This window comes from Microcoleus sp. FACHB-831, assembly GCF_014695585.1.
Taxonomy (GTDB): domain Bacteria; phylum Cyanobacteriota; class Cyanobacteriia; order Cyanobacteriales; family FACHB-T130; genus FACHB-831.
Genome location: NZ_JACJON010000067.1, coordinates 230,685 through 403,791, shown reverse-complemented (window position 1 = coordinate 403,791; position 173,107 = coordinate 230,685). Strand labels below are relative to the sequence as shown.

The 173,107-nt window shown below is 45.9% G+C and carries 149 protein-coding genes and 5 tRNA genes; 68 read left to right on the top strand and 86 right to left on the bottom strand.

The genetic code is table 11. The features are described from left to right. Positions 1-113 precede the first annotated feature (113 nt). Positions 114-569 carry a hypothetical protein gene (locus H6F77_RS20445; protein ID WP_190490551.1) on the bottom strand — a complete coding sequence of 152 codons (456 nt, stop codon included), beginning with the start codon at positions 567-569 and terminating at the stop codon, positions 114-116. Between the two features lie 343 nt (positions 570-912). On the opposite strand from H6F77_RS20445, the gene H6F77_RS20440 reads away from it, so the two are divergent. Continuing rightward, positions 913-1,773, top strand: coding sequence for a TlyA family RNA methyltransferase (locus H6F77_RS20440; RefSeq protein WP_190490550.1), 861 nt, complete (start codon positions 913-915; stop codon positions 1,771-1,773). 63 nt (positions 1,774-1,836) lie between these two features. Continuing rightward, positions 1,837-2,718, top strand: coding sequence for a polysaccharide deacetylase family protein (locus H6F77_RS20435; protein WP_190490548.1), 882 nt, complete (start codon positions 1,837-1,839; stop codon positions 2,716-2,718). Between the two features lie 81 nt (positions 2,719-2,799). Here the strand turns inward: H6F77_RS20435 and H6F77_RS20430 are convergent, their stop codons facing one another. The 10 genes from H6F77_RS20430 to H6F77_RS20385 all read right to left on the bottom strand — a co-directional run bounded on the left by H6F77_RS20430 (position 2,800) and on the right by H6F77_RS20385 (position 12,391). Next, positions 2,800-3,384, bottom strand: coding sequence for a Uma2 family endonuclease (locus H6F77_RS20430; protein WP_190490546.1), 585 nt, complete (start codon positions 3,382-3,384; stop codon positions 2,800-2,802). 217 nt (positions 3,385-3,601) lie between these two features. Then, positions 3,602-5,047: a GTP-binding protein gene (locus H6F77_RS20425; protein WP_190490545.1), complete on the bottom strand. Its 1,446-nt coding sequence runs from the start codon at positions 5,045-5,047 to the stop codon at positions 3,602-3,604. A gap of 223 nt (positions 5,048-5,270) precedes the next feature. Further along, positions 5,271-6,470, bottom strand: coding sequence for a WD40 repeat domain-containing protein (locus H6F77_RS20420; RefSeq protein WP_190490543.1), 1,200 nt, complete (start codon positions 6,468-6,470; stop codon positions 5,271-5,273). Positions 6,471-6,605: 135 nt separating this feature from the next. Continuing rightward, the gene (locus tag H6F77_RS20415; protein WP_190490541.1) at positions 6,606-8,105 is read right to left on the bottom strand and encodes a slr1306 family protein; all 1,500 of its coding nucleotides are present in this window, start codon (positions 8,103-8,105) and stop codon (positions 6,606-6,608) included. Between the two features lie 94 nt (positions 8,106-8,199). Beyond that, positions 8,200-8,273, bottom strand: a tRNA-Met gene (locus H6F77_RS20410). A 48-nt stretch (positions 8,274-8,321) separates the two neighbouring features. After that, a complete protein-coding gene (locus H6F77_RS20405; RefSeq protein ID WP_190490539.1) occupies positions 8,322-9,275 on the bottom strand; it encodes an asparaginase in 954 nt (317 codons plus the stop codon). Between the two features lie 80 nt (positions 9,276-9,355). Beyond that, on the bottom strand, positions 9,356-9,856 hold the full coding sequence (locus H6F77_RS20400; RefSeq protein WP_190490537.1) for a CGLD27 family protein: 501 nt from the start codon (positions 9,854-9,856) through the stop codon (positions 9,356-9,358). 4 nt (positions 9,857-9,860) lie between these two features. After that, positions 9,861-10,295: a ribosome silencing factor gene (gene rsfS, locus H6F77_RS20395; protein ID WP_190490535.1), complete on the bottom strand. Its 435-nt coding sequence runs from the start codon at positions 10,293-10,295 to the stop codon at positions 9,861-9,863. Positions 10,296-10,454: 159 nt separating this feature from the next. Further along, positions 10,455-11,063, bottom strand: a complete 609-nt coding sequence (gene yqeK / locus H6F77_RS20390; RefSeq protein WP_190490532.1) for a bis(5'-nucleosyl)-tetraphosphatase (symmetrical) YqeK — start codon at positions 11,061-11,063, stop codon at positions 10,455-10,457. Positions 11,064-11,152: 89 nt separating this feature from the next. Next, positions 11,153-12,391 carry a glycosyltransferase family 4 protein gene (locus H6F77_RS20385; RefSeq protein ID WP_190490531.1) on the bottom strand — a complete coding sequence of 413 codons (1,239 nt, stop codon included), beginning with the start codon at positions 12,389-12,391 and terminating at the stop codon, positions 11,153-11,155. Positions 12,392-13,340: 949 nt separating this feature from the next. Between H6F77_RS20385 and H6F77_RS20380 the strand changes: the two genes are divergently transcribed. Together H6F77_RS20380 and H6F77_RS20375 are read left to right on the top strand one after the other, a co-directional pair. Further along, complete coding sequence (locus H6F77_RS20380; RefSeq protein WP_190490528.1) at positions 13,341-13,853, top strand: hypothetical protein; 513 nt, start codon at positions 13,341-13,343, stop codon at positions 13,851-13,853. 52 nt (positions 13,854-13,905) lie between these two features. Then, complete coding sequence (locus H6F77_RS20375) at positions 13,906-14,793, top strand: hypothetical protein (RefSeq protein WP_190490526.1); 888 nt, start codon at positions 13,906-13,908, stop codon at positions 14,791-14,793. 57 nt (positions 14,794-14,850) lie between these two features. Here the strand turns inward: H6F77_RS20375 and H6F77_RS20370 are convergent, their stop codons facing one another. Then, entirely contained in the window at positions 14,851-15,291 is a 441-nt protein-coding gene (locus H6F77_RS20370; RefSeq protein WP_309228892.1) for an ATP-binding protein, read from the bottom strand. Continuing rightward, on the bottom strand, positions 15,278-16,276 hold the full coding sequence (locus H6F77_RS20365) for an anti-sigma factor antagonist (RefSeq protein WP_190490523.1): 999 nt from the start codon (positions 16,274-16,276) through the stop codon (positions 15,278-15,280). Before H6F77_RS20365 ends, H6F77_RS20370 begins: the two co-directional genes overlap by 14 nt. A gap of 135 nt (positions 16,277-16,411) precedes the next feature. On the opposite strand from H6F77_RS20365, the gene H6F77_RS20360 reads away from it, so the two are divergent. Beyond that, a complete protein-coding gene (locus H6F77_RS20360) occupies positions 16,412-17,200 on the top strand; it encodes a 7-carboxy-7-deazaguanine synthase QueE (RefSeq protein WP_190490521.1) in 789 nt (262 codons plus the stop codon). A gap of 169 nt (positions 17,201-17,369) precedes the next feature. Next, the gene (locus tag H6F77_RS20355; RefSeq protein WP_190490519.1) at positions 17,370-18,845 is read left to right on the top strand and encodes an esterase-like activity of phytase family protein; all 1,476 of its coding nucleotides are present in this window, start codon (positions 17,370-17,372) and stop codon (positions 18,843-18,845) included. Between the two features lie 158 nt (positions 18,846-19,003). On the opposite strand, the gene H6F77_RS20350 is transcribed toward H6F77_RS20355, so the two are convergent. The 3 genes from H6F77_RS20350 to H6F77_RS20340 all read right to left on the bottom strand — a co-directional run bounded on the left by H6F77_RS20350 (position 19,004) and on the right by H6F77_RS20340 (position 20,903). Next, a complete protein-coding gene (locus H6F77_RS20350) occupies positions 19,004-19,654 on the bottom strand; it encodes a DUF3318 domain-containing protein (RefSeq protein ID WP_190490517.1) in 651 nt (216 codons plus the stop codon). 225 nt (positions 19,655-19,879) lie between these two features. Next, the gene (locus H6F77_RS20345; protein ID WP_190490515.1) at positions 19,880-20,437 is read right to left on the bottom strand and encodes a type III secretion system chaperone family protein; all 558 of its coding nucleotides are present in this window, start codon (positions 20,435-20,437) and stop codon (positions 19,880-19,882) included. Positions 20,438-20,672: 235 nt separating this feature from the next. Next, positions 20,673-20,903, bottom strand: a complete 231-nt coding sequence (locus H6F77_RS20340; RefSeq protein WP_190490513.1) for a hypothetical protein — start codon at positions 20,901-20,903, stop codon at positions 20,673-20,675. A 448-nt stretch (positions 20,904-21,351) separates the two neighbouring features. On the opposite strand from H6F77_RS20340, the gene H6F77_RS20335 reads away from it, so the two are divergent. After that, the gene (locus H6F77_RS20335) at positions 21,352-22,215 is read left to right on the top strand and encodes a hypothetical protein (protein WP_190490511.1); all 864 of its coding nucleotides are present in this window, start codon (positions 21,352-21,354) and stop codon (positions 22,213-22,215) included. Between the two features lie 65 nt (positions 22,216-22,280). Here H6F77_RS20335 and H6F77_RS20330 read toward each other — a convergent pair whose 3' ends face one another. The 5 genes from H6F77_RS20330 to H6F77_RS20310 form a co-directional block, all read right to left on the bottom strand. Next, complete coding sequence (locus tag H6F77_RS20330; RefSeq protein WP_190490509.1) at positions 22,281-22,922, bottom strand: retropepsin-like domain-containing protein; 642 nt, start codon at positions 22,920-22,922, stop codon at positions 22,281-22,283. A gap of 196 nt (positions 22,923-23,118) precedes the next feature. Next, positions 23,119-24,525 carry a ferredoxin:protochlorophyllide reductase (ATP-dependent) subunit N gene (locus H6F77_RS20325; RefSeq protein ID WP_190490507.1) on the bottom strand — a complete coding sequence of 469 codons (1,407 nt, stop codon included), beginning with the start codon at positions 24,523-24,525 and terminating at the stop codon, positions 23,119-23,121. Between the two features lie 103 nt (positions 24,526-24,628). Then, positions 24,629-25,057 carry a DUF5331 domain-containing protein gene (locus tag H6F77_RS20320; protein ID WP_190490505.1) on the bottom strand — a complete coding sequence of 143 codons (429 nt, stop codon included), beginning with the start codon at positions 25,055-25,057 and terminating at the stop codon, positions 24,629-24,631. 109 nt (positions 25,058-25,166) lie between these two features. Next, positions 25,167-26,033 (bottom strand): ferredoxin:protochlorophyllide reductase (ATP-dependent) iron-sulfur ATP-binding protein, encoded by an 867-nt coding sequence (bchL, locus tag H6F77_RS20315; RefSeq protein WP_190490503.1) that lies wholly within the window; start codon positions 26,031-26,033, stop codon positions 25,167-25,169. Positions 26,034-26,775: 742 nt separating this feature from the next. Continuing rightward, positions 26,776-28,737 carry a protein kinase domain-containing protein gene (locus H6F77_RS20310; protein ID WP_309228891.1) on the bottom strand — a complete coding sequence of 654 codons (1,962 nt, stop codon included), beginning with the start codon at positions 28,735-28,737 and terminating at the stop codon, positions 26,776-26,778. A gap of 35 nt (positions 28,738-28,772) precedes the next feature. On the opposite strand from H6F77_RS20310, the gene H6F77_RS20305 reads away from it, so the two are divergent. The 4 genes from H6F77_RS20305 to H6F77_RS20290 all read left to right on the top strand — a co-directional run bounded on the left by H6F77_RS20305 (position 28,773) and on the right by H6F77_RS20290 (position 33,959). Further along, entirely contained in the window at positions 28,773-29,474 is a 702-nt protein-coding gene (locus tag H6F77_RS20305; protein ID WP_190490502.1) for a Uma2 family endonuclease, read from the top strand. Between the two features lie 205 nt (positions 29,475-29,679). Further along, positions 29,680-32,307, top strand: a complete 2,628-nt coding sequence (clpB, locus tag H6F77_RS20300) for an ATP-dependent chaperone ClpB (protein WP_190490500.1) — start codon at positions 29,680-29,682, stop codon at positions 32,305-32,307. Between the two features lie 119 nt (positions 32,308-32,426). Then, positions 32,427-33,569 (top strand): class I SAM-dependent methyltransferase, encoded by a 1,143-nt coding sequence (locus H6F77_RS20295; protein ID WP_190490498.1) that lies wholly within the window; start codon positions 32,427-32,429, stop codon positions 33,567-33,569. A gap of 96 nt (positions 33,570-33,665) precedes the next feature. Next, the gene (locus H6F77_RS20290) at positions 33,666-33,959 is read left to right on the top strand and encodes a hypothetical protein (RefSeq protein WP_190490496.1); all 294 of its coding nucleotides are present in this window, start codon (positions 33,666-33,668) and stop codon (positions 33,957-33,959) included. 61 nt (positions 33,960-34,020) lie between these two features. Here the strand turns inward: H6F77_RS20290 and H6F77_RS20285 are convergent, their stop codons facing one another. Further along, positions 34,021-34,593 (bottom strand): SRPBCC family protein, encoded by a 573-nt coding sequence (locus H6F77_RS20285; protein WP_190490494.1) that lies wholly within the window; start codon positions 34,591-34,593, stop codon positions 34,021-34,023. A gap of 243 nt (positions 34,594-34,836) precedes the next feature. Between H6F77_RS20285 and H6F77_RS20280 the strand changes: the two genes are divergently transcribed. The 6 genes from H6F77_RS20280 to H6F77_RS20255 all read left to right on the top strand — a co-directional run bounded on the left by H6F77_RS20280 (position 34,837) and on the right by H6F77_RS20255 (position 39,329). Beyond that, entirely contained in the window at positions 34,837-35,031 is a 195-nt protein-coding gene (locus H6F77_RS20280; RefSeq protein ID WP_190490492.1) for a hypothetical protein, read from the top strand. 97 nt (positions 35,032-35,128) lie between these two features. Then, the gene (gene rd / locus H6F77_RS20275) at positions 35,129-35,293 is read left to right on the top strand and encodes a rubredoxin (protein WP_190490490.1); all 165 of its coding nucleotides are present in this window, start codon (positions 35,129-35,131) and stop codon (positions 35,291-35,293) included. A 15-nt stretch (positions 35,294-35,308) separates the two neighbouring features. Beyond that, on the top strand, positions 35,309-36,601 hold the full coding sequence (locus H6F77_RS20270; RefSeq protein WP_190490488.1) for a BaiN/RdsA family NAD(P)/FAD-dependent oxidoreductase: 1,293 nt from the start codon (positions 35,309-35,311) through the stop codon (positions 36,599-36,601). Positions 36,602-36,873: 272 nt separating this feature from the next. Then, the gene (gene lpxD, locus H6F77_RS20265; protein ID WP_190490486.1) at positions 36,874-37,923 is read left to right on the top strand and encodes a UDP-3-O-(3-hydroxymyristoyl)glucosamine N-acyltransferase; all 1,050 of its coding nucleotides are present in this window, start codon (positions 36,874-36,876) and stop codon (positions 37,921-37,923) included. Between the two features lie 168 nt (positions 37,924-38,091). Then, positions 38,092-38,424, top strand: coding sequence for a WGxxGxxG family protein (locus H6F77_RS20260; protein WP_190490485.1), 333 nt, complete (start codon positions 38,092-38,094; stop codon positions 38,422-38,424). A gap of 620 nt (positions 38,425-39,044) precedes the next feature. Next, a complete protein-coding gene (locus H6F77_RS20255) occupies positions 39,045-39,329 on the top strand; it encodes a WGxxGxxG family protein (protein ID WP_190490483.1) in 285 nt (94 codons plus the stop codon). 216 nt (positions 39,330-39,545) lie between these two features. On the opposite strand, the gene H6F77_RS20250 is transcribed toward H6F77_RS20255, so the two are convergent. Next, positions 39,546-40,100: a peroxiredoxin gene (locus H6F77_RS20250; RefSeq protein WP_199321429.1), complete on the bottom strand. Its 555-nt coding sequence runs from the start codon at positions 40,098-40,100 to the stop codon at positions 39,546-39,548. 162 nt (positions 40,101-40,262) lie between these two features. Beyond that, positions 40,263-41,330, bottom strand: coding sequence for a DUF3474 domain-containing protein (locus H6F77_RS20245; RefSeq protein ID WP_190490481.1), 1,068 nt, complete (start codon positions 41,328-41,330; stop codon positions 40,263-40,265). Between the two features lie 241 nt (positions 41,331-41,571). Between H6F77_RS20245 and H6F77_RS20240 the strand changes: the two genes are divergently transcribed. Both H6F77_RS20240 and H6F77_RS20235 read left to right on the top strand, forming a co-directional pair. Next, positions 41,572-42,252 carry a 2OG-Fe(II) oxygenase gene (locus H6F77_RS20240; protein ID WP_309228890.1) on the top strand — a complete coding sequence of 227 codons (681 nt, stop codon included), beginning with the start codon at positions 41,572-41,574 and terminating at the stop codon, positions 42,250-42,252. A 360-nt stretch (positions 42,253-42,612) separates the two neighbouring features. Continuing rightward, a complete protein-coding gene (locus H6F77_RS20235) occupies positions 42,613-42,966 on the top strand; it encodes a hypothetical protein (RefSeq protein WP_190490479.1) in 354 nt (117 codons plus the stop codon). Positions 42,967-43,214: 248 nt separating this feature from the next. On the opposite strand, the gene recG is transcribed toward H6F77_RS20235, so the two are convergent. The 5 genes from recG to H6F77_RS20210 form a co-directional block, all read right to left on the bottom strand. Next, positions 43,215-45,725, bottom strand: coding sequence for an ATP-dependent DNA helicase RecG (gene recG / locus H6F77_RS20230; protein ID WP_190490476.1), 2,511 nt, complete (start codon positions 45,723-45,725; stop codon positions 43,215-43,217). Positions 45,726-45,840: 115 nt separating this feature from the next. After that, complete coding sequence (locus H6F77_RS20225) at positions 45,841-46,596, bottom strand: hypothetical protein (protein WP_190490474.1); 756 nt, start codon at positions 46,594-46,596, stop codon at positions 45,841-45,843. A gap of 220 nt (positions 46,597-46,816) precedes the next feature. Beyond that, positions 46,817-47,479 carry a translation elongation factor Ts gene (gene tsf / locus H6F77_RS20220; protein WP_190490472.1) on the bottom strand — a complete coding sequence of 221 codons (663 nt, stop codon included), beginning with the start codon at positions 47,477-47,479 and terminating at the stop codon, positions 46,817-46,819. Positions 47,480-47,521: 42 nt separating this feature from the next. Continuing rightward, positions 47,522-48,316: a 30S ribosomal protein S2 gene (gene rpsB / locus H6F77_RS20215; RefSeq protein WP_190490470.1), complete on the bottom strand. Its 795-nt coding sequence runs from the start codon at positions 48,314-48,316 to the stop codon at positions 47,522-47,524. 268 nt (positions 48,317-48,584) lie between these two features. Further along, entirely contained in the window at positions 48,585-49,514 is a 930-nt protein-coding gene (locus H6F77_RS20210) for a glycosyltransferase family 2 protein (protein WP_190490468.1), read from the bottom strand. A 234-nt stretch (positions 49,515-49,748) separates the two neighbouring features. Between H6F77_RS20210 and H6F77_RS20205 the strand changes: the two genes are divergently transcribed. The 5 genes from H6F77_RS20205 (at position 49,749) to H6F77_RS20185 (ending at position 57,137) form a co-directional block, all read left to right on the top strand. Next, positions 49,749-53,237 carry a right-handed parallel beta-helix repeat-containing protein gene (locus H6F77_RS20205; RefSeq protein ID WP_206753482.1) on the top strand — a complete coding sequence of 1,163 codons (3,489 nt, stop codon included), beginning with the start codon at positions 49,749-49,751 and terminating at the stop codon, positions 53,235-53,237. Positions 53,238-53,355: 118 nt separating this feature from the next. Continuing rightward, positions 53,356-54,366: a cation diffusion facilitator family transporter gene (locus H6F77_RS20200; protein WP_190490464.1), complete on the top strand. Its 1,011-nt coding sequence runs from the start codon at positions 53,356-53,358 to the stop codon at positions 54,364-54,366. 64 nt (positions 54,367-54,430) lie between these two features. Continuing rightward, positions 54,431-54,913, top strand: coding sequence for a hypothetical protein (locus H6F77_RS20195; protein WP_190490462.1), 483 nt, complete (start codon positions 54,431-54,433; stop codon positions 54,911-54,913). A gap of 86 nt (positions 54,914-54,999) precedes the next feature. Further along, positions 55,000-55,263 carry a hypothetical protein gene (locus H6F77_RS20190; RefSeq protein ID WP_190490459.1) on the top strand — a complete coding sequence of 88 codons (264 nt, stop codon included), beginning with the start codon at positions 55,000-55,002 and terminating at the stop codon, positions 55,261-55,263. Between the two features lie 83 nt (positions 55,264-55,346). Then, positions 55,347-57,137: an alkaline phosphatase gene (locus H6F77_RS20185; protein WP_190490458.1), complete on the top strand. Its 1,791-nt coding sequence runs from the start codon at positions 55,347-55,349 to the stop codon at positions 57,135-57,137. A gap of 285 nt (positions 57,138-57,422) precedes the next feature. Here the strand turns inward: H6F77_RS20185 and H6F77_RS20180 are convergent, their stop codons facing one another. Both H6F77_RS20180 and rimI read right to left on the bottom strand, forming a co-directional pair. Further along, positions 57,423-59,918, bottom strand: a complete 2,496-nt coding sequence (locus H6F77_RS20180; protein WP_190490455.1) for an ATP-dependent Clp protease ATP-binding subunit — start codon at positions 59,916-59,918, stop codon at positions 57,423-57,425. Between the two features lie 223 nt (positions 59,919-60,141). Next, positions 60,142-60,849: a ribosomal protein S18-alanine N-acetyltransferase gene (gene rimI, locus H6F77_RS20175; RefSeq protein WP_190490453.1), complete on the bottom strand. Its 708-nt coding sequence runs from the start codon at positions 60,847-60,849 to the stop codon at positions 60,142-60,144. Positions 60,850-60,921: 72 nt separating this feature from the next. On the opposite strand from rimI, the gene lysA reads away from it, so the two are divergent. The 3 genes from lysA to uppS all read left to right on the top strand — a co-directional run bounded on the left by lysA (position 60,922) and on the right by uppS (position 64,204). Further along, positions 60,922-62,313: a diaminopimelate decarboxylase gene (lysA, locus tag H6F77_RS20170; protein WP_190490610.1), complete on the top strand. Its 1,392-nt coding sequence runs from the start codon at positions 60,922-60,924 to the stop codon at positions 62,311-62,313. Between the two features lie 230 nt (positions 62,314-62,543). After that, entirely contained in the window at positions 62,544-63,446 is a 903-nt protein-coding gene (gene cdaA / locus H6F77_RS20165; protein ID WP_190490451.1) for a diadenylate cyclase CdaA, read from the top strand. Continuing rightward, complete coding sequence (gene uppS, locus H6F77_RS20160) at positions 63,443-64,204, top strand: undecaprenyl pyrophosphate synthase (protein ID WP_190490449.1); 762 nt, start codon at positions 63,443-63,445, stop codon at positions 64,202-64,204. Before cdaA ends, uppS begins: the two co-directional genes overlap by 4 nt. Before the next feature lie 84 nt (positions 64,205-64,288). Here uppS and H6F77_RS20155 read toward each other — a convergent pair whose 3' ends face one another. After that, a complete protein-coding gene (locus H6F77_RS20155) occupies positions 64,289-64,561 on the bottom strand; it encodes a DUF3143 domain-containing protein (RefSeq protein ID WP_190490448.1) in 273 nt (90 codons plus the stop codon). A 59-nt stretch (positions 64,562-64,620) separates the two neighbouring features. Then, the gene (locus tag H6F77_RS20150; RefSeq protein ID WP_375335954.1) at positions 64,621-65,211 is read right to left on the bottom strand and encodes a J domain-containing protein; all 591 of its coding nucleotides are present in this window, start codon (positions 65,209-65,211) and stop codon (positions 64,621-64,623) included. Between the two features lie 302 nt (positions 65,212-65,513). Here H6F77_RS20150 and H6F77_RS20145 point away from each other — a divergent pair, with 302 nt between their 5' ends. Then, positions 65,514-66,452 carry a hypothetical protein gene (locus H6F77_RS20145; RefSeq protein ID WP_190490446.1) on the top strand — a complete coding sequence of 313 codons (939 nt, stop codon included), beginning with the start codon at positions 65,514-65,516 and terminating at the stop codon, positions 66,450-66,452. A 39-nt stretch (positions 66,453-66,491) separates the two neighbouring features. On the opposite strand, the gene H6F77_RS20140 is transcribed toward H6F77_RS20145, so the two are convergent. Then, positions 66,492-66,686 carry a hypothetical protein gene (locus H6F77_RS20140; RefSeq protein ID WP_190490444.1) on the bottom strand — a complete coding sequence of 65 codons (195 nt, stop codon included), beginning with the start codon at positions 66,684-66,686 and terminating at the stop codon, positions 66,492-66,494. Positions 66,687-66,785: 99 nt separating this feature from the next. Here H6F77_RS20140 and H6F77_RS20135 point away from each other — a divergent pair, with 99 nt between their 5' ends. Further along, positions 66,786-66,974: a hypothetical protein gene (locus H6F77_RS20135; protein ID WP_190490441.1), complete on the top strand. Its 189-nt coding sequence runs from the start codon at positions 66,786-66,788 to the stop codon at positions 66,972-66,974. An 83-nt stretch (positions 66,975-67,057) separates the two neighbouring features. Here H6F77_RS20135 and H6F77_RS20130 read toward each other — a convergent pair whose 3' ends face one another. Both H6F77_RS20130 and H6F77_RS20125 read right to left on the bottom strand, forming a co-directional pair. Then, positions 67,058-68,386: an O-antigen ligase family protein gene (locus tag H6F77_RS20130; protein WP_190490438.1), complete on the bottom strand. Its 1,329-nt coding sequence runs from the start codon at positions 68,384-68,386 to the stop codon at positions 67,058-67,060. Between the two features lie 16 nt (positions 68,387-68,402). After that, on the bottom strand, positions 68,403-69,245 hold the full coding sequence (locus H6F77_RS20125) for a YaaW family protein (RefSeq protein ID WP_190490437.1): 843 nt from the start codon (positions 69,243-69,245) through the stop codon (positions 68,403-68,405). Positions 69,246-69,318: 73 nt separating this feature from the next. Here H6F77_RS20125 and H6F77_RS20120 point away from each other — a divergent pair, with 73 nt between their 5' ends. Both H6F77_RS20120 and H6F77_RS20115 read left to right on the top strand, forming a co-directional pair. Continuing rightward, entirely contained in the window at positions 69,319-70,386 is a 1,068-nt protein-coding gene (locus H6F77_RS20120) for an NAD(P)/FAD-dependent oxidoreductase (RefSeq protein WP_190490435.1), read from the top strand. Between the two features lie 22 nt (positions 70,387-70,408). Then, positions 70,409-70,924 carry a GrpB family protein gene (locus tag H6F77_RS20115; protein WP_190490432.1) on the top strand — a complete coding sequence of 172 codons (516 nt, stop codon included), beginning with the start codon at positions 70,409-70,411 and terminating at the stop codon, positions 70,922-70,924. A gap of 748 nt (positions 70,925-71,672) precedes the next feature. Here H6F77_RS20115 and H6F77_RS20110 read toward each other — a convergent pair. The 6 genes from H6F77_RS20110 to H6F77_RS20085 form a co-directional block, all read right to left on the bottom strand. Then, positions 71,673-73,277: a TROVE domain-containing protein gene (locus tag H6F77_RS20110; RefSeq protein WP_190490430.1), complete on the bottom strand. Its 1,605-nt coding sequence runs from the start codon at positions 73,275-73,277 to the stop codon at positions 71,673-71,675. Positions 73,278-73,315: 38 nt separating this feature from the next. Next, positions 73,316-73,442: transfer RNA gene (locus H6F77_RS20105), tRNA-Leu, on the bottom strand. Between the two features lie 56 nt (positions 73,443-73,498). Next, positions 73,499-73,631 (bottom strand) — tRNA-OTHER (locus H6F77_RS20100). A gap of 73 nt (positions 73,632-73,704) precedes the next feature. Continuing rightward, a tRNA-Asn gene (locus tag H6F77_RS20095) sits at positions 73,705-73,834 on the bottom strand. A 58-nt stretch (positions 73,835-73,892) separates the two neighbouring features. Then, a tRNA-OTHER gene (locus H6F77_RS20090) sits at positions 73,893-74,025 on the bottom strand. A gap of 56 nt (positions 74,026-74,081) precedes the next feature. Then, a complete protein-coding gene (locus tag H6F77_RS20085; RefSeq protein WP_190490429.1) occupies positions 74,082-75,344 on the bottom strand; it encodes a tRNA nucleotidyltransferase/poly(A) polymerase-related protein in 1,263 nt (420 codons plus the stop codon). Between the two features lie 289 nt (positions 75,345-75,633). Between H6F77_RS20085 and H6F77_RS20080 the strand changes: the two genes are divergently transcribed. The 3 genes from H6F77_RS20080 to H6F77_RS20070 all read left to right on the top strand — a co-directional run bounded on the left by H6F77_RS20080 (position 75,634) and on the right by H6F77_RS20070 (position 77,290). Beyond that, the gene (locus H6F77_RS20080; protein ID WP_190490427.1) at positions 75,634-75,882 is read left to right on the top strand and encodes a Ycf34 family protein; all 249 of its coding nucleotides are present in this window, start codon (positions 75,634-75,636) and stop codon (positions 75,880-75,882) included. A 230-nt stretch (positions 75,883-76,112) separates the two neighbouring features. Then, positions 76,113-76,511 carry an Hpt domain-containing protein gene (locus H6F77_RS20075; protein WP_190490425.1) on the top strand — a complete coding sequence of 133 codons (399 nt, stop codon included), beginning with the start codon at positions 76,113-76,115 and terminating at the stop codon, positions 76,509-76,511. 149 nt (positions 76,512-76,660) lie between these two features. After that, positions 76,661-77,290, top strand: coding sequence for a DedA family protein (locus H6F77_RS20070; RefSeq protein WP_190490423.1), 630 nt, complete (start codon positions 76,661-76,663; stop codon positions 77,288-77,290). Positions 77,291-77,416: 126 nt separating this feature from the next. On the opposite strand, the gene H6F77_RS20065 is transcribed toward H6F77_RS20070, so the two are convergent. After that, positions 77,417-78,619 carry an argininosuccinate synthase gene (locus tag H6F77_RS20065; RefSeq protein ID WP_190490421.1) on the bottom strand — a complete coding sequence of 401 codons (1,203 nt, stop codon included), beginning with the start codon at positions 78,617-78,619 and terminating at the stop codon, positions 77,417-77,419. Positions 78,620-79,024: 405 nt separating this feature from the next. Continuing rightward, positions 79,025-83,086 carry a cobaltochelatase subunit CobN gene (gene cobN / locus H6F77_RS20055; protein WP_190490419.1) on the bottom strand — a complete coding sequence of 1,354 codons (4,062 nt, stop codon included), beginning with the start codon at positions 83,084-83,086 and terminating at the stop codon, positions 79,025-79,027. A 269-nt stretch (positions 83,087-83,355) separates the two neighbouring features. Here cobN and H6F77_RS20050 point away from each other — a divergent pair, with 269 nt between their 5' ends. From H6F77_RS20050 to H6F77_RS20040, 3 genes are all read left to right on the top strand, one after another. Continuing rightward, positions 83,356-85,803, top strand: coding sequence for a hybrid sensor histidine kinase/response regulator (locus H6F77_RS20050; RefSeq protein WP_190490417.1), 2,448 nt, complete (start codon positions 83,356-83,358; stop codon positions 85,801-85,803). A 91-nt stretch (positions 85,804-85,894) separates the two neighbouring features. After that, positions 85,895-86,587 carry an N-acetylmannosamine-6-phosphate 2-epimerase gene (locus tag H6F77_RS20045; protein ID WP_190490415.1) on the top strand — a complete coding sequence of 231 codons (693 nt, stop codon included), beginning with the start codon at positions 85,895-85,897 and terminating at the stop codon, positions 86,585-86,587. Between the two features lie 209 nt (positions 86,588-86,796). Further along, a complete protein-coding gene (locus H6F77_RS20040) occupies positions 86,797-86,949 on the top strand; it encodes a hypothetical protein (RefSeq protein ID WP_190490413.1) in 153 nt (50 codons plus the stop codon). A 91-nt stretch (positions 86,950-87,040) separates the two neighbouring features. Here the strand turns inward: H6F77_RS20040 and H6F77_RS20035 are convergent, their stop codons facing one another. Continuing rightward, the gene (locus H6F77_RS20035) at positions 87,041-88,258 is read right to left on the bottom strand and encodes a hypothetical protein (protein WP_199321428.1); all 1,218 of its coding nucleotides are present in this window, start codon (positions 88,256-88,258) and stop codon (positions 87,041-87,043) included. A gap of 137 nt (positions 88,259-88,395) precedes the next feature. On the opposite strand from H6F77_RS20035, the gene H6F77_RS20030 reads away from it, so the two are divergent. Further along, complete coding sequence (locus H6F77_RS20030; protein WP_190490411.1) at positions 88,396-89,313, top strand: metallophosphoesterase family protein; 918 nt, start codon at positions 88,396-88,398, stop codon at positions 89,311-89,313. Positions 89,314-89,498: 185 nt separating this feature from the next. After that, a complete protein-coding gene (locus H6F77_RS20025; protein ID WP_190490410.1) occupies positions 89,499-90,032 on the top strand; it encodes a hypothetical protein in 534 nt (177 codons plus the stop codon). A gap of 153 nt (positions 90,033-90,185) precedes the next feature. Here H6F77_RS20025 and H6F77_RS20020 read toward each other — a convergent pair whose 3' ends face one another. From H6F77_RS20020 to H6F77_RS20010, 3 genes are all read right to left on the bottom strand, one after another. Next, positions 90,186-91,631 carry a HAMP domain-containing sensor histidine kinase gene (locus H6F77_RS20020; protein WP_190490408.1) on the bottom strand — a complete coding sequence of 482 codons (1,446 nt, stop codon included), beginning with the start codon at positions 91,629-91,631 and terminating at the stop codon, positions 90,186-90,188. A gap of 229 nt (positions 91,632-91,860) precedes the next feature. Further along, the gene (locus H6F77_RS20015) at positions 91,861-92,247 is read right to left on the bottom strand and encodes a response regulator (RefSeq protein WP_190490406.1); all 387 of its coding nucleotides are present in this window, start codon (positions 92,245-92,247) and stop codon (positions 91,861-91,863) included. Between the two features lie 87 nt (positions 92,248-92,334). Then, on the bottom strand, positions 92,335-92,568 hold the full coding sequence (locus tag H6F77_RS20010) for a DUF167 domain-containing protein (RefSeq protein ID WP_190490404.1): 234 nt from the start codon (positions 92,566-92,568) through the stop codon (positions 92,335-92,337). A gap of 459 nt (positions 92,569-93,027) precedes the next feature. Between H6F77_RS20010 and H6F77_RS20005 the strand changes: the two genes are divergently transcribed. After that, a complete protein-coding gene (locus tag H6F77_RS20005; RefSeq protein ID WP_190490402.1) occupies positions 93,028-93,450 on the top strand; it encodes a hypothetical protein in 423 nt (140 codons plus the stop codon). Here the strand turns inward: H6F77_RS20005 and H6F77_RS20000 are convergent, their stop codons facing one another. From H6F77_RS20000 to H6F77_RS19985, 4 genes are all read right to left on the bottom strand, one after another. Next, on the bottom strand, positions 93,451-93,870 hold the full coding sequence (locus H6F77_RS20000; protein ID WP_190490400.1) for a ribosomal maturation YjgA family protein: 420 nt from the start codon (positions 93,868-93,870) through the stop codon (positions 93,451-93,453). A gap of 215 nt (positions 93,871-94,085) precedes the next feature. Continuing rightward, positions 94,086-94,616: a DUF2231 domain-containing protein gene (locus H6F77_RS19995; protein WP_190490398.1), complete on the bottom strand. Its 531-nt coding sequence runs from the start codon at positions 94,614-94,616 to the stop codon at positions 94,086-94,088. A gap of 108 nt (positions 94,617-94,724) precedes the next feature. Then, the gene (locus H6F77_RS19990; RefSeq protein ID WP_190490396.1) at positions 94,725-95,462 is read right to left on the bottom strand and encodes an LmeA family phospholipid-binding protein; all 738 of its coding nucleotides are present in this window, start codon (positions 95,460-95,462) and stop codon (positions 94,725-94,727) included. A gap of 146 nt (positions 95,463-95,608) precedes the next feature. Next, positions 95,609-96,352 carry an LmeA family phospholipid-binding protein gene (locus H6F77_RS19985; protein WP_190490394.1) on the bottom strand — a complete coding sequence of 248 codons (744 nt, stop codon included), beginning with the start codon at positions 96,350-96,352 and terminating at the stop codon, positions 95,609-95,611. Between the two features lie 430 nt (positions 96,353-96,782). Here H6F77_RS19985 and H6F77_RS19980 point away from each other — a divergent pair, with 430 nt between their 5' ends. Then, the gene (locus H6F77_RS19980; protein WP_190490392.1) at positions 96,783-97,814 is read left to right on the top strand and encodes a hemerythrin domain-containing protein; all 1,032 of its coding nucleotides are present in this window, start codon (positions 96,783-96,785) and stop codon (positions 97,812-97,814) included. Positions 97,815-98,216: 402 nt separating this feature from the next. Further along, complete coding sequence (locus H6F77_RS19975) at positions 98,217-99,263, top strand: hemerythrin domain-containing protein (protein ID WP_190490390.1); 1,047 nt, start codon at positions 98,217-98,219, stop codon at positions 99,261-99,263. 302 nt (positions 99,264-99,565) lie between these two features. Here the strand turns inward: H6F77_RS19975 and H6F77_RS19970 are convergent, their stop codons facing one another. Continuing rightward, complete coding sequence (locus H6F77_RS19970; RefSeq protein WP_190490388.1) at positions 99,566-99,745, bottom strand: hypothetical protein; 180 nt, start codon at positions 99,743-99,745, stop codon at positions 99,566-99,568. A gap of 17 nt (positions 99,746-99,762) precedes the next feature. On the opposite strand from H6F77_RS19970, the gene H6F77_RS19965 reads away from it, so the two are divergent. Next, positions 99,763-100,653: a pentapeptide repeat-containing protein gene (locus H6F77_RS19965; RefSeq protein ID WP_190490386.1), complete on the top strand. Its 891-nt coding sequence runs from the start codon at positions 99,763-99,765 to the stop codon at positions 100,651-100,653. A 117-nt stretch (positions 100,654-100,770) separates the two neighbouring features. Here the strand turns inward: H6F77_RS19965 and H6F77_RS19960 are convergent, their stop codons facing one another. From H6F77_RS19960 to H6F77_RS19930, 7 genes are all read right to left on the bottom strand, one after another. Further along, on the bottom strand, positions 100,771-102,375 hold the full coding sequence (locus tag H6F77_RS19960; protein WP_190490384.1) for a tetratricopeptide repeat protein: 1,605 nt from the start codon (positions 102,373-102,375) through the stop codon (positions 100,771-100,773). Positions 102,376-102,554: 179 nt separating this feature from the next. Continuing rightward, positions 102,555-103,415, bottom strand: coding sequence for an SDR family oxidoreductase (locus H6F77_RS19955; RefSeq protein WP_190490382.1), 861 nt, complete (start codon positions 103,413-103,415; stop codon positions 102,555-102,557). A gap of 737 nt (positions 103,416-104,152) precedes the next feature. Beyond that, positions 104,153-106,117 (bottom strand): methyl-accepting chemotaxis protein, encoded by a 1,965-nt coding sequence (locus H6F77_RS28745; protein WP_190490380.1) that lies wholly within the window; start codon positions 106,115-106,117, stop codon positions 104,153-104,155. Between the two features lie 1,057 nt (positions 106,118-107,174). After that, the gene (locus tag H6F77_RS19945; protein WP_190490378.1) at positions 107,175-107,774 is read right to left on the bottom strand and encodes a DJ-1/PfpI family protein; all 600 of its coding nucleotides are present in this window, start codon (positions 107,772-107,774) and stop codon (positions 107,175-107,177) included. A gap of 16 nt (positions 107,775-107,790) precedes the next feature. Continuing rightward, positions 107,791-108,921, bottom strand: coding sequence for a serpin family protein (locus H6F77_RS19940; RefSeq protein ID WP_190490376.1), 1,131 nt, complete (start codon positions 108,919-108,921; stop codon positions 107,791-107,793). 59 nt (positions 108,922-108,980) lie between these two features. Continuing rightward, positions 108,981-109,409, bottom strand: a complete 429-nt coding sequence (locus tag H6F77_RS19935) for a TIGR02588 family protein (RefSeq protein WP_190490374.1) — start codon at positions 109,407-109,409, stop codon at positions 108,981-108,983. Further along, a complete protein-coding gene (locus H6F77_RS19930) occupies positions 109,406-110,290 on the bottom strand; it encodes a TIGR02587 family membrane protein (RefSeq protein WP_190490372.1) in 885 nt (294 codons plus the stop codon). Before H6F77_RS19930 ends, H6F77_RS19935 begins: the two co-directional genes overlap by 4 nt. A gap of 349 nt (positions 110,291-110,639) precedes the next feature. Between H6F77_RS19930 and H6F77_RS19925 the strand changes: the two genes are divergently transcribed. Continuing rightward, a complete protein-coding gene (locus tag H6F77_RS19925) occupies positions 110,640-111,506 on the top strand; it encodes a M48 family metalloprotease (RefSeq protein WP_309228889.1) in 867 nt (288 codons plus the stop codon). Between the two features lie 207 nt (positions 111,507-111,713). On the opposite strand, the gene H6F77_RS19920 is transcribed toward H6F77_RS19925, so the two are convergent. From H6F77_RS19920 to H6F77_RS19875, 10 genes are all read right to left on the bottom strand, one after another. Continuing rightward, positions 111,714-112,733 carry a peptidoglycan recognition protein family protein gene (locus H6F77_RS19920; protein ID WP_242022342.1) on the bottom strand — a complete coding sequence of 340 codons (1,020 nt, stop codon included), beginning with the start codon at positions 112,731-112,733 and terminating at the stop codon, positions 111,714-111,716. Positions 112,734-112,739: 6 nt separating this feature from the next. After that, a complete protein-coding gene (locus H6F77_RS19915) occupies positions 112,740-113,210 on the bottom strand; it encodes a nitrate reductase associated protein (RefSeq protein ID WP_190490370.1) in 471 nt (156 codons plus the stop codon). 24 nt (positions 113,211-113,234) lie between these two features. Further along, positions 113,235-114,617, bottom strand: coding sequence for a chloride channel protein (locus H6F77_RS19910; protein ID WP_190490368.1), 1,383 nt, complete (start codon positions 114,615-114,617; stop codon positions 113,235-113,237). 263 nt (positions 114,618-114,880) lie between these two features. Then, positions 114,881-117,112: a molybdopterin oxidoreductase family protein gene (locus tag H6F77_RS19905; RefSeq protein ID WP_190490366.1), complete on the bottom strand. Its 2,232-nt coding sequence runs from the start codon at positions 117,110-117,112 to the stop codon at positions 114,881-114,883. A gap of 141 nt (positions 117,113-117,253) precedes the next feature. Further along, positions 117,254-118,798: a NarK family nitrate/nitrite MFS transporter gene (locus H6F77_RS19900; RefSeq protein WP_190490364.1), complete on the bottom strand. Its 1,545-nt coding sequence runs from the start codon at positions 118,796-118,798 to the stop codon at positions 117,254-117,256. Positions 118,799-119,223: 425 nt separating this feature from the next. Next, positions 119,224-120,075 carry a nitrate ABC transporter ATP-binding protein gene (locus tag H6F77_RS19895; RefSeq protein WP_190490362.1) on the bottom strand — a complete coding sequence of 284 codons (852 nt, stop codon included), beginning with the start codon at positions 120,073-120,075 and terminating at the stop codon, positions 119,224-119,226. A gap of 119 nt (positions 120,076-120,194) precedes the next feature. Beyond that, positions 120,195-122,213 carry an ABC transporter ATP-binding/substrate-binding protein gene (locus H6F77_RS19890; RefSeq protein WP_190490359.1) on the bottom strand — a complete coding sequence of 673 codons (2,019 nt, stop codon included), beginning with the start codon at positions 122,211-122,213 and terminating at the stop codon, positions 120,195-120,197. Between the two features lie 106 nt (positions 122,214-122,319). Beyond that, positions 122,320-123,162, bottom strand: a complete 843-nt coding sequence (gene ntrB / locus H6F77_RS19885) for a nitrate ABC transporter permease (protein ID WP_190490357.1) — start codon at positions 123,160-123,162, stop codon at positions 122,320-122,322. A 90-nt stretch (positions 123,163-123,252) separates the two neighbouring features. After that, positions 123,253-124,620, bottom strand: coding sequence for a CmpA/NrtA family ABC transporter substrate-binding protein (locus tag H6F77_RS19880; protein ID WP_190490356.1), 1,368 nt, complete (start codon positions 124,618-124,620; stop codon positions 123,253-123,255). 71 nt (positions 124,621-124,691) lie between these two features. Then, on the bottom strand, positions 124,692-126,224 hold the full coding sequence (locus H6F77_RS19875; protein WP_190490354.1) for a ferredoxin--nitrite reductase: 1,533 nt from the start codon (positions 126,222-126,224) through the stop codon (positions 124,692-124,694). A gap of 691 nt (positions 126,225-126,915) precedes the next feature. Between H6F77_RS19875 and H6F77_RS19870 the strand changes: the two genes are divergently transcribed. Beyond that, positions 126,916-127,560, top strand: a complete 645-nt coding sequence (locus H6F77_RS19870) for a hypothetical protein (RefSeq protein WP_190490353.1) — start codon at positions 126,916-126,918, stop codon at positions 127,558-127,560. An 86-nt stretch (positions 127,561-127,646) separates the two neighbouring features. Here H6F77_RS19870 and psb35 read toward each other — a convergent pair whose 3' ends face one another. Beyond that, positions 127,647-127,859 (bottom strand): photosystem II assembly protein Psb35, encoded by a 213-nt coding sequence (gene psb35 / locus H6F77_RS19865; protein ID WP_514131595.1) that lies wholly within the window; start codon positions 127,857-127,859, stop codon positions 127,647-127,649. A 167-nt stretch (positions 127,860-128,026) separates the two neighbouring features. Continuing rightward, positions 128,027-131,041 carry a PBP1A family penicillin-binding protein gene (locus H6F77_RS19860; RefSeq protein ID WP_309228888.1) on the bottom strand — a complete coding sequence of 1,005 codons (3,015 nt, stop codon included), beginning with the start codon at positions 131,039-131,041 and terminating at the stop codon, positions 128,027-128,029. Between the two features lie 311 nt (positions 131,042-131,352). Here H6F77_RS19860 and H6F77_RS19855 point away from each other — a divergent pair, with 311 nt between their 5' ends. Beyond that, a complete protein-coding gene (locus H6F77_RS19855; RefSeq protein WP_190490349.1) occupies positions 131,353-133,227 on the top strand; it encodes a hypothetical protein in 1,875 nt (624 codons plus the stop codon). Between the two features lie 15 nt (positions 133,228-133,242). Here the strand turns inward: H6F77_RS19855 and H6F77_RS19850 are convergent, their stop codons facing one another. Beyond that, positions 133,243-133,446: a hypothetical protein gene (locus H6F77_RS19850; protein WP_190490347.1), complete on the bottom strand. Its 204-nt coding sequence runs from the start codon at positions 133,444-133,446 to the stop codon at positions 133,243-133,245. Positions 133,447-133,689: 243 nt separating this feature from the next. On the opposite strand from H6F77_RS19850, the gene H6F77_RS19845 reads away from it, so the two are divergent. From H6F77_RS19845 to H6F77_RS19815, 7 genes are all read left to right on the top strand, one after another. Beyond that, positions 133,690-133,944, top strand: coding sequence for an SWEET family sugar transporter (locus H6F77_RS19845; RefSeq protein ID WP_190490346.1), 255 nt, complete (start codon positions 133,690-133,692; stop codon positions 133,942-133,944). Between the two features lie 18 nt (positions 133,945-133,962). Continuing rightward, positions 133,963-135,582: a B12-binding domain-containing radical SAM protein gene (locus tag H6F77_RS19840; protein ID WP_190490344.1), complete on the top strand. Its 1,620-nt coding sequence runs from the start codon at positions 133,963-133,965 to the stop codon at positions 135,580-135,582. 144 nt (positions 135,583-135,726) lie between these two features. Further along, positions 135,727-136,173: a hypothetical protein gene (locus H6F77_RS19835; RefSeq protein WP_190490342.1), complete on the top strand. Its 447-nt coding sequence runs from the start codon at positions 135,727-135,729 to the stop codon at positions 136,171-136,173. A gap of 484 nt (positions 136,174-136,657) precedes the next feature. Further along, the gene (locus H6F77_RS19830) at positions 136,658-136,846 is read left to right on the top strand and encodes a CPXCG motif-containing cysteine-rich protein (protein WP_190490340.1); all 189 of its coding nucleotides are present in this window, start codon (positions 136,658-136,660) and stop codon (positions 136,844-136,846) included. Between the two features lie 160 nt (positions 136,847-137,006). Then, a complete protein-coding gene (locus H6F77_RS19825; RefSeq protein ID WP_190490338.1) occupies positions 137,007-137,522 on the top strand; it encodes a hypothetical protein in 516 nt (171 codons plus the stop codon). A 107-nt stretch (positions 137,523-137,629) separates the two neighbouring features. Continuing rightward, positions 137,630-138,085 (top strand): hypothetical protein, encoded by a 456-nt coding sequence (locus H6F77_RS19820; RefSeq protein ID WP_190490336.1) that lies wholly within the window; start codon positions 137,630-137,632, stop codon positions 138,083-138,085. A 318-nt stretch (positions 138,086-138,403) separates the two neighbouring features. Further along, positions 138,404-140,845 (top strand): VIT domain-containing protein, encoded by a 2,442-nt coding sequence (locus H6F77_RS19815; RefSeq protein WP_190490334.1) that lies wholly within the window; start codon positions 138,404-138,406, stop codon positions 140,843-140,845. On the opposite strand, the gene H6F77_RS19810 is transcribed toward H6F77_RS19815, so the two are convergent. Next, entirely contained in the window at positions 140,822-141,535 is a 714-nt protein-coding gene (locus H6F77_RS19810) for a DUF2834 domain-containing protein (protein ID WP_190490333.1), read from the bottom strand. The genes H6F77_RS19815 and H6F77_RS19810 overlap by 24 nt on opposite strands. A 307-nt stretch (positions 141,536-141,842) precedes the next feature. Here H6F77_RS19810 and H6F77_RS19805 point away from each other — a divergent pair, with 307 nt between their 5' ends. Further along, the gene (locus H6F77_RS19805; RefSeq protein WP_190490330.1) at positions 141,843-141,989 is read left to right on the top strand and encodes a high light inducible protein; all 147 of its coding nucleotides are present in this window, start codon (positions 141,843-141,845) and stop codon (positions 141,987-141,989) included. 150 nt (positions 141,990-142,139) lie between these two features. Here H6F77_RS19805 and H6F77_RS19800 read toward each other — a convergent pair whose 3' ends face one another. The 4 genes from H6F77_RS19800 to H6F77_RS19785 form a co-directional block, all read right to left on the bottom strand. Next, positions 142,140-142,823 (bottom strand): hypothetical protein, encoded by a 684-nt coding sequence (locus tag H6F77_RS19800; RefSeq protein WP_190490598.1) that lies wholly within the window; start codon positions 142,821-142,823, stop codon positions 142,140-142,142. Positions 142,824-142,914: 91 nt separating this feature from the next. Further along, positions 142,915-143,595 (bottom strand): DUF2834 domain-containing protein, encoded by a 681-nt coding sequence (locus tag H6F77_RS19795; protein WP_190490329.1) that lies wholly within the window; start codon positions 143,593-143,595, stop codon positions 142,915-142,917. A gap of 44 nt (positions 143,596-143,639) precedes the next feature. After that, positions 143,640-144,755, bottom strand: a complete 1,116-nt coding sequence (gene hrcA, locus H6F77_RS19790) for a heat-inducible transcriptional repressor HrcA (protein WP_190490327.1) — start codon at positions 144,753-144,755, stop codon at positions 143,640-143,642. A gap of 355 nt (positions 144,756-145,110) precedes the next feature. Continuing rightward, positions 145,111-145,470, bottom strand: coding sequence for a rhodanese-like domain-containing protein (locus H6F77_RS19785; RefSeq protein WP_190490325.1), 360 nt, complete (start codon positions 145,468-145,470; stop codon positions 145,111-145,113). A 151-nt stretch (positions 145,471-145,621) separates the two neighbouring features. On the opposite strand from H6F77_RS19785, the gene H6F77_RS19780 reads away from it, so the two are divergent. From H6F77_RS19780 to cysE, 4 genes are all read left to right on the top strand, one after another. Continuing rightward, the gene (locus tag H6F77_RS19780; protein ID WP_190490323.1) at positions 145,622-147,316 is read left to right on the top strand and encodes a DUF3352 domain-containing protein; all 1,695 of its coding nucleotides are present in this window, start codon (positions 145,622-145,624) and stop codon (positions 147,314-147,316) included. Positions 147,317-147,783: 467 nt separating this feature from the next. Then, positions 147,784-148,506, top strand: a complete 723-nt coding sequence (locus H6F77_RS19775; RefSeq protein ID WP_190490321.1) for an alternative oxidase — start codon at positions 147,784-147,786, stop codon at positions 148,504-148,506. A gap of 212 nt (positions 148,507-148,718) precedes the next feature. Further along, on the top strand, positions 148,719-149,207 hold the full coding sequence (locus H6F77_RS19770) for a hypothetical protein (protein WP_199321427.1): 489 nt from the start codon (positions 148,719-148,721) through the stop codon (positions 149,205-149,207). A gap of 188 nt (positions 149,208-149,395) precedes the next feature. Continuing rightward, the gene (gene cysE / locus H6F77_RS19765; protein ID WP_190490317.1) at positions 149,396-150,178 is read left to right on the top strand and encodes a serine O-acetyltransferase; all 783 of its coding nucleotides are present in this window, start codon (positions 149,396-149,398) and stop codon (positions 150,176-150,178) included. Positions 150,179-150,214: 36 nt separating this feature from the next. Here cysE and H6F77_RS19760 read toward each other — a convergent pair whose 3' ends face one another. The 3 genes from H6F77_RS19760 to H6F77_RS19750 are packed head-to-tail and all read right to left on the bottom strand — an operon-like array spanning position 150,215 to position 153,482. Beyond that, the gene (locus tag H6F77_RS19760) at positions 150,215-150,796 is read right to left on the bottom strand and encodes an Npun_F5749 family FMN-dependent PPOX-type flavoprotein (protein WP_190490315.1); all 582 of its coding nucleotides are present in this window, start codon (positions 150,794-150,796) and stop codon (positions 150,215-150,217) included. Positions 150,797-150,811: 15 nt separating this feature from the next. Then, the gene (locus tag H6F77_RS19755; RefSeq protein WP_190490314.1) at positions 150,812-151,894 is read right to left on the bottom strand and encodes a hypothetical protein; all 1,083 of its coding nucleotides are present in this window, start codon (positions 151,892-151,894) and stop codon (positions 150,812-150,814) included. After that, positions 151,842-153,482 carry an AAA family ATPase gene (locus H6F77_RS19750; protein WP_190490312.1) on the bottom strand — a complete coding sequence of 547 codons (1,641 nt, stop codon included), beginning with the start codon at positions 153,480-153,482 and terminating at the stop codon, positions 151,842-151,844. The genes H6F77_RS19755 and H6F77_RS19750 overlap by 53 nt, the downstream gene beginning before the upstream one ends. Before the next feature lie 392 nt (positions 153,483-153,874). On the opposite strand from H6F77_RS19750, the gene nrdJ (H6F77_RS19745) reads away from it, so the two are divergent. The 4 genes from nrdJ (H6F77_RS19745) (at position 153,875) to rbp (ending at position 157,420) form a co-directional block, all read left to right on the top strand. Then, positions 153,875-155,104 (top strand): ribonucleoside-triphosphate reductase, adenosylcobalamin-dependent, encoded by a 1,230-nt coding sequence (gene nrdJ, locus H6F77_RS19745; protein WP_190490311.1) that lies wholly within the window; start codon positions 153,875-153,877, stop codon positions 155,102-155,104. A 243-nt stretch (positions 155,105-155,347) separates the two neighbouring features. Further along, positions 155,348-156,421 carry a ribonucleoside-triphosphate reductase, adenosylcobalamin-dependent gene (nrdJ, locus tag H6F77_RS19740; RefSeq protein WP_242022340.1) on the top strand — a complete coding sequence of 358 codons (1,074 nt, stop codon included), beginning with the start codon at positions 155,348-155,350 and terminating at the stop codon, positions 156,419-156,421. A 61-nt stretch (positions 156,422-156,482) separates the two neighbouring features. Next, positions 156,483-156,701 carry a ssl0294 family protein gene (locus tag H6F77_RS19735; protein ID WP_190490309.1) on the top strand — a complete coding sequence of 73 codons (219 nt, stop codon included), beginning with the start codon at positions 156,483-156,485 and terminating at the stop codon, positions 156,699-156,701. A 422-nt stretch (positions 156,702-157,123) separates the two neighbouring features. Continuing rightward, positions 157,124-157,420 (top strand): RNA-binding regulator, encoded by a 297-nt coding sequence (gene rbp / locus H6F77_RS19730; RefSeq protein WP_190490306.1) that lies wholly within the window; start codon positions 157,124-157,126, stop codon positions 157,418-157,420. Positions 157,421-157,928: 508 nt separating this feature from the next. Here the strand turns inward: rbp and H6F77_RS19725 are convergent. Beyond that, positions 157,929-159,011 (bottom strand): ATP-dependent 6-phosphofructokinase, encoded by a 1,083-nt coding sequence (locus H6F77_RS19725; RefSeq protein ID WP_190490304.1) that lies wholly within the window; start codon positions 159,009-159,011, stop codon positions 157,929-157,931. 408 nt (positions 159,012-159,419) lie between these two features. Here H6F77_RS19725 and fbp point away from each other — a divergent pair, with 408 nt between their 5' ends. From fbp to H6F77_RS19700, 5 genes are all read left to right on the top strand, one after another. Continuing rightward, positions 159,420-160,487, top strand: coding sequence for a class 1 fructose-bisphosphatase (gene fbp / locus H6F77_RS19720; RefSeq protein WP_190490302.1), 1,068 nt, complete (start codon positions 159,420-159,422; stop codon positions 160,485-160,487). Positions 160,488-160,636: 149 nt separating this feature from the next. Continuing rightward, positions 160,637-161,797 (top strand): transaldolase, encoded by a 1,161-nt coding sequence (gene tal, locus H6F77_RS19715; RefSeq protein ID WP_190490299.1) that lies wholly within the window; start codon positions 160,637-160,639, stop codon positions 161,795-161,797. Between the two features lie 271 nt (positions 161,798-162,068). Next, positions 162,069-163,598, top strand: coding sequence for a glucose-6-phosphate dehydrogenase (gene zwf, locus H6F77_RS19710; protein WP_190490296.1), 1,530 nt, complete (start codon positions 162,069-162,071; stop codon positions 163,596-163,598). Between the two features lie 197 nt (positions 163,599-163,795). Beyond that, on the top strand, positions 163,796-165,172 hold the full coding sequence (gene opcA, locus H6F77_RS19705) for a glucose-6-phosphate dehydrogenase assembly protein OpcA (protein WP_190490294.1): 1,377 nt from the start codon (positions 163,796-163,798) through the stop codon (positions 165,170-165,172). Between the two features lie 66 nt (positions 165,173-165,238). Beyond that, positions 165,239-166,642, top strand: a complete 1,404-nt coding sequence (locus tag H6F77_RS19700) for a cobyrinic acid a,c-diamide synthase CobB (protein ID WP_190490292.1) — start codon at positions 165,239-165,241, stop codon at positions 166,640-166,642. Positions 166,643-166,910: 268 nt separating this feature from the next. Here the strand turns inward: H6F77_RS19700 and H6F77_RS19695 are convergent, their stop codons facing one another. The 3 genes from H6F77_RS19695 to infC all read right to left on the bottom strand — a co-directional run bounded on the left by H6F77_RS19695 (position 166,911) and on the right by infC (position 171,345). Beyond that, positions 166,911-167,378, bottom strand: a complete 468-nt coding sequence (locus tag H6F77_RS19695) for a Crp/Fnr family transcriptional regulator (protein WP_190490291.1) — start codon at positions 167,376-167,378, stop codon at positions 166,911-166,913. A 101-nt stretch (positions 167,379-167,479) separates the two neighbouring features. After that, entirely contained in the window at positions 167,480-170,500 is a 3,021-nt protein-coding gene (locus tag H6F77_RS19690; protein WP_190490289.1) for an Npt1/Npt2 family nucleotide transporter, read from the bottom strand. Positions 170,501-170,811: 311 nt separating this feature from the next. Next, positions 170,812-171,345, bottom strand: coding sequence for a translation initiation factor IF-3 (gene infC / locus H6F77_RS19685; protein WP_190490287.1), 534 nt, complete (start codon positions 171,343-171,345; stop codon positions 170,812-170,814). 327 nt (positions 171,346-171,672) lie between these two features. Here infC and H6F77_RS19680 point away from each other — a divergent pair, with 327 nt between their 5' ends. Continuing rightward, positions 171,673-172,668, top strand: coding sequence for an alpha/beta fold hydrolase (locus H6F77_RS19680; protein WP_309228886.1), 996 nt, complete (start codon positions 171,673-171,675; stop codon positions 172,666-172,668). Positions 172,669-172,713: 45 nt separating this feature from the next. Here H6F77_RS19680 and H6F77_RS19675 read toward each other — a convergent pair whose 3' ends face one another. Continuing rightward, positions 172,714-173,064, bottom strand: a complete 351-nt coding sequence (locus tag H6F77_RS19675) for a BON domain-containing protein (protein WP_190490285.1) — start codon at positions 173,062-173,064, stop codon at positions 172,714-172,716. Positions 173,065-173,107: the final 43 nt, after the last annotated feature.

The window sequence follows — 173,107 nt, the reverse complement described above, 5'->3', positions numbered from 1 at the left end:
GCAAGGAGGCATGGCGGCAGGAGTTGTCTGTTTCATAGCTTGCCCTTCAACGTGAAATCTATGCCATACCTCGATTATACCTTTATTAATTCTAAATTTTAGTTTAAGTCCCGTTAATTATCTTTTTCACCCAGAACGCTCCAAGGGTGGGGGCTTACTAGCGTCTGCGTTTGGTTGAGCGTCTTAACTGAACCAGAAATTATCGGAACCCACGCCCAAATATAGCAGCCAAAAGTTGCCAAGATAACCAGCAAGAAGGGATTAAAACTAAAGCGATCGCGTTTCTCAGGCAATAATTCAGTGGCTGGTTGTGCGTTCATCAGACTCGCACTATCCACTTCTTTAACTGCTAGGGTTACTTCGGTTTTGCTAACGCCGATCAACTGGAGTTCTTTTAGCTGTCTGAGAGCGTCGAAAACCTCGCGATCGCTATATTCTTTTTCCCGATACTCGCTCACCCAAGCTTGAAAGTCTTGCAAATCAATTTTGAACTGGGTTCCGGCAGAGACTCGCGGCAAAAGCCATTGGTAAAGCAGAGTAGCGCAGGTTGTCAGTTTAGTTTCTAACATAGATCGATTTCGACGGGGGCAACGCGGGTGGCTAGAAGGTTAGATCAAACGGCTTCACCTCTCACAGAGGCTATCCTTGCTAAAACAGAGACGAGGCTAATGCTTCTGCGAACAATATTCCTCAACGAAGGCTGTGAGGCGATATGACGCTACTTTTGAGCCTTCAAAATTAATTGTAGTTTAAGTTACAGTTTGCTATCTAGCTTTGTGCATCATAACTACATAACTTTTATTAAAGTAGGCGCGAGGGGGGCAATTTACAAACACTTCGCGATCGCGCCACCGGGGGTCTAAAATTCATTTGCAGGCTTAAAAGAATTAACCACGCTGCATACGAGATACCTTGGCAAAACAACGACTGGACACATTATTAGTAGATTTAGATTTATGCCCGTCTCGGCAACAAGCCCAGCGGTTGATTCAGGCGGGACAAGTTATGGTGAATCAGCAGGTAATTGACAAGCCTGGAACCGAGGTTGACACAGCGGCACAAATAAAAATTAAAGAGCGATCGCGTTTTGTTTCCAGAGGAGGCGAAAAACTCGCGAAAGCTATAGAAGTGTTCCAAATTTCTGTGGCTGGTCGAATTTGCCTCGATGGCGGCATCTCAACAGGCGGTTTCACCGACTGTCTGCTGCAAGCTGGGGCAAAACTTGTGTACGGGATTGATGTCGGCTATGGACAAGTTGATTGGGGTCTGCGTAACGATCCAAGGGTGATTTTGAGAGAACGCACCAATTTGCGCCATCTCACCCCCGCTGAGTTGTATGGCGCAGATCCTGCCATAAACCCACCCAACGAAGGTAGGGAGACAGCGGGCGACTATCCTGATTTAGGCGTAGTGGATGTATCGTTTATTTCTCTTGACAAAGTTTTACCTGCGCTTTGGCAGTTACTTCAGCCTCGCCGCGAAGTGGTTTTGCTGGTGAAGCCGCAGTTTGAAGTGGGGCGATCGCGTGTTGGCAAGAAAGGAGTCGTGCGCGATACTAACGACCAAGCTGGCGCTATTTTCCAAGTTTTGCAAGCCGCCCAAGCGTTGGGATGGCAGTATCGTGGCTTAACCCCATCGCCGCTGACTGGCCCTGCTGGTAATATCGAGTATCTACTCTGGCTTAGTATGGATAGTCAAACGCCGTTGCCTGAGTTAGAAGCAATTAAACAGATTACCCAAGCTGCCCAGAAAGAATTGACTAATTCAGCCTAAACTAGATTCGGATATTTATACAAAATCAACGTCGCTACAACTGCAATTTAAGAGATTTGCTGCATGAAGTCCATCAAGCTTTTATTTGAAAATTTATATGTAAGACTTGCGCTCGCTTTTATAATAGGTCTACTTACTACCTTTCTAATTTTCTATATTAATGCACCCAGAGTTAGTATTTTTGGGTTTCACGCCATCATCAATATTCAAAATAAAAACGATCGTCCTTTTCTGGGATCTTCATTTAAACAAATGAATTATACCAGACAAGATTTTGAATTATTTGTAGGTAGTTTACTTAACCGTAAAATTTGGTTTCTTTCATCTGAGGAGCTTTACGATTATTTTGTCGCTAAATCTAAGCCTATTCCCGCAGGACATATAGGCGAAAAACCGATTATGCTATCCTTCGATGATGGCTATAAGAACAATTACACAAACTTACTATATAGCTTAGAGCGGCTAGAACAAAAATACGGGAAGAAAGTAAAGGTAGTATTATTTATTAACCCAGCCACGCTAGCAACTTATGATAGCAACGCTTCCATACACATGACGTGTAATGATTTGAGAGATGGATTTAAAAAAGGTTTTTATGATATCCAATCTCATGGATTAACTCATAAAAACTTAACTAAAATAAATGATAAAGAATTGATGGCAGAACTTGAGCAAGCGCAAGCTACCTTAAGAAAATGCGTTGAAGGGTTAGACCCAGAGGAAAAAGTAGCAGCTCATATAGCTTATCCATTTGGCGCTTACAATGGAAAAGTTAAAGAATATGCTTCTAAATACTATGCATCTGGCTATTTATACAATAGTAAACCGCTGAGGTTAGGCTGGTTGAGGAATAATTATGAAATATCACGGATAACTGTGAATGACACTCAATCGCCAAACAAATTGATAAAGATAGCTGAAAACTCTTTAAAACTTAAAAAGTAAATTTTTTTCTCGCTCCCAATGCGATCGCATTCTACGCCGCTCTAATGCGCGAGAATACTGTACCTTGGTAGAAAACAGCATTCAATCGTTGCCCTCTTCTGTTGGAAAGTGGACATCTTCATAAAGTAGGGAAATTGGAAAGTGCAAATCGACGCTGCTTAGGTGAATTTCATCTCCCCGTTCGTAGGGATGCAACTCCCAAATACCTTTGTCGTTTAACCGGAAGCACTCTACACTTATTTTTTGAGCATCAATGAGGACATATTCTCGCAAAGTCTGGATGCGACGGTAGTGGGTAAATTTGCCTCCTCGATCGTAGGCTTCTGTACCAGGAGAGAGGACTTCAGCAATTAGACAGGGATATTGGATGAATTTGATCGCCTGTTTGTCGCGGTGGTCGCAAGTTACCATGACATCCGGGTAGTGAAATGGCCCCTTTTCAGATACGCTAAGTTTGGCATCTGCCATTAAAACCTTACAGCCAGATCCCCGAAGATGGTTCTTTAAAGCAGTTGCTAAGTTGAGGCTAATGTCATTGTGAGCAATGGTTCCCCCAGTCATGGCAAAAACTTCGCCGTTGACGTACTCGTATTTAATGTCTTGGCGTTCTTCCCATTCCAGGTATTCCTGGGGAGTCATATATTTTTGTTCTGGACTGGCAATCATTAGCTAAGGCCTCTTTCTTCATGGGATTTTCAATTATTTCAAGTTAAAAGCGCGATCGCACTTTTTTAAAATCATAGATTAAATCCTTTTTTAGGCATCGCGTACATTGTTACACCTGGATTTCTATCAGAGCATCGCCAGCATTTTATCTTCTACTAAATGCTCTAAAAATTACATCGTTAAAACTTCGCGGCAATTAACGATGAACTAGGAACACTTAGCGCTGAAATTGTTGCTGTAATTCTTGCCGCAGCCGATAGAGAATAGTATTCGGTTCCATCTGATTGAGAATTTCTTTAATAATAGTATTGGAGCCAAGTTGTCCCCAAGTGCAGCCTTGTTCTAGATAAACTTGTGCGGCGCGACCGATGGCGTAAGCTCCATAGCCAGCTATACTAGCTTGAGCGATCGCGCTCCCAGCATAAGCAGTTATATTACTAGGATTATCGCCGCTAGCGATCGCTGAAGCACTTTTGCCTAACCCCAACATTAAACTACTTCCCAATTCCCCTAATAGCAAACCACCAGAACTAAACACAATTGTCTTCCAAAGCTTCCCTGCTTCGTAGCTAGTTATCGGCAAACCATATAACTTTGCCAAAGAACGAATTAAAGCTAAATCTGCTACAGTTCCTCCGATTATATCCAGAACTGCAATAGGATTAACAGCGACAGCGATCGCTTTATATTTAACAAATTCCCAGATTAATTTTTCCGCTTCCAAATTGCGGATATCAACAGTTTTGCTGGCAATAGTAGCTTCAGCTTCCCTAGCTTGAATTAAAGCATTGAGTGCGAGGAGCGATCGCCCCTCACGATTTAGAATATTTAAAATCTTCTGCTTCAACTCATCCACATCAGGCGGCGGCGTCTCCCATTCGTGCGTCACTCTCCCATCAGGCCATTCTACCCGCACTTCTATTGGTGCTGGTTCCGCCGATACCATCACAATTTCTTCTGCTGATAATAATTGCTGCAAGCGATTAGCATCACTACTACCCGCACCAAGCTTTTGCAAATTTTGATAAATGGCTTTGCGGTCTTTATCTGGATAGAGATCTATCTTGTTAAAAACCAAAATTAACGGTTTTTGAGTTTGCCGCAATTCGCATAGAGCTTTATACTCGGTGCGAGTGATATCGCCAGCGACAACAAACAAAATTAAGTCAGCTTGACGCGCCACATCCCGCGCCATTTCTCCCCGTGCTTGGCCTTCAATTTCATCTAAGCCTGGGGTATCAATTAATTCTACCTGTACCTTGGAAGTTCCTCCCTTCCCGCCATTACCAAGGGTGGATTCTAAAGAAGGCGTCCAGCGTATAGAACGAGGCCATTGCGTGACGCCATTAAGGGGGCCAGTTTGCAGAATTTTCTGCCCCAAAAGTGCGTTTAAAACAGCAGATTTACCGCGACTGACAAGACCAAAAGCAGCAATGCGAATAACACCTTGGTCAAGCTTATCTAGGGTGGATTTTAGAATATCCAATTCAGCTTGTACAGAAGCGATCGCGGAAGTGTCAGAAACAGCATGGCGCTGGCGACGCAAATGCCCATACCAGGATAGCGCTTGCTGGAGACTAGCACGAGCGCGGTTAAAGTGAAGTTCACCTTGTTGGCTAGGACGCGCCGCATTGGGATTAGGTTGGGGGGGTTGATGAGTCAAAGTTAGATAGGGAAGAACAGGCTACTATCTATATTTTGCTGTAATTGCCTTCTGTGTGGCGATCGCGTTAGCACAGCCAAAGTTATATATGGTGCAAGAGCAAAAATAATGCGATCGCGTCCTACTTGTTGGTCTTTTTGCCTAAGAGAAAATTAACCGCGATCGCGCTTATTATAACCGGGGGTGAATCTCTATCTCTGGGAATAGAAACGTCAGACTTTCCTTAATGCATCCCCCACACCTTGATGCTTCCATCCCAACTACCACTGGCTAAAATTTGTCCATCCGGGCTAAAGACAACGGAATTAACAGTTTTTGAATGCCCCTGAATAGTATGCATTAAGTCGCCTGCGTACATATGCCAAAGTTTAATAGTATTGTCCCCACTACCACTGGCTAAAATCTGCCCGTCGCGGCTCATAGCAATAGAATAAACTCTGTTGGTGTGCCCCTTAAGCGTATGTAGTAATTTGCCTGTATGCAGACTCCATAGTTTGATGGTTTTATCCCAACTCCCACTAGCCAGAATCTTTCCATCTAGACTAATGGCGACAGACATAACCCTATCTGAATGCCCCTCCAAAGTTTGTATTAGTTTCCCTGCGTAAATATCCCAGAGTTTGATCGTGTTGTCCCAACTAGCGCTAGCTAAAATTTTTCCATTCGGGCTAATGGCGACAGAACTAACTGTGTCTGAATGTCCCCACAGGATACCCATTAGTTCGCCTGCGTGCAGATTCCAAAGTTTGATACTTCTGTCGTAACTGCCACTAGCTAAAATCTGCCCATTCGGGGTAAAAGCGATGGACGTAAGCCTGTCGAAATGCACCCACCAAAGGGTGCGCTGTCGTTCGCCCGCGTGCAGATTCCATAGCGTAATCGTTGTGATAGTCCCTTCCCTACCGCCACTTGCTAAAATCTGCCCATTAGGGCTAATGGCAACGCAATAAACGGCTCCTAAATACCCCTCAAGAATATGCTGTAGAGCGCCTGTCTGGAGGTTCGAGACTGTGATCGTGTTATCGCTACTGCCACTGGTTAAAGTCTGTCCATCGGGGCTAATAGCCACGGACATAACTGCGTCTGAATGCCACTCAAGTGTACGGATACACTCAAAAAAGCTATAAGGATTTAAATAGCGCGATGCTTTTTGTGCTTGCGGATTTTTAGTTTGCCAAAGTAGCGAATATGCTTCCCACCGTAGCTGTTTGTCTGAGTATTTTAATGCTTTAATCGCTATGTCTAAGCCCTCTTGCCCATACTTTAAAGCTTCTTTTAGGGCAACAATTCTTTCCTCAAAAACTGTACTCGTCAAACGCCTCTCGATTCCTGCCAGACCTCCCAGAACTGCACCATTTATCGGCGCGTTATCACCGCCAAGTACGGCATCATCGGCTTTGGGTTGATTGGGATTTTTTGCCATCGCACTTTTCATTTTGCACTACTTCGAGTGTTCCCATTTATTTGAGGAATGCGATCGCATTCCCTCTAAATGCAGTAGGGTGGGCAGCGCCCACCCTACACCGGGAATATGTCTCAACTTTAATGCTAATAAAAACTAACAACTAACAACTGTTTCTGAGGGTGTGAGTTGAGGTTGGGAAGATTCTGGCAAAATACGCGCCATCGTTTGCCCAACAAAAGACTGCAATACAGCAACTCGTTGATTTTGCTGAAATACTTTTTGCAATGTCTCGCCTAACCGATCGAGATTCAACGGACGCCCTTCTGCTATGACAACATCCTGCTCTTGTAAATACTCAATTAAGCTCAAACCTGCTAACCGCGTCAGATAAGCAGCACTAACTCCCTGCAACAATCCACCAGCAACAAAGGTAATTGCGTTGGTTTTCAAAATTCCGCTAATAGTCTGAGTTGAAAGTTCAACTAAACCCAGTTTAAGCATTAAGCTTCCCATAGTCCCAGCTACTGCCTTCGCTTGTTCTAAAGAGAATTTCTGCTGGTAGATGGCACTTAGTTCCATAACAAGCTGGGCATTAATAGCACCCGTCGCCAGTAAATCTAGGGCTGGTACTGGGTTAGCAAAGGCGGCGGCGGCGGCTATCCACTGATATTGTTCGATCTGAGGTAAGGCGCGATCGCGTCTCACCTGATTTAACAGCGTCTTCGCCTCTGCTTTCACTGTACCAGCCGTCCTCATGGTCGTTGCCCAAACTAGCTGTTGACTTTCTTGGGCTAAAATTTCACTTAACTTACCCGTAAGCTGTGCAATCTCACTATTGGGCTGTTCCATCCACTCTTGGAACGAACCATTCGCTTGATGCTGACGCACTTTTAGCGGGCTAGGAGAAGCGGCGATCGCTACTGCATCTGGCATTCTGTAGCGCAACTGCTCCAAAATCGTAGCGCGTTCTTCGGGTAAATACTGGTCTTGCTTGTTGAAAACTAGGACAGTTTTCTGCTTTGCTGCCTCTAGCTGCTGCAAGGTTTTAAATTCTGGTGCGGTAATATCGCCCGCAGCCACAAATAATACTAAGTCAGAAGCGATGGCCATTTCTATGGCTGTCTTCTCTGCGCTTTCGTCGCCATCCGTCCCCACAAACAATGCGGGTGTTTCCCTGAATTTTAGAGACGTTCCAGGCAATTTCTCTATAGCCAACGCGCTTAATTCTAGCTGTTGCATCAGCGTCGTTTTACCCGCCGACTTGCCACCAGTTACAGCCACGCATATTTCTTTTCTGTCTAATTCCGCACGAAGCCGTCCGACTCTTTCCCGCATTGTAGAAACGTGATTAATCGCGTCTTTACAAAAACTAGGATGATTTTCTGTTTCTACTCCCAGTTGCGTAACTGCGGTGTTGGCTAGGGCGATCGCTTTCTCTACTATTTCCCTTTCTAGCGGCTTTGACGGTGATATTTCAATATTTTTGGCTTTTCCTTGCCGCGCTAACAACAAAGCACCGCCGAGGGCGATCGCGCCAATAACGCCAAATTCACCCACCTGTCCTAGCGAGTGATGCAGGCTCTGCAACATCCACAGCGAAAAGGATAACCCTACTCCACCAACTAAAATCGGTCGCCGCAACTTGACAGCCATAAATATTTAAATCTAAGACGGAATATCTACTAACAGCATAAAGCAAAACCCTGCAACCGTTAAAGTTGCAGGGTTTTGGATGCTGTTTAAATAATGGCGGGGACTGGATTTGAACCAATGACCTTCGGGTTATGAGCCCGACGAGCTACCAGGCTGCTCTACCCCGCGTTGACTCCTGACTTATCTAATATAGCAGCATAATTAGAAAAGTGTCAACTACAGCAGCGATAATTCTCCAATAACTTCTAGGCGCTTGAATTTGCTGAGGCTCATAAAAGACTCAGACAGGGTTTCAGCCACTGCGGGACTAATCCACCCCATTTGCTTAAGCACCTGGATGGCAACAGCAGACTTTGCCCGTTGCGCTCCATCCATCACCTTAATAGCCAAGCCCATACCCTCGCCCACGCGACCGATGCACTGAACCCCTTCTGCTCCACCTTTACTAACCAGTTCTCCCTGAGTCAGGCGCATCAGTTGCGTGTCAAATTCGCCTTCACCAGCCACCATATTGGGGTGATGGGTCATGGCGCGGATAATGCGCTCCATATCCAAATTGTTCCCAGAGACTAGCTGGGCATACAATGCGGCCATTCCTCCCAACTGCATTAAGTAAGTAGGAGCGCCGCAGTCATCTTTGGCACTAATAAACTCTTCAGCGGGCATTCGCAACAACTCTGCGACTTTGCCTAAAATCAACTGCTGTACTGGGTGGTTGCGCTGCAAATAGTTATTCAGCGGCCAATGTCGTTGCTTACATACAGCCAGCATTCCGGCGTGTTTCCCAGAGCAATTATATTCCAGCGGGCTGCGCTTACCGTGTGGGATGGGGCACTGGAGTGCGGACGGGTCAACGTCGCAGCGCCACAGGACGTTAAAAGCCTGCCGTACCTGCTCAATAGTGCCCTTGTGGGAACTACAGATAATCGCTAAGTCTCGGTCGTTCAGATTGTAGCGTTCTAGAGTACCCGTCGAGGTGACTGCCAGCGCTTGAAACGGCTTGAGTGCAGAACGGACAAAACAGGCGGTTTCTGCGCTGCCAGCAACGGATAGCACGCGCCCCCGGTTGTCACATACAACTGCTTGGACTCGATGCGATGATTCGATAATGCCTTCTCGCAGCAACCGGACTTCTAGTTCTGCTGATTGATTTCGTTTTCCCCTTGTCATGCCTAAAAATGTATCACTCGATGGGGACAGTATAAAAGCTTAATTAGAATCTTTACGGGCAATTTTTCAACTTACCGGAATTACAAGAAAAACCACAGGATGTTGCCGAGAGAGAAACACAAGGCCAGAAATCCGAATGTTTTCACCAAGCGTTGGAGGATGGGTTGTACTTGGTATGTGACGATCAAGCGATCGCGTGTCAGCACTTCAGTGGGCTTCGTCCAGGTTTGGCCGTCATACCAACCCGACTCTTCGTAAAACACTGTAGGACATTGCAGGCGATCGCGCACGTAAGACCAACCTAAATACAACCGCAACACTGCCAACACCATAAACACACTCGCCCCTCCTGCACCGCACAGCACAAACTGTACTAGATGCTTCGCTGGCGCGAAACTAGCCGCCGCTATGGGGCCAGACACGAGCCAGCTCCAACCCCACACCCAACCGAGCTTGGTAAAATATTGCTGCGGTGAGAGCGTTGCCCAACTAAAAAACCAAGATTGCTTTAATTCCTCGTATTCATTTAGGGGCTGCTGTTCTGTAGGGACGGGGCAAACTGAAACACTCGATTCCAGCATCGTTTTACTCTCCTACTGGATTAGATGCGGCAAACTCTATTTGTTCAGCGTGTCCCCAGAACGCTTCGAGATTATAGAATTCACGCTCTTGTGGCATCATGATGTGGACAATTACATCGCCATAATCTGCAAGTACCCAACTTCCTTCTGCTTGGCCTTCAACCCGCAGAGGCTGGCGTTGCCATTCTTGCGCTACTTGTTCTTGAATTACTTGCGCGATCGCCCTTACCTGCACTTTAGAAAAGCCTGTGACAATCGCAAAATAATCCGCCAGATACGAAACACCTGACACCCGCAGCAACACAATATCACCCCCCTTGCGATCCTCAGCGGCACGAGCAATGGTCAAGGCTAATTGCTGGCTCGTCGCCTCTTCTTCTGCATTTGCTGCGACTGCTGTGGATGGTGAAAAAGCTGAAATTTTTAAAGTTTCTGACATTAATTTCCTACTTCCTTGCTTTAAACCCAGTAAAAATGTTTCAACAATTAATCAATTTTGCTGCTACAGCACTTTTTTTAACGCTTTAGCAGCACTTGTGAAGTATAAGAAAAAGGCTGATATTCTTTTATCTGCACCTTTGAGCTTAGCTTCAATCCTTCATCCCTTACAGTTTATAGTTTGCTTATCCGCTTGCTGTTTAAGGCTTGCCATTTGTATTGCCCAATTCCGGGTCAATATCATGCGCGGATGAATTAACAAATGTGTATTGAGCAGATATTTGAAAGAATAGTCACAGGTTAACCAAACTGCTTGATAAAGCTTTTGCTGGGCTGTCTGCCGTAGAGCCTCTAATTCAGGCGTCTTGCCTCGGCCTAGTTCTAAACTGTCAGCTAGAAACACGATACAACTTAGCGGACTCATCCCAGGTCTTCCCAAGGTGTGATTCGCGATCGCCTGCAACACTTCTTCATCTTTCACTCCAAACTCTTCTCTGGCTACAATCGCACTTGCATCGGCGTGCAGCAAATGAGGATTTGCTTCATCCACTGGGTCTATTTCTAGACCTTCAACTTTTGCCATCTGCAATAGCTGAGCGGGCTTAAAATATTTAGCTAGATCGTGCATCAACCCAGCGGCGGCTGCCTTCTCAACATCCAGGTTATAACGGCCAGCTAGCTCTATCGCCATCTGCTCAACGCCCAAAATATGTTGGAGGCGAGAGGCAGGAACGTTATCGGCTAACCAGGCTAATACCTGATGGCGCATCAAGAAGAACTCCTTATATCGGGAAAAGTTGCGATTGCAGCAGAGGCGATCGCGACCGGAATAGAATCCAAGAGTCCTTTTATTCTAGCTCAACGGCTTTTAACAACATCAAACAGTTCCTCATACCGCTTCAAGGCTAGCTCGAACGAATAATGCTGCTCTGCATGGTGCCTACCCTGCTTGCCTAGTGCTTCTGCGGCTTCGGGATTGGAATATAAATATAAAATTGACTGCGCTAAGGCATATTGATCTTCTGCTGGGACAACTATTCCGCCGCCACTATTTTCTACCGCTCTCGCTGCTGTCCCTGTAACGGGTACGGCGGCTACAATGGGCCGACCGCTAGCTAGTAGCACCTGAATTTTGGAAGGCATATTGAAAGAAATTACATTACTTTTTTGCACAACCAAGCCTATATCTGCTGCTGCAAGCATACATGGTAGTTGTTCGCGTGGCTGGAATGGCAGTAGCAAGACGTTCTCGACTTGCCAACGATCGCACAAACGCTGCAATCGACCTAAAGCTTTTTCTTCCCCGACAATCACAATGGTAATGTCTGGTATGTGGCGCAAGCGTGATGCTGCCTCAATGACGGTTTCTAAAGGTTGCGTTAGGGCTATGTTACCGGAGTAGAGAACAACAAATTTGCCTTTGAGGTTATGGGCATCTCGGAAGGCATTATTTTCTTTAGGCAAAGGGTGGATGAAGTTGACATCGACCCAATTGGGAATCAACTCAATTTTTTGGGGGTTAACTCCCTTACAAAGCAAATTTTCCTTAAACCCATCGGCAATAACACTGATCTTGTTCGCACGATGGTATGCAAACTTCTCCAAAACTTCAAAGACGCGAATCAGCAATTTATTTTTGATTAGACCGACGCGGACAGCGGCTTCGGGCAAAATATCCTGAACGTTTAATACTATAGGGCAGCGCCTTAACCATCCAGTTAGGGCAGCCGGGACGCAAATCGGCAGGGAAGGTACAGTTAATAGAATCACATCCGGTCGCCGCCCTAGAAGAACTTGCGGCAAGCTGGTGACAACAAAACTTACTTCTTGTAACACGCGATCTAGCAGACCCAGCAGACCAGGCTTGGGGCGAATCCACAACCAACAGCGCTGAACCGTGACGCCGTTTATTTGTTCGGTTAGATACAATTTGCCCCGATATTTTTCATAGATGCGGCGTTCCGGATAGTTGGGCATACCCGTGACAACGCGAACCGTGTGGCCTCGCTTTACCAGACCTTCTGCCAGTTCGGTCATTAGGGGGGCGATGCCAATTGGTTCTGGGGCGTAGTTGTAGGAATAAATTAGAATTCGCATACCGCAAGTTTGAGGAAATTTTTACGGGGGGCTGGCGACATTTAGAGGCAGTACTGCTCGTACCAGTTATATCGACACCTATAGCTATAATTCCCATCGTGGGGTTAAATGCGATCGCCTACTTCGAGCGCGGTGTCTTGGCGAGATGGCGGTAAATGCACTTCTGTTGCGATCGCAATGTCGTTTCCCAGCAGCAATCTGACTAAACTACTCCTTTTTGCTCAGGGACGATATAGGTACTTTTATTCATATCCATAGAAAGTCGGCTGGGATAAGAATTTAGATTTGGTCTATCTTTAAAATAACTCTATCGCCTTGCGATGGGCGCGATTGCCCTGAGTGGGCTATGCTTCTCTCAAACCTGAGTTAGGGTAAATTTTGTACCTTGCTAGGGAACAACTTAATTAAGGTTGAGGCAACTGAAAGCACCGTCTTAAACTGCGTTGGGTAGAAGCACCTTTGTGCGCGTTGAGTGAACCGCTGTTTAAAAAATTAACGGCTTTATGAGTAAAGCTTTTCCAGCTCAATAGCGATCGCCAAAATTTCTGCCTAATATTGGACTCAATACTTTAACTAATGATATCTATCCCCCATTGTCATCCTCCCCTGGGGGTGTTTTTATTTAACGATTAATTACTTAATATTTTTAGAAACCTTGAGTTATTATTAAATATTTTCTGGAATCTTAGCTGGAAATCCCACACAAAGGTCTAAAATTCGGCAATCCCCGCGTTGATTTAAAAAAATTAATAGTAGTAATCTGCCTTGTCTAGCAACACCTAGAAAGCCTGCGTATAGCGGCATTTTGGCGGTATAAAGATGGGTTAAATAGTCACTGAGGGTGATATCCGGGCGGCGATGGTACGGCAATCTAGCTTTATACCACAGGACAAACAAGCAAACGGTAAGGCAGAATTGGAACGAGACACCATTACATTAGGAGAAAGCAATGATTTTCTCGCGTTGGCGTAGAATTCTAGCTCCCTTACTATTATCAATATTGCTACTTGTTTCCTCCTGTGGAGGAGCAAAAGAGCCATCGCGTTATAGCCAAGCGCAACAAGAAAGCACCCAGAGGAATGCTCCGCGAGCGGTCGCTAAAGAGGCTACACAGGGTAGCAATTTCAACAAGTTCTTTCCGAAATCTAGCGGGGGATTCCAGGCCGTACCCGCCCAAGAGAAAAAAGGCTTTGCTGAGTATAAGTTGAATAAAGATGGCAAGAACGTTGCCATGCTGTCTATTTCTGATACAACAAGTACCCCAGCCGCAGCACAGAAATATAAAGCGAGCAGCAAAACACTTGGCGGTTATCCAGCCGTTGACCAAGGGACTAATATAACGGGCATTTTGGTGGGGCGCTACCAAGTTAAAGTCCAATCCCGCGATGCCTCATTTACCAAGAGCGATCGCGAAGCATGGTTGCAAAAATTTAACCTCAGCGGTCTTTCGCGGCTCAAGTGACGATTTGTATCAGTACAAACGTCAATAACAACCTAGAAATAAGGAGATTTTCGTGAGCAAACCTATTTTTGAAATGGTTGACGAGTTGCCAACCAGCAACATGACAACTTTTGCACTGCGATCGCTCGATTGGGTGGTTCCGGGTCAATGGGAAAACCTGGTAGGCTTTGACAATACGATTCGTACCGTCACGGGAGAAACAGACGAAAGCCTGATTCAGCAAATAGGCGAACGTGCTGTCTACCTTTACAACGACAAGTCGCAAGGCTACCAGCGAGCTATGTGGCTCTACCAAACCGTTGATAATGCCGACAGAGCATTGGGTGCAGCCGCCCTAGCCAACAAAGTGGGTGACAGTATCCCCCTTCTGGGTTTATTAAACCGCGTAACTCCCAAAGCTAATAAAGCTCAAACCATCGATCTATGCCTGAAATTGGTAGTCGAGTTGGTTGCCTTCTGCCAAATTAATGGTATTCCTGGAGACAGCATTGGGGATTTTGTGGCCTCCTTAGCTGACTACAGTGGCGAGTCTTTAATGCGGATGGCTGCCCTTGTTTGCATTGATGGTTTAATTCCCCTGGGGCCTGACTTTATCAATAACGCCCTATCGACCATTGACAGCACAAATCCCTCAGAATTAGAACAAAATGGGACATACCAACGCATCAGGGACTCGATTCCTGGCGACAGTCCCGCAGGCAAGCTGGGCTTTATTACCCAGAGTTTTGATTCAGTCAAAGGCTGGATGAGCGGCTTCGTGCGCGATCGCGGTTTGACGCCAGAAAAGGTTGTCAGCAATATGCGAACCTTTGTAGATATTTCTAATGACAAGTTAGACTACCTCGGTGCTTTCCTAGATATGTCCACCAACTACTACGAACACACCGGGACTCAAACCCTTGCGCGTCGCTTAATTGAACGAGCGGTTGCGGAAATTTAGGAATACTAAAAGCTCATAGGTAATTGGTAATAAAAAGCAATATCTACCAATTACCAATTACTTAATTCTTTTCCGCATGACCAAACAATTTTGTTGTTCAGATATCCGCTCGTAATAAAGCTCGTCATTCAGCTGTTGCATATATATCAGTCCCCTTCCTCCTGGCGTTCCAGGGTCGTGAGGCGGGTCTGGTAGAGACTTTAGCTTAGTTGCCAAATCAAACGGCTGTCCCCAATCCCAAATCCGCATCTCCAGCCAGTCATTAAAGAGAGTGACTTCAATATCAATCGGGGTTGTCAGTGGCAAGTCCTGGTGAGCGTGGCGAACAGCATTGGTGAAGCCTTCTACTAAGACTAACTGGCACTTGTACCACATTTCTTGGGAAACGGGTGGAAGATTGAATTGCTCAAACCATTGCAAAACATTGGCCAGAGCATTTAAATCCGTCTGAACCTGAAGACGAGATTGTTGTAAGGGTCGATCGTCAAACAGCGCCACTATTTTTGTTAAACACAATTAAGATGGTTTTCACAATGAGCTTGATGTCATACATTAAGCTCCAGTTTTCTTGATAGCGTAGATCTAGGCGGATGACATCTTCAAAATTTCGTACTTGCGATCGCCCGTGTACCTGCCACTCCCCCGTCATCCCCGGTTTGACATTTAAGCGCTGCCATTGGGGTACTTCATAGCGATCCACTTCATCCGCAGTCGGTGGTCTCGTGCCCACCAAGCTCATATCTCCTTTCAATACATTCCAAAACTGAGGCAGTTCGTCTAGACTGCTTCGCCGTAAAAAGCGTCCAACCTTGGTTACTCGCGGATCGTTATCATTCTTGAAAAATGCACCAGAGGCTTGATTCTCAATTTTATCTTTCAGTGCCTCTGCGTTCACGCACATCGAACGGAATTTCCAAACCTCAAATCGTCTTCCCATCAAGCCGCAACGGGTTTGCTTGAAAAAGATTGGGCCGGGATTATCAATTGTTATCGCAACGGCAATGGGAACAAACAAAACTCCTGTTATCCCCAAACCCACTACCGCCCCTACAACATCAATGCACCGTTTAACCCAAGAGCGCATAGAGGGATGAGTTTCCGGTAGTTGATTTTCTCCCCTATTAACGGGTTTTGGCTTTTCGTCGAGTGTCGTTCGCTCAATTGTCAGCACCTGATCGAGTCCCGTCATCGACAAAACTGCCATCACTTGAGGATGGACACCTTGAATTACCAGTGCCACACCTAGCTCTCTTGCGATTTTCAGATTACTCACCAACGCGCCTACACCGCTACTGTCCATAAACGTCGTCTGGCTCAGATCCAGAACAACTTTTTTGGTAACAGAACTTTCTTGCAGAAGGTGCTGACAAGTTTTCTTAAAGGCAACTGCCTCGAGGACGCTCAATCGAGGTGGCAGATGCACGATGGGAGTTTCGTTCGAGAACGTAACCTGAAACTCTGTCTCTGAAGTTGGGTTAACCATGCAGACCTGCTACCAAGTTACAACATAATGTTCTTAGATTTATTGTGCCCCCTATATTCAACTGGAGGTAAACCCAAATTTCAACTTTACCAAAAATTGATATTTCAACCAATTAAGCCATAAACAACTGTTCGTATGACTCCTAAAATCGCTAACCAGCCCGTTGCACGGCTGATGGAAGTCTTTTCCGCTATTCAAGGCGAAGGACTTAACGTGGGCACGAGGCAGATTTTTATCCGCTTTGCCATCTGCGACCTGCGCTGCCACTTTTGCGATAGCGCCCACACCTGGAATGCACCTAAAACTTGTCAAGTAGAGCAGACCCCCGGACAACGGGATTTTAGCGTCTGGGAAAATCCTGTGCAAATGCAAACCTTACTGGAATGGGTCGAGCGGCAAAATCAACCCGGTCTACATGACAGTATTAGCTTAACAGGTGGCGAGCCGCTGCTTCATGCACCCTTCCTAGCGGACTTTTTGCCTTGCCTGCGTGACTTAACTGACTTGCCCATCTACCTAGAAACGGGCGGCCATCGCCCAGAGCAGTTGGCGACGATCATATCATACTTAGACTCTGTAGGGATGGATGTGAAACTACCCAGCGTCAGTGGAGAAAATCACTGGCAAGCCCATGCCAAATTTCTCCAGCTTTGTCACGATTCACAGGTAGAAGTGTTTATCAAGTTGATTATTTCCAGCCAAACTGACCCAGCTGAGTTACAACAGGCGGCTGAATTAGTGGCCGCTTGCAGCCCAAGCATCCCTCTATTTTTACAGCCAGTTACGCCGTTGCAGATGCCCCATAATACACCTTCACTCGCCCCAACGCCCGCACAGGTTTTGGAGTGGCAGGCTTTGATGAAGCGTACCCTCAAGCAGGTGCGAGTGGTGCCTCAAACACATAAAATGCTGAACCAACTTTGAAATCCAGAATGTAGCTGTCTGTATTTCTATGAAAAATTTATGGACAACAGCAAGAGCTTTGTGAATTTACTATGGAAAAATTGTATTGGGGTTAATCTTTAAACTCTTCTAAATCTGTTCTTAACGCCCAAGTCTGATGCTGAGATAGTAAAATCCGTGAGGCTCGGACATGATTCAAGCAAGGTATTGGGCGTTGAGTTGTTCCATGGTGGTATGCGTACTGAATATCACCTTAAGTACAGACTCTGCTTACGCAAGCACCCTGGTCAACACTCTGACCATTCCAGGTGATAGTAAGGATTTATATCCTACAAATGGCAGTGAAGGCGGTGCTAATGTCAATCGCCTGGGAGGCTTTTTCTCGGATCTTTACTACGATCGCTATCAGAATGCGTACTACGGTTTGGCAGATCGCGGGCCTGGCGGTGGCGTCATATCTTACGAAACGCGGGTACAGAAGTTTTCCCTAAATGTTGACTCAACTACTGGCGCGATCGCTGGCTTAAATCTGCTCGATACTATTCTGCTCAAAAACAACGGTGACAGCTATAACGGATTAAACCCAACTTTACTAAACGGAAACAGTGCCAATTTAGGACTTAGTTTCGACCCAGAAGGATTTGCAGTTGCTCCCAACGGCAACTTTTATATCTCAGATGAATATGGCCCATCTATTAATGAATTTCGTGCAGATGGTTCATTCCTACGGGCGCTTGCAATTCCTAAAAATTTAATTCCTCAAGACAGCGCTGGCAATACCAATTATGTTGATGGTCGTCCGACTATTACCAGCGGTCGCCAGGATAACCGAGGATTTGAAGGAGTAACTCTCAGTCCTGATGGCAAAAAACTATTTGGACTTCTGCAAGATCCCTTAGTTAATGAAGGATCGAACAATGATGGACGCCGCAGCCGCAACTTGAGACTCGTGGAATTTGACACGGCAACAGGTACAAGCGTTGCTCAATACATCTATCAGCTAGAAAGTTTAGCAGAAATAAATAACCGCATTCCAGGAACTGCTGATGACTTCACTAACACGCAACAAGGTCGCAGTATTGGTATTAGCGCTATTACAGCCTTAAATAACAATGAATTCTTGGTGCTAGAAAGAGACAATCGAGGAGTAGGAGGGGAAGATCCTACAGGTAGCAATCCCGTTGCTAGCAAACGAATCTACAAAATAGGTTTAACAAATGCAACCGATGTTAGCGGCATAAGTTTGGTAGGAACAAATAGCCTACCTTCTGGCGTAACTGCTGTTAGTAAATCTCTTTTCTTGGATATTGCTGACGCACTGCGGGGGGCTGGGCAGATAATACCAGAAAAGCTTGAAGGGTTGGCAATCGGGCCTCAGCTTGCTGATGGTTCCTACGCCTTGCTAGTGGGAACTGATAATGACTTTAGCGTTACTCAAACTGGTTCAGGTACGCAATTCGATGTTTGTAGCGACGGTACTCAGGTAATTATTGATAGCGGCTGTCCTGCTGGAAGTAAGCTGATTCCGAGCTATCTTTACTCGTTTAAAACTACTGGTGCGGAGTTAGAGGGATACGTCGCACCCAGCAAGGTAGGGGAACCTACTTCTACATTTGGACTAGCGCTACTTGGCTTAGGTGGTTTCTGGCTCAAGAGGCGCAAGTAGCTTGCTCGTACCTTTGCGACTGAGCCGCCGATGGTTCGTGGTTTATGCTTAATGGTTCGCAGCGTGACTGGGGGACGCGATAAATCGGCGGTCTCTACAAGGACTGCGGACTCCGAACTGCTAACGCCAATGAGCCATGAACAACTAACAATAAAAAATTAGCGCTCTGTTTCGCGTGCGCCTGCGCCTTGGACTTTGGATTTGGCTTTGGCCGCACTGCGTCTGAGTGCTTGCAGTCGGGCTTCGTACTTGTTCCGCTGACCGCGTTTAGGACTTTGCTCAACCAAAGTTTTCAAGGCGCTGCCGAGGCTCTTGTAGGCATTAGGGAGAGAATAACCAAAGCGGGTGGCGAGTGCGATCGCTTTTTCGTCGGCTTCGGTCGCTTCTTTTAAGTTCCGCTCGCCATTATTTTTTTGATACAGCCTCCAGCCTGAAACTCCACACAGCGCCAACGCTAACAACAGCAGCAAGCCATCTTGCACCCAGAGTTCACCCACAGCACCGCCCAAACCAATAGCTAGCGCTGCCATTTCCCAGCCATCTCTGGCAATGGTATCGTTTTGAATTCTGGCTACTTCGTGCCAAAACAGCAAATTCCGCTGGTCGAGTGCTAGTTGATCCCATTTCGCCAGGTCAATTTGTATTTCCACCTGGTCTTTACCAATCTCTTCAGAGCGGATCAGGCTTGGATTCACCTCAGTTGTTCCCTCGACCGTTACCCAGCTTTGCAATTCTGGTGGTAGTAAGGTTTTCAATCGCCGCAGTTCGCTCATTTCGGCTCTAGCAGAGGTGGTTGCATAGGATGTCATAGTTGCGCCTTTAGAAAAATTAAAACAACAAATAAGGGTATCCAATTGGAGTATAGCGATTTGAGGCTCCAAACTGACGTTGATATTGACCCAGCAGTTAAGGTGCTGTTGGCTGCCAATACTATTGAACGCAAGCTGGTGCAGGAGGCACTATAACTTTAATTTAGATGTGGAAAACAGCCCAGGCCGGATAATCGTATCGAATTCCGCCCGACAGAATTGAAGTTAATGGGGTGGTAATGTTCCCCGCTTTTTACGAGCTTCCATCGCTTTCTCTAACATTTGCAGCAGTCCTGGAGCTTCTTCTTGCAGCGTGAGCAACATTCTCTCTCCCATTTCTTGATCGCCTGGATCTTGACCTGTCTCCATCACCTCTTTTAGTCTAGGCATGGCGACATCATCGACAATTTGAACTAAACCAGCCAAACAGCGGTTAAATTGGTTTTCTGTGAGTATGGAATCTTCTAAGGGAAACTCAATGATGGCACGGATTTCGCCATCTGTGGGGTCATATTCCCATTGCAGCATTTTTGTTTCCCAGGAAATGCAAAGCATCGTCTGTAGAATTGCAGGCTTGTGAGGATGCTCTTGGATTCCAGTGAGAACTTGGGGAGCAAATAGCTTGAAAAATTCGCCCTCCTCATCGAGCTGGACAACTATAAGAAAATTTTCCAAGTTATCCGCTTGCACTCCGGTTAAAATTCGATATTCTTCTTCATCTATAGTGTATGTCCAGCCTCGGTTGTCGAGATACGTGGCAATCTGTTTTAATGTTGCGCCCATCAAAGCCTCGTTATCAACAAAATCTATTGTTGACAGGATAACCCATAATGAGTATTGGGTAAATTAGCGTATTTTAAATAACTAAAAATTAAGCAGTTTTACTGTATTTGCAGAGGTTTTAGACAGAATATAAATTATAGGGATGGAAATCGCGCGATCGCTGACTTTTTACATATTAAGCAAACAAAGAGCGATGGGCGCAAGCACATCGCTCTTTGTTTGCGTTCTAGCTCGCTTATTCTTGGTAGTAGCGACCGCCTAGTGAAAAAGCGGCTGCTAGAGCTAATCCAGGCAGGGTAATAACCGCTACCAAAGGAGAGCGTAACCAATTGGTTTGCTCTTGTCGTTCTTTGTAATAAGCAGATCTCATTCCACAGGGTTGAGCAGAACTGGCTGAACCTAACAAAACGCCCCCAGCGATCGCGGTGCTAGATAGGATAGCTGCCAAACAGAGTTTTGGTTTCATAGAATTTTCTTCTCCTACTTGTTTTATTTGAGGCAATGACTGAAGTTTTCAGCCCGAATTTTCATCAATTCTAACTAGCTATAACTAAATTGGGGTGGCAAAATCACCTCGGCTGGGATAAGTTAAAACTCACAGAGGGCGCGATCGCTCTTGCCTCACCACGTTAACAATAGCAAAGTGCCTAATACATCTTTCTTGCTTTTGCAATATTTCAGTGCTTTTTAAGGATTTTGAGGGCTACCCCGCTTAACTCATTTTCATAAAAATTTAAATTCAGAATGGCAAATTGCAGGCGATCGCTTGCTCTGCGATAAATTTTACTTTTTTTATAGTCTTAATCACTATTTGTAAACCTGGCCTGGACAAAGGGCAAATTAAGTATAATTTCTGAAGAATAGTATCCTTGCCTAGTGGTAGAATACCGAAAACTTTAACCGCGTATTCTGATATGAGCTTAGATAGTTCGCTCATTAAGCTAGCCACCGCAGTAGCCAAGCTTACTAACCTCTCAATTATAGAAACTTGTACAGAGCCGGGATGCAATAAACAAGTTTCAAAGCCAGGGCATACATTATGCTACGATTGCTGGAAAAAAAATAACGTCCCCCAAGCGCCTAAGCCTCAGCCACCACAGCCCCCTAAACCTCAACCACAAACTTCTCCACCGCTGTTATCTGCTACCAAAATAGGAGAAAAACTAGCAATACACAAAAACAAAGTTAACTCTATTTTTGCAGAGTTAGGATTGGTAAACAAAGAGAAAAATGGCTGGATTGCTACTAAGCTAGGAATTGGCTTCGGCGCAGTGCAAAAGAAAGATTCGCAAAAGAATCTCTCCTATGTCATGTGGCCTGAGTCTATCCTAACAAATCAAGCCTTTATCAAGACCATCGAAAGTATTAAGGGTGACACACCAGAAACGAGTGCTAAGGATGCTACTAGCGAACAAAAATTCCGGGAGAAGTTTAGGGATAACGCACAGCATCGCACAACTGATGGACATTGGGTGCGCTCGAAAGCTGAAGTATTAATTGACAATTGGCTGTATATGGCGGGGCTAGTTCACGCCTACGAACGTCGGCTACCAATTGAAGAAGAACTATACTGTGACTTTTATGTGCCTGCGGGTAAAGTTTATATCGAATACTGGGGATATGAGAACGAGCCGGAGTATGCAAGGCGAAAGAAAGTCAAGCAAGAATTATATCAAAAGTATAATTTCAACTTGATAGAGTTATCGGATGAACACATTAAGAATTTGGATGATTTTTTGCCCAGAATGCTATTGAAGTTTGGCGTAGTAATAAGTTAATTTGGTGCAACTAAAGCGATCGCTCTCTTTCCTGTTGGTGGTTGATAATAAAATAGCGATCGCTCTTATCCCGGAACAACATTTAAATCTTCACGCCACGTAAAAATAATTTCCTCGTCAGCTTGCCTAAACTCGATATTAAATTTATCAAATACAACTTCCCGTCCCAAAAGCAATTGCTCTCCGCCCGTATTACTTTGTAACCATGCTACAGGAGCTATAAAACTGTGGCCATCAATATTCATTTCAATATTGCGTGAAACATACTCAACTCTTCCGCCTATAGTCTCTGCTAATAAAGTTGATTCTGAATCAGCTAGAGCCAATCCTAAATCCTGACCAACTTTTAAGGAAATTAAACTCAATTCAGCACCAGAATCTACTAGCATCGTTGTCGAAATCTCTACATCTCTATGCTTGAGCTTCACATGATGATTTGGCAACCAATCATGGCGAGTAACTGCACGAAAGCGAATTGGTAAAATCTGGATAGAAGCAATCCGACGGGGAACTAAGTAAAGGGCATAAAGTTCTCCTGAAGCTTCGGCTAATTCCAAAACTTCACGCAAATTTTCACTATGAGCAATTAATGCATTAGCATTGTAAGCAACATATTGATTCCGATATAAGTCTAACAACAGCCTACGGTTGCGATTCAGCCACTTTAGCATTTCGCGGCTTTCTTCTGGAGAAGGTGTTTTATTCATATATATTGCCTATTCTAAAAAAATAGAAATTCTAATCTAAGAGCTTCGCTTCGCGACCTTACGATTAGAGCGTTATCTTTAAATTATACTCAGCGTTTTAGCGTTCATAAAAAAGGGCGATCGCACGCGATCGCCCTTTTTTATTCATCTCCTCTTAACCCCCCTCTCCTAATTAGAAGAGGGGTAGGGGGTGAGGTTAAATCTTAGCTTCTTCTTTCACCAACTTATCCCAACCCAAATCTTTCAGGCTGTTATTCCGACGCAACGGACGAGTAACCAACTCCAGGATGTCACGAGCATTAGTAAAACCGTGAATCTGAGCGAAAGTAAACTCCACCGACCACTTAGTATTAATTCCCCGCGCTTCTAACGGATTCGCGTGAGCCATACCAGTAATTACTAGATCGATATTCTGCTCTTTAATCCGCTGAATTTGATTGTAATTGTCTGGCTTCTCGACAATATTAGGCAGGGGTACGTTCATTTCATGACAAGTCTTTTCAAGCAACGCTAATTCAGCAGCTTGATAGCGCTTATCCATGTAAGGAATACCGATTTCCGGACAAGTCATACCGCAGCGAATCAAGAAACGCGCCAGTGAAATTTCCAGCAAATTATCGCCCATAAAGAAGACAGATTTGCCGCGAATTATTTGGAGGTAATCTTCCACACTTGCCCAGATTTGTGCTTCCCGCTCGTCTAAACCCTTGGGTTCAATTCCGAACACAGAGCAGATTTTTTCAATCCAAGCGCGAGTACCATCGGGGCCAATTGGGAACGGCGATCCAATTAGTTTGCACTTGCGGCGGCGCATCAAAGTTGTTGCAGTGCGAGACAAGAAGGGATTCACGCCAGAAACATAGTAACCTTCTTCCAAAACTGGCAGTTCGGTGTAGCGTTTTGAGGGTAGCCAGCCAGAAACTTTAATTCCTTGCTTTTTCAGTTCTAGAGTCAGTTGGGTGACAACTGGATCGGGCAAAGAACCGAACAGAACTAGAGGCGGATGCTTCACATATTCCGACTCTTCTACAACAACGTCTTCTTTCTTTTTACCGAAGTTGAGGAGAGAAGCGATCGCATTGCGTTCTTTCTTTTCAGCTTCCATGACTGGAGCCTTATCAGGGCATCTTGCAGCCATAGATGCCAATACCGTATCTTCCCCTTGGGTGAAGGCGTAGTCTAGACCGTTAGCACGCGCAGTCACAATTGGAATACCAATTTCAGCTTCTAGTTTTGGTGCTAGACCTTCCAAATCCATTTTGATAATTTCTGTCGTGCAAGTGCCAATCCAGACAATTACACTAGGGTTGCGATCGCGCTTAATTTGCAAGCACAGTCGCTTCAATTCTTCATAATCATTCAACTGAGCGGAAATATCACCCTCTTCTAACTCAGCCATCGCATAACGGGGTTCAGCAAAAATCATCACCCCCATCGCGTTTTGCAAGAAATAGCCACAAGTCTTAGTACCTATAACTAAGAAAAAGCTATCTTCTATCTTTTGGTACAGCCATGCAACACAACTGATAGGACAAAATGTGTGATAGTTTCCAGTTTCACACTCAAAATTCAGCGCTTGCGGTTCAGTGTTTGCAAGTGTCATAAAAAACTTTTCTCCTCTCTAAATCAAGTTATTAAGAATCTAATAGCAGGAAACATTTATCTAGAAGTATTACAACCACTTCTGCTTCCTTATCCTGCCAACGCTAGGCAAGCTTTCCATCATGCGAACAAATTTCGTGCTTTTTGTAAACTCCCTCGCAAGATTCATCAACCTTAGCAGCGGTGCGACTCGGTGAGTCGATCATCTTGGCAACCCCAGGAGGCAGCATTTTGACTTTATCTGCATCTTTTATCGCCTCTGGAAGTGCGTTTAGTTCCTTATCTGGGTCGAAGTTTAACCCTAACGAAGCCACAATTTCATCTGGATCTTTATTAAGATCCACTATTAACGGAAGCAGATGATTAAATTGCGTATCTAGCATCGATAAAGTTGCCAGAATAAAGCTAGAATTAGGGCGTCTTTGCCCTTTCCATGTCACCCATATTTGCAGGCGATTTAGCCAATGGCGATTTTCTCTGTAGTAGGCTAGCCATTTGGCTTTAAGCGATTGACGCAGCTTTTCAGTGTTCACACTTCGACTTGAGGCTGGTGATAATAATCGAGAGCGGAAAATGGCGAATAGCAATATACAAGTCAATAGTGATGCTAACAGCATTAGCCATTCTCCTACCCTTAGAGGATTAAACCATCATCAGATCCAACTGTTCTTCCTCACTCTTCACTTGTGGTTTTGTGGGGTTGAGGTAGAAGTCAGACAGAAGGGAGAACAATTCGCGATCCTGAGCATCGTTAGGAACAACGCCTTCTGGACGCGCCAAAATTTGGTCGGCAATGTTGAGGTAATATTCGCAAACGTATTCCAGGGAAGGATCGGTTTCTGCCATTTCAAACAAAGTCTTGCCCTTAACGCGAGAAACGCGAATATCTTCAATTAGGGGCAATACTTCCAAAACTGGCATCGGTACGGCTGAAATGTATTTGTCAATCAAGTCGCGCTTGGATGTGCGATTGCCAATCAACCCAGCTAGGCGTAGTGGGTGAGTCCGTGCTTTCTCGCGCACCGATGCAGCAATGCGGTTAGCGGCAAACAATGCATCAAAACCGTTGTCTGTGACAATCATGCAGTAGTCGGAATAGTTGAGGGGAGCAGCAAAACCACCGCACACAACGTCACCCAACACGTCAAACAAGATGATGTCGTATTCGTCGAAGGCGTTGAGTTCTTTTAGCAGCTTGACTGTCTCGCCGACGACGTAACCGCCGCAACCTGCACCAGCCGGGGGGCCACCTGCTTCTACGCAGTCTACACCACCATAACCTTTGTAGATTACGTCTTCTGGCCAGACATCCTCATAGTGGTAGTCCTTTTCTTGGAGGGTGTCGATAATCGTGGGGATGAGGAATCCTGTGAGCGTAAAGGTGCTGTCGTGTTTGGGATCGCAGCCAATTTGCAGGACTTTTTTGCCGCGCTTGGCTAGAGCCACTGAGATATTACAGCTTGTTGTGGATTTGCCGATGCCACCTTTTCCGTATACAGAAATTTTCACTGCTAGTTGCTCCTATGGTTGCTTTTAAAAGTTAAGCGATTGAATTTTTCTTGTTCTTGTCTTTGAAAGCCATTATTGTCCAACTCTGGGCGAAAATAAAGGGTTTCCAGGAATGGATGGAGTCTTAAACAAGATTATTATTGCTCTATGTAACTATTTCAGCCGTTTATTGCGTTTAAAAGCTGCTTAATATCTATAAAATCTTGCGAAAAGCTTTTTTATAATTAAAATTATAAAAGTTGGTACAAAAGACAAAATAAATTTCTTGGTAAAAGCTGGGGAAAGAGCGATCGCCCCTCCTGATAGCGTTATCTTGGAAAATCCGATTAGGCTGGAAATAGCTGCGATCGCGGGCGTATAGACGAGCGCGGAAGCATGGAGACGGAGGTAATAAGCTCTTAGCGCGGCTCTTGGGAAGATAAATCCTGGTAGATTCCGCAAGCTTTGCAGTACGCTACAGGGTGCGATCGCCTGGATGTAGAGCGTTTACTCTGAGGTTATTAAAAATAATTACATTTAATAAATTAGCCTTTGGAGGGAGTGGAACCGCCAAGACGCATCAGCGAAGCGAAGGCGATAGCCGTTAGGACGCCAAGGGAAGATCGGGAGAGGGCGATCGCTAACCTTTAATAAATTAGCGTCTGGAGGGAGTGGAACCGCCAAGACGCATCAGCGAAGCGAAGGCGATAGCCGTTAGGACGCCAAGGGAAGAGCGGGATAGGGCGATCGCTAAAGCTGAATCTTAATCGCACCGCCAAATCTTGATGGTCTTGTCGTAACTGCCGCTGGCAAGAGTGCGCCCATCGGGACTAAAGGAGATGAAAACAACAAAGTCTGAATGCCCCGTGATGGTGTGCAGCAGTTTCCCGCTAGCTAGGTGCCACAGCTTGATAGTCCTACCGCTGTCGCAAGCAACAGTCTGCCCATCCGGGCTAATGGCGACGCAATTAACATAGGCTGAATGCCCGCTGAGCGTGCGAATGAGTTTGCCAGTGGCTAGCTCCCAGAGCTTGATAGTGCTGTCTCTGCTGCCACTGGCTAGAGTCTGTCCATCGGGACTAATAGCGACAGACCAAACTTCGTCTGAATGGCCAGTTAGGGTTTGCAACAGTTTACCAGTGCCCAACTGCCATATATTGATGGTGCTGTCGCTGCCACTAGCAAGAGTCTGTCCATCTGGACTAATGGCGACAGAACGAACCCAGTTCGGATGCCCGGTGAGGGTGCGAATCAGATTGCCAGTACCTAGCTGCCACAGCTTGATGGTGCTGTCGAAACTTCCACTAGCAAGAGTCTGCCCATCTGGACTAATGGCAACAGAATGAACCCCGTCTGAATGCCCGGTGAGGGTGCGAATCAGATTACCAGTACCCAGTTGCCACAGCTTGATAGTGCTGTCGCTGTTGCCACTAGCAAGAGTCTGTCCATCTGGACTAATGGCGACAGACCAAACCTTATATGAATTACCCTTGAGCGTGCGAATTAGGTTGCCAGTGCCTAGCTGCCATAGGTTGATAGTGCTGTCGTTGCTCCCACTAGCAAGAGTTTCTCCATCGGGACTAATGGCGATCGCATAAACAAAGTCTGAATGCCCTTTAAGCGTGCGGACGCATCGCCAAATTTGTATCTGCGGCGGTGGGAGTGGTGGCAAAGATGTCTTCGGCTGCGGTGTTGGTGGCGGTGCTGGAGTAGATGCAGCAGTCAAGTCTTGTAATACTGCTGCTGCTGATTGATAGCGTTCTTTCACATAGTCTTTGAGCAATTTATCCAATACTTGGCTAAGTTGGACGCTGACATCTTTTCGCTTTTTCCTCAGATGCTCTTTCCATAACCAGCGACCTTCTAGGGGGTCGTAAAGTTGGTCTAGTTCTGCTGCTGTGAGTAGATTAATGCAAGTTACGCCCAAACTGAATAAATCGCTAGCTGGATAAGCTTTTCCTCCCCGCAGTTGTTCGAGGGGTGCATAGCCTTCTGTGCCCGCTTTTGTCCCCGTTGTGGTTAAAAGAGTACCGCTAGCTAGCTGTTTGGAAACGCCAAAATCGATTAAGACTAATTTGCGATCGCTGTTTCTTCTAACAATATTCGTCGGTTTGATATCCCGGTGAATTACCTGATGTTCGTGGATAAATTGCAGGACTGGCAACAAATCCATCAACAAGTCCCGGATTTGTTTCTCGCTGAAGGCTTCGTGGTGTTGCAATTCTTTCCACAAATCGTGCCCCTCAATATATTGCTGCACAAGGTATAGGTATCTATCTTGCTCGAAGTAGGCAAAGAGGGTGGGAATCTGTGGATGTTGTTCTCCCAACTGCAACAATTGCCTTGCTTCTTGCTCAAATAACTGGGTAGCTTTCGCCATAGCCTGAGTATCGGCTTGAATTTCTCGCGAAGGGAAAAATTGTTTGATGACGCAGGGTGCGTCCATCCTTTCGGCGTCTTTGGCTAAGAAAGTTTTACCAAATCCCCCCGCACCGATTGGTTTGATGTGGTGGTAGCGGTTTCGGAATACCAGTTTTGAGCCGCAACTTGTGCAAAAGTTTACCCCTGGTAGATTTTGGGGTTTTGGGCAATTGGGATTAAGGCAATAGCTCATTCTAGCGGGCGATCGCGCATTGAGTTTATGGTAATGCTTTCTTGTGGCAAGGGTATCCCTTCGCAACTCTTGGCTTACTAGCGATCGCGATCGCAACGCCGACCAGCTCACTAGAATTAGCTTAAATCCAAGTTAAAGATGCTGCTATGACGGATGCGATCGCACAACCACAATCCAGCTTATCCCTACCTGACCATACTCAGTTACCCGACTCCGATGGCACTTTCGTGAAAAACTTCCAAGAACACCCTCAAAGCGTTCTGCTGACTACCTCTCTTTTGCCCATATTACGCCAAGTTCATCCCGATGGTCAGTATTGTATTGGTCAGGATTCCGGTATCTACTGGCGCATGACTGAACCACCCGAAAGAGGTGCTGAAGCCCCAGACTGGTTTTATGTGCCGAATGTCTCCCCAACAATAAACGGTGAAATCCGGCGTTCTTACGTTTTATGGCAAGAGTACATTCCACCCTTGATTGCGCTGGAATTTGTTTCTGGTGATGGAAAAGAAGAGCGAGATAAAACACCACTAACTGGCAAATTTTGGGTTTATGAAACCGTCATTCGTCCTGCATTCTACGGCATTTATGAAGTGAAAAAAGCTAGCGTTGAGGTGTATCATTTAGTAGAAGATCGCTATCAACTTCTAGCTGCTAACGAACGGGGACACTACCCCATTAACTCTTTGGGTGTAGAGTTAGGAATTTGGCAGGGTGAATATCAAAATGCTACTCTTCCCTGGTTGCGTTGGTGGGATTGCCAAGGAAATCTGTTGTTTACTGGCGATGAACGGGCAGAACGTTTAGCCGCCCAATTACGCGCCGCCGGGATTGAGCCGGAAGTGTAATCTATCTAAAACTAGGGGTGGAGAGGCTTACCCGCCCAACAATATATGCATTTAGGACGGCTATACCTATCTTGGAAGCCGTGAACACCGATCTCGCTATTGCACGCACCTACCTACAATGACCATAGAGACAGCCATAAGTCAGATGAAGTCCTGGTTTGTCTGTGTTATCCCTGTCTTTGGTAGTTAGTTAATCCAACTGATTATGCAACCAAGCAATCCTAATCAATTTACAGAAAAAGCGTGGGAAGCGATCGCTCGCACCCCCGATATCATTAAAGCTTCTCAACAGCAATATGTTGAAAGCGAACATTTACTTAAATCTCTCCTCGAACAAGAGGGTCTAACTAACAGCATTTTTAATAAAGCTGGCGTTAACTTGCAGCGCCTGCGCGATTACATCGAAACCTTTATCCGCCGTCAACCCAAGGTTTCTGGCGGCGCTGGTTCTGCATATTGGGGACGCAGTGTAGATAGCCTCTTAGATCGGGCTGATGCTTATCGCAAAGAGTTTGGCGATGAATTTATTTCAATCGAGCATCTAGTTTTAGGCTATGCCAAAGACGACCGTTTTGGTAAAGGTTTATTTCAAGAATTTAAACTAGATGAAGCCAAACTCAAAAATATTGTTACACAAATTCGTGGTAGCCAAAAAGTGACTGACCAAAATCCAGAAGGCAAGTACGAATCGCTGGAAAAATACGGGCGCGATTTAACTGAATTTGCTCGCGGGGGTAAGTTAGATCCTGTAATTGGGCGCGATGATGAAATTCGTCGTACTATTCAAATTTTGTCGCGGCGCACTAAAAATAATCCGGTTTTAATTGGTGAACCTGGGGTAGGTAAAACCGCGATCGCTGAAGGTTTAGCCCAACGCATTGTCAGCGGTGATGTACCTGAATCGTTGCGCGATCGCAAGCTAATCGCCCTCGATATGGGCGCTCTTATTGCTGGCGCTAAATACCGAGGCGAATTTGAAGAACGTCTGAAAGCAGTTCTCAAAGAAGTTACCGACTCCCAAGGCACAATAATCCTATTTATTGATGAGATTCACACCGTTGTTGGTGCTGGCGCAACTCAAGGCGCGATGGATGCTGGGAACTTGCTCAAACCCATGCTGGCGCGGGGTGAGTTGCGGTGTATCGGTGCGACGACTCTAGATGAATACCGCAAGTATATCGAAAAAGATGCGGCTCTAGAACGACGCTTTCAACAGGTATATATCGATCAACCAAGCGTAGAAGATACTATCTCGATTCTGCGTGGTTTGAAAGACCGCTACGAAACGCACCATAACGTTAAGATCTCTGATAGCGCATTAGTAGCTGCGGCAGCATTGTCTACAAGATATATTAGCGATCGCTTCTTGCCAGATAAAGCGATTGACTTAGTTGATGAAGCCGCCGCCAGGTTAAAAATGGAAAGTACCTCTAAGCCAGAGGAACTAGACGAAATCGACCGCAAAATTTTACAGTTGGAAATGGAGCGGCTATCACTTCAAAAAGAAAGCGCTCCAGCTTCTAGGGAAAGGTTGGGAAGAATTGAAAAAGAACTCGCCGATCTTAAAGAAGAACAGCGCTCGCTTAATACTCAGTGGCAAGCTGAAAAAGATGTTCTCGATAAGCGTAAAAGCCTGAAAGAAGAAATCGACAGGGTTAATGTTGAAGTTCAACAAGCGGAAAGAGAATATAATCTTAACCGCGCCGCTGAGTTAAAGTATGGCAAATTAACTGAATTGCAAAAACAGTTAGAAGAGACTGAGAAGCAATTAGTTCAAACTCAGAAGAGTGGCAAGTCTCTCTTAAGGGAAGAAGTCACTGAATCTGATATCGCGGAAATTATTTCCAAGTGGACGGGAATTCCTATCAGCAAGCTAGTGGAATCTGAGATGGAAAAACTGCTGCACTTGGAAGATGAACTGCACAAGCGAGTTATCGGACAAGATGAAGCGGTGACGGCTGTTGCAGATGCAATACAGCGATCGCGTGCTGGTTTGTCTGACCCCAATCGCCCGATTGCTAGCTTTATTTTCCTCGGCCCTACTGGTGTTGGCAAGACGGAATTAGCAAAAGCGCTTGCTTCTTACTTGTTCGACACTGAAGAAGCAGTCGTGCGAATTGATATGTCGGAATACATGGAGAAACACAACGTTTCTCGCATGATTGGTGCGCCTCCTGGATACGTCGGTTACGATGAAGGCGGACAGCTAACTGAAGCAATTCGCCGTCGTCCGTATGCTGTCGTGCTATTCGATGAAATCGAAAAGGCACACCCGGATGTGTTTAACATCATGCTGCAAATTTTAGATGATGGTCGCGTTACCGATTCTCAAGGTCGGAAGGTGGATTTCAAGAACACCATCATTATTATGACCAGCAATATCGGTTCGCAGTACATCATTGATATTGGTGGCGATGATTCTCGCTATGATGAAATGCGAAATCGAGTGATGGAATCGATGCGTTCTAGCTTCCGTCCGGAGTTCCTCAACCGCATTGATGAGATGATTATCTTCCACAGCTTGCGGAAATCGGAACTGCGGCAGATTGTTAAGTTGCAAGTTGCTAGATTGGAGAAGCGCTTGAGCGATCGCAAAATTGCTCTCAAACTCTCTGAAGCAGCGCTTGATTTTGTAGCTGATATAGGTTACGACCCAGTTTATGGGGCACGGCCTTTGAAACGAGCAATCCAGCGAGAACTAGAAACGCAAATTGCTAAGGCTATCTTGCGCGGCGAATTTCATGACGGCGACACTATCTATGTAGATGTAGAAAACGAGCGCCTTGCCTTCAAGCGATTGGCATCGGAGTTGTTAACTTCAAAATCTAGCTAAGTTCAAATCAAGTAGGGTGCGTTAATTTTTACTAACGCACCCTACTTAATTTGCAACAAAAGCCTAATACCGGAAAGCAGCTTGCTAAATTTGTAACTAATGGATAAAAAGATAAGGTTATGGACGAGCAATTCCAACACCGCATGCTGCCTGAAGCTACCCACGATGAGTTAGCACGTCAAAATTTTGTAAATAGCTTGAAAGGCTACATTGGTAGTCAGATTTCTCCAGGGAATAAAGAGCTTTACGAAAAGCAGCTTAAACCCCGATTTGAGCAAGAAAATCAACGCCCTCCCAAAGATCGTTATGAAGTTCGTCGTTTGATGCAGCACGAACCGTCTTATCGAATGTGGGGTGCGTTGCGGCGTACTACTCAAGAGATGTTGTGGGATGCTGTCAATATTAGTGTTGAACGGCAAATTAACGATTTAATTGAGCAAGCACAAGATAAGGCTAGCGCCTGCGGTTCTTTAACCCTCAACCCGGATTTAAAAATACCTGCTTACCACACCGCAGTAGATATCCACTGTATGCCTGGTGGCTACCACAGCGAATATATACAAGATGATGTTGCTGCTGGAGCAATCTACGATCGCGGTGTTTATGTTTATGTCATGGGTCGCTTGGGGCCACTTAACGACGATATGGGTCAGTCAGTGGTTCGCAACTACTTACAGCCGCAGCATCCCAACTTCCGTCCCGCCAAAATTCTTGATATGGGGTGTTCCGTCGGTCACAGCACTCTCCCTTACGTGGATGCTTACCCCGATGCGGAAGTTTATGCTATTGATGTAGCTTCCCCGATGCTGCGTTACGCCCATGCTAGGGCTGAAGCTTTGCAGAAGCGGGTACACTTTTCCCAGCAGAATGCGGAGCATACAAACTTCCCAGATGAGTCGTTCGATTTAATTGTCTCTCATATTTTGTTGCACGAAGCTTCACCAGGCGCGATCGCTAACATCCTTCGCGAATGTCACCGCCTGCTAGTTCCCGGCGGGTTGATGGTTCATGCAGAGGCTCCCCAATATAACAATATGGATGCCTACAGTGCGTTCATGTTTGATTGGGAAACTCAAAACAATAACGAACCTTGGTGGAGTGCTATGCGCGATTTAGATTTAGTTGAAATGACAATTAAGGCTGGTTTTGAGCCAGATAAAATTATTCCTACTGTTGCCGCTAATGGGGCTTGGAAAAATAGCGGGCAAAGTGGCGGTTTTGGCAGCCGGGGCAATTGGTCTGTGTTAGTTGCAAGTAAATGATTTCCTTTTGTTTTAGCTTAAACTTAGCAATTATTGCCCATTTATCTATTTATCGGCAGTAATTTCCTCATCCAAAATCGCGCGGGGGAAGCATTTGTGACGACAAAAAAGGCTAAGGGAAAACGTCCTGTTTACTTTGACAATCCAGAAACCGACAAGTTACTGGCGATGGTGCTGGCGCTAGCGGGAGAAGTATCGGTTCTGCGGGAACGTCTCGATACTATTGAACGTTTGGCCTCGTCAAAAAGTCTAATTTCTCTGGAGGAGATTGAGACGTACAAGCCGGATGAACAAGTGCTAAACGAGCGAGAGCAGTGGCGGCAAGTTTATCTCGAACGAATACTAAGGATTATAAAGGAAGACTTGGAATTGGAAATTAATAATACCTAATGGTTCATTGTTCAGTATTAATGTTTATCCCATCTAATAATGAACAATGAATCATCAGTAGTTAGCAATTCCCACAAATAACCCGCCGCATTGTTCGCATATTGGCGGGTAATTCTAATTTCATTGCTTGTTCGATGAAAACGGAAGGTACGGGAATAAGTGGCGTCGCCTGTACCGTGTAGGTGAGCAAAGTCCCCATAGAGCAATCTTGCAGTTGTAAGTCGGCGGTAAAGTCAGCAAAAGTGCCTTTTTCCAGCAGGAACTGGATTCTTTGCCCTGAAACTTCCAAAACGTTCAAGTAAACTTCGACTTGAAGGCTTAGAAATAGGAAAGATTTATCGGCAACTTGGTACAGACGCTTGCAACCCTGAGTTAATCCGTCTTTGGTGTTTAGTACCTCAGAACGTCTTACATCTGGGAAATACTGCACCCAACGGGGATAGTCTGTCAATTGCTGCCAAACGTGCGATCGCCCTAGCGGTAAGTACATTTGCGCCGTCACCGCACCCCCCCACGCCGAGTGCGATCGCGTTTCTACTAAAATCTCGCCTTGTAATATTGCCGCAAATTGGTTTTTACTCTGCGGTAAGTCTGACGCGGCATCCATTGAAGTTAAGGAAATATTTCCAGTCATGCTGGTTTACGCCACTCCTATATAAACAATAGAAGCAATACAGCTTACTACTGCTAAAAAAATAAATTTTCCCGAATCCCCACCATAATGACCTAAAATTTTGCTTTTAGTTGCAACCCAACATATTTATTAGACCTATCCGCTTGCACGGGTATACACTCTAAGCCCCCGATCGCAAAAATATTTATCTGAGGTTGCAATATTATATGACGTGGATGCGATCGCCCTTTAAAGGAAATTCTTGTGACTCAACCCAATTCTGAAACCCGAACGCTTGGTTACGTGTTTAGTATCGTACTGACTCTCAGTATTGTCATATATCTCCTCAGAGGGTTCGGCGTTCTCACCTCTCTTCCTGGTGCTGTGTACCTGGTGCTGTTCCTGCTTTCTATTGTCACTGGCTTAGCTTACGGCGTTCAGAAAACCAGGCGTTATTAACTTAATACTCGTTAATCGTGAAGTATATTATACTACACTGACTTAATCAACGTTGGGGCTTGTAATATTACAGGCAAATGATGAGGAGCGAACTACAATGAAAAAGTATAAATGCACTATTTGTGGATACGTCTACGATCCAGCAGAAGGCGATCCAGATTCAGATATTGCGCCCGGTACGGCGTTTGAAGACATCCCCGAAGACTGGGTTTGCCCGGTTTGTGGGGTGACAAAAGAAGATTTTGAAGAATCCGAAGAGTAGGTAAGTAAATATTCAGTGTCACAGGCATCGCTAAGAGTAGTTGCGATTGGCGGTGGGGCGGCTGGGTTTTTTGGCGCGATCGCCTGTGCCCAATCCAGCCCCCACGCCCAAGTTACTTTGTTAGAAGCAGGGCGCGAATTCCTGACTAAAGTTCGCATATCTGGCGGGGGGCGTTGTAATGTCACTAACGCTTGCTTCGATCCTGCTGGTTTAGTCCCAAATTATCCTCGTGGAGGTAAAGCTCTGCGGGGTGCTTTTAGTAGGTTCCAATCTAAGGATACAGTCGCCTGGTTTGCCGCCCAAGGCGTTCAGCTAAAAACTGAGGCGGATGGGCGGATGTTTCCGGTTACTGATAATTCAGAAACTATTGTCGATTGTTTAATCTATGCCGCTAAGGAGGCTGGGGTTAAGCTTCGCACTAATGCACCTGTGGTTTCAATTGTTCGGGGCGGTCGAGATGCCAATATCACGGAAGATCCCCTCTTAACCCCTACTTATAAAGGCGGGGAACAAGAGGAGTTTGAGATTAATTTGAAATCGGGAGAGGTAATTAAGTGCGATCGCATTCTTATTGCTACTGGTAGTAATCCGCACGGATATCGCTGGGCAAAAGATCTAGGTCACACTCTTGAACCGCCAGTCCCCTCGCTCTTTACTTTTAATGTGAAAGATCCTCGTTTAGAAGATTTGGCTGGGGTAAGCGCCGAGAATGTTCGCGTGCGGTTGCTAAGTGCGGATAAAACCAAGCTAGAGCAAACGGGGCCGCTACTTATCACGCACTGGGGACTAAGTGGCCCAGCGATTCTCAAACTCTCGGCTTGGAGCGCTAGAGTTCTGCACGATGCTGAATATCAAGCATCTTTGCAGATAAATTGGCTTCCCCAGTACAATCCAGAAAACTTGCGATCGCTGCTACAGGCTGTTAGATCCCAATTGCCTCGACGCGCAATTTCCACTAGCTGCCCAATTCCCGTTCCCAAACGACTATGGCAGCATTTAGCGGCCTATGTTGGTATTGGTGCAGAAGACACTTGGGCGGGTTTATCTAATAAAGTCTTAAATCAGCTAGTGCAAGAACTCACTCAGGGCGAATACCAAATTAAGGGCAAGGGAGTATTTAAGGAAGAATTTGTTACCTGTGGCGGCGTTAATTTGAAAGAAGTAGATTTCAAGACAATGGAAAGTAAGTGCTGTCCGGGGCTTTATTTTGCTGGCGAAATTCTGGATATTGACGGCGTAACGGGCGGTTTTAACTTTCAAAGTGCTTGGACTACAGCATGGTTAGCCGGACAAGCAATGGCTAATTGAGTTGAATTTTCGAGGCAGTGGCAAGGCTAACTCTGTTTTGTGCTTAGTTTGTAGCGATCGCGCAGAAGCTACCTCAGTCCGGATTGTGAAAAAATAATCGGGAAAGGGGTTAAATGTTCAAGTTTTGAACATTGGAAGGCGATCGCAAGCGCTTGCTAAGCTGTTCGATATTTAATTTGCCGACTAGGCGCTTTCCTTTCTTTTGCCTTTTGCCCTTTAACTTTTGACTTGCTTAGTCTGGATTTACACAAAAAAAGCCTGCCTGGATTGCGATGAAATTTAGCGAAATTGTCCAAAAACTTGACTCTGCTGCTGTCTCCACTAGCCTGACATCGAATGCAGACTGCGACCCAGAAATTACGGGGGTTGCAGCGGTTGATGAGGCTGGCAGCGGCACTCTCAGCTATATTGAGGGGGGAAAATTCGCCCATTTTGTGGGGAAAACGTCTGCTAGCGCTTTAATTTTGCCTCGCGATGAGGCACTACAGGCACAAGCGACAGAACGAGGTATAGCTTGGGTTACGGGAGCAGATCCGCGATTGTTGTTTGCTGCGGCGATCGCTCTATTCTACAAACCTTTCCATCCTTCCCCCCAAATCCATCCGACGGCGGTAATTCACCCCTCGGCTGAAGTTGGTCAAGAAGTTTACATCGGCGCTCATGCGGTAATTGAAGCGGGGGTGAAGATTGGCAACCATGTTTGCATTCATCCCAACGTAGTGATTTATCCAGAAGTTCAAATAGGCGATCGCACTACATTACACGCTAACTGCACTATCCACGAGCGATCGCGCATCGGCTCGCATTGCGTTATTCACAGCGGTGCTGTCATCGGTGCAGAAGGTTTTGGTTTTGTCCCCACACCCACTGGCTGGTTCAAAATGGAGCAGTCTGGCTACACCATATTAGAAGATGGCGTCGAAGTTGGGTGCAACAGCACGATTGACCGTCCCTCTGTTGGAGAAACCAGGGTTTCACACAATACGAAAATTGACAACTTAGTGCATATCGGTCACGGCTGTAAAGTCGGTGCTAACTGTGCTTTGGCGGGTCAGGTAGGTATGGCGGGAGGAGTCAAAGTTGGGAATGGGGTGCTATTGGCGGGACAGGTAGGGATAGCGAATCAGGCACATATTGGAGATGGCGCGATCGCAACTGCCAAAACAGGCATCCACAATGATGTTGCACCAGGAGCTATTGTCACCGGAACTCCAGCTATTCCCCACAAAGTTTTTCTCAAAGCAGCGGCCGTATACCAACGCCTCCCTGAAATGTATCAAACTCTCAAACAGCTACAGCGACGCCTGGGTGACAACAAATAAGGGGCTTGCCACCAAATAGATATGGCTTTAGCTGTATAGACTCAACTTACCAGCAGGTTTTTCTACCTCTCCAGGAGAACTGAGATGATGTTTAGTTTCCAGCTATAGGTGGATTTGGATAGTGTTGGAAATTGATACATTAAGAACATGAAAAGAGGAGATTTAAAAATGAAATTTTCCAACCTGTCCAAATTTGCTGGTGCTAGCGTTCTTGCAGCTAGTTTGTCGATGGCCGCTTTAACACAACCTGCTTCCGCTCAAAGCACCCCTGGTACCGATAGTTCCAATACCACTACAACAACTGGAACAACTGGGACAACTGATACAACAACTGGCCAAGGCGTTAATACTGCAACCGACAACCGCGATAACGGATTCGATTGGGGATGGTTAGGCTTGTTGGGTCTTGCTGGTTTGGCTGGTTTGGCTGGTAAGAAAAACGAAGAGCCTACCCGTTACCGCGAACCCGATGAAGCATCTTCCTCTACCTATCGGCGGTAGACCAAATTAGATTTTCCTAGTGGGAAATTAATTTCAATGTTGGGTTTTTAAGAAAAACTTCTAGGTTGCTGGTGGACTATTAATGTCCACCTTTTTTTATGGCTTTTTATGGCCTATTAAATCTACGTGGATAAAATTTATAGCACTTATAACTCGAACTTCTAGGTTTGAGTAAAGCCGCAAATGCGCCTTTAAAGATAGATTCTACTGAATTCAAAATTGTTATATTAAGCGAAGGCTAAAAATTAATAATGGATAATTTAGGGTTTTTCAGGGATTAATAGCCCAGTACCACCTTCGTATTAAGCTGTGCCACATTTAATTATCTCTAAGTACTGGCAAAACAGTCATAAAGTGCATAGCTTTTGTTTATTTGGCATAACAGCCTGTCTTACCCCAATATCCTGGGAAGCAAAGCCCTGGTAGGATTGGGGGCGCTTGTAACTTTTTACTCGCTTACCACTGACCACTCCTGCTAAAGCGTTAGAAATTAAAGTCGTAAAATTGCTGTTTATACCCCTCTAGAGAGAACATATAGAGCGCTAGTTTTATAGCTAGAGGTTGATTTATATTTTATTTAAACTTGATAGATTATAAATATAGAAAAGAGGATTTTAATAATGAAAACTTCAAACGTGTACAAATTTGTTGGAGCTGGCGTTCTTGCTGCTAGTTTGTCGATTGCATCTTTGACTAACCCAGCCGTTGCTCAAACCAATAATTCTAATACTGGTACTTATGATACTACCAGGGAAGATGTTAATAACACACGGGATAATGACTTTAATTTGGGTTGGTTAGGTTTGCTCGGTTTGGCTGGTCTGGCTGGTTTGGCTAAGAAGAAAGGTAACGACCGCGTGTCATCCCGCGACGATGTAATGACCTCCGGCGGAACTCGCCGCTAAGTAACAATGGCGCTTGAATGGTGTCGCTACTTACGTTGATGGTTGATTGCTAAAGCATAATTTCTAGAGTACTGGTGGGCATGATGTTCGCCAGTATTTCTGTATTCGCTTCGCATTTGTGCTGCATAACTGTCTCTAGTAATAGAAATAGAGAAGCCCTTTTTCCCAGAAGAAAAAGGGTTTCTTTATTTTAGGTATTTAACAACTACTAAATACTTAAGATGCAGCGGATTGCAATTCATTGAGACGAGCCAGCACCTCAGCACTGTGAATTGAGGGATTTACCCCTGTATAGGTCTCGCGCAGAATACCCTTCGGGTCAACAATAAAGGTATGACGCATAGAGACATAGCCAATCCACGAACCGTAGGCTTTACTGACTTTGCCATCAACATCAGCTAACAAGGGAAATTTCAAACCTTCGGAATCGCAGAACTTAGCATGGGAATCAACAGAATCAGCACTGACACCGATAATTTGAGTATTCTTGCTACGGTATTTTGGCAAATCTTGCTGAAACCGACGAGCTTCCAGCGTGCAACCAGAGGTGAAGTCTTTGGGGTAGAAGTAGAGAACCACCCACTTACCCTTGTAATCGGAGAGGGAAATTGCGCGATCGCCTGTGTTCGTTGGTAGCGTGAATTCTGGTGCGGGTTGATTGACAGAGGGGAGTTTCCCGCCGAGTGCAGACGCCGCAGGTGACAAGTTAAACCAAGCCACTAGAGCAAGGCAACTGGCAAATAAAATGTTGAGGAAGGTACGACGGAACATGATAGTGCAAACTGAAAACTTGAACTTAACACAAGTTTACAATCTGGCGAAGCGCTTCGGTGAGAAGCCTACCGCGTAGTCCCACGCACCCAGCAATAAACAAGTAGGGTGGGCAATAATTGCCCACCCTACTATCTACAACCCGCCTAAAACTATTAAGTATTAGCCTTTTTCCAACTCGGATTTTGGTGTGTAGTAAACCTTAGAGCCAGTATCCTTGACAAAATGACAGGTTTTGTACGAGCGCAGAAAGGCTGAGAAAACTGACCGCTCCGATTTACGGTAATAGTCTCCCAAAATTGGTTTTATTGCCTCAGTTGCAGTCTTCAAATGGTAGTGAGGCATATTCAGAAATATGTGGTGAGCCACATGGGTTCCAATGTTGTGGTGGATGTTATTAATAAACCCATAATCGTGGTCAATCGTAGACAAAGCACCTTTGAGAAAATACCAATCTTTGCCGCGATACCAAGGTATTTCTGGGTCGGTGTGGTGCAGAAATGTTACTAAGTCAAGCCAGACAACAAAAACAACGTATGGCCCTAGATAATATTTAACTAGCCACATCCACCCCCATTCATAGGTCAGGAAACCTAGCAAGCCTATCATCAAAGTCAAACAAGCAGTGCTGGTTAGCACATCCCATTTTTCCGATGGCTTAAAAAGCGGGCTACCGGGGTGAAAGTGAGATCCACCCGGTCTTTCAGGAGAACGTTTAAATAGGTACAGCGGATAGACAAACAGCAGCGCTAGATCGAAGCGGAGGTACTTTTCCCACCAAGCCATCTGCTTATATTTGGACTCGGTGACGGGATACCAACTTTCATCGGTATCTATATTTCCAGTATTTTGGTGGTGGGTTCTATGGCTGATGCGCCAGCCATGATAGGGAACGAGTATGGGCGTATGAGACAGATGCCCGATCAAATCATTCAGCCATTTCTTTTTAGAAAAAGAACCGTGACCGCAATCGTGTCCTACGACAAACAAAGCCCAGAACATCGTCCCTTGCATCAGCCAGAAAATTGGCCAGAAAAACCAAGAATTTAGGTAGTACGCAGCCGCGTAAAGGATGCTGATGACAGAGACATCCAGGAAAAAGTAGGATAACGATTTCCAGACGGAGGGTTCAAAGCAAGACGCAGGAATGGCCGCCTTTATTTGCGCGAGGGTAAATGGCGGTTCTGCCAATTCTGCTGGATAGCTTAACTTTACAGGGCTAGTTTGCACGAAGTTCTCGATTTTACCTGAATGTAGTCAAAGGCATTATTCTACAACCTGCGATTTCGTGCAATAACAGGCAAAAAGGCTTATTAGTCAAGAGTAGAGAGGTGGATATCTTATTAATACTTACCAGCATTAATACGGTTGAAGATGTAGCATATAGTATGGTATAGAGCGATCGCTAAAGCTTAAAATGTGTGGTTCATCAATAGACCCATCCGCCTGGTCGGTTTAAAATTTAAGCTGGGTGCCGTCAAAATCCCTAATAGGGATTGAAACTATAGAATTAACTTTTACACAGCAGATTTCCTTGAGCTACTATCGCACCTCACACAATGTTTTTGAGCCGGACTACCTCAGTGACTTGCAGGGAGAAATCCGCGCTTGCTCTTATTTCGCCGTCAACAACCTAAACCGCGACTTTATAGGAACTAAGGGATTTTCCGTCGTATTCCAGCGCGAGGGCTTGGGGGAAGTGGAAAGACGCTTTCCCTTCTTCAAACCTTATCTTCGCACGGCTTTACAGCCAAGCTGCAATGCTTTTTACCTCAATCCATTATTGCTAAAGGATGGCTCCCGCGTAGATCCGCATATAGATCGCAGTCTGCGATCGTACTGCAAGACAATTGAGCCTCCAGTTGTAGTCAGCGTGCTTTATGTGCAAGTACCGGATGGTTTAGTTGGAGGAGAATTAGTGCTGCAATGTAATAAAAAGAAAGTTGGCCAAATTCAGCCTGCGGCTAACACGTTGGTTTACTTTCAAGGCGATTTGACTCATTCGGTAAATCAAGTCAAAAGTTCGGGTGAAAGACTTAGTTTAGTGTGCGAACAATACAGTTTAGAGGAAGATGAACTGGGGGAAATCCCTAAGTTTACTATTGAGTCTAGAGCCGTTAAGCCAAAAGTTAAAGATGGCAGACGGGGGTAGCGATCGCTATACCACTCCGCCTCAAATAAAATCCCGGAAAATTGCTATTAATTTCTACTTCAAAACCAGTACCTTGTAGGACTGATTTTGAAAAGCGGTGCAACTCGATTATCCGGTTTTTAAGTTAAATTTTAATCCTTGCCGCGCTTTTAATACTTGAATATGAATTGCCGACAAATAAGAAAGGATATGTAGCGATCGCTTGTCTTAATTCTGCAAACAAAATCTTTCCCGAGCATCTGTTTTTAATAATACTCTTACTCCCAGGCCAATATAAATCAACTTTTGAGGGTTTCCACACTAGCGATGTTCAAGTAACCTGGTTGTTATCCAATAAGCTATCAACATCAAGGATAACTAATGGCTGAAAATAACATCGATACCATCAACCAAAAAGTGACGAATGCTGTTAATGAGTTACCAGAGTCTAATCAAGGGGGTTTACCTGGAATTAAGGAATTGCTCGCCCAATTGCAAACAGTAATTCAAGCTGACGATAGCTTGCAACCAGAGGATAAAGCCTCTGCACTAAAGCAAGTGCAGGTTTTAGCCGAAACGGGGAAGAACGCTCAAGTAGGGGAAAATCAAAAGCAAGCACAGACGGCTATTGAAGCTTTGAGAAGTACGATCGCAGAGTTACCCAAGACGACTACGCTGATTACATCGTTTAATCAGGTTTTACCGCAAATCGCCGAAATATTTGGTGTGGAATGATACATTAAGGACAATTGCAGCGATCGCCAACTATTACTAATAATTTAAATAGAAGAGCGATCGCTCCCTAGTTTTATCCCCAGCTATTGCTTGTCTCAGCTAGGGTCATTGGTAAACAGATCGGAAGCCACACTCAAAGCTGTAGTACAACCAGTTAATCAAAATAATTTAAACAAACCAGGAAATAATACACCTATTCTATAGGTGCGTTTTATGCATTAAACAAGCGATCGCTTGTTTTGCAATCATCACGTCAAAATCGCCCCACCCATCAGCCGCTCATATCGATATTTCAACTCGTCCTTCAACAACGGCCAACTTTGCAAAGTTTCATCCCTCATAATCACCTTTTCCGCTGCCTCTCGCGCTAATATTAAAACCTCTCCATCCTCTACCAAACTCGCTAAGGCAAAATCTGGCACCCCAGATTGACGAGTTCCCAGCACTTGACCTGGCCCGCGCAAACGCATATCCATCTCTGCAATAAAAAAGCCATCCTGCGATTGTTCCAACACATTCAAGCGCTGACGAGCATCGGCTGTTTTAGAACTGCTCATAAGCAAACAAAAAGATTGCGCTGCACCACGACCAACACGACCGCGTAATTGGTGGAGTTGCGATAAACCAAACCTCTCTGCATTCTCAATCATCATTACTGTCGCATTCGGTACATCCACGCCCACTTCAATTACAGTTGTAGAAACGAGGATTTGCGTGTTGTTATCGCGGAATAGATTAATCGCTTCCTCTTTTTCTGCTGAACTCATGCGACCGTGCAGCAACCCCACTTTAAACTCAGGAAAAATGCTCTCCTGCAACTGTTGATGCTCTTCAACAGCGGCTCGAACATCCAGCTTTTCTGACTCTTCAACTAAAGGGAAAACTATATAAGCTTGACGCCCTTGAGCAATTTCGCGGCGGATGAGGTCATAAGCATGAGTGCGTTCCCTCCCCGTCAGCGCTGTCGTCTGAATTGCTTGTCTACCTGGGGGCATTTCATCAATCTGGCTAACTTCCAAATCCCCGTGCAATGTCAACGCTAGGGTGCGGGGGATAGGAGTGGCTGTCATTGTTAGCACGTGGGGTTGTTCGCCTTTTCGCTGCAATAGTGCCCGCTGCTGTACGCCAAATCTATGCTGCTCGTCAATTACTACCAAACCCAGCCGCTGAAAATTCACTTTTTCTTGAATCAAGGCATGAGTACCCACTAGGAGGGGCAATTCTCCGGTTTCCAACTGGGAGTGGATTTCGCGGCGCTTGGCGGTTTTGGTGGAACCTGTGAGCAGTTCGACGGGCAGATGCAGGAGGTTGAACCAACTGACCAATTTGCGATAGTGCTGTTCTGCCAGAACTTCTGTGGGAGCCATAAGCGCTGCTTGGTAGCCAGCTTGAATTGCGGCGAGTATGGCAACGACGGCTACTACTGTTTTACCTGAGCCGACATCGCCTTGAACTAAGCGGTTCATTGCTTCTGGCTTTTGCAAGTCGTTGAGGATGTCGTTAATTACTCGTTGCTGGGCGTTAGTTAGCTTAAAGGGCAATACTTGGTTAAACTGCTCGATGAGTTTGCCTTTGGGGGCTAATATTGCGCTAGCTTGTGCTTGGCGTAAAGTTTGGCGACGCTTGAGGAATCCTAGCTGGAGGTAGAAGAATTCATCGAAGACTAGGCGGCGACGGGCGACTTCTTTGGCAGCGCTATCGGCGGGGAAGTGGATGTTAGCGATCGCATCCTTCAACTCCATTAACTCATACTTGTCTCGCAATGGAGCTGGCAGCGGGTCTTTTAGCTTTTTCGCGGCTGGTAGCGCCGCAATAACTGCCTTCCTCACCATATCCGCCGCCACCCCCTCCGTTAGCGGATAAATCGGCACTACCCGACCGATGGTTAAAGAATCGATCGCATCTCCTGGATTTGCCAAAACTTCTAGTTCTGGGTTGTCTAGAGTCAGACCATATTTGCTTTCTTTAACTAACCCAGAAGCCGCTACGACTGCGCCCTGTACATAGCGTCGCTTTAAAACTTCCTGCCAGCCGCGAGAGTAATTTCCTGCAAAAAATCGGCTGAGGGAAATTTGATCGGGGCCGTCTTTTAGCACTACTTGTAATATTGTTAATTTATTGTTTTTCGGACTGCTAAAACAATTACAGCGTTTGATAGTTCCTATTAAAGTAACTGTCTCACCGGGTATGAGGTTGGCGATACTTACCTGACGGGCATAATCAATGTGGTCGCGGGGATAGTAAAACAGAAGATCCTTAACTGTCGAAAGACCTAGCTTGGCTAAAGAATCGCCCTTTCTCGGCCCCACATCTGGCAAACTACTAAGTTGCTGGTCAAGGGAAATACTAGCAACGTTAAATTCACCCAAAGGCGCGGTTTTTGGAGTTTTTATTTTGTTGGTTGGGGGTTTCCTAGTTTTCTGTTCTGCTGTAGTTGCGTTATCCCCCCTTCGTGCGTCTTTGCTGTCGTAATCCCCTGATTCCAGGAGCTGTTTCTGCTGGTCGAGAAACTGGCGGGCTTCTGCTAGCAGGTACTGCCGTTCTTCTAGCGTCAGATTCGCATAACGGGAAAACTGGACAGCCATCTGCTGCCACTGGCGTCGCAACTTTAGCGGTAGGGTAGTTGGAGGTTTGCCGAACTCCAGACAGAGAAACTCACTGAAGCGGTATTGTTTCCCTTGCAGGTCAATGAAGCCGCGTTCTGTTTCGACAGCAAAGGCTTTGTTTAATCGCGCCCAATCTGGTAATTCTGTTTGCACTGTGTTTCCCCTACAGAAAGTAAACAGTAAAAAGAGGCTGGGAATAGTTCTGAGTTCTCAATTAAAGAATTCAACTCAAAACTCTTTTTCCCAATCCCCAATTTTTCCTTTTGCCTTATTCTTCATACCAACTGGCACGCCAAGCTGCTTCGGCGAGGGCGATCGCTCTTTCACGGTGTTTTTTGCGGTACTCGCGCCTAAACGTGCTTAACCTTGCGACAAGGTTTCGCAACTGGTTGCGCCCAGCCATCACCGCCTGGTCTGCAAACTCAATCTCCAACAACCGCAGATTAACGGCAACTATATGCGTCACCTCTGAGTTTTCCTTTTCTGGCGAATTTTCTGCTTCAATCAACAAGTTTAAAAGATTGGGCGGCCCACCCACGACCTCTGTAGCGGGGTCGGCTTTCGCCGCTACTTCGAGTACGGCTTCGGGCAATTTTTTGGGTAAAATACCTTTTTCTTGTAAAAGTCGGTTTGTTTCGCGAGATATCGTTGGCAAGGTTTGATTAATGGCTTTTTCCAACTGTTCCTGCCAAGTTGCCAAATCCTCTGGATTTAACTTTGTGGTGGGATTCTCTGTAGGCAATGGTAATTGAATGTGTGAAAGCAACTGTTGACGAGCGTATGAACCCAACTCGCGCAGACTTTGCTGCAATTCTTGCCGTTCTTGAAAGGAGAAGCTTAAGAAAGTGTCGGGATAACCTTGGGTGCAAACATGATAGCTGGCTAGGATTAACTGCTGTAGCACAGCTTGTCCTAGTGCGTTGAGGTAACGCTCGTAGGTTTGCTGAAATTCAGATGTCAGCGTTGCGATCGCTTCCTCTAGCGCTGCAATATCCCGCTCTATCAACTCAATTGCTCTCGCCATAACTTTCTACTGCTGTCGAGCTACGTTACGGTAGTACAGATGTACCTATATTAAACGATACCTAAAAGTCAGGTAGGTTAGGCAGTGCCCACCTTCTTCGAGCGTTCCTAGTTAACTAGACGATTGGCAATGATTTTCCCGCGCCAAGCAAATGAATTTAAAAAACCCGTTTTATTTAATAAAACGGGTTTATGAACGCTCAATATTGCCCAGTCAACTATTACTTATTGCCGCCAATTTGAGCTGCAACTTCTTCAGCAAAATTGCTTTCTTTCTTTTCGATCCCTTCGCCGAGTACGAACCGTACAAAGCGACGGACTTGGATGTTTTCACCTAAAGTAGCAACATTTTGCTTAACCAACTCTTCGACGTTGATACTTTGATCCTTAATGTAGGGCTGATCCAACAAAGTCATTTCTTTCAGGCGTTTTTCAATCCGGCCCTGAACGATCTTTTCTTTGATGTTATCTGGCTTATTGGCCAAATCATCCTTGCCCATTTCGATTTCTTTTTCCTTGGCAACGATATCAGCAGGGATGTCGTCTACTTTAACGTACTCGACGTTAGGGCAAGCCGCAATTTGCATCGCGATGTTCCGCACCAAGCCTTGGAAAGCTTCGTTACGGGCAACAAAGTCTGTCTGGCAGTTTACTTCAACCAAGACGCCAACGCGACCGCCTGTGTGGATGTAGCTACCTACAAGTCCTTCGGCGGTTACGTTTCCTTCTTTGTTACCAGCTTTAGCCAGCCCTTTTTGCCGCAGCCATTCCATAGCTTTGGTTATATCGCCGCTGGTTTCTTTCAGAGCTTTTTTGCAGTCCATCATGCCAGCGCCTGTTTTGTCGCGCAGCTCTTTAACAGTCTGTGCAGATATTTCCGCCATGTTGTCTCTCATCCCTACTTTATCAACACTTTGCGATCGCGCTTATGACTCTTCGGTTTCCTCGTCATTATTTTCGGCTATGAATTCTTCTTCTTCATAGTCGAGTTCGTCTTCAGCGCCTTCGTAATCTTCGTATTCTTCTTCAGCTTCCAGTTGACCGTGACGACCTTCATAAATGGCGTCTGCCAATTTACCCACTATTAGCTTAATCGACCGAATAGCATCGTCGTTAGCTGGAATGGGGATATCAACCACATCGGGATCGCAGTTTGTATCTAGCAGCGATACGATAGGAATTCCCAATTTTTGGCATTCTTGAACTGCGTTATATTCCCGGCGCTGGTCTACAATCACCACAATGTCGGGAACTTTCCGCATCAGCTTAATGCCGCCCAGGTATTTCTGGAGTTTTGTCATTTCGCGGCGCAGGACGGATGCTTCTTTTTTGGGCAACAAATCCAACGCACCGCTTTCTTCGCGACGCTCCAATTCTTTCAACCTTTCTACACGGGTTTTAATGGTCGCCCAGTTGGTGAGCATTCCCCCCAGCCAGCGTTGGTTGATGAAATAGGAGCCACAACGGACGGCTTCTTGAGCAACAATTCCTGCTGCTTGCCGCTTGGTGCCGATGAATAAAAATTTCTTGCCCTGCTCGGATGCTGTACGCATATAGGCGTATGCGTCTTCCATTAACTGTGCTGTTTGCACCAAGTCAATGATGTGGACGCCGTTGCGGGCGGTGAAAATATACTGATCCATCTTCGGGTTCCACCGACGGGTTTGGTGCCCGAAGTGAACGCCTGACTCCATCATTTGAGCCAATGAAACAACTGGCATATTTTTGAACTCCTTTCGGGTTAATCCTCCATCCAGGCGTATTTCTTTAAGAAACACCCGAAACCCTGAATGTGCGGAATTTAGACAACCCTTCTAGGGTAGCACGGCTATCGCTACTTTTGAAATAAATTTTGCCGGAGATCGCTCCAGGGGTTTTAAGGCTGTAGTCGCGATCGCAGCAAGTTAGCAACGCTACCAAGCAATAGAAAACCAATCTCAAATGTGCTTAAAAATCAATACTAAAGCCTTGGGTAACACTGCATATGGGTTAGGCTTTCTGCCGCGCATCATAGTAAGCAGCGTAAACGCCTTTAACGTTATACCAGTTAAGGAAAATTCTGGCAATTTCTAAGGCTAATTGTGGCTTACCTTGATTAATTAGCCATTGCAAGAAAGGAGCCATAGTGCGCTCGTTAAGAGTCCCGCCTAGAGATAGTAATCCCCAGAGGATACGGTGCAGCAAAGTCATTTGGATCATCATTCGCACGTCCCAAGTGGGGTGTTTTTCATAAAACAAAACACCCATGCGTCCCCGTTGAATTTCTCTGTCTATCATTGGGGGAATTTGGTCTAAGGCAAAGGGTGGATGCCAGTGATAGCCAACTGCTGCTGGACATTTAATCAGTTTTAAGCCTAATTCTTTGAGCCTGACACCTAGTTCTAAATCTTCCCAGCCGTAGAGTTGAAAGCGGGTGTCGAATAGTCCAGCTTTTTCTAACCATTGGCGGGCGATCGCGACATTTCCCGTAGCAAAATAAGCTGCTGAAAAATCGGTTATTTTGTAAGGTTCTGATGTTGGGTTATCGAAATTATTGGTATTAATAACCCAGCCATAAGTAAACACGCGATCGCTCTCAGCTTGAACCAACGCATCAGCATGAGCTTGCAGGAAATGAGAAGTAACGACTAAATCGCTATCAATAAAAACGATATAGTCACCCTTCGCTTGTTCTACTCCTAGATTACGCGCTGCGGCTGGCCCTTGGTGATTTTGGCAAAGCGATCGCACGTGGGGAAACTCACTTTTGTGTTCCTCTAACCATTCCAATGTGCCATCCGTCGAACCATCATCCACGAGGACAACTTCATAGCCAGCGACAACACTACCATCAGTAAAATGCTGATTTTCTATTGCTCTGAGGCATTTCTCTAGAATCGGCTTGCGATTATAAGTTGGAATGACAACGCTGAAAAACACTATTTACCCCCTCGCATTACCTTTCCAGTATCCAACATTTGGGATAAGACGCTGGCGATCGCCCGACGGTTGCGGGGTTGCGTGCATATTTTCACGCTGTCGTAGCAAGCGCATTTCCTTGGCGTAACAAGATTAACCGTAACATTACCTAGTATTAACCCAGGACAGCTAGAGTCACCATGAGCAGAAAAATCGTGCGTGTTAAGAGGGGCGTCCGTGAGAAAGTCGAGATATTTGGCATGGATTACATGGCTGCTGGTAGGAACGCAGACAGCGATCGCTTCTTCGCAAACTGTTGAGTCGCAACCTAAAGAAGCGATCGCAGGGGGTGCTAAAACTTTAGCTGAAGCGGGTTTTCTCTCCGAGACGCTCCAACCTAAAATAACACCAACCCAACAAACAATTAACCCGAAAACAGCACAAAACACAGAACAAGCTCAAAGGCGATCGCTGCGAATTTCTCCCCGCATTGGCGCGAGTTTCACGACTGGTGCGGGCGTGGGTTACGAAAGCTCTTTTACTGGAATTGAAGGCTTTGTTCCCCTACTGCAAACTCCGGGGAGCAACCTCGCGTTTTTACAAGGAAAGTTGCTACTTTCGACAGATGATTCTAACCTCAGCAGCAACCTCCTGCTAGGATATCGCTCTTACCTTTCGCAAGATAAACGCATTTTGGGGGGCTACGTTGCATACGACACGCGCAACACTGAAAATGCTAGTTTTGGTCAACTGGGTGCAGGATTTGAAAGCTTAGGGGAATTTTGGGATATTTTAGCAAACGCTTATATTCCTGTTGGGGAAACGCGCAAACAGACGCAGGAAAATATTTTTGATTCAGTAATCCCGTTCGCACAACCGCGCTTTCAGAGCAATTATTTAGCGATCGCAAATCAACAACGCCGCATCGATCGCCGCTTTGAAGCAGCAATGAGTGGATTTGATGTTGAAGGTGGCTTGAAAATCGCCTCGCTAGGTAGAACAGGCGACGTGCGCGGTTACGGTGGAATTTATTACTATGATGTTCCCGGCGGTGAGGATACTTTAGGCGGACGCGCTCGCATAGAAGCTCGTCCAACTGATAATTTCAGGCTGGGTTTAACCCTCTCCAGCGACGGAATTTTTGGCACTAATTTGGTTCTCAGTTTAGGTGCTAATTTCCCCGGTACCCGCCCTAGAGGAGCAACGCAAGAAGATCGCGTATTAGCTCGTATGGGAGAATCTGTCACCCGGATGGCTAATATCGCAGTCGATGAGCAATTTGAATCTGAGTCCTTCCTATTACCATCGGCAATATTCGCAATTAATCCTACTACAAATCAGCCGCTATTTTTCCGACACGTTAACTTAGGAATGGGTACGGGTAACGGCACTTTTGAAAGTCCTGCTGGAACTCTTGAAGCTGCACTTGCTGTTGCTCAAGCCAATGATATTGTCTACGTGCAAGCAGGTACAAATCCTGGTATTCCAGCTTTCACAATTCCTAACGGCGTGCAGGTGCTTTCTACTGGCCCAGTGCAGCGAATAGATACGGTACAGTTAGGTAATATACAATTGCTGGGATCTGGTACTGGCGTGTTACCCACAGTCACCGGAACCGTTGCAGCGGGGAATGGAATTGTTACCATGGGGAGCGATAGCGTTCTCTCTGGCTTTGCAATTCAAGTCGCAGGTAGCGAACAAGTAAACGGCATTAAAGGCACAAACGTCAACAATGTCACAATTCGGGATAACACTATAACAAATGCATTTAGTGAAGGCATTTTTCTGGAAAATGCTACTGGAAAAGTCCTGATTAGCAACAACATAGTAAGAGATACGCGCAACCCAGAGACAGACACCAGCCTGGAAAGCGGTATTTTCATTTGGAACTATAAGGGTGATGCCGATATAACAATTTCAAACAACAGGGTTGAGACGAATTTCAATGCTACTAACTATAGGATTGATGGTATTGAAGTTAACGTTTGTCGGGATGTTGATGCACTTTTTGTTCCTAAACCTTGCACTGCCCCTTCTAAAGCTACAGTCAGAATTTTGGATAACGTTATTGCTCACAATGGCACAATTGCAGGCGGCGCTGATGGGATAGATCTCAATTTGGGGAATTTTGCCACAGCAGAGTTTATTATTAGTGGCAACCAACTTAGTAAAATTCCCGATGAAGGTGTATCTATTGGGGCTGTTGCTAATGCTGTGGGAACGTTTACGATAACTAACAACACGGTTCGCAGCGTGGGCGATAGCGGTATTGAAGTGGATTTGTTTAAGCCCGACTCTGCGATCGCTCCTGCTGTTAATTTGTTTAATACTACTAAGACGCAGTTTACTATTACAGGCAATACTCTTGATACGACTGACAATGATGGTATTGATTTTGAGCTTGCAGATCGAGCAGATTTAACAGTAACGATTGCTAGCAATACAATTAATAAAAGCGGTAATGGTAGTTCAGGCGATCGCGGTATTGATATACAGGCTAACGATCGCGCTGTAACTCGCGCCACGATCGAGTCAAATATCATTAGTAATAGTTCTGCTGATGGAATTCGACTCGCCACTGCTGCATCAGCAACGATCCGAGGTAACACCATCTCTGCTTCTGCCAATCAAGCCATCAAGCTGGAAAATGTCACCGAGTCTGCTACTATCACCAGTAACAATATCACCGCTTCCGCTAAAGAAAGCATCAGTCTGACGGAAGCTGCTGGCACAGTCCTTATCAATAACAACACCATTAGCGGTAGCGCCAATAATACTAATAACGCTGCAATTCTGCGAAATAGTAAGGGAGTAGTTAACGTAACTGTTTCAGGCAATAATATTGCTAACTCTAATGGAGTTGCAATTAGCTTATCGGGTAATGCTCAAGGAACAGTAGTAGTGGAGAATAACCCCATAACTACTACGGGAACTGCGCTGGAACTGCGAGTAAGTGAAACTGCTAATCTAACATCAGCTACTATAAGGGGCAATACGATTAGCGGCACTCCTACTTCTATAGAAGGCTTGGTCTTCCGTGCTTTTGATGATGCTAAGACAAACGTGACGATTAGCAACAATCAAATCCGCAGTATTGCTGGTAGAGGTATAGGTATTGAAGCTAGCGATCGCTCTAACTCTCAATTCACTATATCGGGCAACACTATTGATAGTGCAAAAACTATTGCCATCGACCCGAATGTATCTGGCAATGCTGTTTTAAGTCTAAGAATTTCTGGCAACACTATTTCCAACACTAATTCTGGCAACACCACTTCTGGCGGTAGAGGCATTGAACCAGACGCGAAAGATTCTTCCACCCTCCGGCTGTTACTGGAAAATAACACAATTAGCGGCAGCGGTGGAGCAGGAATATCTACTTATGCTTTTGATAATTCAAATGTATCCGTAGTAGCTCGAAACAACAACCTGACTAACAATAATAACGTCCAAAATCCTGAAGCACCGAGCGCTTTTGCAGTCGAGGCAGATCCAAATTCTCTTGGAACCAGCCCTAAAGTATGCGTGGCGCTAAGCAGTAACATAGGTACGGGAAACAAAAACAATCTTGATTTTAGTGTTTACAACGGCAATCCTTCTGTGGCTACATTCCAGATAGAATCTCTGTCGCTGAATACTGGCACTTTCAAGGTAGAATCGCTGATTACTGCTCCAACTTTAAATCCAACAACACTACCAACAGAGTTTTCCTCTGTGGCGAGTGGAACTTGTCCATTACCTTAATAAGTCATTAGGTAATGGGTATTGGGTAATTTCTACGGACTACTACCTATTACCCTTGGATAAAGGACTGTAGACTAATAACACCATCGCTGTAATTTACACCAGGTATCTTTGCGTCATGCTTTCAGCTAAAGAGCCTTTTGGCAGTCACCGTGCAGTTATCCATTCTGGGTGCGAATGCTTGCCTTTAAATAAGTCTGTTCCTGGAAGCCAAAGCCGACAAAAAACTCAGTTATTGTGGATTGTTGTAGGATTGCTGACTGGCTTTTTTGTGGCTGAGTGGAGTGTCGGTCTGTGGAGTCATGCTTTATCTCTACAAGCAGATGCGGGACATATCCTTTCGGATGTAGCAGCTTTGGGGATATCCTTGCTAGCAAGTTGGTTGGCACAAAAACCTGCTGCTGGGATAGCTACATTTGGACATCGCCGCGTAGAAATTTTGGCAGCTTTGGTTAATGGTTGTAGTTTACTAGCGATCGCTGCTCTTATCTGCTGGGAAGCAATTCATCGTTTCCAATCGCCAGAGGAAGTTTTAGGCTTGCCGATGTTGGCGATCGCTGCTGTTGGTTTAGTTGTAAATCTGCTCAATATCAACTTACTCCACCAACACAGCCACCACGATCTAAACCTGCGCGGAGCCTTCCTCCATGTCGTTGCTGATACTGCCAGTTCCGTTGGCGTTATTATAGCTGCCTTGGCAGTTCATTTCTTAAATTGGTTCTGGGCAGATGCAGCCGTTAGTTTGCTGGTTGCTAGTTTAACTGGCCTGAGTGCTTTACCGCTAGTCGGGGAAAGTCTGAAAATTTTACTTGAATATGCGCCAAGTTCAATTGAGCCAAGTAAAGTGGAAGCTGCTTTGAAATCCTTTCCTGGTGTTTTGGATGTAGAAAAGTTACACATTTGGACTATTAATTCAGGCATGGTGATGCTGTGTGCCGATCTTACTGTCGAATCCTCAACTGCTGAACAAAGAGACCGATTACTTAGGCAATTGCAAGCCTACCTGCATCAGGAGTTTGGGATTTTAGAGGCGATTTTGCAACTAACTAGCCCGAACTCTAAAGCCGCAATTCCGCTTCATCCTTTATTTAACCAAAATTTAATTTCCATGTTATCCAGAACACCCTGACGTTTCAATTAGTAGTGATATAGTTTGGAAGTTTTATGAATGTGCGTTCAAACTTTCAAATAAGATGGTTATCCATAGGTGGATAAGGCAGGGTGCGTTTTCAATTCTGAGTAGTTTGCTAGCGATAACTTGTTTAAGTAATGCTCTAGCTACTCCAGCGGCGGCAGAAACTAAACAGTTTAATTTCATTCTCAGTTCATGCTGCAATCAAAGTTTTGCCGAGTTCATCGAGCAGGCAGAATCTTTAGCTAGCGAGTCGATAAATCGCGCCTTTGCAGAAAACTCCCAAATGACCGCAGTCTCGGTCAAAGTTGTGGGTGAGCGTAATGGCCAGGAAGCTCAAGTTATCTCTGCAACAGTATCGCGATCGAACTGGCAGAAACAACCAAAAATTCAGCTTTGGACGCAATATTTACGCAATGCTGGGTTGCTATTGGGCTTTATACAGCTTCAACAACCGAGGCCAATAGTAACAAAACAACCTAATGCTGTTGAAAAAGAGCAATTAGCTGCTACTACTCACCAGGAACCTAACTTTTTTGATTGATATCAAAAAAGAATAATTACTGTTGGTTGTTTAGAAACTAGATAGTTTAATTTTGACAATTGACCAAAAGATAGATAGTTAAGGTGATGATGACTTTACTTAGAAGATACAGAAAGTGGCTAGTTGTATTAGTGACTGCGTTGCTATTTGCTAGTGCGATCGCATTCGCAATGTCAGATAACGAAGGCAGCTTAATCACGGCAGAGGAAACAAGCGTACCGCGAGTTACTTCTCCTCTGGAGAGCGATCGCTTCAATATTTTTGACCAACAAGACGCCGCTAATTCTGATAGCTCAGATGCCTTAAATGAGTTTAACTCCTCTCATCGAGCGCCTAATTTTTACGACTAACTAGATGGTCGCAACTTGCCTTCATCGGCAATCAACATCTCGCTTTTGACCCAGGGTAATTCATTACTTATTGAGAAACTGTGATGCTCTCATTACTTAGAAGCTACAAACAGTGGCTAACTTGGTTTGTGGCTGGTTTAGCCTGTACTGCCTTATTTACCTTTGGCCTGCCAATAGTTTGGCAGCAGTCTGGTTTAACTCAAGCCGCTACCAACGACATTAACGTTATCTTGATGATTGGCGACGGCATGGGTTGGGAAATGGCTCGCGCCGCCGCACTTGCTAAAGGCGCTCCCCCTTATGCTAGCGGCAGGGGTCAAGGTCTAAGCTTGCAAACCCTGTCCGGCTACACCTACATGACCACCTACGGCACGACCGTTAAAGGTAATAACGGCACGTTCTCAACTGGCAACTCTGCACGGGACGACTCTAAACCCGTGACGGGCGAAAGCCCCATCCGCCCTGGCTTTGTCTTCAATCCTGCCTTCAATCCCGGTAACACTTCAACTGGAGGCAGTACCTCTGGAGGCAACCTTGTAGGCTACGACCCAGCGCGGGGTGGCCCCAATCCTTGGACGCCGGGGAACGACAAAGAGTACATCAAGTGGAGCTACCCAGACTCAGCCAACACCGCAACGACGATGTACACGGGCATCAAGAGTTTCAACAACGCAATGGGCGTAGACCTCTTGGAGCAAGCCCAGCAGACAATTCTGCAAAAAGCTGCCAAAAAAGGTAAATCCACAGGCTTAGTCACCTCAGTCCCCATCAGCCATGCAACTCCGGGAGCTGCCGCATCCAGCGTTAACCGTCGAGCCAAGTACGACAACGACTTTCCTGCTTTAGACAACATTCTTCAAGAGGCTCTTCGCCCTGACCAGGGATACCTGCCCACAGTGTTGATGGGTGGCGGTCATCCCCTGGATTTTGAGAACACCAGTAACGTCGGGCCAGTCTTTAAGTACACCTACATCAGGAAGTCAACCTACGACGAACTGAGAACAAAGCCCACTTCTAACCGCTACGGCTACAGATTCCTAGAGCGCAGCCCTAATGCTGCCGCATCGTTACTAAACGCCGCCACCACCGTAGATCCCAATGCTGGACAAAGGTTACTAGGCTTGTACGGTGCAAGGGGACAAAACGGCAACATCCCCATCAGTACAGCCAACGGCGACTACAGCAGCACTGGTTTTGATAACTTCTCTCTGTACGCTACGGCTGCTGCTAATAAACAAGTTCCAAAGCCTGACACTGTTCGTCCTCTGGCTCCTGGGGAAACTGATGCTCAGTTTATAGCTAGAGAGGTGAATGAGAACCCCACCCTCGCGGATATGACCCAAGCCGCGCTTACAGTTTTGAGTAAAGATCCCGATGGGTTCTGGCTGATGGTTGAAGGTGGCGACGTTGACTGGGCTTGCCATGACAATAACATGGACAACCTCATTGGCACGATGAACGACTTCGATAAAGCCATTCAAACTGTCATCAACTGGATTAACCAAAATGGCGGCTGGAGCAAGAATATGTTGATTGTCACCGCCGACCACGACCACTATCTCACGCTTAACCCCAACTTCCCTGAGTTGTTGGCACAAAAGGGCGCTGAAGCGCTAACTTATACAGAGCATAATCCCGCAGGTGCAGGCCACTTCTGGGGTTCGGATTCTAGCATTAAGTATGGCTGGGGCAACCACACCAACCGCATGGTGCCAGTTTACTACCAGGGCGGCCCTATAAGCCTTGCTAACTATGTAGGCCGGGGTATTACAGCCTATGGCTCTACTGTGCCCGGTACTCCTACTGCAATGGATCAGACTCACATTTTTGAAGTGATGAACGCTGCACTCAATGCAAAGCCTAGAGTCCGATAAGGCTTAGTTAATACATATTTAGGTTAAGACGCTGGAGATTGATATTAATAGCCAGCGTCTTTTTTATGCTGATTTCTAATAATATTTTGTTTGCATTTCCAATAGATAACGCTGTTTAAAAGATATGAGTTTTGGGAGGCGATCGCTCTCTTAAAAAAATACGCTTTCGTAGATTATTAAACTCATTACGGCACAAAAAAAGGTAGAGAAATCAATCTCTACCTTTAGTTAATTTTAGATTCTAAATTTTCCACTGCCCAAGTTTGGGGCAGCGATTATTTTAGATTACGAACCAGCTTGAGGCTGCAATTCTCGCTTTTCACCTTGCAGCACTTTCACTTCCTTCGTAGCCTCATCTACATCGCAAATAGCGGTGTCTCCATCCTTGATGCGACCCGAGAGGATTTCCTCAGCCAGGACATCTTCCAACAGGCGCATAATTGCCCGACGCAGCGGACGCGCACCGTAAGAAGGACTGTAACCCTCTTCCACCAAACGATCCTTGAAGCGTGTGGTTACTTCCAAGGTGATTCCCTGTTCGGCCAAGCGACCAAACACCTCTTTGAGCATGATGTCGGAGATTTCCTTCACCTCTTCCTTCGTCAATTGACGGAAGACAATGATCTCATCGAGACGGTTGAGAAACTCAGGACGGAAGTAATTCTTCAGTTCCTCGTTCACCAGCGTGCGAATTCGGTTGTACTGGGTTTCCGCTTGGGTTTTCTCGGTAACGTCAAAGAAACCAAGGCCAGTACCGCCCTTCTCAATCACCTTAGAACCGATGTTGGAGGTCATGATCAGCAAGGTGTTCTTGAAGTCTACCGTCCGACCCTTAGCGTCAGTCAGACGACCGTCTTCCAAAATTTGCAGCAGCATGTTGAAGACATCGGGGTGTGCTTTCTCGATTTCATCGAACAGCACGACGGTGTAAGGACGACGCCGCACAGCTTCTGTCAGCTGACCGCCTTCGTTGTAACCCACATATCCCGGAGGAGAACCAATTAACTTGGAGACGGTGTGGCGCTCCATGTATTCCGACATATCCAGGCGAATCATCGCTTCTTCTGACCCGAAGAAGTAAGAAGCCAAGGACTTAGCCAATTCAGTCTTACCAACCCCGGTAGGGCCAGAGAAGATGAAAGAAGCAATTGGTCGGTTGGGATTCTTCAAGCCAACTCTGGCGCGACGAATGGCACGAGAGACGGCTGTAACAGCTTCCTGTTGACCGATAAGACGCTGGTGCAGGGTATCTTCCATGTGCAGCAGCTTCTCGGATTCGGATTCGGTCAGCTTGTTTACGGGGACGCCAGTCCAAGAAGCGACAATTTGAGCAATATCCTCTTCTGTGACTACTGGCTCTTCACCCTTAGTCTCACTTCCGGCTTTGGCTTCGGCTGCCTGCTTTTTGCTGTTAGCGATCGCTCTGATCTCTGCCTTGATTTCCATCTCGCGATCGCGCAATTCTCCGGCTCGGTCAAAGTCCTGGCTCCGTACTGCGTCGTCTTTCTCTTTCAAAACACTCCGCAGTTCTTTGTCCAGTTCCTTGGCTGCTGGTGGCAGTTGGGCGTTTATCAAACGCACTCTGGAACCCGCTTCATCCACCAAGTCAATCGCCTTATCCGGTAAATAGCGGTCGGAAATATAACGGTCTGAGAGCTTTGCCGCTGCTTCCAGAGCCATGTCGGAGATTTTCAGCTTGTGGTGTTGTTCGTAGCGATCGCGCAACCCATACAAAATCTCAATTGTCTCAGCAACGGTCGGTTCGCCCACCATTACTGGCTGGAATCGGCGCTCTAGTGCGGCATCCCGCTCAATGTGCTTCCGGTATTCATCCAGCGTGGTCGCACCGATGCACTGCAATTCGCCTCGTGCAAGAGCTGGTTTGAGGATGTTTGCTGCGTCTATAGCACCTTCGGCAGCACCTGCACCGATCAGGGTGTGAACTTCGTCAATCACCAGGATCACGTTCCCGGCAGAGCGAATCTCATCCATGATTTTTTTGAGGCGCTCTTCAAATTCACCCCGGTACTTAGTACCTGCGACTAACAAGCCGATATCTAGAGTAACGACTCGCTTATCTTCGAGGATGTCCGGGATGTCGTTGTTGGCGATGCGTTGGGCTAACCCTTCCGCGATCGCTGTCTTACCGACCCCTGGCTCACCAATCAGTACGGGGTTATTTTTTGTACGGCGACCCAAAATCTGAATCACCCGCTCAATTTCTTTTTGGCGTCCCACTACGGGGTCAAGCTTGCCATCAGCCGCCATCTGGGTTAAATTAGAGCCGAACTCGTCCAGTGTTGGCGTTTTCGTGCGACCCTGACTTGTTCCTGTACTGACTTCTGCCGTTTCTCCCAGCATCCTAATAACTTGAGTTCTGACCTTCGATAGGTCAACACCCAAATTCTCCAGCACTCTTGCTGCCACGCCTTCCCCTTCCCGGATCAGGCCCAGAAGCAGGTGTTCCGTGCCGATGTAGTTATGCCCCAGTTGCCGTGCTTCTTCCAGGGATAGCTCCAGAACGCGCTTGGCTCTTGGGGTGAATGGGATTTCCACCGCCACGAAGCCAGAACCCCTTCCGATAATTTTTTCAACTTCAATCCGGGCATCTTTGAGATTTACTCCCATCGATTTCAGGACTTTGGCTGCGACGCCCGTTCCTTCGCCAATTAGACCCAGAAGGATTTGCTCTGTGCCTACGAAGTTATGTCCCAGGCGACGGGCTTCTTCCTGGGCCAGCATGATTACCTTAATTGCTTTTTCTGTGAAGCGTTCAAACATGGCGTACCATCACCTGCTGCTTGCCTGTAAGGTGATTCTAACATAGGGTATTTGTGCGACTGATGGTCTAGATACAACCATGCCGCAATTAAAGTTGGGTTTTCCCTGCCAAAGTTGTAAGCTAATCCTCTGCCTTCTGTCTGAGGTTAGAAACTTTCCATCATTTTTACTTTCGTGATTGTAATTAAAAATGCTGAAATGCTGAATTATCGTGCTTTCGCCTTCATAATTCAAAATTCCTAACTTCTTTGAGATTCCATCCGAGTGAGGCAAATCGGGAGCGCACAAATTTGTGCATTTCCTCTAGAGTAGCGGCCAGATCAGGGGTTTTTAGACCTCCGCGCCAAAGAATTAAGGCATCTTCGCCCGTATCTTTGTAATAGTGGCGACGCCGCCCAGCTTCCTGAAAGCCAAACTTTGCGTAGAGCGATCGCGCCGCCTCATTAGACGCACGCACTTCCAGCGTTGCTCGTTCCAGTCCCCGCAAAACCGCCCGCCGCAGCAAAGCAGTAAGCAGTAGCGTACCCAGCCCTCCACGCTGGTATTTTGGATGAACCGCCAATAATGTTATGTGCGCTTCATCTAAAATTGACCACAAACAACCTAAACCCACAACAGAGTCGGTATTTTGAGCTTCCGGCGCAGAGGTCGGTGAATACGATTTTGAATTATCAGATTGCCGATCCGATTGGACAATTTCGGATGTCTCGTAGAGTCGTCTGTTTATGGCGTCTCCCCCTAATTCCAGATCGAAAATCGGCTCTGGTACAAAATCGTTACCTACACTCACTACCAGCAAATCGCTACTAGGACTGCCTAATTCTCTTTGATAACCCTCCAGAGTCCAAATTCCGCCCAAACAAATTTTGTCAAGTTCCACTACTTCTGGTAACTGTTCTGCTGTCAGCGGTTTGAGTTCTAAAAAAGTCACAGTTTTCAATTGTACACTAAAAAACGAGACACAATTCCCCCCAGGCACGCAACCAAGGAAAAATATCAGATGATGCTATCGACAACTAATGTCGGGGTTCAAAATTCTGGCACTCAGTATCTACCTAGCGGTGACGAGAATCCCTCGCCCAATCAGCAACTTTTACCCCTAACGGCGCGGGTTAACAACCGAGACAGCCTAGAGATTGGCGGGTGCGATGTAACGACACTCGTACAGCAATTTGGTTCGCCTCTGTATATTGTGGACGAAGAAACGCTGCGGGCGGCTTGTCGTCAGTACCGGGATGCCTTTACTCGCTACTATAGCGGTGAATCGCAGGTGCTGTATGCCTCAAAAGCTTGGAGTTGTCTAGCTGTATGCGCGATCGCTCGTCAAGAAGGCTTGGGAATAGATGTCGTTTCTGGCGGCGAACTTTACACAGCTGTTAATGCTGGCGTCAGCCCAGATAAAATCTATTTTCACGGCAATAATAAATCTCGCCAAGAACTCCAGATGGCTGTCGAGACTGGCTGCACCATCGTTGTTGACAACTGGTTAGAGTTGCAAACTCTTGCAGAAATGACCCAAGACAACTCTAACAAACCAACCCGAATCATGCTGCGGGTTACTCCAGGCATCGAGTGTCACACTCACGAATACATCCGCACCGGACACCTAGACAGCAAGTTTGGCTTCGATCCCAACCAACTTGAAGAAGTTTTTGCCTATTTAAGCAAGCATACTTTTCTTAATTGCATTGGTCTGCACGCTCACATTGGCTCCCAAATTTTTGAACGCCAACCCCATCAAGATCTTGGTGGAGTAATGGTAGATTGGTTGGCTAAAGCAGCCACTTATGGATTGACCTGTTCGGAGTTAAATATAGGCGGCGGCTTAGGAATTCGTTACACGGAATCGGACGATCCCCCCAGCATTGATGAGTGGGTGAAAGTAGTAAGCGAAAGTGTAGCGAATGCTTGCCAAGCTAGACAAATCGATCTACCTAAGTTATTGAGCGAACCAGGGCGATCGCTCGTTGGGACTGCGTGTGTCACAGCCTACACTATCGGCAGTCAAAAAGTTATCCCAGAAATGCGGACTTATCTAGCAATTGATGGTGGTATGTCTGATAATCCCCGTCCTATTACCTACGGCTCTGTTTATCGCACCGTCGTAGCCAATCGGATGTCGGCTCCATTAACCGAAACCGTCACAATTGCTGGTAAACACTGCGAGTCAGGAGACATTTTGATCAAAAATGCCACTCTGCCTAAAACAGAGCCGGGAGATACCCTCGTCGTTATGGCAACGGGAGCCTACAATTACAGCATGGCTTCTAATTACAATCGCTTGCCCCGGCCTGCGGCTGTTTTAGTCAGCAATGGAGAACCAAACCTGATTTTGCAGCGGGAAACTTATCAGGATTTAATTCGACAAGATCGTTTACCAGAAAGGCTTATCTAGGAAAAGGGTAATTGGTAATTGGGCATTGGGAAGAAAAGGATTGGGGAAGAAAGTGTTGAGTTTTGAGTTTATAATTCCCTATTCGCCATTGCCTCTAATCCCCAGAGGGCGATCGGAGTTCCCCGTTCGCCATTCCCCATTTGCTATTCCCCATTTCTCATGACGCCTGGAAGGTTAAAATCAAGCCAGAGAACAGCAAAAACCATTTAGCTAATTAATAAAAACGTTCCATGCCTTTGGGTCCTGGTTCTGACCCTAGCTGGACTCAGTCCTTGCTGCTTAACAGCGTCGATGTGGGATTGGTTCTGGCCCTCACCTATCTTGTACTCCTCATCATTGGGGAGCGGCGTACCCTGTGGATGGTTCGGGGGTTGATTATCCTAATGCTGGCAGCGGCGGCGAGTAACAAACTAAAGCTGACGCTGTTGCATTTTGTCTTGGATAAGTTGGTGATTGGCTCTGCTGTGGCAATGGCAATCATCTTACAGTCCGAGTTTCGACGATTCCTAGAACAACTAGGGCGGGGAGAAGTTGTGCAGTTGTTTCGCCCCGTCCGTCGCACGCTCCCCAAGCCAGACAGTGTAATTGATGAAATTGTGGATGCTGTAAAAGAGCTTTCCCAAAACCGCATCGGCGCTCTATTGATTTTGGAAACAACTGGACCGATGGACGATCGGGATTTTTCCGTTCCGGGGGTTAAGTTGAATGCTGAGGTTTCCAAAGAACTGCTACAAACCATCTTTCAGACAACTACGCTATTGCACGACGGGGCGGTGTACATTAGTGGCTCCCGCGTTGTAGCCGCTGGGGTGATTTTGCCCCTGAGCGATCGCACTGCTTCTCGGCAGCTAGGTACGCGCCACCGGGCTGCAATGGGAATTACGGAACGTGTCGGAAATTGCCTGTGCGTGGTTGTATCTGAAGAGACAGGTTCTATTTCTATGGCGGAAAGGGGAATACTAAATAGACCATTGACCAGCAGTAAACTTAAAGAACTGCTAGAGGCGCGATTCTCCCCAGCCGTAGACCGCGAGGCAGTTGCTCCCGGCCTCCTAAGTTTGGGCCGCCAGATTGGGTCTAAGGTACGGGTAGTGGTACGCCGTGTCCTCCGTCTTCCTGAAGATAAGAAATGACTGCAAAGCAAAGTTTGTTACAAGATCTACCTGCTGACCTCGATCGACAGCTACTGCCCAAGCATGTGGCGGTAATTATGGATGGAAATGGGCGTTGGGCAAAGCGCCAAGGGCTACCCCGGATTATGGGTCATCGGCGGGGCGTAGATGCGCTGAAGGATCTGCTCCGCTGCTGTAAAGATTGGGGAATACCAGCCCTTACTGCTTATGCTTTTTCTACAGAAAATTGGGGAAGACCGCTCGAAGAAGTTGATTTTTTGATGACGCTGTTTGAGCGGGTATTGCGTCGAGAACTCGAAGAGATGGTGCAGGAGAATGTACAGATCCAGTTTGTGGGAAACTTAGGGGCATTGCCGCGATCGCTCCAGGCAGAGATCGAACGTTCGATGAGCGAAACAAAGTGCAATCCAGGCACCCGGTTCACCGTCGCAACGAATTATGGCGGACGCCAGGAAATTGTCCAAGCTTGTCGCGCGATCGCCCTCCAAGTGCAGCAAGGTCTTCTGCAACCGGACGACATTGATGAGGCTCTGTTTTCACGCCACCTCTACACCGCCTCAGTGGGCGACCCAGATTTACTAATTCGCACCAGCGGGGAAATGCGTATCAGCAACTTCCTACTTTGGCAATTGGCATACTCGGAAATGTATATTACTGAAACTCTCTGGCCAGATTTTGACCGAGCGGAGTTTCATCGTGCCTTATGCGATTACCAGAAGCGCGATCGCCGCTTTGGGAAAGTCAAAAATCAAAAATAATAACTAAAAACAAAGAGAAAGAACAAGACTCTGCTTTTTGATCTTTTCCTTTTTCTTTCTCTTTCTTTTTTACTTTTGCCTTTTCTAGGGGCCAGCAAAAACTGCGTCTTCAATATCCTGACGGCTGAGGGAGTATTTAAAAGAGCGCAAAATATCGCGTCCTGCTTCTCCAGCTTGGAGATAGCGCACGGTTAGTTCCTCTACATCCAAACACAGCTCCGCCTTCCAGGAAGGGCGTGCTACGTTCCAGCAGTGAAGATCGTTGCGGTCTTGCTGACATCCTAGTGCTTGGAGCCATTGCTCAATATCAGGAAGGGGATGGTTGTATAGGGGGGTATCAGCAGTTGGGAGAGTCATAAATAGTTGTTAATTGTGATTTGTTAGTGTTGATGGCGATGAACCAGAATTGCTAATAACTATTCATTGTTGATTGGCGATCGCACCGTTGCGTCTGGTGTCTTCAGAGGAAGATTAGGAGTCAACTGCTCGTGTACGCTGACGCCTTGAGGTGCAGAAACTTGAAAAGCTGCTTCTGGGCGTGTTAACCCAATGGCGATCGCTAGCAGTAAACAACCCAACAATGTTAATCCCATTATGAACAGCGCAAATATTTCCCCCGCAGAAAGGGGTCGGTCATTTGGGTCGAGGTAAGCGTTGGAGGAATAACTTGGTCGCTTCTGGGAAACTGGGTGATTCAAGTTTGACGGAGCCTGAATTATATTCAAGCGCGAATAGCCAATTTTGAGATCGTAAGCAGTTCGGCGTTCTGGATTGCTGAGGGTAGCGTAGGCTTCGTTGAGTTTTTGGAAGTTAGCCGTAGCTTGAGCTTGTGGTAGTTCAGTCGTATCGGGATGGTAGCGCTTACTTAATTCCCGGTAAGCCCGCCGGATTTCCACCACCGATGCTGAAGGATGCAGCCCCAGTAGAGCATAATAACTGGTGGCCAATGTTGTTTGGTATGGCATCCCTCGATTCGAGTTTTCTGGTTTTGCCCTATTTTCAGCCACCGCAGTTCTACTCTGGGTAGGTTATCAATCTTTTTCGATCATTTTAACTAAGCTTGGGCACTCTAAATTCGCGATCGCTGCTTAAGTATTTTTTTTAAGTATATTGACTCAGCTTTATTTCTGCGATCGTGTCCGTGCTAAAAACAAATTTATATTGTGATATGCGGTAGCTTCAGCGCGTTAGCAGTAGTTTATAGTCACCGCGTCTGTTATAATGCATAGTCAAACAACAAAAAAGATGGACAGGCCCAAGGTTCAATCAAGCCTTCCATCTCTGTAAACAAAAGTAAAATACAATCACTATGATAGCAGCAAATGGGACTTTCCAGCAGCCTTCTCAGGTTTACTATGCCATTACAGCAAAAGAAATTTTTGAGTTGGGCAGAAAACTGAATTACACAGCGTTCAAGGTTTACCTGTATTTCAAGACCCAATCAAGTTCTAGCAACGACGCCATCCGCTTCCAGCCAACAGAGGTTATGCAGCATTTGGGCATAAGCCGGAGTACATTGCGAAAGGCAATGACAGCCTTGGAGGGATTGTTGCCGTTTCGGTTTAAGCCAATCCGCGAGTGGGAACTGCAATTTCAAGGCGAGGAGGCAGAAATAGCCGAAACCGAAGCGGAACGTAGAGTAGATAGTAGCCGAGTGTCAGAGATGATAGCTGAACCTGAAACGACGAGTCAGGTTTTAGACTTAGAGACTCAGCGAGCGATCGCTCTAGAGAAAGCCCACGAAACTCAGCTACAAGGCGAGGACGATGTTGCAGCGGCTGGGTGCGACAGCGAAGATATCGAGGCGGAACAGAAATGCGATCCTACAGATGAGTTGTGGGAAAACAAAATTTTGCAGGAGTTGAAAAGTCGATTTTTGGCAGCGGAGACTTTGGAAGAACTCAAGGAGCTAAAACAATCATATGGCGGCGATCGCCCTAAAATTGTTTGGAACAAGCTGCTGACAGCCGAGGAACGAAATCGGATTAACGCGATTGTAGAGCGCGACGAGCAAAAGCAGAAGGAAAAGCCAAATTCAGCAGAGGGAATATTACAACCGGGTGCGGCTATCCAAGTGTGGAACGTAAACAGCGGTTGGGTAGGAGGTTATTTTTATTTGCGACAAGCTGATACATTGCTGCACAGCAACCAAACTGGGAATTTGGAAGTTGCCCACGAAGTTAATGATAGTTCGGGGCGAGTATTGCGGATTGCCGCAAGTGACTTACGTCAACAGATGCCAGGTTAATTTTGAAAGCAAGCGATCGCTATTTTGGGGCGAGTTTGGTTAAAAGGGGACGAGTTCGAGCCTCCAGTTGTCATCGCCACTTTCTATTAAGCTTTTCACTCTAGCGATCGCATCTGCATGGCTTTTGAAACCCATATCCCATCCTATGTAACGAGTCCCTTCCCAGAGATGGACTATGATAGATTTCTCAGCTATATCGGTGATTATCAGAAAATTTTTGTACTTGACTAACATAGCCCTGGCCTCAACCTGTTCTAAAGAAATAGTAGAACAACAATTCACCGCTGATATAATTTCACCTATTGTAAGGGGAAAATAAACGATAGCGGACTTGTGGATTTTGATTTTAAGAATAATGAACCGCCAAGGACGCCAGGGACGCCAAGGGAAGAGGGAAGAGAAAAGGGAGAGGAGAAACTAGAAGCTAGATATGGAATGAAAGAACTGTGTTTATACCATTTTAGTTTAGAATTGTGGGGTGGAAGTAGAGATGCGGAATTATGCTGCACTTCCTACCGCTGACGCTAATGGGGGCTTCGCTAAAGCGTCTCTACTACCTACTGGCGAAGCTGACAAAATATAAAAAGGTATTAGCGAAGCCCACGTTAATGCTTGTCAGGCTTTTTATATCCCACTCCACAAATTGCCGCTAACAGCAACCACCCCAGTGTATTAACCCGCAAATCAAACATTGACACGTCTGCGGTATTAAATAGTGTAATAGCGCCAAAAGCAACTAAAAAGCTGAAAAGGATTAATTTATCCTCACTTCGCTCTAATGGTAAGTTTGCTAATAGCAACATACCTTGAGCAAAAATCCAGCCTACTAATCCACAAAATAAAATTGTTCCTGGAATTCCAGTTTCAGCGCTCAACATCAGGAACAAACTGTGTGGATGACCCAGCCAGAGGTTCATTTTGGCCTGGTAAAGCGGTGTAAAATTCCTTAAACCCCAACCCGTCCAGGGGCGTTCTTGCGTCATCGACCAAGCAAACTGCCACTGAGTTACCCGTTCGAGGGCTTGCGGTCGGTCGGGATACATCTGGTCGGTGAGTCGCGCCCAAAAGAAAGGTGGAACTATGACGCGCAGCCATTCGCGGACGGGAGAGGGGCCAAAAGCCGACCAGAGGATGCTACCTGCAACGAAGGCGACTGCACCTATAAGCCAGCGCCAACCGAGATAAATAGCAAATGCAAGACAGCCGATAAGAGCAATTCCCCACGCATTGCGAGAATTGGTAAAAATTAGCCCAATTCCGCTCAAAATAACCGCAGCGCTTAAAAAGGCCATGCGGGGGGTGAGGGGAAAGCGATCGCGTTTAACCTTCCTTGTTAAGGGGGATTGAGGCGATCGCCTTTTGCTTTCTTCAATCCACAATCCCAGCGCCAGAATAAAAACTATTGAGAGATAGCCTGCCAAAATGTTGGCGTACATGAAGACAGAAGCCATCCTACCAACCGGATTTCCTTTTGGTTCAAGCACCCAACCAAAGATACTTTGTATTAGCGCTGGGGTAGCCCAACCCAAAAATAGCTGACCGATGCCAAGAATGACTATCGGTACAGAAGGCAGCACCAAAATCCAGGCTAGCTGTCTTAATTGTGCGGGTGTTTGAATTAGGGCGTTATAAGCTGCAAAAAATATAAAAAACGGTAAGAAATTAGCCAAGCCCAAGAAAGCTTCAGAGGGGTTAAAGGCAAAACAGGCGCTAATAATTAGCCAAAGGGTAAATATTGCTATTCCCCAGTTGATGGGACGGCGGATAATAGTGCGGTACTTGCGCCTGCAACTGCCAACTAATCCTAGAAATATGCCAATCGCGCCTAGTATGGGGAACCAGGGGAAGATAAGAAACCCCAGTTGGGCGTAATTCCAAGACGCTTGTAAACTGGGGTCAGAATGCTTTTGCAGCCGAAATAAATTCAATGGCATCAACACTCAAATGTATTTATGCTAATTCCCAACACTCGGAACGGGTAAGGCGAATTTGAGCTAGGGTGAAGATGATCGGGATGATGCGACCGTAGTTGGTAGCGATCGCTCTCCATCCTAAATCTGCAAAAAACCATCCCCACATCGCTGGCCCCAACAAGGCCAACACACTCCGCGCCGCACCATAACGCGCTGCACTCACCGCCATCCCCCGCTTCGCTGTCTGAAGCGCGAGGTAATGCTGAAACTGGTTTGCTACTGCTGCGCCACCAGCGACGACGGCATCTTTGGCAACTTGGTAGGTAGCGAAATGAATGGCAAACTGGCTAGCCATTTGCTTTAGTAGTATGGGCTTGAGTATAGAACTAACAGCGATCGCGCTGCCACCTTTTGCCAGTAAAGCCATCGGATCGTGCTGCAAATGCACTGGCAAGGGGTGGGCGAGTTGCGATTCTTGTAGCGATCGCTGTACTCTTGCCGTCAAGCTTCTCTTCTCTTTGTTGGGCATTTGCTTCCACGCCCTACCCATCAGGTTGAGGAATATCTCAGCCTCTATATCCGTCGTCGAAAGCCTTCTGGAGTAGGGAATTTTCAGGTAACGACACACCTGAATCAAAGTTTGCCGATAGCTTACTTCGCTTGTGCGTCCCCGCAGTACCGTTAACCCATCTGCTGCCAAAAAGCGATATCTCTCCTCAATAGCATCCATCCATTCTTCGCGATCTAGGCTTTGGACATCTATCGGTTCAGGTGTCTGCACGTAATCGAGGGGGTTAAACTGGCGACGGAACAAAATTTCCGTCAATCCCTGCAACTCTTCTTCTGTAGCTAACTCTAGCGCCGATCTCAGTTCGTCCAATGTTTAGTCCTCCCAAACCCCAGCGGTCTTCTGTCCCTTATTCTACTAATTAGAACAGAGAGGGATATTACTTGTGTCTGATGTAGTGGTGATTGGTGCTGGTATAGCTGGGTTGACTTGCGCCAAGCAGTTGCAGCAAGCTGGCTATAGTGTTGTCGTTGTTGACAAGTCTCGCGGAGTTGGTGGACGTGTTGCTACGAGGCGATTGCACGGAACCTTCGCGGATCATGGGGCGTGCTACCTTAAGCCTCAAGGCGAGTTGGTGCAAAAGCTGGTTGAGGTGTTGTGTGCTAAGTCGATATGTCGAGTTTGGACGGATACTGTTTATGAGATGGGAAGCGATCGCCAGTTGCAACCGGGAAAGCAATATCCTAGATATGTAGCACCGATGGGGATGAGTGCGATCGCTAAATTTCTCGCTACAGATTTAGATATTCGCTTCAATCAACGAGTTCAGGCTATTAATCCTACCGATAAAAATACTTGGCATTTCACTTTCGATTCCACAGATGAAATATCCAAGGAATTAACAGCAGCGGCGGTAGTGGTAGCTATTCCAGCGCCTCAAGCTTTGATGTTACTAGAACCTTTAGCGGAAGCTAGTTTATCATCAGCATTTCTAGATAGTCTGCGGTCTGTCGAATTTTATCCCAGCCTTAGTGTAATGGCTGGTTATTCAGGGCAAAGTACGGAAAATTTAGGGTGGAAAGCAATTACTTTTACTAACGATTCTCACTTAGGTTGGATAGGTTTAGATAGCAGCAAACGCTTAGATTCACAGTCGCCTGTTTTTGTTTTGCAAAGTAGCGCTGAATTTGCTAATCGTTACTTGGATTCCGAAGATTTAAATCCAGTTGCACAAGAAATGTTATCTCGTGCAGCGGAGTTGCTAGTTCCTTGGCTTGATTCTCCAGATTGGTTGCAAATCCACCGCTGGCGTTATGCATTTCCTAGTAGCCCTTTGGATCGGGATTGCCTAGATGCGGCGACAACATTACCCCTAGTTTGTTGTGGCGATTGGTGTGGGGTAAATTTAATTGAAAGTGCTATGAATTCTGGATTAGCTGCTGCCGTTCAGATTAACAGTAAACTGCAACATTTGCCCTTATCGGGAGATAGTTTTTGGGAAGCGATCGCATAGTTTAAAATGGTGTGCTAGTGGTATGGAAGATATCATTCAAGTCGTTGATTACGACGATTTTTGGCCTATACAATTTGAGCAAGAAAAGCCGCATATTCTCAACGCCCTCGGTGATGCCATCTTAGACATCCAACACATTGGCAGTACCTCAGTGCCAGGACTTGCAGCCAAACCCATTATCGACATTTTGGTGGGCGCGAAGCAACTACAACCAAGCGACACGCACATCAAAGCCCTAGAGAAACTCGGCTATGTTTACGAAGGCGAGGCGGGTGTTCCAGGGCGGCGCTTTTTTCGCAAAGGGATGCCCCGCACGCACCATTTACATTTTGTGAAATTGGGAAATGAGGTTTGGGAATATCAGCTTCTGTTTCGTGACTTTCTCAGAACGCACCCAGAAGCGGCGAAGGAATATGAAGCATTGAAGCGAAAGTTAGCTGTACCCTTTCAACTGGATAGGGAAGGTTACATCAGTAGCAAAGCACCTTTAATTATCGAGTTGCTTGCTAAGGCTAGAAAGTGGCGACAAGAAGCGTAAAAACACAAGCGCTCGTTAAAACCGATTGCACGCCAATTATCTATAGTATTGGGGACATAATATGCCACATGAATCGGCAAATTGGCTGTACGTCCTTGATTATCAATAATTCTGCGGGTAGTGTTGCGAATATTTGAGTTTATATCAAATTTACTACCTGTATTTATAGGAGCATCTGTGTAGCCAATACTTTCTGTTAAAGCAATATAATCCGCACGCTCTTGCAAAGATAAAGTATTTGAAATAGTAAAAATATTAGGGGAAATATCATTTTTCTATTCATGATAATAAAACCACTTATCGCCTATAAAAATTATTAGCTGATAGTCAAAATTTAGGTGCGGCGGGGCAGGATTTGAACCTGCACAGACTTGCGCTCAAAGGATTCTGAGTCCTTCGCGTTATAGGGGTTTTCATTTGGATATAGCTGGCCTTCCCAAGCCGGGGGATATGGTAGGATATTCTTAAATACCTATCAGGGGTTAAATTATTGGGGCTAAGGTGGCAATGTAACAATCCCTATCAGGGATTGAAATAACCCTCAAATCTGCGGCCCGTAAGGGCAAGGGGCGAACCAAGGGGTCTGTTCCATTTTCGCCACCCGCCACAATTCTGTTATAGCCCATATCTAACACCATTGGCACATTGAGGCAGCAGCCCACTAATTCTCATTCCCAGGCTGAACCTGGGAACGATGCTCAATGGTCTGCTGCCTCTCCAGTGTCGAAATAATGGTGCAAAATGTTAGTTAAAGCCCATCTGTTGCTAACATTTGGATGAGGCGCGGTGCGCCTGGGTCGAATCCACCCAAATCCCAAGAAAGGGGATCTTTAGGATCTACTAGCGTGAGTTGATAAGGCGCAAGAGTGACATAGACAGCTTTGATGTCTTTGTTGACTTTCTTGCGATACTCAGCCAACGCTTGACTAGGATGACTATTTCCCGCCCATGATTCTGAGTCTGTCCAAAAACAGATTACATCTGCCTTGAACTTATTCTTAGTCATCCATTTGTAAGCAACAGAAGCATCAGTTCCTCCGAAGCTTTGGTTGCTAGCTTTTGCAACAGCCGAACTAAAGCTATCCTTGGCAGTTATATCCAAGTCGCGGAACTCGGTAGAGAAGCCGCGAATCATGTAATTTTTCTCGGTTTTTGCTGTTACGAGTGCCATTGTTGTAGCAATCTCGCAGCAACTCAAATTAACTGAATTCACCACACCACCAGACATCGATCCAGAAATATCTACGGCGTGCATGAAGACTTTGCCAGTTGGTTCTACAACATCAAAAGACAACTCAACTGCCTTTTCCAAAATGTCCCCAATTCGGCTTACGGGATTCCAATTTTTCTGGCTTCGTCCCAATCGTCCCCCTGACTTATAAGTTTTGAGGGCTTTTAATACGTCAATTGGGTGAATGCGGCCTTTTCGCAGACGTTCTTTGTCGTTGAGAATAGCTTCAACGCGGTCTATATTTGCTGGTTCATCTGTCCGCAATACTCCAATTTCAGTTAGCGAACCCAAGTGGCGAAGCATTGCACCGATTGGCATTTCGTTGAACAACAACTGCCATGCTTGCTTGTCCATTTTGCCAACAGGTGCGGCCATTTCGTGGGTAAGATGACCTTGGGAAATGGCTTGATGGGTTTGTTCGGGATTGCGCTTCAACCACTCGTACCACCAAATTTGAGCTAACGCTGGTGAGGGTATTTCGGCTGGCAATTCTTCCCAACCTTTGACAACCCATTCAAACAGTTGTCTGCGCTCTTCTGTATCTGGTTTGACGTGGAAGAGTCGCAATGCATCGCGGTGCGAGAAGCCTTGACGCTGCTGATATTTCAACAGTTGGTAAGCTAAACCTTGGATATCTTCACGCGATAGCCAAGTTTTACCAACTTCGCGAATAACTTTACCAAATCCGCGCATGGATTTGGTGTAGTTCAGCCATTCGTAGAAGTGGCTTCCAGTACGGACGACAGCGGGGAAGATTTCTTGAAATGCCTTTTTTGCTTCGGGTGTTTCTCCCATTGATAGCAAAACGAGGGCAAAAATGGGGGCGCTGTTGTTGATGGCGCGTCCGTCGCTAGCGTAGATAATTTCTTCTGCAACTCGGCTGGGATTTTCTGCGATCGCTCCCTTTAAAACTTCTACAAAATCCTCAGTTAATTCCCGCTTGCCAGCATAATATGTGCTTTTTGCCGTACCAATCAAGAGGCCGCGCCGCACCATATTCCAGCTACCAGCATCGAACATAAACCCGCCCGAACGTCCCTGAATCATCTCTGATTCGCGTCCAGGAATCGGCTGAGTTTGTGGTGTTCCAGTCTTCTTTTGAGTGAAGAATTTATAGTTCATTTGTCACTCTCCCGGCCCCATTGGGGCAATAATAAAAAGTGGCGGAGCAGGACTTGAACCTGCGACTACCCGATTTTGAGTCGATAACCCTCAACTCTTCGGCCATTTCGGACAAGGTGTGAATTAAGGATGTTTTTGGCGCTCTACCAACTGAGCTACCCGCCACATGAAATTTGCGATCGTGGATTTTAGCCCCAATCTAAAATCTAAAATTAATTGGTGTAGTGGGGCAGGATTTGAACCTGCGATCGCGTCACCCAAAGATAACCCTCAATCTTTCGGCCCTTAAGGCAAGAGTCGATCGAGGAATGACTGGCGAACCAGTCCGCTGCCTTACCGCTTGGCTACCCACCACATGATATTTTGTATTAGGAATTGAAGATTTTGGATTTTAGCCACAATCTAAAATCTAAAATCTAAAATTGTTTGGTGTAGCGGGGCGGGACTCGAACCCGCGACCCCTCGATTAATAGTCGATAACCCTCAAATCGTCGGCCCTTTCGGACAAGTTATGAATTAAGGATGTTTGGAACTCTACCAACTGAGCTACCCGCCACATGAAATTTGCGATTTTGGATTTTAGATTTTAGCTTCAATCTAAAATCTAAAGTTATTTGGTGTAGCGGAACGGGACTCGAACCCGCAGCCTCCGGAAGTATGTCAAGGATTTTTAATTCTATTGATAACCCTCGACATATCGGCCCGTCAAGGCAAGGATGGCGCTCTAACCAATTGAGCTACCCGCCACAAAAAACGCTAACTCCTACTTGAAAACCTGTTTGTATTACTAATGTAGTATATAGATTACTTGGTGTCAAGTAGCTGGGAAGCAAATTCCAAAGCTTCTGCTGGAGTGGAGATTTTGCCCTCGGCGCGTGAAGCTTGGATCTCGCCCAAAATTTGACCCACTAGCTGTCCAGATGGTATTTTTAGGGCTTCCATCAACTCGTTGCCCGTAATAAGTGGAGTGGGATGGGCAACTTGGTCATCTGGATTAAGATAGCGATTAATTAGGCCAGCAATACTATCAACTTCCACGCCAGATGTTACAGCCAAGAGAGCGATCGCCAAAAAATTTGTTTCAGCCCCGCGAAAGAAAAAATATTGTTCTCTCAACGGCATCTCAGATGGATTTCCACCGCTTATTAAAGTCGGCAAACATTTAATTACAGTAGTAACAGCCCGGATTTCAACACGACTGTACTTTAAACGGAACAGTTGTTCTTCTGCTACTTCGGGTGATGCTGGTAGCAAAGTAGCAAGTTTAGCAACGCTCCACAAAGTTGTTTTAATAGTGCCGCGAATATCCGCAGAAAGCTCAGCTTTTAACTCAGGCCAACTTTCGGCCAGCGCCACAGCCCAACTGTCAACGGCTGCCATTTTCTCTAAACTTTCTGGGGTGACATTAGGAAACCAAACTGGTAGTAACCCATCCCAAAAAGCAGCAGTTATCCACACAGTCCCCAACGGAATGCCCAAAAGATAGCTAAATTCTACACGCACTCGCTCTGCTGCTATTTGAGATAGCAACGGTGCTAATTTACTAATCGCGGAGCGAGTTTCTGGCTCGATATTAAAATTTAGTTGGGCAGCTTGGCGATAACCCCGCAGCAATCTTAAAGGGTCGTCTTGTAGATTTTTAGCGGAAACCATCCTAATAATGCCTTGTTGTAAATCGGCATAACCTTCAAGGGGGTCGATAATTTCACCAGTGCGGGGATTGTAAGCGATCGCATTCATCCTATAGTCCCGCCTGTACAAATCTGCTTCCAGGCTCCCGCCCTCGGCTTGAGCAAAATCAGCTGTAGCGTGCTTAAACACAACTCTGGCAATTTGACGATCCGCATCAAGCAACACAAATCCAGCATTGTAATGAGCGGCAATTTTCCGAGCAGTATTTACCGCATCAGTAGGGATGACAAAATCTAAATCCAGATACTCGCGGCGGCGCTCCAGCAAAGCATCGCGCACCGCGCCCCCGACTAAATAAGCAGGTTGGGGAAGCAATTCTAGACTAAAAGGCCAATTTTCGGGAGATAAAGCCGAGGATTCTGTGTTTAAGTGCATCTGGAATACCTACGCTTAGTAGAGCAGGACTAAATTAAACATATTTGCTGGCATAGCGATCTGCGCTAACGCCAAGGGCTTCGCTTCGCTGACGCTATCGCAATAATTATCTAGCTAAGGCGTGTATAAAATTTTGTATGTCAGCGACTAACGCAGCCTTTGTTCGCAAACACGCCAAACCACCAATTTAGGCACAATGGACGCAATTGCAATAAAAATCAACCTAACAGTAAATCAACAACCGCGTTGCCTGAGCTAGAGTAACAGAAAAGCCTGTGGAGTTTGTCATATGTGTATTTGCGTAAACTGCCACTATGTAGATCGCTGCACCACCTATCACGCCGTAGAAACTCAGCATGAAGTGCCGCACCTGACTGAAACACCAGATTTTGAAGCTACTGAACCTTCTATTAACGTCAACATCCGACCGCATCAAGACTATGTTGAGATGGAATGGGATGTTGTAGGTTGCCTGAGTTTCAAGAGGGAAACTGGCAAATGGGCGAAACTACGCCCTGGCGAGCTAGTTCCTACCTGAAAATGGTGTTTTGGCGTGTTGGCGCGTGCTGGTAAACCGAGGGGCGCAGGTGTAGAGGCCAATTGAAATCTATGCTTTCCCCCTCTCGTTGCCTTTGGCGTCTAGGGCAATTTACTGAAGGTGATGTTCCGTAAAATTTCGGTGGTTTTTATAAACTTCTTCAAAGTACCTTGAAAATATAGAGGAAAGCTTCATACAATCTTTAAATTCAGATGGGAGCTAAGACCAGGATGCAAGCTACTACCAAGAATTTATACTCAGCCACAGAAGCTGGAGAAGCCATCAACACTCAGGTTTTACAAAATTGGAAGTATGCATTAGGCGAAAACGCTTCAAAATTTCTGCGTAAGGTAAGTGGCATTTATTTCCAAGAAGCTCCCCAACTGCTACGGGCGATCGCTGTTGCTGTTGCCAAAGGCGATGCCGTAGCGCTCAAAGAGAAGGCGCAAAAACTCAAGTCAAGCAGCGCTGCCCTTGGTGCAAGGACTTTATCGCAAGTGTGTCAGCAACTAGAATCAATGGGATGCCTTGGCGTCATACCAGATGCTCCAGAGATTCTGTGGCTTTTATCTGCCGAATATGAGAAATTCAAAGTCGCTTTGGAAATAGAATGTCAGCAATGGCAGTAGTGCCATTGGTAAGCTATGCCTTCCTACTCGCTCGAAGGTTTGCACTTCCAGAGCAATGCCTAGTCCAACCTCAGCCGCCTGCATTTCTAACTCTTAGAGCAATAGAGCCACTATCATAGAAGTGTAAAACTCTGTAAAGACTCAGATAAATGTCTTTAGAATTTGTATCGCTGGAGAAGATCCAGGAAATTGCCCACCATTATGGTTACTGGGCAGTTTTTTTAGGGATTTTGCTAGAAAATCTTGGCCTTCCCCTACCTGGTGAAACCATTACCATAGCCGGAGGATTTCTGGCAGGCAGTAAGGAACTGAATTACTGGTTCGTGCTACTAAGCGCGATCGCTGGTGCAGTTCTCGGCGGTATTTGCGGCTATTGGATTGGCAGAAAAGGCGGCTGGCCCTTGCTACTGACTATAGGGAAAGTCTTCCGCGTCCGCGAAGAAAGACTCTTGAAGTTGAAAGCTCAGTTTAGCGAAAATGCCGGAAAAGCCGTATTCCTCGGTCGCTTTCTAGCCCTGCTGCGAATATTTGCCAGCCCTTTAGCCGGGATTGCAGAAATGCCCTTCCTCAAATTTATGGCTTATAACTTGGCTGGGGCAGCGGCGTGGGCATCCGTAATGGTGACATTATCATTTTTTGCAGGGCGAATCGTACCCTTAGACCAATTGGTGAGTTGGGTAACTAAATTTGGGATAGTCGCTCTAATTCTTGTATTCGCTTGGATTGCAGTCCCTATTTGGCTAGAATCTCGCGAAGCCAAGCGGGAAATCGGCGAATAGTTGTAATCCCCTCGTTCCCCGGCTCTGCCTGGGAACGAAGTAGGGGAGGCTCGGCCTCCCGTTATGGAGATCGGAGGCAGAGCCTCCTGTCAGCATTCCCAGGCTGGAGCCTGGGAACGAGAATGCTTAACCTTTAGCTTTCTGCGACCAAACCCTTGTGGGCAATCCCCAAACGTAGATAAAGCCTTCAGCAGCTCTGTGATCGAACTGGTCTTCTGCACCGTAGGTGGCTAAGTCATAGCTGTAGAGAGAGTTGTCAGACTTGCGCCCCACAATAGTGGCATTGCCCTTAAAGAGTTTAACCCTTACAGTTCCCGTTACCCGCTCTTGTGTTTGCTGGATGAAGGCATCGAGAGCGCCTTTTAGCGGACTGTACCACAGACCGTTATAAACTAACTGGCTGTAAGTTTCTTCAATGCCGCGCTTGTAGCGGGTGACATCTGCTGTTAGCGTAAGGCTTTCGAGGTCGCGGTGAGCGTGGACTAATACCACCATTGCCGGAGATTCGTAGACTTCCCGCGATTTGATACCCACGAGGCGGTTTTCTATCATGTCAATGCGTCCGACGCCATGATTTCCAGCTAGCTCGTTGAGTTTGGTAATCAGAGCAACACCGTCGTGCGCCTGACCGTTGAGGCTGGTGGGGAGGCCTTTTTCAAAGCCAATATCAATATATTCTGGCTCGTTGGGCGTATCGGCGATCGCCTTGGTCAGTACGAAGATTTCTTCGGGCGGTTCTGTGTAAGGATCTTCTAGAGGGCCAGCCTCAATCGCCAACCCTAGCAAATTGCGGTCTAGGCTATACGGAGAAGACTTTTTCACAGGTGAGGGAATTCCGTATTTCTCACCGTAAGCGATCGTTTCCTCGCGGCTCATGCCCCATTCTCTGGCTGGTGCGAGGATTTTGAGATTTGGGTTGAGTGCGCCAATCGATACATCAAAGCGTACCTGATCGTTACCCTTGCCAGTGCAACCGTGAGCGATCGCATCAGCACCGTATTTCTCCGCAGCTTCTACCAATATTTTTGCAATCAGCGGACGAGCCAGAGCAGTCGCCAGAGGATAGCGATTTTCGTACAAAGCGTTCGCCTGAATCGCTGGGAACCCATAGTCTTTGACGAATCGTTCGATCACGTCGATCACGAGCGATTCGCTAGCACCCGATTTCAGTGCTTTTTCCTTAATTGGCTCCAGTTCATCTCCCTGACCTAAATCTGCCGCTAGGGTGATAACTTCTTCAACTCCCCACTCGTTTTTCAGGTAGGGGATGCAGACGGAAGTATCGACTCCGCCAGAATATGCCAGCACAACTTTGGTAGCACGACCCATTTATTTTTCATCCAGCAAAACAACGAGTTTATATTATGCAACTAATCTAAACCCATTCTTGTCAGGAATCGCACACATTGCGCTTTGGCATTGACTAGCTGGGTGCAACAGGTTCCTCGTTCATCCAAGCGATCGCCCACCCTTAGAGCTGTCTCTCACAACCTCCGACGTTGGAAAAACTTGGACTACTAAAACTGGAACTGGTAAAGGGTAAGACTATGGTTATGGAACCATCAGATATCGTCTCTAGCGCAATTGGCGCTGAGTATATCAATCTTTGATTTGCATACACTACAACTAAAAAATCGAGCTTTTCCAGTACAAATACTTATGGGGGTTAAACTTATCAGACGTGGCAATTAAGTATTAATACCTAATACAGCTCGCCTTCACCTGCGCCATAAACTAAGAAAATCCCTCAATAACGGCTTCGGCTTGATGGGCGATCGCTCTCAATTTCTCCACCATCTCTTCATCAACTCCTTGCCACAATCCCCGCTGATTTGCTTCTAACAATCTTTCTGCCATATCTCGCAACGCCCAAGGATTTTTCTGTTGAATAAACTCCTGTACGTCTGGAGCGAATAAATAGGCTTCTGCTACTCCTGCATACATGAAATCTTCTACGCAGTTAGCTGTTGCATCGTAGGCGAATAAATAATCCACCGTCGCCGCCATTTCAAACGCGCCTTTATAACCATGACGCATAACTCCAGCAATCCATTTAGGATTTACCACTCGCGAACGATACACCCGCGCAATTTCCTCTTTCAATTGCCGCACTTTTGGATTTTGAGGAATAGAATTATCGCCAAAATAAGTATGAGGATTTTTGCCTGTTAGCCCCCGCACCGCTGCTGTTAAACCACCTTGAAATTGATAGTAATCATCAGAATCTAATAAGTCGTGTTCGCGGTTATCTTGATTGTGCAAAACTATTTGCATCTGGCGCAGGCGTTGCTCAAAAGCTTCCGGTGCTGCAACCCCCCCTAGTCCACCTGCTAAAGGAGAGGAAGATGGCTCCCTTCCATTAGTTTCAGCACTGGTGTAAGCATAACTGCTCCAGTTGATGTAAGCACGGGCTAAATCTTCGTCATCCGTCCAGTTTTGGGCTTCAATTAAGCCTTGCAATCCAGCACCGTAAGCACCTGGTTTAGAGCCAAAAATGCGATAACGCGATCGCATCTTTGCCTCTTCCTTACTAACTCCAACTCCTTGCCAATATTCAGTTTCTTTTTTTACTCGTGCAGCTAAGGGGTTTTCTTCTTCCGATTCATCCAAAGCCGCCACAGCCGCCACAGCCTTATCAAATAAATCGATTAAATTAGCAAAAGCATCGCGGAAAAAGCCAGAAATCCGCAGCGTAACATCCACGCGGGGACGCCCTAAAACTGAAACTGGCAATATTTCAAAATCTACCACCCGCCGCGATAGTCCATCCCATACTGGCTGCACTCCCAGCAACCACAACGACTGGGCTAAATCATCGCCGCCAGTTCGCATAGTACTCGTGCCCCATACTGAAATAGCAAGTGTTTTGGGATACTCGCCATTATCTTGAACGTAGCGTTCAATTAAAGCGTCTGCCGCTTTACGTCCTACGAGCCAAGCCGTCTCCGTAGGGATGGCGCGGATATCAACAGAGTAAAAATTGCGACCAGTAGGCAGAACTTCCGGGCGTCCTCGCGTGGGTGCGCCAGATGCACCGGGAGGTACAAAACGACCGTCTAATCCTAACAACAAGTTAGTAATTTCTTGGTTAGTTTGTAGGAGAGAAGGAAGGAGGCGATCGCGTATCCAATTCAACTCACAAGCGATTTTGGATTTTGGATTTTGAATTGTGAATTCTGGATTGTGGATGAGCTGTTCAACTAAGTTAGCTGCTTGTTGTTCTAATAGTTCAACGCCATCACCAATTGATTTTAGATTTTGGATTTTGGATTTTGGATTATCAGGTTGATCTTCAATTATCGAAAACTGGGTATTATCATCAATATTCCCCAATCTAAAACCTGAAATCGGCAATCCAAAATCAGTCGTAAGAGGGTCAAAGTCCCAACCGCAATCTTGAGCGATCGCTCTTGTTAAACCCAGCCTACCGTTACCGGGATGACGCGCGATCGCTACTATCAAATCCCTTAACTGTCTCCCTTGCGGACATTGACCAAAAATATGCAACCCATCTCTAATTTGAGCTTCCTTCAATTCGCACAAATAGCCATCAGCAACGGCGAGAAAACTTTTAATTTTAGATTCTGGGTTTTGGATTAAAAATTTTGTGGATTCAATATCTTCCCCATCCTCTAAATCCACGCCAAGATCTTGGTGGAGATTTTCTTGTAGAACTAGCTGAGCAATGCGATCGCTTATCGCAGACAACCGCGACGGATCTAAACTTTGAGCTTCATAATATTCATCAATTAAACCTTCCAATTGTTGCAAAGGGCCATATAATTCAGCCCTTGTCATCGGCGGCGTTAAGTGATCTATAATTACAGCCTGAGCGCGGCGTTTTGCTTGCGAACCTTCACCAGGATCGTTGACAATAAAAGGATAAAAATGAGGAAGTGCGCCTAAAGTCACTTCAGGATAACAATTACTTGAGAGAGCCACACTTTTTCCCGGCAACCATTCTAAATTACCGTGTTTGCCCACATGAACTATGGCATCAGAGCCAAATTTTTGCCGCACCCAATAGTAGAAAGCAAGATAATTATGGGGAGGCTCTAAATCTGGAGCATGATAATTTAAACTAGGGTCAATATCATAACCTCTCGCTGGCTGAATCCCCACAAAAACATTACCTAATTGAATTCCAGAAATAGCAAAATATCTACCATCTTTCTCAGTTTTCTCGGCGCGGGGCGGGTTCGTTTCCAAAAAAATTCCCCAGCGATCGCATATTTTTTTCTGTACTTCATCGGGTAACGTAGCAAAATATTGCTGATACTCTTCTTGAGAAACAAAATTTCGGATGGTGCGTAATTCTTGCCCTTCAGGATCGTTCGTCACCCCAGAAGTTAAACGTGCAATCAACTCCTCTCCCGTTGCTGGGATATTTTCTAATTGATACCCAGCTTCTTGCAAAGCATTGAGAATTTCTACACAACTAGCAGGAGTATCCAACCCAACCCCATTAGCGAGACGCCCGTCGCGGGTGGGATAATTAGCTAAAATTAGTGCAATTCGCCGCTGCGATGGAGGAGTTTGGCGCAGTCGCACCCAGTTTGCAGCTAAGTCAGCAACAAAAGAAATGCGATCGCTTGCTGGTTCATAAACTACCACATCTGTTTCTAGCTGCGAATTTCTAGCCTGTATCGCCTTAAAAGAAACAGCTCTAGTAATAATTCTCCCATCTACCTCCGGTAGAGCCACATTCATTGCCATATCTCGCGGCGATAGTCCTTGAAACCCCGATTCCCACTGTTCTAAAGTCCCGCCGCTGAGGATTACCTGCAATGTGGGAACATCCAATTTTAAGTTTTCATTACTCTTGATAAGAGGGGGCAAAGCGTTAAATTTTGAATCATTAAATTCTACTTTTTCATTAGCAATACCAAAGCCAAAAATTGGGTTAGCAATAGAAAAACTTGTTGTATTAATTAAAAGTTGTATTGGTTCTGAATCTTTCGGTTGGAAGTATTGCAATAACTCTGCTTGTACCTCAACATCGCGCAGCGAAGAAACAAAAACGGGGACGGGTTCTAGATTTCGCTCGGCTAAAGATTGACATAAAGCATCAATTGGCGCTGTGTTTCCAGCTAAGTAATGAGCGCGATAGAAAAGCAACCCGATTTTGTATTGATTATTCTCCTGTTTCCTTCCCCGCTTACAAGGATAAAGGCCGACGCGAGGTACTTGTTGAGGCGGTGCTGGATTGTAATCTTTTTCCAGCCAAAGATTGGCGACAAATTTGAGAGCGTTGACAAAATTTTCTACACCACCTTCTGTAAAATAGCGCCACAGTTGATTAGCTGCTGATAGAGAGACATTCGAGTGGCTAATTAACTCTGGCTCTGGACGATCGTCCCCAGGTAATACAATTAGTGCAGCGTTGGTTCTAGCAGCGGTTTCTCGCACTACTTCTAAGCCGTAAGACCAATAAGAACGTCCTCCCAGCAGCCTTACAATAATTACTCGTGCCGACTCCAAAACGTCTTCAGCATAAGTATCTATACTGAGTTGTTGCTGCAATTGCAATAAATTAACAACTCTTACTAAGGGAAAATTATCTATTTCTAAGTCTTCACCGTTAACAATTTTCTTTTTTGTGTTCTCCCCATTGCGGGGAGAAAGAGGGGAATTCGCGGGAACTGAGTGGGGTAATGTAGAAATTGCCGCCGCCAGAGTTTGAATGTCGGTATCGGCAGCCGTGAGAAGTATTATGGGAGCAGGGGTCTGTTCAATAAAAATGACGCCTTCTGATTGAGGATTCCACCCTCCTGGGGTTGCTGCCAAACGATGCATTATGTTCTCCTAGAAGCGTAGGCTGAATACCAACATTAAACTAAGTAGAATCAATCTTCCAAGAGCGGCTTACCCTCATTGGCGATATTCAAACAAAAAGCTGATAGGTGTCGCGACAGGCGCGCTCGTGCCGAATTATACTGTAAGGCTTAATGTTCCCAGGTTTTTATCAGAGGGTGCGAAAATAGAGAAAATTTACAAGCATGGTTGAACAGAGGTGAGGTAATTTTGCCCGCCTAGCGCAGATTTGCTATCAACAGACGTGGGAAATGTCTAGTTTTCAAGCTTCCATATTACGTCGGAATTTGCCTAATAAAGCTTTTGAGCTACTGCGCGAGCTGTTACAGCAGATGGCGCATAGGCTTGGAGCAGGAACTGTGGTTCTGACAGAAGATATCCTAACTTTGGGGGAGATACCTTCAGGTGAGCCTACTAGAGAAAAGTTTACGCTTTTGGTGTCAGAGAGGTTTAGCGTTCTGCTGCTGGGACAGACAGGAAGTGAAGGTAATGATGCGTTAAAAATCCAAAATCCAAAATATAAAATTGAGGTGGGGATTAGCTTCAGTAAAGATGCGATCGCATCCTTCCTCAGCAACCTTGCTACTCAACTCGATAGCAATTCCGACACGCGCTTATTTTTAGATACCATTTGTCAAACTATCCAAGTCAACGATGCTTTGCTCCAGAGTGAGTTTACGCTTTCATTGCTAGAAATTATTTCTTTGGATGACAACTCAGATTCAACAGCCGCGCCGATATATCCTCACGTTTCAGTTTGCCAACCTGTGGAAGATGCGTTGCGCCAACAAGTTGAACAAGAGCGACTATTGAATCAAGTGATTGTTCAAATTCGCCAAAGTTTACAATTACCTATGATTTTGGAAACAGCGGTCGAGCAGGTACGGCATTTCCTGCAAGTAGATAGATTAGTTATTTATCAATTTATAGATGCCAAAGATTCGGGCGATCGCTCGGCAAATGACAAGGTAAATTTAGGCCAAAATGCTGTAAAAAATTATGATTTGCTAATGCCCGTCCAGGAAACAGACGGTGAAAGTTTAGAAACATTGCCTGCAACTTCATTACCCTCCCAAATAAAAAAATCTACCTCTAAAATAGAAGGCTACGGTCGCATTACCTACGAAGCGAGAGCGGATGATGCTGTACTCTCTGTGCTGCATTTAAATGAGGGAGTAACCTGCTTCCGGGATACGCCTTCTTATACAGAAAAATATCGCAAAGGTTTCACCTTAGCAATAGAAGATATTGAAACTGCTTATGAATTTCCCAACTGCTTATTAGAGTTAATGCGGCAAACACAAGTAAAAGCAAAATTAGTAGCTCCAATTGTGGTGCAAGAAGAACTGTGGGGACTGTTAATTGCTCATCAGTGCTTCGAGACGCGCCAGTGGTCGGAGGGTGAAAAAAACTTTCTAAAACATATTGCCGAACATTTAGCGATCGCCATCGATCAGAGCCTTGTTTATGCCGAATTGCAACAGCAAAAACAAAATTTAGAACAGCGAGTAATAGAGCGCACGCAAGCTCTCCACGATGCCCTTTTAGCCGCAGAAGCAGCCAGCCAAGCCAAGAGTGAATTCTTAGCTACTATGAGCCATGAGTTGCGGACTCCTTTGACTTCTATTATTGGGTTGTCTGCTACTCTCTTGCGCTCCTATCTCGGTCAGCTACCGACAGGTTATGTTTTATCCGCCCAAAAACAGCAAAATTATTTGCAAACTATCCACAATAGCGGGCAACACTTGCTAGGGCTAATCAACGATATTCTCGATTTGTCTGAAGTAGAAGCGGGAAAAGCTATTTTAAATATCAGCGAATTTTCCCTTGGTAAACTAGCGCGACAGAGCATACAAACACTAGCAGAAAGCGCTAGACTCAAGGCAGTCAAACTGGAATTAGATCTAAAACTAGACAGTGTTGGAGATCGCTTTTTAGCAGACCAAAACCGTGCTAGACAAATTCTTATGAATTTGTTGAGTAATGCTATCAAATTTACCCCCGATGGCGGGCAGGTTCTGCTCAGAGTTTGGCGAGAAAATGGTACCGCAGTTTTTCAAGTGGAAGATACGGGAATTGGCATCCCTGAACATCAGCGATCGCTCATATTTCAAAAATTTCAGCAGTTGGAGCCTTTAATCCAACGCACCTACGAAGGTACTGGTTTGGGTTTGGCTTTAACTAAACAACTGGTAGAACTTCATGGAGGCCGCATTGAAGTAGAATCTACTGTTGGTGATGGTTCTACTTTCACAGTTTGGTTGCCCGGCCAGCCTGCTTTAGCACGAAAAAATTCTAGCGACGACCAACAACGGACGACTGGCTATCCACACGGTAGCATCGTCTTGGTGGAAGAACAGGAGGAAGTTGCTACTTTCATTTGCGATATTCTCACGGCGGCTGAATACCAAGTAGTATGGCTGATGGATGGTTACGCTGCTGTTAGGCAAATTGAACTGTTAATGCCGATTGCAGTAATTGTTGATAGGCAATTACCAGGTATCGACGGGTTGGAAATTAGTTATTCTCTGCGTAATTCCCCCCCGACTCAACATATTAAGGTTCTAGTTTTAACGGCGCTAGAGATGTTACAAGACCAACAAAGCTTCCTGGCTGCGGGTGTAGATGATTATCTGGCTAAACCCGTGCAACCAGAGCAGTTATTGCATAAAATACAATTGCTAATGCGTAATGGGTGATGGCGCATATCCTTAAATTAAACCCAAAACCGGAGGCGGAGAGTCTCCTGGTCCGCTCAAGACGCGATAAATCGGCATCTCTACAAACTAAATGACCAATTACCAGTTACCAAAAGGTTTGATTGTCTCGTGTCAAGCACCTGAATCCTCGCCGTTGCACGAGCCTGGGGTAATTGCCGCGATCGCCTGTGCTGCTGTTAATCAAGGTGCTGTTGGGTTGCGTATAGATACCCCGGCTCATGTAAGTGCGGTGCGATCGCGGGTTAACGCCCCGATTATCGGTCTTTGGAAGCAACAGATCCCAGGATATGAGGTATATATTACACCTCAGTTTAAACACGCAGAAGCGATCGCGAGATCCGGTGCAGATATCATCGCCATCGACGCAACCCTGAGAAATCGCCCTGACGGTGAATCGGTAGAAATTCTGATAGCACGGATTCACGATGAATTAGGCAAACCCGTGATGGCGGATGTGGATACTATTGAGGCGGCGATCGCTGCTACCGCCGCAGGTGCAGATATCGTGGGCACTACACTCTACGGCTACACCCCCCAAACTCAACATCTATCTCCCCCCGGTTTTGACCTCCTCACCCAGATGGTAGAACAGCTAAACGTTCCAGCCATTTGTGAAGGTGGCATTGCCTCACCCCAAATGGCAAAATCCGCTTTGGAACTAGGAGCCTATGCCGTTGTAGTAGGTACGGCAATTACTGGTATTGACCATAACGTGAAAGCTTATCGAGCTGTTTTTCCTAATACCGAACCTCAGAATTTTTAGCACTTTTTAATTTTTTATAAAGGAAAATAAGTAATTTCTCAGATACCCTTGCCAGCATCAAAACTCCGTATGTTAAATTAAGTAAAACCACGTAAGTACAACTTGCGGTAGATGCCTGAGTACAAAAACCCTAGCTATCTTTGATTTAAAAGTAGCTATCGACAAAGTTACTCAAGTTTGGCCTCAAAGCCAGCAAATGAGGGTTGATTATGATAATAAGATCGCGGAAAATTAAAAAAGTAGCGGCAATTGCATCGGCAGTAGCTGTAGTAGGAGTGCTGCAAGGCTTATTGATTACGTCAGCACTGCGGAGCGAAAGAGTTCAGCCTTGGAGCAAAATAGAATCATCATCGCTACAGTAAAGGGCAATCTGTTCGCAGAAATTATTTGTCAGTTCGTGGTTCATAGCCTCTTAAAATAACTAACAAACCACGAACTCTGAAAAACAAGCACTTAACTAGCTGCAAGCAAGCTTCGCTTCAAGATAATCATGTTGCTTCCCACGACAGGGCTGCGGGCTAAGAGCGTGCCTTGGGAATCAGTTATTTCTAGCTTGCTGAAGTCTAGTTCTTGAGATCTTTGCAGCATTTCCGAAGCTAAACTATCCTGCTGTGCCAGGCTGAGGTTATACCAAGCGTTGTTTACCTTAACGCTCAGAAGGCTACCTTGGAAGTTAGCTTGAATTGCTTGAATCAGTCCCTCTGCATATTCACTGGTTATTTCAGAAACTTGATTTTGAATTGCCGCAATTAGATTTTGCTCCGGCGTGAGATCTGTAGTTACGGGCGGACCAATTTTTACAGGTTCCGGCTGTTCGGGCGCTGTTAATTCAGGTGGGGTATCGATACCTGTGGGAGGAACCTTGGGTGTATCGATGGGTGAGGGAGTAACTTCCGGAGTTTGGGTGTCTGGGAGAGTAACTTCAGGAGTGCTGGCATCTGGGGGAGCAACTTCAGGAGTGCTGGCATCTGGGGGAGCAACTTCAGGGGTGTCGATTTGTGGAGGAGGAACCTGAGCCACTTGGGTAGGTTTATCGGGTACAAGGGCAGAGGTTGTCCAAAGTACGAGCAGGAGAACACCTGCGATCGCTCCACTCAAAGCAGTATCAGACAGCTTTTGATTAACAGATCCTGGCAAAATAGAGCGAATTTTCTCTAAAGCAAATTTCCACCAAATTTGAAGACGCGCCCAAAAAGCACTAAACCTCTGCGATAAAGATGGCGCAGGTGTAGTTGACACTGCGGGTTGCGTTGGTAGTGCGTCCGCAGGCGCGATCGCTCCTGTAGTGGCTGACGACTCTATTGTAGAGATTGGTGGCGGCGAAGCCTCCAGCTTCTCGACAGTCACTTCTAGCAACCCAATCGTACCGCGCAAAGCTTTAATAGTTTGCGCCTTCACCACAGGTTGAACTTTAACCCAAGTTTGCTGTAGCGTCGTCGTTACTTTATTAATAGTCGTCCCCGATGCCCCCCCCTTTGGTAAGGGTGGGGTTGGTGGAATCTGCTGGCGTATCGTTGGATTGACTGGTTGCGGCTGACCACTCTCTTGTCCCCCACTGGCTAAAGGGGGTATAGGGTTGACTGGTTGCGGCTGACCACTCTCTTGTCCCCCACTTGCTAAAGGGGGTGTAGGGTTGACTGGCTCTTGCTGCTTTGGTTCTTCGTCTGACATTTATATTCTCCTCCAAGGCAGGGGGTGCAAAAGCGCTAAAATCGGCGATCGCTGCCCTCACAGCCTTAAATCTAGCACTTTGCTATTGTTGTTCCATTGCTTTTAATTAACTTGTTGCACTTTTCCTCAAGTACTCCATGAACCTCAAACGCCGTCAATTCATAACTTTAGGTAGTCTCAGCGGTTTCGGTTTAGCTGTTTTAGCAAAAATACTTCACACTCAAATAGCTCAGAGTAAAGACATCAGCCCAGGTTTTACGCCAGTAGCCAGAACTCCAGGGAAATCTCCCTTGCTACGCTTTGTCGCCGTCGCCGACACCGGAACGGGTACGAGATCTCAGTATGCCGTAGCTAATGCTATGACAGCCTATCACCGACAAAATCCCTACGACCTAGTTATTCTGGGTGGTGACAACATTTATACCAATGGCGAGATAGAGAAACTGGGCGAAGTATTTGAGCGCCCTTATCAAGCTTTGCTAAAAAAGAAAGTTAAATTTCAAGCTTGTTTGGGAAACCACGACATCCGGACTGCTAACGGAGATTTGCAAGTTCGTTATCCTGGCTTCAACATGAACGGGCGGCGCTACTACACATTTCGTCGCAACTCGGTGCAATTTTTTGCCCTCGACACCAATCACAATGCTGACTGGAAGACTCAACTACCTTGGTTAGAAAAAGAACTCAGCAGCAGTAAAGCGCCTTGGAAAGTTGTATTTGGTCATCACCAGATTTATTCATCAGGCGCGTATGGGTTGAATCAACCTTTTATTGACACGTTGACCCCACTTTTCAAAAAGTATGGAGTTCAGTTGTGGATCAACGGTCACGACCACCATTATGAGCGCAGCAAACATATAAACGGCACTACTTATTTAATTTGTGGTGCGGGTGCGGGAACTCGACCAGTAGGTACTTCTGAGTGGACGGCGTATTCAGCAGAAAAGCTGAGTTTTGCAGCGGTGGAGGTGTATGCAGACAAAATGATAATTAGCGGAATTGGCACCGATAACCGGATTTTCGACCAAGGCGCGATCGCATTCAAACTAACTTAGTTCAAGCATTTCAACTTTGCATAACTTTAAAACCTTCCTGCTTGGAACAACCTACACCAAGCGACTGTCGTAATAATATAACGCTCTGACTCCGACTCTACGCTATAGAAAGTGTAGAGTTTTGAGTCGTGGCAGTCATCAATTTGGCAGCAACTTTTGTAGGCAAAACACGGAGTAAGTTTATTATGAAATTAAAATATGTCTATCTTGGATTGTCTTGTTTCGGCTTTATTTGTGCAAGTGGTTTGAGCTTGCAACAAGCGACTTTTGCTCGTTCGTTAAAACTGCAAGTTAAACCTATAAAAACTGAACAGCTAGTAGCACAAAATCGCAAAATCAAAAATCAAGAACAACGCAACTCAATTCCTACTACCTTGAATAAAGAATTTACCCTAAAAGTTGGTCAGAAAGGAATCGTATCGCGGGAAAATCTGAAAATCAGCTTTCTTAAAGTATCTGAAGATTCTAGATGTCCGGCTAATGTAATGTGTATTACCGCAGGACAAACAGCAGTTGTGCTTAATGTTGTCGAAAAAGGTCAGAATCTGGGTGAAGTAGTTTTGGCAATTAAACCTGGTGCGCCAGAGTTAGCAGTTAAAACAATCGGGGATAAGTACAGCCTCAAATTGATAGACGTGCAGCCTTACCCAATCGCACCTTCAGAGACGAAACAATCAGACTACGTTATTAAGCTCAGCATTTCTAAAGCTAGAGCCTAAAATAATTTTAGGGTGGATATAAGGCGCGATCGCTCCATTATCCCTGCATCTACACCACCAGAGCTTAATAACACAATTTTTATTTAAAAATACTATAATTTTTTTCAGGTGGGAATTGCCCACCCTACGTTTAATGGAACTTACCTATTTAGGTTAATTACTGCGTTTTTCAGGGGATGGGTTGAGAGGAAGACGAATAGTGAAAGTTGCTCCCTTACCAACAGAACTACTAGCAGTAATAGTTCCCCTATGGGCTTCGACAATTCGCCGCGCGATCGCCAAACCTAAGCCAGTTCCACTGCCTTTGCGCGACGGATCTGCTGTATAAAACTGTTCAAAAATTCGCGGCAGATCGCCCTCGCTAATTCCTGTTCCCCGATCTATAATTTGCACCGCAATCTGCGTACCTTCTACCTTTCCAGAAATAAACACCTGAGAATCAGGCATCGAATGCTTAATAGCGTTGTCCAGTATATTTAAAAAAGCTTGTATGAGCCGCTCTGGATCGCCTTGTAGCTGAAGATCAGCAACCTCCACCCTGATAGAGATACCGCTAGCTCGCATCCGCAACTCCATTGCTCGTACAGCGCGATCTATTAAATCTCGCAACTTTACAGGCTGCTGTTCCAGCGAAGTTACCCCCGCTTCTAGCCTTCCGAGATCCAGCAGATCCTTAATTAGCCCCGACAAGCGCTTTGTTTCGTCCTGTGCAGTCTTCATAAAGCGCCCCCGCAACTCCGGTTCCTCATCCGCTCCGCTTTCGAGCGCCTCCAGCGTTACCAGTACGTTGCTTACAGGCGTGCGTAACTCGTGAGATACGCTAGCAAGGAAAGCCCGCCGCTCCTTATCAAGCGAAGCCAGCCGTTCGCTCATGCGGTTCAACTCAATTGCTAATTGGCCTAGCTCATCATCACTTTTCCGGATATTCAGCTTCTCGCCTAAATGACCGCCGCCTAACTGGATGGCGAAGTTGCACATAGCCTGTATCGGACGAGCAATATTGCGGGCAAGTTGTTCGCTAATGAGGGCGCACAGCACTAGCGTCAGTATCAGCGTCCCTAGAACCGTGAAAATGACTATGCGAAACTGGCGCTGAAACTGTTCGAGCGTTATCGACATCCGCACTACGCCCAGCATCTGACCATTGCGGACGATAGGTTGTGCTGCGTATAACCTGTCATCGTTTGACAGAATACCTTTCGCCATTCCTTTCGCTGAGTTATTTTGAAGCGCTTCTTTCATCCCAGCAACAGCCAACCAGTCAGTTACCTGCCGATCTAAGTTGGGGGCGGAAGTGGACAGCAGGCGACCATCTGGTGCGAAAACGCGCAGCGTTATTGCTTCGGGTGCGCCGTAACGTTTAACTATTACTTCCACCCGCTTGAGATCTTTTTCCTCTAAGGCATCAGCTACGCTTTCGGCTAGAGCATTAGTCCAGGTAGTTAATTCAGCCTGCCTAGTCCTCATAAAATATCCATAGAAAGACCAGAGGATGTAGCTGGCCATTAAGGATGTGCCTAGCGCTGTGAGTGCCAGGTAGGTAACTAACAGTTTGCGGTAAATCGAATTCAAGCGGATGGGAATTGGTAACAAACCCATTGGATTTTTTATGTAGTGTTTAGCGCGATTAGCTCGGCTTCTATTTTCTCATTAAAAAACGGGAAAATAGTCACCTAGCTAATAAGTTTAGTTAGAGAAAAGAAGAGAATCTATATTTTTTCAATCCACTATTCTTAGCTGTCGCTTTTTCTTTATACTTCTTGCTTGTAAAGCTGCCAGCTAAAGTGCATGATGACAGCACAATTAGATGCCGCCATCAATCTTTAATCTATTTGTCGATTGTTTTACTCGCACCGCGACGGCGCAGCAATGCCTTGAGCCGCGCTAGAAGTTCTCTCGTATTAAATGGTTTAGTGACATAATCATCTGCACCCGCTTCTAGCCCCCATACTTTATCAATGTCTTGGTCTTTGGCTGTCAGCATCAAGATAGGTATGTCAGAAAATGCTCGGATGCGCCAACAAAACTCCATGCCATCTATTACAGGTAGCATTAAGTCTAAAATAACAACGTCCGGGACTTGTTTGTGAAACAATTTTAGTGCTGTCAGCCCATCAGCAGCAGTGGTGACTTCATAGCCTTCTTTCACTAAAGCGTAGCTCAGGCTGGTACGCAAGGCTTCTTCATCATCGACTAATAAAACGTGTTGTGTCATGTTAGTTTTACTTTATAAGCTAAGTGGGAAAATTTCGTAACTTTTCTATTTTATAACGAAGACTGGCTGGGTAATTTAACTATCTTACTAATCCTCTGAATCTGTATCTATTTCAATTAACTTATTTTTTGATGATAAACCAGATTTAATTCTGATGCTTGATTTTGGCACGTCAAATTTTTTGGCTAATATTTGAATTAACTCGTCATTTGCCTTGCCATCGACTGGCGGCGATTTTAGATGTACTGTCAGGCTACCATCGGTTTCTTCTTCTATTTTTTGTTGTCTGGAATTTGGTTTTACTTTTACTTGTTTTTTCATACGACTTGGGCTATTAGCCCTAAAGAGCGATCGCCAGATTTGATGCCTCCTCCAACCTCTGCTATGATTAGGCGATTTGGTATATAAAGTGACAGACAACCTTAATTTCAACCTCGCTCTTAGGATAGAAGTTGCGTCAAATAATAGCGATTAGATTGTAACTAAAGTAAGGTGTGAGCCTTTAAACAAAAAATCCAGTTAGCCGACTAAAAGGCTGTTACTGGCTTGAGTGAATAAATAGGCTAAGATTCTACGGCGATCGTTCGTCCTTATAAGGGCAAATGTAAGCTCTTGTTTAGGCTCAAACCAACCCAAACCATAGGTATCAACTCCCCAAAGCTGAACTGCAAACCTGGCTAAAAACGAAGGGCGGCGACAGAAAGCAGCAAATCTTGCTCTGCTTAGCGAATGACGCCAAACCCAAAGCGTTTGGCGTCATTCGCTAAGCAAAATTATAATATGAACGAACAAATAGCAGAAAAATCAGCTGAGCTGATAGCTAGAAGCCAAGAATTAATAGTTGCAAGCAAGGCGCTATGTGCGAAGAATAAAGAATTAGCGGCAAAGTCAGATGAGGTGATAGTCAGAAGCCACGCTCTTATAGCCTCAAGCGAGCAGCTATTTGTTACCAACAATAAAATAGTTACCAAAGTAGATAAGCTGATAACAATAAGCGATAAGCTAATAGCTGCAAGCGAGAAACTCATAATAATAGCCGAGCAGCTAATAACTATCAGCCTGTATATAAAAGAGGAAAAAAGAAAGCTGAAAAGCTGGCGACCCAAACTAAATAATTCACAGGGACTGCACTTAGGCCGCAAGCGTTATTGGCGGCAAAACTACTATAAGTCTCAAAGAGTAATTTCTCTGCCTCGTCCCTAGCTATTGTCGAGGTTTGGGATGAGATTCATGAAACCTAGCAATTTGTCGCAACCACAACCAACCTAAAATACTGCCCAATACATAATGAGGGAAATCCAGCCAGTCGAAAGAACTTCCCAGCAGTAATTTGCCAAGCAGAGTGGAGCGAAATGAATTTAAAGCTGGTTGATTCCAAAGTTGTAGGAATTCAATTGCACAGGTGACGCCAAATACCCACACAGGAATTTGACGTAGTGATTTGCGAGTAGGAATTAATAAAAATATGAACAAACACCAAAAAATTTCGTATAAAACATCCCCGAGATAATCATTGACCCATTCGTGAGCAGGGCCGATATATTTTTTTGATAGCAAGCCAACCGGGACAACGATCAGAAGCGAGAGGATTGTATGTCTGCGAAGGGTTACATTTGTAAGCATCAACTTTTTACCTGCGATCGCCGCTGGGTTTTGTTGGTAGACCAGCGTTTTTATGCACCCCGCACGTATCTTAAAACAGCAAAAACAGCAAAGCCTGTCTGAGAGAGATTATCCCCCAAACAGGCACTAAAAAGGCAAAGAACAAAGTAGTTTTTGCTGACCGACGACTTACCCGATAATCGCGATTCCTCAACCCCACCTTCTACGGGCTTCAGTTAGGATGGTTCATTCGGGTTGCCGTTGCCAATCACAGCAACTTTATGCCTGTAGACCAGTTCCGCTCCGTACCAACCAGAAAGACCGAGAAGCGCCGCCACAATAACTGAAATAGTCAACCCTGTGGGTAATATTGCCCCCTCGGTGTTACCCCATCGCAGAAACACGTTGACAATTGTTAGCCCCAGAGATGCAACGTTGAGTACCATGTGCGCCCAACCAGCAGTGCGCTTTCTGACACGTTCAATTTTTAGGAAGTCTGCCATACCTGTGAGGGCTGCTACGACACCGCTTATCAACCCAGCGAGTAATAGCCAGAAAGCAGCGCGTCCCCAGAAGGGATCTTTTGTAAACCAGTAGGCTATATCGGCTGCTGGTGCCCCCGTCAGAAAAGCAATGGGGAAAGTAACAATGAGGGGATGTAAGGGATGCTTGGCGATCGCGACTGTACTGGGTACGCCGCTGTCGAGAAACTCTCTCTCATCACTCTCAATAAGCGGCGGGATACTCGGAGTTGGTGTCTGTGTCATATTACTCTTGTTGTTTCTATGATTTTTAGTACTAAAAGCACCTTCTCGCAGTGGTTTTAACACCTTGCAAACAGGAGGCGATCGCTCCCTGTTCGCAAAACTAAGATGTTAAGCTGCGGGGATTTTCTCAACATAGGCATCAGCAAAAAGCGTAATTTTGCCTGCCTCAACATCTAGCTTCTGTATTCGCAGCGTCATTCCCTCCAAATCAAAGTTACGAAGGTTTAAAATTTCGCTAGCTTTATTTAGCAGCGCTTCCGTAAGTTCGGGCGATATCTCCTCGCCCTCTGCGTACTGGACTTGCTTGAGAGAAATGCTCTGCCCATCCGCGCTAGCGCTAGGCATAGCAGTAAAAGACACCAACTTTGTTTCGCCAGTTTCGCGCAAAAGCACATTAGCGCTTAAAGCTACCTTGCCATCACCCGGCAGTTTAAAATCCACTTGCTGCGTATCAACGGTCATGAGTTGACCGTTAACGTGAAGTTTCTGATCTTTTAGCATCGTGCCAACAAATTCAGAATTAAAAGCGCGGTTAATATCTTCTTGAATTAAAACAGCACGAACGCTGGCATCTGTTGGTTTAGTAAGTTCAATTTTTCCAAAAGCGGCGCTGAGTGGATTGATGGCGATGTTATTCATTTGCATCTCCAGTTCATCCATGCGGAGGTCTTTTTGCATCACCAGACCTTCGCCTTCAACTGTTACTTTATCTACCTGTCCCTGAACCAACTTAAACGGATCGGTTTGGACATCTACCTCTAATTTATCTACTTCATCGAGTTGGCTAGATAGCCCTATTTCTGCCGCTTTGTTCAGTGCCTGCTGCCCTAGATTATCGGTCGTCACTCTGTCATCTCCTACGGTTCTCTTATTGAGTCAATCTAGGCCATCTGTATTAAAAATTGTATCTGCCTGATGGTGGAAGGAAGGCAATTGTATCTAAAGGCACAGCGCACATATTCTTAACGAGATAATCCCAACTATTTCAATCGTTATTCTACAGGAACGCGCTCCACGCGGGCTTTAACTTGCACGACAATTCTTCCTGCTTCCACAGCTATTTGCTCAATATTCAGGGAGAAATCTTTCTGTTTAATGTAGCGCTGTTTCAGCAGCGTGCTGACCCTCATCAACAAAGCCGCTGTAATTTCTATGGGCAAGTCTTCGCCTTCAGCAAACTTACTCTGTCGCAGGCACACAGTATCTCCGTTGTCGCCCATCCACAGTACAACTGAGGCAACAATTGGATAACTCTTATCCTCCGCGCGTAACAGCAACCCAGCGGTAAACAATATTTCGCCGTCACCGGGTAAGTCGCATTCTACCTGCTTTAGCTCAATACTATAAGTTTTACCCAACACTTGAAAGTTTTGGTTTCGCACCCAATTGCGGGCAAGCTTAGAGTTAAGAGCGTGGTTCAGATCTGCTTGAATTAACACCACGCGCACCTTTGCATCTGTGGGTTGGGTTAGTTCAACTTTTCCAAAAACAGCGCTCAATAGGTCGATGCTAACGTTACCCGTTTCCAGATCTAATTGCTCTAATCGCAAGTCTTGGAGGATAGTCAGACCGTCGCCAGCGATCGCCACTGAGTCTACTTCTCCCTGCGCCAGCTTGAGCGGATCTGTGCGGACATCTATATCTACTTTATCGACAGCATCTACTTGGCTGGCTAGTCCCATCTCTGCTACTTTGTTCAGCGCTTGTTGCGCCAGCCCTGCCTGTTCTTGAGTCACTAAGGCAATCTCCGAGTGTGTGCTTGTAAAGTGTTACTTTATGCGATCGAATTTAATAAATTTATCTGTCTGACGGTGGAAAAAATCATGTAAGCTTATCTATCTTCAAGCAGATAATTGGATGCTTTCACGGTTCGCTCATTTATTTTTTTAGCTGTCTATTTCCAAAGGAATATGACTTAGGATAGGGCATATTTTTTTTAGAATCAAATTTTTGATAGATGACAAAATATATATTTACCATTAACTTTCTCACAAAAAAAACTAAAGGCAAACAAAATTTTGTGCGTTGCACAGATTGAATTAGTGTCAAAGCAAGCCACAGGTTATAAATGATGTGGATCAGTCAAAAGACGGATGGCTCTAGCTAATTTGTATGTGATTCTCAAAATATATTGAGAGTTCGAGAACACACAGAGGAGATCACAGAATGGTTACGACAATTGATGATACAAAGCGTATTGCGATCGCCACTAAATTGGCAGATATCAAAGCGCTGCAAAATCTATTGATTGCCAACGAAGAGCAATTTGTATCTGCAATTGCGGATGAAGATATTCGCAAGCGCATACAAGATATGCTCGATGACGACCGGAAAAACCTCGGCGTTCTCGATACCGTAATTGTCCAATACGGTGTTAAAGGCGAGCCGAAGGAAACAACTGTAAAAATGATTGAAGAAGTTCAGAAACTAATGAAAGGTTCTGAACTGACAATTTTTGAAAAAGTATCTCAGCATGAGTTGCTAAAGCATAAAGCAGCGATGGGCGGTATCTTAATCCACAAAGCTGCCCAAGTTGTCGGCGCTGACATTGAAGCTGCCATCACTCCACTAAATACGGTTAACTTCGAGAACCGCGCCCACCAAGAGCAACTAAAAGGAATTCTAGAAATTCTAGGCGTTCGCGAACTAACTGGAAAAGATCCCGATCAAGGTCTGTGGGCACGAGTTCAAGATGCTGTTGCAGCAGTGACAGGCGTCGCAGGTAGCGTGGTTACTCGTACAGATGACGAGATGACCATCGAGCAAATCATCCGCATGGATCACACCAAGACTGACACGCTGTTTGTGCAAATTTTAGGCAGCAATGATGCTCATAAGATCCAAGAGTTTTACGGTCAACTATATAAAGATCTGACCGCCCACTCCGAAGCTGAAGAGCAAGTAGTTTACCCCGCAGTACGTCCTTACTACGACGAAACCCAAGACTTGTATCAAGAGCAAGCTGAAATGAAGCAGATGCTGGAGACAATTAAGTCTCTCAACCCCGCTTCAGAGGATTTCAAAGGACAAGTTGAGAAGTTGATGGCGGCAGTTCGGCATCACGTTGGTCAAGAAGAAAACGAGATGTTCCCCAAAATCCGCGACAACTTCAGCCACGAACAACAAAAGCAACTGGCTACCCAGTTCAAATCAGCTAAGAGCCAAGTACAAGACAAGTTTGCAGCTGCTAGCAAGTAATTAATTAGCCTGCTCGGTCTTAATAAAATCTAGGAGTACTTAAAAAAGTAACTCCTAGATATAAACAACTCAATTAGTAATCCCGATTAGGTGATTTAGCGCTAGGCAATATTTATAAAATTGCCTAGTGTCTTTTTATTAAAGGGTATTAATAAGAAGGAATAGAGTGAGGTTTTGAAGGCGAGATACTCCGCATCTTAGAAAAGTCGGGTATCTGAACCTCTGAAATATCACAATTTGCCCTATATATAGAGCTGAGTAACTAGGAGTTAAAAATTTTTACACCTTATAAGTTATAAGAAATATTTTTTTTGCTCATTCGGAAGAAAGATGAATTGCTCAAGGGTCTGCGCCATGATTAGGAAAGATTTCACTTAATAATAATTTAAAAGGAAAAAACGAATGGTAGCAACACTGGACGATACAAAGCGCATTGCGATCGCAATGGAATTGGCAGACATGAAAGAACTTCAACAACTGCTAATTTCTAATGAAGAACAATTTGTTTCTGCAATTTCAGATGAAGCTATTCGCAAGCGCATACACGATATGCTCGAAGACGACCGGAAAAATCTGGGCATTCTAGAGACTGTAATTGTTCAGTATGGTGTCAAGGGAGAACCCCGCGAAACCAGTAAGAAGATGATCGAGCAAGCTCAACAATTGATGCAAGGACATGAGCTTTCTCTGTATCAAAAAGTATCTCAACACGAACTACTGAAGCACAAGCAAGTAATGGCGGGGCTTTTAGTTCACAAGTGCGCTCAGAAAGTCGGTGCTGATATTGAAGTCGCGATTGGGCCTTTAAACACAATAAACTTTGAAAACCGCGCTCATCAAGAGCAATTGAAAGGCATTATTGAGGTTTTGGGCGTCACCGAACTGACTGGAAAAGAACCGGATCAAGGACTGTGGGGACGGGTTCAAGATGCGATCGCTGCCTTCTCAGGCGTGATGGGTAGCGTTGTTACCCAAAACACTGATAAGGATGATATGAACATCCAAACCCTTATCAGACTAGACCACAATAAGACCAATACAATATTCACCGAAATTGGCGCTACTAAAGATCCTCAGAAGCTCCAAGAGTATTTCGGTCAGCTTTACAAAGATTTAACTGCTCATGCTATAGCTGAAGAGCAAATTGTCTATCCCCGCGTCCGTTCTTTCTACGGTGATGACAATACTCAAGAGCTTTACGACGAGCAAAGCGAAATGAAGCGGATGTTGGATGAAATCAAGGCTATCAACCCCGAATCAGCCGATGAGTTCCGACACAAAGTTAAGCAACTGATGGAAGCCGTTGGCGATCACATCCGTCAAGAAGAAAGCACTATGTTCGCCGCAATCGACAAGAATTGCACCGACGAGCAAAAAGAGCAAATGGCTACCGAGTTTAAAGCAGCTAAGAGCAAAGTTCAGGAAGAAATGGCAGCTTCTACCAAGTAACAGCAAGTAGGTTTAAGCTGTAGCCTGTGGATTTTTGAAAGTAGCTTGAATTAGACACGCACCACTTTAAGTGGTGCGTGTCTTTTTATTAGCGAGTTGCCAGCTCTTAATGGATGCGATCGCGCCACCCATACGGTTGTGTAAATACAGCTCCAACTATTGCACGCTGGCGCGAAAATACCATCTCGGTATGTATCGCAGTTCTGTTTTCTTAACTATTTCTATCCCTAATAGGGATTTATACCGCGTCCTAACTAAATAGCTAGTGGCAAATTGTCTATTGACAAAAAAAGCCAAATTATTTAATCTCTTGTTAAAGAACTACGGCCATTCAGGTAAGTGAAATCGGGTGCATCTCCCATTTCTACCCCAAAGCTAATATTTGGGGCTATCGTCACATCAGTTAGCCTGCCATAGAGCGGGCTATTTTCCAGGCTATCAACGCTAACGTTTTTGTAGCGCGATCGCCTCATGGGATGCACCCTATAAAATCTCTAATATGAACCCTGATGAACTGTTGCAAAAATATGCAGCTGGAGAAAGAGATTTTTGTCTAGCCGACTTGAGTGGCGTCAACCTGAGCGGAGCAAATCTAACTGCTGCCGATCTAACTCATGCCAACCTCGAAAACGCTACTTTGAGCCGTGCCACTCTCAGCCGAGCTGCTTTGGGAGGAGCCAACCTGCGAGGTGCAGAGCTGGTTAGAGCCGACTTGCGTAGAGCAGACTTGAGTGGAGCCGACCTAATCGCCGCCGACATGAGGGTAGCCAACCTAAGTTTGGCCGACCTGATTGGAGCTGATTTGAGAGTCGCCAACTTGAGCTTAGCCGAATTGATGGGCACCGACTTGATCGGAGCCGACTTGAGCGGAGCTAACTTGAGTCTAGCCGACCTGCGTGGAGCCAACTTGAGCGGAGCCAACTTGAGTCTAGCCAACCTGAACCACACACACTTATATCAAGCAGACCTGACTGAGACGAACTTGCACGATGCTAACTTGCAAAGGGTTCTTTATAACGAATACACTAAGTTTCCCGAAGACTTTGACCCCATCGAGGCTGGTGCTTATTTGATAGCACCTCATACTTCACTTGCAGGGATGGACTTGAGTCAAGCCTACCTTCATAAGGTAAATCTGCACAAATCCAATTTAAGTGGGGCAGATTTGAGTAAAGCTGATTTAAGCTGGGCAGACTTGAGCGAAGTCAATCTGAGCGGTGCTAACTTGAGAGGTGCTAACCTAAGTTTTGCCAACATGGCTGGAACTAACCTGAGTGGGGTTAACCTCAACGGCGCTAACCTAACTGGAGTCAAAAACCTTTATCAGGCTAACCTTAAAGGCGCAAACCTGAGCGCAGCAATCATGCCAGATGGAGCAATTTTTAACTAATTGCACCTTTCTTTTAGCAAAACAGCAATAGACAAAATATTTATAAATTAACCCCATTCAAGCTAACTTGAATGGGGTGCAAAATTCTATCGCCGCTTTGAGTGCAACTTGCTATTACTAACGAAGGCGTTGAAGATAGTTTTGTACGTTGCGAATTGCTTTTACAGCATAAGCGTTGTTAGGACGTTCGCTGAGCGCTCTTCTAAAGTTAATCAAAGCAGTTTGGTAGTCTTTTTGCAGGGTTGCAGCGTAACCAAGCGTCATGTAACGAGTAAAAGGGTTCTGCTGAGCATTCGATTGGCTAGTTCTTGGGGTAGCTGCACCATTGGTAGTCCCAGTTCCCGCGCCGCCTGCTGCACCACCATTGGTTCGAGTGCGATCGCCACCATTGATAGTTCCAGTTCCCGCGCCACCTGCTGCACCACCATTGGTTCGAGTGCGATCGCCACCATTGGTAGTTCCAGTTCCCGCGCCGCCTGCTGCACCACCATTGGTTCGAGTGCGATCGCCACCATTGATAGTTCCAGTTCCCGCGCCGCCTGCTGCACCACCATTGGTTCGAGTGCGATCGCCACCATTAGTAGTTCCAGTTCCCGCGCCGCCTGCTGCGCCACCATTACCATTATCTACAGTTGTCGAGCCTCTAGGCGTGAATGCACCATTATTCAATGTCCCAGTTCCGGCAGCACCGCCTGTTGTGCCACCATTCGTCCCAGTTCCGGCAGCGCCGCCTGTTGTGCCACCATTCGTCCCAGTTCCCGGAGCGCCGCCTCTAGTCGCTCCACCATAATTCAATCCCGCAGGACCGCCGCCTGTCCCGCCACGATTATTGAATCCCCCATCGCCGCCACCTGTGGTGCCACCAGTAGTTCCAGTTCCAGGTGTGGTTGTTCCAGTTGATGGAGCAGTAGTTCCAGTTCCAGGTGTGGTTGTTCCAGTTGATGGAGCAGTAGTTCCAGTTGACGGAATTGCCGTTCCAGTTCCTCCAGGGTTCAACGTACCAGTTCCCGCGCCGCCATTATTGAATCCACCAGCGCCGCCTGTTGTTCCGCCAGTAGTTCCAGTTCCGGCGCCGCCATTATTGAATCCACCAGCACCGCCTGTTGTTCCGCCAGTAGTTCCAGTTCCAGGCGTAGTTGTTCCAGTTGATGGAATTGCCGTTCCAGTTCCGGCGCCGCCATTATTGAATCCACCAGCACCGCCTGTTGTACCACCAGTAGTTCCAGTTCCAGGCGTAGTTGTTCCAGTTGATGGGATTGCCGTTCCAGTTCCGGCGCCGCCATTATTGAATCCACCAGCACCGCCTGTTGTACCACCAGTAGTTCCAGTTCCGGTACCGCCTGTGCTACCGCCAGTAATTCCACTTCCAGTACCGCCTGTGCTACCGCCAGTAGTTCCACTTCCAGTACTGCCTGTGCTACCGCCAGTAGTTCCACTTCCAGTACTGCCTGTGCTACCGCCAGTAGTTCCACTTCCAGCACTGCCTGTGCTACCGCCAGTAGTTCCACTTCCAGTACCGCCGCCTGCTGCGCCACCAGTACTCTGAGCTAATATTTGTCTGCCAGCAGAGCCATTAGCGCGATCGCCGTTCTTCGGGCTTTGATTGAATACGCTAGGGTTAATTAGCGCTAATGCGGGCAAACTCAGTAAAATACTAGCGCTAGCAACTCCGGCGATGCTAACAAGCTTTTTGATTTGATTTTTTTTATTTGCTGTACTCATTGTTATGTCCTTAGTTTTAGACAGAGAATTGTTAGTTTCTAGGCGATGTTATTAAATTTGGAAAAATGTTGCCGCCAAGTTAAATTTAAACGGCAACTTTATTATTTTGGCGGCTCGTCTGCCCAAAAATTTATTTTCGGCAAACGAGCGCTGGGCGTGAGTTTTCAACTCAGCCTATATCAGGCATTGACGACTTCGCCGCCGTTGGGATGTAGAATCTGACCGGACATATAAGAAGAGTCATCTGAGCCTAAAAACACATAGCTAGGCGCAATTTCTTCCGGCTGTCCAGCTCGCTTGAACGGCACTTGTTGGCCGAAGTTGGCTACTTTATCCTCTGGAAAAGTTGCCGGAATCAGCGGCGTCCAAATTGGGCCTGGTGCGACGCCATTTACACGAATGCCCTTTTCAGCTAGAGATTGGGAGAGCGATCGCGTAAAGGCCACAATTGCACCTTTAGTAGATGAATAATCTATAAGCTGCTGATTGCCTTTGTAAGCCGTTACCGAAGTCGTATTAATAATCGCGCTGCCTTCTTTCAGATGCTTTAGCGCCGCCTTCGTCAGATAAAACATCGAAAAAATGTTAGTGCGGAAAGTGCGTTCTAGCTGTTCGGCAGTAATATCTTCGAGGCTTTCTTGAGGATGCTGTTCGGCAGCATTATTGATGAGAATATCCAATTTACCCAACTCATCAACTGTCTGCTGCACCACCTGCTGGCAAAACTTCTCGTCCCCAATATCGCCAGCTATAGTGATACACTTACGCCCTTGTTGTTCAACCAACGTTTTAGTTTTTTGGGCATCATCATGTTCGTTTAAATAAACAATAGCAACATCTGCCCCTTCTTTAGCATAAAACAGAGCAACTGCACGACCAATTCCACTATCGCCGCCAGTAATTAACGCCACCTTATCCAGCAACTTGCCACTACCCTTATATTTAGAATCGTCAAACTTGGGTTCTGGCGTCATCTCCGATTCAATACCGGGTTGATGATCTTGTTTTTGTGGTGGCTGTAGCGTTTGTTCTGAGGGCATATTATTCTCCTTTAGCGTCCATGAAAATCATCCCCCTGGATTGAAGTCAACTCAAGGGTTAAGCTTTGAAACAGCTAGGCTCGATTTAGATAAAACTAAGACTCTAGACGCTTATAAGGTTGGCTCTTCAGGACGGGGAGTTTAATCCACCCTTGGTAGTAATTAATTAACCGTAGCGACAAACACTCTAGAGCATAAATTTCAAGGAGAGCATTTCACATTTGCCAATATAAACCCGCACCCGCGAATAAGAGTTTCTAATTCAGCGTTTTATGCTCATCCGCACCTGAAGTTCCATATTTTGAGGATCTAACCCCAAATTTTGCAAAATTATAGCTGCTACACATAATTTTTCTCCTCTTTATCTAGTCACTTAATACTTAGGGATTATTCCCCATAGCAGATGATCTGTATTAATCAAGTTGTTGCCCAGCCGCAGGTTTTCTTGTAACGATAGTTCTAAATTACGCTCGCCTCACAGTGCATGGCATTGTCTTAGACTGACCCTATGGTGAAGTTTTTGTCAAAGAAGCCGATACACACACAACAAAGCTAGAGTCAAACTAGGAGCGATCGCCTTTTCTATAATCAATAACCGTTAGAGCTTAAACGAGCTATATTAGGCAAGCAAATACTAACCTTAATGCCAGTCCAGCATCTATAGTTGCGCTCATGCCTTTCGCGCAGGCAAAATCTGTAATAGTTCCGGTATTGCTAACAAAAATAACGAAAAAAAATTAATTTCTGCTATTTTTTAGATATTGCGATGCCACTTTGTTGAGGTGATTCATTGCTTGCACCACCTGCGAAATAGCAATAGCTTGTTGGTTAGCATTAAGCGAAATTTGTTGAGAATTTAGAGTAATATTATGAACAGCATCAACAACACCTTCAACATTTTTCTTGCCTTCTTCCGTCACCATTACTGTAGAATTAGTAGCAGTTTGAATATCCCGAACCAAAGCATTAATCTTCTGTGCTGACCCTTTACTTTGATCGGCAACTTTACGGATTTCAGTGGCTATAACATTAAATCCTTTCCCATGTTCCCCAGCTCTAGCTGCTTCAACAGCAGCATTAAGCGCTAGCATATTTGTTTGATTAGCTAAATCACTAACTAATGTTGAGATCGTCCCAATTTGACGGGTTTGATCGCTTAAACGCAATATTTCTTGAGCTAGTTGCGCTACCTTTTCTCTCAGGCTAGACTTGCCGTTTATAGCTGCATTCTCTTCATTGCCCTCTATTAAAAATAATACCTGTTTAGCTCCAGCAGCAGCAGCTTCAGCTTGCTCAGCTGAAATGCGAGAAGAGGCAAGTAACTCATCCATTGTAGTGGTCGCTTCCTGAACTGAAATCGCCTGCTGTTCAAGTGCGCTCTGCAATTCTCTGCTTCTGGATGCTATTTCAGCAGCCATGATGTTAAATGATTGAGCAAGACGGCCTAATTCGTCTTGTCTGTTATCTTCAAGAGAAATATTATAATCTCCTTCAGCAATTTGGTTAGTTGCACTTATTAGTTGTTTTAAGGGTTGAGCAACTTGATTTTGTAAAACCAAAAACACTACTATTACTAATATTAATAATACGCCAACGCCCATTATCAAGTTGAATGCAGCTACATTTAAAGCTTGCTTTGTTAATATAGATTTTGGAAAACCTGTTACAAAGTACCAATCTGGCCCTTCAATCTTTGTAACAGCCAGGTACTCTCCATCCTTAACGTCATCAATAATAATTTCACCGGATGCAGCATGCTTTGCTAATTGAAAAATATTTTTCAGGTGATCATCATCAGAATTAAGAATATTAAATAGTCCCTTTTCTTCCTGAATTTTATCCATTAAGTTTGGGTGGGCTATCAATCGACCATCCGCCCGAAAAATCAGGTTATACCCACCCTCAATATGGTCAGTAATTGTTCGTTGCATCAACTCATTGAGCATTACATCTTGCCCAACGGTTGCAATCTGTTTGCCGTTGATATCTACAGGGGTTTCAGCCGACACCATCCAGAGTTTGCTAATTTCGTCATATATAAGACCTGTCCAAACAGTTTTTCTAGCTGGATTGTGTTTGGCATCGGCAACAAAGTAATATTCTTCTTTAGGCAAATAAAGATTGGCTGTAGCATCCTGAACCCAGGTAGGAATTTCAGGCCAATACTCAACCATGATGTTTTCAGGAGTCATAATGTAGATATTTTGAAAACGGTTATGCCATGCGGGACCGTAGGATTCTACTAGCTCCTTGAAATCGATGACATGGCGGCGAATATCAGCATTGATAGGTAATGATTTGTCAATATATACACCTGCTTGGCGCGTCCCATCAAATAGTTCGGGGCGATTGCGAATGACTCCATCTTTTTCTCTAGCAAATAAATTGTCGAATTGAACTTGGGGGTCTTCTTGGTTAGTTTGTAGATATTTTCGGATGATTTCCTGTTTAAGGCTTTCCTGATTGTCTGCTGCGAGAGCGAAAATAATTTTTTCCCGTTCAACCCGTTCAACTACATAGTTTTTTAGTTGCTCCACCTCATTAAATTTTAACAATGAAAGAAATTGGAAATAATTTATCGCAGCAGCAACAGCAACTACAATAGCAACGCTCAGTGCTATCTGATAAAGGGTTTTTTTAGTAATAGAACCTGTGTTTTTAGGCTGTGGAGGTTGTTTAGTAATATCTTGCTTGTTAAACATATAGCAATTTATCTATGAAAATAAAGGTAAGGATTCAACTTTAAAACTAAGGAGCTACAGAAAGACCAGAGTAAAAATTTTCCAAGCCAGACTTTAAGGGCTGCATACAAATAAACAATTAACCTACCTAGCTGGCTACAAGGGTGTAGCGCTGTCGATTAACTAGCATTTTTTCTAAACTTTATCCAGTGAAAAATAGCATTTTTATTGTTTTTGTGTGAAGGCGAGCTTTTTGCGGTTATGCCTGCTTGCTCAAACAATTTGTAATATATTGGATTGGAGCAAAATACCGCATCGTACTCGGAAGTGTACGTGCCCTTGCAGTTATGCCAAATCTCACTATCCTTTGGCGTGTAGCAAACAGGTTCAAGATAACGGCATGACCCAAAATATCCTAGTTTTAACCTAAACGCCCCAGCAATTTATAGCGTTGAGTCCATTCGCTGATGAAAGAAAGAACTCACCTCCACGCTCCCTTGAATTTTTCGGTGTTTGTAAACTTGCAGAAACATCTTCCCCGCGATCGCTTTCAACTCCCTTGGGTCTGGGTTACATTAAATAATCTTGGTATGGTCTTTTAGCATATGAATTTACGTTGCAAAGCATCTCCATTCTCCTATATTCTCACAACTGACTGGTGATTGCTATATATAGCAAGCCTAAATGAGTGGTAAAATCTTCTCCTTTCTCTTTCTTGGCGTCTTCGCGTGCTTCCCTAAAAAGTTATAACGCTTTTGCGCTAACGCCTAACACGCTGACGCGGCTCGTTTTACATTACAAATACATACGGTTGCTATATCAGTCAAACTGGCAATTGCAGTTTTTCAGGCTTAAAGTCACAAACCTAATTTTAAGACAGAAGAAGTCTTTCAAAGTGCATTGCTGCATTTGTACCTTATTTGTACAAGATTAACTTTATATATTTTTGGGCTAAACAGAACCGTATTGGCTGCGAAAATATCCAATTAAGTATCTGTAAATATAAGCAAAAACCTAAAAATAGAAATGCCGCTGGAACGCTGCCAGCGGCATATTAAATAAATCTTCAGTCAGGTGATCAAACCGCTACCATTTCCTTGTGTTCAATGCGAGTTCCCAACACTTTGAGGAATTCTGCCAGCCAGCGGGGATGCGCGGGCCATGCGGGCGCTGTCACCAAGTTACCGTCAACCATCGCTTCATCGGCTGGGATGTGGGCATACAGTCCGCCAGCCTTGGTTACATCTGGCCCGCAGGCGGGGTAGGCGGTGCAACTTTTGCCTTCAAGAACTCCTGCTGCTGCTAGGACTTGCAAGCCGTGACAGATGGCGGCGATGGGCTTATTTGCTTCGGCAAAGTGGCGGGTAATTTCTAACACTTTGTCGTTAAGGCGAATGTATTCAGGCGCACGTCCGCCGGGGATGAGTAAGGCATCGTAGTCTGATGCTTTTACTTCATCAAATGTAGCGTTTAAGGTAAAGTTGTGGCCTGGTTTTTCAGTATAAGTTTGGTCGCCTTCAAAGTCGTGGATTGCTGTTCGCACGGTTTGTCCCGCTTTCTTGTCTGGGCAGATAGCATGGACGGTGTGACCGACCATTTGCAATGCTTGAAAAGGAACCATTACTTCGTAGTCTTCAACGAAGTCGCCGACAAGCATCAATATCTTCTTTCCAGTCATTTTCCTAACTCCTGTTTTATTGCTTGGATGTTGCAATCTTTGGCTCCATAATAGAACCCATAAATAGCAATGTTCCAGTTTCATTATCCCGAATCGCGCAGAAAAACGGGCGGTCAACCATCATTGTAAAGGTCGGTTTGAGAGACATGCTTCTTGCCATCATCACAGCAGTTGCGGCGGCGGCTTCGGTTCCTTCTTCGTTGACTTCCAGGAAGGTTTTATGGATGACTCTGCTAATGGCAAGATTTTCGTCGTTACACATCTGCGGGAAACCTCCTTCAAAAGCCATTCCCATTCCCAAGGCGATGAGGGCATTCTTGAGTTGCACTTCATGCTCTAGCTGAAAGCGTGGTAGAACGATTGTTCCTTTCATATTTTGGAACTGGCTCATCCATTCATACCAGTTTTCAGCGTTGAGATTTTTGTGGAACTCTTCTATGTTTGATTCTGGGTTTGGGAGGAAGATATACATACTTACTCGATTTTTACCATATGGCAAACTAACAGCCTGAAAGCTCTCGTTTTGGTAGTAGGAGTATGTACTGGATTGAAACATCATTGGATGCTGTTTTTGCGTGCCATCAAACAGAGTAAAAACGCGACCGCGAGTATTTTTTTTATCGAAAGGGTTTGCCCAAATACCCTTAAAATAGATGGCGTTGATGAGGATTAAAGCTACATCGGGGCTGAGTTGATTAAGAATTGTCTTAATTTTGCCTTTTGTGTTTTCCCTTACCCAGTTGTTGATGGTTGCCAGACTTGTGGGAGCGCTAAAATTTAGATTAGCAACTTTTGCTTTATAAAAATCATTGATTCGTTGTAAGAAATCGGGCTTAAAGGTGACATCTTGCTCCGCCCAAAGCGAGTTAGCGATCGCCAACTCTATCCCCTCGTCCAAATTTCCTAATGCCTTTCTCACTTCGGCGTTACCGTTGTTGATTTGTTCCAAGCTCAGTTCTTGCAATTCCAACGCGATCGCCATTTCTGCTTGTGTCTGTCCTACACTACCGTTGTAGGTCATTGCCAGAGCGATCGCTACGCTTGCAGGAGAGATAAAAACGTTCTTGCTCGTCTCTTCTTTTCTAAGTTCCCTAAACAGCTTGAATGCAAATCTAGTATTAGCCCGGATAAAAGTAGGTTTGACCATACTATCACTCCCAATTAGTTTTCCAGCCAATCGAGTTTAATCGCTTACTACTACATAACTTATGGTAGTTTGTAGCTGGCAACTCGCACTAATAACTCACCTTTACGCGGATCGCGGCTAAATACAAATGCGCCTTCTTCTGTTTCTCCACCTGAAAGGAAGTCTATCTGTTGTTCGCCAGTTTCTTCAATTTTTCCATTTATGCGTAATTCAGCAATAATTTGTACTGATTCCGCTGTATCGCCGCCCGTGTTATTAATCTTAAATGGAACATAAAATTGTCCGTGCGCTTGCCTAATTTCACTGTTCGGCGTTACTGCTAAAATCGGCGGTTGATCTTTCTGAGAAAACCAATCGTAAAGTACCAATCCGACAACCGCGGCTAGGATGAACGACGCGATACTCAATGACACCAATTCAGCCAGCGATCGCGGCGGTCGCTTTTCTTCTTCTTCCGATGGATTTTTATCTCTATTACCTTCACTCATGCTAACAGCCTTCCTGCTGCGCCCCCAACTGTTGCGGGTAGTCCTAATAATAATGTATAACTCAACCACACTTGCCAAGGATCGTCGAAGCTGAGTTGTTGGAAAAACCACAGCATAAAAGCTGCCGCTGCTAGCGATACTAAATAACAAAAAATAGTTTCGCTTATCGGGCGTTGAAATATTCCTTGTTGCTGGATACGTTTTTGTTGATAAGTAAAGCCAGCCTGGAAGACAATACCATAAGAAATTGCAAGAGAGACAGCTATAATTGCCAGCCGTGACGCAGGTGAAGAGGCTGCGGCTAGCATTGGTATTTCGTCGGTTGGCGCAATATTAAAAGCGATGATAGTTGCACCGATTAAGGTTGCACCAACATCCGCCAAGGTGGCGTTGATACTTGTTTGATCTTGTGGTTGCGAATTGTTTTGGTCATTTTGAGATTGATAGCGATCGCCACTCAAAAATGAACTCGCTAGCGCCACTCCCAACGAAAATGGCACGCCTTCAAATATTGCTTTTCCCAGCGCCTCACCCAGGGGTGTATCTAAAGTGATTTCTCGCAACAGTATTAGTATGCCGCTAGCGCAGACTATACCTATTGCGATCGCTTCGATGCTATCCATTACCGCATCGCTAACCCGAATATTTGTAGTTTTGCGGAAACCGGCGGTACGATTCAGCAGGAATACCACAATAAAAGTAACTGCGATCGCTAACAACATTCGTGGCTGTTTACTAAATGAACCGATCCACCACACTTCCATCGTGTACAACATAGGAATGCCAAACAAAAATCCTCCCGATGCGCCACGAATAACATCGTCTAGTTCATTTTTCCATAACTTAAAGGTTTGACGTTTCCCCGTCCTTTTTACTATCATTCAACCTCTTTTTGCCCACTTACTGTTTTTAATAACACTCTATCCTAAAATTAAGCTATATTTTATACCTGAAACCTTAGCAATAATTTAATACTACTCGAATGGCATACTGCTTAATTAATTTTATTAAAATTGTTTCCTTTTTAGCAGAGAGATCTTATTAATTAATCTTTTTTAACATACTAAAATTTGTTAAATATGTTTAAATTTTATAGCTAAATACTATGTTTTAGAGATTACATATAAAAACGCACCCAAGTTAAGCAAAAGCTGGATAATTATCCTCCGGGCTGATGCGTTATTGCCTAAAAATGTGGTAATCTTCTGAGCAAAAATTGGGAGAAAAGCGGTGAGAAATGCTCCACCACTGGTGCGGTTGGGTATTGCGTTATTAACGCTGATATTTGGGCTGATCGCATACTGCACTACTACGGTGACTAACCCGATAACAGGGGAAAAGCAGCGCGTGCAGCTAACACCACGTCAAGAGATTGCTTTGGGAGTGCAGTCGCGATCGCAAATGGCCAATAAATTTGGCGGTCTTGACCAAGACCAGGCGCTCCAGCAATATATTGACAAGATAGGAGGGCAGGTGGTGCAGAAGTCCGTCGCCCAGAGTTCAGGTTATCCCTTTGAATTCCATCTGCTGCGCGATCCTCAAACCGTCAATGCCTTCGCCCTGCCAGGAGGTCAGATTTTTATTACCGTTGGTCTGCTGCGGCGTCTTTCATCCTCAGCGCAACTGGCGGGCGTGCTGGGTCACGAAGCTGGACACGTTGTTGCGCGACACGGTGCCGAACATTTAGCCAAGCAGCAGTTAGGTCAAGCTGTAGTAACCGCAGTTGGGGTTGCAGCAAGTGATAGCAATGATGGTGGAAGAAAGGCTGCCGTTCTTGCCCAAGCGGTTAACCAAGTAGTTAGCCTGCGTTACGGACGCGAAGACGAACTGGAAAGCGATCGCTTGGGCGTGCGCTTTATGAGTGAAGCTGGCTACGACCCTCGGGCTATGGTAGAAGTAATGAAAATTTTGGGAGCCGCAAGGAGTGGCAGCAAGTCCCCGGAGTTCTTCAGCAGCCACCCCAGCCCTGAAAACCGAGTTCAACGCTTGCAAGCTGAAATTACTAAAAATTATCCCCAGGGAGTTCCAGCTAATTTGCAGAAAGGGCGCGAGGAATTTGCTAAATATATTGCTCCTCGTTTGCCAAGCGCAAAATAGAATTTAGTAGCGGTGAGTTGAGGGCGATCGCGCTGATTAATCGCGATCGCTATCTTGTTTTTAGGTAAAAAGAATTTACTAATAAGCGGCCATATTAGCAATCTTTTGAAGACCTTAAATAGTCATCCTTAAATGCGTTGTCGCACGCGCCTGAAAATTTAAGGGTGGTGGGCACGGCCCACCCAACTACTACTGATGTCAGATCTATTAACTTTGATCGCGCCATTTTTTGGCAAACTCATCGAGAACTGATTGAGGAATTTGCTTCTGAAGCCAAGTCAATGCCTCATCTTGGTTAGGCAAGCCTTTATAATACTTGCACATATTAATCAAGCTGATGGGAATTGGCTTTGATGGATTAGTCAGCGCCGTCCAAGTGGTATTACCAACAATTCCATCTGCCGTCAGTCCTACCGACTTTTGAAAAGCTTTCACACCAATCTCTGTACCAGAACCAAAACTGCCATCAATGGGGCCGGGATTAAATCCTTTATCTCGCAATAGCTGTTGCAACTGTTTGACTTTTGCCCCCACTGAGCCAAGTCTTAAAGACTCGTCTGTCCCACTCGTAAGAGTATTTAACTTTTGCTTTACGGCTTGACGCAAACGCGGCAGTTGGCTGTAGAGCCAATCGCCAGGGCAGTCAGTGGGAGAAAAGTCTCTATGGCCTTTTATATTTTCAGGAGGAATGCGGCACGTACTGCAAAGCGAAACACATAAATCTACTAAACTATTCCATTGTTTTTCCCCCATTTGGTAGGTCATAAACCGACCTTCATTTTCAATTCCTGGTGACTCGTTGCCCAGAGGGTTTCCAGCATGGGCGGAGCGAACGCACAAACCCTGCTTGATTTTTGCTAAACTGCCCTGTCTTCCTTCTAGGAGGACGCCCCCAGTGGTATTCAAAAAATTGTGGCCGGAATCATTCCAGCCAAAAATATCCATGTGGGTATTTTGGACACTACGAGCAAATCTTTTGGCTCCGTCCTCAGTTTTTTTGGAGATATCGTTTGGTGGATTGGGGGTATCGGTATGGTGGATGATGACATATTTGGGGGTTGTTTCCTCTGGCCATTCTTTTGGGCTTCTGGCACCCCACTCTTGGCATGAAATGACGCGAGCAGTGAAAGGCATATTGATAGTTAGGGTAGATTTGAGCAGCAGAGCGATCGCGATCGCTACGGTTGTTTTTAACCTAATGCCCAGGTCGCTGCAAGCTAGGGACAAATTTTTTCACATTTCTTGATAGGAAGGAAAAAGCTTAAATTCCTGAAGCGCTGGTAAAAAGTTCTTATTTTCGTGACTGGCGCGACTGAGTTTAATTAGGGCAAACCGCTGCAATGGAGTTAGAGAAGCCCACTGCGAAGGTGTCACCGTCAGCCCCAATTCTTGCGCCTTCTCGTTAATACTGGGTGGCACAGTTTTTGCATCCATCCATGCGGGGCTGTCTTCAACTGGCAGATCGCTTGCTGGCGTACCCGTGCGTTCTAGAATTAATTTGTGCAAAAATTCCCGATAGGCTTGACTTTCTTTTTCTGTTGTGCAGGACAAGTCTACGAGGGCTTGACGCTCGTCATCTGTGAGATCGTGCCAATGCGACAATTTAAGTTTGACACCGCAAGTGTCTAATTTCATACGCACTTGCATGGGAATGCAGCGGAGAGAATCTACAAAGTCCGCTTCAAATTCAAAGAAATCACTCATGGCGACTAATAATTAACAATAGTTTTATGTAGCGACCGAGCAGGCTTCGGCAGGCGAGGTTTGAGTTGGTTCGGCAACTATTTGCGATCGCGATCGCTGCGTCTTGATTAAAGATACTTGAGTAGTCAACAAGAAACTAACCAAACAAGCGATCGCCAAGACGGGAACCATTGCCGTGTCAGAAAGTACGCTGAGAATTATAGTAGTACTGATCGGCGTTTTTGTTATCGCCACATTCACCGCTCCCATCATGCAGAGCGTGCCGATTGTCGGGTGAATTTGGGGAAAAGATAGAGCTAGAGCCAAGCCTACTGTCCCACCAATATAAAACAGCGGAAAGATAAATCCTCCCCGAAAACCAGAGTGCAGAGTACAGCTGACAGCCAGCATTTTTGCTAAGGCAATTAACAATAGCAATTTAACTCCCAGACTCGGCCCTGTTTCGATAATAGTTGCAATCTCTCTTTCGCCAAAAAACAGCGTTTGAGGGAATGCTAAAGCAATTAGCCCAATCGATAAACCTCCTATAGTAGCCAGCACAATGGGCCGTTTGGAAATAGTTTCAGCTAGATGCCCGATGCTGCGAAAGACAAAAATAAAAATAACAGCAACCAACGCCCCTAGCGCCCCCAGTACTGCGCCTTCAACTAAATTCATGAGGGACAACTTGGGAACAGCAGCAAAATGGTACATACCACCAATCGTCAGCCCCGTGTTAAACCGAAACACAAAAAAGCTCAGAATAGCTGAAACAACCGCAGGAATTAGAGCTTCGTAATATTCCAGCCCTCGGCGATGGGGGAGTTCTAGGGCAAACAGTGCCCCACCCAGAGGCGCACCAAAAAATGCGCCCAGTGCAGCACTCATACCGCAGAAAGTCAGCACGCGGGTTGTAGCGATTGGTAGTTTGAGGCGCGAACCCAACCAACCTCCAAAGCTGCCATTGATTTGCACGAGTGGGGCTTCTGGCCCAGCGCTACCACCAGCGGTAATTGAAAACAGAGAGGCGACAATCATTGCCGGGGTTTGGCGCACAGAAATTTTGCCTGGATCGTGTACTTGATCCACTACAAAGGAAACTTCCCCTGGCAGACCCATAAAGTGTAGCGTTAGGCCAACTAGAAAGCCACCAATAGTAGTAGCGATCAAGATATAGTTCCAGGATTGAATTGCAGAAGGGAAATAAGGTTCGAGGGCGTGCGGCAGGTAATGCCAGACAAAGTGCAGGCTTGCTTCTAGAACGTAGTAATAAGCAGTTGCGACTAATCCCCCAGCAATTCCGATAATGGCGCTGGCGAGGAGGGTTTGCTGATAGGTAAGGTCGCGAGTTATATCTGAGGCATTTGGAGATATAGCGGGATTGTTAGCAGCGATCGCTGTTGTTCGATCTGGAACATTTGATGACATAAATTCTCCTCGACAAAACATACATTGTCGAGCTAGAGAGCATCGTTAAGTTAAGCTTAAATCAACAATATTGATGTATTTAAAACAACTTTTTTAGCTTAAATAACTAATTCCCAAGGTCTAAATCCGCTCTTAGGTATAGGAATGGCCGCGATCGCAGATTACCGACGCTCTATGCTTCATATCGCCTTATCTGCTTTCTATATAAATTTATTTTTTTCTGAAGTAACGAAAACTGCCAGAATTCTATCTGGCAGCTCAATTTAAACAGAAACAGGAGTAGACTTGGGTTGCTCCTCAACTCTTAAGGAGATAGCTGCGACAGGCAATAGCTGCACCGCACAGGCTTTTAATTCAGGTTGTTTTGACTCCGGGCAAGATATTGCGTGAGTGAGGGCGTTGGCTTCGGCTTGGTCTGCCCAGAGACTGCCCCAGTGCATGGGCACAAAAACAGTACCGGGGGGAATTGCCTTTGTTATTTGAGCAGGGAAGCGAGCCATTCCGCGACGCGATCGCACTTCTATCAAATCGTTCTCCTGAACTCCCAGCGCGATCGCATCGCGGGGATGAATCTCAATAAACGGGTTAGGATGCATCTGGCGAATCTTTTCAATCCGACCAGTGCGAGTTTGGGTGTGCCAGTGGCCGTATAGACGACCAGTAGTAAGCACAAATGGATAATTTGGATCTGGCGGTTCTGCTAAACCCCGCGAGTGGTACGCACCAAACCGGGCGCGTCCGTCCGGTGTCGCAAAGCGAAGGTCTGTGTAAAGCCGCTTCGGATTTTGGATTTTGGATTTTGGATTTTGGATTGGGGAATCATCTCCCTCTGTTCCATTTTCGGCGGGACAGGGCCATTGAGTTGGGCCATTTTTGCGTAGCAGCTCGTGACTTAGGCCGCTCATATCGCAAAGACGCCCTTTCGTCACCTGCACCCATTCGTCATAGATTTCAGCTGATGTATTGAAGGCAAACTTGTCGGCAAATCCCAATCTACGAGCTATTTCTGCAAAAATTTCCCAATCTGCTTTAGCTTCGCCGGGGGGATTTTTGAACGCCTCGCAGAGCGTTACCATCCTCTCGGAGTTGGTCATCGTGCCCGTTTTTTCGCCCCACTGTGAAGCAGGTAGCAGTACGTGAGCAAAAGCTGTTGTTTCTGTGGGGTAGTAGGCGTCTTGGTAAACAGTAAAAGGCGATCGCCGCATTGCTGCTTTTGAACGCTCCAAATCCGGCAAACTGACTGCTGGGTTGGTCGAAGCAATCCACAGCACCCCCACATCACCTGTCTCAAGACCTGTAACGATGTCCCACGCTGCTTTTCCAGGAAGGGGAGAAATTTGTCCGGGATTCAGCCCCCATAACTCCTCTAATTCGGCTCGATGTTGAGGATTTTTCACCAACCGATATCCGGGCAGAATGTGGCTGAGTCCGCCCGTTTCCCTTCCCCCCATAGCGTTGGGCTGACCAGTAAGGGAAAATGGGCCTGCTCCTGGCTTGCCAATCTGACCAGTCATCAGGTGCAAATTTATAATAGTGCGAACTTTAGCCGTTCCTTCGCTCGATTGGTTGACGCCCATCGACCACATAGAAAGAACGCGCTGGGAATCACCCCAGTAACGCGCCGCTGTTTCGAGATCTTTTTGCGAAATGCCACAGCGTTGAGCGACTACTTCTGGTGGGTAATGAGCGATCGCGCTGGCAAAAGCCGGAAAGTTCTGCGTGCATTCATCAAGGAACATGGTATCAATTTTGCCCCACCGATGAAGCAGGTGAGCGATACCATTGAGTAAATCTATATCAGTCCCTGGTTTAATTGCCAGATGTAAATCTGCCGCTTCAGCCGTAGTAGTGCAGCGCGGATCGACCACAATCATTTTGACATTGCTATTTTTCTTGTGGTGTTTCCGCAGTCGGTTGAAGATAATTGGGTGACACTCGGCTGTATTAGTGCCAATAAGAAAGGCACAGTCTGTGAGGTCTAGGTCTTCGTAACAGCAGGGAGGACCATCTGAGCCGAAGCTCTGCGTATAGCCCGCAACTGCGCTAGACATGCACAAGCGCGAGTTGGAATCAAAGTTATTAGTGCTTAGACATCCTTTGAGCAGTTTTTGGGCGACATAGTAATCTTCAGTTTGCAACTGACCGGAGCCATACATGCAAACTGCTTCTGGCCCTTGAGTTGCAAGCGTTTTTTTTATTGCATCTACTACGCGAGTTAAAGCTTCTTCCCAACTAGCGCGGCGCAGGGGTTGGTCGAGGGAGTCGCGCACCATTGGGTAAAGCAACCGATCTTTGGAGATTGACTCGGCGATAGTAGCACCTTTGACACAAACCATTCCCTGACTGGAGGGATGAGCGCGATCGCCCTGCACTTTCCAGATGGGATTTCCTTGACTATCCCTATTTATAGGCTTACCTGGTCTTGCTGGTGGTGAAACCTCTAGTCCACAGCCAACGCCGCAGTAGGGGCATAGTGTTTTGGTTGTGTCAGTCATAGCAGTTTAACCCTAATCGCTCTATACAGAGGAGTGAATGCGAAACAATCAACTCTTAGTTACTTTTTACTTATTGATGTTCCGCATTCTGTATTCGTAGTCACTATTGCTCAATCGCAAGTTTGCCCCTTAATGCAAGACCTAATTTTTAAAGTAGCCTTCGGCTCTTTTTTTCCCGTCTAGCAAAATATCATCTCCCAGCGATTCGCTTGCGGTTTTTTCGCCTTCATACTCTGAGGCAAAGGAACCTTTTGGTTCTTTGAGGAAGAATGCACACAAGAAAGCGCATATCAAAGCCGACACGCCCATCGTGGTAAACAAAGTCGGTGCATCGGTTAAGCTGAATATCGTTAGATAAACTACACCGCCGAAGTTGCCGTAAGCACCCACATTTCCAGCAATTTGCCCGGTGATGTCCTTTTTAATTAGCGGCACGATACTGTAAGTTGCACCGCAGCCAGCTTGGGCAAAGTAGGCGGAAAACATTGTGACAGCGATCGCCAAGGGGATAGGCCAATTGGAGTTGATATTGTGAGCTAGCAGATAGCCGATCCCAATACCGACGCTAACAATTGTCATCGTCCACTTGCGGCTACCAAACTTGTCAGAAATCAATCCACCGCTGGGACGAGAAATCAAATTCAAGAAGGGATAGGTAGCTGCAATCATCCCCGCCATAATGTGGGCTTTTGCCGGATCTGGATCGAGTTGAAATGTCTTCTCAAAAAACATCGGTAACATCGAAACCGCAGCCAGTTCAGAGCCAAAGTTGGTGATATAAGTTAACTCCAGCAGCGCCACTTGGCGGAATTGATAGCGTTCGGAAGGAGCGTAAGTTTTTTGTCCGCTCAAAAGTTCGCGATTCACCTGCCAAGCTTGGTAGGTTTGGTATGCATACAGTGCTGCTAACAGCGCCCAAGCCACATACATTCCTGACTCGTCGAAGAACTTAACTTTCGTCAAACGCCAAGCTAATAAGCCTAATGCAAAAATCAATCCAAAGTTCGTGGCAATCATGGCGTAAAAGCTTTTAACGCTTGTTACTTCCATGCCCCCGCTTTTCTTGGGTTTCTTGTAAACTTTACCCGTTGGCGTATCTTGGACGTTGTTGTAGTAGATCGCGCCATAGAGGGCTGTAATAATGCCAGTTAGAGCGATCGCCAAGCGCCAGTTAGTAGCTCCACCGCTCAAAAATGCTCCCGCAACTGCAAGTGTAGGTAGCGCGAACTCTGCTCCAAAGGCACCAAAATTTCCCCAGCCGCCATAAATACCTTGAGCAATTCCGATATCTTTTGGTGGGAACCATTCCGACACCATCCGGATACCCACAACAAACCCAGACCCCACAACTCCCATTAGCAGACGGCTCAAGACTAATTGGTTAAAGTCTTGCGACAGGGCCGTAGCCAAACAGGGGACAGCAGCAAATACTAGCAGGCTTGTGTATGTGATTCTCGGCCCAAAACGATCCAGCAGCATACCAATGATGATCCGCGCTGGTATCGTTAGGGCAAGGTTACATATGCCCAAAGTTTTGATTTGCTCAGGTGTTAGATGTAGCTCTTTCCCAATCGTCGTAGCAAAGGGAGCAAAGTTAAACCAACACACAAATGTGAGGAAAAAGGCAAACCAACTCAGGTGTAATATGCGATAGCGACCAGTGAATGAAATTAATCCTTTAAGCATGAAAATGCTGCCTCTGCTAGCTGCCTCTAAAATTTTTTCCCTGTTTGACTGTTAGCTAAGACTTGAGTATTTCTTCAATTTGGTTAAACAGTCATTGCCTTTAAAAGTTCAAATATGTCTTCTGAGGCATTAGGTTTTCTGTTCCTTTAAACTATTCTGGTTAACCTGGGGTTTTAGTATACTTTGTAACAAAATGTTTGTTTTTATGAAGTTTATGCATTTTAGTATGCGCTTTTTACATAAATGCGGCTGATTTCCAACGGCTGAGTGTTCGTGGGTAACTTGCTGTCGCGGTGATAATAAGGGGCGATAAAGCCTTGAGTGGGGTCAAAAAAAGGAAAATAGGCTGGGGACTCTCACCAATCCCCAACCCCCAAGAAAAGTTTGCCAATCTTTAATCGCCAATTCTCAATTCCCCATTTGCATCACGTATCGTCATGAGCAAAGCGGTTGTAGAGGAAGTCTAAGGCGTAGTTGCGGAGGTTGTAGTATTCCGGGTCTTCCATAATGCGTGCCCTCTCGCGGGGACGAGGGAAAGGAATATTCAATACCTCACCAATTTTTGCAGATGGGCCGTTGGTCATCATCACTAAGCGGTCTGACAGAAACAGCGCTTCATCAATATCGTGGGTAATCATCAGCACCGTTACCCGATGTTCGCGCCAAATTTGCAGCAGTTCTTCTTGTAACTCTTCTTTAGTGATGGCATCCAACGCGCCAAACGGTTCATCTAGAATCAAAACTTGGGGACGAATTGCTAAAGCCCTCGCGATCGCTACCCGCTGCTTCATCCCCCCAGACAACTGTCCTGGCTTTTTATTAGCAGCTTCCTCCAAACCCACCATAGCTAAATGTTCCCGCACGATCGCCACCTTCTCCGACCGTGATTTTTGGGGAAAAACCTCATCCACGCCCAAGTAGACATTATCAAAAGCCGTCATCCAAGGCAGCAGGGCATAATTTTGGAACACCATCATCCGATCTGGCCCTGGTTTGCTGATGCGCTTAGTTTGCAGTCGCACCTCTCCACTGGTAGGCGTTCCGAACCCAGCCACCATATTTAGCAGCGTCGATTTACCGCAACCGGAGTGACCGATCAGACAGATAAATTCCCCTTCATAGACCGTTAGATTTACGTTGTCGAGTACAGTATATGGGCCAGTAGTAGTTGGATAAACCTTAGAAACACCTTCAATTACCAGGAAAGGATCGCGCTGATAATCTTGAGTTTTGATTGTGGAGTTTTGATTTAAGGAGGAGCTACTTAGGCTTTGCATGAATAGTTTTGAGTGGTGAGTTTTTAGTTAATTTTGATTAGTTTTGACTTGTGAGTATTGAGTTTGTTAACTCAATACTCAGACGCGATGTATCGCGTCTCTACAACTCAAAACTTCCATCAGGCTGCTTCTGTGTTCGCCGCATCAATGATGATTTCTTCGATGCGAATCTCGCGTCTGATGTCTAAGCGCTTGAGATAGCCAATCGGATCGTCAGGATTAAAGCTCACACCATCAAATAGTTGGAACGGCTCGCGATCCGGCTCAACATCAGGCCAACCAAGCTGCCGAGCCGCCTCACCGTATAAATCTACTCGCCGTACCCGCTCTAATATTTCAATCCAGTTTTTCGGGAAAGGAGTAATCCCCCAGCGAGCCAGTTGAGTCAAAATCCATAAACCCTCAACTCGTCCCGGGCAGTTGGTATTCTCTACATGGAATTGGTTGTATCGCATGAGCTGCTGAGGCTTTTCCTCGGTTCCCCGGTTGTAGGGGTCGATGAAGCCGGGGCGGATATAGGTTGGCGCGACGCCCACATATTGGGGCTGACACAGCAATTGCACGACTTCTTCTCGATAGCGGCGATCCTCACAATACTCGCAAGCTTCTAGTAGAGCTTTAACCAGGGCAATATAAGTTTGAGGGTGTTTATTCGCCCAGTCTTCGCGCACGCCCAGCACTTTTTCAGGATGTCCGGGCCATATATCTAAGTCAGTGGCAATGACAAAGCCCAAACCTTCCTGAACTGCCCGCGAGTTCCAGGGTTCGCCAACGCAGTAGCCATCGATACTTCCAGCTTTGAGGTTGGCTATCATTTGCGGCGGCGGAATGACGGTCAGATTGACATCTTGATCTGGATCTATACCGCCTGCGGCTAGCCAGTAGCGCAGCATCAGGTTGTGCATTGAGGAGGGGTGTACCATCCCCAGGGTATGTACCTTGTCAGGCTCAGAAGCGATCGCGGATCTCAAGTCAGCTAGGGTGCGGACGCCTTGCTGGTAAAACTTTTTGCTTAAGGTAATCGAATTGCCGTTGCGGTCGAGTACCAAGGCGGCGACAGTAGGGATAGGTGTATTGCCGCGCATGCCCAGAGTCATGGCAAGAGGCATACCGGAAACCATCTGGGCGGCATCCAAGCGACCTGTGGCGACACCCTTGGATATCTCTTTCCAGCTTGGTTCGCGGCTTAAGGTGACTTCTTCTAAGCCGTGCTTTTTGAAAAAGCCTTTTTCTTTGGCAACTACTAAGGGCGCACAGTCGGTGAGGGGGATGAAGCCTATTTCTAGATTGACTTTTTCCAGCCCGTGACGCGCGATCGCGCCTACTTGTTTAGCCGCACCTTTTGCCTTGCGTTTCTTATCTCGCTTCTGTTGGTTAAGGAAGTAGATAATTTCATTCCGCATAGCGTAGTAGTCTGGATGGTTTACTACTTCCAAACGCTTGCGGGGGCGCGGAATATTAACATCTAGAATCTGACCAATGTGAGATTCTGGGCCATTGGTAAGCATCACGATTCTGTCAGACAGCAGCAAGGCTTCGTCTACATCGTGAGTCACCATGACGGCGGTGACTTTGCTTTCTTCGCAGATTGTCATCAGTTGCTCTTGCAAGCCACCCCGCGTTAGGGCATCCAACGCGCCAAAGGGTTCGTCAAGTAGCAGTAACTTAGGGCGAATAGCTAGGGCGCGGGCGATCGCTACCCGTTGTTTCATCCCCCCCGATAGTTGTCCGGGTGGCTTGTGTGCAGCGTGCCGCAATCCCACCAAATCTATGTGATGTTCTACAATACCCTTGCGCTCGCCTTTAGGTTTGTCCTTATAAACTTCATCCACTGCCAAGGCGATGTTATCGCGCACAGATAACCAAGGCAGAAGCGAATAGTTTTGGAAAACCACCATTTTATCTGGGCCAGGAGAAGTCACCAACCGCCCTTCTAAAATCACGCCCCCGTGAGTTGGTTTATCCAGACCTGCAATCATATTCAGCAAGGTGGATTTGCCACAGCCAGAGTGTCCAATTAAAGAGACAAACTCTCCCTGTTTTATCTTCAGTTCGATGTTCTTGAGCGCAATATAGCTGCCACCATTGGCTAGCGAGAATATCTTGTCAACATGATCGACTTCTACAAATACAGACATAAGATTTGGTAATTACTTATTGCTAATTCTTGTTCAGCTTGTAGCTGTTAATTGGTAATGGGTAACTGGTACTTTTCTTCTATTTCCGATTACCCATTACTGAAAGCTATTTTTGTTCTTCTGGGACAACTTTTGAGGCAATGAATCCTACTAACCTATCTAGAAAAAACCCAACAATGCCCACATAAATCAGCGCTAGGATAATTTGGCTCATTAAGGAATTGTTGTAAGCATCCCAGATGTAGAAACCGATGCCCACGCCACCTACTAGCATTTCGGCAGCTATAATCGCCAGCCAAGACAAGCCAATACCAATCCTCAGCCCAGTAAAGATATAGGGTACTGCTGCTGGTAAGAGAATTTTAAAGAAATATTTATGGTTAGACAGACGCAACACGCGAGCAACGTTTCTGTAGTCTTGGGGTATCTGTTGTACGCCTACCGTTGTGTTGATAATAATCGGCCAAATTGAGGTGATAAAAATCACGAAAATTGCCGATGGTTGGCTATCTTTGAAGGCAGCTAGAGAAATTGGCAACCAGGCTAGGGGCGGAATGGTACGCAGCACTTGGAAGATCGGGTCTACAGCGCGATACATAAATTTATTAGCGCCAATCAAGATACCCAAACTTATGCCAACAATCGCTGATAATGAAAAGCCAATACCAACTCTTCCTAAGCTGGCAATGATTTGCAAGCCCAAACCTTTAGCTGTACCGCCTTTATCATAAAAAGGGTTAATAATCAGAGGGTCCCAAGTATCTATAAGCACTTGGATTGGGCCTGGCAATCCTTTTGAACCGGGGGGGCAGAGGATTTGCCATACGATCATAAATATTGCGATCGCGATCGCTGGCGGCACAATATTTGGAACCTGTTTCTTAATAAAGTCAACAACCTTATTTGGCTGTTCGCTGGCTCTAGGAAAGCTGTCAATTTTTGCTGTCATTTTTTCCCTCTCTCTGCTCGTCTGCCCTACTTACGAAAAATATTTTTGGGTTCATGGTCTTGCCAATCCACTACCATGAACCCTAAACTACTAAACTTTCTTGATTGCGAGACTCTTCAAGTAGTCTTCTGGCTTATCTGGGTCAAACTTGACACCATCAAAAAACGTCTCAACGCCCCTCGAACTGCTAGTAGGAATTTGAGCCGCCGGAACTCCAAGAGTTTTAGCTGCTTCTTTCCAAATATCTTCGCGGTTCACTTGGTCAACAAGTTCCTTAACCTTCGTATCAGCCGGAATATTGCCCCAACGAATGTTCTCAGTTAAAAACCACATATCGTGGCTCTTGTAAGGATAAGAAGCGTTATCTGCCCAGAACTTCATCAGTAGCGGACTATTAGTTACAGGCGGGCGACCATCACCGTAATCAATGTTGCCTTTGGCTCGCTCGATAATATCTTTAGCTGGCACCTTAAACCACTTCTCATCGGAGACAAGTTTGCACATCTCCTCTTTGTTTTCTGGTTTGTCGCACCACTGCTGGGCTTCTTGTATTGCCATCAAAATTGCTTTTGTAGCCTTGGGATTTTTATCCACCCAATCTTTCCGCATTGCAAACGCTTTTTCTGGATGGTCTCTCCACAGTTCTCCTGTTAGCAAGGCGGTGTAACCTGCGCCTTGGTTAACTAGCTGCGCGTTCCAAGGTTCTCCCACGCAAAAAGCTTCCATACCGCCTGTTTTCATATTCGCTACCATCTGGGGAGGGGGGATGGGTACGACAGAAATAACCTGTTGATTTGTGGGATCTATACCACCAGATGCTAACCAGTAACGCATCCATAGGTCGTGGGTTCCACCAGGAAACGTAATCGCTGCCTTGATGTCGTTTTTGCCGCTTGCTTTGAGTTTTGCAAAGGCATCTTTCAGCCCTTTGCTGTCTAGACCGACCTTAAATTCTTTGTAACTATTAGCAATAGAAATTGCCTGTCCGTTGGTATTCAACCGCGCCAAGAGGTACATCGGCACTGGCTGCTTGTTTTTGGTCTGACCCAAGGACATGAAGTAAGGCATGGGACTCAAAATATGTGCCCCATCAATGCCATTCCCTGCTGAACCTAGCTCCAAGTTGTCGCGAGTTACAGGCCAGGAAGCTTGCTTCTCGACCTTGACATCTGTCATGCCGTACTTGGCAAATAAGCCTTTTTCTTGGGCAATAATTAAAGGTGCAGAATCTGTTAGGGCAATGAATCCTAGCTTGGCGGTTGTGACTTCTGGGCTGTCAGCCGTGCCTGCGACGCTGGCGGTTGGTACAGGACTGCCGCTTGCTGCGGCTGTGGGGGTAGTGTTTGCCGCTGGTGTTTGGGTAGAGTTGCTGCTGCTAGTACAGCCATGAACTACTATGCTGCCTGCTGCGGCTGCTCCTGCTGTGATGATGAATTTACGTCGGGAAAGATTGCTCATTTTCTGTGTGTTCTCCTCACTAGCAGATACTTTGGAAAAGTCAAAACTTTAATGAAAAAAGTAAAAACTTTTTACTTTTTCTCGGCTCCAAAATTCTCGATTAACAAATTCATCAAGACGGGCTTTAAATCTTCGCAGGGAACGCTTTTTTGCACGCAATTTCCCAGGTGAGCTTCTTTGCCCACCGTGCCGCCCATATATATGTCTGCGCCTTCTACGGTTTTGCCGTTTTTGCGAACTTTTGTTCCCATCAAACCGATATCTGCGACTTGGGGTTGTCCGCAAGAGTTGGGGCAACCAGTCCAGTGAATCCTCACTGGTTTAGGCATTGTTAACTCTGCTTCTAGTTCTTTAATCAGAGCGATCGCGCGGTTTTTGGTTTCAATTAAGGCAAAGTTGCAAAATTGAGCGCCAGTGCATGAAACTACTGTCCGTGTTAAGGGTTCGGGGTTTGTAGAGAATTTTTCGAGTAGCGGTTCCGCTAAAAATTGAGTTAAGCGAGAGTCAGGAATATTCGGGATGATGACGTTTTGCTCTACTGTAAGCCTAATTTCGCTCCCCCCATAGACTTCCGCTAGTCGAGCTAGGTCAAACATATCCCCGGCCAACAGGCGCCCTACAGGTACGTGCAAGCCGACGTACTTCAAGCCTGGTTGTTTTTGCTGATAAATACCGATGTGGTCACGCTTGTCCCAGTCGATTTCGTCTTTGGGTGCGGCTGGTGACATTGGGCGTCCCAGGTATTTTTCCACTTCGGCGCGGAAATTTTCAATACCCATTTCGTCGATAAGCCACATGAGACGGGCTTTTTGGCGATTGGCTCGCAGTCCTTGGTCGCGATAAACTTCTAAAATTGCTCTGCTGACATCAATAACGTCTTCGGGCACAACCCAGGCATCTAGGGGAATGGCGGCATCGCAACGTTTTGCTGAGAAGAAGCCGCCGACTATGATGTTAAAACCGAACTGGTCGTTTTTATAGGCGGGTATGAAGGCGAGGTCGTTGATTTCAGCGTGTACTGAGTTGTCGCGGCAACCTGCGATCGCTATGTTAAATTTCCTCGGCAGGTTGCTGAAAGCTTTGTTGCCTTCTCCATTGTTGGTGATCGTATCCTGCAATTGGTTGCACAGTTCCCGCGTATCAAACAATTCCCCTGCTTCCAGTCCGGCTACTGGCGAACCTGTAATGTTCCGCACGTTGTCCATCCCAGACTGGACGCTGGTTAACCCAACTTGCCTAAATTTTTGGAAAATTTCTGGTAAATCCTCTATCCTTATTCCCCGCAACTGGATGTTTTGCCTTGTAGTAATGTCGCCATATCCATCTGAGCCGTAACGTTGCAATACTTCCCCTAGCGCCCGCATTTGATTGCTGGTTATAATTCCGTTAGGTAGCCGCAACCGCATCATGAATTTGCCGGGAGTTACTGGTCGGAAAAACACTCCCAGCCACTTTAGTCTATGTTCGCGGTCTGTTTCATCCATTGCCTCCCAGCCAATCCGGGCAAATTCCTCCAGCTGGGCTTTCACCGCTAGACCGTCTTTTTCGGCTTTTAATTTTTCAAATTTATTGAGGCTTGCTGTCGGAGTGGCTGTGCTTGTCATATCTTTAACCTTTTTGCTTACTGCCTATTCGAGTTAGTCATCTACACCTGAAATGAAACTGCTGTGTTCTTTAAGTTATGCGGACTATTGAATTAGATCCGTATATCTTGTGACCGTGCGACTTAACTATTTAATGCATAGCTATAGCTAGCCAAAGCCTACTTTCTAGGCTTTGGTTAATTGTTTTGCCATTTTTGCCGCTTCAGGTAAGGCGGACGATGATGTTTAAATCTACGGTTCGGCGATCGCTTTGACGGCGGCAGTTTTGTGTTAATTACTTTCTACACAATACTTTACGGGCCTGGTTTGTATTGTTTCGTATCTTCTGTTACAAAAGATGTCGAATAATTAAGGCGATGCATTATGTAATGACGTTTTTGCATAGCAACTACGCTGAAGGCAGAAGATGGGAAGGAACTTTTAATGTAAAAGGCAATGTTGCAGTGCCTAGCTTTGTGCGCCAATAAACACTAGCCCTTGTACTGCTGTTCCTTCCCCAGATTTGAAGTATTACGGCGCACTTAGCTATGTAAAAATCGCGATCGCGGATTGAAATAAAGCATCGCACTTGGCTGGGTGAAACGAGCAACAACGACCAAACCGCAGCCGATGTCAAAAACAGCAATCAGAAACAAAGTCACTGCATTGCCGTCTGGTGATAGTACCGATGTATTATGAAGAGTTTTCTATTATGCCTAAGATCGAGCGCTGGCAATCTGGAGCATCTGTACTAATTGCCCTCTCAATGATGGGTGGTGTAGCTGCACCCATCGTGGCAACCGCGCCTGCTGTTGCTCAAACTGCATATCAGAACCAGACGATTGTAATCCCCAACGGGACTTCAATACCCGTTCTGTATGACAAAGCAGAAAAAATTGTTGTCAGTCCCAAAGAGAGCGTGCCCTTAACCTTAATAGTGGCAGCAAACGTCAAAAGCCGTACAGGGACGATATTAATTCCTGCTGGCAGTAGAATAGTGGGTAAACTGCAACCAGCAGAGGGAGGATCGCAGTTTATTGCTGAAGAATTGGTGCGATCGCAAGGTAGAAGGCAGTATATCAATGCCACTTCTAGCGTAATTACCAGAAGCCAAGAAGTGCGCCGAGGAGCTAACACCAGTTCGATCTTGAAAGGTGCTGCAATTGGTGGAGCTGCGGCGGCTGCCCTCTCAGGTCTTACAGGAGATAAAAAGATCTCTATATTAGAAGTTCTAGGTGGCGCTGGAGCGGGTGCAGCAGGCGGCCTAGTATTGGGTCGCAAAAAAGTTGATGTTGTTGTCATTAACCCCAACACCGATTTGGCCTTAAAACTTCGCTCTGATTTGGCTCTCCGTTAGATGATTGATGTTAAGTCGTGGCCGTGCCAACCTAATTGTCAAGGCTCCGCTCACAGCTAGCCACGACTTTGTTTATGTAGCCTTTCTTACTTGATCGGCTTACCCAATCCTGGATTTGCTTCTTTCTTAACTTCAGGCACAATATCAGGACGATCCTTATCTTCCCAACCCACAGGGCGTTTTGAGTTGTACCAGGCAACCGAGCCAAGAGTCACAGCAGCTATAAACCCAACTGCATACACAGCGGTAAAAGTAACTGGAAAATGAGGCGCATTAGGATTGGCAGCAACAGCTTCCATCAGTAAATGCATTACTTGTCAACTCCTTATTCGTATTTAAGTCATGCTATCAAACTTGAGAGTATCATTTATCACTCCTAAGTTTGATCCCCGGCGCTAGTGGTAGATATGGGTAAGTAAAAAGTAAAATACTTTTGGCTTCAACTTCCCAGTCGCCAACTGGCAACTTACTCACCAGAAGATTCCCGCCGCTCAGCGCGTGGAGCGGGTGGCATCTCTGAGTATTGCTGCGCTCTCCTCTCAGCGCGTGGAGCGGGCGGTGTATATGTGCGCGTTACTTCTGTGTTTTGGGTGCGGTAACGCCGCGAGGGAGAATAATTGGAGGCTGATGACTGCCGGTAACGGCGCCGAACTGGTGTTGAGTACCCAGAGTTATTATCTGCACTAGGATACCTGCGGCGGTAGCGGGGTGTGGATTGGTTCTCAGACAGTTGGCTGGTACTTACGCGCCGCCTTCTGGGGCGATAAGTGTTTTCGCTGCTATCAGATTGCTGGCTGGTAATTACACGCCGCCTTCTGGGGCGATAAGTGTTTTCGCTGCTATCAGATTGCTGGCTGGTAATTACACGCCGTCTTCTGGGGCGATAAGTGTTTTCGCTGCTATCAGATTGCTGGCTGGTAATTACGCGCCGTCTTCTGGGGCGATAAGTGTTTTCGCTGCTATCAGATTGCTGGCTGGTAATTACGCGCCGTCTTCTGGGGCGATACTCGTTGGAGTTGTCATCGCTGTTATTGCGATATCTGGAACGGCGCGGCCTGTAATTAGTAGAGTTATTGTTGCTGGAGGTTTCCTCTTGGTATCTCCTCCGACGAGGGCGTGGCGAGTCGTCGCTGTCGTCTGAGTTTACCCTTCCATAAAGGACATTTTTAGCCTTGATGGGCTGTACTTTGATCTGAGGTTTTCGACCTTCTAACTCATCGGGACGCTTGGGGAACTCCTCTTTAGGCATTCCCTCGACAGCTTTGGCCATGAATTTATTCCAGGTTTCGGCGGCGGTGCTGCTAGAACCCCAAGTTGGATCGTCGTTGTCGTTACCCAACCAAACGCCAGTTACCAATTGGGGAATGTAGCCAATAAACCAGAGGTCGCGGGCTTCGTCAGAAGTACCAGTCTTACCAGCTACGGGGCGATCGTTAAGTTGAGCTGCGCCACCCGTGCCATTGTTGACGACGTTTCGCAGCATCCAGGTTGTAATGGCAGTTGTGTCTTCCTGTAGGGCACGCTCTGGCTTAAATTTCCCCTCGTAGATAATGTTGCCGTCTCTGCCGAGAATGCGGGTAATGCCGTGAGCTTTGACGTGCATACCTTTGTTTGCGAGGGTGCCGTAAGCACTGGTTAGCTCTAGCAAGTTGACTTCGGAATTGCCCAATGCTAGAGAAGGGGTGGGCTTGAGTGGAGATTCTATGCCCATTTTTCTAGCAGTGTCGATAACTGGCTGATATCCTACGTCCATCATTATTTTGACGGCGATGACATTGATGGAGTTGGTAAGGGCATCCCTCATGTTCAGCCAGCCTTGATAGCTTTCGCTGAAGTTTTTAGGAGTATAGCCGTCTACGGTGTAAGGGGCGTCTTCGTAACCGCGAAATGGGGTAAATCCAGCAGCGATCGCCGTACTGTATACGAACATTTTGAAGGTTGAACCGGGCTGGCGCTGCGCTTGAGTGACGCGGTTAAATTGGTTTTGGTAAAAATCTTTCCCCCCAACCATTGCTTTAATTTGGCCATTTCTCGGATCTACAGCTACCATTGCAGCTTGATCGAAGTTCTGTCCTTTACTATTTTCTTCAATCGTCTTTTTGATTGCCTCTTCTGCTATTTGCTGCCAGTTTGGATTCAAGGTAGTTTCTATTGTCAATCCACCTCTATCTATCAAATCGGGCGAGACGTACTTGGGAATTTGCTGCTGGATGTAATCAGTAAAATATGGGGCTTCGCGGGTTAGTCGCTTGGGAGCGCTGCGTTTTGTGGTTAGCGGCGTGGCGATCGCTTCTTGCGCTTGTTGCGGCGTAATAAACCCAGAGTCCCGCATCCTTTGCAACACTAAATTGCGGTGATCTTTGGCGACTTTTTCGTTTACAAAAGGCGAATAGACACTGGGAGCAGGTGCCATGCTTGCTAACATGGCCATTTCTGGTAATGTCAGTTGGTCGAGGGGTTTGCTGTAGTATACCCACGATGCATCGGCGATGCCGTAGGCTCCCGAACCAAGATAAACTAAATTAAGATAACGCTCTAAAATTTGCTCTTTTGTGAGCTTATCCTCGATTTTTTGAGCCAGACGAAATTCCCTAAGCTTGCGCCAAAAGCTGCGTTGTTGGTCGAGGAAGACAATTCTTGCTAGCTGTTGAGTGAGGGTGCTACCGCCTTCTACAACATTTCTAGCCATAAGGTTAGAAACAAAGGCTCTGCCAATACCTTGGTAATCGACGCCGTGATGTTGGTAAAAGCGCCTGTCTTCTGCGGCAATGAAAGCTTGAATCAGCGGTTTGGGAATTTGCTCTATTTTGAGTTTTTCGTGGGTTGCTTCACCCTGTTGTTGAAGAATTGTTCCGTCTGCGGCTTTGATAGTGATCGTGCCATCGCGAACATAAGTTACAACGTCGTTAACATCAGGTAAGCCACGTTCTACTGATATCCAAACTCCACCGAGGGCGATCGCTCCTCCTCCTACCCCCACGCCTAGCCAAAACTTGTAGTTACGATGCAGCGGCTTAGGACCAGAGAACGCCTGAATTACCGCCTGCGTTGATTGATGTTTGAGGTGGTTAAGACTACGAATCAATTTCTGACGCTCTAATGCTGGGGTGTCTACGTCTGTCTCCCCCTCAAGCAACAGAAACTTTCCAGTTTCCGGTGACACCCCCACCCTCATATAGTTCGATAGCTTGGTGGATATCTCTTTCACCCTTGCTAGGGAACGTGTTAATTTCTCGCTTCCTGATGCTGGGGTGATTGTCTGCTCTGGTTTGCGATCGCTCACTACAAGAGTTCCAGGTTCTGTTGAGACGCTAGAACCGGCTTCTGGTTTACTGTCGTGCAAATGATTTTCCGGTTCGGTTGACACCTGAGAAGGATTTCCTGGTTGGCTGTCGCTCAGAGGCGGCTGATCGGGTTCCGTTGACGATCCCGTATTGAGTTTATGCGATATCTCTTTGAGCTTTGAGATAAACTTTGCCACGTCAACTCCTCCATTCCCACGAGCCAAGCTAGTACTCGCCTTTATTGTTGCTTATTTTAATGCCCGCGATCGCAATTTGCGCTAGGCACTTGGACACTTCCTTTTTTGGTTGGGCGTATATTCGCGTTGATAGCTACAGCGATTGTCAGGCGCTTTAGCGTCAGCGAAGCGAAGCGCGTTAGCGCGTTAGCGGCTGTGTAAAGAGTACCGCGATTTTCTTGGGCGATAGGTAATTTTCCGGAGCCGTTTTTGGCGATCTTGTTGTTATAGTCTCGCTTACAGCCAGATTAAGCCCCGCCTCTTCAATCAATATGTACAACGAATCTCAAGCACGGTTAAAACATTTAACTGCACTAAGATCCAAGTATCAAGCAACAAGCTATGAAGATTCATCACCTTCTAGTTTGCTGTATTTCATCCTCCGTAAAGTTGACTGTTGTATCGAAATAAATGAATTAGAGCTTAATTGGTTGAGAGAGCGTGAGCTTTTTAAAACCATTGAAGCTATCCAGCACGAACAGCAACATAGAGAATCCGAGTTCATAAAGTTAGGAAGTGAATTTACTCAGTTAAAGTCTAAATACAAAGCAACAAACTGTTCTATTTCATCAAAGTCTAGCCCCCTTTACTTTATACTTAAAAAGCTGGATTCAGGAAATAAACTAACTGATTCAGATTTTGAATGGCTGAAAGCGCACGGGCTTTCTGCGACAATGGCGAGCGCTGAGTTAAGGGAACAGGAAATAGAGCGATTTATAAATTTAAAGGCTAAGTACAAAGCCACTCAATACCAAGAGTTATCGCCAGATAGCCCACTGTATCAAATCCTCAAGCGATTGGAAGCAGAAGAACGCCTAAGTGATTCAGATGTTAACTGGTTAAACGAACAGCAACTCTTTGAAACGCTGGCATTTTTTCAGCACCAAGAATCATTAAGGGAAGCCAGCTTTTCACAACTGAAGGATAAATACCAAGTAACTAGATACCTGGATACATCTGCATCTAGTCCTCTGTATCTCATACTGCAACAAGTTGACTCAGAAGAACTATTGAATGAGTCAGAGATAAATTGGCTGCAACAGCAGGGACTTACCGAGATAATTTCCTTCGATCGAGAGCTACAGGAGAAGCGGAACTTTGCTGCACTCAAGGCTAAGTACAAAGCAACTCAATATGAGGATTCATCTCCCTATAATCATTTGTACAGACTTCTGAAAAGAGTTGAATCAGGAATTGCCCTGAGTGAGACAGATACTAACTTTCTGAAAAAGCGTAAACTTACTGATACGATAGTCATTGCCCAATGCAAATACGTTGCTACTCTGAAGTACAAGATTGAATCAGGAGAGCAGCTAAGTGAACCTGAGACTGAATGGCTGAAACAGAATGGACGTGAAGAGATAATTGTTTTTGCCCAAGAAAAGGACTTTGCTACTCTCAAAGCGAAATATGATGTCTCTGCCTATAAAGATAAATCACCCGCCAGCCCTTTGTACGCAATTATGCAAAAATTGGAGAAAAAAGAGCGGCTCGAACCTACGGATGTAGGTTGGCTACAGGCGAATAAAATTGAAGCGCCTCAGCCTAATTATAGGTTTTATCGATGGCCAGAAGATCATGTTTATGAAAAGCATGAACTGCTCTCAGGAAAAATTTTAATTACCCACCACGAAATAGAAGCAACTTTCTACGAACAGGAGTACAACCGGACGGGAAATAAATGGAACTTGCCCAATGCTAGCAGCCATTGGCGCAAAGCAGATGAACCACAAAAAGCATTGAAGTTAACGGAAAATCTGGACTTAGATAAAATTAAAGAAAATAAGCTCAAATCAGCATTACTAACAACTAGGGGCGGGGCATTCCGCGATATCTATAAATTAGATGACGCAGAATATTGCGCTCGACAGGCTATTAAATACCAGCCTAATAGTCATCACCCCTACACCCTCATGGGTGCAATTTGTTTTGAACGGGGTCAATGTGCAGATGGTGCGTATTGGTTTGACGAGGCAATCAAACGCGGTGCTAACCCTAGAGATACGGATGCTGAAATCAAGCGAGTCGTGAGAAATGCCAAGGATGAGAATAAACGTTGGGAAGTAGTAAAGTATCTTTTGAAAGAAGATCCAGTGCGATATGCTTGGGCTAAGTCTTATCAGAAGAAGCTGAAAAACAAAAGCTGAGAAATAATTTAATGTTCAAGTTACCTGAAAAGATGGTTGGAATGGGTGAATGCTGTATACCGAGGCTCTAGTTTGTTCTAATCTAGCTATCAAGTGAGGTGAGTAAATTTGCCAAAATTTTAACCTACAGTTAGACAGATAGCTGTAGGCGCGATCGCCACTATTTTTTAAGGTAGAGAAGACGGCGATCGCCATTAATATCGATATCCACTTCCCCAAAATACATCCTTATCTAATTGGGGCAATATTATCGCCTTCTGACTATAAAATGTAAATACACCCAGGGATACGCTAGGCTAATTAGCGCTCGCTGAACGACTAATTACGAAATTCGTTAAATTAGCTACTTGTAAGGTAATAATATTAATCGTCTCTAAATTAACGTTTTAATGTTGCAATATTTGAGATAGTAGTAGGGGGAGATTACCAAACCTACTAACTGGACACTAGCTCAAGATCACCATGAATTTTGTCACTATTTTGGGATTATCCGCAGGTACAATAACGACTATCGCTTTTTTGCCTCAAGTCATTAAAGTTTGGAAAACAAAATCAGCTAAAGATGTCTCTTTCGTTATGCTGATTACTTTCTGTATAGGTGTCTTTCTGTGGTTAGTATACGGAATTCTGCGCCAAGATGTGGCGGTAATTGCGGCAAATCTGGTGACGTTAATTTTAAACCTTATAATTGTATGGCTTAAAATTAAATATAAATGATCTATTTTGAAGCTTAAAATGCCTGTTACTGCCTCTGCCTTCGCTGCCGAACGCCTTTTATTTACACCTGCGACGCCGGACAACGACGCCATACCCGCTATCTTTGCTTTCCCCAACGAGTACACTGTTGGCATCACCAGCCTTGGCTTTCAAGTGGTATGGGCAACTTTAGCAATGCGGCGCGATGTTGAGGTAAGCCGCCTGTTCACCGATACTCGCGAACAACTGCCTAGAAATCCAGAATTACTTGGTTTTTCCGTATCTTGGGAATTGGACTATGTAAATATCCTCAATTTATTAGAATCCCTAGAAATTCCTACTCGCGCTGCTGCTCGTTCTGATGAGCATCCGTTAGTATTTGGTGGTGGGCCAGTATTAACTGCTAATCCAGAACCTTTCGCTGATTTTTTTGATGTCATACTGTTGGGTGATGGCGAAAATTTACTGGGAAATTTTATTGATGCTTATAAAGAAGTTAGAAGCGCTAATCGGCAAGTTAAATTAAGGCATCTGGCGCAAGTACCAGGAATTTATGTTCCCAGTCTTTATCATGTAGAATATGATGACTCTACTGGCTTTATTAAATCAATTGAATCTGTAGACGCAGAAATTCCCAGCCAGGTAGAAAAGCAGACTTATCGGGGCAATACTTTATCTGCTTCATCTGTCGTTACTGAAAAGGCAGCATGGGAAAATATTTACATGGTAGAAGTGGTTCGCAGTTGCCCAGAAATGTGCCGCTTCTGTCTGGCAAGTTATCTAACTTTGCCTTTTCGCACGGCTAGCCTTGAAACTTCTTTAATTCCTGCAATCGATCGCGGTTTGGCTGTAACTAATCGGCTAGGTTTATTAGGTGCGTCTGTTACTCAGCATCCAGAATTTGAAGCGTTGTTAGATTATTTGAGTAAGCCACAGTATGATGATGTGCGGCTGAGTATCGCTTCGGTGCGAACTAATACGGTAACGGTAAAATTAGCAGAAATTTTGGCTAAACGAGATACGCGATCGCTCACTATTGCTGTAGAAAGCGGAAGCGAGAGAGTGCGGCAAATTATTAACAAAAAACTCAACAACGATGAAATTGTTCAAGCTGCAATTAATGCCAAAGCCGGAGGATTAAGCGCACTCAAACTCTACGGGATGGTAGGTATTCCCGGTGAAGAAGCAGAGGATTTAGATCAAACTGTGGCGATGATGCGATCGCTCAAAAAATCTGCCCCTGGTTTGCGCTTAACTCTGGGATGCAGCACCTTTGTCCCTAAAGCTCACACCCCCTTTCAGTGGTTTGGCGTTAATCGCCAAGCTGAAAAGAGGTTGAAGTTTTTAGAGAAGGAATTGCGACGCAATGGCATTGATTTTAGACCAGAAAGTTATAACTGGTCAGTAATGCAGGCTTTAATATCTAGAGGAGACAGACGCCTATCTCATCTTTTAGAATTAACTCGCCATTATGGCGACTCCCTCGGTAGCTACCGACGCGCTTTTAAAGAACTGCGGGGACAGTTACCAGAACTAGATTACTACGTCCATACTAACTGGGAATTAGAGCAAGTTTTACCCTGGAATCACTTGCAAGGGCCGCTACCAGTTGCGACGTTACAGAAGCATCTAGCCGCCGCTACATCTAATTTTAGTTAGTAGCATTATCCTCAAACACAAACATTTCAAAAACTTCACAATAACCAAATTTATCTTAAAAAAAGTAGTGAAACTATGGACGATTAGATTTTTATTGTTTACGTTAGCGAATGTAAGCAACATTGAACTTAAGTCCTGATAAAAATGAAAACTGAATTAAATTTTAAACAGGCCAGGAAGTTAGCCTTGCTAGCTGCTAGTGCTTTTTTATTCGTAACTCCATCGGTAGGGGCTACAGAATTAATCAGTGATAGGGGAAGGATAGAAACATCGGTAACTAATACCAGAAATATCCCTTTGCTACTTGCTCAAAATACTTGCCCTCCTAATGCGGGAGGAGGGCGGCTTGTTAATTATTTTGAGACTGCAAGCTTTCACGTATATATTTGCCGGACAAGTAAAGGACTTTTTTATACGGGTATTAGCAAGAGCAATGGTACAGGTACTCGTCCTCTGAAGGCTAGAACAGAAGAAGGAACTGGATATGTTGTTAAGACGGGCGACATCACATACATTGTCAATGGTGCAAGTTTGAGCGTTTTTAAAGGCAGGAAACTCTTGCAAGAAGAAGAAGTAATTAGTTCAAGATAAAATAGCATACCACAAGCGACGGGAGGCTCTAATTTTTGCAAATTTATAGAATAAATACGCAATTAGGGTTCTCCCCCCTGCGCCACCTGCACATAATATTCTGGTTTGGTAGTAATGATTTTGAGGGCTATAATGGTAATCTTAAGTGTGTAAGTATGTAGGTTTGTATATTAATTGAAATCAAACTGAAAGAGGGTTGATATAAACAAGCGATCGCACTAGGAAAACTATTGCTATCAATTAAGATAAATTCACGACAAAAAAGCTGCAAATCTCTATTTGGGATGTTGCAAATGCGACAGCAATGCGATTAATGATCTCTTTAGCCAGCGCAATGGTAACGAGTATGTAGCCTATCCACTTGCAGGTTACTAAACGTAAGCAGGTACTTGTTTACCAGCCAACAATAGGCCAGAATTAGTCATGGCGATCGCTATGAAGTAACGAAACGAGAATGTGAAAATATTGTGGCGAGGCTTAATTAATGCAAACGACAGGTGAATATTACTGTGCCTACTGCGGCGAACCCAATTCGACTTTTGTTGACATAAGTGCTGGCGGACAGCAATCTTATGTAGAAGATTGTCAAGTTTGCTGCCGTCCAAATATACTGTATGTGCGGATTGATGAAGAAACGCTGGATATTGAGATTGATAGCGAATACGAAGGTTAATATACAGCATTTTGCTCCTTAAGATAACGAAAAAAGATACCGCGATCGCACGGTATTTATCTGTCTAGCAACTTTAACTGAAACCGTAATATTACCGAGGCTATTTACCAAGACAACGGGTAGGCTGATCTCAGTATCATCTGTAAGGTAAAGAGAGCTTATGCCGTTGATGAAACCCGAATTTATTGGCAAACACGCATTGAAGCTGGCAATGCTTGGTGTTGGTGCGTTTTTGTTGTTGCACTCATCGGTAGATGCAAAAGAAGTAATGAGAGGCAGCGATCGCGTTGATATTCTAGTGGAAAAACGTGGTGAAACTGTCAATCACCAAAAACTTGCATCAGAGACTATCCAAGGCGATAGACCCATGCAAATCGCCCTTGTAGATAATCTTTGCCCCCTTATTCCAGAACAAAATCTGGAACCTTACATCACGGCGGAAACGAGTGGTTTTGTTGTGAGTATTTGCGGTTCGGGCGGTACTCCAACAAATTATGTTGCTAAAGCCAAGAATGGCAAAAATAGCATCAATCTAGTTCTCCAAAGTTACGATTCTAAAGCTAAGCGTTATGTTGCTGTTAATGGCGGCGTGCGTTACACCCTAACCCGCAACAAACTAACAGCTATTCAAGGGCGTAAAACTCTTGTAAACCAAAAAGTCACGCGCTGGGAGTAAGCCCGAACATGCTCTTGGTTGAGTTTCACCATCTTCCCCTCAAGTATGAAGGTTTATCAACACAACTGAGAGCATATTTCCACTTTGTTTTAAATCAAGCTTAATACATGAGACTGGTTAAATCCGAAATTAATAGTACCCATGTATTAAAGCTGGCAATGCTTGGTGCAGGAGCATTTTTGTTTTTGGTTCCTTCAGTAAAAGCTGTAGAATTAACGAATCGCGCCCCCAAAGAAAATTTAGCGCTTTCTCATTCTATTCAACTTGCCCAAAACACAAAATTTTTTCTTTGTCCGCAGGGTAAGGAACGTATCTTAGCAATTGAAACAATTAACTATAAATTGAATATTTGCGGCTTTGAAGGAATTCCTAGCCATTACGCTGCTGTTGCTAAAAATAAAAGACAAGGTGGCATAACTCTACCTCTTAAAAATTACGACGAGCAGGGATTTCGCTATGTTGCTGTCAATGGCGATACCACGTACACTCTGACTGAGAAACAGCTAACAATTAGTCGGGGTAAGAAAGTAATTGCTAGAGAAAAAGTCATAGCACATGACTGATAAATGCCGCCGATCTAAATTTTAATTTTTAATTTATGACTCTCCTCTCGTAGCCAGCTGTCGCCATCAGCTGGTTTTTTTTACTTATACCAATTGGCGTTCAAATGTCGTGCTATAGCCGAAGCCTTCCCCAGAGTAGCATCTTGGCTAAGGGAGACTCTAGCGCGATCGCTTTGCTTAAAAATCGCATATATGAACCCAAGCGCTACCAGATAACGGGAATAAATCCGCCAAATTGTTAATATTTTTTAAATTTTACTCGTAGTTGCAATTGCTTCGAGGCTAGCATGGAGCGAACTGCCCAAGACTAGGAGGGAAATGCCCATGCCTACTACCACACCGGGTTTGTATGTCAAAGATCGTGAAGGACAGCAGCTAGTCTTTCCGCTAAAACATACAGAAGTTAGCGCCAAAATCGCTGGAAATATCTCGCGAGTTGAGGTGACGCAGAGTTTTGAAAATCCCTTCACTAAGCCTTTAGAAGCAGTCTATGTGTTTCCCTTGCCAGATGAAGCGGCGGTGGATGACATGGAAATTATATTAGGCGATCGCATCATCACAGGTAACATCAAAAAACGCGAAGAAGCCCAACAAATTTACGAACAAGCCAAACAACAAGGACGCACCGCTGGACTATTAGAACAAGAACGAGATAACATCTTTACCCAATCGCTTGCTAATATCAAACCTGGGGAACAAATTGATGTCACCATTCGCTACACCGACAGCCTAAAATTTGAAGGCGGCGACTATGAATTTGTATTCCCAATGGTAGTGGGGCCAAGGTTTATCCCCGGTACGCCTATTGATAGAAGTGGCGATACAGACCAAGTTCCAGACGCTTCGCGCATCACTCCACCTATAATGCCAGAAGGAACGCGATCGCGCGGGGATATCGGCGTCACGGTAGAAATTGATGCAGGGGTAACGATTAGAGATGTGCGATCGCCTTCCCACCAATTACGCATAGAATACGAAGGACAAATTGTGCGCGTAAAGTTGGGCGGAGAAGATACAATCCCCAACAAAGATTTAATTCTGCGCTATCAAGTTGCTGGCGATAACACTCAAGCAACAGTACTAAAACAATCAGACGAACGCGGCGGACATTTCGCAATTTATCTAATTCCCGCCTTAGAATATCGTACCGATGAAATTGTACCCAAAGATGTCGTATTCCTGATGGATACATCCGGTTCGCAAATGGGCGATCCGCTGATAAAATGTCAGGAATTAATGCGCCGCTTTATTAATGGATTAAATCCCAACGACACTTTCACAATTATCGATTTTTGCGATATTACAACTCAGCTATCTCCAGCCCCCTTGCCGAATACTCCAGAAAATCGCGCAAAGGCAATTAAATATGTTAATCAACTGCAAGCTAATGGCGGTACTTACTTGCTAAATGGCATTCGCGCAGTTATGAACTTCCCAGCAGAACCAGCGGGACGTTTGCGGAGTATCGTGCTGTTAACTGATGGCTACATTGGCAACGATAACGAAATTTTAGCAGAAGTTCAGCGGGAACTGAAACAGGGAAATCGCCTTTATAGTTTCGGCGTTGGTAGTTCTCCTAACCGCTTCTTATTGAATCGCATTGCAGAAATTGGGCGGGGAACTTGTCAAATTGTTCGTCAGGATGAACCAACCCAGGAAGTAGCAGAAAAGTTCTTCCGGCAAATTAATAACCCAGTGCTGACTAATATTCAAGTTAGCTGGGAAGGTGGTGGGGAAGATCCGACAATTTACCCTACAATATTGCCAGATTTGTTTGCAGAACAACCGTTAGTTTTGTTTGGTAGAAAGAGCGATCGCACTGCTGGAACCCTACACATCAACGGTATTGCAGCAGGTGGAAGTCAGTATAAAAAGACTTTTAATCTCAGTTTTGCGGAAGCTGGCAATACTGCGATCGCTCAACTTTGGGGACGTGCCCGAATTAAAGACTTGATGAAACAAATGTTCGGCGTTGAAACCAAAGCTGGAGTAGATGCTGTTACAGATACAGCTTTGACTTATCAACTGTTGTCACAATACACCGCTTTTGTTGCTGTGAGTGATGACGTGCGCGTCAATCCAGAAAGCGAATCCCTATCGATGAACGTGCCAGTAGAAATGCCCGAAGGCGTCAGCTACCAAGGGATTCCTGTTCCCCCTGCTGCTAGTCTTGGTATTGCGAGCAAAAATCTCTACTCAGGCCAGCCAGCGCCCAAATATGACCGAACTGAACTCACTGGTAGTGACCCCCAATACCTGGAGCTGGAGCTACGACGCCCAGCCGCACCAGCACCCAAGGCTTCAGGGGGGATCGGCAAAGCTAAAGAGGCTGTGCGCGGGCTGCTAAGGCAAGATGTGGTAAGGAGATCAATTAAACCAGCGCAAGGCTTAGCGGATGAATTTGATATCACTTTAATATCGCCTGGGATGATTGACGGTTCAGAGGAGGAAGCGATCGCAACACCAACAACTAACAATCTCAGATTGCAAGTTGTCAGCGTAACGGGATTGGATAAAGCGGCGATTGATGCTGTGACTCACCACCTGCAACAACTAAATATTCCCACAGGTTTTAGTGGGGAAATTGTCTTTGAATTCGCAGTCCGCAAAGGTCGTGTAAGTCGAATTATGTTGGATGAGGAAGCTTCAACATTGAAAGAACCGACGGTTGTGAAATTAATTAAGCGATCGCTCACAACCTGGCGCGTTCCTCCATCTGCTAATAGTACAGTCCGCTTAACCTTGCGTATCCAACCATAACGAGCTACTTGTAGGGTGGGCACTGCCCACCTTACTTGTTTTTGTACTAAATTCTGGCAAATTAGGGCGCAAACATAGATAAGCCAAAGGGCCAAATAAAGGAACTATCGCCACTGCCCAAAAAATTCGCCCATCCTTAATACCCCGGCGAGCCATATCGTCATCAAATAATGATGTGAGCGGAAATATTAAGCACATTAAACAAAAATCTATACTTATCAAGTGAACAAATTCCGTGCTTTGGAATTGTTCAACATAATCTCCCCAGTTTCCAGCATTTATGGCGTAACCAACTAACACAATCGTAATTAAAAGCAGAGCCAACCCTGTCAATCGTGAATCTAATATTTTTAGTAAAGTATCCTTATAAGCGGTGAATTTTGGATTAGATTTACGAAGTATCAAATAGGGAATGAGGCAAATTACTCCTATTCCATTTGACCCTATGAAATAAGGCCAAATACGGAAATCTTGAATTTTGCCGTCGGCAAACATCAAGCACGCATAAATCATCGGCCACACGCCCATTAGCCAGAATATTGCCATTAAAATCGCATTAACTTCTGCGAACTTAAACGTTAACAACCTTTGCACTAAGGGCCATGTATCTGGTCGATCGAGGGGAGCCAGCCACACTGTATAGCCCGTAAATACCACCCATATCAACCACAAGAGCAATTTTCTGCCCATAGCCTTGAATTGATGATTTAACTCTTCTCAGTCAACAAATTCTAAATAAGAGGTATCTAGCCCCACGTCTCTCTTAAGTCAAATCTGGCTCTAGTAAAGGCTGATACATTTCACAAGCTTCTGGTAAGGGGTATGAGCATAGCCCGCCTAGACAGGCGACAATACTGCACGCGCTACGCACCTTATACCATAAAAATTCAATATCGTCCTTTAGGATTGTGTGAAGTTTAGGACTATAGGCAGATAAATATATAGTGATGGTTCAATAGCATGAAATGCATAACAAGCTTATTGAGGGAAATCCACAATGGAAACTTCTACCAGCAATGCAACTGAAACCTCAGTGAAGAAAAAAGAGCGCAAGGGCTTTGAGTTTGAATTTGCTCCCCAGTCAGAAGTTTGGAACGAGCGCTTGGCTATGCTCGGTTTTGTCGCTTACCTAAATTGGATTTGAATAGCGAGATTCTACTTCACGACCATACTCAAGCTTATTCCCCACGCTTCTTAGTCAGGCTGGCAATTATATAAATTGCTGAGTTTGCCAGCCTATCTTGAAGCTAGATACAGTGTTAGATATTAAAACCAACCCATGCGCTACCTTGCACTATCGCATAGTGCTGGTAACAGTCTGCTGTACGGAGCGATCGCTACTTTCGGGCAAAGGCGGACGCAGACAAAGATAGGCAAGCGGGCCAAGTAACGGAACTAAAGCTACTGTCCAAAACAGTCCAGAATTATTTAAACCGCGACGAGCCATATCATCGCCCAAAAGCGTCGGGAATACAACGGCGAACAGACAAACCGCCAAACTCATGCCATTAATAAAGCGATCGCTTTGAAATTGAGCAATAAAATCTTCCCAATCTCCAACAAACAAGCCGTAGGCAAGCAATACCACCGTACTTAATAATAAAACCACTCCTGTCGAGCGCGAGTCAACAAGCTTCAGCAAACCATCTTTTCGTCCAGAAAACTCTTGATTGGGTTCGCGCAATGCTAAATAAGGTAACAGCCCAATAACTCCCGTTCCCACTGCTGCTAAAAGAAAAGGCCATGCACGTATATTTTGCATTCTGCCATCAATGAACATCAGACAGCAGTAAATTTGCAGCCAGATGCCTACTAGGGAGAATATTGTCAGGATAATTGCGTTGATATCTGCCCACTGAAGGGTTAATAAATTTTTAATCAGCGTCAGTGTTTCTTCCAAGTGAAATGGAGGAGCCAGCAGCAAAACATAGGCTATAAATCCAACCCATACCAACCACAAAGCAATTTTTCTACCCATAAACTTGACCGATGATTTCACACTTCTGGCTCAACTAAATTTAAAGTAGAACCAAAAGAGTTGGCGTCTGTCTCTGGTCAAGTATAAGTAGTTAAGTTGAAGCTGCTTGCTGCTTAGGGCTGACTACATCGGCACTGCTTTCTGGCGTAGGAGGGCGCAAGCACAAATACGCCAAAGGGCCAAAAAGAGGCAAGAGAGAAACTGCCCAAAAAAGTGCGGAATTGTTTATGCCCCGCCGCGCCATGTCATCGCCCAAAAGTGCTGGAAATAACAAACACAGCAGGCAGAAATCCAGACTCATTACATGGATGAAACGGCTGGTTTGGAACTGTTGAACATAATCTGCCCAATTTGCTCCCTGCAAACCATAAGCAACCAAAGCGATCGCGCCTATAGTTAAAGCAACACCAGTCCAGCGAGAATCTAACAGTTTCAAAAACAGATTCTTTTGCCCAATAAATTCTCGTTTCCGTTCCCGTAGCGCCAGATAAGGCAAGATAGCAAATGCCCCCACCCCAAAAGAGAGCAAAGCAAAAGGCCACGCTGGTATTTTTTGTCCTTTGCCATCAATAAATAGCAAGCAACTGTAGATTATCGGCCAGACACCCATGATATTAAATAGCGACACAATCAGGGTGTTGATACCTTCCCACTTGCCAGTTGAAAGATCCTTAATTAGTTCAAACGTATCTGGTTGATTGGGAGGGGCTAAAAAAAAGGCATAACTGACAAACCCGACCCACAGCAACCAAAATGCAATTTTTCTAGCCATAAAACTGAGGAATGAGGAGAAAAGAGTAGTAGCTCATAGCTTAATTAAGCGGTTTGAGAGAGGGCATCAGAAAGAAAATCTGCTGCGGCTTCAACAAGGGCGATCGCATTTTCGTATACCATCCGCGTTGGCCCCAACACACCCACACTCCCCACCGGAACCGACCCTTGCCTGTAAGTTGCAGAAATTAGCGTACAAGTACGCATTGGTTCCAAAGGATTTTCCGTGCCAATACGCACCTTAACCCGCTTTTGTTGAGACTGTTGTGGCATACCAGCCCCACCTGAAACATATGGTGTAGGCAATTCAAAGATTAAAGGCCAAAGCTGGTCTTGTTCCTCTTCCAATAGGTGCAAAAGCATCTGGACTTGCTGCAACTCGGAAAATTCTGGCTGACGCAACACCTCCGACACGCCACGAATCATAATCGGCGTCGAAGTTGGCGGCTGACTGCGACGAGTTAATTCTGCGAGCAAAGTTTTCAGGAAATCGCCATAGCATTCAAATTGTCGATCTAACTCGCTCCAATCTAGCGTCGCCAATTCCGAGAGCGATCGCTCCCTCAACTGAGTGTTCAAAAAGTTCGACAAAATTTGCAACTCCCTCTCCACAATCTCCGCATCGCGTGGCGTTGCATCTGACTCCGGCTTGGGCAACTCCATCAACACAGACTGCGTTTCATAAGCATCTGTAACCACAATCAGCATCACCCGGCCCGGATCTATCTGCACCAACTGCAAATGCCGCAACCGTGCAGTACGAGGCTGAGGCATCGTAATCAAAGTAATATACCCACTCAGCGTCGCCAAGATTTGCGCCGCGCCGTGTAGCAATGCTTCAAAACTTGAATTTTCCCAATTTAGCCGCTTTGCGAACAACTGCTCTACCTTCAGCCCTAAGTCATCCGAAGGCATTATTAGGTTGTCAACATAAATGCGATAGCCCGAATCAGAAGGAATTCGTCCAGCCGAAGTGTGGGGTTGATATAGCAAACCAGCTTTTTCTAAAACGCCCATAGCAGTGCGAATCGTTGCTGGGCTAACACGCAGATTGTATTCGTCCACCAAAGCTTTCGAGCCAACAGGCTCCGCCGTCGCAATATAGTGACGGACAGTAGCCCACAGAATGCGTTGTTGCCGATCGGTCAGACTCACTTGCATAACTTTTGGAGCGTCAGCTCAATTTAATCAGGTTTTAAAAAAATTAACGATTCTGCGAAATCCTTATTAAGAAAAGATTATAAGCCAGCATTCCTGCTAAACCAGTCCAGCAGTGACAGCTAGCCAATGTATACCTAAGAGCATGACTAAATTAACAAGAGCCAAAAGCGCGGCTTTCAGTAAGGCTTATATATTCAGGTTAAATCAAAATAATGGCTGCTGTCTTTTCCCCAGCAAGAGCTACAGCAGTTTCCCTAACGGCTCTATATAGCCGCAGAGCGTGGGTAATGCGTTAGCATCCTCCCCTCCGACGGGGTGTACGAATGCTTAGCAGGGATTTACACTCAACAGATGCTTAGTAGCGAGGAATATTACGATCGACCATCAGCGAGTAAGCATCGATTCCACCAGCGATATTTTTGACATTGGTGAAGCCCTGAGCGGTTAGCCACTGACACATTTGGGCAGAGCGGATACCGTGATGGCAGAGTACAAGCGTCTCCGCGTGGGGGTCGAAGCGATGCTGGATTTGGCCAGACCATTCGGCAAATTCGCTTAAAGGTAAGTTGGCGAAGCCGTCGAGATGAGCTAGCTCTAGTTCTTGAGGCTCTCGCACATCCAGCAGTTGCAGCCCATCGGGGGAAGAAGCCATGCGAGCTGCTAGCTCATCTACGCTAATCTGGGGAATGGAATTAGTGAAAAATTGGGCTGACATCAGGCTGTGGGGAGAGGTTAACTAGACAGCGTTGCCAATAACAATCAATAAGGACATCTTAATATGTGGGAAGGCCACTGAACTGAAATAATAGGTTCTGGCCTATGGATTATCTCTAGCTGATTGCGATCGCGGAGTCTGGATTTGCAACATGAAGCGTAGCTCGTTTTTCTATGCCCTAGCAGCTGGCGTCGTAGTGCTGCTCTTAATTAGTGCTGGTGGATTTTACTGGCTGACGAACCGAAGTCCGCTCAATCTACTGGGGGGGGGAGAGACGGCGACCCCGGAGGCTGCCATGTTTGTGCCTTCACAAGCTCCCGCTATGGTATCTTTGTTGGTCAATCCAGACCGCTTAGATGGGTTTGAGAAGATTGTAGCCAGTCTTGGAGAAGGCAAGCGATCGCGTTTGGACCTAGACGAACTCAAACAAAACTTACTCGCTAACACTGGCGTAGACTACCAGCGCGATATCCAACCCTGGCTGGGTGACGAAATAACTCTAGCCGTTACCACCTTAGATTTTGACCGGGAAGCGCAGAATGGCAAGCAGCCAGGGTATCTGCTTGCAGCCACAACTAAAGATCCCGAAAAGAGTAAAGAGTTTGTACAACTCTTCTGGCAAAAACAATCTGAATTAGAAACAGATTTAGTCTTTGAACAATACCAAGGCGTTAAGCTGATTTACAAAAATCAAACGTCAGAAAAGAAAAAGTCTGTAGCTAGCGCAGTTGTCGGCGATCGCTTTGTCTTATTTGCCAACGATCCCAAAGTGCTGCGAGATGCCATTAATAACGTCCAAGCTCCTACTCTCAGCCTGAGTAATTCTAGTTCCTACCAACTGGCATTGCAGAGCATTACCCAGCCTCGAATTGCCCTCAGTTTTGTGAATCTACCCGCACTGACTGAACGCATAGGAAATAACTCAGCCTCTCTAGCACCAAAAGGCTATGAAAGTCTGGCGATCGCCCTTTCGCTCAACAACCAAGGAATTCTCGCAGAAACAGCACTGCTGGGGGGAAGTAATGAAAAAATAACCGCTACTACCCCAACCCTTTCTCAACCAGTAGCCGCCTTACAATACATACCGCAAACAAGCGGGTTTGTCGCCGCCAGCACCAACCTCAATCAACTTTGGGATCGGTTGCAGCCTGCATTATCAGGTGACAATACCCTCTCGCAATTCCTCAATCAATCAATAGCAAGCCTCCAGGATCGTTGGGGAATTCAACTACCTGCTGATATTTTTAGCTGGGTGGAAGGAGAGTACGCCTTAGCCTTATTACCTCGTCCAGATAGAAACTATCCCGATTGGATTTTTGTTGCAGAAAAATCTGATAAAGCAGAATCAGGAATTGAACATTTGGACGCTGTTGCCAAACAGCGGGGATTCAGCATTGGTTCCCTACCACTCGAAGATAGAGACATTTCTGCGTGGACAAAGCTGACAACTGCTACTGCTACCAAAGAAGGTAAACAAAACGGCCCAGTTGTACTAAACGCTCAGGTGCAGGGAGTCCACGCAACAGCGGGTAAATATGAAATTTTCACAACATCAATTGAAGCAATGGATCGAGCGCTTAAAGCAAGCTCCGATCCCCTTGTAGTTAGTGGTAATTTCAAAGATGCGATCGCGCCTTTCACGACTCCCAATAATGGCTATCTTTATGTAGACTGGGCTGCAAGTCAGTCGCTTTTAGAGCGCCAAGTACCAATATTGCCCTTTGTCGAACTTGTCGGTAAACCCTTATTCGACAACCTGCGATCGCTAAGTCTCACTTCCCAAGGTGCGTCCGATGGCGTCCAACGCAGCCAGATATTCTTCCGTCTGGGTAAAAATAAAGACTAAGTTCTTGTAGCCAGACGGACAGTATACTCATCTCAAAATACAATAAGCTCCCTTTCTCGGGCTGCCCCCGCCCCTTAATATCCCTCAAACTTTTCAAAGTGTCGCTAGGGAATCATTCCCTCAGCGACACATACAACTTTCATCTCGACCAAATTTTTGACAATCTCCCCAGCGCCAAATTCTGCACCAGCAAAAACACACCTTTCATGTGGAGGGGGTTTGGGGGACGCACCCCGTCCCCCAACGGGGGGTTTGGGGGTCTCCCCCCAATTCTGGGTTTTTCTAGATAAAAATTCGGTTTCGACTACCGAACACCTGCTGGATCGGAATTCTCACCACAGATAACCTGACTGGGTGATGCCCAACTCTACGGGGATCGCTACGATCGAAAATAGGAGAACAAAGCCAGTGGCACCGTTCTCCCGGCTAATTTTCAGCCACTCTTATTACTCCTGCGGTAGGCTTAGATGATTAGATTTCTTGTGGGCGTACTCGTGTTCGTAATTGACAAACTTTACCGCGATCGCCCCTATCAGCGCTTCTACGTCCTAGAGACAGTTGCTCGCGTCCCCTACTTTTCTTTCCTCTCGGTTCTGCACCTCTACGAAACCCTGGGACTTTGGCGCAAAGCCGACTGGCTAAAAGTACACTTTGCCGAATCTTGGAACGAGCTGCACCACCTACTGATTATGGAATCGTTGGGTGGCAACAAACACTGGAGCGATCGCTTCCTTGCCCAAACTACAGCTCTATTCTATTACTGGGTAGTTGTGGCACTCTATATGGTTTCGCCCCGCACCGCCTACTACTTCATGCAACTGGTGGAAGAACACGCCCATCACACCTACGATACATTTGTGCGCGAACATGAAGCAGAACTAAAAGCACAACCCGCACCCTTAGTAGCTATCAAATACTACCGCGACGGCGATCTTTATATGTTCGACGAGTTTCAATCCTGCGGCACGCCTGAAACTCGTCGCCCTATGGTTGACAGCTTGTATGATGTATTTGTCAACATCCGCGATGACGAAAGCGAACACGTCAAGACAATGTTGGCTTGCCAAAAGCCGGATGCTCAAAAAAACTTCAAGAGTCCCCACACACAAGCATTACTAGAACAGAATGCAGTCCTGCCACCTGTAACCGATAAAGAACTTGAGGTTGAATTAGTCTCGGCGCCGCGTTAAATTCTCAGCCAGCCTTGGATCGTAAACCCGGTTACGCAGTCAGTTTTGGCGAAACCGGGTTTCATTGCTTTCGCACTGTGGCAGAAAGGCTAGTGGCACCATTGTTTTAATAAAATGATTCAAACTTGACTACAACTTTAAGTAGTTAAGTAGTATTCTGTTTGCTCTGGGATGAGATATCAACTCCCAGCAACATTAGGATGGTTTTGACAATGCTGCGCTTTACAGCTCGTGGTTTTCTGGCGTTGATGCCAGCGGTAATCGCACTGCCCGTTTTAGCGCAGACTGCGAATTTTGATTCACTAACTCTAGCACCTGGCTTTAAGTCGTCGCAAGCAGTCGTATCAGGCAATACAGGTGGTTCATTCTCCCTGCCTTCTATTGTGCTTGCACTTAAGAAAGAGAGCAGCGATCGCAATAAAAACCAGTGTATCGGGTTCGGTTCTCAAAAGCCCGATCACATCATTCACTTACAACAAGACTTCCCCAAACTCAGAGTAAGAGTAAATAGCGGCGGTAAAGACACAACCTTGATAATCAAAGGGCCAGAAGACGTTATTCGCTGTGGCGATGACACTGGTTCCAGAAAAGATGCCAGCGTTGAAGACACAAACTGGAAATCTGGTAAATATCTGGTCTGGGTGGGTTCTATTGAAACTGGGCAAAAGTGGAATTACCAAGTTTCTGTCGAGCAGCCTTAGAATTTTAAATTGTCCTTAGTCGTTTGTCATAAATTTTTTGCACATAAATTAATGACAAAACCTTGTTTACAATGCAAAATCAAAAATTTAAATTGCAAAATCTCGCATTTAGGTCTTTGAGATCTGTATAACACCACCAGAAAAGCTAAGATCGAAATAACCTGTTTTACCCAAATGGCGAACCACTTGTGCTGTCTACGCTGCTAGCTGACTTCCGTATCATCTTTGAGCGCGACCCAGCCGCCCGCAACTGGCTGGAAGTTTTGTTCTGCTATCCCGGTTTGCAGGCGCTTATGTTTCATCGCCTTGCCCACTGGCTACACATACTGGGAATGCCCTTCATCCCCCGGTTGATTTCCCAATTTGCTCGCTTCTTGACTGGCATTGAAATTCACCCTGGTGCCACCATTGGAAAGGCTGTTTTTATCGATCACGGCATGGGCGTGGTTATCGGTGAAACCGCCATTGTGGGAGATTATGCTCTTATCTACCAAGGTGCTACCCTCGGCGGGACGGGCAAGGAATGCGGCAAGCGTCACCCCACTTTAGGGGAAAATGTAGTAGTCGGCGCTGGTGCTAAGGTTCTTGGGAATATTCAAATTGGCAACAGCGTCCGCATCGGCGCGGGGTCGGTTGTATTGCGCGATGTTCCTTCGGATTGTACCGTTGTGGGCATACCGGGTCGAATTGTCTATCGCTCTGGCGTGAAAGTTAATCCCCTCGAACACGCAAGCCTCCCAGATTCCGAAGCCGCAGCGATTCGCGCCTTGGTAGACCGCTTGGAGTCCCTAGAGACGCAGTTGCAAGAGCTGCAAAACGCTCAAAAAACTCCTACTTCAGTCATCGCCAGCCTGGAATCGCAACTCAAAGCTGAACTTCCACCAAGCAATGATAACTCCGCAGCAACAGCTCAAAGTTGTCGTCTTAGGGATAAAACTATTCAGCAATTTTTAGATGGTGCTGGTATTTAATAAGAAGGGTGGGCAATGCCCACCCTTTTTAATATGTCAGGGATTTACGGCTTGAACAGACCATACTTGCTCGCTGTCGAAGTTGTACAGCCAGCGATTTTGGGGTTCGCCTCGCAACTCCAGATGATCTACCTGCACGGCTTCTAGCAACAGTAGGCAAAAATTCTCTAGTGGCTTGTCCGCTGCTGGGGGTGGTGGCGCAAAAGCATCTGTATTGGCTCTAGGTTCTGCTGGATTAGGCCATGCAAATTGCACCCTAGCCGCGTCTGAGAGTTCTTGCCAGCTAGTATGACGCGCTTGTTGCAGCACTGCGTCGTTATAATTTTCTCTTACTAGAGTTAATTTACCAGCAATGCGGAATTGTTCGCGGGTTTTGGTGAAATACCAGCAAGCTTCCCCCCAAGGCTGACGGTCAATTTGTTCTGCTTTTTGGCTGCGGGAGTCTGTGACGAATTTGAGTTGATTGGTATCGTCTAGAAAGCCGCGAAATACTATTGTACGGTTAGCAGGTCGTCCATCTGCTTGGAGTGTTGCCAGTTGCAGGTAGCGCGATTCTGGCTGGCTGCGGTTACGATGAAGGGCACGAGCAAGGGGCGATCGCCAGGGAGCAAGAGTCATCAATAAAATTATAAGTTAGGGTAAATCGGGGAGCGATCGCACAGCTTTTTCGATTTTACCCGGTTCTGAACAATAAGCGATCGTTACGTCCCGCACGCGGCGTGGATACGGACTCGTTCTTTTGTCCAAAAGCAAGTCAAAGCCGCGATCTATAGATACCGCTACCTGATTCGTAATCAAATACCGCTGGTGAAGCATTTGATCTCTTTGGGTTTCTTTCTTAATAGTTACTTTAAAGTTAGGAAAACTATATGCTGTTCTTATATCAGACTCAAACTGACGGATTGATGCCACAAAAATTGGTATTGGTATTTTAGCTTTGGATATACTAAGAGTGTCCAAGCCACTGCATACCTCAAAGATGCCTTTTATTCCCAAGCGTGACTTGCGGATAAAGACATCAAGAATCCATTCTAAGGTAAGTTTGTAGTTATCTCCAATCTGTCCTATATGAGGAGGGTTTGAAAACGACCGCCCGATCCATCTGTCGTATATTTTTATATGTTTCGCATCTCTAAACAGAGGAATCAGAATTTCTTGCTCGAATTTGTCCTGTTTCCATTCACTGTTAAGAATAAGGCGATCGCGCTGATTGAGGTGTACATTAAAGAATTTAGATATAGAATATTCAGCAACATCAACAACATCAACCGTTGAAACTGATGTTAGCTGTTTATTAGCACATTGGTTACACTTATCACTAGCAATAATAGCAGGGGGTAAGTAGACTTTCGCCATCCTAATACAGTTATGGCATGGTGCGGCTATACAATTTGCCTCGATTTTACTATTTAGCGACAATTCAACTAAACGATTTTTCTTCTTTAGTTGTTCAAGAAGTACCAATGCGGGCTTTCTGAACTTCAACGGCCACTTGTCAACGCCTTCAGACATAGCAGTCTTGATAAAGTTATTATCATCAATCAGAATTACACCATTTTTTTCTAAGTTTTGCAGTAGTGAGATGACGCTATTATAAAGACTAGCTTGGTCTTCAGGAATGGAAGTAAATACAGAAGGCAGCAGGATAGTTCGCACCAGCATATTAGTGGAAAATCTCGTTAAAGTCTTCTTCAAAGAACCCGTCTGGCCACTCATCAATAAAGTCGCCTTCTTCATCTAACCTTAAGTGTAAGCACTTCGATCCGTCATTGTCACGAGCTACATAAATAACCGACACATCTTCTGGCTTTAACTCTCCCTTACGAATTAACTTCTGAAGGCGCAACATCAAATGTTCGCTGTGAGTTTCGATAATAAACTGATTCTCGAAAGGAGGTTTGATGCACTCTGCCAGTAGCGAACCGAGTTCAGCTTGCAGGCGTGGGTGAATATGAATTTCTGGCTGTTCAATCAGCAGAGTTTGGTTGCGTGAAAGCATACTCTGAACAACGATTGGCAGCACTTGGCTAATACCAAATCCAACATCCAGAAGGCTAACATTCACCCCAGTGTATTTATCAACTAAGCGCAAGGCAAAAACGTCACTCAGTTCCGATGTTTCGTAGTTAGTGTAGGCGGCAACTTTGAGTTCATATCCCAAACCGAAGCCTTCTAGTTGGTCGTTCACCTGTTTCAGAAGTTCAGAATTTCTAAACAGGATATCTGATAGCATCTTTCCAGATTTTCCTACCTGTTGGCTTGAGTTACCGCTCAAGATGTAAAGTCGTTCAGGGTAGTCTCGCAAAGGGCCAATATAAATTGTATTCTCTAGGAAACGTCTAAACGTAGAGCAAGCCTGAAGCGTGACACCCAAAATGTCTGGTAGCCAATGGCGTCTGTTTTCCTGAAATAAATAGCGAATTTCTGGGTTAGAAAACTCCTCTCCAGGCAGACCATTTGACGTGACGGGCAGGAAGTTCCGACACAGCATCAATGAATGTAGATTCGCTTTTGAAAAGTCTTCTATAGCGGCATCGAATGTGTAGTTATCGAAGCGCTTCTGCAACCGAATTAATTGCTCAATCTCCTTCTGAAGTTTCTCCAACCGTTGTTTGTGTTGAGGTTGTTGCAGTTGTGCAGCTCGAATATTTTTCTGACGCACATGACTGTTTACCTCGGCAAGTGCGTTTTTGGCAAGTTTTGCTCCGTAAGTATCAAACCAAGCTTTCCAAAAGCTGTAGGCATAGTTTATGTTGTCTAGCTTGAGGACAGTCTCCTGATAACTACTTAGTTCCACTCCGAAACTGTCTTGTTTTTCAGGTTTATAGATAACCGCTGGGGAGGAATCGTCCCCAATAAATACATCTACTGAGGAGAAAACGACATTTGATGTATTTTGGTCGTAAGTGAAAGTGACTTGCAAACCTAAAAGCGCAGTCTGAATCAGCTTGTCCCTGACAAGGTTTTCAAATGGATTTGGTGTTTCGTGCTTGTCTACATCCAAAAGTACCTTGAACGAGAATGGCTTGCTGACATCGTGGCGATGGATAAATTCACGATAGCCACCGAGGTTAACTAAATTGCCTTTAGGTAGCAAAAGAGTTTCTGGGTTTTCGGCTTCTTGAAGAGTTTGCTTAAGCAGCAACAGCGATTGCAAAATGGAACTCTTGCCAGAAGAGTTTGGCCCATAGATGAGCGTAATTGGACGAATCGGAATTGTTTCTGGCCCAGCAAAGGCTTTGAAATTAGTAAGCTGGTATTCGCGCAGCACGCTCTTGTCTCCTGTGAAGCCTAAAGTCAGCATTAGGCCGTTCTTTTAAAATATCTCAGGACGCGCCGAACTGACTTGCACCCAGCTACGGGCTACGGATAATCTAATACACCATTGCTCAGCTCTTCCTCTGCTTCGGGGCGCGGGGCGGTTTGATTCTTTAATACCCGAGCGCCTCCTCCCCTCAACAGCCTTCGCGCGATCGCTCTTTTCCTCTCTTCCTTGGCGTTCTAACGGCTAGCGCCTTCGCTTCGCTGGGGCGTCTTGGCGGTTCAAATTCTTACACACGCGATCGCACACACTCAGCTTACCCGTCAACTACATATAGGGCAAAAGGGGTATTTTTGCAAGCTTTGACCCTATATCTGCGATCGCTTATAGTATTGAGTCTGACGATCGGTTCCTAGATAAAAAAGACTTGACCTATGGTTCGAGAGCTTGAGCGCGTAAGCCAGAGTAGCGAGTTTCCGCAAACTGCACCCGCTGCCAATCCCGTATTTTTCAGAACTTACAGCCGTCGCAGGGAAAAAGGACGCGAGGCGTGGGGAGAAGTGTGCGATCGCACGCTCCGAGGCTTAATCCAACTCGGAGAGCTACTCCCCCAAGAAGCAGCCATCATAGACCGTATGCAGCGTCAGATAAAAGCCCTACCCTCTGGTCGCTGGCTTTGGGTTGGTGGTAGCGAGTGGATTGAGAAGCCACAGAACTTTTCAGGCGCGTACAACTGTACAAGTACAAATGTACTAGATTGGCGTGCATTTGGCCTAATGATGGATTTGGCAATGATGGGCTGTGGCACGGGAGCGGTTCTCGAACCAAAATATATTAATCAGCTCCCGCCCATTCGTAATCGTCTCGTCGTGACAATGCAGGGGGACATTGGCACTACCCCTGCTCAGTTGCGCTGCGAACTGACAGAAGTCAAAATCGAGAGCCATCAAGCCACGATATATGTGGGAGATAGCCGCCAAGGCTGGGTAAAGTCTTATCAAACTTTGCTGGAATTATCTACGGATGAGCAATTTGCAGGCGAAGTTCAGGTTGTCATCGATCTGAAGAATATCCGTCCAGCTGGAGAACCTCTAAAAGGCTTTGGTGGGGTTGCCAATCCTATTAAATTACCCGAACTTTATCAACGTTGCGCGTCAATTCTAAATAAAGCTGTAGGACGGCAATTAAATTCAGTAGAATGCTGTCTATTAATTGATGAAGCAGCAGTTGTCGTGGTTGCTGGCAACGTGAGGCGGTCAGCTGGCATGAGACAGGGAGACAGCAACGATGAGCCATTTGCTAATGCTAAAGGCAACCTCTGGGAACAAGATGCTCAGGGGAACTGGCGTATCGATCCAGAGCGAGATGCACTTCGCATGGCAAACCATACCCGCGTCTTTCACCATAAGCCTGAATTGTCAGAATGTATTGAGGCTGTAAAAAAACAGTACTATTCGGGCGAAGGTGCGATTCAATGGGCTGGAGAAGCATTAGCCAGAGCTAACTCTGACCTGCTAACAACACTTGAAGTAAAGACTGACTTTATCAAAGCTTACGAACAAGGTAATGCCACAGATTGGTTCCATAAAAACTATCCAAACTTGCCTGCTGATGAGATAGAGCATCGGCTGCAACGTGTTGGTTTAAATCCGTGTGGTAAGTAATTTTGCCTCACGTTAAAAACCCCGCAAATTCGGAGAAAACTGAGATGTTAACTCCGAGGTAACTAAAGGAAATAAAAAGCCTTTAACACCGTAGAGCGTACCAGGTGAACCTTCTAAAGGAAGAATATAATCCTGGCAAGAGTGCGGGGCATTTACAACAAAAGTAAGTGAAAATGTACGCCGAACTACAGGGAAAATAAAACCTGTAGAACTAAAGGATAAAAAGCCTTTAGGGTAACAAATTTGGAAATTATAGGCTCTAACTTCCACTGTAATTTGTCAGAGGTACACCTCAATCAAATCGATCCGCTTAACTACAAAGAACAGGAGGAAGCTTTTACGGCGGGAGCATTATCTGTTGCCGCACTTCTTAACCACAAATTTGTTGAAGAGCGATACCGTAAATCACGCGAACTAGATCCAATAGTAGGAGTATCCTTCACAGGCTTATTTGACTTTTTTGTAAATGCCTTTGGGGTAGATTGGTTGCGCTGGTGGACAGAAGGACGCCCTGAAACTGCACAGGGATTAGAGTTTAAGCGGCAAGAAGAAGAATATCTAACTCGCTGGAAAGATATTGTGAATCGCGTGGTTTGGAATTACTGCGATCGCCACAATATCAAACGCCCAAATCGTTGCACTACAGTTCAACCTAGCGGCACAAAATCTCTGTTAACTGGTGCAAGTCCAGGCTGGCATCCTCCCAAATCTCAACGCTTCCTGCGTCGCATTACATTCAGAAAGAACGATCCCGTAGCCCTCGCATGCATCGACTACGGCTACAATGTCATTCCTTCTCAATCTGACAAAGATGAAAATGGGAATCTTCTGAACGATCCGTTCGATCCAAGATGCTCGGAATGGCTGGTAGAAATTCCGGTTGCTGTAGCTTGGGCCGATTTACCGGGAGCTGATGAAATTGACATTAGCAAATTCAGCGCCCTAGCTCAGATGGACTTTTATATGCAAGTCCAAAAATTCTATGTTCGACATAACACAAGCGCCACAATAGAGCTGCGCGAACACGAAATAGAATCACTAGGGACTCGAATTTATGAAGCTATTCGAGATGATGAAGGCTATATTTCAGCAGCACTCCTGGCGCGTTTTGATGCTCATCAAACATTCCCCCGCTTGCCCTTTGAGCCGATAACAAAACAGGAGTATCAGCAGACAGTCAAAGAAGTGGAAATGCGACGCAAGACGGATGATTTTCATGCTGCTTTGAAACGCTACGATCTAGGCGAGATTGCTGAAGCAGGCCCAGCTGGGTGTGACTCGGATAAGTGCCTGTTTTCAGATCAAAAGTCTCAATAGTGGCGATCGCGTTAGAATCGAGCGTGGAAACAAGTCTACCCGCAGAGCCAGGATACTTTCAATGTTCCTAGATGAATTCACTCCCGTCCTCAAAGAATTAGCCCAGCAGCCAGCCGCTTTCTTTGGCGGCTTCTTTTCTGGTATGTTCCGCCTCAATCTCTCGGATGACCCAGTAAAGAGCTGGCTAGATCAACAGACAGGTACTACAAGCTACACGACTTCTAATGGCGGAAGTGACAACGGCAGAAGCAGTGGCCCCCAGTCGATATCAATCGACTAAGGAGCAAGGAAGGCTAAGGCGCTTCCCCAATGACAACCGAAGGCGGTGGGGCGATCGCTACCGTTAGCGCGAACGGGGATCTGCTGGTAAAACGGCAGCCCCTTTGCATTACCTTAACCCAGCCCAAACCGCTATTAACTTGAATGCGGAAAAGCAATTTTTAACCAAAAAAAAACTACTTGGGAAAACCAAGTGTGTACGCTAAATAACTACTCACGACCAATTTAGTAAGCTATCATAGGACGAAACATCTAAAGTTCAGCCCTATCAGTGGTTGAGTTTCAGGCTTTGTTGCGGCACAAGTGGTCGCAATTTTAAACCATTCGCCATTGGTAAATTAAGTCTTGACCTTGCTTCAAAGGCAACGTCTTGCCATCTAGGATCTCTGAGCTTTAGTTTCTACTTCAGCTTTATCGATCGCAATGACTATTTACATCGGAAACCTGTCTTACCAAGCTACCGAAGAAGACTTGAAAGCAGTATTTGCAGACTACGGCGCCGTGAAGCGAGTCGTGTTACCCACCGACCGCGAAACAGGTCGCATGCGCGGATTTGCTTTTGTTGAAATGACAGAAGATGCCCAGGAAGATGCCGCTATTTCAGAATTGGATGGCGCAGAGTGGATGGGGCGTCAACTAAAAGTCAATAAAGCAAGACCCCGCGAGGACGACGGAGGCCGCAGCGGTGGTGGTGCTGCTGCTAAACGGGGCAGATTTTAGCTTGTTGAGCCATTCATCTGCTCTCAGAGTTTGTAACATACACTGATTTGGTAACTCCCATCAATCGTCGGATAGGCCGGGCAGTGAAACTGGTACAACCAACTTAGTTGTATCTGCCGATGTAAAACAGAAAGTAGGCACTCGCTCACGTTCGCGATGGTTCGTGCCAAACGGCTCAATTTGAGAGTTGTGAATAGTTCACTTAAGAGTGAGGGATACTGGCGAGTCTCCCATAGGCAAAATTAAAAAGTTATCGCTCAGGTTCGTAGTTGCGGAGTTAGGTGTAGGGATGCTGTAAAGCCAGTTTTCGGCTAACTCCGCACTAACTAAAAACTGGTGGTTAAGAGCGGATGGGCTTGACCAAGAAGCATCTACCTTAAGAAGGCAGATTAGTGGAGGCGGACAACCCCCACTATACAAGTTGGGAATTTAACATACCTGCAAAATGCTATGTGTGGCCGGGGCAAGTGGCGATCGCGTCGGACGCGATCGCCACTTGCCCTAAAATTTAGTCGCCCAGGCAAATCCCCAAGCCCCTGGCAGTTTTCACCAAAGTATCGTTCGGGTCTACAGCCCTGTATTGACCTATTGCGTCGCTAATGGGAACGCTGACAACTTCGCGGTTTTGCCAAGTCACAACATGGTCATACTTGCCAGCAGCGATCAAATCTACAGCAGCGACTCCGAAGGCCCCGCCAAGTAAACGGTCAAGTGGGGAAGGAATTCCGCCCCGCTGTACGTGACCTAAAACTGTGACCCGCGTTTCTGCACCACTAGCTATAGCGATTTCTTCGGCTAGATACTGGCCTATTCCGCCCAAACGACATTCGCCAAAGCGATCGCTATTCTTGATCGCATCGCCTTCCGCTGTACAAACAGCCTCGGAGACGATAACTATCGAGAAGTTTTTACCCATCGCCTGACGCTCTTTAATTTTGCGACAGACATTCTCCATTTTGTAAGGGATTTCTGGGATGAGAATGACATCGGCGCCACCAGCTATTCCGGCGTTCAGGGCAATATGACCCGCATCGCGTCCCATGACTTCTAGGATCATCACCCGACTGTGGCTCGCAGCAGTAAAGTGCAATCGGTCGAGTGCTTCGGTGGCAATATTTACAGCCGTATCAAACCCGATAGAACGCTCGGTACTGCCAACATCGTTATCAATGGTTTTGGGGATGCCCACTAGGTTGATCCCGCCTTGCTGGGCAATTTTTCGGAGAATAGCTAAACTGCCATCACCGCCAATGCCAATTAAGGCTTCTAAACCCAGCTGATGGTAGCCATCGATAATATCCGTCGAGCGATCGCGCAGGCTTCCATCTGCCATAGGGAAAGCAAACGGATTTCCCTTATTTGTCGTCCCCAAGACGGTTCCGCCCATTGTTAGCAAAGGGTCTACCTTATCAATCTCCAGGCTGACAACTTCAGGGGGACGACTCATCAACCCCAAGGTAGAGCGACAGATCCCCAGCACCTCCCAGCCATAGGAGCCAACCGCACGCCGGACAACTGCTCTAACAGTTGCATTTAGTCCAGCACAGTCCCCACCGCTGGTAAGAATTCCAATACGTTTTTGTTCTCCCATATTTTGGATTGCAGTAAAAAACTTGTTTTTGAGGCATCTGCCAAGCTGTTAAGTCATAAAATCGTAACTTACTAAACACCGATCCCCGCCCAACGCGATCGCACGTCTCGGCTGCGCGATAATCCTTACACAGCATACATCTATGGCAGATGTTTCCCTCGGGGGTGTATTGACCCAAACCTCAATAGTTGCTAATACTACTCTGATTTCACCTTCTGTATACTCTTAGAACAATAAACTTTGTCTAAAGATTTGAATTTCTATAGTTCTTCTAAAGTTAGAAGCAGCCTGTGAAATGGCTCCCTAAGATAGAAGGTAAGATGACCGGGCGTTGATAATCTTGGGGGCAGTACCTCACTAATACTCTGCCCTCCTCTACAAAGCATTATTCGATAGGAGGACAAAAACGTGTCCGACGCAGATCAGCCTTTCGTTCAGGAATACGCCCTGGATCGGGACTGCACAACGCTTTCTCGACATGTCTTACAGCAACTGCACAGCTTCTCGGCAGAAGCCCAAGATCTCAGTGCGATTATGAATCGCATTGCCCTTGCAGCAAAACTAATTGCTCGACGACTGAGCCGAGCTGGGTTAATGGAAGGCGTCCTGGGATTTACTGGCGGCGTCAACGTCCAAGGTGAATCCGTCAAAAAGATGGATGTCTATGCTAATGAGGTTTTCATTTCGGTCTTCAAGCAAAGTGGCTTAGTCTGTCGCATGGCATCCGAGGAAATGGAGGACCCCTACTACATTCCCGAAAACTGCCCGATAGGACGCTATACCCTGCTTTATGACCCAATTGATGGCTCCTCCAACGTAGATATCAATCTCAACGTCGGTTCCATATTCGCGATTCGCCAGCAAGAAGGAAGCGATGAAGATGGCACTGCCAGCGATTTGCTGCAAAATGGGCGCAAACAAATCGCTGCTGGTTACGTGGTATACGGCCCCAGCACGATGCTGGTTTATTCTATAGGCACGGGTGTTCACGCTTTCGTACTCGATCCCAGCTTGGGCGAGTTTATTCTTGCTAGCGAAAACATCCGCGTGCCAGACCACGGGCCGATTTATAGCGTTAATGAAGGTAACTTCTGGCAGTGGGAGGAATCGATTAGAAACTACATCCGTTACGTCCATCGCCATGAAGGCTACACCGCCCGCTACGGTGGTGCCTTAGTTGGGGATATTCATCGGATTTTGTTCCAGGGGGGTGTTTTCCTGTACCCTGGTACAGTCAAAAAACCGGAAGGAAAATTGCGGCTGCTTTATGAATCTGCTCCCTTAGCCTTTTTGCTAGAGCAAGCGGGTGGACGAGCCAGTGCAGGAACCCAAGATATTTTGGACGTTGTGCCAAAGGCACTCCATGCCCGCACACCTTTGATTATTGGCAGCAAAGACGACGTTTCCTTGGTGGAGTCTTTCATCAAGGAACAGTCGCGGGAGCAAACAGCCAACCGTCAGCCCTCGGCAGTTTGAGGGGCGGGAAGCTAGGAAAGCAAAACATAAAAAATTCTGTTTTTGCATGAGTGCTTTTTAACTTTTGCATTCTCAATTTTCTAGCTGATACCCCTTAGCCCATAATTGCTGATAGCTATTTAGAAAAAGACACTTTTTAGGAGAAAAAAATGACAGCGACAGGAAATAATCCTCTGTTTGAAATTGAAAAACAGTACGGTCAAAGCATCTGGATGGATAATTTGACACGCGATTTGATTCAGTCCGGAGAAATGAAGCGACTGATTGAAAGCCGAGGGCTGCGGGGACTTACGTCTAACCCAGCAATTTTTGAAAAGGCGATCTACGGTAACGCTATCTATGACGCCGATATCGAAAAAGGAATCAAAGCAGGTTTACCAGTTGAGAAGATTTACGAATCGCTGGTTTTTGAAGATATCCGCAATGCCTGCGATCTCTTTCGCTCAATATATGAGGAATCAAAGGGACAGGATGGTTACGTTAGTATAGAAGTGCCGCCAACTATTGCTCACGACACTGAAGCCACGATCGCGGAAGCGAAACGGTATTATCAAGAGATAGGCCGCGAGAACGTGATGATCAAGATCCCCGGCACTTCGTCAGGATTGCCAGCAGTAACTGAAGTAATTGCCGAGGGAATCAGCGTCAACGTTACCCTTTTGTTCTCGGTTCAAAGCTACGTTAATACCGCTTGGGCTTATATTAGCGGCTTGGAAAAACGGGCGGCTGAAGGTAAGGACATTAGCAATATTGCGTCAGTAGCTAGTTTCTTCCTGAGCCGAATTGACAGCAACATTGATGCAAAAATTGATGAGTTGCTCAAGACAGTGGGAACTGAGTCTCAGAACGAAGAAGCTCGCTTAAAGGTTGTGAAAGGCAAAGTAGCGATCGCCAATGCCAAAATCGCTTACCAGAAGTATAAAGAGATAATCGGTAGCGATCGCTGGCAGGCCCTCGCCGCTAAAGGCGCTAAAGTTCAGCGGCTTCTCTGGGCAAGTACCGGAACCAAAAATCCCGATTACAGCGATGTCATGTATGTCGATGAATTAGTAGGACAAGATACGGTAAACACCCTGCCACCAGCAACCATTGAAGCTTGCGCCGACCACTGCGATCCCGCAAGTCGTATTGAGACAGGCGTTCAAGAAGCCTATCAACTCATCGAAAGTCTCAAAGATCCAGATATCAACATCAATCTGGATGAAGTGATGGATGAACTACTCGCCGATGGTATCGAGAAATTCGTTACGCCCTACCAATCTCTGATTAGCTCTTTAGAAGAGAAAGTCAAAAAGCTTGCACCTGTTTAGGTAGCGATTGACAAGTAAGGACTGGTTGAAGGGAAAAAATTGCTAGAACCAAGATTGGCTCTGGCGTTTGTAAGAGTCTCTAAAACTACTCTGCGGATTAGGGAAAAGGAAGATAATTCTCGATCCCTAGTCCCAACTCAAAGCTAAATATGAGGAGCAAATTAACTCTGTAACTACACAAGTCAAATCTTTAACTCAGCAACTCGCAGAAATGACTGCACAATATCAATCATTATTAGCAAGACTTGAGGCTATTGAAGGAGCGAGGTAGATGGTAACACTGCTAGAAAATCCCCTGCGCGTAGGACTGCGACAAGAACGGGTACCCGAACCACAGATACTCGTAATATTCGGGGCATCGGGAGATCTGACAAAACGCAAACTGGTGCCAGCGATTTATCAGATGAAACGCGATCGCCGCCTGCCACCAGAAATAACAGTTGTAGGCGTAGCGCGTCGGGAATGGAGCCACGACTTCTTCCGCGAGGAAATGCGCGAAGGTGTAGAAGAATTTGGTGGCGGAATCGGCCCGCAGGAACTATGGGACGAATTCGCCCAAGGTTTGTACTACTGTCCTGGAGACATTGACAAGCCCGAAAGCTATCAAAAACTAAAAAAATTCCTCGAAGAACTAGACGGTCAGCGCGGAACGCGAGGAAACCGCGTCTTTTACCTTTCTGTTTCCCCCAACTTCTTCCCCGAAGCCATTCGCCAACTTGGTGCTGCTGGCATGCTGGAAGATGCCAGCAAAACTCGTCTAGGGATCGAAAAACCCTTTGGACGGGACTTAAATTCAGCACAGTCCCTTAACCGCATAGTCCAGCAGGTTTGTAAAGAAAAACAAGTTTACCGCATCGATCACTACCTGGGCAAAGAAACAGTCCAGAATCTCTTAGTATTCCGGTTTGCCAACGCCATTTTTGAACCCCTGTGGAATCGGCAATTTGTCGATCACGTTCAAATCACAGTCGCTGAAACCGTAGGCGTCGAGGATCGAGCAGGTTACTACGAAACCTCCGGTGCCTTGCGGGACATGATGCAGAACCACCTGATGCAGATTTTCTGCCTGACGGCAATGGAAGCGCCTAATTCCCTCGACGCTGACAGCATCCGGACAGAAAAAATGAAAGTTCTCCAAGCAACCCGCTTGGCTGACTTACATAACCTGGAGTTATCAGCGGTACGGGGTCAATATTCAGCAGGCTGGATGAAAGGTAAACAAGTACCTGGATATCGCCAAGAACCAGGAGTCAATCCTAACTCCACGACTCCAACTTATGTGGCAATGAAGCTGATGGTGGATAATTGGCGCTGGCAGGGAGTTCCCTTTTATATGCGAACGGGGAAGCGTTTACCCAAAAAAGTTAGCGAGATTTCCATACAGTTCCGCGCAGTTCCGTTCCTAATATTCCAATCTGCCGCACAACAGGCAAGCGCCAACGTGCTGACTATGCGCGTTCATCCCAATGAGGGAATTTCACTGCGCTTTGAGGCGAAAATGCCGGGGCCAGATTTGCGGACGCGGACGGTAGATATGGACTTTAGCTACGGTTCTTCGTTTGGCATAAGCACATCCGATGCTTACGATCGCTTGTTGGTAGATTGTATGTTAGGCGACCAGACATTGTTTACCAGGGCTGATGAAGTGGAAGAAGCATGGCGTATTGTGACGCCAGCACTATCCGCTTGGGAGGGCTCGACCGATCCCGCTTCTGTTCCCCAGTATGAAGCTGGAACTTGGGAGCCAACTGAGGCTGAACACTTGATTAACCAAGACGGTCGCCACTGGCGCAGGCTGTAGATATAAGTAGTTCACTTTTGTCTGGAAACGAGTGAAGCTAGCGATCGCAACGCGACCCGCGATCGCCTCGCTAATTGCCCTAATCGCGCAATTATTAGGTTTTTGTCATCTAAGAGCCAACCAGATTTTAGCTAATAGCTAAAATCTATTAACAAAAAGCTAACCGAAAACTCACGCACTGAAAACTGAAAACTCCCATGACAACACAATCTCCTCCCGTGGTTTCGCTACAGGGACCAACAGATGTTTCGCTGAGTGAAATTGAGGCGGAACTTACTAAAATCTGGCAAAGCTATAACTCAACGAGTAGCAATGGTGATGCTCCGGCGGCTTCGCGGGCAACCACGTTCACCTTCATCGTTTATGAACCAGAAGAAACCCAACAGCTATTGGCAGCATTGGGATTTTACACTGGCCCGATTGATGGCATCGCAGGACCGCGTACAACCTCGGCGGTGAAGGATGCACAAAAAGCTTACGGATTACCTCGTACTGGTAAGGCAGATGCCGAAATCTTATCCCGACTGCGGGAAGACTTGGCCAAACGACGCGCTTCTACTACTCTAAAAGAAGACAATAGCAACGACGGCGTGCTATCGACAGTAAACATTACAGGCTATGGCGTAGCAGATGCGATCGCTGCCTCAAATCCCTGTCGCATCATTGCCCTTTGCCCCCAGTCCGGTCAAGACGAGGGAGTACGCGCTCAAGTCTCTGCCTATTGCCCGGTCCACAAGCAAAGCCAAAATAGCCTCATCTGCTGCGAATACATCACTCTCCAAGGCACAGCTGAAGCCCTCGAACGCATCGGCGGCTTAGTAACAGCCCTCCTAATCGGCGGCTTGCCCAAGTTTCTTTGGTGGAAAGCCACACCAGAACCACAGAATGCTCTGTTCAAGCGACTCTCAGCAGCTTGCAATTCTGTCATCGTTGACTCTTGTGCCTTCGGCGAACCAGAGTCAGATGTATTGAGAATACAAAGCCTGTTGGAACAAGGTACCCCCATTGCTGACCTCAACTGGCGACGACTAGCTGCATGGCAAGAATTGACTGCTGAAGCCTTCGATCCCCCAGAACGCCGCGAGGCTCTCCAAGAAGTTGACAAAGTGACAATCAACTATGAAAAAGGCAATCCCGCTCAGGCGCTAATGTTCCTGGGTTGGTTGGGTAGTCGGCTGAAGTGGCATCCCGTGTCCTATAAACAAGAAGGCGGCGATTACGACATCAAGCGCATTCACTTTGTAACTACCGACCAGCGCCCTGTCGAAGCAGAGTTAGCAGGAATTCCTACAGCAGATTGGGGAGAAATTCCTGGTGACTTGATTGCCCTGCGTCTGAGTTCGACTAACCTCAATGCTGACTGCTGTACGGTACTGTGTTCCCAAACCAGCGGTTGTATGCGGATGGAAGCTGGTGGCGGTGCCCAAGCTTGCCGTTTTGAGCAAGTAGCGCCTCTGTCTGACCAAAAAGCTGAGTTTCTGTTAGGTCAGCAGTTACGCCGCTGGGGCCAGGATATGCTTTACACCGAAAGTATGATTGTAACGGCTGAGATTCTAAAATTGGCTAATGGGTAATGGCAAATTTTAGATTTGGGATTTTAGATTTTAAATTGAATCCAAAATCTAAAATCTAAAATTGCAATGGCTTTAGTAATTGCTGGCGAACGCAGCGGGGTGGGCAAAACAACAGTGACGCTCACCCTGTTGGCGTCTTTATGTCGTCGCGGTATATCAGTACAATCTTTTAAGGTAGGGCCGGATTATATAGATCCGATGTTTCATCAGCACGTTACGGGTCGTGCTTGCCGAAATTTAGACCCGGTGCTGACCTCGGAAGCCTACGTGCAAGAATGTTTTGCGCGTCATATTCATGGTGTGAATTATGCCCTAGTAGAAGGAGTAATGGGGCTATTTGATGGTGTAAGTCCCCCCAAAGATTGCTCTCAATCAAAAATCCCAAATCCAAAATCTAAAATTGATTGGGCGAGTACGGCTCACATTGCGAGATTGCTGGATTTGCCAGTATTGTTGGTGTTAGATTGCAGTCGCTTATCTGGTTCCATTGCGGCGATCGCGCATGGCTATAGTTCTTTCGATCCTCGAATTAAGGTAGCTGGCTTAGTGTTAAATAGAGTGGGGAGCGATCGCCACCTAGAACTCCTCAAAGACGCCTTGGAACCTTTGCAGTTGCCAATTTTAGGCATTTTGCGGCGTGGGGATAATATTACTATTCCCGACCGTCATTTAGGATTAGTACCCACAGCGGAAATTTCCCAGCTAGACACTTTGATAGATAGCCTCGTCCAGCTTGGGGATAGCTGCTTTGACTGGGAAAAATTATTGCCTCTATTAAAGGTGGAAACCCCACCCCTTGCTCCTACTCTTATTAAAAAGAGGGGTTCGGAAGTTGTGCGAATTGCAGTTGCACGCGATCGCGCTTTTAATTTCTATTATCAAGACAACTTGGACATACTTGAATCTTTGGGTGCAGAACTGCTATTTTGGAGTCCGCTGAGAGATACTAATTTACCAGATAAAGTACAAGGATTATATTTTGGCGGTGGTTTTCCCGAAGTATTTGCCCAAGAATTAGCAACAAATCAAGCAGCCCTTAATGCAGTACGAAAAGCGATTTTATCTGGAATTCCCACTTATGCCGAGTGTGGCGGTTTAATGTATTTGTGTCAGCAGATTGTAGATTTTGAGAATGCTTCTTGGCAAATGGTAGGCGTATTGCCAACTACAGCCCGTATGGGTTCGCGTTTGACATTAGGATATAGAGGCGCGATCGCACTCCAAGACAGTCCATTACTAGCAGCCGGGGAAATAGTTTGGGGACATGAGTTTCACAGATCGTCTTTATCTGAAATGCCGACCTTAGCCTTATTTAAAATAGGAGGATATAACGCACAAATTTTAGATACAGAAGAAGGGTGGCGATCGCATCAAATTCATGCTTCCTATGTACATCTTCATTTTGGTGCGCGCCCAGAAATTCCTGCCAGATTTTTAAAGCATTGCGCTAGTTATTTGAATAAAAAATAACAGCGATCGCTGTTAATCGGATGCTAAAGAGAACAATCGCATTAAATAAGATCATTTTGTAAGTTAACTTGACCTAAGAAACCCAACCTTAACAATCGTTTGATCAGGTCTGCGAGCGCTCTACCCATCCTACAAATAATTAAGTTCCTTTCCTCTACTTATCAAAGCGCGATCGCTCCTCTCCTCTCTTCCTTGGCGCCCTAACGCGCTAAGGCGCTAACGGCTATCGCCTTCGCTTCGCTGGGGCGTCTTGGCGGTTTATAATTCCTCATCCAGCCTTACTCAAATCAGCCTGCTGACTCTCAGCCTTAAAAGCATTAATCTTCTGATTAAGTTCCCGAATGCGACGCGAAAGCAGACGAATAATATTCACAGCAATACCAGGCGTCTCATCAATCGCGTCGTACAACTGCTGCTGAGTCAACATCAGACACTCGCAAGATTCCAGCGTAGTCACCGAAGCAGAACGCGGTTCAGCATCAAACAACGACATCTCACCAAAAGTCGCCCCCTGATCCAACTGCGCCAACTGCCTGTCCCCAATATGCACCCTTACCCTACCGGAAACCACAATATAGAGCGATCGCCCCTCCTGTCCTTCGGTAAAAATCGTATGCTGCGCTGGATACGATAGCTCATCCATCACCGAAGCCAGCCGCACTAAAAAATCATCCCGCAATTCCTGAAATATCGGGACGCCCCTGACAAATAATAGGCGCTCAACGCTCGTTAACATAGATTATCAATTTATTCATTGGTAATTGGTAATTGGTAATTGGACATTGAGAAAAAGTTCTTACCATTACCCATTACCCATTACCCATTACCATGAACTAATTATTTCAGCTCTGCCATCATCTGCTCAACTTGTGCAGCAACCAGCCGATCCGGATCGTTTTTCAGTGCGGGCAACATTTCAGCAAGCGTGCGAGGCGAAGCCGCCTTGAGATAAGCCAAAACCGCCTCCCGCACAAAGCCAGTCGGATGGCGCAAACACACCAGCGTCTGTTCTGGTGTCAGACTCCATTTTGCAGCCCTTGCTGCATGAAAACAACAAGCTAAAGGCCAATCGGACAAAAAATGTCGCAATTCCAGCAACCGACGCAAGCGATCGCTCGGCTGCATCGGTCGATAAGGCACCATCTCCACAAGGCTTTGTAATTTTTCAACTTCCGAGCGTTTGTCCAAAACACCCAACAAAACTCGCTTTCTGGGAATATCCAAAGTATTATCTAAAATTTCCAAACCCAAAGCCACATTCGAGCGAGAATCCGACTCCAAATTAAAAGCAGCCGCTTGAATAGAACTCTCAGGATAAAGAAACTTCATCAGCAAAAAGCACCGCTCCCTCACATCCGACTGCAAATCCTTAAGCGATCGCAACAATAAAACCACTTCTGAACTGGGAGTCCCCAATTCACCCACTCTTTCCCCCAAATCCACAATTGCTGCATAAACTTGCCCCACAAACAACAATTCCTGCTCGATAAGCGTTTCTATGCCGCTCCTGCCAAACCTATCCAACACACCCTCAATCCCAGCTTCTTGGGGCATCTTCAACAGAATGCGGAGAATATTGCGGCGCATCGTTCCCCAGCTAGTCATCAACATTGCTGCTAGCCGATCCAAAGCTTCCTTCGTCCCAATCTCACCCAGCGCCGACAAAGCTTGTAAATGAACGGTATCAGGCGTGTGAATATCTCCCGCCAACTCCAAAAGCAAGGGGATAGCTTCATCTCCCAATCGCACCAACGCCCCCCGCGCCGCCTCCCGTGTAGATTTATAATGCAAGCCCCGCAGAAGGGACGGATAGTATTCTTCCAAATGGGTAGAAGCAATCACCTCCAATAAAGCGCAACGCACCCGCAAAGATTCATCCTGCAACAAGTTGGGAATATAAAGCCGCAGCGCTTGCAAATAAGCCGCCTCTCCCAGAGCGCGACATCCCATCACCCTTTCTCGCTCTCGTTGCGAAGTCAGCATCCGCCGCAGCGTATTCGTAGCTTCTGCTTTTTCCGTAGGGTTTCCCCGACGCAGAATCAATGCCGCAGCTGTAGAGCGTACAATCGGGTCAACCCGCTCGTGTAAATAAGGCAAAAGCGTGCCTATCTCAGGCTCTGGTGCTGTCAGCCAGACATAGCGCAAAGCGAGAGCTAAAACTTCTGGCGGCGGTTTGCGTACAATCAAAGCCTGGACGTAATTTAAATCTGACTCCCAGCTCTTCGCTGTTGCATCAGCGGTTATTACCTCGCCCACCCGCTGAATCTTCATTTCTATTGCCTCCAACATCGCTTCCAAACTCTGCCGCTGTAGAGCGGGGGAGAGTTCGCCCAGGAGTGGCGCGAGGGCTTCGCCAACATTTTCTGGATCTATCTGGCAAACGAGTTGAATGCAAGAGCGTTTATCGGCTTCTGTGCCCGGTTGCTCCAACACTTCTACAACAGCACGCTTGAGCGCTCGCAAGTCCACATCTGAATAAGTCAGGCGCGAACTTTGGGCACTTTGCACCAGCAAGCCCACATAAGTGGAGCGCAACAACCAGACGCTACCGAGCCAAATCAAGGCAAATACGACGATGCAGAAGATAAAAATGTGGCTTTGTAGCGCAAATATGTCTTCTTTAGCCATATTTGGAAATATCCAGTTAACTAGCCCAATCATTGCTAAAATTCCTAACCCCGTTGCCCCTGTAGAGAGAGTTTGGGCAATACCGCGCACGACAGCCTGAAGGGAGTTGCGGGCATTTTCTGGGAGTGGTTGAAAGAAAACCGGGCCGATGCTGGCAAGTATAGTGTAGCGAACCAGTTCGTCTATGAATTTAAGAGCGATTAGGCCCCAGAAGAAGCTTACTGCTCCTGCAAAGGTGAACAGACCCAGAATGGTTATTGAGGCAGGGAGTATCATAGCAGCGACGAAAACGCCCAAACGCTCAATGGCTCGACTAGAGATAAACCACTGGGTTATTAGTTCAAAAAGTCCGATAACTCCGCTAAACAGGCCGAGGAAACTCGCGATCGCAGTCGTATCTAACTTCCTTTCTAATTGGCCTAGATACTGAAATTCGATCAGTAGGAATAGTATTTGGCCAAGAATAAAGAAGGCAAACAAAGGGATGACATAACGGCTCATCGGGCCTTGGAGTCTGCGGCGGGCTGTATATTCCGACTCTGTTTCTTCTATTTGCCGTGCAGCGAGTTGCGGAAACGATTGCTGGTAGCGCTGGCACAAAATATACAGTATCCCTGCTCCTAAGAGCATCATTACCCCAGCAACAACTATGACGTTGGGCAATCCTACCCAAAGTACCAATAGGGGTAAGGAAAAGCCGCTGATTACGTCAGCTACAAGCATCCCGCTAGATATCAGCGGGTAGGTGCGTTTAATTTCTCGAATGTTGAAGAGTTGATTGGCGCTGATTGATGTGTTGAGGTCGTTGAGAACATCAATAGCATCCATCCAAAGTCGTAACAGAAAGATTGTGACTAAGGGGAGTATTCCTATTAGCTCTGAGTCTAATCCCAAGCGAAATAAAAATAGCGGGAGTCCCATAAGAGCTGAGATCGCTACCAACAGCGATCGCAGGGGTACTATTCTCGCAAGCCATGTATACAAAAAGCCTGCTCCAGAACCGATCAGGGCGCTGGCAATATAAATTACTGGTAACCATTCGGCGCCGTACTTTTTCAAGAACAAAGCGACTGCGCTATGTTCTAACCAAAGCAAACCGATGGTTGTCATGGTATAAAAGGCGAACATCAGAAGGGTGCGCTCTCCTTCTTCGGGGCGGAGATTCACCAACTGTAAAATTCGTCCTTGTAACCCACTGCCGCCAAAAAAAGCGCGATTTTGCTGTTTCATGCACCTTAGACTTTAGACTTTAGACTTTGGGCGGCTGCCGCATCGATCCCTACGATAATCTTCTTAACAGGACAATGCGACGGTAAGGGCGGCGATCGCTCTCCACCGTCTACCCACCGTTCACAGTTTATAGTTTTAAATCCATAGTTTAGAGTCCTTAGTGCATCACTTTAGACTTTAGAGGGGCAAAGCATTTTTAACCAACATACTACTGACAAGCGAGCCGATTGCAACTATCGCTATGCTTTGTCCCCAGGGTGTATGGGGAGATAGCGAGTATCTCCCTTTTAATTAGTCCGCAGCCGATTAAGTTACTTTTTCGGAGAGAGCAGCATCATCATGTTGCGACCTTCTTTTTTAGGAGCTTGCTGCACTTCCCCTACTTCCTGCAAATCAATTGCCATCCGCTTGAGCAGATCTTCAGCTAAGTCGCTGTGCTGAATTTCTCTACCGCGAAAGGTGATGCTGGCTTTGACTTTATCTCCATCCTTTAGAAATCGCTGCGCTTGGTTGACTCGCACTTGATAGTCATGCTCTTCAATCTTGTAGCGCATTTTCACTTCTTTGACATCAGCCGTGTGCTGCTTTTTCCTTGCTTCCCGCGCTTTTTTTTCCTGCTCGAACTTATACTTGCCGTAGTCCATAATCCGGCAAACGGGGGGATCGGCCTTGTCACTCAACAGGACAAGATCCAGCTCTTTTTCCTCTGCTAGGGTTATAGCTTCTTGAGGGGTAAGAATACCGAGCTGTTCGCCGTCGGTACCAATAACACGAATCTTGGGAAACCGAATCCTTTCGTTGATTTGGGGTAGATCGCGAGTGCGTCTCTTTTCAATCACTGGCATTCTATTTTTCTGGGAGCAGTTGGTTGATAAAGAATATGGTTTGCGTGCATTGTGCGTTGGTAGCGATATAGCTACTAACGCGAGGGTATTGTGCAGTTTGCGTTCTAACCTAGTTCAAGGCATAGACTGCGTAAAATCTTATTGTCAATCTAACCAAAACTAGCAACAGAAGCGCGAAACGTCTACTTGCAATCAATTGTAGTCTGGACTTTGACTATTGTTTAGGCGACTCAACAAAGCTCAAGGTTTCCGGTTTTGAGCGGGGCAGATGAAGTCAAGTTGAGACTTGCGATCGCCGCTAGAATGAAAGAAAAAGTATAAACTTTTGTGGATGTGACTAAATCTGAGGTTGGGGCGATCGCCCAACGCATACCTGAATGGCAGCTACGGGTTGGCAGTCAGCGGGACTGGGTTTGGCGGGGTTGGCAGACTCGCTACACTTACGTCCGCGCCGCTCAATCAAATACCCAGACATCTACACCTATAATCCTACTGCATGGCTTCGGCACCTCGATCGGCCACTGGCGCCAGAATATGGCGGAACTAGGCCAACACCACACAGTTTACGCCCTCGATATGCTGGGTTTCGGAGCATCGCGAAAAGCGACTGCTGATTATAAAGTTGACCTTTGGGTAGCGCAAGTTTACGAGTTTTGGCGCACTTTTATCCAGCAGCCCGTAATATTAGTGGGAAATTCTATTGGTTCCCTAGTTTGCGTCGCGGCGGCGGCGGCGCATCCTGAAATGGTCAAGGGCATTACAATGCTTAGTTTGCCCGATCCATCCGTCCGAGAGGAGGCTATTCCTAGCTGGTTGCGGCCTGTAGTAGCAACGGTTGAAGGGATTTTTGCTAACCCGGCATTACTCAAAACAGCTTTTTATTTGGTAAGACGACCAGCCGTAGTCAAGAAATGGGCAGCGATCGCCTATTCTAATCCTGCTGCCGTCACTGACGAACTTGTGGATATTCTAACTGGGCCAGCCCTAGATCGGGGTTCTGCTCAAGTGTTCTGCGCTATCCTCAAGGCGATGGCTAGTGCCCAATTTGGCCCCAAGGTGACAACCGTACTGTCTGCTTTGGATATTCCCATGCTTTTGATTTGGGGGCTTCAAGACCGCATGGTTCCTCGCAGTCAGGCTAAGCGTTTTGTTGACCTCAACCCCAAGCTACAGATCGTTGAGTTAGAAAATGCGGGGCACTGTCCCCACGATGAATGTCCGGAACAAGTTAACAAGATTCTACTTGATTGGATCGAAGCGGGCAACTCAGATACTAGCAACACTGCTGCGCCGCCTCATTCTGCAATTCCTCAACAATACTAAGCAAATTAGGGTGGGCAAGTGCCCACCTACTAACTAATCGCGCTTCTAGCCAATACTTACTTGATTTGTCTCAACACCAGTTGCACCGCTCACGCTTCTGGCAACAGATACCATCTTGTTGAGAATATCTTGACTTGGAACCGATCCTTTCAAAACAACTGTGCCCCCAGTCTGAGCTACATAAAGGGTATTGATATCGTCTAGATCTGGGTCCTGATCGAAAGCTAGTGCTACCCGCTTTGCTAAACCACTTTGGTCGTATTCGCCATTCAAACCTACTCGCTCAGGGGATACTGTCTCGCCGCCTGTCGTGGCATCTGCTGTGGCAACTGGCTCAGGATTGACTTGAGCTTGCTCCGGCTTTTCCATTCCAAAGAGTCTTTTTAACCAACCCATAAACGTTTTCACTCCAATAAAGCTTGACTCGATCTATTATTAG

Excerpts from the sequence above, each read along its gene's own strand:
- H6F77_RS20445 (WP_190490551.1), bottom strand. The coding sequence starts at position 569 with ATGTTAGAAACTAAACTGACAACCTGCGCTACTCTGCTTTACCAATGG.
- H6F77_RS20435 (WP_190490548.1), top strand. The coding sequence starts at position 1,837 with ATGAAGTCCATCAAGCTTTTATTTGAAAATTTATATGTAAGACTTGCG.
- H6F77_RS20430 (WP_190490546.1), bottom strand. The coding sequence starts at position 3,384 with ATGATTGCCAGTCCAGAACAAAAATATATGACTCCCCAGGAATACCTG.
- H6F77_RS20420 (WP_190490543.1), bottom strand. The coding sequence starts at position 6,470 with ATGGCAAAAAATCCCAATCAACCCAAAGCCGATGATGCCGTACTTGGC.
- H6F77_RS20415 (WP_190490541.1), bottom strand. The coding sequence starts at position 8,105 with ATGGCTGTCAAGTTGCGGCGACCGATTTTAGTTGGTGGAGTAGGGTTA.
- H6F77_RS20405 (WP_190490539.1), bottom strand. The coding sequence starts at position 9,275 with ATGACAAGGGGAAAACGAAATCAATCAGCAGAACTAGAAGTCCGGTTG.
- H6F77_RS20400 (WP_190490537.1), bottom strand. The coding sequence starts at position 9,856 with ATGCTGGAATCGAGTGTTTCAGTTTGCCCCGTCCCTACAGAACAGCAG.
- rsfS (WP_190490535.1), bottom strand. The coding sequence starts at position 10,295 with ATGTCAGAAACTTTAAAAATTTCAGCTTTTTCACCATCCACAGCAGTC.
- yqeK (WP_190490532.1), bottom strand. The coding sequence starts at position 11,063 with ATGCGCCATCAGGTATTAGCCTGGTTAGCCGATAACGTTCCTGCCTCT.
- H6F77_RS20385 (WP_190490531.1), bottom strand. The coding sequence starts at position 12,391 with ATGCGAATTCTAATTTATTCCTACAACTACGCCCCAGAACCAATTGGC.
- H6F77_RS20380 (WP_190490528.1), top strand. The coding sequence starts at position 13,341 with ATGATTTTCTCGCGTTGGCGTAGAATTCTAGCTCCCTTACTATTATCA.
- H6F77_RS20365 (WP_190490523.1), bottom strand. The coding sequence starts at position 16,276 with ATGGTTAACCCAACTTCAGAGACAGAGTTTCAGGTTACGTTCTCGAAC.
- H6F77_RS20360 (WP_190490521.1), top strand. The coding sequence starts at position 16,412 with ATGACTCCTAAAATCGCTAACCAGCCCGTTGCACGGCTGATGGAAGTC.
- H6F77_RS20355 (WP_190490519.1), top strand. The coding sequence starts at position 17,370 with ATGATTCAAGCAAGGTATTGGGCGTTGAGTTGTTCCATGGTGGTATGC.
- H6F77_RS20350 (WP_190490517.1), bottom strand. The coding sequence starts at position 19,654 with ATGACATCCTATGCAACCACCTCTGCTAGAGCCGAAATGAGCGAACTG.
- H6F77_RS20345 (WP_190490515.1), bottom strand. The coding sequence starts at position 20,437 with ATGGGCGCAACATTAAAACAGATTGCCACGTATCTCGACAACCGAGGC.
- H6F77_RS20340 (WP_190490513.1), bottom strand. The coding sequence starts at position 20,903 with ATGAAACCAAAACTCTGTTTGGCAGCTATCCTATCTAGCACCGCGATC.
- H6F77_RS20335 (WP_190490511.1), top strand. The coding sequence starts at position 21,352 with ATGAGCTTAGATAGTTCGCTCATTAAGCTAGCCACCGCAGTAGCCAAG.
- H6F77_RS20330 (WP_190490509.1), bottom strand. The coding sequence starts at position 22,922 with ATGAATAAAACACCTTCTCCAGAAGAAAGCCGCGAAATGCTAAAGTGG.
- H6F77_RS20325 (WP_190490507.1), bottom strand. The coding sequence starts at position 24,525 with ATGACACTTGCAAACACTGAACCGCAAGCGCTGAATTTTGAGTGTGAA.
- H6F77_RS20305 (WP_190490502.1), top strand. The coding sequence starts at position 28,773 with ATGACGGATGCGATCGCACAACCACAATCCAGCTTATCCCTACCTGAC.
- clpB (WP_190490500.1), top strand. The coding sequence starts at position 29,680 with ATGCAACCAAGCAATCCTAATCAATTTACAGAAAAAGCGTGGGAAGCG.
- H6F77_RS20295 (WP_190490498.1), top strand. The coding sequence starts at position 32,427 with ATGGACGAGCAATTCCAACACCGCATGCTGCCTGAAGCTACCCACGAT.
- H6F77_RS20285 (WP_190490494.1), bottom strand. The coding sequence starts at position 34,593 with ATGACTGGAAATATTTCCTTAACTTCAATGGATGCCGCGTCAGACTTA.
- rd (WP_190490490.1), top strand. The coding sequence starts at position 35,129 with ATGAAAAAGTATAAATGCACTATTTGTGGATACGTCTACGATCCAGCA.
- lpxD (WP_190490486.1), top strand. The coding sequence starts at position 36,874 with ATGAAATTTAGCGAAATTGTCCAAAAACTTGACTCTGCTGCTGTCTCC.
- H6F77_RS20260 (WP_190490485.1), top strand. The coding sequence starts at position 38,092 with ATGAAATTTTCCAACCTGTCCAAATTTGCTGGTGCTAGCGTTCTTGCA.
- H6F77_RS20255 (WP_190490483.1), top strand. The coding sequence starts at position 39,045 with ATGAAAACTTCAAACGTGTACAAATTTGTTGGAGCTGGCGTTCTTGCT.
- H6F77_RS20250 (WP_199321429.1), bottom strand. The coding sequence starts at position 40,100 with ATGTTCCGTCGTACCTTCCTCAACATTTTATTTGCCAGTTGCCTTGCT.
- H6F77_RS20235 (WP_190490479.1), top strand. The coding sequence starts at position 42,613 with ATGGCTGAAAATAACATCGATACCATCAACCAAAAAGTGACGAATGCT.
- H6F77_RS20225 (WP_190490474.1), bottom strand. The coding sequence starts at position 46,596 with ATGGCGAGAGCAATTGAGTTGATAGAGCGGGATATTGCAGCGCTAGAG.
- tsf (WP_190490472.1), bottom strand. The coding sequence starts at position 47,479 with ATGGCGGAAATATCTGCACAGACTGTTAAAGAGCTGCGCGACAAAACA.
- rpsB (WP_190490470.1), bottom strand. The coding sequence starts at position 48,316 with ATGCCAGTTGTTTCATTGGCTCAAATGATGGAGTCAGGCGTTCACTTC.
- H6F77_RS20200 (WP_190490464.1), top strand. The coding sequence starts at position 53,356 with ATGCTTTCAGCTAAAGAGCCTTTTGGCAGTCACCGTGCAGTTATCCAT.
- H6F77_RS20195 (WP_190490462.1), top strand. The coding sequence starts at position 54,431 with ATGGTTATCCATAGGTGGATAAGGCAGGGTGCGTTTTCAATTCTGAGT.
- H6F77_RS20190 (WP_190490459.1), top strand. The coding sequence starts at position 55,000 with ATGATGACTTTACTTAGAAGATACAGAAAGTGGCTAGTTGTATTAGTG.
- H6F77_RS20185 (WP_190490458.1), top strand. The coding sequence starts at position 55,347 with ATGCTCTCATTACTTAGAAGCTACAAACAGTGGCTAACTTGGTTTGTG.
- H6F77_RS20180 (WP_190490455.1), bottom strand. The coding sequence starts at position 59,918 with ATGTTTGAACGCTTCACAGAAAAAGCAATTAAGGTAATCATGCTGGCC.
- lysA (WP_190490610.1), top strand. The coding sequence starts at position 60,922 with ATGCTATCGACAACTAATGTCGGGGTTCAAAATTCTGGCACTCAGTAT.
- cdaA (WP_190490451.1), top strand. The coding sequence starts at position 62,544 with ATGCCTTTGGGTCCTGGTTCTGACCCTAGCTGGACTCAGTCCTTGCTG.
- uppS (WP_190490449.1), top strand. The coding sequence starts at position 63,443 with ATGACTGCAAAGCAAAGTTTGTTACAAGATCTACCTGCTGACCTCGAT.
- H6F77_RS20155 (WP_190490448.1), bottom strand. The coding sequence starts at position 64,561 with ATGACTCTCCCAACTGCTGATACCCCCCTATACAACCATCCCCTTCCT.
- H6F77_RS20145 (WP_190490446.1), top strand. The coding sequence starts at position 65,514 with ATGATAGCAGCAAATGGGACTTTCCAGCAGCCTTCTCAGGTTTACTAT.
- H6F77_RS20140 (WP_190490444.1), bottom strand. The coding sequence starts at position 66,686 with ATGTTAGTCAAGTACAAAAATTTTCTGATAATCACCGATATAGCTGAG.
- H6F77_RS20130 (WP_190490438.1), bottom strand. The coding sequence starts at position 68,386 with ATGCCATTGAATTTATTTCGGCTGCAAAAGCATTCTGACCCCAGTTTA.
- H6F77_RS20115 (WP_190490432.1), top strand. The coding sequence starts at position 70,409 with ATGGAAGATATCATTCAAGTCGTTGATTACGACGATTTTTGGCCTATA.
- H6F77_RS20110 (WP_190490430.1), bottom strand. The coding sequence starts at position 73,277 with ATGAACTATAAATTCTTCACTCAAAAGAAGACTGGAACACCACAAACT.
- H6F77_RS20085 (WP_190490429.1), bottom strand. The coding sequence starts at position 75,344 with ATGCACTTAAACACAGAATCCTCGGCTTTATCTCCCGAAAATTGGCCT.
- H6F77_RS20080 (WP_190490427.1), top strand. The coding sequence starts at position 75,634 with ATGTGTATTTGCGTAAACTGCCACTATGTAGATCGCTGCACCACCTAT.
- H6F77_RS20075 (WP_190490425.1), top strand. The coding sequence starts at position 76,113 with ATGCAAGCTACTACCAAGAATTTATACTCAGCCACAGAAGCTGGAGAA.
- H6F77_RS20070 (WP_190490423.1), top strand. The coding sequence starts at position 76,661 with ATGTCTTTAGAATTTGTATCGCTGGAGAAGATCCAGGAAATTGCCCAC.
- H6F77_RS20065 (WP_190490421.1), bottom strand. The coding sequence starts at position 78,619 with ATGGGTCGTGCTACCAAAGTTGTGCTGGCATATTCTGGCGGAGTCGAT.
- cobN (WP_190490419.1), bottom strand. The coding sequence starts at position 83,086 with ATGCATCGTTTGGCAGCAACCCCAGGAGGGTGGAATCCTCAATCAGAA.
- H6F77_RS20050 (WP_190490417.1), top strand. The coding sequence starts at position 83,356 with ATGTCTAGTTTTCAAGCTTCCATATTACGTCGGAATTTGCCTAATAAA.
- H6F77_RS20045 (WP_190490415.1), top strand. The coding sequence starts at position 85,895 with ATGACCAATTACCAGTTACCAAAAGGTTTGATTGTCTCGTGTCAAGCA.
- H6F77_RS20040 (WP_190490413.1), top strand. The coding sequence starts at position 86,797 with ATGATAATAAGATCGCGGAAAATTAAAAAAGTAGCGGCAATTGCATCG.
- H6F77_RS20035 (WP_199321428.1), bottom strand. The coding sequence starts at position 88,258 with ATGTCAGACGAAGAACCAAAGCAGCAAGAGCCAGTCAACCCTACACCC.
- H6F77_RS20030 (WP_190490411.1), top strand. The coding sequence starts at position 88,396 with ATGAACCTCAAACGCCGTCAATTCATAACTTTAGGTAGTCTCAGCGGT.
- H6F77_RS20025 (WP_190490410.1), top strand. The coding sequence starts at position 89,499 with ATGAAATTAAAATATGTCTATCTTGGATTGTCTTGTTTCGGCTTTATT.
- H6F77_RS20020 (WP_190490408.1), bottom strand. The coding sequence starts at position 91,631 with ATGGGTTTGTTACCAATTCCCATCCGCTTGAATTCGATTTACCGCAAA.
- H6F77_RS20015 (WP_190490406.1), bottom strand. The coding sequence starts at position 92,247 with ATGACACAACACGTTTTATTAGTCGATGATGAAGAAGCCTTGCGTACC.
- H6F77_RS20010 (WP_190490404.1), bottom strand. The coding sequence starts at position 92,568 with ATGAAAAAACAAGTAAAAGTAAAACCAAATTCCAGACAACAAAAAATA.
- H6F77_RS20005 (WP_190490402.1), top strand. The coding sequence starts at position 93,028 with ATGAACGAACAAATAGCAGAAAAATCAGCTGAGCTGATAGCTAGAAGC.
- H6F77_RS20000 (WP_190490400.1), bottom strand. The coding sequence starts at position 93,870 with ATGCTTACAAATGTAACCCTTCGCAGACATACAATCCTCTCGCTTCTG.
- H6F77_RS19995 (WP_190490398.1), bottom strand. The coding sequence starts at position 94,616 with ATGACACAGACACCAACTCCGAGTATCCCGCCGCTTATTGAGAGTGAT.
- H6F77_RS19980 (WP_190490392.1), top strand. The coding sequence starts at position 96,783 with ATGGTTACGACAATTGATGATACAAAGCGTATTGCGATCGCCACTAAA.
- H6F77_RS19975 (WP_190490390.1), top strand. The coding sequence starts at position 98,217 with ATGGTAGCAACACTGGACGATACAAAGCGCATTGCGATCGCAATGGAA.
- H6F77_RS19965 (WP_190490386.1), top strand. The coding sequence starts at position 99,763 with ATGAACCCTGATGAACTGTTGCAAAAATATGCAGCTGGAGAAAGAGAT.
- H6F77_RS19960 (WP_190490384.1), bottom strand. The coding sequence starts at position 102,375 with ATGAGTACAGCAAATAAAAAAAATCAAATCAAAAAGCTTGTTAGCATC.
- H6F77_RS19955 (WP_190490382.1), bottom strand. The coding sequence starts at position 103,415 with ATGCCCTCAGAACAAACGCTACAGCCACCACAAAAACAAGATCATCAA.
- H6F77_RS28745 (WP_190490380.1), bottom strand. The coding sequence starts at position 106,117 with ATGTTTAACAAGCAAGATATTACTAAACAACCTCCACAGCCTAAAAAC.
- H6F77_RS19945 (WP_190490378.1), bottom strand. The coding sequence starts at position 107,774 with ATGACTGGAAAGAAGATATTGATGCTTGTCGGCGACTTCGTTGAAGAC.
- H6F77_RS19940 (WP_190490376.1), bottom strand. The coding sequence starts at position 108,921 with ATGGTCAAACCTACTTTTATCCGGGCTAATACTAGATTTGCATTCAAG.
- H6F77_RS19935 (WP_190490374.1), bottom strand. The coding sequence starts at position 109,409 with ATGAGTGAAGGTAATAGAGATAAAAATCCATCGGAAGAAGAAGAAAAG.
- H6F77_RS19930 (WP_190490372.1), bottom strand. The coding sequence starts at position 110,290 with ATGATAGTAAAAAGGACGGGGAAACGTCAAACCTTTAAGTTATGGAAA.
- H6F77_RS19915 (WP_190490370.1), bottom strand. The coding sequence starts at position 113,210 with ATGAGTGATTTCTTTGAATTTGAAGCGGACTTTGTAGATTCTCTCCGC.
- H6F77_RS19910 (WP_190490368.1), bottom strand. The coding sequence starts at position 114,617 with ATGTCATCAAATGTTCCAGATCGAACAACAGCGATCGCTGCTAACAAT.
- H6F77_RS19905 (WP_190490366.1), bottom strand. The coding sequence starts at position 117,112 with ATGACTGACACAACCAAAACACTATGCCCCTACTGCGGCGTTGGCTGT.
- H6F77_RS19900 (WP_190490364.1), bottom strand. The coding sequence starts at position 118,798 with ATGCTTAAAGGATTAATTTCATTCACTGGTCGCTATCGCATATTACAC.
- H6F77_RS19895 (WP_190490362.1), bottom strand. The coding sequence starts at position 120,075 with ATGCAAAGCCTAAGTAGCTCCTCCTTAAATCAAAACTCCACAATCAAA.
- H6F77_RS19890 (WP_190490359.1), bottom strand. The coding sequence starts at position 122,213 with ATGTCTGTATTTGTAGAAGTCGATCATGTTGACAAGATATTCTCGCTA.
- ntrB (WP_190490357.1), bottom strand. The coding sequence starts at position 123,162 with ATGACAGCAAAAATTGACAGCTTTCCTAGAGCCAGCGAACAGCCAAAT.
- H6F77_RS19880 (WP_190490356.1), bottom strand. The coding sequence starts at position 124,620 with ATGAGCAATCTTTCCCGACGTAAATTCATCATCACAGCAGGAGCAGCC.
- H6F77_RS19875 (WP_190490354.1), bottom strand. The coding sequence starts at position 126,224 with ATGACAAGCACAGCCACTCCGACAGCAAGCCTCAATAAATTTGAAAAA.
- H6F77_RS19870 (WP_190490353.1), top strand. The coding sequence starts at position 126,916 with ATGCCTAAGATCGAGCGCTGGCAATCTGGAGCATCTGTACTAATTGCC.
- psb35 (WP_514131595.1), bottom strand. The coding sequence starts at position 127,859 with ATGGAAGCTGTTGCTGCCAATCCTAATGCGCCTCATTTTCCAGTTACT.
- H6F77_RS19855 (WP_190490349.1), top strand. The coding sequence starts at position 131,353 with ATGTACAACGAATCTCAAGCACGGTTAAAACATTTAACTGCACTAAGA.
- H6F77_RS19845 (WP_190490346.1), top strand. The coding sequence starts at position 133,690 with ATGAATTTTGTCACTATTTTGGGATTATCCGCAGGTACAATAACGACT.
- H6F77_RS19840 (WP_190490344.1), top strand. The coding sequence starts at position 133,963 with ATGCCTGTTACTGCCTCTGCCTTCGCTGCCGAACGCCTTTTATTTACA.
- H6F77_RS19835 (WP_190490342.1), top strand. The coding sequence starts at position 135,727 with ATGAAAACTGAATTAAATTTTAAACAGGCCAGGAAGTTAGCCTTGCTA.
- H6F77_RS19830 (WP_190490340.1), top strand. The coding sequence starts at position 136,658 with ATGCAAACGACAGGTGAATATTACTGTGCCTACTGCGGCGAACCCAAT.
- H6F77_RS19825 (WP_190490338.1), top strand. The coding sequence starts at position 137,007 with ATGCCGTTGATGAAACCCGAATTTATTGGCAAACACGCATTGAAGCTG.
- H6F77_RS19820 (WP_190490336.1), top strand. The coding sequence starts at position 137,630 with ATGAGACTGGTTAAATCCGAAATTAATAGTACCCATGTATTAAAGCTG.
- H6F77_RS19815 (WP_190490334.1), top strand. The coding sequence starts at position 138,404 with ATGCCCATGCCTACTACCACACCGGGTTTGTATGTCAAAGATCGTGAA.
- H6F77_RS19810 (WP_190490333.1), bottom strand. The coding sequence starts at position 141,535 with ATGGGCAGAAAATTGCTCTTGTGGTTGATATGGGTGGTATTTACGGGC.
- H6F77_RS19805 (WP_190490330.1), top strand. The coding sequence starts at position 141,843 with ATGGAAACTTCTACCAGCAATGCAACTGAAACCTCAGTGAAGAAAAAA.
- H6F77_RS19800 (WP_190490598.1), bottom strand. The coding sequence starts at position 142,823 with ATGGGTAGAAAAATTGCTTTGTGGTTGGTATGGGTTGGATTTATAGCC.
- H6F77_RS19795 (WP_190490329.1), bottom strand. The coding sequence starts at position 143,595 with ATGGCTAGAAAAATTGCATTTTGGTTGCTGTGGGTCGGGTTTGTCAGT.
- hrcA (WP_190490327.1), bottom strand. The coding sequence starts at position 144,755 with ATGCAAGTGAGTCTGACCGATCGGCAACAACGCATTCTGTGGGCTACT.
- H6F77_RS19785 (WP_190490325.1), bottom strand. The coding sequence starts at position 145,470 with ATGTCAGCCCAATTTTTCACTAATTCCATTCCCCAGATTAGCGTAGAT.
- H6F77_RS19780 (WP_190490323.1), top strand. The coding sequence starts at position 145,622 with ATGAAGCGTAGCTCGTTTTTCTATGCCCTAGCAGCTGGCGTCGTAGTG.
- H6F77_RS19775 (WP_190490321.1), top strand. The coding sequence starts at position 147,784 with ATGATTAGATTTCTTGTGGGCGTACTCGTGTTCGTAATTGACAAACTT.
- H6F77_RS19770 (WP_199321427.1), top strand. The coding sequence starts at position 148,719 with ATGCTGCGCTTTACAGCTCGTGGTTTTCTGGCGTTGATGCCAGCGGTA.
- H6F77_RS19760 (WP_190490315.1), bottom strand. The coding sequence starts at position 150,796 with ATGACTCTTGCTCCCTGGCGATCGCCCCTTGCTCGTGCCCTTCATCGT.
- H6F77_RS19755 (WP_190490314.1), bottom strand. The coding sequence starts at position 151,894 with ATGAGTGGCCAGACGGGTTCTTTGAAGAAGACTTTAACGAGATTTTCC.
- H6F77_RS19750 (WP_190490312.1), bottom strand. The coding sequence starts at position 153,482 with ATGCTGACTTTAGGCTTCACAGGAGACAAGAGCGTGCTGCGCGAATAC.
- nrdJ (WP_190490311.1), top strand. The coding sequence starts at position 153,875 with ATGGTTCGAGAGCTTGAGCGCGTAAGCCAGAGTAGCGAGTTTCCGCAA.
- H6F77_RS19735 (WP_190490309.1), top strand. The coding sequence starts at position 156,483 with ATGTTCCTAGATGAATTCACTCCCGTCCTCAAAGAATTAGCCCAGCAG.
- rbp (WP_190490306.1), top strand. The coding sequence starts at position 157,124 with ATGACTATTTACATCGGAAACCTGTCTTACCAAGCTACCGAAGAAGAC.
- H6F77_RS19725 (WP_190490304.1), bottom strand. The coding sequence starts at position 159,011 with ATGGGAGAACAAAAACGTATTGGAATTCTTACCAGCGGTGGGGACTGT.
- tal (WP_190490299.1), top strand. The coding sequence starts at position 160,637 with ATGACAGCGACAGGAAATAATCCTCTGTTTGAAATTGAAAAACAGTAC.
- zwf (WP_190490296.1), top strand. The coding sequence starts at position 162,069 with ATGGTAACACTGCTAGAAAATCCCCTGCGCGTAGGACTGCGACAAGAA.
- opcA (WP_190490294.1), top strand. The coding sequence starts at position 163,796 with ATGACAACACAATCTCCTCCCGTGGTTTCGCTACAGGGACCAACAGAT.
- H6F77_RS19700 (WP_190490292.1), top strand. The coding sequence starts at position 165,239 with ATGGCTTTAGTAATTGCTGGCGAACGCAGCGGGGTGGGCAAAACAACA.
- H6F77_RS19695 (WP_190490291.1), bottom strand. The coding sequence starts at position 167,378 with ATGTTAACGAGCGTTGAGCGCCTATTATTTGTCAGGGGCGTCCCGATA.
- H6F77_RS19690 (WP_190490289.1), bottom strand. The coding sequence starts at position 170,500 with ATGAAACAGCAAAATCGCGCTTTTTTTGGCGGCAGTGGGTTACAAGGA.
- infC (WP_190490287.1), bottom strand. The coding sequence starts at position 171,345 with ATGCCAGTGATTGAAAAGAGACGCACTCGCGATCTACCCCAAATCAAC.
- H6F77_RS19675 (WP_190490285.1), bottom strand. The coding sequence starts at position 173,064 with ATGGGTTGGTTAAAAAGACTCTTTGGAATGGAAAAGCCGGAGCAAGCT.